The 228,061-nt window shown below is 63.0% G+C and carries 207 protein-coding genes, 3 tRNA genes and 1 pseudogene (2 of these 211 only partly in view); 97 read left to right on the top strand and 114 right to left on the bottom strand.

Annotated elements, in window-relative coordinates:
• Together NKI18_RS04035 and NKI18_RS04030 are read right to left on the bottom strand one after the other, a co-directional pair.
• Window positions 1–178, bottom strand: the 5' portion of a protein-coding gene (locus NKI18_RS04035; protein ID WP_352615427.1) for a DUF2267 domain-containing protein. It extends 257 nt beyond the left edge of the window; 178 of the gene's 435 nt are visible here — the first part of the coding sequence; it begins with the start codon at window positions 176–178; the stop codon falls past the left edge of the window.
• Window positions 179–298: 120 nt separating this feature from the next.
• Window positions 299–559, bottom strand: a complete 261-nt coding sequence (locus tag NKI18_RS04030; RefSeq protein WP_352615426.1) for a hypothetical protein — start codon at window positions 557–559, stop codon at window positions 299–301.
• Window positions 560–925: 366 nt separating this feature from the next.
• Between NKI18_RS04030 and NKI18_RS04025 the strand changes: the two genes are divergently transcribed.
• Window positions 926–1,297 (top strand): VOC family protein, encoded by a 372-nt coding sequence (locus NKI18_RS04025; RefSeq protein WP_352615424.1) that lies wholly within the window; start codon window positions 926–928, stop codon window positions 1,295–1,297.
• 76 nt (window positions 1,298–1,373) lie between these two features.
• On the opposite strand, the gene NKI18_RS04020 is transcribed toward NKI18_RS04025, so the two are convergent.
• The 5 genes from NKI18_RS04020 to NKI18_RS04000 all read right to left on the bottom strand — a co-directional run bounded on the left by NKI18_RS04020 (window position 1,374) and on the right by NKI18_RS04000 (window position 6,811).
• Window positions 1,374–2,570: a glycoside hydrolase family 172 protein gene (locus NKI18_RS04020; RefSeq protein WP_352615422.1), complete on the bottom strand. Its 1,197-nt coding sequence runs from the start codon at window positions 2,568–2,570 to the stop codon at window positions 1,374–1,376.
• Between the two features lie 24 nt (window positions 2,571–2,594).
• A complete protein-coding gene (locus tag NKI18_RS04015; RefSeq protein ID WP_352615420.1) occupies window positions 2,595–3,437 on the bottom strand; it encodes a carbohydrate ABC transporter permease in 843 nt (280 codons plus the stop codon).
• On the bottom strand, window positions 3,430–4,356 hold the full coding sequence (locus NKI18_RS04010) for a carbohydrate ABC transporter permease (protein WP_352568071.1): 927 nt from the start codon (window positions 4,354–4,356) through the stop codon (window positions 3,430–3,432). Before NKI18_RS04010 ends, NKI18_RS04015 begins: the two co-directional genes overlap by 8 nt.
• A gap of 21 nt (window positions 4,357–4,377) precedes the next feature.
• Window positions 4,378–5,733 (bottom strand): ABC transporter substrate-binding protein, encoded by a 1,356-nt coding sequence (locus tag NKI18_RS04005; protein WP_352615418.1) that lies wholly within the window; start codon window positions 5,731–5,733, stop codon window positions 4,378–4,380.
• 73 nt (window positions 5,734–5,806) lie between these two features.
• Window positions 5,807–6,811: a LacI family DNA-binding transcriptional regulator gene (locus NKI18_RS04000; protein ID WP_352615416.1), complete on the bottom strand. Its 1,005-nt coding sequence runs from the start codon at window positions 6,809–6,811 to the stop codon at window positions 5,807–5,809.
• A gap of 815 nt (window positions 6,812–7,626) precedes the next feature.
• Between NKI18_RS04000 and NKI18_RS03995 the strand changes: the two genes are divergently transcribed.
• Window positions 7,627–8,172, top strand: coding sequence for a hypothetical protein (locus NKI18_RS03995; RefSeq protein WP_353018899.1), 546 nt, complete (start codon window positions 7,627–7,629; stop codon window positions 8,170–8,172).
• A 39-nt stretch (window positions 8,173–8,211) separates the two neighbouring features.
• Here NKI18_RS03995 and NKI18_RS03990 read toward each other — a convergent pair whose 3' ends face one another.
• From NKI18_RS03990 to NKI18_RS03980, 3 genes are all read right to left on the bottom strand, one after another.
• Window positions 8,212–8,886 (bottom strand): LuxR C-terminal-related transcriptional regulator, encoded by a 675-nt coding sequence (locus NKI18_RS03990; RefSeq protein WP_352615412.1) that lies wholly within the window; start codon window positions 8,884–8,886, stop codon window positions 8,212–8,214.
• Window positions 8,883–10,328, bottom strand: coding sequence for a sensor histidine kinase (locus NKI18_RS03985; RefSeq protein WP_502898014.1), 1,446 nt, complete (start codon window positions 10,326–10,328; stop codon window positions 8,883–8,885). The genes NKI18_RS03990 and NKI18_RS03985 overlap by 4 nt, the downstream gene beginning before the upstream one ends.
• A gap of 145 nt (window positions 10,329–10,473) precedes the next feature.
• Entirely contained in the window at window positions 10,474–11,991 is a 1,518-nt protein-coding gene (locus NKI18_RS03980) for a S10 family peptidase (RefSeq protein ID WP_352615410.1), read from the bottom strand.
• Between the two features lie 358 nt (window positions 11,992–12,349).
• Here NKI18_RS03980 and NKI18_RS03975 point away from each other — a divergent pair, with 358 nt between their 5' ends.
• Window positions 12,350–12,772 (top strand): hypothetical protein, encoded by a 423-nt coding sequence (locus NKI18_RS03975; RefSeq protein WP_352615408.1) that lies wholly within the window; start codon window positions 12,350–12,352, stop codon window positions 12,770–12,772.
• Window positions 12,773–12,856: 84 nt separating this feature from the next.
• Here the strand turns inward: NKI18_RS03975 and NKI18_RS03970 are convergent, their stop codons facing one another.
• On the bottom strand, window positions 12,857–14,224 hold the full coding sequence (locus tag NKI18_RS03970; protein ID WP_352615406.1) for a four-carbon acid sugar kinase family protein: 1,368 nt from the start codon (window positions 14,222–14,224) through the stop codon (window positions 12,857–12,859).
• Between the two features lie 4 nt (window positions 14,225–14,228).
• Window positions 14,229–15,503: a 3-oxo-isoapionate-4-phosphate decarboxylase OiaX gene (oiaX, locus tag NKI18_RS03965; protein ID WP_352615404.1), complete on the bottom strand. Its 1,275-nt coding sequence runs from the start codon at window positions 15,501–15,503 to the stop codon at window positions 14,229–14,231.
• Between the two features lie 183 nt (window positions 15,504–15,686).
• Between oiaX and NKI18_RS03960 the strand changes: the two genes are divergently transcribed.
• Both NKI18_RS03960 and NKI18_RS03955 read left to right on the top strand, forming a co-directional pair.
• The gene (locus NKI18_RS03960; protein WP_352454127.1) at window positions 15,687–16,400 is read left to right on the top strand and encodes a transcriptional regulator NanR; all 714 of its coding nucleotides are present in this window, start codon (window positions 15,687–15,689) and stop codon (window positions 16,398–16,400) included.
• A 309-nt stretch (window positions 16,401–16,709) separates the two neighbouring features.
• Window positions 16,710–17,678 carry a GlxA family transcriptional regulator gene (locus tag NKI18_RS03955; RefSeq protein WP_353018895.1) on the top strand — a complete coding sequence of 323 codons (969 nt, stop codon included), beginning with the start codon at window positions 16,710–16,712 and terminating at the stop codon, window positions 17,676–17,678.
• Between the two features lie 78 nt (window positions 17,679–17,756).
• Here the strand turns inward: NKI18_RS03955 and apnL are convergent, their stop codons facing one another.
• The 7 genes from apnL to NKI18_RS03920 all read right to left on the bottom strand — a co-directional run bounded on the left by apnL (window position 17,757) and on the right by NKI18_RS03920 (window position 26,101).
• On the bottom strand, window positions 17,757–19,664 hold the full coding sequence (gene apnL, locus NKI18_RS03950; protein ID WP_353018892.1) for a D-apionate lactonase: 1,908 nt from the start codon (window positions 19,662–19,664) through the stop codon (window positions 17,757–17,759).
• The gene (locus NKI18_RS03945; RefSeq protein WP_352615399.1) at window positions 19,661–20,695 is read right to left on the bottom strand and encodes a Gfo/Idh/MocA family protein; all 1,035 of its coding nucleotides are present in this window, start codon (window positions 20,693–20,695) and stop codon (window positions 19,661–19,663) included. The genes apnL and NKI18_RS03945 overlap by 4 nt, the downstream gene beginning before the upstream one ends.
• A 1-nt stretch (window position 20,696) precedes the next feature.
• Window positions 20,697–21,761, bottom strand: a complete 1,065-nt coding sequence (locus NKI18_RS03940; protein WP_023675478.1) for an ABC transporter permease — start codon at window positions 21,759–21,761, stop codon at window positions 20,697–20,699.
• A complete protein-coding gene (locus NKI18_RS03935; RefSeq protein ID WP_352615397.1) occupies window positions 21,758–23,302 on the bottom strand; it encodes a sugar ABC transporter ATP-binding protein in 1,545 nt (514 codons plus the stop codon). Before NKI18_RS03935 ends, NKI18_RS03940 begins: the two co-directional genes overlap by 4 nt.
• Window positions 23,299–23,952 carry a DUF2291 family protein gene (locus NKI18_RS03930; protein WP_352615395.1) on the bottom strand — a complete coding sequence of 218 codons (654 nt, stop codon included), beginning with the start codon at window positions 23,950–23,952 and terminating at the stop codon, window positions 23,299–23,301. The genes NKI18_RS03935 and NKI18_RS03930 overlap by 4 nt, the downstream gene beginning before the upstream one ends.
• A gap of 112 nt (window positions 23,953–24,064) precedes the next feature.
• Window positions 24,065–25,006 carry a D-ribose ABC transporter substrate-binding protein gene (locus NKI18_RS03925; RefSeq protein ID WP_023675475.1) on the bottom strand — a complete coding sequence of 314 codons (942 nt, stop codon included), beginning with the start codon at window positions 25,004–25,006 and terminating at the stop codon, window positions 24,065–24,067.
• A 267-nt stretch (window positions 25,007–25,273) separates the two neighbouring features.
• Complete coding sequence (locus tag NKI18_RS03920) at window positions 25,274–26,101, bottom strand: phosphogluconate dehydrogenase C-terminal domain-containing protein (RefSeq protein WP_353018888.1); 828 nt, start codon at window positions 26,099–26,101, stop codon at window positions 25,274–25,276.
• Between the two features lie 281 nt (window positions 26,102–26,382).
• Here NKI18_RS03920 and NKI18_RS03915 point away from each other — a divergent pair, with 281 nt between their 5' ends.
• The 3 genes from NKI18_RS03915 (at window position 26,383) to NKI18_RS03905 (ending at window position 28,887) form a co-directional block, all read left to right on the top strand.
• Window positions 26,383–27,057 carry a DUF2161 domain-containing phosphodiesterase gene (locus NKI18_RS03915; RefSeq protein ID WP_352615391.1) on the top strand — a complete coding sequence of 225 codons (675 nt, stop codon included), beginning with the start codon at window positions 26,383–26,385 and terminating at the stop codon, window positions 27,055–27,057.
• Window positions 27,058–27,204: 147 nt separating this feature from the next.
• Window positions 27,205–27,630 (top strand): hypothetical protein, encoded by a 426-nt coding sequence (locus tag NKI18_RS03910; protein ID WP_023675471.1) that lies wholly within the window; start codon window positions 27,205–27,207, stop codon window positions 27,628–27,630.
• 66 nt (window positions 27,631–27,696) lie between these two features.
• Window positions 27,697–28,887 (top strand): NADH-quinone oxidoreductase subunit D, encoded by a 1,191-nt coding sequence (locus NKI18_RS03905; RefSeq protein ID WP_352615389.1) that lies wholly within the window; start codon window positions 27,697–27,699, stop codon window positions 28,885–28,887.
• Between the two features lie 286 nt (window positions 28,888–29,173).
• Here the strand turns inward: NKI18_RS03905 and NKI18_RS03900 are convergent, their stop codons facing one another.
• A complete protein-coding gene (locus NKI18_RS03900; RefSeq protein ID WP_023675469.1) occupies window positions 29,174–29,605 on the bottom strand; it encodes a hypothetical protein in 432 nt (143 codons plus the stop codon).
• A 475-nt stretch (window positions 29,606–30,080) separates the two neighbouring features.
• Here NKI18_RS03900 and NKI18_RS03895 point away from each other — a divergent pair, with 475 nt between their 5' ends.
• The 3 genes from NKI18_RS03895 to NKI18_RS03885 are packed head-to-tail and all read left to right on the top strand — an operon-like array spanning window position 30,081 to window position 32,887.
• A complete protein-coding gene (locus tag NKI18_RS03895) occupies window positions 30,081–31,049 on the top strand; it encodes an HlyD family secretion protein (RefSeq protein ID WP_352615387.1) in 969 nt (322 codons plus the stop codon).
• Window positions 31,046–32,659: a DHA2 family efflux MFS transporter permease subunit gene (locus NKI18_RS03890; protein WP_352615385.1), complete on the top strand. Its 1,614-nt coding sequence runs from the start codon at window positions 31,046–31,048 to the stop codon at window positions 32,657–32,659. Before NKI18_RS03895 ends, NKI18_RS03890 begins: the two co-directional genes overlap by 4 nt.
• 60 nt (window positions 32,660–32,719) lie before the next feature.
• Window positions 32,720–32,887: a hypothetical protein gene (locus NKI18_RS03885; protein ID WP_084640998.1), complete on the top strand. Its 168-nt coding sequence runs from the start codon at window positions 32,720–32,722 to the stop codon at window positions 32,885–32,887.
• Between the two features lie 4 nt (window positions 32,888–32,891).
• Here NKI18_RS03885 and NKI18_RS03880 read toward each other — a convergent pair whose 3' ends face one another.
• Together NKI18_RS03880 and NKI18_RS03875 are read right to left on the bottom strand one after the other, a co-directional pair.
• On the bottom strand, window positions 32,892–33,644 hold the full coding sequence (locus tag NKI18_RS03880) for a metallophosphoesterase family protein (RefSeq protein ID WP_023675466.1): 753 nt from the start codon (window positions 33,642–33,644) through the stop codon (window positions 32,892–32,894).
• Window positions 33,637–34,449 (bottom strand): nucleotidyltransferase family protein, encoded by an 813-nt coding sequence (locus tag NKI18_RS03875; RefSeq protein ID WP_352615381.1) that lies wholly within the window; start codon window positions 34,447–34,449, stop codon window positions 33,637–33,639. Before NKI18_RS03875 ends, NKI18_RS03880 begins: the two co-directional genes overlap by 8 nt.
• Window positions 34,450–35,156: 707 nt before the next feature.
• Between NKI18_RS03875 and NKI18_RS03870 the strand changes: the two genes are divergently transcribed.
• The gene (locus NKI18_RS03870; protein WP_352615686.1) at window positions 35,157–36,020 is read left to right on the top strand and encodes a hypothetical protein; all 864 of its coding nucleotides are present in this window, start codon (window positions 35,157–35,159) and stop codon (window positions 36,018–36,020) included.
• Between the two features lie 59 nt (window positions 36,021–36,079).
• Here NKI18_RS03870 and amaB read toward each other — a convergent pair whose 3' ends face one another.
• From amaB to NKI18_RS03790, 16 genes are all read right to left on the bottom strand, one after another.
• Complete coding sequence (gene amaB, locus NKI18_RS03865; RefSeq protein ID WP_352615379.1) at window positions 36,080–37,594, bottom strand: L-piperidine-6-carboxylate dehydrogenase; 1,515 nt, start codon at window positions 37,592–37,594, stop codon at window positions 36,080–36,082.
• 183 nt (window positions 37,595–37,777) lie between these two features.
• On the bottom strand, window positions 37,778–39,052 hold the full coding sequence (locus tag NKI18_RS03860) for an RNA polymerase sigma factor (protein ID WP_023675463.1): 1,275 nt from the start codon (window positions 39,050–39,052) through the stop codon (window positions 37,778–37,780).
• Window positions 39,049–39,423: a YciI family protein gene (locus NKI18_RS03855; protein WP_292663532.1), complete on the bottom strand. Its 375-nt coding sequence runs from the start codon at window positions 39,421–39,423 to the stop codon at window positions 39,049–39,051. Before NKI18_RS03855 ends, NKI18_RS03860 begins: the two co-directional genes overlap by 4 nt.
• 84 nt (window positions 39,424–39,507) lie before the next feature.
• Window positions 39,508–40,626: a DNA topoisomerase IB gene (locus NKI18_RS03850; RefSeq protein ID WP_352615376.1), complete on the bottom strand. Its 1,119-nt coding sequence runs from the start codon at window positions 40,624–40,626 to the stop codon at window positions 39,508–39,510.
• Window positions 40,627–40,744: 118 nt separating this feature from the next.
• On the bottom strand, window positions 40,745–41,629 hold the full coding sequence (locus NKI18_RS03845; protein ID WP_352448166.1) for a transglutaminase family protein: 885 nt from the start codon (window positions 41,627–41,629) through the stop codon (window positions 40,745–40,747).
• 7 nt (window positions 41,630–41,636) lie between these two features.
• Window positions 41,637–44,048 carry a circularly permuted type 2 ATP-grasp protein gene (locus NKI18_RS03840; RefSeq protein ID WP_352615374.1) on the bottom strand — a complete coding sequence of 804 codons (2,412 nt, stop codon included), beginning with the start codon at window positions 44,046–44,048 and terminating at the stop codon, window positions 41,637–41,639.
• A 6-nt stretch (window positions 44,049–44,054) separates the two neighbouring features.
• Window positions 44,055–47,426 carry a transglutaminase family protein gene (locus NKI18_RS03835; RefSeq protein ID WP_353018883.1) on the bottom strand — a complete coding sequence of 1,124 codons (3,372 nt, stop codon included), beginning with the start codon at window positions 47,424–47,426 and terminating at the stop codon, window positions 44,055–44,057.
• A gap of 449 nt (window positions 47,427–47,875) precedes the next feature.
• Window positions 47,876–49,081: an acyl-CoA dehydrogenase gene (locus NKI18_RS03830; RefSeq protein WP_352621725.1), complete on the bottom strand. Its 1,206-nt coding sequence runs from the start codon at window positions 49,079–49,081 to the stop codon at window positions 47,876–47,878.
• A 242-nt stretch (window positions 49,082–49,323) separates the two neighbouring features.
• Entirely contained in the window at window positions 49,324–51,636 is a 2,313-nt protein-coding gene (locus NKI18_RS03825) for a Tex family protein (protein WP_352621723.1), read from the bottom strand.
• Between the two features lie 119 nt (window positions 51,637–51,755).
• Window positions 51,756–52,937 carry a serine hydrolase domain-containing protein gene (locus NKI18_RS03820; protein ID WP_352621721.1) on the bottom strand — a complete coding sequence of 394 codons (1,182 nt, stop codon included), beginning with the start codon at window positions 52,935–52,937 and terminating at the stop codon, window positions 51,756–51,758.
• 28 nt (window positions 52,938–52,965) lie between these two features.
• Entirely contained in the window at window positions 52,966–54,162 is a 1,197-nt protein-coding gene (locus NKI18_RS03815; protein WP_352621719.1) for a serine hydrolase domain-containing protein, read from the bottom strand.
• Window positions 54,163–54,224: 62 nt separating this feature from the next.
• The gene (locus NKI18_RS03810) at window positions 54,225–55,253 is read right to left on the bottom strand and encodes an extracellular solute-binding protein (protein ID WP_352568095.1); all 1,029 of its coding nucleotides are present in this window, start codon (window positions 55,251–55,253) and stop codon (window positions 54,225–54,227) included.
• A 27-nt stretch (window positions 55,254–55,280) separates the two neighbouring features.
• Window positions 55,281–56,093 carry an ABC transporter permease gene (locus NKI18_RS03805; protein ID WP_352621718.1) on the bottom strand — a complete coding sequence of 271 codons (813 nt, stop codon included), beginning with the start codon at window positions 56,091–56,093 and terminating at the stop codon, window positions 55,281–55,283.
• Window positions 56,086–57,015, bottom strand: coding sequence for an ABC transporter permease (locus NKI18_RS03800; protein WP_352621717.1), 930 nt, complete (start codon window positions 57,013–57,015; stop codon window positions 56,086–56,088). The genes NKI18_RS03805 and NKI18_RS03800 overlap by 8 nt, the downstream gene beginning before the upstream one ends.
• The gene (locus NKI18_RS03795; protein ID WP_352621716.1) at window positions 57,015–58,109 is read right to left on the bottom strand and encodes an ABC transporter ATP-binding protein; all 1,095 of its coding nucleotides are present in this window, start codon (window positions 58,107–58,109) and stop codon (window positions 57,015–57,017) included. Before NKI18_RS03795 ends, NKI18_RS03800 begins: the two co-directional genes overlap by 1 nt.
• A 102-nt stretch (window positions 58,110–58,211) precedes the next feature.
• A complete protein-coding gene (locus tag NKI18_RS03790; RefSeq protein WP_352621715.1) occupies window positions 58,212–59,915 on the bottom strand; it encodes an amidohydrolase in 1,704 nt (567 codons plus the stop codon).
• Window positions 59,916–60,056: 141 nt separating this feature from the next.
• On the opposite strand from NKI18_RS03790, the gene NKI18_RS03785 reads away from it, so the two are divergent.
• Entirely contained in the window at window positions 60,057–61,088 is a 1,032-nt protein-coding gene (locus tag NKI18_RS03785) for a histone deacetylase family protein (RefSeq protein ID WP_352621714.1), read from the top strand.
• Window positions 61,089–61,163: 75 nt separating this feature from the next.
• Here NKI18_RS03785 and NKI18_RS03780 read toward each other — a convergent pair whose 3' ends face one another.
• Window positions 61,164–62,351 carry a TMEM43 family protein gene (locus NKI18_RS03780; RefSeq protein WP_352633620.1) on the bottom strand — a complete coding sequence of 396 codons (1,188 nt, stop codon included), beginning with the start codon at window positions 62,349–62,351 and terminating at the stop codon, window positions 61,164–61,166.
• A 1,149-nt stretch (window positions 62,352–63,500) separates the two neighbouring features.
• On the opposite strand from NKI18_RS03780, the gene NKI18_RS03775 reads away from it, so the two are divergent.
• From NKI18_RS03775 to NKI18_RS03755, 5 genes are all read left to right on the top strand, one after another.
• Entirely contained in the window at window positions 63,501–65,144 is a 1,644-nt protein-coding gene (locus NKI18_RS03775; RefSeq protein WP_352621711.1) for an MFS transporter, read from the top strand.
• Window positions 65,145–65,281: 137 nt separating this feature from the next.
• Complete coding sequence (locus NKI18_RS03770; RefSeq protein WP_352621710.1) at window positions 65,282–66,142, top strand: FAD binding domain-containing protein; 861 nt, start codon at window positions 65,282–65,284, stop codon at window positions 66,140–66,142.
• On the top strand, window positions 66,142–66,618 hold the full coding sequence (locus NKI18_RS03765; RefSeq protein WP_352539334.1) for a (2Fe-2S)-binding protein: 477 nt from the start codon (window positions 66,142–66,144) through the stop codon (window positions 66,616–66,618). Before NKI18_RS03770 ends, NKI18_RS03765 begins: the two co-directional genes overlap by 1 nt.
• Before the next feature lie 2 nt (window positions 66,619–66,620).
• Window positions 66,621–68,885: a xanthine dehydrogenase family protein molybdopterin-binding subunit gene (locus tag NKI18_RS03760; protein ID WP_352621731.1), complete on the top strand. Its 2,265-nt coding sequence runs from the start codon at window positions 66,621–66,623 to the stop codon at window positions 68,883–68,885.
• Window positions 68,885–69,130, top strand: a complete 246-nt coding sequence (locus tag NKI18_RS03755) for a MoaD/ThiS family protein (protein WP_023675441.1) — start codon at window positions 68,885–68,887, stop codon at window positions 69,128–69,130. Before NKI18_RS03760 ends, NKI18_RS03755 begins: the two co-directional genes overlap by 1 nt.
• Before the next feature lie 273 nt (window positions 69,131–69,403).
• Here NKI18_RS03755 and NKI18_RS03750 read toward each other — a convergent pair whose 3' ends face one another.
• Window positions 69,404–70,297, bottom strand: coding sequence for a LysR family transcriptional regulator (locus NKI18_RS03750; RefSeq protein ID WP_352621708.1), 894 nt, complete (start codon window positions 70,295–70,297; stop codon window positions 69,404–69,406).
• 151 nt (window positions 70,298–70,448) lie between these two features.
• Between NKI18_RS03750 and NKI18_RS03745 the strand changes: the two genes are divergently transcribed.
• The 6 genes from NKI18_RS03745 to NKI18_RS03720 are packed head-to-tail and all read left to right on the top strand — an operon-like array spanning window position 70,449 to window position 75,284.
• Window positions 70,449–71,639, top strand: coding sequence for an MFS transporter (locus tag NKI18_RS03745; protein WP_352621706.1), 1,191 nt, complete (start codon window positions 70,449–70,451; stop codon window positions 71,637–71,639).
• Complete coding sequence (locus NKI18_RS03740; protein ID WP_502900649.1) at window positions 71,636–72,118, top strand: cyclophilin-like fold protein; 483 nt, start codon at window positions 71,636–71,638, stop codon at window positions 72,116–72,118. The genes NKI18_RS03745 and NKI18_RS03740 overlap by 4 nt, the downstream gene beginning before the upstream one ends.
• Window positions 72,119–72,130: 12 nt before the next feature.
• The gene (locus NKI18_RS03735) at window positions 72,131–72,526 is read left to right on the top strand and encodes a (R)-mandelonitrile lyase (protein ID WP_352621705.1); all 396 of its coding nucleotides are present in this window, start codon (window positions 72,131–72,133) and stop codon (window positions 72,524–72,526) included.
• 26 nt (window positions 72,527–72,552) lie between these two features.
• Window positions 72,553–73,569, top strand: a complete 1,017-nt coding sequence (locus tag NKI18_RS03730; RefSeq protein WP_352621703.1) for a zinc-dependent alcohol dehydrogenase family protein — start codon at window positions 72,553–72,555, stop codon at window positions 73,567–73,569.
• A 58-nt stretch (window positions 73,570–73,627) separates the two neighbouring features.
• Entirely contained in the window at window positions 73,628–74,062 is a 435-nt protein-coding gene (locus NKI18_RS03725) for a lipocalin-like domain-containing protein (protein WP_352576070.1), read from the top strand.
• Window positions 74,063–74,102: 40 nt separating this feature from the next.
• Window positions 74,103–75,284: an arabinose transporter gene (locus NKI18_RS03720; RefSeq protein WP_352621701.1), complete on the top strand. Its 1,182-nt coding sequence runs from the start codon at window positions 74,103–74,105 to the stop codon at window positions 75,282–75,284.
• Window positions 75,285–75,472: 188 nt separating this feature from the next.
• On the opposite strand, the gene NKI18_RS03715 is transcribed toward NKI18_RS03720, so the two are convergent.
• From NKI18_RS03715 to NKI18_RS03705, 3 genes are all read right to left on the bottom strand, one after another.
• A complete protein-coding gene (locus tag NKI18_RS03715) occupies window positions 75,473–75,691 on the bottom strand; it encodes a hypothetical protein (RefSeq protein ID WP_352616191.1) in 219 nt (72 codons plus the stop codon).
• Between the two features lie 99 nt (window positions 75,692–75,790).
• Window positions 75,791–76,903, bottom strand: a complete 1,113-nt coding sequence (locus NKI18_RS03710) for a TauD/TfdA family dioxygenase (protein ID WP_352616193.1) — start codon at window positions 76,901–76,903, stop codon at window positions 75,791–75,793.
• 251 nt (window positions 76,904–77,154) lie between these two features.
• Window positions 77,155–78,888 carry a chloride channel protein gene (locus NKI18_RS03705; protein ID WP_352616195.1) on the bottom strand — a complete coding sequence of 578 codons (1,734 nt, stop codon included), beginning with the start codon at window positions 78,886–78,888 and terminating at the stop codon, window positions 77,155–77,157.
• Between the two features lie 319 nt (window positions 78,889–79,207).
• Between NKI18_RS03705 and NKI18_RS03700 the strand changes: the two genes are divergently transcribed.
• On the top strand, window positions 79,208–79,492 hold the full coding sequence (locus NKI18_RS03700; RefSeq protein WP_352616197.1) for an SCP2 sterol-binding domain-containing protein: 285 nt from the start codon (window positions 79,208–79,210) through the stop codon (window positions 79,490–79,492).
• Window positions 79,493–79,542: 50 nt separating this feature from the next.
• Here NKI18_RS03700 and NKI18_RS03695 read toward each other — a convergent pair whose 3' ends face one another.
• Window positions 79,543–80,085: a GNAT family N-acetyltransferase gene (locus NKI18_RS03695; protein WP_352616200.1), complete on the bottom strand. Its 543-nt coding sequence runs from the start codon at window positions 80,083–80,085 to the stop codon at window positions 79,543–79,545.
• A gap of 358 nt (window positions 80,086–80,443) precedes the next feature.
• Entirely contained in the window at window positions 80,444–81,577 is a 1,134-nt protein-coding gene (gene odc2 / locus NKI18_RS03690; protein WP_352448194.1) for an ornithine/lysine decarboxylase, read from the bottom strand.
• 562 nt (window positions 81,578–82,139) lie between these two features.
• Between odc2 and NKI18_RS03685 the strand changes: the two genes are divergently transcribed.
• From NKI18_RS03685 to NKI18_RS03670, 4 genes are all read left to right on the top strand, one after another.
• Window positions 82,140–83,339: an amidase gene (locus NKI18_RS03685; protein ID WP_352616202.1), complete on the top strand. Its 1,200-nt coding sequence runs from the start codon at window positions 82,140–82,142 to the stop codon at window positions 83,337–83,339.
• 1 nt (window position 83,340) lies between these two features.
• A complete protein-coding gene (locus NKI18_RS03680; protein WP_352616205.1) occupies window positions 83,341–84,240 on the top strand; it encodes a LysR family transcriptional regulator in 900 nt (299 codons plus the stop codon).
• An 86-nt stretch (window positions 84,241–84,326) separates the two neighbouring features.
• A complete protein-coding gene (locus NKI18_RS03675; protein ID WP_352616207.1) occupies window positions 84,327–84,995 on the top strand; it encodes a DUF1007 family protein in 669 nt (222 codons plus the stop codon).
• Window positions 84,992–86,134: a nickel/cobalt transporter gene (locus tag NKI18_RS03670; RefSeq protein ID WP_352616622.1), complete on the top strand. Its 1,143-nt coding sequence runs from the start codon at window positions 84,992–84,994 to the stop codon at window positions 86,132–86,134. The genes NKI18_RS03675 and NKI18_RS03670 overlap by 4 nt, the downstream gene beginning before the upstream one ends.
• Before the next feature lie 235 nt (window positions 86,135–86,369).
• Here NKI18_RS03670 and NKI18_RS03665 read toward each other — a convergent pair.
• From NKI18_RS03665 to NKI18_RS03645, 5 genes and pseudogenes are all read right to left on the bottom strand, one after another.
• Window positions 86,370–87,294, bottom strand: a pseudogene (locus NKI18_RS03665) (IS5 family transposase); the annotation flags it as partial.
• Between the two features lie 213 nt (window positions 87,295–87,507).
• Window positions 87,508–88,479 (bottom strand): D-erythronate dehydrogenase, encoded by a 972-nt coding sequence (gene denD / locus NKI18_RS03660; protein ID WP_352616210.1) that lies wholly within the window; start codon window positions 88,477–88,479, stop codon window positions 87,508–87,510.
• A 1-nt stretch (window position 88,480) separates the two neighbouring features.
• Entirely contained in the window at window positions 88,481–88,687 is a 207-nt protein-coding gene (locus NKI18_RS03655; protein WP_352448198.1) for a hypothetical protein, read from the bottom strand.
• A gap of 62 nt (window positions 88,688–88,749) precedes the next feature.
• The gene (locus NKI18_RS03650) at window positions 88,750–89,733 is read right to left on the bottom strand and encodes a cation diffusion facilitator family transporter (protein WP_352616213.1); all 984 of its coding nucleotides are present in this window, start codon (window positions 89,731–89,733) and stop codon (window positions 88,750–88,752) included.
• Between the two features lie 114 nt (window positions 89,734–89,847).
• Window positions 89,848–90,534 (bottom strand): GNAT family N-acetyltransferase, encoded by a 687-nt coding sequence (locus tag NKI18_RS03645; protein WP_352616215.1) that lies wholly within the window; start codon window positions 90,532–90,534, stop codon window positions 89,848–89,850.
• 83 nt (window positions 90,535–90,617) lie between these two features.
• Between NKI18_RS03645 and NKI18_RS03640 the strand changes: the two genes are divergently transcribed.
• Together NKI18_RS03640 and NKI18_RS03635 are read left to right on the top strand one after the other, a co-directional pair.
• Window positions 90,618–91,802, top strand: coding sequence for a pyridoxal phosphate-dependent aminotransferase (locus NKI18_RS03640; protein ID WP_352616217.1), 1,185 nt, complete (start codon window positions 90,618–90,620; stop codon window positions 91,800–91,802).
• 22 nt (window positions 91,803–91,824) lie between these two features.
• The gene (locus NKI18_RS03635; protein WP_254816974.1) at window positions 91,825–92,205 is read left to right on the top strand and encodes a YciI family protein; all 381 of its coding nucleotides are present in this window, start codon (window positions 91,825–91,827) and stop codon (window positions 92,203–92,205) included.
• A 23-nt stretch (window positions 92,206–92,228) separates the two neighbouring features.
• Here the strand turns inward: NKI18_RS03635 and NKI18_RS03630 are convergent, their stop codons facing one another.
• Both NKI18_RS03630 and NKI18_RS03625 read right to left on the bottom strand, forming a co-directional pair.
• Window positions 92,229–92,984 carry an SDR family oxidoreductase gene (locus NKI18_RS03630; protein ID WP_352448204.1) on the bottom strand — a complete coding sequence of 252 codons (756 nt, stop codon included), beginning with the start codon at window positions 92,982–92,984 and terminating at the stop codon, window positions 92,229–92,231.
• Between the two features lie 223 nt (window positions 92,985–93,207).
• Complete coding sequence (locus NKI18_RS03625; protein ID WP_352616219.1) at window positions 93,208–93,954, bottom strand: tellurite resistance TerB family protein; 747 nt, start codon at window positions 93,952–93,954, stop codon at window positions 93,208–93,210.
• Between the two features lie 277 nt (window positions 93,955–94,231).
• On the opposite strand from NKI18_RS03625, the gene NKI18_RS03620 reads away from it, so the two are divergent.
• Window positions 94,232–94,591 carry a YybH family protein gene (locus NKI18_RS03620; RefSeq protein WP_352539344.1) on the top strand — a complete coding sequence of 120 codons (360 nt, stop codon included), beginning with the start codon at window positions 94,232–94,234 and terminating at the stop codon, window positions 94,589–94,591.
• Window positions 94,592–94,613: 22 nt separating this feature from the next.
• Here the strand turns inward: NKI18_RS03620 and trhO are convergent, their stop codons facing one another.
• Complete coding sequence (gene trhO, locus NKI18_RS03615) at window positions 94,614–95,534, bottom strand: oxygen-dependent tRNA uridine(34) hydroxylase TrhO (RefSeq protein WP_502900648.1); 921 nt, start codon at window positions 95,532–95,534, stop codon at window positions 94,614–94,616.
• A 168-nt stretch (window positions 95,535–95,702) separates the two neighbouring features.
• On the opposite strand from trhO, the gene NKI18_RS03610 reads away from it, so the two are divergent.
• The gene (locus NKI18_RS03610; protein ID WP_352616223.1) at window positions 95,703–96,341 is read left to right on the top strand and encodes a 2-dehydro-3-deoxy-phosphogluconate aldolase; all 639 of its coding nucleotides are present in this window, start codon (window positions 95,703–95,705) and stop codon (window positions 96,339–96,341) included.
• Window positions 96,342–96,392: 51 nt separating this feature from the next.
• Here NKI18_RS03610 and NKI18_RS03605 read toward each other — a convergent pair.
• From NKI18_RS03605 to NKI18_RS03595, 3 genes are all read right to left on the bottom strand, one after another.
• Window positions 96,393–96,466: transfer RNA gene (locus NKI18_RS03605), tRNA-Gln, on the bottom strand.
• An 84-nt stretch (window positions 96,467–96,550) separates the two neighbouring features.
• Entirely contained in the window at window positions 96,551–98,419 is a 1,869-nt protein-coding gene (mepK, locus tag NKI18_RS03600; RefSeq protein WP_352616225.1) for a peptidoglycan L,D-endopeptidase MepK, read from the bottom strand.
• Window positions 98,420–98,778: 359 nt separating this feature from the next.
• Entirely contained in the window at window positions 98,779–100,356 is a 1,578-nt protein-coding gene (locus tag NKI18_RS03595; RefSeq protein WP_352616227.1) for a sigma-54-dependent transcriptional regulator, read from the bottom strand.
• 152 nt (window positions 100,357–100,508) lie between these two features.
• Between NKI18_RS03595 and NKI18_RS03590 the strand changes: the two genes are divergently transcribed.
• The 6 genes from NKI18_RS03590 to NKI18_RS03565 all read left to right on the top strand — a co-directional run bounded on the left by NKI18_RS03590 (window position 100,509) and on the right by NKI18_RS03565 (window position 106,703).
• On the top strand, window positions 100,509–102,344 hold the full coding sequence (locus NKI18_RS03590) for a M3 family oligoendopeptidase (RefSeq protein WP_352616229.1): 1,836 nt from the start codon (window positions 100,509–100,511) through the stop codon (window positions 102,342–102,344).
• A gap of 391 nt (window positions 102,345–102,735) precedes the next feature.
• Complete coding sequence (locus tag NKI18_RS03585) at window positions 102,736–103,545, top strand: helix-hairpin-helix domain-containing protein (RefSeq protein ID WP_352616231.1); 810 nt, start codon at window positions 102,736–102,738, stop codon at window positions 103,543–103,545.
• Between the two features lie 155 nt (window positions 103,546–103,700).
• Window positions 103,701–104,852, top strand: a complete 1,152-nt coding sequence (locus NKI18_RS03580; RefSeq protein ID WP_352616233.1) for an aminodeoxychorismate synthase component I — start codon at window positions 103,701–103,703, stop codon at window positions 104,850–104,852.
• Window positions 104,801–105,463, top strand: a complete 663-nt coding sequence (locus NKI18_RS03575; protein ID WP_352616235.1) for an aminotransferase class IV family protein — start codon at window positions 104,801–104,803, stop codon at window positions 105,461–105,463. Before NKI18_RS03580 ends, NKI18_RS03575 begins: the two co-directional genes overlap by 52 nt.
• Window positions 105,464–105,480: 17 nt before the next feature.
• The gene (locus NKI18_RS03570; protein WP_352616237.1) at window positions 105,481–105,768 is read left to right on the top strand and encodes a YciI family protein; all 288 of its coding nucleotides are present in this window, start codon (window positions 105,481–105,483) and stop codon (window positions 105,766–105,768) included.
• Complete coding sequence (locus NKI18_RS03565; RefSeq protein ID WP_352616239.1) at window positions 105,765–106,703, top strand: heme-dependent oxidative N-demethylase family protein; 939 nt, start codon at window positions 105,765–105,767, stop codon at window positions 106,701–106,703. Before NKI18_RS03570 ends, NKI18_RS03565 begins: the two co-directional genes overlap by 4 nt.
• Before the next feature lie 98 nt (window positions 106,704–106,801).
• Here NKI18_RS03565 and NKI18_RS03560 read toward each other — a convergent pair whose 3' ends face one another.
• Together NKI18_RS03560 and NKI18_RS03555 are read right to left on the bottom strand one after the other, a co-directional pair.
• Window positions 106,802–107,245: a DUF6640 family protein gene (locus NKI18_RS03560; RefSeq protein WP_352454070.1), complete on the bottom strand. Its 444-nt coding sequence runs from the start codon at window positions 107,243–107,245 to the stop codon at window positions 106,802–106,804.
• A gap of 14 nt (window positions 107,246–107,259) precedes the next feature.
• Window positions 107,260–107,586 carry a MoaF-related domain-containing protein gene (locus NKI18_RS03555; protein ID WP_352616241.1) on the bottom strand — a complete coding sequence of 109 codons (327 nt, stop codon included), beginning with the start codon at window positions 107,584–107,586 and terminating at the stop codon, window positions 107,260–107,262.
• A 193-nt stretch (window positions 107,587–107,779) separates the two neighbouring features.
• Here NKI18_RS03555 and NKI18_RS03550 point away from each other — a divergent pair, with 193 nt between their 5' ends.
• From NKI18_RS03550 to NKI18_RS03515, 8 genes are all read left to right on the top strand, one after another.
• On the top strand, window positions 107,780–108,829 hold the full coding sequence (locus NKI18_RS03550) for a LacI family DNA-binding transcriptional regulator (RefSeq protein ID WP_352616244.1): 1,050 nt from the start codon (window positions 107,780–107,782) through the stop codon (window positions 108,827–108,829).
• A gap of 158 nt (window positions 108,830–108,987) precedes the next feature.
• Window positions 108,988–110,226, top strand: a complete 1,239-nt coding sequence (locus NKI18_RS03545; protein ID WP_352616247.1) for a hypothetical protein — start codon at window positions 108,988–108,990, stop codon at window positions 110,224–110,226.
• Between the two features lie 122 nt (window positions 110,227–110,348).
• Window positions 110,349–111,794 carry a homospermidine synthase gene (locus NKI18_RS03540; protein ID WP_352616249.1) on the top strand — a complete coding sequence of 482 codons (1,446 nt, stop codon included), beginning with the start codon at window positions 110,349–110,351 and terminating at the stop codon, window positions 111,792–111,794.
• Between the two features lie 186 nt (window positions 111,795–111,980).
• The gene (gene omp10 / locus NKI18_RS03535; RefSeq protein ID WP_023720183.1) at window positions 111,981–112,355 is read left to right on the top strand and encodes an outer membrane lipoprotein Omp10; all 375 of its coding nucleotides are present in this window, start codon (window positions 111,981–111,983) and stop codon (window positions 112,353–112,355) included.
• Window positions 112,356–112,545: 190 nt separating this feature from the next.
• Window positions 112,546–114,573: a 5'-nucleotidase C-terminal domain-containing protein gene (locus NKI18_RS03530; protein ID WP_352616251.1), complete on the top strand. Its 2,028-nt coding sequence runs from the start codon at window positions 112,546–112,548 to the stop codon at window positions 114,571–114,573.
• A gap of 150 nt (window positions 114,574–114,723) precedes the next feature.
• Entirely contained in the window at window positions 114,724–115,788 is a 1,065-nt protein-coding gene (gene hemH, locus NKI18_RS03525; RefSeq protein WP_023675392.1) for a ferrochelatase, read from the top strand.
• A 131-nt stretch (window positions 115,789–115,919) separates the two neighbouring features.
• Window positions 115,920–116,870, top strand: a complete 951-nt coding sequence (locus NKI18_RS03520) for an SPFH domain-containing protein (protein WP_023675391.1) — start codon at window positions 115,920–115,922, stop codon at window positions 116,868–116,870.
• A 10-nt stretch (window positions 116,871–116,880) separates the two neighbouring features.
• Complete coding sequence (locus NKI18_RS03515; RefSeq protein ID WP_352616256.1) at window positions 116,881–117,345, top strand: NfeD family protein; 465 nt, start codon at window positions 116,881–116,883, stop codon at window positions 117,343–117,345.
• Between the two features lie 7 nt (window positions 117,346–117,352).
• Here the strand turns inward: NKI18_RS03515 and NKI18_RS03510 are convergent, their stop codons facing one another.
• Complete coding sequence (locus NKI18_RS03510; protein ID WP_023675389.1) at window positions 117,353–118,354, bottom strand: KpsF/GutQ family sugar-phosphate isomerase; 1,002 nt, start codon at window positions 118,352–118,354, stop codon at window positions 117,353–117,355.
• A 150-nt stretch (window positions 118,355–118,504) separates the two neighbouring features.
• Between NKI18_RS03510 and NKI18_RS03505 the strand changes: the two genes are divergently transcribed.
• On the top strand, window positions 118,505–120,271 hold the full coding sequence (locus NKI18_RS03505) for an outer membrane beta-barrel protein (protein ID WP_353018858.1): 1,767 nt from the start codon (window positions 118,505–118,507) through the stop codon (window positions 120,269–120,271).
• 157 nt (window positions 120,272–120,428) lie between these two features.
• Here the strand turns inward: NKI18_RS03505 and galU are convergent, their stop codons facing one another.
• A complete protein-coding gene (gene galU, locus NKI18_RS03500; RefSeq protein ID WP_352616260.1) occupies window positions 120,429–121,334 on the bottom strand; it encodes a UTP--glucose-1-phosphate uridylyltransferase GalU in 906 nt (301 codons plus the stop codon).
• A 207-nt stretch (window positions 121,335–121,541) separates the two neighbouring features.
• Here galU and NKI18_RS03495 point away from each other — a divergent pair, with 207 nt between their 5' ends.
• Both NKI18_RS03495 and NKI18_RS03490 read left to right on the top strand, forming a co-directional pair.
• Window positions 121,542–122,768 (top strand): lytic murein transglycosylase, encoded by a 1,227-nt coding sequence (locus NKI18_RS03495; RefSeq protein ID WP_352588121.1) that lies wholly within the window; start codon window positions 121,542–121,544, stop codon window positions 122,766–122,768.
• A 26-nt stretch (window positions 122,769–122,794) separates the two neighbouring features.
• Window positions 122,795–124,042: an SGNH/GDSL hydrolase family protein gene (locus NKI18_RS03490; protein WP_352616262.1), complete on the top strand. Its 1,248-nt coding sequence runs from the start codon at window positions 122,795–122,797 to the stop codon at window positions 124,040–124,042.
• A gap of 22 nt (window positions 124,043–124,064) precedes the next feature.
• Here NKI18_RS03490 and NKI18_RS03485 read toward each other — a convergent pair whose 3' ends face one another.
• Together NKI18_RS03485 and gltB are read right to left on the bottom strand one after the other, a co-directional pair.
• Window positions 124,065–125,519: a glutamate synthase subunit beta gene (locus NKI18_RS03485; RefSeq protein WP_352616265.1), complete on the bottom strand. Its 1,455-nt coding sequence runs from the start codon at window positions 125,517–125,519 to the stop codon at window positions 124,065–124,067.
• A 143-nt stretch (window positions 125,520–125,662) separates the two neighbouring features.
• Complete coding sequence (gltB, locus tag NKI18_RS03480) at window positions 125,663–130,393, bottom strand: glutamate synthase large subunit (RefSeq protein WP_352616267.1); 4,731 nt, start codon at window positions 130,391–130,393, stop codon at window positions 125,663–125,665.
• A 475-nt stretch (window positions 130,394–130,868) separates the two neighbouring features.
• On the opposite strand from gltB, the gene NKI18_RS03475 reads away from it, so the two are divergent.
• On the top strand, window positions 130,869–131,921 hold the full coding sequence (locus NKI18_RS03475; RefSeq protein ID WP_352616269.1) for a threonine aldolase family protein: 1,053 nt from the start codon (window positions 130,869–130,871) through the stop codon (window positions 131,919–131,921).
• A 90-nt stretch (window positions 131,922–132,011) separates the two neighbouring features.
• Here the strand turns inward: NKI18_RS03475 and NKI18_RS03470 are convergent, their stop codons facing one another.
• Window positions 132,012–132,476 carry an Hsp20 family protein gene (locus NKI18_RS03470; protein ID WP_023675381.1) on the bottom strand — a complete coding sequence of 155 codons (465 nt, stop codon included), beginning with the start codon at window positions 132,474–132,476 and terminating at the stop codon, window positions 132,012–132,014.
• 475 nt (window positions 132,477–132,951) lie between these two features.
• On the opposite strand from NKI18_RS03470, the gene NKI18_RS03465 reads away from it, so the two are divergent.
• A complete protein-coding gene (locus tag NKI18_RS03465) occupies window positions 132,952–133,923 on the top strand; it encodes an alpha/beta fold hydrolase (RefSeq protein ID WP_352616272.1) in 972 nt (323 codons plus the stop codon).
• 20 nt (window positions 133,924–133,943) lie between these two features.
• On the opposite strand, the gene NKI18_RS03460 is transcribed toward NKI18_RS03465, so the two are convergent.
• The 3 genes from NKI18_RS03460 to NKI18_RS03450 form a co-directional block, all read right to left on the bottom strand.
• Entirely contained in the window at window positions 133,944–134,453 is a 510-nt protein-coding gene (locus tag NKI18_RS03460; RefSeq protein WP_352616275.1) for a DUF1579 domain-containing protein, read from the bottom strand.
• A gap of 101 nt (window positions 134,454–134,554) precedes the next feature.
• A complete protein-coding gene (gene hisN / locus NKI18_RS03455) occupies window positions 134,555–135,328 on the bottom strand; it encodes a histidinol-phosphatase (RefSeq protein ID WP_352616278.1) in 774 nt (257 codons plus the stop codon).
• Window positions 135,329–135,656: 328 nt separating this feature from the next.
• Window positions 135,657–136,598, bottom strand: coding sequence for an N-formylglutamate amidohydrolase (locus NKI18_RS03450; protein ID WP_023675377.1), 942 nt, complete (start codon window positions 136,596–136,598; stop codon window positions 135,657–135,659).
• A 153-nt stretch (window positions 136,599–136,751) separates the two neighbouring features.
• Between NKI18_RS03450 and cpdR the strand changes: the two genes are divergently transcribed.
• Both cpdR and NKI18_RS03440 read left to right on the top strand, forming a co-directional pair.
• Complete coding sequence (gene cpdR, locus NKI18_RS03445) at window positions 136,752–137,114, top strand: cell cycle two-component system response regulator CpdR (protein ID WP_006199474.1); 363 nt, start codon at window positions 136,752–136,754, stop codon at window positions 137,112–137,114.
• Between the two features lie 104 nt (window positions 137,115–137,218).
• Window positions 137,219–137,293, top strand: a tRNA-Val gene (locus tag NKI18_RS03440).
• 66 nt (window positions 137,294–137,359) lie between these two features.
• On the opposite strand, the gene fcl is transcribed toward NKI18_RS03440, so the two are convergent.
• Both fcl and NKI18_RS03430 read right to left on the bottom strand, forming a co-directional pair.
• The gene (gene fcl, locus NKI18_RS03435) at window positions 137,360–138,322 is read right to left on the bottom strand and encodes a GDP-L-fucose synthase (protein ID WP_352616283.1); all 963 of its coding nucleotides are present in this window, start codon (window positions 138,320–138,322) and stop codon (window positions 137,360–137,362) included.
• A 161-nt stretch (window positions 138,323–138,483) separates the two neighbouring features.
• Complete coding sequence (locus NKI18_RS03430) at window positions 138,484–139,638, bottom strand: dihydrodipicolinate synthase family protein (protein ID WP_352616286.1); 1,155 nt, start codon at window positions 139,636–139,638, stop codon at window positions 138,484–138,486.
• Window positions 139,639–139,880: 242 nt separating this feature from the next.
• Here NKI18_RS03430 and NKI18_RS03425 point away from each other — a divergent pair, with 242 nt between their 5' ends.
• The 13 genes from NKI18_RS03425 to NKI18_RS03365 all read left to right on the top strand — a co-directional run bounded on the left by NKI18_RS03425 (window position 139,881) and on the right by NKI18_RS03365 (window position 154,571).
• On the top strand, window positions 139,881–140,936 hold the full coding sequence (locus tag NKI18_RS03425; protein ID WP_352588151.1) for a LacI family DNA-binding transcriptional regulator: 1,056 nt from the start codon (window positions 139,881–139,883) through the stop codon (window positions 140,934–140,936).
• Window positions 140,933–141,949, top strand: coding sequence for a Gfo/Idh/MocA family protein (locus NKI18_RS03420; protein WP_352616288.1), 1,017 nt, complete (start codon window positions 140,933–140,935; stop codon window positions 141,947–141,949). Before NKI18_RS03425 ends, NKI18_RS03420 begins: the two co-directional genes overlap by 4 nt.
• Window positions 141,946–143,547, top strand: a complete 1,602-nt coding sequence (locus tag NKI18_RS03415) for an acyl CoA:acetate/3-ketoacid CoA transferase (protein ID WP_352616290.1) — start codon at window positions 141,946–141,948, stop codon at window positions 143,545–143,547. The genes NKI18_RS03420 and NKI18_RS03415 overlap by 4 nt, the downstream gene beginning before the upstream one ends.
• On the top strand, window positions 143,540–144,316 hold the full coding sequence (locus NKI18_RS03410; protein ID WP_352616292.1) for an enoyl-CoA hydratase/isomerase family protein: 777 nt from the start codon (window positions 143,540–143,542) through the stop codon (window positions 144,314–144,316). The genes NKI18_RS03415 and NKI18_RS03410 overlap by 8 nt, the downstream gene beginning before the upstream one ends.
• Before the next feature lie 15 nt (window positions 144,317–144,331).
• On the top strand, window positions 144,332–145,843 hold the full coding sequence (locus NKI18_RS03405; protein ID WP_352616295.1) for an aldehyde dehydrogenase family protein: 1,512 nt from the start codon (window positions 144,332–144,334) through the stop codon (window positions 145,841–145,843).
• A 59-nt stretch (window positions 145,844–145,902) separates the two neighbouring features.
• Window positions 145,903–147,156 carry an ABC transporter substrate-binding protein gene (locus tag NKI18_RS03400; protein ID WP_352524643.1) on the top strand — a complete coding sequence of 418 codons (1,254 nt, stop codon included), beginning with the start codon at window positions 145,903–145,905 and terminating at the stop codon, window positions 147,154–147,156.
• Window positions 147,157–147,308: 152 nt separating this feature from the next.
• A complete protein-coding gene (locus NKI18_RS03395; protein ID WP_352524644.1) occupies window positions 147,309–148,268 on the top strand; it encodes a carbohydrate ABC transporter permease in 960 nt (319 codons plus the stop codon).
• The gene (locus NKI18_RS03390; RefSeq protein ID WP_352524645.1) at window positions 148,265–149,209 is read left to right on the top strand and encodes a carbohydrate ABC transporter permease; all 945 of its coding nucleotides are present in this window, start codon (window positions 148,265–148,267) and stop codon (window positions 149,207–149,209) included. The genes NKI18_RS03395 and NKI18_RS03390 overlap by 4 nt, the downstream gene beginning before the upstream one ends.
• A gap of 4 nt (window positions 149,210–149,213) precedes the next feature.
• Window positions 149,214–150,329: an ABC transporter ATP-binding protein gene (locus tag NKI18_RS03385; protein ID WP_023675366.1), complete on the top strand. Its 1,116-nt coding sequence runs from the start codon at window positions 149,214–149,216 to the stop codon at window positions 150,327–150,329.
• A 5-nt stretch (window positions 150,330–150,334) separates the two neighbouring features.
• Window positions 150,335–151,849 (top strand): GMC oxidoreductase, encoded by a 1,515-nt coding sequence (locus NKI18_RS03380; RefSeq protein WP_352616299.1) that lies wholly within the window; start codon window positions 150,335–150,337, stop codon window positions 151,847–151,849.
• Window positions 151,846–152,607, top strand: coding sequence for a 3-ketoacyl-ACP reductase (locus tag NKI18_RS03375; protein ID WP_352616302.1), 762 nt, complete (start codon window positions 151,846–151,848; stop codon window positions 152,605–152,607). Before NKI18_RS03380 ends, NKI18_RS03375 begins: the two co-directional genes overlap by 4 nt.
• A 13-nt stretch (window positions 152,608–152,620) precedes the next feature.
• Window positions 152,621–154,249 (top strand): GMC family oxidoreductase, encoded by a 1,629-nt coding sequence (locus NKI18_RS03370; RefSeq protein ID WP_353018844.1) that lies wholly within the window; start codon window positions 152,621–152,623, stop codon window positions 154,247–154,249.
• Between the two features lie 10 nt (window positions 154,250–154,259).
• The gene (locus NKI18_RS03365) at window positions 154,260–154,571 is read left to right on the top strand and encodes a Dabb family protein (protein WP_352448247.1); all 312 of its coding nucleotides are present in this window, start codon (window positions 154,260–154,262) and stop codon (window positions 154,569–154,571) included.
• Here the strand turns inward: NKI18_RS03365 and NKI18_RS03360 are convergent, their stop codons facing one another.
• The 15 genes from NKI18_RS03360 to NKI18_RS03290 form a co-directional block, all read right to left on the bottom strand.
• On the bottom strand, window positions 154,572–155,417 hold the full coding sequence (locus NKI18_RS03360) for an EamA family transporter (RefSeq protein ID WP_352616306.1): 846 nt from the start codon (window positions 155,415–155,417) through the stop codon (window positions 154,572–154,574).
• Window positions 155,418–155,424: 7 nt separating this feature from the next.
• Window positions 155,425–156,339 (bottom strand): endonuclease/exonuclease/phosphatase family protein, encoded by a 915-nt coding sequence (locus tag NKI18_RS03355; protein WP_352568164.1) that lies wholly within the window; start codon window positions 156,337–156,339, stop codon window positions 155,425–155,427.
• 89 nt (window positions 156,340–156,428) lie between these two features.
• Window positions 156,429–157,979, bottom strand: a complete 1,551-nt coding sequence (locus NKI18_RS03350; RefSeq protein ID WP_352616308.1) for a cation:proton antiporter — start codon at window positions 157,977–157,979, stop codon at window positions 156,429–156,431.
• A 153-nt stretch (window positions 157,980–158,132) separates the two neighbouring features.
• Window positions 158,133–159,197 (bottom strand): ABC transporter ATP-binding protein, encoded by a 1,065-nt coding sequence (locus tag NKI18_RS03345; protein ID WP_352616310.1) that lies wholly within the window; start codon window positions 159,195–159,197, stop codon window positions 158,133–158,135.
• A 16-nt stretch (window positions 159,198–159,213) separates the two neighbouring features.
• Window positions 159,214–160,005, bottom strand: coding sequence for an ABC transporter permease (locus tag NKI18_RS03340; protein ID WP_352568166.1), 792 nt, complete (start codon window positions 160,003–160,005; stop codon window positions 159,214–159,216).
• Window positions 160,002–160,916 carry an ABC transporter permease gene (locus NKI18_RS03335; RefSeq protein ID WP_023675356.1) on the bottom strand — a complete coding sequence of 305 codons (915 nt, stop codon included), beginning with the start codon at window positions 160,914–160,916 and terminating at the stop codon, window positions 160,002–160,004. Before NKI18_RS03335 ends, NKI18_RS03340 begins: the two co-directional genes overlap by 4 nt.
• A gap of 64 nt (window positions 160,917–160,980) precedes the next feature.
• On the bottom strand, window positions 160,981–162,087 hold the full coding sequence (locus NKI18_RS03330) for an ABC transporter substrate-binding protein (protein ID WP_352506366.1): 1,107 nt from the start codon (window positions 162,085–162,087) through the stop codon (window positions 160,981–160,983).
• A 242-nt stretch (window positions 162,088–162,329) separates the two neighbouring features.
• Window positions 162,330–163,502: an iron-containing alcohol dehydrogenase gene (locus NKI18_RS03325; RefSeq protein ID WP_352616315.1), complete on the bottom strand. Its 1,173-nt coding sequence runs from the start codon at window positions 163,500–163,502 to the stop codon at window positions 162,330–162,332.
• Between the two features lie 38 nt (window positions 163,503–163,540).
• On the bottom strand, window positions 163,541–164,032 hold the full coding sequence (locus tag NKI18_RS03320; protein WP_352616318.1) for a DUF2569 domain-containing protein: 492 nt from the start codon (window positions 164,030–164,032) through the stop codon (window positions 163,541–163,543).
• Between the two features lie 42 nt (window positions 164,033–164,074).
• A complete protein-coding gene (locus tag NKI18_RS03315) occupies window positions 164,075–165,511 on the bottom strand; it encodes an aldehyde dehydrogenase family protein (RefSeq protein ID WP_352616321.1) in 1,437 nt (478 codons plus the stop codon).
• Entirely contained in the window at window positions 165,474–165,899 is a 426-nt protein-coding gene (locus tag NKI18_RS03310) for a type II toxin-antitoxin system VapC family toxin (RefSeq protein ID WP_352616324.1), read from the bottom strand. The genes NKI18_RS03315 and NKI18_RS03310 overlap by 38 nt, the downstream gene beginning before the upstream one ends.
• The gene (locus NKI18_RS03305) at window positions 165,883–166,278 is read right to left on the bottom strand and encodes a helix-turn-helix domain-containing protein (RefSeq protein WP_352568171.1); all 396 of its coding nucleotides are present in this window, start codon (window positions 166,276–166,278) and stop codon (window positions 165,883–165,885) included. The genes NKI18_RS03310 and NKI18_RS03305 overlap by 17 nt, the downstream gene beginning before the upstream one ends.
• A gap of 111 nt (window positions 166,279–166,389) precedes the next feature.
• Window positions 166,390–167,760, bottom strand: coding sequence for a glutamine synthetase family protein (locus NKI18_RS03300; RefSeq protein WP_352568172.1), 1,371 nt, complete (start codon window positions 167,758–167,760; stop codon window positions 166,390–166,392).
• A gap of 100 nt (window positions 167,761–167,860) precedes the next feature.
• Window positions 167,861–169,423, bottom strand: coding sequence for an amino acid permease (locus NKI18_RS03295; RefSeq protein WP_352612946.1), 1,563 nt, complete (start codon window positions 169,421–169,423; stop codon window positions 167,861–167,863).
• A 22-nt stretch (window positions 169,424–169,445) separates the two neighbouring features.
• A complete protein-coding gene (locus NKI18_RS03290; RefSeq protein ID WP_352616332.1) occupies window positions 169,446–170,270 on the bottom strand; it encodes an N-formylglutamate amidohydrolase in 825 nt (274 codons plus the stop codon).
• Between the two features lie 145 nt (window positions 170,271–170,415).
• Between NKI18_RS03290 and NKI18_RS03285 the strand changes: the two genes are divergently transcribed.
• From NKI18_RS03285 to NKI18_RS03275, 3 genes are all read left to right on the top strand, one after another.
• Entirely contained in the window at window positions 170,416–171,243 is an 828-nt protein-coding gene (locus tag NKI18_RS03285) for a MurR/RpiR family transcriptional regulator (RefSeq protein ID WP_352448257.1), read from the top strand.
• A gap of 520 nt (window positions 171,244–171,763) precedes the next feature.
• Window positions 171,764–172,579 carry an SDR family oxidoreductase gene (locus NKI18_RS03280; protein ID WP_352616335.1) on the top strand — a complete coding sequence of 272 codons (816 nt, stop codon included), beginning with the start codon at window positions 171,764–171,766 and terminating at the stop codon, window positions 172,577–172,579.
• 39 nt (window positions 172,580–172,618) lie between these two features.
• Entirely contained in the window at window positions 172,619–173,113 is a 495-nt protein-coding gene (locus NKI18_RS03275; RefSeq protein WP_352616625.1) for a MaoC family dehydratase, read from the top strand.
• A gap of 35 nt (window positions 173,114–173,148) precedes the next feature.
• Here NKI18_RS03275 and NKI18_RS03270 read toward each other — a convergent pair whose 3' ends face one another.
• The gene (locus NKI18_RS03270; RefSeq protein WP_352616338.1) at window positions 173,149–173,769 is read right to left on the bottom strand and encodes a hypothetical protein; all 621 of its coding nucleotides are present in this window, start codon (window positions 173,767–173,769) and stop codon (window positions 173,149–173,151) included.
• 83 nt (window positions 173,770–173,852) lie between these two features.
• On the opposite strand from NKI18_RS03270, the gene NKI18_RS03265 reads away from it, so the two are divergent.
• Window positions 173,853–174,494 carry a TetR/AcrR family transcriptional regulator gene (locus tag NKI18_RS03265; protein WP_352616341.1) on the top strand — a complete coding sequence of 214 codons (642 nt, stop codon included), beginning with the start codon at window positions 173,853–173,855 and terminating at the stop codon, window positions 174,492–174,494.
• Between the two features lie 176 nt (window positions 174,495–174,670).
• On the top strand, window positions 174,671–174,910 hold the full coding sequence (locus tag NKI18_RS03260; protein ID WP_352616344.1) for a DUF680 domain-containing protein: 240 nt from the start codon (window positions 174,671–174,673) through the stop codon (window positions 174,908–174,910).
• A gap of 102 nt (window positions 174,911–175,012) precedes the next feature.
• Here the strand turns inward: NKI18_RS03260 and NKI18_RS03255 are convergent, their stop codons facing one another.
• The 6 genes from NKI18_RS03255 to NKI18_RS03230 are packed head-to-tail and all read right to left on the bottom strand — an operon-like array spanning window position 175,013 to window position 180,820.
• Window positions 175,013–175,237, bottom strand: coding sequence for a hypothetical protein (locus tag NKI18_RS03255; RefSeq protein ID WP_352616346.1), 225 nt, complete (start codon window positions 175,235–175,237; stop codon window positions 175,013–175,015).
• Between the two features lie 53 nt (window positions 175,238–175,290).
• The gene (locus NKI18_RS03250; protein WP_352616349.1) at window positions 175,291–175,869 is read right to left on the bottom strand and encodes a sarcosine oxidase subunit gamma; all 579 of its coding nucleotides are present in this window, start codon (window positions 175,867–175,869) and stop codon (window positions 175,291–175,293) included.
• Window positions 175,862–178,855 (bottom strand): sarcosine oxidase subunit alpha, encoded by a 2,994-nt coding sequence (locus NKI18_RS03245; protein ID WP_352616352.1) that lies wholly within the window; start codon window positions 178,853–178,855, stop codon window positions 175,862–175,864. The genes NKI18_RS03250 and NKI18_RS03245 overlap by 8 nt, the downstream gene beginning before the upstream one ends.
• Window positions 178,852–179,148 carry a sarcosine oxidase subunit delta gene (locus NKI18_RS03240; RefSeq protein WP_352616628.1) on the bottom strand — a complete coding sequence of 99 codons (297 nt, stop codon included), beginning with the start codon at window positions 179,146–179,148 and terminating at the stop codon, window positions 178,852–178,854. The genes NKI18_RS03245 and NKI18_RS03240 overlap by 4 nt, the downstream gene beginning before the upstream one ends.
• Window positions 179,148–179,567 carry a hypothetical protein gene (locus tag NKI18_RS03235; RefSeq protein ID WP_352616355.1) on the bottom strand — a complete coding sequence of 140 codons (420 nt, stop codon included), beginning with the start codon at window positions 179,565–179,567 and terminating at the stop codon, window positions 179,148–179,150. Before NKI18_RS03235 ends, NKI18_RS03240 begins: the two co-directional genes overlap by 1 nt.
• Window positions 179,567–180,820 (bottom strand): sarcosine oxidase subunit beta, encoded by a 1,254-nt coding sequence (locus NKI18_RS03230; RefSeq protein WP_352616358.1) that lies wholly within the window; start codon window positions 180,818–180,820, stop codon window positions 179,567–179,569. The genes NKI18_RS03235 and NKI18_RS03230 overlap by 1 nt, the downstream gene beginning before the upstream one ends.
• A 200-nt stretch (window positions 180,821–181,020) precedes the next feature.
• Between NKI18_RS03230 and NKI18_RS03225 the strand changes: the two genes are divergently transcribed.
• The gene (locus NKI18_RS03225) at window positions 181,021–181,395 is read left to right on the top strand and encodes a YrdB family protein (RefSeq protein WP_352616361.1); all 375 of its coding nucleotides are present in this window, start codon (window positions 181,021–181,023) and stop codon (window positions 181,393–181,395) included.
• Between the two features lie 46 nt (window positions 181,396–181,441).
• Here NKI18_RS03225 and NKI18_RS03220 read toward each other — a convergent pair whose 3' ends face one another.
• Window positions 181,442–182,170, bottom strand: coding sequence for a hypothetical protein (locus NKI18_RS03220; protein ID WP_352616364.1), 729 nt, complete (start codon window positions 182,168–182,170; stop codon window positions 181,442–181,444).
• A 208-nt stretch (window positions 182,171–182,378) separates the two neighbouring features.
• On the opposite strand from NKI18_RS03220, the gene NKI18_RS03215 reads away from it, so the two are divergent.
• The 5 genes from NKI18_RS03215 to NKI18_RS03195 all read left to right on the top strand — a co-directional run bounded on the left by NKI18_RS03215 (window position 182,379) and on the right by NKI18_RS03195 (window position 185,788).
• Complete coding sequence (locus tag NKI18_RS03215) at window positions 182,379–183,137, top strand: SDR family oxidoreductase (protein WP_352616367.1); 759 nt, start codon at window positions 182,379–182,381, stop codon at window positions 183,135–183,137.
• 109 nt (window positions 183,138–183,246) lie between these two features.
• Window positions 183,247–183,633 carry an SET domain-containing protein gene (locus NKI18_RS03210; RefSeq protein WP_352454023.1) on the top strand — a complete coding sequence of 129 codons (387 nt, stop codon included), beginning with the start codon at window positions 183,247–183,249 and terminating at the stop codon, window positions 183,631–183,633.
• A gap of 265 nt (window positions 183,634–183,898) precedes the next feature.
• Window positions 183,899–184,171, top strand: coding sequence for a 30S ribosomal protein S21 (rpsU, locus tag NKI18_RS03205; RefSeq protein ID WP_023675331.1), 273 nt, complete (start codon window positions 183,899–183,901; stop codon window positions 184,169–184,171).
• 161 nt (window positions 184,172–184,332) lie between these two features.
• Window positions 184,333–185,178, top strand: coding sequence for a tetratricopeptide repeat protein (locus NKI18_RS03200; RefSeq protein ID WP_352616371.1), 846 nt, complete (start codon window positions 184,333–184,335; stop codon window positions 185,176–185,178).
• 136 nt (window positions 185,179–185,314) lie between these two features.
• Window positions 185,315–185,788 carry a DUF992 domain-containing protein gene (locus NKI18_RS03195; protein ID WP_352588240.1) on the top strand — a complete coding sequence of 158 codons (474 nt, stop codon included), beginning with the start codon at window positions 185,315–185,317 and terminating at the stop codon, window positions 185,786–185,788.
• Between the two features lie 146 nt (window positions 185,789–185,934).
• Here the strand turns inward: NKI18_RS03195 and NKI18_RS03190 are convergent, their stop codons facing one another.
• Genes NKI18_RS03190 through NKI18_RS03180 form a run of 3 tightly spaced genes read right to left on the bottom strand, consistent with a single transcriptional unit; the run spans window position 185,935 to window position 189,421 of the window.
• Window positions 185,935–187,113 carry an ABC transporter permease gene (locus NKI18_RS03190; RefSeq protein WP_352640830.1) on the bottom strand — a complete coding sequence of 393 codons (1,179 nt, stop codon included), beginning with the start codon at window positions 187,111–187,113 and terminating at the stop codon, window positions 185,935–185,937.
• Window positions 187,114–187,150: 37 nt separating this feature from the next.
• Entirely contained in the window at window positions 187,151–187,894 is a 744-nt protein-coding gene (locus NKI18_RS03185; protein WP_352588246.1) for an ABC transporter ATP-binding protein, read from the bottom strand.
• A gap of 12 nt (window positions 187,895–187,906) precedes the next feature.
• Window positions 187,907–189,421 carry an efflux RND transporter periplasmic adaptor subunit gene (locus tag NKI18_RS03180; RefSeq protein ID WP_352588249.1) on the bottom strand — a complete coding sequence of 505 codons (1,515 nt, stop codon included), beginning with the start codon at window positions 189,419–189,421 and terminating at the stop codon, window positions 187,907–187,909.
• A 1,067-nt stretch (window positions 189,422–190,488) separates the two neighbouring features.
• Here NKI18_RS03180 and NKI18_RS03175 point away from each other — a divergent pair.
• Window positions 190,489–191,904, top strand: a complete 1,416-nt coding sequence (locus NKI18_RS03175; protein ID WP_352616378.1) for an MFS transporter — start codon at window positions 190,489–190,491, stop codon at window positions 191,902–191,904.
• Window positions 191,905–191,949: 45 nt separating this feature from the next.
• Here the strand turns inward: NKI18_RS03175 and coaBC are convergent, their stop codons facing one another.
• The 3 genes from coaBC to ubiE form a co-directional block, all read right to left on the bottom strand.
• A complete protein-coding gene (gene coaBC / locus NKI18_RS03170) occupies window positions 191,950–193,407 on the bottom strand; it encodes a bifunctional phosphopantothenoylcysteine decarboxylase/phosphopantothenate--cysteine ligase CoaBC (RefSeq protein WP_352616381.1) in 1,458 nt (485 codons plus the stop codon).
• A gap of 65 nt (window positions 193,408–193,472) precedes the next feature.
• A complete protein-coding gene (gene ubiB, locus NKI18_RS03165; RefSeq protein ID WP_352616384.1) occupies window positions 193,473–195,047 on the bottom strand; it encodes a 2-polyprenylphenol 6-hydroxylase in 1,575 nt (524 codons plus the stop codon).
• A gap of 64 nt (window positions 195,048–195,111) precedes the next feature.
• The gene (ubiE, locus tag NKI18_RS03160) at window positions 195,112–195,888 is read right to left on the bottom strand and encodes a bifunctional demethylmenaquinone methyltransferase/2-methoxy-6-polyprenyl-1,4-benzoquinol methylase UbiE (protein ID WP_352616387.1); all 777 of its coding nucleotides are present in this window, start codon (window positions 195,886–195,888) and stop codon (window positions 195,112–195,114) included.
• A gap of 167 nt (window positions 195,889–196,055) precedes the next feature.
• On the opposite strand from ubiE, the gene NKI18_RS03155 reads away from it, so the two are divergent.
• The 3 genes from NKI18_RS03155 (at window position 196,056) to NKI18_RS03145 (ending at window position 198,448) form a co-directional block, all read left to right on the top strand.
• The gene (locus tag NKI18_RS03155; protein ID WP_352454014.1) at window positions 196,056–197,030 is read left to right on the top strand and encodes an adenosine deaminase; all 975 of its coding nucleotides are present in this window, start codon (window positions 196,056–196,058) and stop codon (window positions 197,028–197,030) included.
• Window positions 197,031–197,157: 127 nt separating this feature from the next.
• A complete protein-coding gene (gene upp / locus NKI18_RS03150) occupies window positions 197,158–197,787 on the top strand; it encodes a uracil phosphoribosyltransferase (RefSeq protein WP_023675320.1) in 630 nt (209 codons plus the stop codon).
• Window positions 197,788–197,887: 100 nt separating this feature from the next.
• Window positions 197,888–198,448, top strand: coding sequence for a TIGR02281 family clan AA aspartic protease (locus NKI18_RS03145; RefSeq protein ID WP_352568187.1), 561 nt, complete (start codon window positions 197,888–197,890; stop codon window positions 198,446–198,448).
• A gap of 109 nt (window positions 198,449–198,557) precedes the next feature.
• Here NKI18_RS03145 and deoA read toward each other — a convergent pair whose 3' ends face one another.
• The 6 genes from deoA to NKI18_RS03115 are packed head-to-tail and all read right to left on the bottom strand — an operon-like array spanning window position 198,558 to window position 204,732.
• Window positions 198,558–199,877, bottom strand: coding sequence for a thymidine phosphorylase (deoA, locus tag NKI18_RS03140; protein ID WP_352616390.1), 1,320 nt, complete (start codon window positions 199,875–199,877; stop codon window positions 198,558–198,560).
• A complete protein-coding gene (locus NKI18_RS03135) occupies window positions 199,877–200,695 on the bottom strand; it encodes a purine-nucleoside phosphorylase (protein WP_352616392.1) in 819 nt (272 codons plus the stop codon). The genes deoA and NKI18_RS03135 overlap by 1 nt, the downstream gene beginning before the upstream one ends.
• On the bottom strand, window positions 200,692–201,084 hold the full coding sequence (cdd, locus tag NKI18_RS03130; protein WP_352616394.1) for a cytidine deaminase: 393 nt from the start codon (window positions 201,082–201,084) through the stop codon (window positions 200,692–200,694). The genes NKI18_RS03135 and cdd overlap by 4 nt, the downstream gene beginning before the upstream one ends.
• Window positions 201,085–201,090: 6 nt before the next feature.
• The gene (locus NKI18_RS03125) at window positions 201,091–202,062 is read right to left on the bottom strand and encodes an ABC transporter permease (protein WP_352616397.1); all 972 of its coding nucleotides are present in this window, start codon (window positions 202,060–202,062) and stop codon (window positions 201,091–201,093) included.
• 1 nt (window position 202,063) lies between these two features.
• The gene (locus tag NKI18_RS03120) at window positions 202,064–203,203 is read right to left on the bottom strand and encodes an ABC transporter permease (RefSeq protein ID WP_023675313.1); all 1,140 of its coding nucleotides are present in this window, start codon (window positions 203,201–203,203) and stop codon (window positions 202,064–202,066) included.
• Complete coding sequence (locus NKI18_RS03115) at window positions 203,200–204,732, bottom strand: ABC transporter ATP-binding protein (protein WP_352616400.1); 1,533 nt, start codon at window positions 204,730–204,732, stop codon at window positions 203,200–203,202. Before NKI18_RS03115 ends, NKI18_RS03120 begins: the two co-directional genes overlap by 4 nt.
• Before the next feature lie 181 nt (window positions 204,733–204,913).
• On the opposite strand from NKI18_RS03115, the gene NKI18_RS03110 reads away from it, so the two are divergent.
• A complete protein-coding gene (locus NKI18_RS03110; protein WP_031211352.1) occupies window positions 204,914–205,123 on the top strand; it encodes a SlyX family protein in 210 nt (69 codons plus the stop codon).
• An 84-nt stretch (window positions 205,124–205,207) separates the two neighbouring features.
• Here NKI18_RS03110 and NKI18_RS03105 read toward each other — a convergent pair whose 3' ends face one another.
• From NKI18_RS03105 to NKI18_RS03095, 3 genes are all read right to left on the bottom strand, one after another.
• A complete protein-coding gene (locus tag NKI18_RS03105) occupies window positions 205,208–206,197 on the bottom strand; it encodes a BMP family lipoprotein (RefSeq protein ID WP_023675310.1) in 990 nt (329 codons plus the stop codon).
• Between the two features lie 215 nt (window positions 206,198–206,412).
• Window positions 206,413–207,075 (bottom strand): peptide-methionine (S)-S-oxide reductase MsrA, encoded by a 663-nt coding sequence (msrA, locus tag NKI18_RS03100; RefSeq protein WP_352616405.1) that lies wholly within the window; start codon window positions 207,073–207,075, stop codon window positions 206,413–206,415.
• 66 nt (window positions 207,076–207,141) lie between these two features.
• A complete protein-coding gene (locus NKI18_RS03095) occupies window positions 207,142–207,465 on the bottom strand; it encodes a hypothetical protein (RefSeq protein WP_352616408.1) in 324 nt (107 codons plus the stop codon).
• Window positions 207,466–207,891: 426 nt separating this feature from the next.
• Here NKI18_RS03095 and NKI18_RS03090 point away from each other — a divergent pair.
• Window positions 207,892–207,981: transfer RNA gene (locus NKI18_RS03090), tRNA-Ser, on the top strand.
• 211 nt (window positions 207,982–208,192) lie between these two features.
• Here the strand turns inward: NKI18_RS03090 and NKI18_RS03085 are convergent.
• From NKI18_RS03085 to NKI18_RS03070, 4 genes are all read right to left on the bottom strand, one after another.
• A complete protein-coding gene (locus NKI18_RS03085) occupies window positions 208,193–208,600 on the bottom strand; it encodes a hypothetical protein (RefSeq protein ID WP_352616411.1) in 408 nt (135 codons plus the stop codon).
• Window positions 208,601–208,868: 268 nt separating this feature from the next.
• Window positions 208,869–209,141: a hypothetical protein gene (locus NKI18_RS03080; RefSeq protein ID WP_352616414.1), complete on the bottom strand. Its 273-nt coding sequence runs from the start codon at window positions 209,139–209,141 to the stop codon at window positions 208,869–208,871.
• Between the two features lie 465 nt (window positions 209,142–209,606).
• The gene (locus tag NKI18_RS03075) at window positions 209,607–210,206 is read right to left on the bottom strand and encodes a YdeI/OmpD-associated family protein (protein ID WP_352616415.1); all 600 of its coding nucleotides are present in this window, start codon (window positions 210,204–210,206) and stop codon (window positions 209,607–209,609) included.
• Window positions 210,207–210,326: 120 nt separating this feature from the next.
• The gene (locus NKI18_RS03070; protein WP_352616418.1) at window positions 210,327–210,752 is read right to left on the bottom strand and encodes a cupin domain-containing protein; all 426 of its coding nucleotides are present in this window, start codon (window positions 210,750–210,752) and stop codon (window positions 210,327–210,329) included.
• Between the two features lie 319 nt (window positions 210,753–211,071).
• Between NKI18_RS03070 and NKI18_RS03065 the strand changes: the two genes are divergently transcribed.
• The 13 genes from NKI18_RS03065 (at window position 211,072) to NKI18_RS03005 (ending at window position 223,929) form a co-directional block, all read left to right on the top strand.
• The gene (locus tag NKI18_RS03065) at window positions 211,072–211,506 is read left to right on the top strand and encodes a DUF3597 domain-containing protein (RefSeq protein WP_023675304.1); all 435 of its coding nucleotides are present in this window, start codon (window positions 211,072–211,074) and stop codon (window positions 211,504–211,506) included.
• A 407-nt stretch (window positions 211,507–211,913) separates the two neighbouring features.
• Window positions 211,914–212,144 carry a hypothetical protein gene (locus tag NKI18_RS03060; RefSeq protein WP_023675303.1) on the top strand — a complete coding sequence of 77 codons (231 nt, stop codon included), beginning with the start codon at window positions 211,914–211,916 and terminating at the stop codon, window positions 212,142–212,144.
• Window positions 212,145–212,376: 232 nt separating this feature from the next.
• Window positions 212,377–212,565, top strand: a complete 189-nt coding sequence (locus NKI18_RS03055) for a DUF3606 domain-containing protein (protein WP_352616422.1) — start codon at window positions 212,377–212,379, stop codon at window positions 212,563–212,565.
• Window positions 212,565–212,747, top strand: a complete 183-nt coding sequence (locus NKI18_RS03050; protein WP_352616425.1) for a hypothetical protein — start codon at window positions 212,565–212,567, stop codon at window positions 212,745–212,747. Before NKI18_RS03055 ends, NKI18_RS03050 begins: the two co-directional genes overlap by 1 nt.
• A 113-nt stretch (window positions 212,748–212,860) precedes the next feature.
• Window positions 212,861–214,342, top strand: a complete 1,482-nt coding sequence (locus NKI18_RS03045) for a hypothetical protein (protein WP_352616427.1) — start codon at window positions 212,861–212,863, stop codon at window positions 214,340–214,342.
• 327 nt (window positions 214,343–214,669) lie between these two features.
• Window positions 214,670–214,759 carry a K(+)-transporting ATPase subunit F gene (locus tag NKI18_RS03040; RefSeq protein WP_023675300.1) on the top strand — a complete coding sequence of 30 codons (90 nt, stop codon included), beginning with the start codon at window positions 214,670–214,672 and terminating at the stop codon, window positions 214,757–214,759.
• Between the two features lie 25 nt (window positions 214,760–214,784).
• Entirely contained in the window at window positions 214,785–216,488 is a 1,704-nt protein-coding gene (gene kdpA / locus NKI18_RS03035) for a potassium-transporting ATPase subunit KdpA (protein ID WP_352616430.1), read from the top strand.
• Window positions 216,489–216,701: 213 nt separating this feature from the next.
• Entirely contained in the window at window positions 216,702–218,795 is a 2,094-nt protein-coding gene (gene kdpB, locus NKI18_RS03030) for a potassium-transporting ATPase subunit KdpB (protein WP_352465925.1), read from the top strand.
• A 12-nt stretch (window positions 218,796–218,807) separates the two neighbouring features.
• Window positions 218,808–219,377, top strand: a complete 570-nt coding sequence (gene kdpC, locus NKI18_RS03025; RefSeq protein WP_352616434.1) for a potassium-transporting ATPase subunit KdpC — start codon at window positions 218,808–218,810, stop codon at window positions 219,375–219,377.
• A 53-nt stretch (window positions 219,378–219,430) separates the two neighbouring features.
• A complete protein-coding gene (locus tag NKI18_RS03020) occupies window positions 219,431–222,172 on the top strand; it encodes a DUF4118 domain-containing protein (RefSeq protein WP_352616437.1) in 2,742 nt (913 codons plus the stop codon).
• Window positions 222,169–222,861: a response regulator transcription factor gene (locus NKI18_RS03015; protein WP_352616440.1), complete on the top strand. Its 693-nt coding sequence runs from the start codon at window positions 222,169–222,171 to the stop codon at window positions 222,859–222,861. Before NKI18_RS03020 ends, NKI18_RS03015 begins: the two co-directional genes overlap by 4 nt.
• A gap of 121 nt (window positions 222,862–222,982) precedes the next feature.
• Complete coding sequence (locus NKI18_RS03010) at window positions 222,983–223,288, top strand: hypothetical protein (protein WP_352616443.1); 306 nt, start codon at window positions 222,983–222,985, stop codon at window positions 223,286–223,288.
• A gap of 131 nt (window positions 223,289–223,419) precedes the next feature.
• Window positions 223,420–223,929: an NUDIX hydrolase gene (locus tag NKI18_RS03005; RefSeq protein ID WP_352616445.1), complete on the top strand. Its 510-nt coding sequence runs from the start codon at window positions 223,420–223,422 to the stop codon at window positions 223,927–223,929.
• 78 nt (window positions 223,930–224,007) lie between these two features.
• On the opposite strand, the gene NKI18_RS03000 is transcribed toward NKI18_RS03005, so the two are convergent.
• The 4 genes in view from NKI18_RS03000 to NKI18_RS02985 are tightly spaced (at most 19 nt apart) and all read right to left on the bottom strand, a layout consistent with a single transcriptional unit that may run on beyond the window.
• Window positions 224,008–224,862 (bottom strand): citryl-CoA lyase, encoded by an 855-nt coding sequence (locus NKI18_RS03000; protein WP_352616448.1) that lies wholly within the window; start codon window positions 224,860–224,862, stop codon window positions 224,008–224,010.
• Window positions 224,863–224,881: 19 nt separating this feature from the next.
• Window positions 224,882–226,066, bottom strand: a complete 1,185-nt coding sequence (locus NKI18_RS02995; RefSeq protein ID WP_352616451.1) for a CaiB/BaiF CoA transferase family protein — start codon at window positions 226,064–226,066, stop codon at window positions 224,882–224,884.
• A gap of 15 nt (window positions 226,067–226,081) precedes the next feature.
• Entirely contained in the window at window positions 226,082–227,605 is a 1,524-nt protein-coding gene (locus NKI18_RS02990; protein ID WP_352616454.1) for a tripartite tricarboxylate transporter permease, read from the bottom strand.
• Window positions 227,606–227,609: 4 nt separating this feature from the next.
• Window positions 227,610–228,061: the 3' portion of a tripartite tricarboxylate transporter TctB family protein gene (locus tag NKI18_RS02985; RefSeq protein WP_352616456.1), read on the bottom strand. Its footprint extends 82 nt past the window's final position; the window shows 452 of its 534 coding nt (coding positions 83–534); its start codon lies beyond the right edge, outside the window — the gene reads right to left on this strand; the stop codon is at window positions 227,610–227,612.

Raw genomic sequence — 228,061 nt, 5'->3', positions numbered from 1 at the left:
CCGCTCCCAAGTTGGCCGCCAGTCCGATCTGCAGCCTGTCGCGAAGGGTTCGCAGAACGGCGCCCAATGTATGCCAGGCGACGTGTCGATCCGGACCAAGATCCGCCATGATCTCGTCAAGCCAGATGTTTGTTATTTGCAGCGTTTTGTCAAAAACGTCCAAGCCGGTTGCGCTCATCGTCGCCTCCTCGAAAGGTTCTGCGGGCGAAACGGCGACCGGAGATTATTGTTTCGTGGTCCTGTGAAAATCGTCCTGGCAAAGCGGCGGAAACCGGTTCGGTCGGAGAGCCTGTCGGCGTCAGGTCTGCTCGACACTCTGCATCTGCTGGATTTCGGCGATCTGTCGGAAGCGGCCGTTTTCCACCCCGTTGAGTGCAGTCACAGCGGCCAGATTGTCGCCCTTTTCATCCCACCGCACCGGCTCGCGATAGGCGATTCCCCTGAAACGGATATCGCGCACCGCCGCCAGAACGTCGCGCCGGCTCGGATATCCCTTGGATACAGTGCTGGCGTCTTTGATCGCGGCAAGGAGAAGGCAGGCCGAATCGTAGGCATTCACGGCATAATTGCGCTTCGGCTTCGCCGTCCGACGATCTCGCCAGCTTCGGCGAGCGTCGCTTCCAAGCAATCCCTTCGCGCGTCAACGACGCCGGTTCAACCTTCCCACAGTTGTATTCGGCGCCCTGCGTTCCGATCATCAAAGTCGTCCTTGCTGATCCGAAAGGTGGTTGTCCTCCGTCTAACTGAGCTTGTGCTCATCGGTTCCGAACGCCGTCTCAGCAATGAGACCAGTCCTCACGTTGCCCGAGCCCGGGTATCTCTTGACTGACTGAGCGGCCCGCGCCGACAATGGCATTGGGAAGATGGCGGGATGGCGCCCACGGTGTTCGGCACCACTTGGCGATCAAGCTGCGAAAGGGCTGTCATGGATTGGAAGCTGGAACTGGTCCCGGTCCCCGTATCGGACGTCGATAGAGCAATTGCCTTTTATGTTGGCAAGGTCGGCTTTCATCTCGATCACGACCACACCGTAAGCGACGAGATACGTTTCGTGCAATTGACGCCGCCCGGTTCGGCCTGTTCGATTGCCATGGGCAAGGGCCTCGTCGACAGCCCCCCGGGATCCATAAGGGGCCTGCAACTGGTCGTGCCCGATATCGATGAGGCTCACCGGTACCTGGCCGCTCAAGGCATCGAGGTCAGCGATATCAAGGATTTTCCCTGGGGCAGATTTGTCTTCTTTGAGGATCCCGACGGCAACACCTGGTCTGTCCAGCAACTTCCACCTCGCAGCTGAGGCGGCACGCTGCGGCAGGGTCGTGCCCCGACCCAGATAGCGCGGGATGCACGGTTCAATTCGAACGCATCCCGGCCTAACGCCTCTTCTCGTCGAAGGCGGCATTCCAATTGTGATAAGGCGCGCGATAGGTGGGGATGCGGTCCCCGACATCGGCAAGCGCTTCGAACGGTTTGTGCGGTTCGGCCTGATACCAGAAGGCGACCGACGAAATGTCGTCCGAGCGGCGATTGGCGTGACCGTGCTCGATGGTCACCCGGATGCGTTTGTGGAAGATGACCGGGTCCTCTATGTGCCAGCGATAGAGCGTAACCGGCTCGGTCCAGTTCGGCCCGCCGGCGGCGATGATGCCGTGATAGGGCGCGCTGTAGTCCTGTGTCGGGCACCATGCCGTATTGAAATAATCTTCCGTGCCGGTGCCGTGCAGCGTCGGCGGCCAGGCATCGTTGGCGCCGGGGCCGGTCTCGCCGCGATCGTCGATCAGTTCTGCCTTCGGTCCGATGCGCGGATCGGGCTTGCGCACTGTATCCGGCACGGAAATGCCCGGCTCGCCATCGACGAAGATCATGTCGTCGCCCTCGCCATACCAGTCCCATAGTTCGGAACGCCGCCGCGAATAGACGGAATAGAGCACGCCGACATAGTGGCCATGACCTTCCGCCTCCAGGATGGTGTAGTTGCCGTTCCCGTCGGTGTTTTCCCCGCCAAACAGGACCTGCTCGTTGGCCAGCCCCGTCTCGTCTATGCCATCAGGTCGCTGCTGCCTGTATTGGGCGTGGAAGCGGCCCAGGCCTTCCTCGAGTTCCTCATGCAGTTCGAGATCGACATAGTAATAGAAAAGCAGGTCGTCCTCAGCCTCATTGGTGACGGTGAAGCGCATGTGGCTGGCAAACGGCATCGGAAAGTAGCAGTTGAAGGCCTTGCCATCCTCTGGACTTGCCTGCACCGGCAGGCTGGCAAAATTGCGCGTGCGGGCGTGGCCCATGCCGAAGAAATCGCCGATCGGCGTTTCGATGCTCGGATATTCCTCGCCATCCCAGTAAGCGCGCAGCACGATCTTGCGCAGGAAGTCCTCACTCTTGCAGGCGAGCGTCGCCCAGATATGCGTGACGATGCCGGCACCGTCATGCTCGGCAATCACCACCGTCTGGCCGGGTTCAATATGCAGCCGGTCGTCATTGCCGCCGGTGCGGTCGTAGCTTGAGAACCGGCGGGTTTTGGCGTCGCGCAATTTGGCGAGCCCGCGAAGCGGCGACAGGCCGGCATTATCCATGTGTTTCTCCTCTTGCTTCAGCGGTTATTTCAGGCCGCTTGTCTTGATGGATTCCATGATCTGGCGCTGGAAGATCACGAAGAGGACCAGCATCGGCACGGCGACGATGGTCGAGGCGGCCATGACGTAATTCCAGGCGGCGGCGTACTGGCTCTTGAAGTTCGCAATGGCTACCTGCACCACCCAGAGGTTGAGGTCCGATGTGATCGTCAACGGCCACAGGAAAGCGTTCCAGTTGGCGAGGAAGAACAGGATCGCCAGCGCCGACAGGATCGGCCGGCTGAGCGGCAGGATGATGCTCCAATAGATGCGCCAGTAGCCGGCGCCATCCATGATCGCGGCTTCTTCCAACTCCCTGGGAAGCGACAGGTAGTATTGCCTGAGCAGAAAGATGCCGAACGCGTTGAAGATCGCCGGAATGATCAGCCCGGCATAGCTGTCCAGCATGTGCAGCGTCCGCGTCAAAATGAACAGCGGCACGATGATTACCGGCAGCGACACCAGGAAGGTCGAGAACATGGCGAGGAACAGGATGTCGCGGCCCGGAAAACGCAGCCGTGCGAGCGAATAGCCGGCCATCGAATGGAAGAACAGGGCAGCGACGGTTACCGTGGCCGACACAAAGAACGAATTGAAGAGATAGCGCAGAAACGGCACCTCGGTCAGCACATAGAGGAAATTGCCGAACGTCGGCCGTTCCGGAATGAGGCTCGGCGTGAAGACGTCGCTCGCCGGCTTGAGCGAGATGACCAGCATCCAGACAAGCGGGAATACCGTCATCAGGCCAAGTGCGGCGGTTGCCAGCATCCAGGCAAGTCTCGCCGCTCGTATCTGCGAACGGCCGGAAGGAGTTCGGCCGTCAGTCATGCTCGAAGCGTCCGCCGCGCGTCAGCACGAAGAAGAAGACCGTGACCAGCATCAGCGCCAGCACCAGCAGCGATGCCATTGCCGATGCATAGCCGAACGCGCCGAACTGGAATGCCTGCTTGTAGATGTAGATGATCAGCACCGAGGTCGAATTGACCGGACCGCCTTTGGTCATCACATAGATCAGGTCGAAGACCTGGCCGCCGGCGACAGCCGCAACGAGCGAGACCAGGAGGACGAAGAAGCTGGTCGGCTTGAGCAAGGGCAAAGTAATGTACCAGAAGCTTGTCACCGGCCCGGCACCGTCGATCTTTGCGGCTTCGTAGTACTCTGCCGGGATGTCCTGGAGCCCGCCGAGGAAGATCAGCATGTAGAAACCCATCAGGAACCAGACGCTGACCAGCACCAGCGTGAACAGCGCCAGATTTGGATCGCCGAGCAGCGAAATTCCGCCGAGGCCGACGAGCGGCGCCAGCCGGCTGACGATGCCGACCTTTTCGACCAACATGAGCTGCCAAACGAGCGCCACCACGACCAGGCTGACCATCTGCGGCGCAAAGAACATCGAGCGCATGACCGCGTTGAAGCGGTTGGTCTTCTGCACCAGAAGCGCCAGTCCCAGTCCGGCGACGTAGAGCGCCGGCACCAGCATGACGGCATAGGCTACCGTCACCTTCACCGACGACCAGAACAGCGGGTCGCCCCACATGCGCCTGTAATTGACGAACCCGACGAACCTGTAGCCGCCGAAGCCGTTGACCTCGAAAAACCCGACGGCGAGCGACAGCAGCATCGGCACGCCGACGAACACCAGCAAGCCGAGCGCATCGGGCAGGACGAACAGCCATGCGGCGTAGCGCTCCCTTTGCTTGGCGGTGAGGCCGCGGGCGGAATTCGCGCCCGCGGCTGGCGGTTTCATCTGATCCATACTGGAAAGGGCCTAAAGGATCGGCGCGCCGGAATAGGAAGCGAGGAACGCATCGAGTTGCTGACTGGCCGTCGTCGCCGCCTGCTGGGCATCAACCCCGCCAAGCTGTGCCGACTGGATGGCGTCGGAGATGATCTTGTAGGCCTCCGGCGGAACCCGCGGCTCGGCGCGCGTCCCCGGATGGATCTCCTTGGCGAAGGTGCCGAACTTGCCGGTGCTGAAGACATCGGCGCCGGCCTTCAGCGCGCTGTTGCGCGGCGGCATGTCGCTCTTGGCGACAGTGCACCAGTTGACGACCCGGTCGATCGATGCCGGATCCATTGAGGCCAGCGCCCAGGCGCAGAACTGGGCGGAAGCATCCGGGTTCTTGCCTCCGGCATTGGCGACAAAGGCCCAGCCACCGCCGACGGTGACGTATTTGCCATTGGCCGGTGTCGGCAATTTGAAGATGCCGTAGGGCACGTCCTTGGCGTTGTTGTCCATCGCCGAAATGCCCCAGATGCCGCAGTTCTGCATGGCGCACAGCCCTGCCCCGAGATTGGCGACTATGTCGAAGCCGCCACCGACCACCTGACGCGGCGCCACGCCGGTATTGATGGCATCCTGCCAGAGTTTCAGCGCCTGGACGGTGGCCGGCGAATCGAAGGCGCTCTTGCCGTCCTTGCCCTGGAATTCGCCGCCGCCCTGCCACAGGAACGGATACCAGGTGAAGTTCTGGTAATAGCCGGGAGTCGTTTCGAACAGCACGCCGTAGCGACTGGGCGTCGTCAGCTTTTTGGCGACCGCCAACAGCTCGTCCCAGCTCTTCGGCACGTCGTTCTCGTTGAGCTTCGCATCCTCGAACGCTTTGACCGAATAGTAGAAGGCCATCGGCTCGACTTCCATCGGCACACCGTAGATCTTGCCGTCCACCATGCGGTTGGCGATGACGCTTTCCGGGAAATCGGCTTTGGCGGCATCCTCGATATGCGGCGTCAGGTCGGCAAGCACGCCGCCATTGTAATAACGCAGGAAATCGCCGGGGCTGATGAGGAAGATGTCAGGGCCCTCGCCCGACGCGAAGGCCGTTGCCAGCTTGGAACCGGAGATGTATTCGCTGTTGACGACATATTCGAGCTCGACCTTCTGGTCGTGGCCGTCGTTCCAGTCGGCCACCAGCTTTTCGAACCACTGGACCTGCGGCTTCACGTCTCCGCCAGGCGCATAGAACTGCCAGAATTTCAGCGGCGCTTCCTGAGCGCGCACGGCCATCCTGTTGATGAACGGGAAGCCTGTGAGGCCGGCGGCAGCGAAAGTGGCGCCGCCCTGGATCAGCCGACGGCGGTTCAGGCTGGCCAATGGCCGGTCGCGGGTCGTTTTGTCAGTCATCAATTCCTCCCTTGGATGTTGTTCGGTCGAACGTTGGCGAAGGGACCTCCGTTCCCTTTGCCGGCACCTGGCGTCACGCGCTGTCGAATGGGCTCAACACGCATGGGATCACTTCGGTGCGCGGCGCGCCCTCGACTTTGCCACCCAGCCGTTCGAGCAGCATTTCCGTGGCGCGCTTGGCAAGCATTGTCGGACTGTTGCCGACACGGGTCAGCTTCGGCCTGACATATTCCAGTTGAGGCAGGTCATCGAAGACTGCGATGGCGATATCCTGAGGGATATTGATCCCATGGTCGTAGAATTCGGTCAGCGCACCGGAGGCCATCAGATAATTGGCGAAGAACATCGCCGACGGCAGGTTTCCGCCGTGCTTCTCCCTGAGCCAGGTGACCGCTTCCCGCCCTGACGGGCCAAGATAGCTTCCCTCGAACCGCAGATCGGCGGAGATTGGCACGCCATTGTCGGCGAGCCCTTTTTCGAAGCCGGCGGCACGCGCCATCGCCTCCTTGAAAAAGGATGGCCCGGTGACATGGGCGACGCGGCGATGGCCCCTCTTCGCCAGATACTCGCCCATCAGATAGCCGCCGCCGAAATCGTCCAGCTGGACGCTGTCGACAGCATGGTTCGGCAGATGGCCGATGAAGACGGCGGGCAGATCGAGGCTGAGCAGTTCGCTGTGCATGCCGTGCAGCGCGAAGTCGGCAACGATGACGCCGTCGACCCGCTTGCGCCCTATCTGGCGCAAATACTCGCGGCCGTGATCCTGTGAATGTCCGCCCGGCACGTCGGTGTTGAAGATCAGCATGTCGAGGCCGACCACTTCGAGCGTCGACTGCGCCGTTTTCACCAGCTCCGGATAGAACGGGTTGCGGATGTCCGGGATCAGCATCGCGATGATGTTGGTGCGGCCGGTGCGCAGGCTTTGCGCCTGCGGGTTCGGCGTGTAGCCGAGTTCGTCGATCGCCGCTTGTACGCGTTCACGCAGCGATTTCGATACCCGGTCCGCATGGTTGATGACATGCGACACGGTCGTGCGCGACACGCCCGCTCGCGTAGCAACTTTGGAAATCGTGCTCATGGTGACAGGTTATGAGCACATGAATGCATTTGCAAATCGATTTTACCGGTGTCTCGCAAATTAGGGCCGTCAGACGGATTGCGCAAAATGCCAAAAGAAAAGGCCGGACTGTTAAGCCCGGCCAAGTGTGAAGGTCTATAACCTCCAGAGGGGAACGCGCCGGACGCAATGGGAGGAGACATCCGACGCAATTCGCATATGGGTCTGTATTGGTGGCGTTTCAACGATGCGGCAGTAGACCAACGGCGTTGCTGCCATAGAGCCAGAAACGCAAAGCATTCGAAGGGGGCGGTGGATCGCAGCTGCCAGTTGGACACAAAGGTCGCCGAATGCAGGGTGGCTCCTGGCATAGGGACTTCAGTCTGTAGGCCTATCGACCAAGGACCCGCACAGCCAAACTTTGGTCCGAGGCTGCTATCGCAAAAGCCCGAAATGCGAGAGTTTCAGGAACTGAGTTCCGAGGAGCCCCGTTGTGATGCCGACTGTTACAGGAGGCCGCCATGGACCCGAGCATTCACCAGGCACGTTGGCTGCTTTTTCCGTATTTGGCCTGTGCTTCGGGGTCGCGGCCATTGGATTTATTGTTGGCTGACAGTGGGAACTCGGCGCTATCGCGGAGAGACGCAACCACGGGAAGGCAAAAGACTTGCGCAGTAAGCAGTAAATAGTCCCTTCCTGCGCTAGCGAGACCCACCAGTTACCATCGTGGGACTGGTGGGCCTTGACGTTCCGGACGCAAACCATTGTTTTAAGCATCACACGAATTCGAACAGGAGGCAGTACGACAGAGCCGTATGATTAAGGGGAGTTCCGACATGCGACTGGCAAGTTCATTGATGACGACCCGGAAACGAAGGACCGGATCTTCACGAGGACGTCGTGTCGGCATTTCTGTAGTCGTCTTGACCTTCATTCTCGTCGTTAGCCCCTATCGCGTCGTGTTCGATGGATCATCGCAGCCGCTCGGCCCGCAGGCTGCCTGGGCCAAAGATGGCGGGAACGGCAACGGCAATGGCGGGAACGGGAATGGGAACGGCAATTCGGGCAATTCGGGTGGAAACTCCGGCAATTCGAACTCGAACGCTGGTGCCGGCAAGGGCAAAGCAAAGTCGCAGGACGACAATCTCCCTGATCCCGCCCCTGCGGTAAACCCCGATAGCAAGCCAAAACTCTTTGTCAACGCATCCACAGGAGACCGGGTCGAGGTGAGCGGCCCGAGCATTGGCGTGGTGCATTCGAACGGCCTCAGCGAGCGCATCGACAGCGACCAATATGAAATGCGGGATGCCGAGGGCCGCACCATCATTCGGCGCCTGGCGACGCGTTCCGATCGGGACAGGTTGCTTGGAATGATCAACTGAGGGCCAGTTCACATGGCCGCGCAGTGCGGCAATTTCGGCTCAAGCATGATCGCGAACAGGCGGATGCGGGCGCTCAGTCGCGTCGCGCAAGGTCATGGCGGCTTCGGTCCTGTTGCTGACGTTGAGCTTGGCCAGGATTCGCGTCATGTGGTGCTTTATCGTCTTTTCATGCAGGTTCAGCCGAAGCCCGATCCGCTTGTTGCTCAGTCCCGCGGCAACCAGCGTCAGGATCTCCCTTTCGCGGCTGGTGAGGTCGGCAAGTCCGTCAGCCTTCGCCGGCTCTTTTGATTGAGCTGACAGATCGGCCAACAGGCGCGCCGACAATTGTGGACAGACATATCGTTCGCCCGACGCTACCGTGCGCAGGATCGCAGCCAACGTCCTCGACCCGACCCCCTTCAGAACATAGCCCCTTGCCCCGCTCTGCAACGCGGTCATCACGTGCTGGTTTTCTTCCGAAACGGTCAGCATCACAATTTTCAGTGCCGGATACCGCTCAAGGGCCGGTCCGATCACGCCAAGGCCACCTCCAGGAACCGAGATGTCCATCAGCAGAATGTCGGGCCGCTGGTCTTCGATTATCCGCAGGGCATCGTCTCTGCTGCTTCCTTCACCGACGATCTCGAACCCGCCGATCTGATCGAGCGTGCGCACAACGCCTTCCCTGAACAGCGGGTGGTCGTCGACGATGGCGAGCTTGATGGCTACTGTCATGTCTGCCCCATTTCAACGATGTTGAGGGCCATTCTTACGACTGTGCCACTCTGTGAGGAAGTCACGGTAAACTGGCCCCCGAGGCTTTCCACCCGCTCGCGCAGCCCAACGAGTCCCAGCCTCTCGGGACGCACGATTTGCGGGTCAAAGCCAGCGCCGGCGTCGGCCACTTCGATACAAACGCGCTCGCCGTCGAAATGTTTCTCGACCGACTGACCTTCACCTCCGGCATGACGGAATCCATTGTTCAGCGCCTCCTGGACGAAGCGGAAGATGCAGATCTTGGCCGCCGGCGACAACGGCGCATGGCCGCCGGTCATCGATAATCTCACTTTGACGCCGGTTCGTTCTTCGTGCGCCTGTACGGCTAGCTGGAGAATTTCACCCAGTTCGGCATGCTCGATATGCGGCAGGACAAGGCCCTTGCTGATGCTCCTGATCTCGCGCATGGCATCGTCCAGATGTGCTTTGATGGCCAGCAATTCCTGTGCACGCTTCGATTGCGGCGTAGCGGGATCGGCAATGACGGGGCTGTCGATCCCCAGCGCCGCGAGAGCAACCAATTGCGCGGGGCCATCGTGCAAGTCCGCACCGATGCGCCTGAGATAGCGTTCGTTAAGTGCGGTGGCACGCTGCGAGGCACGCTGCACCCGCAGCCTCAACAGTCTGTTTTGCGCAAGCAGATCGGAAAGCTCGGCAATGCGCTGCTTCAACGAGCGGCTCTGCGAACTGATCATGCGGCTGCCACGGAACACGATTGCCGACAGCCCGAGAAAGAAGGCCGCTGTGACGGCGGCAACGTCCAGCCAGGTTCGAATGAGCGCCTGATGCAGGTTTCTTTCAAAATCAGTGGCGACCTCGTAGAATTCCGAAACGGCCACCACTTCCCCCGACCATGGCTGCAGCACCGGATTGTAGATCTCGAGGAGATGCAAGCCGCTGGCTCTTTCGGCCTCGCTGTCCGGATCGTCGAGCTTGTCGAACTCCGAAACCATTTGGCCTGCGAATGCCGTCCGGAGATTGTCGCTGGGTTCAAAGCGCTTGCCGATCAATGTCTTGTCGGTCGAATACAGGATGGTTCCGTCGCGACGCCAGAGCTTGAAGGATTCGAGCCTTGTGCCGAGTGCCCCTTGTCCCAGCGTTTCATCGAGCGCGTGGGCGACGCTCTCGTCGAGCACTTCGCTCTTGCGCATATCCGGAAGCAGCGGTGCGATAACGCTGTCCACGTAAAGAGCCGTCGCGGAAGCCGAATTCTGCGTGACCACGGTTTCTATATGGTTCGTGACGGAAATCCCCACCACCACCATGGCTGACAGGGAAAATAGACCGCCCGCGAGCAGGAACTGCGTTGCCAGCGACAGCGCATTCCAACGGTCAACAAGGCTTGTCAGCCTGTGTGGCTTGGTGTTCCGAATGGCCCGCTCGACGGCACGCCGCACCAGTGGCGCGATTCTGGAGAGCCGGCTAATCCGTTGTCGAACGTCGCTGAAAGACGCCATCCTAGGTGTGTAACCGATCAATCGCGATGGAACTAGGGCCTGATGAGAGGGCGAACAGCGTATCCGGCGCTTTTTTGGGCAAACCGTCTCATTGCGTCGTTCGGTAAAGCTCGGACGCGGCCTGCTTCAGTGCCGCCCGTCCATCCGGCCTCAGATACATCATGTGCCCGCCCTCCAGCACCTCGGTGCGAATGGGCTTTGCGCCGGCAAGCGAAGGAATTTGACCAAGCAGGTAGCGCGAGCCCATGTACGGCGTCACCAGGTCGCTGTAGCCGTTGACGATCAGCACGCCGAGGCTGGGGTTTAGCACGCGCGCCTGTTGAAGGTCGTCCATGACACCCGCATAGCCCTGACGCGTCGCGCTCGTCCCATAGTCCCAATTGCCGCTGACTTCACGGTTGAGAAGCCGATAGCTGATATCCGTGCGGAAGTTCAATTCATCACGCACATAGCCGACGAAAGCGGAGGTGAGCGCCGGCACGCTTCGGTCGAGCACCGGATCGGGACCCTCGACTCCCAGGCTCTCTGGCGCCACGTCCGCTGTCGCGATGTTGCCGTCATAGGCGCTGAGAACATTGCCCTTTGCCCGTGCAAACTCCTTTGCGAACAGCCCTATGGGAATGCGTGCAAAGTGCCGCTGGACGAGATCGAGCGGCAGACCGGTGATTGCGGCGACACGCTGGCTCGCCAGGCGTCCACCCTGCTCCAGCCCACCTGCCAGCGCGGTCAGATAATCGCCGAGCGCATAGCGTTCGACTTCCGCCAGCCGCTCCTGCAGGGCCGGGCCGGAAACGCCTTCGCTGTGTAGGCGCACTGCCGCCAGCGACGGCAGTTCCAGCGCCCAGTGGAGCGGCTGGAACTCGTCCGGGCGCACCAGCGTGAATTCGAGCGCCGGCGAAATCAGCACGACGCCACTCGGGCTGATGCCGATGTCTTCCTGAAGCTTCCTGGCGAGCAATGCTGCTCGAAAGCCGCCATAGCTTTCGCCAGCCAGGAAGACAGGCGATGCCGTACGGTTCGTCTGCGCCAGATAGAGCCGGATAAACGCGCCTATCGACGCGGCGTCCTGGCTGACGCCCCAGAAGCTGTGTGCTTCCGTGCCGGGCGCTTCACGGCTGTAACCGGTTCCAACAGGGTCCACAAAGACCAAGTCGGTCATGTCGAGCCAAGTGTCGGGGTTGTCGAACAGCCTCTGCGGCGGCGGCAGGAAACTTCCATCGGCCGCCGTCGCCAGGACCCGCGGACCGAGCGCGCCGAGATGAAGATAAGCGGAAGCTGCTCCCGGACCGCCATTGAACACGAAGGTGATCGGGCGCCGCGGATCCGGTCCCGTTTCTTTCCCGGAATGCAGTGCATAGGCGACGTAGAAAATCTCGGCGGTGATATCGCCTTTGCCGGACGGCAATGACAGCGTGCCGGCCTTGGCCTCGTAATCGAGCGTGCGTCCGGCTATGAGGATCGAATGATCGGAAGTCTGCGGCGGTGGCAGGAGCGAGAGAACCCCGCCTGTGGGCGGCGGCCGCTGGGCCGTCTCCGCGTGACCCACCCCAACTCCGGCAACCAACAGCAGAAGAGCGAGGGCGATTTCTTGCAGCTTGATAGGCATGACGTCTCCGGAGCAATTGGCTGGAAACTAGCACACCGTCGGCCGAACCAAAGTCACAGCACCGTGCGCCAGTACATCTGACAAGAAGAGGGGTCGGATTTGGAAATCCGATGCCCAGGGCGGAAGATAGGGCGCGAGGGTCACGGCGGCAGCCTTAACCTCTTCCAGCAGATGCGTGTGGCGGAATGGCGGACCAAACGACTTCGTGAATTTTCTGCCGGTTGACTCGATTGGCCCACTTCCTAGGTTGGCATTCGGGGCTCCCGTGCAATCCGAAGTTGGTATGACATCTTTCCACACCCGAAAGCTTGCCTTTCTCCTTCTATCGGCAAGCGCCCCCATCCTGTCTTGCTGCGTCATGCCCGACGACACGTCGAGCACTGCGAAGGAAGACGCCACGGCGGCGGCAGCCCGCAGGGAGATGGTCGGCCTTAGCGAGGCGGACGTTCGAATGTGCGCCGGCTTTCCGACCGCCACTGCCGATGTCGGCAAATCCGGCCAGATCTGGACCTATCAGCGCGTCGTTCAACGCGGCAATCTCAACATTGTCGTTCCGACCGTGGCCATTGGCCCCGTCCCGGCGCTGGGAGGTTCCGTCAACGTCGCCCCCGGCGGCTATTGCAACACGCAAATTCGAATGGTTGACGGTCATGTTGCCGAGGTTGCCTACGCCGGCGACAACAACCTGCCGAACAACCGCGATGCGCTCTGTGTCAGCACGGTAGACGCCTGTGTCGCCTACGCCCGTCAGTATCATCCAGGCAGGACAATGGGCAGATAGCGGGATGAGTGGCATTGCCGCTGATCTGAACGCCTGAGATTTCTGGTTTGCCGGCTAGTGACTATCCTCGATCCCGATCGAGCATCACCGATTTGACCTGACATTCCCCGCTCTCAACCGCGGACCCGACCCATCGCGAATAGTGGAGAAATAGCGGTCGGTTCCGACCTGCCCGCCCTTGAGGGCAATTTCCAGCCCATCGATCGCCTTAATGCTTGAATGCGCCACACAAAGTGGCGAGCCCGGCGATGCCGGCAGCGGCATTCGCACCGTCAGCGCGTCGACGCCCATCTGGCCAAGTGCATGGCTCGACGTGTCGCCGCCGGCGATGACCACGCGCAGTAGCTTCTCTTGAAGCGTCAGTTCGCGGAGAACCTCGCCAAGGCCGCGGCCGAGCTTATGGCGGGCGCCTTCCCGGAGATCGATTTCTGCACCGCGGTCGGCCGCAGGTCCGAGCGCGGTGTAGAGGATGACGCTGCGCCCGGCCCGTAGCCTGGAGCGGCCGGTTGCCACCGCGCGCGCAATCGCGTCGTTCGAAGCCTCAGAAACCAGTTCGACCGGATCGAGCTCGATCCCGTCGAAGCCGTCGGTCAGAGCATGACGGATCTGTCGTTCCGTCGTCGGCGAGCAGCTCCCCGAGACCACGGCGATCCTGTCGGCAGCGCCCGGCGGCGAAAAGGCGGATTTGGTATCCACGATCCGGTTCGATGCCCATTCGACCAGCAAGGCATATTCGATGCCTGAAGAGCCGACGACGAAATAACCGCCCGGCTTGCGAGCGCGCCAAATCTCCTTGCCGGCAAGTGCCTGGGTTTCCAGGCTATCGACATCGACAAGCACGATACCTGAGCCATTCTCCACAAGCCGGTCGAATGCTTTCGACCGCGACGCAGACTGCAGCGTCGCCAGGTCGACCAGGCCCGAGGCGAGGCTGGTCTGGCGCGACAGATGGATCAGCAGGTCGGATTCGTCCATCGGCGTGGTCGGATGGCGGCTCATCACGGGATGGCGGTCGATGCGGAAATATTTTTCGCGATAGGCCGCGAACAGATGACCGAAGGCGGTGTAGCGCTTCAGCTGCGGCGCGCCGACCACCAGCGGCACGCCGTCTTGCCGGAAAACCGAGCGGCCGATTTCGATCGCCCGGCCGATGCTGCCGATTGCCGGGCTGGAATCGAAGGTCGAGCAGACCTTGTAGTGGCAGATCTCGGCGTTGACGGTCTTCAGCCAGGCGAAGGCATCTTGCAGATGCGTGTCCATCCACTGCGGCGTCTCGCTGCGGCTGGTGCCGGCCAGCCCGAGGGCGCGGCAATGCGCAAATTGCGAAAGCAGCGCCTCGTCCGGCTGGCGCATGAACAGGACGGTCGGCACGCCGCCGAGCTCGAGCGCCTCCATAACGTCGGTCGAGCCGGTCAGGTCGTCGCCATAGTAACTCAGAAGCAGGTTTTGCATGGCGTCAGGCCGCCTCGCCGCCGCCGAACTTCTCGATCGACCGCGCCAGCTCGACATGGCTCAAGGCATAATCCGCCAACGGAATGTCCTGGACCGCCGCCTGCCAGGCCTGCTGCACGGCGCGCACGCCGGCGCCCGGCCCGTCCGGGTGGCTGACGATGCCACCGCCGCAGAGATAGAGAAGATCGACCGTCCGGCCGGTTCGCTGGAAGGTTTCAGGCGCCTGCCCGCCCCACTGGCCGGAGCCGGCGACCGGCAATGCGCAATCGGCCGGCGAAAAGATCGGCGTGGTCACCGCCTTGAAGGATTCGACGAAGGACCAGTCGGGTTCCCAATATTTCGAGGCGATGCCGTTGATCTGGAACTGGTCGACGCCGAGCAACCGCCAGAACTGCTGCCAGACCTTGAAATCCATGCCGAGGCCGGGATGGCGGGTGAGAATGTCCCAGCCATTGCGGTGGGCATGGAGCACCAGGTTGGAGCGCTTTCGGAGGTAAGCCATGCCACCAAAGCCGATCGAATTGATGTTGACCACCGCGCAATTGCCGCCGGCCTTTGCCACCAGATCGTGGTTTCGCATCATCTCGTCGGGATCGGCATGTGAAATGCCGAAGGCATACATGACCTTCTTGCCGGTCTTCTGCTCGTGGTCGAGGATCAGCGGCATGATTGCCCTCACTCGCTCCGACAGCGGTGAATAGGCCGGGCTCATCAGCTTCTCGTCGTCCTTGATGAGGTCGACGCCGGCGGCAATCAGCTCTTGCACCATTGCGGCCGTCTCGTACGGGCGGAGTCCCAGCGCCGGCTTGACGATGGTCCCGATGATCGGACGATCCGCGACACCGGTCAGCCTGCGGCTGCCCGTGACGCCGAATTGCGGGCCCGGATGCGCGCCCCGGTACTCCTCGGGTAGCTTCATGTCGACGACACGGATGCCGGACAGGCCCTTGATCGAAAAGGTGCCGCCGATGGCGATGGTCATCAGCGCCGACAGGTCGGTGCCGATGGCGTCCAGCGGAAAGGCGATATCGATGTCGGCGCGCTTGACCGGGCCGTTGCGTGCTTCGGGGCTTGCTCCGGAACCGGTTTCGGGAAGGGACGGCCGGTCCGCGTCCGGCAGATGCCGTATCGCCAGGACTCGCGCTGCGACCCTGGCCTTGAGCTCTTCGGTCTCGCCGGCCAGCGCGACGAAGGTTCCGGTCGACTGGTCGCTTGCAATCTTGGCCGCCAGCGCCTCGATATTGCCGGGCGTTTCGATGCGATAGGTAAGAACAATCATATTCGCGCGGCCTGCCGGGGAGGTTTCGAAAAAGGTTCCTTGGCCCTCGAAATCTGGTATAATGAGTACATAAGCATTGCAAGCCCTATCCGGCTTGGCGGTAAGGGCGAGCCGGCAGCAGGCGTTCCGGAATTCACGGCGGAAATGCTAGATAGGGGCCGGTCAAAGGAGTGATTCGCGACGATGAACCGTTCGGAGCCGATCGTCCGGCGCAAGCTTTCCGACGAAGTATTCTTGAGACTGAAGCGCCTGATCACCAGCGGCGAATTGCTGCCGGGTGACGACATGCCGTCGGAGCGCGAATTGATGGAGCGCTTCGAGGTCGGCAGGCCGGCGATCCGCGAGGCGATGCAGGCGTTGAGCAATATGGGGCTGGTCGCGATCTCGCATGGTGAGCGTGCCAAGGTGCTGCAGCTGACCGCCAAGTCGATCATCAAGCAGGTCGACGGCGCAGCCAAGATCATCCTGTCGTCATCGAAGGACACGCTCGAGCACCTCAAGAACGCGCGCATCTTTTTCGAGCGCGGCATGGTCAGGGAAGCCGCAGAGAAGGCAACCGCCGAGGACGTGCAGCGGCTGCGGGCAACGGTTGCCGAGCAGCGCAGCCATCGTGGCGACTCGGAAGCCTTCATATCCGCCGACATGAAGTTCCACACTCAGATCGCGGCAATTTCCGGAAACCCGATCTATGTCGCCGTCAGCGAGGCAATGCTTGGCTGGCTAAAGGAATACCACACCGAAATGCTGATCTGGACCGGCAAGGAAAAGTTCACGCTGACCGAGCACGAAGAGATCGTCGGACGCATCGAAGCCAAGGATGCGGATGGCGCCGAGAAGGCGATGATCAAGCACCTCGAACGCTCGCGCGCGCTCTACGTGATGAATTCCGGCAACTGAAAATCAAGTGCAGGTCCCGACCGGCGTCGCGGTCGGACCTTGTTCTCGGCCTACTGGCTGACCACAGATCAGCCTGAGCCCGGACCGACGCAGTTTTATGTTGCCGTCTGAATCCGGTGTATGTGCCGCGTTGTTTTCATTCAGCGATTTCAGCATTTGCATCTTCCCAGCCATGGGCTTCCACGGGCCGCTTCGTCCGCAGCCCGCATAGGCTCTCCTGGAGGCGCCCCGCTTGTTCTGGAATTGGCAATTCTTGCAAAGACTATGCTAGACTTGCCGCTCGGCGAGAACGACACCGGGAGAACCGCAATGGCTGACAGGAGCCTCCACGTCGTGATCTGGCTGCCGTCGAATTTCTATTCGGCCGTCGTCTCGACGCTCGTGGAAATGTTTCGGCTTGTGAATGACGTCTGCCGGTCACAGGTTCTCTCCTGTGAGTTCGTTTCAAGGGGCGCGCCGTCGGCATCAAGCACAGGAATTTTCTTCCCGACGAAGGCTCAACCATCCCGGAAAATGGATGTCCTGATTCTCATTGCGATGCCGGGTGTCGAGATTCCGGAGCTTCTGCGCTCGCTCGACGAGGAGAGTGAACATTCAAAACCGCTGATCGCGCTCGCGCAACAGCAGGACGCAATCATCGCAGCACATTGTGGCGCGTGTTATCTGCTCGCCAATTCGGGATTATTGGACGGTAAACGCGCAACGATATCCTGGTGGCTGAAAGCCGAGGCAAGCCGCCGGTTTCCGCAAGTGCGATGGGACGCTTCCCGCCTGCTCATTCGCCAGGACCGCCTTTACACATGCGGAGGCGGGTTTTCCGGACTCGAACTCGCCAGGGCTTTGCTGATCGATCTGGGCTTCTCGAAGGAGGAGCGGATCATTCGAAAACTTCTGGTTCTTCCTCCGCCGCGCAAATTCCAGAGTCCCTACGAATTTTCTCTCGACGAAATTTCGAACGAGGCCAGCCCATTCGAGAACAAACTGCGCGAGCTCTCGAAAGACAAGATGTCGGAAATCGATTTGAAATTTCTCGCAACTGAATTGGGCATGTCTTCGCGAACCCTGTCTCGCAGGTTTTTCGACGAGCTCCAGACAACGCCGGGAAAATGGATCCAGGAAAGGCGGCTGGAGTTGGCAAAATCCATGCTTGAGGAAACGAAACTGAGCGTTTCAGAAATTTGCTATCGGGTGGGATATCAGGACGTCGCCTCGTTCAGCCGTCTTTTTTCCAAGACAACTGGAATGGCACCAGGCGAGTTTCGAAAGCAGATCCGGTGACAAGTCGGCAACGGAAGTGCTGCCGCTACGGGCAACCGCTGCCGAAGTGCGGCTATCCAAGAGCCTCGGCAAATGACTTCAGCCGATCCGGACGATTGCGTAGGGTGTCATCACAAGATGGTCTCGGCCCGACGTGTCTTGCGGAATCTTGCGCGACATTCGTCCATCCCAGATCTTCAGAGGACCCCGATCGGAGCCGAGCCCGGAAACATCGACCGGAAAATCGTCCGGGGTAAGGTTCGCCAGCCAGACGATGATCTTGCCTGTCTGGGAGCGGCCGGCCAGTGCCAATACCCGCGTCTCATCGGTCGTTGTCGCCGCCACATGCGCATGGCCGGCCAGATCGCAAAGTCCTTTCACCGCGTGGAAAATCGGCCGGGGTGCACCTTCTTCGACAGGTTCGCCCGACGAGGCCAGTACGCCGAATGGTCCGGTGAAGCTGCAGAGCGTCAGCATTTCGAGCCCGGCCGGCGCAACGCGCGCGGCATAGCCGATCGTCCATGCGGCCCCGAACAGCCCGGCATGGCGAGGGTCGCGGTCGGCCATGGCAATGCGCTGATTGTCGGGATTGGCCTTGGTCGCGCCGCCATAAGGGTTCTGGCGCATGGCAATGGTCGACGGCCCGATCCGATAAGGTATTGTTCCGAAGATCGTTCGTACTGACGCCGTGATGAAAGGCAGTGCCTCCAGCGATTGCATGACGCTGAGATCGTCGGCGGCGTGCACGATCGGGCAGGTGCAATGCGTGACGAAATCGAGCGGGTCAGCCGGCACACGCTTGCGATTGAGTTCGGTGAAATAACTGAACATGCCGCCGCCGAGGCGGGTGTCGGGAAAGGCGCGCCGCGCCGCGGCATAGACGTCTTCGAGCGGTGGGCATTGCGGCCATGCGCTGCCCGGCGGCGTCGACTGCCGGTCGACCGAGGGCGAGACGGCAATGGCCGAAAGCTTGAGCCCGGCCTGGCGCACCATGTCGGCGACGCCTGAAAGCTCGGCGTCGAGATCGCCGTCGCCGCCAATGACACATTCGAGCGTTGTCCGGACCGGATAGGCGGCGGCGAGCCGGGCGTAGGATCGCAAGGCATCGAGCTCGTGGCCGCGCGTCGGGTCATAGTGGAACATCAATTGCTGCGGACCAAGCTCGGACAGCATCGGCAGCTTGCCCAGCGCCGCCTCGACCTCATCCGGGTAGATGATCACGCCGATACCCGGCAGCACCGGTCCGGCTTGGCCGAGCCTGACATGAATCGGTTCGGCGCTTGCCGCAGCCGCCGGCACTTTCCCGCGACCCTCTATCCGCAAGCTGATGGTTTGGCGGAAGGTCTTGCCGGCGGGCAGCACATAGGGCCATGGCAGCGCCAGCGGCCGAACATAGGTCTTGTAGGAGGCATCCGACCAATTGCGCTGGTCCTCCATCTCGAAAATGTCGCCTTCCATCCGGCATTCGGCGGTGACGTTGGGCCGGACTTCATGAGTGATCGCCCGCAAATCCTTGAAAGGTTGCCAGGCATCGATCAGCTCTGGAAGCCGCGTCGCGACCACGCTGCCGTCGGTATGCTCTACCGTGACCGGGCTGCCGGCCAGGCCGGCAATCGGATGCAGGATGCAGAAGCCACAGCGATTGGTTTCGAAATCGCTGTCGGGAAGAGTGCTCACGTCGAAGACCAATTGGCCATCGGCGGAGCCCTTGATGGTTGCGCGGAAGTCGAGCCGGCTGCCGTCCGGTGCCCGGCAATTTGCCGAATAGCTGACGTAAAAAGCCTCGGCATTTTGTTCGATGGCAAGATCGGCCAGTCTCGGCTCGTAGGTGCCCCAGTCGCGATCCCTGACGATGTAGGCGATGGCACGCAGAACTTCGGTGCCGCCGTGGCGGATGCTGCGCAGATTGCCGTTGACGAAGTCCGCCGTCAGCGCGCCGGCGCGCAGCCTGACCGGTTCGGCTTCAACTGCACGTGTACCGTAGAGGAGGAAGGCGTCGGCTGTCATTTCAGCAAGGCGTCGAGTTGCACCGGCTCCCGGCTTGCGGCGCCGGCATAAGCTGCCTCGACCAGCGCTAATGTCTTGAGGTTGTCCGCGCCCGAGGTCGCGGGCTCGGCTCCGTTGGTCAGGCAATCGACCCAGTGCTTTTGAATGGCGACGACGCTTTCCTGGATGTTGTGCCACGGCCGTGATGCCCAGGCCAGCAGCGGTGGCGAGACGTTGCTCACGGCTGTCCCGCTCCTGCCGGTGACGGTGAGCCGGTAGCCCTGCGCCAGCCGGATCGTGCCGTCGCTGCCGTCGATCTCGATCAGCGTCTCCGGAAACGGCTCGGTAGCGAGCTTGCTCGCGTAGCTGCAGTCGACCACGGAAGTGGCGCCGCTCGTGTGGTCCAACAGCATCGTCGCAACGTCCTCGCCGGCAATGCCGGGATTGATGCGCGCCGTTCGCGCAGTGACGGTCGAGACGTCGCCCAGCAGGAAGCGGGCGATGTCGAGGATGTGGATACCCAGATCCTCGATGATGAAGCGCTTTCCCGTCGACAGATAAGGCTGGCCGGAAAACACGTCATAGGCAGAGCGGAACGAGATCCGTCCGAAAAAGGGGGTGCCGATTTCGCCGCTGTCGAGCACGGTACGCACCGCCTGGATCGGCGACTGCCAGCGAAAATTCTCATGCACCATCAGCGGCACGCCGGCGTCAGCACAGGCCTTTGCCATCGCCTTGGCGTCGGCAAGCGTCGGCGCGAACGGTTTTTGGCAGATTGCCGGAACGCCGTGCTGCGCTGCCATCTCCACGAGCATTCTGTGGCTTGGTGCGGTGGTGGCGATGTCGACGAAATCCAGCCTTTCGCCGGCAAACAGCGCGGCCGCATCGGTATAGCGCCGCGCGACCCCGAACTGGTCACCGACGACCCTCAACCGGTCCGGATTGCGGTCGCAGATGGCGGCGATCGAGGCGCCCTCTATGTCGCGCCAGGCATGCATTTGGTTGACGGCGAAGAAGCCGCAGCCGATCAGCGCTCCATGCAGCTCCGCCATGTCAGCCGGCCTTTGCCATCTGCATCAGCGTGACACGGCTCTGCAGCCGGCGCTGTGCCTGGTCGACGACGACGGCGACGATGATGACGAGGCCCTTGATCACCATCTGCCAGAACGAGCTCACCCCCATCATCACCAGCCCGTCGGAAAGGATGCCGATGACGAAGGCACCGACAATGGTACCGCCGATGGTACCGCGACCGCCCGACATCGAGGTGCCGCCGAGCACCGCCGCGGCAATGGCGTTCAGCTCGAAGCTCTCTCCGGTCGCCGGATGCGAGGCCATTAGTTCGGACGAGATGATCAGCCCGACGATCGCCGCGCAGAAGCCGGAGAACATGTAGACGAACATCTTCACCATGTTGACGCGGACGCCTGAAATCCGCGCCGCCCGCTCATTGCCGCCGACCGCGAAGATGTGGCGGCCGAGCGGGGTGTATTTGGCGAGATAGGCCGCCCCTAGCGCAACGACGAGCAGAATCCAGAGCGCGACCGGCAGGCCGAGCAACCGGCCGGCGCCGAGAAAGCCGAATCCGGTGGTGCCGAGCTCCGGCTTGCCGACGAGATTGGGGAAAGTACGGCCGTCCGACGACAGCAGCGCCAGGCCGCGTGCGACATAGAGCACGCCGAGCGTGGCAATGAAAGGCGCAACGTTAAGCCTGGTGATCAGCAAGCCGTTGACGGCGCCGATCAATATGCCGACGGCAAGCGTGATCAGCGCGATCTCGAAGACGTTGAAATAGATGGTGTAGCCGACCTGCAGGTCGATGCCGTTGAGCACGAGGTAGCCGGCCACCATGCCGCACAGGCCGACGATCGAGCCGACCGACAGGTCGATGCCGCCGGTGATGATGACGAAGGTCATGCCCATTGCGAGGAATGCGTTCAGCGCCACGTGCTTCGACATCAGGATAAGATTGGCGGCCGATAGGAAATTGGGGGCGGCTATCGAGAAGAACAACAGCACGGCGATCAGCGCGATGAACGTCCTCGCCTTCATCAGCGTCAGCAGGACCGAGCCGCCCGACATGGAGTTGACCGCCGCCTTGGCTGGGATGTCAGTCATGCGCCTTGCTCTCCGTGCGGGACCGGTCCGTGGCCGAAGGCCGAGGCAGCGACGAGCGCGGCCTCCGTCGCCTCTGCGCGATCGAACATGCCGGTCAATTTTCCATTGCTCATCACTGCGATACGGTCGGACAACGCCATCACTTCGTCGAGATCGGAGGTGGCAAACAGAATCCCCAAGCCGTCGCGCGACAGCTTGCGCATGGTGCGGAACACGTCGGCCTTGGCGCCGACGTCGATGCCGCGGCTGGGCTCGTCCATCAACAGCACCTTCGGGCCGGTGAGCAGCGCCTTGCCGATCACCACCTTCTGCTGGTTGCCGCCTGACAGCGACGAGACTTCCTGCGCCGGATCGGCGACCTTGATCGCCAGTTCGCGCACCGTCCGGGCCACCGCCTGTCGTTCGGCGGCACCACGAATGTGGAACAGGCGCACGAACCGCGACAGGCTGGCCAGCGTCAGATTGCTGGCGACGGAGAGGATCGACACCAGCCCTTCGCGCTGGCGGTCTTCGGGGATCAGCGCCAGGCCGCGCCGGATGCGCCGCGTCGTGTCGCGCTCGTGCACTTTTTTGCCGGCAATGAATATCGTGCCCGTCGAATGGCCGTGGCGGCCCATGATGCAGTCGAACAGCTCGCTGCGTCCGGCGCCCATCAGGCCATAGATGCCGAGAATTTCGCCGGCGCGCAGCGACAGCGAGACGTGATCGACCGCAAGCCCGCCGGTGACGCGCGGCAGGCAGATGTCCTCGGCGCGGAATATTTCCTCGCCCGGCACATGGCCGTCGGCCTTGGCGAAGTCCTTGGCGTCCGAGCCGATCATCTGCCGCACGATCCACTGGGTGTCGACGTCTTTCATCTCCGCCTGGCCGGTGATGCGCCCGTCGCGCAGCACTGTGATGGTGTCGCCGATGCGGATCAGTTCCTCGAGCCGGTGCGAGATGTAGACGATTGCCACGCCGCGTGCCTTGAGGTCGGCAATCACCTTGAACAGGATCTCGACTTCCGCCGCGCTGAGCGCCGAGGTCGGTTCATCCATGATCAGGATGCGCGCATCGAGCGAAACCGCCTTGGCGATCTCGACCAGCTGCTGCTGGCCGATGCGCAGATCCTCGACCAGCATGTCGGGCCGGATGCCGGCTTCCAGGCGTTCAAGGAACTCCGCCGCGCGGCGCTCCTGCTCCTTGCGGTCGATCTTGCGGAAGCGGTTGGTGATCTCGCGGGTGGCGAAAATATTTTCGGCTACAGTCAGATTGCCGAACAGATTCAGCTCCTGGAAAACCATGCCGATGCCGCGATTTACCGCGTCCCCGGATGACGAGAAGGAGACCTCCTCGCCGTCCAGCAGAATGCGCCCGAGCGTCGGCTGCTCGACACCGGCGATGATCTTCATCAGCGTCGATTTGCCGGCTCCGTTTTCGCCGACCAGCACGTTGACCGCGCCTTTGCGCACCTCGAAATTCGCCCGCTTGACCGCGACGGTGCCGGAATAGACTTTCGAGACGTCCTCCAGCTTCAGGATGACATCTTGATCGCCGGTCATGGCTTCGGCCCGATCTTTGCCTCCGCCGGCGTCACCAGCGGCAGGTCCTGGCCACTGCCCGGCGTATAGGCGCCAAGTACCTCGACGCTGCGGCCCTCGAGTGCCTCGCGCGGCAGCTTGGAAAGCACGGTCTTGTCGGCATAGGCGTTGAAAGCCTTGCCGAACTGGGCGAAGTCGATCTGGTTGGTGAAATCGTTGAATTGGATGAAGTCGAGGCTGTCGCGTAGCGCGGTTCCGCGCATGGCGGGTCCGATCTGCACCCGCGCGTCCGCCTTGCCGTCGCCGTCGGCATCGATGTCCATCGTCGCCGCGCGTGACTGTGTATTGGCTGCCACGACCTTGCCCTCGAGCCGAACCGCGAAGGTCCATGGCGAATTCGCCTGCTTCTTCGGGTTGCCGTATTTGGCGCCGGCAGCGGCGGGATCGGTCTTGGCCAAGGCATGAACCTCGGGAAACGGCCCGGCCTTCTGCTGCAGATAGGGTATGACTTTCGCCGCCCAGATGTCCTCGACCATCTTGTCGGGATTGAATGCGGAGCCAGTGCCGCCGTTTTCCGCTGACGGCGTCGGCAGGATCTTGCAGGCGGTCAGGCTGCCTATTGCTGCAAGGAACGACGCGACAAGGATCGGCCGGGTCAGCGTGTTGAACATGTCGGCTCGTTCGGCATGGCAGTCAGGAGCACCCAAAGAAATGGAAGCAAGGGCGAAATGGAAGCAAGGGACGAACCGTAGGCTCGTCCCTTGCTGCTGATGTTACACCGGCTCAGTTGGTGAGCGCGAACGTCTCCAGCTTGGCGGCATTGTCGCCATTGACCAGGACGCAATCCATCAATTGCTTTTCCTCGGCTGGAGACTTCTTGTTTTTGATGAAGTCGTTGGCCTGCTCGACCGCCATCTGCGCCTGCGCGAAGGCCGGCTGCAGGACTGTCGCCTTGATGCCGCCGGAGGTGATCGAGTCGCGCACGTCGTTCGACCCGTCGAAGCCGACGACGATGACGTCCTTGCGGCCGGCAGCGGCAAGTGCCGCATAAGCGCCCATCGCCATCGTGTCGTTGCCGGAGATCACGCCCTTGATATCGGGATTGGCCTGGAGGATCGATTCCATCTTTGAATAGGCCTCGGTCTGGCTCCAATTGGCCGACTGCTGCGCCACCATCTTCAGGTCCGGATAGTCGTCGATGACGTCGTGGTAACCCTTGGAGCGGATGCCGGCATTGGTGTCGGATTCCTTGCCGACGAGCTCGACGAAATTACCCTTCTCGCCCATCAGCTTGACGAATTCCTGTGCGCCGAGCTGGGCGCCCTGATAATTGTTGGAGACGATCTGCGCGACGGCAACGCCGGTGGCATTGATCTCGCGATCGATCAGGAAGGAAGGAACGCCTGCGTCCTTGGCCTTCTGCACCGCGGCGACGGTGGCGTCGGCGCCGGCATTATCGAGGATGATCGCCTTGGCGCCGCGGCCAATCGCCGTGTCGATCAATTCGGACTGCTTGTTGGCGTCGTCGTCATGGACGAGCACCAACGCCTCGTAGCCGAGTTCCTTGGCCTTGGCCTCCGCGCCGACAGCTTCCGCCTTGAAGAACGGATTGTCATGCGAGGGCGTGATGATGGCGATCAAATCCGCCGCATAGGCGGGTGCGGCGGTGCCAAGCGCCAGCATGCCGGCAAAAGCCGCAAGCGTCATTCTGCGTGTCAGTTTCATGTATTCCTCCCGTTGAAAATCCGTGCCTTATCCCAAGGCTATATGCATTCGATTTCGTTAGCCGGCCGTAGGCGGCGGGTCGCGTCAGATTCACAAGCCCTTGGCCGGCTTCACCTCGACGGATCGCTCCCCCCTATCCTCCACTCATCCAGTCCTGAGCCTGCTGCGAAGCTTGACGGTCCGATCCATCGAACAGCTAAGCCAACTGGTATAATGAGTCAATGACAATTTCAGGTGACATGTTCCGGAAGACGCGTCGGCGCTCCCTCAAGTGATGCGCTGAATGCTCGCGGCAATCTCCTCCGGCTCGAACACCCGCTTCCAGTCGTCGCGCATCAGCACCGGCTTGCCGAACTCTATCGCCTTGTTGCAGGCGTCGGAGAACACGCCTTTGGTTTCGCCGAAGATGACGGCGCCAAGCACGTTCATATGCCCAAGCAGGAAATCGAGCGCCGCCTGCTTGTCGACCCCGCGCGCCACCACCTCGTCGACGGCCTCTTTCATGATGACGAGCAGCGAGGCGCATACCGTTTCAGAAAGGCCGGGCTCGAGCAGCGCCATCTGCTCGACCGTGACGCGATGCGAGCGCATGACCGGCGCCCAGATGATCTTTGCGATCGCCTCACCCTTGGCGAAATCTTCCTCCGGTCCCTGCATCAAGGCGCTGACCATGTGCTGCTTGGCTTTGACGCCGCCGAAATAATCCTTCTTGGCCGCCATGTCGGTCTCGTCGTTGAAGATCGGCGGATGGCACGGGTGGGTGACGAAATAGGTCAGGTCCGGCCGCTTCGGCAAATGCCCGGCGAAAGGTGCCGCGGCGTCAAGCACGACGACCATCGTGCCTGACGCAAGCTTGCTCTCGATACTCCCCGCGACTTTGCCGATGTGCGTGTCCGGCACCGCCAGGATCACCACATCGGCGCCATCAAGCGCCTCATCGGCGCTGACGGCATCGATGCCGAGGCCCGACTTAAGCCGCTCGCGGCCGGCGTCGCTGACCTCGACATGGCGTATCGTATAGGGAGATCCGCGAAAATTGGTCGACAGACGGTAACCCATTTTGCCGCCCGCACCAAACAGCGCAATCGTTGTCATGTGTCCGTTACTCCTGAATTCCAACGACGGCCCTGCCGATCGTCATCCCATTGACTTGTGTGCACATTGCCGCCGGTTGGCGGATTAGAGAACCAGCACAGCGCAGCTACGCGGAGCATGCTACCTTAGGTACACATTATACCAGCATACCAAATTGGCAAGCGGCCATGGCACGGCTCTGACCACTTGCTCGGTCGTCGTTTACCTCCTGTTCAACGGCAAGGAGCAATCATCGCGCTGAACCGCCGATCGGCGGGATGATTCGCAACGAACAAAGGCCCATGCTCGAAACGTCACTCTACAGCCCGGTCAAGGCCTTCCTGGAAGGCCTGGGATTTATGGTCAAGGGCGAAATCGGCGGCTGCGATCTGCTGGCGCTGAGTGCCGACTCTCCACCGATCGTCGTCATCTGCGAGCTGAAGCTGAAGTTCAATCTCGAACTCATCCTCCAGGGCATCGACCGTATGGCGGCGAGCGACGAGGTCTGGCTAGCGGCATGCATGTCGGCCCGTGGCAAGGGCCGTGAGAGCGATGTGAGATACCGCAATCTCTGCCGTCGGCTCGGCTTTGGCCTGCTTGGCGTGCGACCGAACGGCGAGGTTCAGGTGCTGCTCAGCCCGACGGCATTGGCTCCGCGTCGCGATCCCCGGCGCCGCTCGAAGCTAATTGACGAACATCGGCGTCGGCAGGGCGATCCTGTCGCCGGCGGCGGCTCGCGTGCGCCGATCATGACCGCTTATCGCCAGCAGGCGCTGGCATGCGCCGCAGCCCTCGCCGACGGCCCAAAGCGGCCGCGTGACTTGAAGCCCAACCTGCCGAACGCGCCTAAGATCCTGCTGCACAATGTGTATCGCTGGTTCGCGCGCACCGATCGCGGGATCTACGAATTGACCGCTCAGGGCCGTGAGGCGTTGCAGCGCTGGCCGCAGCCCGATCGCAGCCACACCGCTGCCTGAGACAGGCAACGCCGGATTTCGCGCCCTGCTTTCCGCGACAATCACGGCTTTCGGCAAGACATCACCTCGGTCACGGAACCATATTTCGACACGATGGTTTTGTCGTCACCGAATTGATCGTCCGCTGAGCAAACGGAAGGAACGGCTATGCGCCTATCGACGACAATTGCCACACTTTCGGCACTGGCCCTTGCCTCGCCGGTCTATGCGCAATCCGTGGGACCAGAGCTTGCCCCTGTCCCGCCGACGGCCCCGCAAACCCTGCCAGAGCAAGCCACGCCCGAAGGGACCACTCCCGACCAGACTACACCTGACCAAGCCTTCTCCGCCCAGAATTTCACCGCAGTGACAATCGTGGCGATGGAGGATCTGCCTCCTGACATCAAGGCACAGGCGGAGGCCGTCGTCACCCAGACCAGCGCCGAGGATTTGCGCATCCTGCAAAGTTCGATCGACGCATCGCCGCAGGCGGCATCGGCGCTGGCGGCGAACGGGCTTAATTCCACGCAGGTCGTGGCGGCCAATATCGACGGCGACGGCACGCTGACGCTAATCATCCAGACGACGACGTGAGCGGCTGAAAGCGGACAAGCCGGCTCCGGCACGGAAACGAAGGCCGCCCGATCGCGGAGGACTGTCATGGCCGAGGCTGCAGTTCGCAACTTCACCATCAATTTCGGGCCACAACATCCCTCCGCTCACGGCGTCCTGCGGCTGGTGCTCGAACTCGACGGCGAGATCGTGGAACGCGCCGATCCCCACATCGGCCTGCTGCATCGCGGCACCGAAAAGCTCATCGAGTACAAGAACTACCTGCAGGCCTTGCCCTATTTCGACCGGCTCGACTACGTCGCGCCGATGAACCAGGAGCATGCATTCTGTCTCGCCGCCGAGAAGCTCCTCGAAATATCGGTTCCGAAACGCGGACAGCTCATCCGCGTGCTTTTCTGCGAAATAGGCCGGCTGTTATCGCACCTCCTCAACGTCACCACGCAAGCCATGGACATCGGCGCGCTGACGCCGCCGCTCTGGGGTTTCGCCGAGCGCGAGAAGCTGATGGTCTTTTATGAGCGCGCGTCCGGCGCCCGCATGCACGCGAATTATTTCAGGGTCGGCGGCGTGCATCAGGATCTGCCGCCGGAACTCCTCGACGACATCTGGAAGTTCTGCGATCCGTTCCTCAAGGTCTGCGACAATCTCGAAGAGCTGTTGACCGAGAACCGCATTTTCAAGCAGCGCAATGTCGATGTCGGCGTGATCGGCCTCGACGATGCCTGGGCCTGGGGCTTTTCCGGCGTGATGGTGCGCGGATCGGGCGCGTCCTGGGACCTGCGCAAGGCGCAGCCATACGAATGCTATTCGGAGATGGATTTCGATATCCCAGTCGGCAAGCATGGCGACTGCTACGACCGCTATCTCGTCCGCATGGAGGAAATGCGCCAGTCGGTCCGGATCATGCGGCAATGTCTGGAAAAGTTGCGCTCACCCGAAGGCCAGGGACCGGTCGCGATCCCGAACCGCAAGATCACGCCGCCGCCGCGTGCCACGATGAAGCGCTCGATGGAAGCGACGATCCACCACTTCAAACTTTATACCGAAGGCATTCGCGTGCCGAGCGGTGAAGTCTATGCCGCCGTCGAGGCGCCGAAGGGTGAATTCGGCGTCTACCTCGTGTCGGACGGGGGCAACGTTCCCTACCGATGCAAGATCCGCGCACCTTCCTTCGCCCACCTGCAAGCGATGGATTTCCTGTCCCGAGGCCATATGATCGCCGATGTTGCCGCGATCATCGGCTCGCTCGACATCGTGTTCGGAGAAATCGATCGCTAGTTTAGCCAGGTCGCAGGATCTTCCCCGATCGCAGGATCATTCGTCGTTAGGAGCCGCGCAGGCAGGCCTGGACGGCGCTCGACCGCCGGTCAAACGAAGGCTCTCACCTGCGGCGGGCAAGCTCAAATTCTCACACCAAAGACGGACGCATGGCCGCGACAAGGCGCAGCCAAGCGTCGAGGAGTTTCACAATCTGCGCGGCCCGACGGGGCACGAGCCCTTCCAAGTTCGGAAGCGCTCTCCACGGCGCGGAAAGAACGCGTGTTCCGCCGTTCCTCGTACCGCCTCAATGCACGATCAAGCCCTTCATCCAGGCAACAAATCTGTTGCCGCGAACTATCCCGCGCACCCTGGCAGCGGCCCATCTCGCTTGCATCGTAGCGCCGACATGGCAATGGCAGACGATTTGGTGCAACTGCCGGTCGCTCAGTTCGAAGAAGCGCTTTGCCTCACCATAGGTATCATCGCTGAGGCCCATGGCACGCAGAACCGGATCCTCAAAGGCGACAGTGAGCGGCGTCCCAGCGCCACGCGATCTGTCACGCGCTTCCCTGTTCATATATTCGGTGCCTGGAAGCGCCCCAAGGCATCGCGTCGGGTTTTGTTCGAGAAGTTCCGCCCAACGTTCAATCCGCTGGGTTCGAGTCATCGCCGGATACGCCGCGAAGGACTCAACTTCCGCGACGGCCTGCAGTTGGTCGAGTGTTTGATGTTTCATGGTCGGCTCCTGTCGACAGGTGAATTCGCCCACGCCTACATGAGCAATTATCGCGCCATGGAGCGCTGACAAGGCCGGACCGTCGCAACATGAGGCGTACGGATCACCTGCCCGGTGAAGCGGCGCTCGAATTCCGACGCGCCCCCGCCTGTGTTCGATGTCGACCCGTTAACCGAACCCGTTTCCGGACAGGAACTTTTGCGGAAGCTTGCCGTTTGGCTTTGCGTCCGCTTCGGCGGCTGCAATATCAGTCTTGAAAGCAATTCCGTTGGACACGAAGCCTCAACGCGTCGAGCAAGACGTCGAGCCTGTAAATGAAACCCGGGAGCAACCGGCCCCGGTTCGAGAATCTCGTGAGCGATCGGCAGAGCCCCGGCAGGAAAAACCCGACGGGAATGCCTCGCAACGAAAGGCCGGTCTGCTCGGCTTTCCCAGGCGCCATCCCTATGCGGCCGCAGCCATCGCGCTTGCGCTGTTGCTCGTCGCGGCAGGCATCGCGATCTGGTGGCTGAACGCTCGCCAGTACGAATCGACCGACGACGCCTTCATAGATGCGCGCACAGTGACGATCGGTGCGCAAATAGCCGGCCGCATTACCGAGCTGGCGGTTACCGACAATCAGCATGTACAGGCGGGCGATGTCCTCCTGCGTATCGACGACAGCGACTATCAGGCAAACCTGAAGCAGGCCGATGCCGGCGTCGCCGCGGCCGAGGCCGAAATCGTCAATGTGGCCGCCCAGATCGAGGCTCAAAACGCAAAGGTAAACGCTGCCCAGAGGCAGGTTGCACAGGCCAAGGCAGCGCTGGATTTCGCCAAGGCCGAGGATCAACGCAATCGCGAACTCCTGGCCAGGGGCACAGCAACGCAGCAGCAGGCGCAGCAGGCGGCATCGACGTTGCGTCAGGACCAGGCCGCGCTGGACAGCGCCGAGGCCAATGTCGCCTCCGCAAAAAGCCAGGTTTCGGTCTTGCAGGCACAGGCCAGGAGCGCCGAGGCGCAGCTCGAGCAGGCAAAGGCCAGCCAGGAGCAAGCCCGCACGACGCTGTCGCGCACGACTATCACAGCACCCGCAGCCGGGCGCGCAACGAGCATTTCCGCCGCTAAGGGCACCTACGCCCAACCCGGCCAGGTATTGATGATGTTCGTTCCCGACGAGGTCTGGGTGAAGGCCAATTTCAAGGAGACGCAGCTCGATCTGATGCGGCAGGGACAGCCGGTCGACATCGACATCGACGCCTACCCGGGCAAGTCCTTTCATGGCCGCGTCGACAGCATCCAGGCCGGCAGCGGCACCGCCTTCAGCCTCCTGCCGGCCGAAAATGCCACCGGCAATTACGTCAAGGTGGTGCAGCGCGTGCCGGTCAAGATCGTCTTCGACAAGCCGCCGGATGTGCTTCTCGGGCCAGGCCTGTCGGTGGTGCCGACGGTCAAGGTGCGATGAACGGCGAAACCGCCAGAAATCAGGGCGAAAGCCGATCCGCCGCCGGGACACACAATCCGTGGCTCATCGCCGTCGTCGTCTCCATCGCCACTTTCATGCTGGTGCTCGACACCTCGATCGCCAATGTCGCCCTGCGCAACATCGCCGGCAGCCTGGCGGCCGGAATGGACGAAAGCACCTGGGTCATTACCACCTATCTCGTTGCCAACTCGGTGATCATTCCGGTCAGCGGCTGGCTGGCAAGCGTCATCGGCCGCAAGCGCTACTACATGCTCTGCGTTGCGACCTTCACCGTCGCGTCGCTGCTGTGCGGACTGGCGCCCAACCTGGAACTGCTCATCCTGTTCAGGGTCCTTCAGGGCCTCGGCGGCGGCGGCATGGCGCCAAGCGAGCAATCGATCCTTGCCGACACCTTTCCGCCTGAAAAGCGCTCGCAGGCCTTCGCGCTTTACGGCATTGCCGTCATCGTCGCACCGACGGTCGGGCCGACGATCGGCGGCTGGCTGACGGACCATTTCTCCTGGCACTGGATCTTCTTCATCAACGTGCCGTTCGGCATCCTGTCGCTGGCCTTGGTGCAATGGCTGTTGGTCGAACCGGACGTACTCGAACGCGAACGCAAGGAACGGCTGAAAGGCGGCCTGAAGATCGACGGGATCGGGTTCGTCCTGGTGGCGATTGCCTTGGGGTGCCTGGAGATTTTTCTCGACCGGGGCCAGCGCTACGATTGGTTCGCCTCGGATTTCATCACCACTTTCGCGGTGATTTCCGCGATCGCGTTCCTGCTGCTTATTCCATGGGAACTCAGTCGCGGCGATCCGGTCGTCGACATGCGCCTATTGTTCACGCGCCAGTTCGGCACAGCCTTCCTGGTCATGATGGCGGTCGGTGCTATCCTGTTCAGCACCACCCAGATCGTGCCGCAGCTGCAGCAGACGACATTTGCCTACACCGCGACGCTCTCGGGCCTTTCGATGATGCCGGGCGGCATCGCCATGCTGATCTTGATGCCGGTATCCGGATTTGTAGGCACCATCGTGCAGCCCAAATACCTGATCATGATGGGCATGTCGGTGGTCGCAGTGGCCCTTTGGCATATGACCTCGCTTACTCCGGACGCCAGCTTCCGCTTCTTTGCCTTTGCCCGTGTTTTCCTGATGGTCGGGCTGCCGTTCCTGTTCATTCCCATCTCGACCGCGGCCTATGTCGGCCTGCCTCCGCAGAAGACCAACCAGGCATCGGCGCTGATCAACGTTGCGCGCAATATCGGCGGCAGCATCGGCGTCTCGCTGTCCAACACCGTCATTGCGCAAAGCTCCCAGATCCATCAATCGAATCTGGTCGCCCACACCGTGCAGTCGTCGCCCGCCTATCAGCAGGCGCTTCGGCAGGCGACCGAGCATTTCGTCGCCCAGGGTTCGCCGATGCTCGAGGCGAAGCAGCAGGCGATCGGCTGGCTTGGCCAGTTGATCGCCCGCCAGGCCACGCTGCTCGCCTATGTCGATGTCTTCCGCTACTGCGCGGTGGCAACCGCCCTGCTCGTTCCGCTTGCTCTGCTGCTGCGATCAAGCAAGTCGGGCAGCAGACAGGCGAATCCGGAGATGGGCTGACCAGAAGGCGGGAACCAGCTGACCCATTGCGTTGTTCTGCGCCAAGAGGAGATGATCACGATGGCCACTATTCCCACACCCGAGCCAACCCCGACCCCGGTGCCGCCGCCTCCCATCCCCGATCCCAAGCCCGTGCGTGAGCCGGACCCCGACAGGCTCCCCGACGAGGACCCCATTCCCAATCCGGATGAAAACGATATTCCGCCGAAGCGGGCGTTCAACATCTAGCCTATTAGATTTCGAGCACAGCGTAGGGGCGGCCGGTCGGCTTGGCGACGTGCATGGCAACGTTATAGACCGACGCCCCGCCCGGTGTGCGGCCCTCGTAGGCGCCGCGATGCGCATGGCCATGCACCACCGCGCTGACCTGGAACCGGTCTATTGTCTCGGCCAGGCGTGACGAACCGAGAAACGGGAAGATCTCCAGCGGCTCGCCTTCGACCGTCTCGACGACAGGCGCGTAGTGCAGAACGACAAGCGTGCGTTTGGCGCGGACCTGCCGCATCGCGTTTTCAAGCCGCATCGCTTCGTTCACGCTTTCCGCCACCATCGACTTGATCGCCGGTTCGCCGAAGGAGCCGAGCATGCGCGACCCAAAACCGCCAACGAAACCCTTGACCCCGACGAACCCGACCTCGTGAATCTCCGTCGCCTCGCCGTCGAGCAGGTGAACGCCCGCCTGGCGCAGAATGTCGGTGACCTGCTCGACGGCGCCTGACTCATAGTCGTGGTTGCCAAGTACGGCGACGACCGGGATCGTGCAGGCACGCAGTTCCTCGGCAAGGATTTCGGCCTCCCGAGGCTTGCCGAGATTGGTAAGGTCGCCGGTCAGCACGAGAACCTGGGCTGCACGCGACATCTCGCCGAAAAGATCGCGGTACGAGGCCTGGTCCTCCTTGCCGACATGCAGATCGCCAATGGCGGCGACTTTGAGTGCGCTGCCGTTTTCCGCCTTCGGCGAAGCAGTTTCGAGCTCGTCAGCCATTGCTATGTTCTCCTTCACCGCCGACGTCGGCAAAACCCCAGTCGTTGACGTCGATCTCATAGTCAGTTCGTGAAAGCATGCGCCCACGGCAGATTTTCATCCGGGAAGGTGGCAATTCGCGCTGCTTGGCCAGCCGGTCAAGCAGCTCGTCGAGCAGCCAGGCGGGCACGCGGCCCCGCTCCGTCGGATAGATCCATCGGAAGTTCAAGAGATGCATCAGCAGAACTTCCCAATGAACTTCCATGTAGGAAAGCAGCCTTTGCCAGTCGATCTGGTCGTGGGCCTTGAGGATGGTGTGCGCGACGTCGGCACCATCGTGGCGACCGCGGTCCTGGATGAAACTTTTGGACCAGATAAGCTCGGTGGGCCCGATGATCCGCACCTGGCTGCCCAGCAATTCGCCCTGACGGGCGTGCTCCAGCCACTGGTCGTCGACAGGCATTGTGCCGTTCATCGAGGCGAAAATGACGTCGAAAAAATGGGTGCCCTTGAACACTTTGCCGAGCCACCGGTCGTCCTCGACCACGACGGCGTAGCCGATCTGCTTGAAATGGGCGAGGATGCGCGGGCAGTCGCCGGCCTTGCAGAAAATGTCGAGATCCTTGGTCTGGCGGATGATCCCGGTATAGGCGCTTACGGCATAGGTGCCGGCGACGAGAAAGGGGATGCCGGTCGCGACAAGTTCGCGGATCGCTTCGATATAAAAGACCTCCGCTTCGGCATTGCGAAGCGTCGGGGCGGCTTTTGGATCGACCGACGGAAGGGATGCCGGGATAGCACTTTTCGGTGGAGGATCGATGATCATAGCAATGGCTCCTGGCCCGGCAGACCAGCAGCCGCCTGTATCTAATAGCCAAGCATGCCCGATGGTTCCCGCCGCGGCGTGCCACTACCGCTCTCGCCTGCTGCATCAGGCGGACACGCCGCCGTGGCAGGCCTTCGAAGCGGTCATGGTTGTCGGCTGCGGCGCGGCCCTAAAAGGATATGTGAGCGGTCATTTTGGCGTCAAGATCGCAGCGCGGTCAGCCTCAAGCGCGTCGAGGCGGAGTGGGCCCGCTATCATCCTCGGGTCCGGAGAGGATTGGCTTCAACATGGTTCCCGAACTGTCGGAGGCGCTGCGCATTCGGCGCAACAGCCACTTGAGCGCCCGTGGCCAGACCGACTCTGTTTGCCGGAAAGCTGCAGGCGGCGTGGCGAAAAGGCCATTCTCCATTTTGTAGTCCCTCACTGTCTCAGTCCAATCAGCGTTCTTCAACGAGCAAAGCTTGTGTTGGTTCCGCGTCGCCATCGGCGGGAGCACGGGCTGGACAGGCGAAGTCATCGTTGGTGGGTTCGAGCGGGCTAGCCCTCTGCAGCGAAATCAGTGGCCTCGGCGATCAAGTCGCGGAATTCAGCCCACTAGCCGGCGGGATTCAGCTCGTATCCTAATGCGCCGGCTCTGGACACGACCCGCGAAGGCTGAAATTGTGATCGGCATTTTCCAGTTGCAAATTTGGTTGGGCTCGGCGGGGATGGCGCTGGTTTCTGAAGACATTGCCAGCCATCCGGCATTGCGTCGGCATGTCCAGGCTCAGTCGCGGACACTTCTCCAGACCTATGAAGCGAACCCGCGGCTGGCCTCCGTGTTCGCCACGCAACAGCGTTGGCTGATGGCCCATATCGGCCTTGGCTTGTATTTCAATCGAGAGCCGGACGATCATCGCAAGAGACTTACGTCCGCACGGTTCATGGACGACATCTGCCGGCATTCGGTGGCCAGCCGCAACACCGCCGATGCCTTCCTGAAGGAGATGCTGCATTACGGTTTCATCCGGCATCTGCCGATTAAATATGGGCGCATCCGCCCCTTTGAGCCGGCCGCGGGCACTCTGGAGACGGTTGCCGGCTGGGTCATGGCTCATCTGAAAACGCTGGACAGCCTGGACGGTGGATTTCGACTGCCTGCATTCGTCGCACAACCGGATGTGCTCGCCAAACTGCAGCCGCTGGTGGCCGACGGCCTCCTTTCGTCGCGTGCCGTGCGCGAGCCAAGACAGACTTTTTCCTTGTTCACCTGGCTCGACAATGGCGGCATCGTCATGGATTGGCTGATGTCCGGCGTCGATCCCGATCATGCCGACCTGGACCGAATTCCGACCGGTGTCGTGTCAATCGGGGATTTCGCGAACTGGCTCAAGCTTTCCCGGACCCACCTGTCACGCAAATTGCGCGATGCCGAGGAACTCGGCAGCATCGGCTGGTTGGGCCAGCGCGGTCATTCGGTCATGTGGGTGTCGAGCGAGTTCTATCAGGAATACATGACCGCCCAGGCGGTCAAGCTCGCCATCATCGATGCAGCCTTCGACAATTGTGTTGTAACTTCCGAAACCAGCTGAACCGCGAGCCGACCGCCGTCGTGGCAGCCTTGGCGCCGCCGCGACGGAGGTCTGGCATTTCAATCGATGTCGAACGACACGCCCTGCGCAAGCGGCAGCGCCTTGGAATAATTCACCGTATTGGTGGCGCGCCGCATATAGGCCTTCCAGGCATCGGACCCCGACTCGCGGCCGCCGCCGGTCTCCTTCTCGCCACCGAAGGCACCACCGATCTCGGCCCCTGACGTGCCTATATTGACGTTGGCGATGCCGCAGTCCGATCCATCGACGCTAAGAAAGCGCTCGGATTCCTGCAGGTCGCGGGTAAAGATCGAGGATGACAGCCCCGCTCCCACCGCATTGTGTTCTTCTAGCACGGTGTCGAAGTCCGAATATTTCATCACATAGAGAATGGGCGCGAAGGTTTCCTCCGTCACCGGCGAAACCTGCCGCGGCATTTCGACCAGCGCCGGACGCACATAGTAGGCCTCGGGGTGACCGTTCTCGACCCGCATTCCGCCGGTTATCTTACCGCCATGCGAAGCCGCCTCCTCCAGCGCCTTCTGCATATTCTCGTAGGCAGCCTTGTCGATCAGCGGGCCAACCAGAGCGCTTGTCTCCAGCGGATTGCCGACCGAGACGCTCTCATAAGCCTTCTTCAGGCGCGGAACGAGATGGTCATAGACGCTCTCATGCACGAACAGGCGCCTGAGCGTCGTGCAGCGCTGGCCGGCCGTGCCCATGGCGCCGAAGGCGATAGCGCGGAGCGCCATGTCCAAATCGGCCGTCGGGCAGACGATGCCGGCATTGTTGCCGCCGAGCTCCAGCACCGCACGGGCAAAGCGCTTCGCCAGCCGTGGGCCGACATCCCTGCCCATGCGCGTCGAGCCGGTGGCCGAAACCAGCGGCACCTTCGGATGGTCAACCAGGATCTCGCCGACGGCACGGTCGCCGATCAGCACCGGCGCCAGGCCCTGCGGCGCGTCCGTGCCAAAACGCTTTACCGCGCGTGCAAAAATCGCTTCGCAGGCGAGCGCCGTCAGCGGCGTCTTCTCGGACGGTTTCCACACCACCGCGTCGCCGCAGACCAGCGCAAGCGCCGCGTTCCACGACCATACCGCCACCGGAAAGTTGAAGGCCGAAATGACGCCGACGACGCCGAGCGGATGCCAGGTCTCCATCATGCGATGGCCAGGACGCTCGGTGGCGATGGTCAGGCCGTACAATTGCCGGGAAAGACCGACGGCGAAATCGCAGATGTCGATCATCTCCTGCACTTCGCCAAGACCCTCGGACGGGATCTTGCCGACCTCGATCGATACCAACCGGCCAAGCTCGGCCTTGTGTGTGCGCAATTCCTCGCCGAGCAGCCGTACCAGCTCGCCACGCTTGGGAGCTGGTACCTGCCGCCACGCCAGGAAAGCTTTGTGGGCATTGTCGATGGTCGTTGCCGCATCGGCCGGCGAGATGGTCTTCAGCGCGGCGATCTGCTCGCCGGTCACCGGGCTGCGCACGATAAGATCGCCGCCCGTAAGCGCGCGCTCGGCAACGCCCAGTTTCGCCAGAAGCCCGGCCGTTTCCATCGCAATCGTCATTTTTATCCCTTTCAGATGCCGTCGCTTATATGGCGTCGGCCCAAACTTTTCGCCATACCGGTTCCCTGCCGGTCGGCATACCAGGCGCTGTCATGGCGTGGCATTACGCGTTTCAGGGAGAAATCGCCACCCCGGCATGGTCCAAGCCGGCGTCCGACTGTTGAACCAGCCAGATAGAGCGAATCAGTGTGCCGTCTTGGCGGTTTCCCGCACGGCGCTTTCTTTCATCAGCCGGTCGATATGCATGCGGATATGCGCTGCCTCGGCGGCCGTATTGGCAAGCGCGATGGCGCGGTCGAAAGCGACGCGCGCCTCCTCGCCGCGGCCAAGCTGCATCAGCAGTCCGCCCTTGAGGCCGAAGAAATGGAAATAGCCGGAAAGCCTTCCCTCCAGCGGCTCGATCATGGCGAGTGCGGCTTCCGGTCCACGCACCTTGGAGACCGCGACGGCGCGGTTGAGCGTCACCACCGGCGACGGCTGCATCTGCTCAAGCAGGCCGTAGAGCAGGTCGATCTCGTTCCAGTCCGTGTCCTCGGGCTTTTCCGCCCGCGCATGCAGTGCGGCGATCGCCGCTTGCACCTGGTAGGGACCGGGCTTGCGATGGCGCAACGCCTTATCGACCAGCGCCAGGCCTTCATCGATCATCTTGCGGCTCCACAGGCTACGGTCCTGGTCTTCGAGCAGCACGATCTCGCCGTTCTCGTCGAAGCGAGCCGGCGAGCGTGCATGCTGCAGCAGCACCAGCGCCGTCAGCCCCATGATCTCCGGCTCGGTCTGGAATAGCCTGAGCAGCAGCCGGGCCAGCCGGATCGCCTCTTCGCAAAGCGGCGCACGCGCCGAAGCCTCGCCGCTGTTGCTGGAATAGCCTTCGTTGAAGATCAAGTAGACCATGGCGGCGACGGCGGCGAGCCGTTCGGAGCGCTCGACCGCTCCCGGCGTCTCGAACGGCACCCCGGCGTCGGCGATGCGCGCCTTGGCGCGCGTGATACGCTGCTCCATGGCGCTTTCACCGACGAGGAAGGCGCGGGCGATCTGCTTGACCGTCAGGCCGGAGACGATGCGTAACGCCACCGCGATCTGCTGTGTGGCCGGCAGGTCGGGATGGCAGCAGATAAACAGCAGCCGCAAAATATCGTCGCGGTAATGCGCCCCGTCCAGCCGCTCGGCGACGTCGCTCTCGGCATCCTCCAGATCGGAGATCTGGTCCTCCTCCGGCAGCGGCGCCTGCTTGGCGCGCTTGCGCACCGCATCGATGCCGCTGTTGCGGCCGACGAAAATCAGCCAAGCTGCCGGATCGCGCGGAGGACCGTTTTTCGGCCAGTTGTTCAGTGCCCTCAGGCAGGCGTCCTGGAATGCTTCCTCCGCCGCGTCGAGGTCGCGGAAGTAGCGCAGCAATGCCCCCATCACCTGCGGGCGAGCGGTGCTGATTGCCGTGCTGATCCAGGCGAGTTCGGTCATGCGGAAACCTTGGCGGGATTGAAGAGCGAGACCGGCCGGATTTCATAGGAGCCGCCGCTCGGGTTGACCTCGGAAAGCTCGCGCGCGAAGTCGACGGCCTCATCGAGGTCGGCGCATTCGAGCGTGTAGAAGCCGAGGAACTGTTCCTTGGTTTCGGCAAACGGGCCGTCGATGACGATCGATTCGCCCTTGACCTTCCTCAGCGTCGTCGCCGCGGTCGTCGGCAAGAGCCGCGCCACCGGGCCAAGCCGGCCCGCCTGGGCATATTTTTCCTGGACACCGATAAGCTTTTCCATGACTGCGTCGTCCTGCTCCTTGCTCCAGGAGCAGACGACGTCTTCAGAGGCATAGCAGAGGATCGCGTAGAGCATGGGTCGTCCTTTTCTCTATCAAAGGACGAAACACTAGGACCGATGCCGACATGGCGTCGACAAAAAAATACGCTCCGTCCGGCGTCATTCCCTCGCCTTCAGCCATCTCAAGACCAAGGCCTCCTCGTCGTCGAGCCCGGCGATCGAGCGCTTGCCTTTGTTGGCATCCGCCATTTCGTCCAGCAGCCGTCCTTCGGACCAGGCGCGGAACACTTCCGGATGGATGTAGCATTGGCGACAAACCGCGCGTGTGTTGCCGAGCCGCTCGGCAACCTTGTCGATGACATTGTTCATCACCCGCTTTTGCTGCGCCTGGCTTTCGGGACGTTCGGTTTGCGCAAACAGCGACGCCGCATGGATGGTGCCACCCCAGGTTCTGAAGTGCTTGGAGCTGAACTCCGCTCCGGCGTTCTCCCTGATATAGCGGTTGACGTCGTCTGAGCGCACCGGATGCCTGTTTCCGTCCTCGTCGAGATACTGGAACAGTTTTTGGCCCGGCAGGTCCTGCGCTCCACGCACGATCTTGGCAATCCGGCGATCGACAAGCTTCAATCTCCATTCCTTGCCGGATTTACCGATGAAGGCAAAACGCAGGCTCGAGCCCTTGATGTCGACATGGCGGTCACGCAGCGTGGTCAGCCCAAAACTCTTGTTGTCGCGGGCATAGGCGGCATTGCCGACACGGATCATCGTGTTGTCGAGCAGCCAGACGATAGCCGCAACGACGCGTTCCAGCGGCAGGCCGTGACGGCGCAAATCGACGTCGATCTGCCGCCGCAGTTCGGGCAGGCTCTCGGCGAAGGCGACCAGGCTCGAATATTTGACGCCGTCACGCTCCTCCGCCCAGTGCGGGTGATAGCGGTATTGTTTGCGTCCGCGCTGGTCCCGACCGGTCGCCTGGATGTGACCGTCGGCATCCGGCGAGATCCACACATCCGTCCAGGCCGGTGGAATGGCGAGCGCCTTGATGCGTGCCAGCGCCTCCCCGTCGACAATCCGCCCGTCGGGTCCTTTGTACGAGAACCCCTTGCCCGAACGCAGCCGGCGAATACCGGGTTCAGTGTTGGTGACATAGTTGAGCGAGGCCCGAACGGCCGAGGCTTGCGCGCCGTTCTCCAGCGCTCCGTTCTGCGGCACCCCGTTTTTTGGTGCAGCTTTTCTCACAGCCGATTGGCCAGACGACGACCCGGATTTGTCCAGCATGTCCTCTCCACCGAATTTCCGTAGATAAGCCGCTTGCCGGCTGCGGGTTCCAACGCCTCTTGATCTCTTGGCTCCAGAACAGCCTATCGACGTCGCCGTGCGTCGAAGACGTGCGTCGTCACGCCTTTTCGAGCACGACCGGAATGACGTCGACCGCCTGCTCGCCGACCTGTCCACCAGTGGTTTTCAGCACGCCGACGATCGGCGCCACATCGGAGTAATCGCGGCCGTAGCCGACCGTGATATGGTCGTTGCTTGCCCGCATGCCATTGGTCGGATCGAATTCCTGCCAGCCGGCATCGCGCCCGCACCACACCTTGACCCAGGCGTGCATGGCGTCGGCGCCTTCGAGCCGCGGCTTCCCGCGTGGCGGGATGGTGCGCAGGAACCCGCTGACATAGCCCGCGGGAATACCGAGGCCGCGCAGGCCGGCGATCATGATGTGGGAAAAATCCTGGCAGACGCCGCGCTTCAGGCCAAAGGCGTCGCTGGCCCGCGTCTGCACCGTGGTCGCCTCGCCGTCATAGGTGAAATCGCGGTGAATGCGGTTGCACAGAGCCATGGCCGTGCCGACTGTCGAACTGCCGGCACTGCCTTTCGCATAGGCAGTGATTGCCGCGTCGATGCCGGCATGATCGCTGGCGGCCAGAAAGTGATGCGGCGAAGCCGGCGCCAGCGAGTGCACTGCGCCGAGTTCTTCCCTCAGCCGGCGTATGTCCGGCGATACGTCGAGCCCGGGTTCGGGCCGCGACACTGAAACACGCGCGCTCATCCTGATGTCGAGCGCATCATGCGCGTCACGAAAGGCGATCGAGGTGACACTGTTGCCGAAGAAGTCGGAAAAGTCGGAACGTTCGCTGGGCGCCGGCACAAAAGACAGTGAAGCGGCGATGACGCGCTGCACGCCAGGGATGGTCGGCGGCAGCACGCGCACCTGATGGCGGCCACCGCCGGCCGCCGCATCATAGTCGTAACGCAGGTGAAGCCTGATGTCGTAGAGCATGCTGTCTCTACCCGAAATAGGCTTTGGCGAGGCTGTTGTAGAGCCCGCCGATTTCATTGGCGAGATCGCCGAGGGCCTTGGCCGTCATGTCCGAGGGCTCCTTGATGGCGATCGACGTGTTGAGCTGCAGGATTTCCTTGGCCGCCGGCGACATATGGCCTTCAGCGCCGACAGCGGGCAGCAGCGCGATTTCGGCCTTCAGCCGTTCGAGCTGGAAAAGGATTGAGCGCGGGTTGAGCGGATCGAGCGCCAGAAGGTCGACCACCGTGCGCCGCCCCGCCTGCACCGGATATTGCCGACGGTGCGTCATGACGCTGTCGCCGATCTCCAGCATCATGTCGAGCGCGCCTTCCGGCGCCTGGGCTCCGGTCAGCCGGGCGAGCGTGCGGGCTATCTGGATGCCGCGTTCGAGCCTGCGGCCGATTTCCAGGAAACGCCAGCCGGCAAAGCGGTACATGTTCTCGTGCAGCAGGCCGGAAAACCCGGCTAGCTTGCGCAGGATGACCGTCATTGCCCTTGTCGCGTCGTCGCCCGGCGCCACTGTCGCGGCAAATTGATGGATGGTCTTCGACAGATCCTTCAATGCCAGCCAGCCATCGGGCGAGAAGCGGTCGCGGATCTGCCCGGCGCTGTAAACGGCGCTGTCCAGCGTGCCGATGAGCCCCAATGGGATTGCCGTCTCGACGTCGATGCCGAACGGCGCGAGATAGTCGCTGATATCGGCGAGCAGCGGCATCTCGGGATCGGATGTCTCGGCCAGCCGCACATGGTAGGCGCGCAGGATGCGCACCGTGTCTTCCGACCGCTCGATATAGCGGCCGAGCCATGTCAGGTTCTCAGCCGCGCGGCTGGGCAGGCTGCCGGGCAAGGTTCGGGTGAAGCTGTCGTGCTCCTGCGGCAGCAGCGTCTCGCGCTCGACCGGCCTGTCGCTGACCACCCAGACATCCGCCGCCTGGCCGCCGCGCTGCATGGCGATGGCCGTCGGGTCGAGCGAGAAGCCGACACGGGCAAAGCCGCCCGGCATCACCGTCCAGCCTTCCGGCGTCCGCGCCAGATAGACGCGCAGGCTTGCCGGCCGCGGCTCCAGCCAGCCGCCGACATAGACAGGCGTGGTCGACAGCGTCACCGCTTCCTGGCCGACGAAGTCGCCGCCGTCCCGTTCGATCCTGGCGACGAGTTCGGCCCGTTCCCCGACCGACAGCGCTGACCCGAGCTTGGTCGAGCCGTCGTCCTCGAAGGCAAGCCGCGTCGACAGCGCCGGGCCGATCACCATGCTATCGATGTTCGCGAGCACATGTTCACGCTCCGTCTCCTGCCCGCACCACCATGTCGCGACCGTCGGCAGCAGCAGTTCCTCGTTGCGCAGGGCCCGCGAAATCTTGGGCAGGAAGGCGAGCAGCGCGCGCGTCTCCATCAGGCCGGAACCCAGTGCATTGACGGCCGAAACCGCCCCTTGCCGGACCGCCTCGACCAGCCCCGGCGTGCCGATCTGCGAGTCCGGCCGCAATTCAAGCGGATCGGCGAAGGCGGCGTCGAGCCGCCGCCACAAGACGCTCACCGGCATCAGCCCCGAAACCGTGCGCACCATCAGCCTGCCGCCCGAGACGGTCAGGTCCTCGCCCTCGAGCAGCATGATGCCGAGATAGCGGGCGATATAGGCATGTTCGTAATAGGTTTCGTTCAGCGGTCCCGGCGTCAGGATGGCGACACGGCCGCCGGCTTGCTTGGCCATGCCGATCAGCGCGTCGCGGAAGCGACGGAAGAAGCCGGCCAGGCGGTGCACATGCATCTCGCCGTAGATGTCGGACAGCGCCCTCGTGGTGGCGACGCGGTTCTCCAGCGCGAAGCCGGCGCCCGACGGCGCCTGTGTGCGGTCGCCAAGCACCCACCAGCGGCCGTCCGGGCCACGGCCGAGCTCGAAGGCGCAGAAATGCAGGAAATGGCCGCTGGCCGGCCTGGTGCCGACGACCGGCCGCAAATATTCCGGGCTGGCCGCGATCAATCCGGCCGGCAGAATGCCTTTCTCGACCAGCCGGTTCGGACCGTAAATGTCGGCGATGGTCTCCTCGAACAGATCGGCGCGCTGGACCAGGCCGGCGCTGATGTCAGCCCATTCCTGCTCCTCGATCAGCAGCGGCACATGCGCCAGCGGCCATTCCCGCTCGTTGGCGCCGGCCTTGTCGTAGACGCGGTAATAGACGCCGGCATCGCGCAGGTACTGGTCGGCGCGGGCGAAGCGCTGGGCAAGCTTTTCCGGACCCAGGTCCTCCAGCGCCTCGATGAAGTGCCGCCAGGCCGGCCGCGGATTGCCCGACGCATCGACCATCTCGTCGACGACGCCGTCGATCGGCTGATAGTGCTCCAGCAGACTGTGGGTTTGCGGCTTGCTGCGCAGCCTTTTGTGATTCCCCTTCGCCATGGCTGATCAGAGTCTTTGCGGCCGCCGAAGGTCAAGGGTCATCGGGAAATCTTCAGAGGCTTCTTCGTTGCGCAGCACATAGCTGGACGGCGTATGGCCACGTGGCTCGAAGCGGGCGAGCCGCCGCGCCTCCGCTTCGTTGCCGTTGACCGGGAAGGTGTCGTAGCTGCGCCCGCCGGGATGTGCCACATGATAGACGCAGCCGCCAACCGCGCGGCCCGACCAGCGGTCATAGATGTCGAAGACCAGCGGGGTGTTGACCGGTAGCGCCGGATGCAGGCCCGACGCCGGCTGCCAGGCCTTGAAGCGCACGCCGGCCACCGAGATCTCGCGGTTGTCGGTCACCTTCATCGGCACGACGCGGCCGTTGCAGACGACGGCGTGACGCTCCGGGTTGAGCCCCTCGGTCTTCACCTGCAGCCTTTCGACGGAGGAATCGACAAAGCGTACGGTGCCGCCGATCGCGCCTTGCTCGCCCATCACGTGCCACGGCTCGAGCGCCTGCCTGAGTTCCAGCTTGACGCCGGCATGCTGGACCTCGCCGCAGAACGGGAAGCGGAATTCGAGCTGGGCGTCGAACCATTCCGGACGGAACGCAAAGCCGTTCAGCTTGAGGTCGTCCAGCACGTCGAGAAAATCCGCCCAGACATAATGCGGCAGCATGAAACGGTCGTGCAGCGAGGTGCCCCAGCGCACGAAGCGGCCGTCGAGCGGGTTCTTCCAGGCCCGGGCGATGATGGCGCGCACCAGCAATTGCTGCGCCAGGCTCATGCGCGCGTTGGGCGGCATCTCGAAGCCGCGGAATTCGACCAGCCCGAGCCGGCCCGTCGGCCCGTCCGGCGAAAACAGCTTGTCGATACAGATTTCCGAGCGATGCGTATTGCCCGTCACGTCGGTCAGAAGGTTGCGGAACAGCCGGTCGACCAGCCACGGCAGGGGTGCCGCGCCCTTGTCCGGATGTGGCACCTGCGCCATCGCGATTTCGAGTTCGTAGAGCGAATCGTGGCGCGCCTCGTCGAAGCGCGGCGCCTGGCTGGTCGGGCCGATGAACAGGCCGGAGAAAAGGTAGGACAGCGACGGATGCCGCTGCCATTGCAGCACCAGGCTCTTCAACAGGTCGGGGCGGCGCAGGAACGGACTGTCATTGGGCGTTGCGCCGCCGACGACGACGTGGTTGCCGCCGCCGGTGCCGGTGTGGCGGCCGTCGATCATGAACTTGTCGGCGCCAAGCCGCGTCTGCCGCGCCTCCTCGTAGATCGCCGTGGTCGTCGCCACGCAATCCTGCCAATTCGCGGCGGGGTGGATATTGACCTCGATGACGCCGGGATCGGGTGCGACACGGATGACATTGAGGCGCGGATCGTGCGGCGGGCCGTAGCCCTCTATATGCACCGGCAGGCCGATCGCCCTTGCCGCGTTCTCAGCCGCCGCCACCAGTTCGAGATAGTCCTCCAGCGCCTCGACCGGCGGCATGAACACACAAAGCCGTCCGTCGCGCGGCTCGACCGAAAGGGCCGTGCGCACGGCGCCGCCGATCTCGGTGATCTCCTGTTCGACGCGTTCCTGCTGGCCGGTAACGGCCGTAAAGGATACCGCCTGCTGGCGTCGCGCCATCTCGTCGGCGCCCTCCAGTTCGGCCGCAGCGGGCGACGAAGCAGAACCGGGCAAGATCGCCTCGCGCGCCGGCAGTGGTCCGCGCGGCAGCGACGGATCGACCGGGACTATGTAGGGGAACTGCGCCGGCGGCACATAGGGCAGCGTGCCGAGCGGCAGGCGGTAGCCGACCGGCGAATCGCCGGGCACCAGGAACAGCCTGCCGCGCCGCGTCTTCCATTTCTCCGAGCGCCAGCGCGGTCCGGAAGCCTGGCTGTTCCAGCGCTGGACGGGCAGCACATAGCCCGACGGCTTGGTCAGCCCGCGTTCGAACACCCGCGCCATGCGGCTGCGCTCCTCCGGATCCTCCAGCTTCGAATTGGAAGGATCGACGTTGTCAGGCAGCTTGCCTTCCTTGAGCAGCCACTCGGCCGGATCCTCATAGGCTTCGCTGACCATCGTCTTGTCGATGCCGAGTTCGTCGGCGATCGCCGTCAGCAGGCCTTCGGCCTGCTTCGGTCCGACATCCGCCTCGCTCTTTTCATGCGCGATCAGCGACGGGTCGCTCCACACCGGCTCGCCGTCGGTGCGCCAGTAGAGCGAGAAGGTCCAGCGCGGCAGGCTTTCGCCGGGGTACCATTTGCCTTGCCCGTAATGCAGGAAGCCGCCCGGCGCGAAGCGTTCGCGCAGCCGGCGGATCAGCGCGTCGGCCTTTTCGCGTTTGGTTGGCCCGACGGCAGCGGTGTTCCATTCTGCAGCCTCGAAATCGTCGATCGAGACGAAGGTCGGCTCGCCGCCCATGGTCAGCCGCACATCGCCGGCCTGGAGCGCAGCATCGACCTGGACCCCCAGCGCGTCCAGCGCCTGCCAGCTCTCGTCGGAGAACGGCTTGGTAATGCGCGGATGCTCGGCGATGCGGTCTACCCGCATGTCGAAGCCGAATTCGACATTGGCGAAGCTCGCCATGCCGGAGATCGGCGCGGCATTGCGGAAATGCGGCGTTGCCGCGAGCGGCACATGGCTTTCGCCGGTGAGCAGGCCGGAGGTCGGGTCGAAGCCGATCCAGCCGGCGCCCGGCAGATACACCTCGCACCAGGCATGGAGGTCGGTGAAATCGGTCGCCGTGCCGGGCGGCCCGTCGAGCGCAACGAGGTCGGGTTTGAGCTGGATCAGGTAGCCGGAGACGAAACGCGCGGCGATGCCGAGGTTCCTCAGTATCTGCACCAGGAGCCAGCTGGAATCGCGGCACGATCCCTTGCCGGCGGCCAGCGTTTCCTCGGGCGAGAAGACGCCGGTTTCCATGCGCACGATATAGGCGATCTCGCGCTGCAGCCGCGCATTGAGGTCGACGACAAAATTGACGGTGTTGGTCGGGTGGCGCGCGAGGGTTTTCAGGAATGCCTCCAACAGCGGCCCCGCCGGTTCCGGCGTCCGGTAGATGGTCAGATCGTCCCGGATCTCTTCGGGGTATTCGAACGGAAACGTCTCGGCCGACGGTTCGACGAAGAAATCGAACGGATTGTAGACCGTCATGTCGGCAACGAGATCGACCTCGATCTTCAGTTCCGTCACCGGCTCGGGAAAGACGAAACGGGCAAGGAAATTGCCGTAAGGGTCCTGCTGCAAATTGACGAAGTGGTTTGCCGGCCCGACCTTCAGCGAATGGCTGAGCACTTTGGTGCGGGAATGCGGCGCAGGCTGCAACCTTATGACTTGCGGGCCCAAGACGACCGGCCGGTCGTATTTGTAGTGGGTCAGGTGATAGACGGCTGCCAGAATTGCCATGGTGCCCCTGAAGTCGGCGTTTCAAAAGGAGTTCGCTGAACCCTGACACGAATGCTGACCATTCTCCAAGCAGAGATGTTGCGCTGCACCTAAATTAAGCAGCTTTCACAGCTTCACGAAACGGAGCGCCGAGCCTGGAATTCCGTGGCGTGGCGGCAAGACGTTGCAACGGTGCAGAGCCGAAGGCCGGCGGGTCAGCACCGGGCGCTTCCCGCCGACATTGATGTCAGCAGCACGCGCGATGCTTGGTCGAAAAGAGCTGAAAAGAAAAACCCGCCTCGGTGAGCGGGTCTTCGGTGCGAATTGGCACCATAGCCAAGTTAGTAGCATAGCTGCCGGCACAAAGCAAGAACAAAATGTGGCACCGTCGGCGAAAATTGCCGATCTCCCGCCTTGCGAGGGGAGATGCCAAGCAGTGGCGCCCTGGCAGCGGAGGACACCTGCCAATGCTAAAAGAACGCCTGCAACCCGGTCTGCGCCCGTCCGAGGATCAGCGCATGCACATCATGCGTGCCCTCATAGGTGTTGACGGTTTCCAGGTTCTGGGCGTGGCGCATGACGTGGTAGCCGATCTGGATGCCATTGCCGCCATGCATGTCGCGGGCCTGGCGGGCGATGTCGAGCGCCTTGCCGCAATTGTTGCGCTTGACGAGCGAGATCATCTCCGGCGCCATCTTGCCTTCATCCATCAGCCGCCCGACGCGCAGGCTGCCCTGCAGGCCGAGCGCGATCTCGGTCTGCATGTCGGCGAGCTTCTTCTGGAAAAGCTGCGTGCCGGCCAGCGGCTTGCCGAACTGCTTACGGTCGAGGCCATATTGGCGGGCGCGGTGCCAGCAATCCTCGGCCGCGCCCATGGCGCCCCAGGAAATGCCGTAGCGTGCCCGGTTGAGGCAGCCAAACGGCCCTTTGAGACCCGAGACGTTGGGCAGCAGCGCGTCGTCGCCTACCTCGACGCCTTCCATCACCACTTCGCCGGTGATCGAGGCTCGCAGCGACAGCTTGCCACCGATCTTCGGCGCCGACAGCCCGTTCATGCCCTTTTCCAGGACAAAGCCGCGAATCTGGTTGTCATGCGCGCGCCCACTTTCGTCGGACAACTTTGCCCAGACGACGAACACGTCGGCGATCGGCGCATTGGAAATCCACATCTTCGAGCCGGAGATCCTGTAGCCGTTCGCAGTCTTCTCGGCCCGCGTCTTCATGCCGCCCGGGTCGGAACCGGCGTCAGGTTCGGTCAGACCAAAGCAGCCGATCCATTCGCCCGACGCCAGCTTCGGCAGGTATTTCTTGCGCTGTTCTTCCGAGCCATAGGCGTGGATCGGATACATTACCAGCGACGACTGCACGCTCATCATTGAGCGATAGCCCGAGTCGATCCGCTCCACTTCCCGCGCGACCAGCCCGTAGGTGACGTAGTTGGCGCCGAGCCCGCCATATTCCTCGGGGATGGTGATGCCGAGCAGACCGGCCTCGCCCATTTCGCGGAAGATCCCGGCGTCGGTCTTTTCCTCGAGATAGGCTTCCTCGATCTTCGGAGCGAGCTTGTCGGCGGCAAACGCCGCGGCGCCATCGCGCACCATGCGCTCGTCTTCCGAAAGCTGGGCCTCGATCAGGAAAGGATCATCCCAGACGAATGCGTTCTTGTCGGCGGCCATGGCTCTCGGTCTCCCAAACTCATGCATGTCGCCCAAAGCTTGCCCGCGGGCCTGACCCGAGGGTGTTCGGCAGCTTGGGGATAACGACATGCATCGAAACAGAAATCTTGAAACGCGCGGCTTATCGGCTCCCGTCCTGAAAAAATCAAACGAAATAGCTTCGCCGATCCATGAGCATTGGTGATGGATCATCAATGTCGAGCGCCGCCGTCTGACCTGGCGGCGCAGCCCGGCTCGCGAAATTACTTCCGCTTCAACGCATCGGCCAAAGCGGCGCCGAACGCGCCCTGCTGCACCGGCCGCTCCGGCTGGCGTTGGGGCGCGGGCGCGCGCGGCACCGGCCTGCTGCCATTGTCGCGCGGCTTCGGTGCGCCACCGTCGCCATCCTTGCGCATCGACAGACCGATGCGCTTGCGCTTGATATCGACGTCGACGACACGCACCTTGACCACGTCGCCGGCCTTGACCACCTCATGCGCGTCCTTGATGAACCGATCGGCCAGTTGCGAGACGTGCACCAGTCCGTCCTGGTGCACGCCGATATCGACGAAGGCGCCGAAGGCGGCGACATTGGTGACAGTGCCTTCAAGCTGCATGCCGGGCTTCAGGTCCTTGATGTCGTCGATGCCGTCGGCGAAGGTCGCGGTCTTGAAGCCGGGGCGCGGATCGCGGCCGGGCTTTTCCAGCTCCGCCAGGATATCGCGCACCGTCGGCAGGCCGAAGCGCTCATCGACGAAGACGCGCGGATCGAGCGCCTTGAGTGCGGCGCTGTCGCCCATCAGCGAGCGGACGTCGCGCCCGCAGGCCGCGACGATCTTCTTGGCCACGCCATAGGCTTCCGGATGCACCGCTGACGCATCGAGCGGCTCGCTGCCGTTTGGAATGCGCAGGAAGCCGGCGCATTGCTCGAACGCGCGGGGTCCAAGGCGGGAGACCTTCAACAGTTCGCGGCGGCTGGCGAACGGGCCGGAGGCATCGCGATGCGCAACGATCGCCTCGGCCAGCGATGCGCCGAGACCCGAAACCCGCGCCAGAAGCGGCGCTGACGCCGTGTTGAGATCGACGCCGACGGCGTTGACCGCATCCTCGACCACCGCTTCCAGCGAGCGGCCGAGGCGGTACTGATCGACGTCGTGCTGGTACTGGCCGACGCCGATCGACTTGGGCTCGATCTTGACCAGTTCGGCGAGCGGATCCTGCAGGCGCCGTGCGATCGACACCGCCCCGCGCAGCGACACGTCGAGGCCGGGAAATTCCGCCGCCGCCGTTGCCGAGGCGGAATAGACAGAGGCGCCGGCCTCGCTGACGATCACCTTGAGCGGCTTCGGCCCGGACCCGGCAGGCATGTCAGCCAGCATGTCGGCCACCAGCCTTTCGGTCTCGCGGCTGCCGGTGCCGTTGCCGATCGAGATCAGCTCGACCTTGTGCAGCCGGATGAGCTTGGCCAGTTCGGCCTGCGTGCCGCGGACATCGTTCTTCGGCGGGAACGGATAGACCGTTGTCGTCGCCAGCAGCTTGCCGGTGCCGTCCACCACCGCCACCTTGACGCCGGTGCGAATGCCCGGATCGAGCCCCATCGTCGGCCGCGAGCCGGCAGGCGCGGCAAGCAGCAAATCCTTGAGATTGCGGGCGAAGACATGGATGGCTTCTTCTTCGGCCCGCTCGCGCAGATCGCGCATCAGATCGAGCGTCAGGTGCAGCGACAGCTTTATGCGCCAGGTCCAGCCGGCGACCTCCATCAGCCAGCGGTCTCCCGGCAACTGGCGGCCGATGGCGTAGGCGTCGGCGATCATCCGCTCGACCGGCTTCACCGGCGAGATATCGTCGGCATCGACCTCGATGTCGAGCGACAGAACCTCCTCGTTGCGGCCGCGCAACATGGCCAGCGCGCGATGGCTCGGCACGTTGGCCCAGCGCTCGACATGGTCGAAATAGTCGGAGAATTTCGCGCCGGCCTCCTGCTTGCCGTCAACGACGCGCGAGCGCAGGAAGGCGCGTTCCTTCATATAGGTCCGCAACTTGCCAACCAGGTCGGCATTCTCGGCGAACTGTTCGGACAGGATGTCGCGCGCACCCTCGAGCGCCGCCTTGGTATCGACGACGTCTTCGCTGATGTAGGCCAGCGCCAGCTCGGCGGGTACGACCGTACGGTCGGCGAGAATGGCTTCCGCCAGCGGGCCCAGCCCGCGCTCGCGTGCGATCTCGGCCTTGGTGCGGCGCTTCGGCTTGTAAGGCAGGTAGATGTCTTCGAGTTCGGCCTTGGTAGCGGCCGCAGCGATCTTTGCCTCGAGCTCCTCGGTCAGCTTGCCCTGCTCGCGGATCGAACCAAGGATGGTGTCGCGGCGCGCGTCGAGTTCGCGCAGGTAGGCCAGCCGCTCGGCAAGGTTGCGCAGCTGCGTGTCGTCGAGGCCGCCGGTGACCTCCTTGCGGTAGCGCGCCACGAACGGCACGGTCGCGCCGTCGTCGAGCAAACCGATCGCCGCCGCAGCCTGTTCGGGCCGCGCGCCGATTTCGGCGGCTATGATGGTTGCGATGCGCTTGATGTCGGCTGCCATGTCGTACCTGTCGCTAGTCGAAACGAGCAGCGACCATAGGCGCGGAGCACTGCTGCGCCAACTGCGCCATTTTCAACCCGGCGAGAGGTCCACAGGAAAGGTCGGGCTGTCTGGATGGATCAGACCATCCGGCTCAGCGCCTCGAAGAAAGAAATCATATCCAGATCGAGCGGATCGTCGACCGGTACCGGCTGCGACGACATCTTTGCGATTACCATTTCGGCCTTCGGATTGACGTAAAGCCACTGGCCGTGGATGCCGATGCCGCAGACGGCGCCGCTTGCCGCGCCCGTCTGGTACCATTTGTTGCGGTAGCGGCCACGCGGAAACAGGAACGCCATCGTGCCGCGCCGCCAGGCCTCGGCGTCACCGCCGGTTTCGGCCGTGTCGCGCACCCAGGCTTCCGGCACGACGCGGCGGCCATTGGCCGTGCCGCCTTGCCGCATCATCTCGCCGACGCGTGCAAGGTCGCGCGGCGTCACCGAAATGCCGCCGGCGGTGCGCGCCGTTCCTTCCGTGTCGACTGTCACCGAGGCATCGCCGACGGCGCCGAGCGGCTCCCATAATTTTTCGCGCATCAGATCGGCGAAACGCCGGCCAGACGCACGTTCGAGCAGGATGCCGAGCAGGTCGGAATTGGGCGAACGGTAGCGGAACGTCCGGCCATGCGGCTCGGCCAGACCCTGCAGCGTCATGAGGAAAGTGGCCAGGCTCTCGGTGCCCCCGCCCGGATTCCACAGCATGGCGCGGCGATAGCGGGCGAAGGCGCTTTCCGGATCGAGATAGGCCTCTTCGAAATCGAGGCTGACACTCATGTCGAGCACGTGCCGCACACGCGCATCGCCATAGGCCGAGCCGGCGGCTTCGGGCAGATAGCGGCTTACCGGTGCCTGCGGATCGAAAATCCCCTCGCCTTCCAATATGCCGGCAACAATGGCGGTCAGCGACTTGCTGATCGAAAAGACGATGTGGCGCGCCCCAAACTCCATATGCGGCGCGAACCAGTCGCCGACGAATTCGCCGGCTTTCATGATCGTCAGCGCGTCGGTATCGGAGCGCCTGAGAAAAGCTGCGACAGTCTCCGCGCCGCCTGCAAGAGCGACCTTTTCGCCAAGTAGCCCGCCGAAATCCTGCGCCGGCGCCTCGCTGCTGCCCGGCTGTGCCGCCACGGCAGCGCTCGGCACCAGCTCGCCGACATTCTGGAACGACCACCGGCTGAACGGGCTTTCCCGCCAGTTGCCGAGCAGAACCTCATTGCGGCGAAAGCCGTATCTGGTCTCGAACGCGGTCTTGCCGGCCATGGTGGTCCTTGCGGATTTTCTTTGAGGTTCAGGCGAGCGCCGCGGCAATGGCATGCACGGCCTTCAGCGTCCCCACCGAATAGCCGATGTTGGTGAAATCCGGATAGCTCGAAAGCTTCACCACGACCATTTTCGTATCCCAGTCGATATGGATCAGCTGCCCGAACACGCCCCGGCACATCAGCGCGCGCGAGCGCGGGTCCTCGATCCAGAACTGGTTGCGGTAGCTGCCTTCCGGCAGGCTGGGACTGAAATCCGGCCCATGCCTGCCATTGCGTGTCGCCTCGATCCAGTCGGCCGGCACGATTTCGCCGCCATTGTCGAGGATCAGCTGGCCGAAGCGGCCATAGTCGCGCAGCGTGGCGTTGAAGCCACCGTCGGCGATGGCGTAGCCGGCGCCGTCGACGGTGAAGCAGGCGCTTTCATCGGCGCCGAGCTTTTGCCAGAGCTCTTCCGAAATCAGCTGCGCCAGCCTTTTGCCGCTCACCCGCTCCATGATGAAGGCAAGCACGTCGGTCTCGATCGAGCGGTATTCGAAGGCGGCGCCGTGTGGCCGCATTTTTTCCTTGAGCCCGAGGATCAGTTCAAACATATGCGATGGCCAGCGGAAGGCTGGATCGCTGTCCGGCGGCACCGGTTTCCAGCCGCTGGCGACATCGACCTGGCCGATGTCGGAATAGGGATCGGCGTATTCCTCGGAAAAGCGCACGCCGCTCGTCATGTCGAGCACATGCTGCACGCTGGCGCCTGCCCAGCCTGTCGCTTCCAGCTCCGGCAGATATGCCGTCACCGGCAAGGCCGGATCGATCAGTCCGCGCCCGACCAATATGCCGAACACCGAGCCCGTGACCGACTTCGCCATTGACTGCGACAAATGCAGCGTGCGCTCGGCCATGCCGTTGAAGTAGCGCTCATAGGCGACCTTGCTGTCCTTGAGCACGAGAAACCCGTCGGTATAGGTCTCGTCGAGCAGCCCGGCGAGCGTCGTCGGCTGCCCCATGCTGTCGCTCACCGGCAGCGCGTCGAGATCGACCTCAGCTCGCTCCAGTCGGTGGCGATGGCCATTGCCGCGCCAGATTTCGATCGTCGGCAGGATTTCGCGAATATGCTGGAACGCCCAACGATTCCATGGCGGCCGGTCCCAGTCGAGCTTCGGCGGCACCATCCGCGGCGGCGAATCCCGCATGATCGGCGGCGCCGGTTCGCTGTTGCGATAAGATTTCATCCAATCCCCTTGTCGCAAAGAAGGGAGGCCGAAGCCTCCCTTCGATCGATCCCACGTCGAGCCTATTTGCGCAGATTGGTCCAGATCTTGTTGTAGATCTCGACCACTTCCGGTGGGCAAGGTGGCACGAATTCCGCAGTCGGCGCACCGGCCGGCGGATTGATTTCCGGCGCGCTGGCGAAGTCCGGCGGCAGGAATTTGTGGCTCCCGGTAATGCCGTTGTCGTAACCGGCGAATTCCGAAATCAGCGCGGCGTTTTCCGGGGCCATGACGAAATCCTGAAACAGCTTCGCATTTTCAAGGTTCTTCGCGCCTTTCAGCACGGCCACATTGTCCATCCAGCCTTCGATGCCTTCCTTGGGATAGGCGTATTTGATCGCCGGAATTTTCTGGCGCGCACGATAGGTTGCGCCGTTCCACGCCTCCGTGACGATCACATCGCCCGAGGTGATCTTGGTGATGGTGTCGTAGCTGAAGGTCTTCCATGACGGCTTGGCGGCCATGAGAATGTCGTTGACCTTCTTCAGATTGGCCTTGTCGGCGCCGCAACGCGGCACGCCGGCATAGCGCTCGGCCGCGTGCATCACGGTGTTGACATCGTCGAGCATGTTGATCTGGCCTTTCAACTCGTCCGGCGGGTCGAACAGGATTGCCAGCGTGTCGATGTCGCCCTTGTATTTGTCGGTGTTGACTTCGAACGCGGTGGTGCCGAACTGCCACGGCACGGTGTAGTGACGGCCTTTGTCCCAGTAGATGTCGACGAAGCGCGGGTCGAGGTTCTTGCCGTTCGGCATCGCATTGGGCTCGGTCTTTTCGAGCAGGCCCTCATCGATCATGATCTTCACGGTGTAGTCGGATGGGACGACGATGTCGTAGCCGGAATTGCCGGCGCGCACCTTCGACAGCATGGTCTCGTTGGAATCGTAGTCGTCCAGCGTCACCTTGACGTTGTATTGTTTTTCGAATTTCTCGATCAGCTTGGGGTTGGTGTAATCACCCCAATTGTAGATGTGCAGCTCACCATCGGCGAGTGCAGGTACTGCCCATAAAAGTGCTGCCGTCGAAACGGCAGCCATCAGTTTCCTAGACATCACAGTCTCCTTTGCCTTCCCATTGACTCACTTGGCGCGGCGGCGCGCGATCAGGAACGATATCGAGACGAACAGGATCGACACCAGCAGCAGGATGGTGGAGATGGCATTGATCTCCGGCGTCATCGGCCGCCTGATCTGGTTCCAGATGTAGAGGGGCAGCGTCGTCTGCCCGGGGCCGGCGACCAGCTGCGTGATGGTGAAATCGTCGAAGGAGACGATGAAGGCGAGCGCCCCACCCGACAGGATGCCGGGAACCAGCAATGGCAGCGTTATGCGCCGGAAAGCATGCCAGGGCGTGGCATAGAGATCGGCCGCGGCAGCTTCGAGCGTCAGATCCATGTCCTCGAGACGCGCCCGGATCGGCATATAGGCGAAAGGAATGCAAAAGACGGTGTGGGCGAGGATCAGATTGCCGATACCGAAATTGAGCCCGAGAGTGCCCGCGATCAGCGCAAAGAACGAGAGCGTCGCCACCGCCGTGATGATCTCCGGAACCATCAGCGGCAGGTTGATGACCATGAAGGCGGCCGACAGCCCGCGCCACGGCTTGACCCGGGTCATGCCGATCGCCGCCAGCGTCGCGGCGATCGTCGAAATGATCGTGGCGGTGACAGAGATGATCAGCGTGTTCTTGGCGGCGTTGTGGAATTCCTGGTTGAGCAGCGCACTGCCATACCAACCGAGCCCGATGCCTTCCCAACGCGTGACCAGAGACCCGGTGTTCAGCGAGAAGATCATCAGGATCAGGATCGGCGCGTAGAGCACGCAGAGGCAGATCATGGCGATCGAGCGGAAGCCCGGTTGGTCCTTGATATCGGCGCTGCGGGGGTCAGCCATGCCTCATCTTCCCCGACGTGTTACGGACATAGAAGTAGAGCGCCACCAGCACCGCTGCCATCAGGATCAGCGCCTGCGCGCAGCCGAGCGGCCAGTTGCGCCCGGAGCCGAATTGCTGGGCGATGAGATCGCCGATCATCAGGTGGATACCGCCGCCGAGGATCAGCGGCGTCACATAGGCGCCGAGGGCCGGAATGAACACAAGCAGGCAGCCGGCGATGATGCCGGGCAGCGACAGCGGGATGATCACCCGCCATAGCACCTGCCGACGGGTCGCATAGAGATCGTAGGCGGCCTCGACCAGCCGGAAATCCAGCTTCTCCAGGCTGGAATAGAGCGGCAGCACCATGAACGGCAGGAACGAGTATAACAGGCCGAGCTGGATGGCGAAGTTGGTGTAGAGCATGGTGATCGGTTTCTCGATCACCCCCAGAGCCATCAGTGCGTTGTTGATGAGGCCCTCGTCGCGGATGATGAACATGATGGCAAGAGTGCGCACCAGCAGGTTCGACCAGAACGGGATGGTGATCAGCAGCACCCACCAGTTGCGCTGCGCCGGCGGTCGCGTGGCCATGAAATAGGCTGTCGGAAAGCCGAGCAGCAGGCAGATGACCGTCGTCACCACGGCGAAGACGAACGAGCGCAGATAGATGATCAGGAAATCCGGCGTGAACTGCAGCGTGTCGTCGAAGATGTCGCGCTGGAACAGGAAGTTCAGATAGGCGTCGGTCGAGAATTGCCACTGCACGCCGCCATAGGGTGCTGCGGCAAGAAATGAATAGATGACGATGATGAGAAGCGGCAGCACGCCGAAAATGCCGATGATTATCAAAGCTGGCAACGAAAGCAGGCGGTGGCGCCTGGCGCTGGCCTTCTCCGCCTCTGCTTCAAACAATGCAGCTTGGGAAAACGCGCTCGTCATCAATCCCTCAGCACTTGCGCGGCGTCGTTGCCGATCGAGACACCGACCTTGTCGCCCCGCTCGAAACCGCAGCCTGCGCTGCGCGTGTTCTGCTGGCGCACGGTGAAGGCTTCGCCGCTGTCCAGTTGGACATGAATATGCGTGTCGGTGCCGAAATAGACGATGTCTTCGATGGTTCCCGAAAGGTCGCCCTTGCCGCTGGTCAGCTTGGCGTGTTCCGGCCTGACCACCACGGTAGCATTATCCTTCGGCTGGAAGCCTTCAGCCACGGTCGCGTCGATCGTTGCGCCGGATTTGAGGGTCGCGCGAGCCTTGCCGTTGCCGATGTCGGTGATGGCTGCGGTCAGGAAATTGGTTTCGCCGATGAAGTCGGCGACGAAGCGCTCGGCCGGCTTGTCATAGATGTCCCAGGGCGTGCCGACCTGCAGGATCTTGCCGGCCGACATCACGGCGATGCGGTCCGACATGGTCAGCGCTTCCTCCTGGTCGTGGGTGACGAAGATGAAGGTGATGCCGGTCTGGTGCTGCAGCCGTTTCAGTTCGATCTGCATCTCCTTGCGCAGCTTGTAGTCGAGCGCCGACAACGGCTCGTCGAGCAACAGCACTTTTGGCTGCGGCGCCAGCGCGCGGGCCAGTGCCACGCGCTGCTGCTGGCCGCCGGAGATCTGGCTGGTGCGGCGGCCGCTGAGCGCCTCCATCTTGACCAGCTTCAGCATCTCGGCAACGCGCGCCTTGATTTCGGCTTTCGGCTTGCCCAGCATCTCCAGCCCGAAGCCGATATTCTCGGCCACCGTCATGTGCGGGAACAGCGCATAGGACTGGAAGACGGTGTTGACCGGCCGCTTGAACGGCGGCAGCGGCGCGATGTCGTGGCCGTGCAGCAGGATTTCGCCTTCGCTGGGGAAGTCAAAGCCGGCGATCAGCCGCAGCAGCGTCGTCTTTCCGCAGCCCGACGGCCCCAGCAGCGTGAAGAACTCATTCTCGCGGATCGACACCGAAACCGTGTCGAGAGCGGCGACTTGTGCGTCACCGGTACCGAACACCTTGCGGACGCCGCGGACCTCGATTGCACTCTTACCCGGCTGATCCGGCACGCACTTCCCCATTGTTATGTCCGCTCTTGTTGGCGGATCCAGTTCCCATTCGATTGTCAGCATATGCCGGTCGGCTTGGCAACCATGCATCTGAATCTCGGTTCAGAACGCAAGCTCCGTGCCATCGTCAGCCCCATCATCAACCTGATGACTGATCTTGCCGCCGCAGATGGTAGTCACCGGATGCACCTTGTGTAACAAACCCGGTTCAGTTGTCTCGATATCGGCCGACAGCACCACCAGATCGGCCAGATAGCCGGTTTTCAGCCGGCCCTTGCGGTGCTCCATGAATTCGGCATAAGCGCCTTCGACTGTATAGCCCGCAAGCGCTTCCAACAGCGAGAAGCTCTGGTCGGGAACGCCGTCTGCCCAAGGTTTGCGCAGCATCGCCGCCTGAATGCCCAGGATCGGCTCGATCCGCGACACCGGCCAGTCGGAAGCGAAGACGACATGCGCACCCGCCTGCTTCAGCGTCCGCCAGGCATAGCTGAGCGGCCATCTTTCGCGGCCGATGCGCGAGAGCGTCGGCTCCAGCGGGAAGTCCATGGCGCCGGGCGGGTGCGGCGGCTGCATCGAGGCGACGACGCCGAGTTCGGCGAAGCGCGGCACGTCGGCGGCAGTGGTGACCTCGATGTGCTCGACCCGGTGCCGGCTGTCGCGTTTGCCGTTCTTCCGCTGCGCCGCCTCGTAACCGTCCAGAACCGCGCGCACCGCGCCGTCGCCGATCGAATGCACGGCGACCTGCAGCCCACGCCGGTCGGCCTCCACCGCCACCTCGGCGAGATGCTCCGGCGTAAACAGCGGCTCACCGCGCCAGCCCGGCCGGTCGGCATAGTCGTCGACCATGACCGCGGTCCAGCCTTCCAGCACGCCGTCATAAAACATCTTGACCATGCCGGACGACAGCCATTCCGATCGGTAGGCGGAAGCCATCCTCGACGCCTTTTCCAGCCTGTCGAGCGTCATGAAGTTCTTGAAATGAAAAGGTATCTTGGTGCGGCAGAGCAGCCGGCCTTCCTGCTCCAACCCGGCAAGCAGTTCGAGCTGGTAGAGATTGCCGTCCATGTTCTGGATTGAGGTGATGCCGTGGCGGGCGCACCATTCCAGCCCGCGATGCATCAGGGCACGGTCGGCCGCGATTTCAGCGGCGGAAGGGTACGGCTCGGGCTCACCGCCTGTCGCGAGGCCGAGCCGAACGCGATTCTGCCCGGAAAGCTCGAGGATCGGCCCGAACGCCTCGCCCTCGCGCAATTCGCCGGCCGCGAGGCCGTCGGCGCCCATGACGATCTCGTTGCCGGGGCCGAGTTGCTTGCCGTGCAGGATGCCTGCCAGTTCCAGCGCCTTGGTGTTGGCCCACATCGTGTGGTGATCGGAAGCAGACATGGCGAACGGCCGGTCGGGGATAATGCGGTCGAGATGATGGCGGGTGACCGGTTCTTCCCTGGAAAGGATGGTGTAATCGACCCCGGCTCCAAGCAGCAATTTGGCGTTCGGCCGTGCCGCAGCGTAGGCGCGGATCGCGTCGCTCAGCGCATCGAAGCCATGCACGCCCTGAAGGTGCAGATTGTCCAGTTCGGCCGCGCCGCCGAAAAGATGCATGTGCGCTTCGATGAAGCCCGGCACCACCGAACCGCCTTGCGCATCGATGATCTTCGTGGCCGGCCCTTTCAGCGCCTCGATCGTCCGGCGATCGCCAACCGCCATGATGTTGCCGTCCTTTATCGCCACCGCCTCGGCCGTCGGATTGCCTTCGTCCATGGTCAGCACACGGGCATTGGTGACGATCAGGTCGGCATTTGAACTCATGATTACCCGCGGTTCGGTTGCGCTGCCGGCAGGCTAGACGACCGGCTGCCGGGCCAGCAAGCCATGGCTGGTTGGCCCAGCGCCTTGTGAAGGGCCATGCAGGACAGTTAGGGTCGCCGCGTCTCACCACGGAAAGATTTCATGAAGACTGTTTTTTCGCCTCTCCATGCCGGTCATGCCGGCAATGTCGAACTGATCGCCGGCGCCATCGTGCCGGCTTTCGAAAAGCCCTCGCGCGCCGAGTTCATCAGGGCGCGGGTGGAGAGCGAAAAGCTCGGTCCGATCCTGCCACCGGAAAGCCACGACCTCGCCGCCGCCAGGAAGGTGCATGCCAGCGACTACATCGATTTCCTGCCGACCGTATGGCCGCTCTGGGAAGCGTCGGGCCGCAGCGGTTCGGCCATTCCCTTCACCTGGCCGACGCGCGGACTGCGCGGCGACGTGCGCCCGAAAGGCATCGATGCGCTGCTCGGCTTCTACTCCTTCGACGGTGGCGCGACGTTCGTCAAAGGCACATGGGATGCGATCAAGTCGTCCTATGACGTCGCGCTGACCGCCGCCGCGCTGGTCAAGGCCGGTGAGCCTTCCGCCTTCGCCCTCTGCCGCCCGCCAGGGCACCATGCAGGGGCGGCTTTCATGGGCGGCTATTGCTTCATCAACAACGCCGCCGTCGCCGCGCAATGGTTCCGCGACCATGGCGCCGGGCGCGTTTCGATCCTCGACGTCGACTATCACCACGGCAACGGCACCCAGGAGATATTCTATCGCCGCGGTGACGTTCAGGTGCTGAACCTGCATGGCGATCCGATGACCGAATATCCCTTCTTCCTCGGCCATGCCGACGAACGCGGCGAGGGCGACGGCGAAGGCTTCAACGACAATTACCCGATGCCCTTCGGCACCGGCTGGGACGTGTGGAACGCCTCACTCGAGGACGCTTGCACGAGGCTTTCGGCTTATGCTCCTGACGTCGTCGTGGTTTCACTCGGCGTCGACACTTTCGAGAAGGACCCGATCAGCCAGTTCAAGCTGAAGACCCCCGACTATCCCAGGATCGGCCGCCGCATCGCCAGGCTCGGCCTGCCGACGCTGTTCGTCATGGAAGGCGGCTACGCCGTCGAGGAGATCGGCATCAACGCCGTCGGCGTGCTGACCGGCTTCGAGGACCGCTAGAAGCAATTCCAGGAAATAGGGCGGTTCGTCGTTTCCGTGAAACGATGAACCGCTAGAACCGCCGGCGCCTGCAAATCATGTGGCCGCGCTCGGCGCCGCAACCGGCGGAGCCGGCCTGCGCGAGCGGCCGAGGTAATAGACCGCCGCCGCTGCGATGACGCCCGCTGCCAGGATGCCCGCCGCCAGCACCGGCCGGTACCAGAACCAGGCGATGGCCATCGTCGTCGCCCCGACCAGGATCGCCAGGAAGAACGCGATGATGCCGGTACCCATCCGCGCCATGCTGCCGAGCAAAGGAATGACGTCGAGGATGACGCCGATCGGCCCGAGCAGCAGGGCAAAGCCGATGGCCAGGAGCAGCACGCCGGCGGCGCGCAGCAGCCAGGTGATCAGCGTGTTCGCGCTGACCGCTTCGGCGAACATCTTTTCCGCCGGAACATTGCCGGTGTCGACCATCAGCAACTGGTCGCCGGCGATTGTCTGGTATGGCTCGAAGCCGCCCCCCGTCTGGCGCGCGACGACGCTGACCACGCCGAGCGGCGCCAGTTCGTAGCCGATGCGGTAGTCGCCCAGCGCCGGCGACGTGGTGTTGAAACCGAGATAGATTTTTCCGTCGACGATGTTGACCCGCTTGGTGCCGGTATAGGCGGCGTCTATGGCGGCCGACTGATCGGCAGACAGTGAGAACGTCTTGTCGCCGCCGATCAGGTCCAGCACGGGCCGGTCGAGCGTGAAAGCACCGAGCTTGCCGTCCGGAATCTGGAATTGTTTGCTGTGGATCTCCATCGGCGGATTCTCGTGGCCGTCCGGCTTCTTGAACTCCGACGAATTGATCTGGCTGTCGTCCCACACCTTCGAATAGCTGTAGGTCGTCACCGTCTCCTCGCCGCCGCCCAGCTTCTTCGTCGTCTCGGATTTCTCCTCTTCTTTCCACTGGTACATCTCGGCGCCGCGCGACAGCCGCAACCCCTGCGCCGAAATACCGAAGTCCGGATCGGCAAGGCCGCTGCTCGCCGTCACCGCCCCGGTGACATGGACGAGCTTGCCGTCATTGGCGGCATCGACGCTGTCGGCGCCGACCGAGACCACCGCGCCCGATCCCTCGGCCAGCGAGCGCGCCGTCTGCACGGCCCGGCCCTCGTTCCAGAACAGGCCGATCACCATCAGCACGATCAGGAGCAGCCCGAAGACGACCCCGGCGAGCGCGCGTTTGATCCGCCCGAACCACGAGACGGACGTCACTTCCTGAAATGAATCGCTCATTATTCCCCCATCCCCCGAAACCAGTCTCGCGAAATCCGCGCTCTGCCGCGCAGTGGCAAGCAACCGGCGTCACCCCAAACCGGGGCGGACGCCCATCCGTCTCGGCACCGGGAGCTTATCGCAATCGGCGAGCCGCCGATACGGCACAGTTGCGATCCGACCCGGTTTCGCGGCCGTAAAGCCCATCGCTCACCGCCAATTCATTGAATTCGTTTCCGTCAAATCGCGTTGATGTCAGATTCGTCTGCAGTTGGATTGTAGCCGAATCAGCCGTTCCTGGGGGGGCGCGGCAATCACCAAAGCTTGATGGTCCGCAACTATTCCGGAATCAGATCGGCTAGTGGGCAATGCTCCACCAGCAGGCTCTTGCAGAGTGCTTAGTCTTCGTACGCGAAAACACCTTGGTGCGCCCGTAACCCCGTTGCGTGACGTGGTGCGGCAGACGGCGAACGACAATGCGGGCAAGGCGAGGCATGCGATCAATCCGAACACAGAGCCTGTCGGTTGGGCAGCAAGTGCACCATCATCGTAGTTCGATTCGGACGGATCTCAGTATAAAAAGGAGAGATATAGGAAAAATAAATAGGACAATAAATCCATATATGCTGCCGGCTATCAAAAATACGTTCTCATATGGGTAAAATGTAGTTATTAGACAAGCGATAACATACAATACTACGTTCTTTTCATACAATTTGTCACCAAGTATGTTCAACATAAGATATGTGTACAAAATAGCACATGTAAATATTTGTATTAAAGCCAGGCCGCTCATGCTCGCAAGCGGTCTAAAAAATACGTGAGGTATAGCCACTATGAGAATGGCAATCGACATCACCTTGAGAGCTCGCGCTTTCATTTCAGTCCCTCGGTAATTTCCTTCTGGCAATTTTCCTACGTACGGACCGCAGTTTGATCAAGTCCGAGCTGTGGAGCCTGAAGGGCCGAATTACCTTCATGCCAGCATCTGAATCGGCGCACGCAGTGGCGTGCGCTGACCGGCTCCGCGATCGCTATCCTGTTGTTGGACCATGATCTTTTTCCAGAATGCGTTCGCCCTTTGCAATGTGATGTTCTATTTTGAATGCATGGCTTGAGGAGCCTATCCATCGGAAGAACAAAAAGCGTTTTGAGCCCGGGAAAGCATTTATGAACGACGACACACCGGAAAGCGAAAGCGCCTCGGCGCTGGCGCCGTTCCGGCACGGCATCTTCCGGGCGGTATGGTCCGCCAGCCTCGTCTCCAATTTCGGTGGCCTCATCCAGGGCGTTGGCGCCGCCTGGATGATGACGACGATCGCCACCTCGTCCTACCAGGTGGCATTGGTCCAGGCCTCGACCACCTTGCCGATCATGCTGTTTGCGCTGCTGGCCGGCGCCATCGCCGACAGCTTCAACCGGCGCAAAATCATGCTGATCGCCCAGATCTTCATGCTCGTCGTCTCGGCTCTTCTGACCGTCTTCACCTATCTCGACCTGATGACGCCGTGGACGCTGCTCGCCTTCACCTTCCTGATCGACAGCGGCACCGCGCTCAACAGCCCGTCCTGGCAGGCTTCGGTCGGCGACATGGTGCCTCGCACCAAGGTGCCGGCGGCGATTGCGCTCAACTCGATGGGCTTCAACCTGACGCGCAGCGTCGGCCCGGCGATCGGTGGCATCATCGTTGCCGCGGCGGGCGCTGCCGCGGCCTTCGCCGTCAACACGCTGAGCTATGTCGGCCTCATCGTCGTGCTGGCCCGCTGGAAGCCGGAACTGCCGGCATCGACCTTGCCGCGCGAGACGCTGGGCGCCGCAATGGGCGCCGGCCTGCGCTACGTCGCCATGTCGCCCAACATTGGCAAGGTGCTGGTCAGGAGCTCGGCTTTCGGCTTCAGCGCCGGCGCGGTCCTGGCGCTGCTGCCGCTGGTCGCGCGCGACGTCGTCAAGGGCGATGCCTTGAGCTACGGCATCATGCTCGGCGCCTTCGGCATCGGCGCCGTCGGCGGCGCGCTGACCAGCGTCAGGCTGCGGCAGCTGCTGTCCAGCGAAACCATGGTGCGCATGGCATTCGCCGGCTTCGCCGTCTGCGCCTTCAATGCCGCGCTCAGCGAGAATGCCTGGCAGACGTCGCTCGGCCTGCTGCTCGGCGGCGCCTGCTGGGTGACCGCGCTTTCGCACTTCAACGTCACCGTCCAGATGTCGACGCCGCGCTGGGTGGTCGGCCGCGTGCTTTCGGTCTACCAGACCGCGACCTTCGGCGGCATCGCGCTCGGCAGCTGGGTCTGGGGTGTCGTTGCCGACGCGCATGGCGCCGAAGTCGCCCTGATGGCGGCCAGCGTCGCCATGCTGGCGGGAGGCGCCATCGGCCTGCTGCTGCCGCTGCCGCAGCAGGCGGTGCTCAACCTCGACCCGCTCAACCGTTTTCAGGAGCCGCATCTGGCGCTTGATCTCAAGCCGCGCAGCGGCCCCATCGCCATCATGATCGAATATGTCATCCGCAACGACGACGTGCCGGAATTCCTCGCCACCATGGCCGAGCGCGGCCGCATCCGCCGCCGTGACGGCGCCCGCAACTGGACATTGGCGCGCGATCTCGAAAATCCCTCGATATGGATCGAGCACTACCACACGCCGACCTGGGTAGAATATATCCGCCACAATCGGCGCGCCACCTACGCGGACGCGGTCATCGGCGAGCGTATAAGGGCGCTGCACAGCGGCAACGAGCCACCGCGCGTCCGCCGCATGATTGAGCGCCCGACGACAGCCGGCACCGCGCTGGTGATGCCGAAGGGACCGATCGAGCATTAGTGGCTGGCGGTGCGTCCAGTTGGACGAGCAAAATGAAATTGCGGCGCCTGGCCCAATCCGCGAATGCACGAACAGGATGGCCATTGTGGAGAGACGGTTATATCAGTTGGTGTGACTATGACCACTAAGGGGAGACGATGCGTTACATACGTCCGCTTTCAATTGAAGACGCCGCCGGCCTGTTGGCCGGTTCAGCCGGCACGGCCGCCATCCTCGCCGGAGGCAGCGACCTCTTGGTGCGAATGAAAGGCGGCTTTATCGAACCCGACCTGATCGTCGACATCAAGGCGATCGACGGGCTTGGCGAGATCAGGGAAACAGCCGAGGGCTTCAGCATCGGCGCGGCGGTCCCTTGCGCCGTGCTCGGCGAGAACACGGCCCTGCAGAAGGCATGGCCTGGCGTCGTCGAAGCGGCCAAGCTGATCGGCTCGAAGCAGGTGCAGGGACGCTGCACCATCGTCGGCAATCTGTGCAACGCCTCGCCGGCCGCTGACAGCGTGCCGGCGCTGGTGGCCGCTGGCGCCAAGGCGGTGGTCGTCGGCCCGGGAACCAGGCGCACGATTGCCGTGGAAGCGGTGCCGACGGGGCCGGGCAAGACGTCGCTGGCCAAGGGCGAGATCATCGAGGCAATCCTGCTCGACAAACGTCTGCCCCATTCGAGCGATGCCTATCTGCGTTTCATTCCGCGCACAGAGATGGACATCGCGGTGGTAAGCGCCGGCGTGAACTTGACGCTCGATGAGCAGGGTCGCGTCAAATCCGCCCGTCTGGCGTTGGGCGCCGTGGCGCCGACGGTGATTCTGGTCGAGGAGGCCGCCGAGGTTCTCATCGGCTCCAAGCTGGACGAAGCCACGCTGGAGAGGCTCGCCAAGGTCTGCTCGGGCGCCTGCCGCCCGATCGACGACAAGCGCGGCACTATCGAATTCAGACGCAAAGTCGCGGGTGTGCTGGCCAAGCGGGCCGCCACGACCGCCTATGCACGCGCAGGAGGCAAATGATGGCTGGTGTGGCAGTATCAACGACAATCAACGGCGACAATGTCGAGTTCCTTTGCCAGCCGGACGAGACGCTGCTTGATGTCCTGCGCGATCGCCTGGGGCTGACGGGCGCCAAGGAAGGCTGCGGCACCGGCGACTGTGGGGCCTGCAGCATCATCCTCGACGATCGGCTGGTTTGCTCGTGCCTGGTGCTCGGCGCGGAGGCCGAGGGCCGGCACGTCGAGACCATCGAGGGCATGGCGCATGGCGACAGGCTGCATCCGCTGCAGCAGAAATTTCTGGAACACGCCGCACTCCAATGCGGCGTCTGCACGCCGGGCTTCCTCATCGCGGCCAAGGACCTTTTGGCCAAGAATCCCGATCCGACCGAGGAGGAGATCCGCTTCGGCCTCGCCGGGAACCTCTGCCGCTGCACCGGCTATGACAAGATCGTGCGTGCCGTTCAGGACGCCGCCAGCGTGATGAAGGGAGCATGACGATGAATTTCGATCCGCGTTACTCCGGACGCAATTTCACCTCTGTCGGCACGCGTCCCATCCGTCCCGACGGCGTCGACAAGGTGACGGGCCGCGCACGCTATGGCGCCGACTTCAATATGGCCGGGCAACTGGTCGGGCGCGTTCTCAGAAGCCCCCATGCGCATGCCACGATCAGGAAGATCGACACGTCGAAGGCGGAGAAGCTCGCCGGCGTCAAGGCGGTGATCACCGCGGCCGACCTGCCCGACCTCACCGACGGCGATGCCGCCATGTACGACATCCTCGACAACTGCATGGCGCGCAAGAAAGCGCTCTATGACGGCCATGCCGTGGCCGCGGTGGCTGCGGTCGATGCCCGCACGGCGAGGCAGGCACTGAAGCTGATCGAGGTCGACTACGAGGTGCTGCCGCATGTCACCGACGTCGACGAGGCGATGAAGCACTCCGCACCTCTGGTCAACGACGCCATCTTCACCGAGGGCCTCGAGCAAAAGCCCGTCAAGCCTTCCAATGTCACCAAGCGCACCCAGTACGGCCATGGCGACATCCATGTAGGTTTCGGCCAGGCCGACTTCGTCGTCGAACGCTCCTTCAAGACCGAGCAGACGCACCAGGGTTATATCGAGCCGCATGCCTGCGTGGCCAATGTCAGCTCCGACGGTACCGCCGACCTGTGGGTCTGTACGCAAGGCCATTTTGTCTACCGCCAACACTGCGCCCAACTGCTTGGCATAAAAGCCTCGAAGCTGCGCGTCACCTCCTCGGAGATCGGCGGCGGTTTCGGCGGCAAGACCCATGTCTGGGCCGAGCCGGTGGCACTGGCGCTGTCACGCAAGGCCGGGCGGCCGGTCAAGCTGGTCATGACGCGCGACGAGGTGTTCCGCGCCTCCGGCCCGACCAGCGCCACCTCGATCGATGTTCGGATCGGCGCCCGCAAGGACGGCACGATCACGGCGGCCGAGGCGACGCTGCGCTATTCCTGCGGCCCCTATGCCGGCACGTGGGCCGAGATCGGCGCCATGACCGCCTTTGCCTGCTACAAGCTCGAGAACGTCAGGACGGTCGGCTACGAAGTGCTGGTCAACCGGCCCAAGACCGCGGCCTATCGCGCGCCGTCGGCTCCGATGGCGGCGTTTGCGGTGGAAAGCGCGGTCGACGAGCTGGCCAAGGAGATCGGCATGGACCCGGTCGAGTTCCGGATCAGGAACGCGGCGCAGGAAGGCACCAGATCGTCCTATGGACCGGTATACGGCCCGATCGGCATCGGGCCGACGCTGGAGGCGGTGAAGAATCACCCGCACATGAAGGCGCCGCTCGGCAAGAACCAGGGCCGCGGCATGGCCTGCGGCTTCTGGTTCAATTTCGGTGGTCAGACCTGCACCGACCTCAACATCGGCATGGACGGCTCGGTCTCCCTTGCCGTCGGAACCGTGGACGTGGGCGGCTCGCGCGCCTCGCTTTCGCTGGTCGCGGCGGAGGAGCTCGGCATCCCCTATGAGCAAATCAAGGCGGTGGTCGCCGATACCTCCAGCCTCGGCTACAACGACATGACGGACGGCAGCCGCGGCACCTTCTCGTCTTCGATGGCGACGATCTCCGCCGCTCGCAACGCCATCAAGGTGTTGCGGGAACGCGCCGCACAGATGTGGGACATTCCCGTCGACGACGTGGTCTGGGAAAAAGGTCACGCGATTGCCAAGGGCGAGAAATACGGCAACCTTGCAGCATTGTCGCTGAAGGAGATCGCGGCCGCTTCCGGAAAGACGGGGGGACCGATCGCAGGCCACAGTGAGCTCGTCGCCGACGGCGCCGGCGTCTCCTTCGCCACCCATATCTGCGATATCGAGGTGGATCCCGAGACCGGCTCGACCAGGGTGCTGCGCTACACCGTCGTCCAGGATGCCGGCAAGGCGGTGCATCCGACCTATGTCGAGGGGCAGTACCAGGGGGGTGCCGCACAAGGCATCGGCTGGGCGCTCAACGAGGAGTATATCTACGGCAAGGACGGGCGGCTGCAGAACCCTGGCTTCCTCGATTACCGGATCCCGGTCTGCTCGGACCTGCCGATGATCGACACGCAGATCCTCGAGATCCCCAATCCCAACCATCCCTACGGGGTGCGCGGCGTCGGCGAGACCTCTATCGTGCCGCCGCTGGCGGCGATCGCCAATGCGGTGTCGAACGCCGCGGGCGTGCGCATGACGCATATCCCGATGTCGCCGCCGCGCATCCTGGCGGCGCTCGAGGCGGAACGGGGAGGCTGATGGTCGAAGTAACTCTCTGGGGGTCGCTCGGCGCGATCGCCGGAGGCAAGAGCAAGGTCGAAATCGAGGCGAAGGACATAAGGGAGCTGTTCAGGAAACTGGCTGAACAGTATCCCGGCCTCGAGCCATACATCGATCGCGGCATCGCCGTCGCCATCGACGGGACGATCTATCGCGATACGTGGTCGAAGGAACTGCCGGAAGGGGCGGAGATTTTCCTGCTGCCGCGCCTTGCCGGGGGATAACTGAACAACCCTGTCCTACCCATTGACGACCAAGACATGGCCTGGGCTCGAGAAAAACCTCGGCTATCCACGAGAATTCTTGGCCAGTTCAGCCTGCGAGTTTGGCTCCTTTTCGATGACTGCTTCTGTGTCAATCACAGACATAGAGGCGAGCGAGCTACACGTCTGCTTTGAGGCGAAAGCAGCCGCCCGCAGCGTAGAAGTCAAATGGCTTGGGTCAGAACCTACCATTTCCCAATGTCAGCTTCATGATCCATAGGCGCAGTCTTGGGGTCAGATGCGATGGCGGAGCGCCTCAACGATCACCGCCATCGCAGGCGAGAGCTGTCGCCTGCTCGGGTAGTAGAGGTGATAGCCCGCAAATGGCGGACTCCAGTCGTCAAGCACGACCCTAAGGCATCCCTTGGCGATGTGGTGGCTGACGAGGTTTTCCGGGACATAGGCGATTCCGAAACCGCTTATCGCAGCCTCGATCATGGGAATAGACGAATTGAAGGTGAGTTGGCCTTCCACCCGCACACGAAGGTCGCGGCCATCCCTAGCGAATTCCCAAGCATATAATCCGCCGAACGTCGCCTGCCGCATATTGATGCAGTCATGATTAACCAGATCCTGGGGCGCGGTCGGAACCGGATGGCAGGAAAAGTACTCCGGCGAAGCCACGGCCACGAGCCTCCAATCCGGCCCGATGCGCACTGCGATCATATCCCTGTCAATGCTCTCACCAAGCCGCACGCCTGCGTCGAAACGCTCCTCCACAATGTTCTTCATGCCGTTGTCGCTGTAGAGCTCGACGCACACGTCAGGATAGTCGCTGAGCAAGGGCTGCAGCTTCGGCCAGACGGTCGTCTGGAGCGCATGGTCGGACAGCGTGATGCGGACCGTTCCGGAGGGCTTGTCGCGAAAGGCCACCAGACTTGCAAGGTCGGCTTCGATTTCCTCGAAGCGGGGAACAAGAGATTGGAAAAGTCGCTCGCCGGCCTCGGTCGGAGCGACGCTCCGCGTCGTACGCGTCAGCAGGCGGACGCCAAGACGAGCTTCAAGCTCCTTGATTGTCGAGCTCAGAGTCGACTGCGAGGTTCCGAGCTTGGCCGCCGCCTTGGTGAAGCTGCGCTCCCGGGTGACCGCCACGAACCAGAGCAGATCCTTCATCCCATCGCGCTGCATAGGGCACCTCCCGTCTGACATTTATATCATAAGCAGATAAGTCCATGCGAATTACTCAGTCTAATAGAATGGGTTCCTCTGCAATATCTTCTGGCATGGCGACGGGGATGGGCGGCTGATCTGCCCCAGTCGCCTTGCAAGGATGTCAATTATGGAAACGACCTACGACACAAGGCTTGTCGAAGACCGCGCCGCATGGGGCGCGGTGTTGTCAATGGCGCTGTGTGTTTCCGTGCTCATCGCGTCGGAATTCATGCCGGTCAGCCTGCTGTCGCCGCTAGCGGCCGATCTCGGCATCACCGAGGGCCGCACGGGACAGGCGATCTCGATTTCGGGCGCTTTCGCCGTCGTGACCAGCCTGCTGGTCGCCGGCCTCACGCGCCGGATCGACCGCCGACTGGTCGTGACCGGCTTTACCCTTCTCCTCATCGTGTCCGGGCTGGCTGTCGCCTTCGCGCCGAACTACGCGTTCCTCATGGTCGGCCGGGCGCTGCTCGGCATTGCGATCGGCGGGTTCTGGTCGATGTCGACCGCGATCGTCATGCGCCTCGTGCCGCAAGACATGGTTCCGAAGGGTCTCGCCATGCTAAACGCTGGCAATGCCATTGCGGCCACCATCGCCGCGCCGCTGGGCAGTTTTCTTGGCGCCTATGTCGGCTGGCGCGGCGCTTTCTTCCTCGTCGTGCCGCTTGGGCTCTTGGCGCTGGTCTGGCAGTGGACAAGCCTGCCGGCGCTGCCCCCGCGCCGGAGGAAGCGTCCAGGCAATCCGCTGGCGCTCCTCGGCCGTCTTCCTGTCGCCACCGGCATGGCGTCGATCATGATGCTGTTCATGGGCCAGTTCGCGCTCTTCACCTATCTGCGGCCCTTCCTCGAGAGCGTCACTCAGCTCGACATCGCTGCTCTCTCGGCGATCATGCTGGCGATGGGGCTGGCCGGGGTGCTCGGCACCCTCTGCATAGGCCGGCTTTTGCGCACGCGCCTGTTTAGCATCCTCATCGTCATCCCGCTGGTCATGGCCGCGTTGGCCGTAGCGCTCATCGCCTTCGGTACGCTGCCGATTCCTACAGCGCCGCTGCTCGTTGCCTGGGGCTTCTTCGGCACGGCCGCGCCCGTTGGCTGGGGCACGTGGCTCTGCCGCACGTTGCCGGACGACGCGGAGGCCGGCGGCGGGTTGCAGGTAGCCGTCATCCAGCTCGCCATCACCGGCGGCGCCGCCATCGGCGGCACGCTCTTCGATACGGTCGGCTGGTGGGGTGCATTCACTTTCGGCGCGGTGCTGCTCTGTGGATCGGCGCTCGCCGCCTTTGCAGCATCGCATATGGCCCGGAGGTCGCAGCCATGACGGCAGCCATGACGATCGACCGTCCGGACCTCACCCGCCGCGCGTTGCTCGGCGGCGCGCTCGCGGCAACGGTCCTGCCGCGGGCCGCCCGCAGCCAGCAGGGCAGCGACCCAGGCAGCCAGGAGCCCACCGACATGAAGATCAAGATGATTTTCAATGGCCGGACCATGACCGCCACGCTCTACGACAATCCGTCGGCGCGCGACTTCTTCACCATGCTGCCGCTCGATCTCACCATCGACGACTACGCGCATAACGAGAAGATTGCCTATCTGCCGCGCAAGCTGACGGAGGAGGGCAGCGGCCCGTTCGGCAACGAGCGGCCATACGACCTTTGCTACTTCATGCCCTGGGGCAATCTGGCCATGTTCTACGCCGACTACCGCCATCCCGGGCTGATCAGGCTCGGCCGCTTCGACGCGGGCGAAGAGGCCCTACACGTAAGCGGCAAGTTCCCGCTTCGCATCGAACGCATCTGACAGGAGATCACCATGGAGATTCTTCGCGCAGGCACCAGGCCGTCTGGCAAGGGGCCTTCCGACTGGTTCACCGGCACGGTCCGGATCGATCCGCTGTTCAACCCGTTCGACGCCGCGCGCGTGCAGGGCGCGCAGGTGACGTTCGAGCCGGGCGCCCGCACCGCCTGGCACACGCATCCGCTCGGGCAGACGCTGATCGTCGTTTCCGGCCTCGGCCGCATGCAGCGCGAGGGCAGTGCGGTCGAGGAGATCCGGCCGGGGGACGTTGTCTGGTTCGCACCCGGCGAGAAGCATTGGCACGGTGCCTCACCCGAGACGGCCATGATCCACATTGCCCTCCAGGAGGTCAAAGACGGCAAGGTGGTGGACTGGCTGGAACACGTCAGCGACGCCGACTACGGCGCCTGACATCGATTGAACGAAAGGAAAGCAAAATGCTCACAACCGTTCTTCATAAGCCCGGCGACATCCGCTGCGAGGAAGTCGAAGACCCAATGATCCTTCGCCCGACGGATGCTATCATCAAGCTCTCGGCGAGCTGCATCTGCGGCTCGGACCTGTGGCCCTATCGCGGGCTGCAGCCGGTCAACGGCCCGATGCATATGGGCCACGAATATTGTGGCATCGTCGTCGAGGTCGGCGCAGAGGTGCGCACGGTCCGTCCCGGCCAGTTCGTCGTCGGCTCGTTCTGCCTCTCCGACAATACCTGCCCGCATTGCCGCTTCGGCTTCCAGTCGTCCTGTGTGCAGCGCGAGTTCATGTCGGGCGCGCAGGCGCCTTACGCCCGCGTGCCGTTGGCGGATGGCACACTGGTCGCCACCGCCGAGGTGCCGCCGGCCGAACTCATCCCTGACCTGCTGGCTGTGTCCGATGTGCTCGGCACCGGCTGGTATGCGGCCGACGCAGCCGAGGTCCGAGAAGGATCGACGGTGGTGGTGGTCGGCGACGGTGCGGTCGGCCTGATGGGCGTGCTTGCGGCCAAGGAGATGGGCGCCGAGCGCATCATCGCCATGAGCCGGCACGCCAGCCGCCAAAAACTCGCCCGCGAATTCGGCGCGACCGACATTGTCGCTGAGCGCGGCGAGGAAGGTGTGGCCCGCATCAAGGAACTCACCAAGGGCGTCGGCGCGGACTCCGTGCTGGAATGCGTCGGCACCGGAGAATCCTTCGACCAGGCGCTGGCCTGCTCTCGTCCCGGCGGCACCATCGGCTATGTCGGCGTGCCGCATGGCGTGAGCTTCGATGGCCAGAATCTCTTCTTCGGCCAGAAGCGCATGCTGGGCGGCCCCGCGCCGGTGCGCCGCTTCCTGCCCGACCTCATGGACCGTGTGCTCAAGGGCAGGATCAAGCCCGGCAAGGTCTTCGACCTCAAGCTGCCGTTGGCCGAGGTCGCTGAAGGCTACCGCGCCATGGACGAGCGGCGCGCCATCAAGGTCATGCTTTCGGTGTAAGCGAAGATTGGGCGGACGGCCTGTCCGCACCCACAAACCAGAAAAAGAACAACGACATATGACGATGAGATTGAAGATCGCTGCCCTTGCGCTTGCGCTTTCTGTCGCCACGCCGGCTTTCTCCCAAGAGTCCCCGATCATCGGCGCATGGCGCATGAGGTCGCTCGAGGCCGGTGCCGAGGGAAACCTCAAGCCCGTGCCATATTCCGGCCAGGTCATCTTCACCGAGGCCGGCACCCTCTCGGTGCAGGCCCAGAACCCCGACGCTAAGGCGCCGGACACGCCTTACACGGCGAATGGCTACGAAGCCTATTACGGGCCGGTCGCCATCAACGACCAGGACAAGACATTCGTCATCACGATCGAGTCCTCCCTGGTCCGCAACCTTGTCGGGAAGAGCATGAAACGCAAATTCGAAGTCTCGGACAACAAACTGGTCCTGACGCCGGACAATCCGGCCGAAGGCTGGCGCGTGACCTACGAACGTTACTGATCGGAACAGCCCGGCTGTCAACGTGTTATCGGTGGCCACAATGGCGCGGACTTCTGACCGAAATGGCGCGATGGCGGAACTGGTGCCAATCATGGCGGCTGTCTTCGCCGGCTTCCTCCTGATCGGCTTGGCGCTACCCGTCCTGCCGCTGCATCTTCACCAGCAGCTCGGCTTCGGCCCCTTCGCAGTCGGGCTGGTGACGGGCAGCCAGTTCGTCGCCTCTATGCTGTCGCGCATTGGAGCCGGAAATTATGCCGATGGGCGCGGCGGCAAGCGGGCCGTCGTCGTCGGCCTCATTGCCGCTGCCCTGGCGGGGTTCATTTACCTCGGCTCGCTGGCATTGCTCGACCGGCCGGCAGCGTCCGCATCGGCGCTCTTCGCCGGCCGGGCGGTACTGGGCGCGTCTGAGAGCTTCATCATCACAGGCGGCGTCGCCTGGGGCCTCTCCCTTGCGGGCGGACAGAACTCCGGAAAGGTCATAGCCTGGGTGGGCACGGCGATGTTCGCAGCACTCGCGCTAGGCGCGCCGATCGGATCTGCGCTTTACGCGGCGAGCGGCTTCGCCGCGATCGCACTCACGACGGTCGGCCTGCCACTTGCGACGCTGCTTGCCATCCTGCCTATGCGTGGCACCAGCCTCGCCGCGAGCGCCGCGCGACAGTCATGGACGAGCGTGGCGCAAGCGGTCTGGCTTCCCGGCGTCGGAGCTGCTTTCAGCAGCCTTGGCTATGGCGCAATCCTGTCCTTTGGCGCGCTGCTCTTTGCCGAACGCGGCTGGCAGCCGGTCTGGCTTCCCTTCACCACTTATGCCGCGTCGCTGATCGCGGCAAGGCTGTGCTTCGGCCACCTGCCTGACAGGTTAGGGGGCGCGCGCGTCGCCGTGATCTTCGTGGCGGTCGAGGCGGCAGGGCTGATGCTGATCTGGCTTGCGCCCGGGCCCGTTCTCGCCGCCATCGGAGCGGGCCTGACTGGCCTCGGCTATTCGCTGGTCTATCCCGGTTTCGGTGCCGAGGCCGTAAGCCATCTTCCACCACGCAGCCGCGGCCTGGCCATGGGACTCTACACCGTCTTCCTCGACGTGGCGCTCGGCTTCGGCAGTCCGGCGCTCGGCTTGGTCGCTGGGTCGGCCGGGCTGCAATTCGTCTTCTTCGCCGTCGCGACGGCGACGCTTCCGGCGTTGGGCATCGCTCTGCTGCTGGGTCGCCGTAACGCTCCACTATAGAACCGGATAGTCTGGGCTCGAGATGTCGCGCAACTACGATCGCTCCCGCTTCGCGGGCGACGTCTGCTTCCGGGCAATGGCAAGATCGACTTCTACGGCCGACATTGGGCGCAAAGCAGCCACTCAGGATTCGGTCTGCGCAGGTCAACGTCTGGCTCATATCCAGACGTTGGCTCCCCGCCCCTGTCCTACCCTTCGCCCGACAGATCGCGTCGCGCCTTGTCGAGTTCTTCGGCATAGCGGCGCATCAGAAGGCCTTCGCCCGACGACCTTGCGGTCGGTGAAATCCTCGACCACCGCGAATCCCTCGACGCCGGGCACTGGAAGGTCTCTGCCGCCGATTGCACGTTCGGCACCAGCAGCGAGTCATTCAAATTGGCGAATGACAGCACCACCGATTGCGCCAAAGTGCCTCCGGCTAATAAGGGCTATGTCTTGACTGACCTGCCAACCGCCTGCCGAAGGCCACCTTCGGCAGATCGATGCTCTTTCGCGGTGTCGCACCGCTATCGCGAAAGGACGCGAATCCGGCTCTGAAACTCCCCCCGATCGACATAGCATCCGCGCAGATGCCGCCGCCCCGTATTCGGGGTGAACGATTGGCGGCCATGCAACACCCGGCGATTGTCGAAGACCGCCATTTCGCCTGCCTCCAGGCGGTAGGCTATTTGGAAACGCGGCCCGCGGATCATCATCATCAGCTTGCGATAGGCGGCATAAAAGGGCGCGCATAGGTCGGAGGGAAGGTCGATGACATCGACAAGATGGGCGTTGAACCGCAGCTCCGTCACCTCTCCGTCGCGTTGCGTTACAATCACGGGAAACCTGCCCCGCAAATCGCAGTTTTCATCGTGAAAACGATAGGGGATCTCGACCTCGCACAACAGGCGGTAGGCTTCCGGATCTTCCGCCTGTAACGCGGCCACGACCGCAAACCCGTCAGCAAAGATCGATCCACCGCCCTCAGCGTCGTTGGCGATACAATGCAGGAACTGGTAGCCGGGCGGCACCTCCTGGTTGGCGAGATCGGTGTGTAACGGCAGGGCGACCGGCGTATAGGCCAGATTGTTCGGGTTCGGCATCGACACGACCTCGAATATCGTGCCGAAATTTGTCTGGCGCAGGAATCCAATCCGCTCGGCCGCACGCCGCCCCGCATCGGAATCATCGCCAAGCCCATCGACGATGGAGAGCCCGTATGCAGCCGTTGCCTTCAGCCAGGCGAGCAGATCGGCATCGCTTTGCAAGATGTCTCCGGCGGCGTGACGCGGTATGGTTTCAAGATCGACCGAACCGTCCCAGAGTTTCGGAGCGATGTCGGCCGGATCGTCCCGCTTTCTGCCCGGACGGTAGGATTCAAAAAACTGGCTCGGGAATTCCTCCTCAGCCTGGTCGTTCTGCCAGACAATGCTCACAGCGCCGCCCCTGTCCCGCACGCTGAACGGTCTGAGCGAGGGGTCTACGCTGGTCAGGTCGAAAGTTCGTTCTTCGGTCTGCGGGTGAAACGCCGATGGCGCATTGTCCTTTAACCAAAGCCAGGAATAGCAGACTGTTTCGCCCGACACGAAAGTCACGGCAAGCGCGGTCTCCCGGGCTTCCACGGAAAGCATGGTATTCATGATGATGTCTCTCTGAACACAGAATTTGATTTTCAGCTTGGATCAGGCCCGCAGGCCATCAATCCAGCGGTGGTGGCCACCACAAGCTCGGCTTCCCATAGCGATGGGACCCGGGATTTCTGTTCGGTTCTTCGAGCACTCCATCTCCAGGCGATATCTGGCTCCAGATGAAAATCTGGTTCAAAGCCACCGCGATGGTAGCGATCATTCGCCGGCGGTGTCCAGCGAAATGCAACGGGATCGCCACCCGGCTACCCCTCGCCCGACAGATCGCGCCGCGCCTTGTCGAGTTCCTCGGCATAGCGCCGCATCAGGTGGCCTTCGGTCAGCAGACCGACCACCTTGCGATCGGTGAAATCCTCGACCACCGCCAATTCCTCGGCGCCGGCGCGCTGGAAGGTCTCGGCCGCCGATTGGACGTTCATGCTCGGCACCAGCACCGCATCCCTGAATTTGGCGAAGGACAGCACCGGCATCTCGTCATCCGACAAATGGCTGTGCAATTCGGCGACGATCAGCACGCCGACATAATGCAGGTCGGCGTCAACCGCGATGACGCGCTGCGAGGCACCGAGCGGCACCTGCTTGCGGAATTCCGCAAGCGTCGTCGAGGCGTCGATGGTGCGGACATCCTTTCGCATCATCGAGCCGACAGTCAGGCTCCGCATCCAGCCGACATCATGGGCGCTGCGGATGGTTTCGCCGCGCAGGTGAAAGCGCCATGTCGAGAAGGAATAGCCGAACGTTTCGCGCACCAGGATCGCCGCCATGAGCGAGGCGGCCAGCACCACGCCGGTCAGCGTTAGGTCGCGGGTCGATTCCAGCGCCAGGAAGGTCATCGTCAACGGGCCGCCGACGACGCCGACGGCGAGCGAGGTCATGCCGACGACGGCGGCGACGGCAGGGTCGATGCCGGTCGCCGGCGAGACGAATGCCATCGCGCCGGCAAACATCTTGCCGAGCAGCGCGCCGAGAAACAGCGAGGCAAAGAACAAGCCGCCGCGGAAGCCGGAGCCGAGCGAGATCGCCGAGGCCGCCAGCTTCAGCACGAAGACGCTGGCCACCACGGCCAGCCCGTAATTCATCGCGAATTCGCGGTGCAGCGCGCCATGGCCGCTGGACAGGACCTGCGGCGTGACCAGCCCCAGCAGCCCGACCATCACGCCGCCGATGGCGGGGCGCAGCGAGGCGTCGATCGACAGCCGGGCAAAGAGGCGCTCGATCAGGCTCACCAGATGCATGATGGCGATGGAAGCACCGCCGCCCAGAAGCCCGAGCAGCATGAACGGCAAATACTGGCTGACGGTGAGCTGCGGCAGACCGGCGAGTTCCAGCGGAAACGGCACGCCGCCGAACACCTCTGCGGTCAGCGAGGCCGAGATCGCTGCGGCCATCACCGGCGCAACATTGGCGACCGAGTAGATGCCAACGACCAGCTCGAAACCGTAGAAGGCGCCGGTCAGCGGCGCGTCGAAGGCGGCGGCGATCGCGCCGGCGGCACCGCAGCCGACGAGGATGCGGACATCGTTGCGGCGCAGCCTGAACAAGCGCGCCAGCCGCGACGCCAGGCCCGAACCCACCTGCGTATAGCCGGCCTCGAGCCCGACCGAAGCGCCGAAGCCGCTCGAGATCATCGTCTGCCCGGCGATGATGAAGGTGTCGGTCAGCGACATGCGGCCGCCATAAAGCGCGTTGGCTTCGATCGGATCGACCGGCGTGCGGAACTTCCGCTTTCTCAGCCAGATCACCGTCAGCCCGAGCAGGATGCCGCCGATCGCCGGTATCAGCGCCTGCTCCGGCCTTTGCAGCGAAAACATCGCCGAAAGCCGACCGCCGGGCTGAACGCCGAACATAAGCCCATGCAGGACCTGCACCAGTCCGCTCATGCCGGTGACCAGCGCGCCCGCCATCATCCCGACCAGGGCCGCCAGAATGACGACGGCAATGCCGCGTGCCTCGAGCAGCGGGATAGATCTGATCAGCACCGCGCGCAACCGGCGGGCATAGACTTGCGGTTCGTTTCTGGGCGGTTCGTTTCTGGAAAGCACCGGGGCGGCTCGCCGATATTCGTGGGTGCCTGATACCCTCGGCAACATCGCATGGCAACATGCAGGCCGCCGAGGTGTCATGCCCGCGTGATGCTGCGGCGATACAACCCATCTTCATCTCGGGGAACCGCGTTGACGTAAACGTCAACCCGAAGCTATATGCGCCGGCGGCCGTGGCTGTAAAAACCAGGCAAGCGGCTTCGGCCAGGTCGAAGCGCCGGCGCGCGACAAACGCAACGAGACGAGGAGAACCGCCATGAGCGTTCAGGAGATTGCCGACAACATCAGGTCGCGCGTGGCGAGTGCCGGGTTCGATCGCTCCGTGAAATTCGACACCGGCAGCGACGGCGTCGTCGTCATCGACGGCGCCGATGTCTCGACTACCGATGCGCCGGCCGATTGCACCATAAAGCTGTCGCTCGACGATTTGGACTCGCTGATTTCGGGCGATCTCAACCCGACCATGGCCTTCATGTCAGGCAAGATAAAGGTCGAAGGCGACATGACAGTCGCCATGGCGCTCAGCCAGCTGATCGGCTGATCCAGTTAAGGCGAAACAAGCCGCCCCGATCGGCGGCTTGGTTCGAACCATCAGGCAGCGAGCGGCAGTCTCTGCGCCTTCAGTTTGCGCCCGGCCGCCTTCAGCGTGCCTTGCGCGCCGTCGAGCGCGCCGACAACCAGTTCCCGCGCCAGCAGGCGGTGCCGCTCGTAGGGCCCCGGCATGGCCAGCGAGCCGGTTTTTGCGGCCGAAAACCCGAAGCGCTCGTAATAGGGTGCGTCGCCGACCAGCAGGATCGCCGCATGGCCAAGCCGCGCGGCCTCTGTGACTGCATGGCGCATCAGCGCCGAGCCGATGCCGGCATTCTTGAGCGCCGGGTCGACCGCAAGCGGGCCGAGCAGCAGCGCTGCCGTGCCGCCCTCGCCCAGCACCACGTCCCACAGCCGCACCGTGCCGGCAACAGTGCCCGACGCATCGCGCGCGACAAAGGCCAGGCCCTCCGAAGGCCGGCGGCCGCGCCGCAGCTTTTCCGACGATTTTTTCCGGCGCTTCGGCCCCATCGCGCGATCGAGCAAAGCCTCGCGAGCCGGGACGTCGCAAACGGCTTCGGCGGCAATGACGAAAGCGCCGGCCATCTCCCCCCTCGAGGGGGAGATGGCCGCGAAGCGGCCAGAGGGGGTCGGTTCGGCCGCCGCGACCTCTCTTAGGGAGGCCGGCGCTTCGCGTAGACCGTGGGAAGCCGGCGCTTCATGCGCGGCGACCCCCTCTGTCGCCTTTGGCGACATCTCCCCCTCAAGGGGGGAGATTCCTGCGGCACCTTCAACAACGAAATCCAAAACGTCCATTTCCGCGTCCTTCACGAGCGGATTGTTCCACAGGCGAACCGAAGCGGACGATCTGTCGCCCGCACCGGGTGATCTGATCGGTTCTCAGAGCATTTTCAGGCGAAGTGGAAACGGATCGCCGTCCGAAAATGCGCCTAAGAAAGCACCGTCAGATCACATAGGATCGGAGAGGCTCGAAGCCGTTGAAGGCGACCGAGGCGTAGGTCGTCGTGTAGGCGCCGGTGCCCTCGATCAGCACCTCGTCGCCGATGGTCAGCGACAGGGGCAGCGGGTACGGCGTCTTTTCGTACATCACGTCGGCCGAATCGCAGGTCGGGCCGGCGAGCACGCAAGGCGCCGTCTCGCTGCCGTCATGCGCGGTGACGATCGGATAGCGGATCGCCTCGTCCATCGTCTCGGCGAGACCGCCGAACTTGCCGATGTCGAGGAACACCCAGCGCACATTGTCGTTGTCGGCTTTCTTCGAGATCAGCACGACTTCCGACTTGATGACGCCGGCATTGCCGACCATGCCGCGGCCCGGCTCGATGATCGTCTCGGGGATGGCGTTGCCGAAATGCTTCCTGAGCGCCGAGAAGATCGCCTGGCCGTAGGCCTGCGCCACCGGCACATCCCTGAGATAGCGGGTCGGGAAGCCGCCGCCCATATTGACCATTTTCAGCACGATGCCTTCGTCGGCCAGCGTCGCGAATACCTTCTTGGCGTCGGCCAGCGCGCGATCCCAGGCGGTCAGGTCGGTCTGCTGCGAGCCGACATGGAACGACACGCCATGGGCGTCGAGGCCGAGCGCCCTGGCATGGCGCAGCACGTCGACCGCCATCGCCGGCACACAGCCGAACTTGCGCGACAGCGGCCATTCGGCACCCTCGCCGTCGGTCAGGACGCGGCAGAACACGCGGGCGCCGGGAGCGACGCGCGCGATCTTCTCGACCTCCTCGACGCAGTCCACCGCAAACAGCTTGATGCCGAGCTGGTAGGCGCGCTGGATGTCGCGCTCCTTCTTGATGGTGTTGCCGAAGGAGATGCGGTCCGCCGGCGCACCGGCGTCCATCGCCATCTCGACTTCGGCAACGGAAGCGGTGTCGAAGGACGAGCCCATCGCAGCAAGCAGGCGCAGGATTTCCGGCGCCGGATTTGCTTTCACCGCATAGTAGATCTTGGAATCGGGAAGCGCCTTCTCGAAGGCGCGGAAATTGTCGCGCACGACATCGAGGTCGACGACGAGGCACGGGCCGTTCGGACGTCGGGTGGCGAGAAAGTCAAGGATGCGCTGAGTAGCCATCGGGTCTCTCCATCAGCGCCTTGCGGCGCGCACAAAGGCTTGCGGACGCGGGCTCTCGACCTCGCGAACACGCGGTGGACAAAGGCGGGACGGAAATCCATGGAACCAGCCGGTGGAGACCCCGGAACCATGAAGCGCCGTCTCGCGGCGGTGAACCTTGGCCTTGCCCGGCCTCGGTTCGCTTTGTCTGCCTTGGCTTGGATGGGAGACCCGTCCGCACTGCCGGCAATGAAGGTGTGCCTCTTCAGTAACCCCGGTCTTTGGACGACCGGCAGAACACCAGAAAGGCCCGCACCGTCGTTGCTTCAAGGTGTCCTCGGTTGGCGGTTGGCCGCTAAACCGACTGGAGGGGTTGGCTCCAGTTACCTTACCGATTACCCTCACCATTCGAGGATCGGCGGACACCCACAGGCACGTGCGACTTTGGGCAAGCGCGATATAAGATCGAAAGATTTCACAATCAATAAAAATCGTATGGCAGGTTGTAAAATTTGTGGCATCGAACAATGCTGCGGCAACCAGAAGAAAAATGCTGCGGCAAGCACATCCGGATATCGAACGCATGACAGGCACTCGCGGCCCGCTGAACGCTTTTCTCGACCTTGATCAAACCCCTGTAGCCAATGCGAAATCCGGCCCGCTTGCCGGCTTGCGGCTTGCCGTAAAGGACATCTTCGACGTCGCCGGCTACCGCACCGGCTGCGGCAATCCGCAGAAATACCGGGACGCTTCACCGGCCATGGCCACCGCGCCGGCCGTCCAGGCGCTGCTTGATTCGGGCGCCCGCTTCGTCGGCAAGACGCAGACCGACGAACTCGCCTTTTCCCTGCTGGGGCTGAACGCGCATTTCCCATCGCCGGTCAATCCGGCGGCACCCGATCGCGTCACCGGCGGCTCGTCCTCGGGTTCTGCTTCTGCAGTCGCCGGCGGGCTGGCCGATATCGCCACCGGCTCCGACACCGGCGGCTCGATCCGTGCACCGGCAAGCTTCTGCGGCCTGGTCGGCCTCAGGACGACGCATGGCCGCATCCCGCTCGACGGCACCATGCCGCTGGCGCCTTCGCTGGACACGTTCGGCTGGTTCGCAAGCGACATCGTCATCTACGAAAAGGTCGGCACGGTGCTGCTCGGCGACGATCCGCATTCCCACGAACTGAGACGCCCCGTCACTCTCGCTGCGCTGGACGGCCTCGTGCTCGGCCCGCACGAGGCCGACGAATATCGCGCCATGCTCCGCAGTGTCGCTTCGGTGCTGGGCGCACAGCGCAGCGTCGGGCCGCTGTCGCATTCGACCGACGATCTCTATTGGTGCTTCCGCAAGCTGCAAGGCTATGAAGCCTGGCAAAGTCACGGCGCCTGGATCGCCGGCGGCGACCGCATGCTGGGACCCGGTGTCAAGGAGCGTTTCGAGCACGGCGCGACTGTCGACGCGGCAACCGCGCAGCACGAAACGGAACGTCGCGCTTCGTTTCGCCTCGAGCTTGCCGACCAGCTTGGCGAGGACGGCGTTCTTGTGCTTCCGACCGCTCCGGGTGCCGCGCCGCTCAAGGCCGAATTATTTGATGATTTGCAGATCTATCGCGAGCGCGCGCTGAGATTGCTGTGTCTTTCCGGCCTGTCCGGCTTTCCGCAAATCACGCTGCCGCTCGGCAAGGCCGGCGGGGCGCCGTTCGGCCTTTCGCTGCTCGGTCCGAAGAACAGCGACCGGCAGCTGATTGCGCTGGCCGCCCGCATTCTTTCAGCCCGTCAAGGAGGCGCATGACATGGATACGCTGACCCGCATGCGCGCCTTCATCGACGTGGTCGAGGCCGAAGGCTTTTCGGCGGCGGCGCGCAAGATCGGCCGCTCGAAGGCGCTATTGTCGAAATATGTGCGCGAGCTGGAGGACGAGCTCGGCGCGCTGCTGCTCAACCGCACCACCAGGCAGTTTTCCCTGACCGAGGCCGGGCACACCTATTATCGGCGCGCCTCGGAGATCGTGCGCGAGGTCGACAGCCTTGCCGATGCGGTGCGCGAATCCTCCGGCGACGTGCGCGGCAGGATCAAGCTGTCGGCGCCGCGTACTTTCGCCGACGCGCCGATCGGCCAGTCGCTGATTGATTTCGCCAAGCAGCATCCCGACATCGTGCTCGACATTCATCTCGACGACCGTTTCGTCGATCTGGTCGAGGAGGGCTTCGATCTGGCGGTGCGCATTTCGCGGCTGGAAAATTCCTCGCTGATTGCGAGACGCCTGGCGCCATTTTCGGTACGGCTTTGCGCGTCTCCCGAACTGATCGCCAAGCACGGCATGCCGGTCAGGGCGCAAGACCTTGTCCGCGTGCCCTGCATCATCGACACCAATGGCCGCTGGCTTACCAATTGGCCGTTCAAGGGCGACGGTGCCGATACGGTGAGTGTTTCGGTCTCCGGCCCGATCGAGGTCAACAGCCCGATGGCGGCGAGGGCGGCCGCCGTGGCTGGATTGGGATTTTCCATCCTGCCGGATTTTATCGCCGCGCCCGACATCGAAAGCGGCAAGCTGGTGACTGCGCTGGATGACCGCATACTGCCCGGCGGCGGCATCTTCGCCGTGTATCCGCACCGGCGCTATCTGCCTGCAAAAGTTCGTGTCTTTGTCGATTTCCTGGTGCAGTGGTTCAAGGCGCTGGACAACGCATGAGCTTTCAGCCGCCTTGCGGTCCCATTTTCGCCCGCTTTCTGGTAACTGTCGGCAATTCACCGAAGCCGATTGAATCGCGACCGAGAATGCACCTGAAACAGCAAGCAATGATGCTGGCTTCGGCCTTGACCGCGACGTTTGCCGCCGTCGGGCCGGCTGAGGTGCATCCCCACGTCTTCGCCGAAGCCCGCCTCGAAGTGGTCCTCGGCCCGGATCACCAAACCGTGAAGGCATTGCGCCATCTCTGGCGCTTCGACGATCTGTTTTCGAGCACGGTGATGATGGAGTTCGACAAGAATTCCGACCTGAAACTCGATGACAAGGAGTTGAAGGATGTTGCCGACACCGTCCATGCCTCGCTTGCCGAGTTCAATTACTTCCAGCTCGTCACTGTCGACGGCAAGGACGTGGCAATGACCCCGCCGCCGCATTTGATGGCCAATTTCGACAATGATCAGTTGATCATCCTGTTTGAATCTGAACCGAAGGTGCCGATCAAACTGAGCGGCAAGATAGATATCGGCGTCTACGACCCGACCTTCTACACCGCGATCGATTTCACCGAGGATGCTAATCTGCAGGTCGATGGGTTGCCGCCGACCTGCACCAGCAAGGTTGTCCGCCCAAACCCGGACGAGGCGATCGCCGAGAACCAGAAGACCCTGACCGATGCCTTCTTCAATGATCCGACGGGCACCGACATGAGCAAGATCTTTGCCACCAAGCTTGAACTGACCTGTCAGCCGGAAGGATAGATCCAGTGACCAAACCGTCCCTGCGTTTGGCATTCGGTCTTCTGGCCGTCGCCTTTGTGATGACGCACTTTCTCGGCTCCGCCCACGCCCAGAGTTCACTCGGCATCGGCACCAATGACGGCATGGCTCCAACCGCCACCGGCCCGTTCGCCCACATCCTGATGTGGATCAATCTGCGCCAGCAGGAATTCTATCATGCGCTTGCCGGCGCGATGAAGGCGATGCGCCAGGACGGCAGCAAGTTGTGGCTGCTCATCGGCCTGTCCTTTGCCTATGGCATTTTCCACGCCGCCGGCCCCGGTCACGGCAAGGCGGTGATCTCTTCCTACATGGTGGCCAATGAAGTGGCGCTCCGGCGCGGCATCATGCTGTCCTTCGTCTCGGCCCTGCTGCAGGCGCTGACCGCGATCGTGGTGATGCTGGTCGCCTATTTCTTGCTGCGCGGCACTGCTGTCTCGATGACAGACGCCGCATGGTTCCTCGAAATCATGAGCTATGTCTTCGTCACTCTGTTCGGCGCCTGGCTGCTGTGGCGCAAGGCCGGCCCGGCCATCCTTCGCCTGTTCGGCGCAAATCCGGGCTACAGCCTCTCGGCTGCCCATGCCGGCCATTCACATGCCGGCCATTCACATTCCGCGCATGCCCATGCGGCACATTCCCACGCGCTTCATGCACATGACCACCACGACCATGCGCATGACCATCATGACCACGGCGCACATGCTGCGCACGATCACCACAGCCATGCGGCGGGCGAGGTCTGCGAGACGTGCGGACACTCGCATGCGCCCGACCCGGCGCTGCTTTCCGGTGATCGCTTCGATTGGCGCACGGCCTGGTCGGCGGTGGCTGCCGTCGGTATCCGCCCCTGTTCCGGCGCGCTGATCGTGCTGAGCTTCGCCTTGCTGAACGGGCTATGGTTCGGCGGCATCCTTTCGGTGCTGGCCATGGCGCTCGGCACCGCAATCACCGTCTCGGCCCTGGCGACGCTTGCGGTGACCGCCAAGAACTGGGCGGTGTATTTCGCCGGCGACGGCCGCATGGGCAACCGCATCCATTCCTTCGTCGAGATCGGCGGCGCCGCCTTCGTCTTCCTGTTCGGCCTGCTGCTGCTCTCGGCCAGCCTGACTGGCGCCTGACGCCCAGGCGCGGCTCTCCCTTCTCCCCTTGTGAGGGCTTTGCACGGGGAAGCGAAATCCTAGTTGGTGAGTTAATGGGGCTTTTTTGAAAGCCGGGAAAGCAGTTTTCGACGGCTTGGCATGGCATCGACCGGCATGACCGGCCGATCCGCCGATTTTAGGCCGATTTTAGACAGACTCCTCCTCATGCCGGCTTTCCGCCAGGTGGATAGAGGGCGCCGACCATGGTCCGCAGATTGTAGGCGCAGGCGGCTAGTATGCATTGCGTGCGGTTGGCGGCGAGGTTGAAGAAGCGCAGGCGCCGCATGCCGTAGCGCTCCTTGAACACAGCAAAAGGCCGCTCCACAGCCGCCCGCACCTTGGCGATCAACCGGTTACGCAGCTTCTGGCGCGCCGGCAACTCGGGATGATGCTTGTTGGGCCGCCGCCTTGATCCCGGCCTTGGCCAGCCGATCATGCCTGGCATGGGTGTAGTAGGCCTGATCGCCATAGGCCGCCTTCTCATCGCCGCAAACCAGATTGTCGGCCGCCTCGGTGTCGGTGATCGAGGCGTCGCTTACCTCGACACGCCGGATCATGGTGTGCTCCTGGTCGGCGCCGATGTGCATCTTGTAGCCGAAGGTGCTCTTGTTGCCCTTCTTGCCCCAGCGCGCGTCCTTGTCGGCCGACGGCTTGGCCGGGCCCTGGTGGCCCTTCTTCGGCTGCTTGGGCGGCCGCCCACGGGCCTGCAGGAACGTCGCATCGACTAAGGTGCCGCGCTTGACGATCAGACCCTTCGTCTCCAGCTGGCGGTTGATCTCCTCAAACACCTTGTCGATCAGCCGCTCGCGCGTCAGTTCCTCGCGGAAGCGCCACAGTGTCGAATGATCGGGCGTACGGTCCGAAAGGCTGAAGCCGGCAAAGCGGCGAAACGACAGCCGGTCACGGATCTGAGCCTCCAATGCCGGATCGCTCAGTCCGTGCCACACGCCCAGCAAAAGACAGCGCACCAGCGCCTCCGCCGGGTAGCTGGTGTTGCCCGAGCCGGGACCGCTGCGCTGACCCAGCAATGTTCGGATCAGTGCCCAATCCAGTTCCTTCGATACCAGGTCGAAAATCGTCTCGTCCGACGCCGCCAGCCCGTCCGCCAGACTCAACTGACCCAGAACACGATCCGCCATCCCGAATCTCCCTGCTTCGACCATCATCACAGAATCACCAATCGGCTTCTATGCAAAGGTCTCCTTGTGGGAGAAGGTGTCGCCGAAGGCGACGGATGAGGGGTGTTCCAGCTTGGCACCGACAGCGCTTCGTCCAGCACCCCTCAACCGTCTTGGCGCTACGCGCCAATCCACCTTCTCCCACAAGGGGAGAAGGGAAAGGACGGAGCCACCTTAGATCCTGCCGCCCAACTCGTCCTCGATATGGACGCGGATGATCTCGTCGAAGCTCGTTTCGGCGGCAAAGCCAAGCTCCCTCGAGCGCCGCGCCTCGAAGCGCGTCGGCCAGCCCTTGACGATCGCCCAGATCGTCTCGTCGGGCTCCTCGCGGATCAGTTTCACCGCCTTGGCGCCGGCGACACGTTCCAGCGCTTCGATCTGTTCGCCGACGGTGACGGCGACGCCCGGCATCGTCAGGTTGCGGCGCGGGCCGACGGCACTGCCGTCGATCTGAGCCGCATGGATCAGGAAATTCACCGCCGAACGCGGGCTGGCGTGTGTGTGTACGACCGAGCGCGGCACCGGCAGGATCGCTTCTTGGCCGCTCAGCGGCTCGCGGATGATACCGGAGAAGAACCCTGAGGCCGCCTTGTTCGGCTTTCCCGGCCTGACGCAGATGGTCGGCAGCCTGATGCCGATGCCGTCGAAGAAACCGCGGCGCGTATAGTCGGCAAGCAGCGCCTCGCCGATCAGCTTCTGCGTGCCGTAAGAGGTCAGCGGCGTCGGGTGGAACTCGTCCGGAATGATGTCGGGAAACGGTGCGCCGAACACGGCGATCGACGAGGTGAAGACGACGCGCGGCGTATAGGCCGCCAAGCGGATGGCATCGAACAGCGCCCTTGTGCCGTCGAGATTGACGCGATAGCCGAGATCGAAATTGGCCTCCGCCTCGCCCGACACCACGCCGGCGAGATGGAAGATCACGTCGGGGCGCGGCGCGACCAGATTTGCGGTCGCTCCCGGTGCGGCAAGGTCGCCGGTGTGGAGGGTAATGCTGACATCTTCGAGCACCGGCGCTTGCGGCGGCACGATATCGTGAAGATCGAGCGCGGCGATCTTGCGGCCGCCGAGCGTCCCGTCCTTGGCCAACCTGGCGATGAGTTTGCGGCCGACCATGCCTGCCGCGCCGGTAATCAGAATGCGCATGTCACTTTCCCTTTTTGCGCTGGCTGCGGCTACGCAGCCAGAACACGACGAAGATTGCCACCATGAAGATCGCCGCGACGACACCGGCAAGCACCGTCGAGACCTTGCCGACCGCCAGCATCACTGTTGGAAGATAATAGGCTGCGATGCCGAACAGCAGCAAAACCCAGGCGGCGCCGATCGCCGCATTGCGGGTGTCGCGGTCCATCACGCGGCGCCAGGGCGGCGAGAGTTCATGTCGATCGTTGCCAATGCCAGGAACTCCCGAAGTCAGTGATAATGGCCGCGGTGCGGTGCCGTGTCATGCGCATGCTCGTGCTCGTCATCATGCTCATGGCTGTCGGCACATTGGCCGAATTCCGGTTCGACCGTGGCATGGGCTATGCCATGTTCCTGCGCAAGCCGCTTCTTGATCGCGCTTACCGCCATATGCGCGTCGACGCCGTCATTGAGGCAGGCATGCAACGTCGCCATGTTGCTGGAGCCGTCGAGCGACCAGACATGCATGTGATGCACCTCGCGCACGCCCTTGATCGAGCCTTCGATGTCCCTCGCGATCAGGTCGCGGTCGAGGCTTGCAGGCACGCCTTCGAGCAGGACGTGGGCGGCCTCGCGCATCAGCGACCAGGCCGTGGACAGGATCAGCAGCGCGACAAGCACCGACAGGATCGGATCGATAGGCGTCCAGCCCGTCGCCAGGATCACCAACGCCGCCACGATCGCCGCTGCCGAGCCGAGCAGGTCGCCGAGCACGTGCAGGATGGCACCGCGCATGTTCAGGCTGCCGCGGTCGCCGCCATGCAGCACGAAGAAAGAGCCGATGTTGATCGCAAGGCCGGCGATGGCAACGACCAGCATCGGCCCGCCGAGCACGGGCTCAGGCGTCAGCAAACGCCCCCAAGCCTCGTAGACGATCCACAGCGCGATGGCGAAGATGGCGATGCCGTTGGTGTAGGCGACCAGCGTCTTGACCCGGCCGAAACCATAGGTGAGGCGCACGGTTGCCGGCCGGCCCGCGAGATGGAAGGCATACCAGGCAAGGCCGAGCGCAATGCAATCGGCAAGCATGTGGCCGGCATCCGCCAGCAGCGCCAGCGATCCCGTCAAGAGACCGCCAAGCGCTTCGACGACCATGAAGCCGGCGGTCAGGCAGGCCGCGATCAGCACGCGCTTTTTGTCGGTCGAGCCATGCACATGCCCGGCACCGTGACTGTGGTCGTGGTCCTGCGCAGCATGGTCGTGGGTATGCGCCATCTATGAGCTCCTGCTAGAGCCTGATCCAACCCGGCAGAATCGGGATGGAGGCTCTGCCTTCTTGTTTGACCATGATCTTATCCGAAAACCGGCGTCCACTTTTCGGGATCATGGTCAGGCACCGAACTCAGCGCGAAAATCCTCGAGCCGCCGCCTCTGCTGGCCATCGCTGTCGAAATTGGCCGGATCGAGCCACGCCTCATAGGCTCTGCGCAGATCAGGCCATTCCTTGTCGATGATCGAATACCACGCGGTATCGCGGTTTTCGCCCTTGACCACAAGATGCTGACGGAAAATGCCTTCGAACTTGAAGCCGAAACGTTCCGCCGCGCGCTTCGACGGCTCGTTGCGGTTGTTGCATTTCCATTCGTAGCGGCGGTAGCCAAGCTCGTCGAAGACGTACTTCATGAACAGGAACTGCGCTTCCGTCGCCGCCGGCTTTCGCGAGATCAGCGGGCCCCAATAGATGTTGCCGATCTCAATGACGCCGTAGGTGGCGTCGATGCGCATCAGCGTCTGGCGCCCGGCGACCTTGCCGCTGGCCTTGTCGATGACCGTGAAGAACAGCGGGTCTTCGCTGGCTTCCGCCTTGTCCAGCCATGGCTGGAAGGCGGCGCGGCTCTCCGGCGGGTAGTCTGGCAGCCAGGCAAAGCGGCCGTCGACATCGGCCACCGACGAGGCCTCAAACAGGCCGTCGCCGTGCTTTTCGGCGTTGAGCGGCTCCAGCCTGACAGTGCGCCCTTCCAGCACCTTGCGTTCGGGCCGCGGGCGCGGTTGCCAATTCTTGAGATTTTCCGACACCGAAAACTCCAATCCGTTTGACTTTTGCGGGCGGACGCTCACAAAAACGCACGCTCGCTGAAAGAACCACACGGACAGGAAAAATGCTCCACACGATTTCGGCCTTCGACCGCCTCGGCGAGGAAAATGCGTTCGCGGTGCTGGCGCGTGCCACGGCACTTGCCCATCAGGGCCGCGACATTGTCAATCTCGGCATCGGCCAGCCCGACTTCAAGACGCCGCAGCATATCGTCGAGGCCGCGATCAAGGCGCTGCGCGACGGCCATCACGGCTATACGCCGGCCAACGGCCTGCTGGCGACGCGCGAAGCGGTGGTCCGCCGCACGCTGGCCACTACCGGCGTCGAAGTCTCGCCCGAAGCGGTGATGATCCTGCCCGGCGGCAAGCCGACCATGTTCGCGGCCATCCTGATGTTCGGCGAGCCGGGCGCCGAAATTCTCTATCCCGATCCCGGCTTTCCGATCTACCGCTCGATGATCGAGTTCACCGGTGCTGCCCCCATCCCGGTGCCGATGCGCGAGGAGAACGGCTTTGCCTTTTCGGCTGCGGAGACCTTGGCGCTGATCACCCCGAAGACCAGGCTGCTGATCCTCAACTCGCCCGCCAATCCGACCGGCGGCGTCACGCCTCGCGCCGAGATCGAAAAGCTGGTCAGGGGGCTGCAAGCGCACCCGGACGTCGCCATCCTCTCCGACGAGATCTACGACGTGATGACCTATGACGGCGAGACGCATTGCTCGTTGCTCGCCTTCCCCGAAATCCGTGACCGGCTGATCGTGCTCAACGGCTGGTCGAAGACCTGGGCGATGACCGGCTGGCGCATGGGCTGGTCGATCTGGCCGAACGGAGACAAGGGCGCGCATCTCTACGACAAGGTGCGCAAGCTGGCGGTCAATTGCTGGTCCTGCGTCAACGCACCGAGCCAGTATGCCGGCATAGCCGCCATCGACGGCCCGCAGGACGATGTCGACAAGATGATGCGCGCCTTCGACCGCCGCAGGAAGGTCGTGGTCGAGGGGTTGAATGCCTTGCCCGGCGTTTCCTGCATTACGCCGAAAGGCGCCTTCTATGCCTTCCCCAATGTTTCCAAGACCGGCTGGAAGGCTAAGAAGCTCGCCTCGGCGCTGCTCGATGATGCCGGCGTGGCGCTGATCGGCGGCCCCGATTTCGGCATTCTCGGCGAAGGCTATGTCAGGCTGTCCTACGCCAATTCCGAGGAGAACATCCTGCGTGCGCTGGAGCGGATCGAGGCGTTCCTGGCGAAGTGAGGACGACGAAAGGAGAAGCCAGATGTTCTATGCCATTCTTGCCTATCACGAGGAAGAAGCGATTACGGCACTGACGCCTGAGCAGGATGCGGCGCTGATGACCGATCTTCTCCAGATCAACGATCGGCTCTACCGGCAAGGCACCCTTGGGCCGGCGGCCCGGCTCGGCGCGACACAAGACGCCTGCACCTTGCGCGGGCCAGGCACCGGAATGGTTATCGACGGCCCCTTCGCCGAGACCAAGGAACAATTGCTGGGGCTCTATGTCGTCGACTGCGCCAACCGTGACGCCGCCATCGACATTGCGCGCGACCTTCGCCGCGTCAATCCGACCGCCGTCTACGAAATCCGCCCGATTTCGCTATATTTACCCGGCGTGCCGCTTCCGGTCACGCGGCCCTGATTTAGGACCGGGTTGAGACTAATTTACCCTCGCCCGACAAATGGCATCTTCGTCGCCATCACGGTCATGAACAGCACGTTGGCGTCGAGCGGCAGGCTGGCCATATGGAGGACGGCATCGGCGACGCGCTCGACATCCATCACCGCTTCGGCGGCAATGGTGCCGTTGGCTTGCGGCACGCCGACCGTCATCGCTTGCGCCATGTCGGTCAGCGCGTTGCCGATGTCGATCTGGCCGCAAGCAATGTCGAAGGGCCTGCCGTCCAGCGCCAGCGTCTTGGTCAGCCCGGTGATGGCGTGCTTGGTCGCCGTATAGGGCACCGAGCCCGGCCGTGGCGCATAGGCCGATACCGAGCCGTTGTTGATGATGCGGCCGCCCATCGGCTGCTGCCTGCGCATGGCGCCGAACGCGGCGCGAGCACAAAGGAACGAGCCGGTGAGATTGACCCCGACGATGTCGTTCCACACGTCGACCGGGATGTCGTCGATCAACGTCGATTTGTAGCTCGTGCCGGCATTGTTGAAGAGCAGGTCGACGCGCCCGAAAGCCGCAGCCACCGTCTCGAACAGATCGTCGACCTGATCGGCCTTGCTGATGTCGCAGGCGAAGGCCAATGCCTTGGCCTGCGTCGGCCCGGCCGCGGCGATCGCATCCTCCAGCACCGGCTTGCGGCGACCGCAGAAGACCGTGTTCCAGCCGGCCTTGAGCAGCGCTGTGGCGACGCTTTTGCCGATGCCCGTACCGGCGCCGGTGACGATGGCGGTTTTATAGTCGGTCATGGCTGTACTCCCTGAAAGGGATGAGGCATCGCAAATGACGGGAACCATGGCAAGCCGGCCCAAAGCCTGTGCTCACAAAAAGGGCGGCCGTTGGCGACCGCCCCTGATCCGAACCGCGCTTGGGAGGAGGAAAGCCGATCCGACTGCCTGAATCATGCGCCCACCGGATTAACGAGAAGCTAACGCGAATGCCGCCGAGTTCTCCGAGGCTCTCCCCTTCAAGCTACCAGCGCGAACCGGTCACCGGCTTGGCCGTGCTGCCCGCTGCCGGCACCTTCGCCGCCGTCACCGTCGCCTCGACATGGTCGACCAGCGCATCCGGCAGGCCGAGACGGCCGGCAAGCAGGTCGAGATAGCCGCGTTCGGCCCGCGTGTCCGGATCGATGGCAAGACGCGAGGCGGTGTAGAGTTCCAGCTTTTGCGCATCGGTCTTGGCCCCGGCGATCAGCACATCCACATCGAGCGGCGCCTCCAGTTCCGACATCAGGAATTTCTCCGCTTCGGCGCCGACGCCCGCTAGGCTGAGCTTGCCGGCGATCTTCTGCCGCTCTTCGTCATCGACGTGACCGTCGGCCTTCGCCGCCGAGATCATCGCCCTGACCAGCGTCAGCGTGAATTCGTCTTCGCCCTGCGGCGCTTGCGACGGATGGAAGGCGGTATCGGCCGGCGGCGGCAGCAATTCCGGTTCGCCTGCAGCTTGCGTCTCGGCCGGCGCGTTGCCGTTCTTGTAGTTCTGGTAGGCCTTGTAGGCGAGGCCGCCGATCGCAGCCAACCCACCAAGCTTCACCGCCGCACCGGTGACCTGACGGCCGGGGCCGGTTCCGAGCAGCACCGCGGCCAGCGCACCGGCGGCAAGCGGATTGTCCTTGGCCATCTGCACCGCCTGCCCCGCCTTGTCGCGGGCGGTCGATCCGGTGCCGGGAATTTGCGAGCCGAGCAGATCGTCGAGGAGCTTCTTGGGATCGAACATCTATGCCTCCAGAATTGGCCCGGCCGAAGGTGCGCGGGCAGGTTTGGACGTCGAAGACCTAGGTCCCGCAGTTTGACATTACAATGACGCGGCGCGTCCTTTTGCCCGCTGCCACGCATGACCTCGCACCGACATCTGCTTGGATTTCACGCGGAAATCACAGTGCTGCAGCCTCCTTCCGCGCCCAAAAAACATGCGGCGCTCTGGACATTGGACGTGTCGAAACCGCCCCCGACTTCGACTAGTGTCGCGGCATGTCGCTTGGGAGGAGCCTGGCATGACCGATGAGACAGACCGCCAGCCGGCACGCGACCCCCAGGAACTGGAGCGCCTGTTGATTTCACGGCAATGGGTCGGAGACATTGACGGCATGGCCGCGCTTTTCGAGCAGCATGCCGTCATCGACAGCGGTGGCGGACAACTGACGTTCGGCCGCGAAGCCATCCGGGGGCTGTTCGCGGAGATCACCGCAACCGGCCGAAAATTTCAGTCCGGAGATCAGCGCCCGGCTGTCGTCAATGGCGACCTGGCGCTCACCTCGACCCGGCTTCCCGATGGCACGATCACCACCGAGGTCGCGCGCCGGCAGAACGACGGGACATGGCTGTGGGTCATCGATCGTTTCTCTGTTGCTTAACGTAAAGTTGCTTAACGTGAAGCTAACTTCCGATGTGACGATCGCCGCGCGCTTGCGCCAGCTCGACCTGGTGCTGGCGCTCGGCGTAGCGGGCGCGATCTTCGTCCGAGCGGGCATCGAAGCAATGCGGGCATGAGATGCCGGCAGCATATTTCGGCGACAGCCGGTCTTCTGCAGCCAGCGGATGCCGGCAGGCGCGGCAGAGTTCGGCCTCGCCTTCGAGCAGCCCGTGCGATACCGAAACGCGCTCGTCGAAGACGAAGCATTCGCCTTGCCACAGGCTCTGTTCGGCGGGGACGTCCTCGAGATATTTCAGAATGCCGCCCTTGAGGTGGAACACATCCTCCAAACCGAGCGACTTCACATAGGCGGTCGCCTTCTCGCAGCGTATGCCGCCGGTGCAGAACATGGCGACCTTGCGCCCCTCGAGCTCATGCCGATGCTGCTCGACCCAGGCCGGGAATTCTCGAAAGCTGGCAGTGGCGGGATCGACAGCGCCCTTGAAGGTGCCGAGCGATACCTCGTAGGCGTTGCGCGTGTCGATGACGATGGTGCCCGTATCCGAGATCAGTGCATTCCAGTCGGCCGGCGCAACATAGGCGCCTGCACCTGCCGCCGGATCGATATTGTCCACGCCCATGGTGACGATCTCGCGCTTCAACCGCACCTTCATGCGGTGGAACGGCATCGTTGCGGCGCTGCTGTATTTGATCTCGAGGCCGGCGAGACCGTCGATGGATTCGAGATGATCGATGAGCGCGGCGATTGCCGCTTCACTGCCGGCGACCGTGCCGTTGATGCCCTCACGCGCCAACAGCAGCGTGCCTTTGATGCCGCGTGCGCAGCAGAAGGCGGCGAGCGGCGCGCGCAGCGCCTCGAAGGTGTCGAGCCGGGCGAAGCGGTAAAGCGCGGCAACGCGGAAGGCTTGGCTGGGCAGCGTCATCACCAAGCCACTAAACGCTCACGACAGCCGGATCAAGGCAGAGCCGGGTGCGGTCTGATCGCGGAGGTTTCGAACACCACGCGTGACATCGCGACACGCCGCGTTCCGTGGACAGAAAAACCGCCTTCTGCTAACCGGTCGACTTGATCAACAGAGGAGAGACGACGAATGCCCAGCACGACCGAAAAGCTCCTGTCGCTCCTCAACGGCCAGCCGGTCATACCGGTGCTGAAGATCGCCAATCCCGCCGACGCGGTGCCGCTGGCCCGGGCGCTGGCCAGCGGTGGCCTGCCGGTGATCGAGATCACGCTGCGCACCGCCGACGCGCTGGAGGCGATCCGCCGGGTGGCAGGCGAGGTCGAAGACGCCGTCGTCGGCGCCGGCACCATCCTGGACGCCCGCCAGTTCGGCGAGGCGGCGGCCGCCGGTTCGAAGTTCATCGTCAGCCCCGGCATCACCCGCGAGCTTCTCGCGGCAGCCAAGGACAGCGACGTGCCGTTGCTGCCCGGTGCCATCACGCCGGGAGAGGTCATGGCCGCCCGCGAAGCCGGCCTGCGCTTTCTGAAATTCTTCCCGGCCGAACAGTCGGGCGGCATCGCCTCGCTCAAGGCTTTCGCCTCGCCGCTTGCCGACGTGAAATTCTGCCCGACCGGCGGTATCACCGGCAAGAACGCCGCCGACTACCTCCGCCTGCCCAACGTCATCTGCGTCGGCGGTTCGTGGGTGGCGCCGGACGATCTGGTCAAGGCCGGCAAATGGGACGAGATCGAAGCCTTGGCACGCGCTGCGAGCAAGCTCGGGCGATAACGTCTTCTGCATCAAAAGCCGCCGCCGATCTGACCGATCCGGTTCGCCGGCTGGTTCCCGCTCATGGGCTCGAACCACGATTCGCGCCTTCAAAGGGCGCTGTCCTACCATTAGACGAAGCGGGAGAATGCCGATCAGTGGTTAGCATCCCTGGATGAAGGAAGCCAGTGCCGGCGGTGGAGGCAGCCGCGCGAGGTGCCCAGCGCGGCCTACTCGGTCTTGAAGCGGGCAACCGACATGAACTTGACGGCTTTGCCGGTGAACCGGTTTGCGTCGGCCATCTCGTTGCCCGGTTGGAAGCCTATCGTATAGACCTCGCTCGGTGCCGTACGGACGAAGTCGTAGGCGTAGCGCGGCGCCGTTGTCGCATCTGAAACGGTTGCGACATACTCACCGCTGTGCAGCGCCCACCGGGCGGCCTGCGGCGCGGCGGCGACCACCACCGGCTTGGGGCCGGGCTTCAGGTCGCGGGCGGTGGCCCTGGGTTCCTTGCGTGTGGTCTTCACGCCCGCTCCGATGACGGCAGCCGGATCGGAGCCTGCCGGGCGGGCAACGATGGCCTCGCGCGGCGATGCCCCGTCGCTCGATGCCCCGTCGTCGCTCGCCGGTTCCTCGAACACCGATGCTTGCTCGGAAAGCGACGCGACCTTGTATTCGTCGGTCGCGCTGACCCTTTCCAGAACGGCCTTGACCTCGTCGGGCTGGGAACTGTCGGGCCGCGCCGACGGCAATACCGAGAATGCGTCGGTGGCGGTGTTGCTCCGCTCGGCCGCACTCGCCAGCGCCAGCAACACTTGCTTGTCCTGCGGCGCAAGACCCACCGGCGAAAGATCGGCCGGCAGCGAATGATCGGGCCGCCAGCTCGGCACGGGAATGTTGTTTGCAGCGACCTGCACCGGGCCGGCCGCAGCAGACGGGTCTGCTATGCCGAACGGAACATTTGCCGGTGCCACACTGGCCGGCGTCACGCTTGCCGGCGCTTGCGCGGTCGCCACCGCCTGTTCAGTCGATCCAGCCGCATCCGCCACGCCGAACGGAACGTTTTCAGGCGGCTGGGCGCCGACGTCGGTCTTCGGACGCGGAGCAAAAGCCGGCAGCGGGATGCTGCGGGCAGGCAATGCCGCGATGATCGTCTCCGGCGTGTCGTTCTCCGGTTCAGGCGCAGGCGCCGGAGCATCGGCGACTTCCGGAATCTGAGCGCGCTTGGCATCCTGAGGCGCCACGATGGCAATGCCAGGCAGGTTGCTGCTCTTGGCGGACGGCGCCGGCTTCACGTTACGGGGCTTTGGCGCCGGCTCGGCCATCGCCACATCGGCGCTGTCGTCCGCCTCGTCGTCGCCACCGCCGAAGAGGGCTGCCAGGAACCCACGGGATTTTTTGGCACCGCCGCTTGCGCTGGCGAGTTCGATGGCCGGCGCGCCGGCGCCCTTGCGGGCTTTGTAGGAGGCGAGCGCCTGTTGATAGCCAGGCAGCGGCTTGCCGTCGCTCGGCACATGCAGCGTCTTGCCGTTGGGGAACACGCGCGCCAGTTCCTGGCGGCTGATGCCGGGCCAGTGGCGTACATTGCCGACATCCATATGCACGAAGGGCGAGCCGGAGCTGGGATAGTAGCCGACGCCGCCGCCCTGCATCCTGAGGCCGACGTCGCGCAGCTTCTTCAGCGGCACGCCGGGAATATAGAAATCCATCGCCCTGCCGAGCATGTGCTGGCTCTTCTCGGCGACGCCCCTGCTGCGGCTGCGCAGCATCGAATTCGTGGCCGGCGAACGATAGCCGCAGACGACCTGGATGTAATCGGTGGCGCCGCTCTCCCGATACGCTTCCCAGACCAGATCCAGCAGGCGCGGATCCATCTTGGTCGGCTCGTTGCGGCGCCAGTCGCGCAGGATGATGTTGATCTTTCGCAAGCCCGCCTGGTCGTAGCGGCCATTGCGCTTGTAGACGATCTCCGCCTTTTCATGCGTGTGGAGATGATAGAGCTTCAGCGAACGTGTCTCGGCGCTGGCGCCGGTTGCCGCCGCTGCAAGGAACCCGACGGCAACAATCACCGCTGCCAGCCATCTCGGCCAGACGCTCATGTGATAATGCCGCCCGTTTTCGTGTCGTTCGATTCTGTTCAAATCAAAAGGCCTTGCAGGCTGCCGTTTTGTCCCCGGATTTGACCAAACGGATGCGTGGTGTGTGCATCCGAATATCGATCCTAATGGTTAATCATCGCTTATTGAAGCCGAAATGCGGTAACACGGTGGCGATATCCCGCCAAAAATATTGCGCAGGATATCTTGGTAAACCGCTGGTTTAGATCATGTTTTGGCGCCAGCTCGAAACACGATCTGTTACCGTCCGCCTTAATACGTGAACACTGTGGCGAACACATCATTTCGAGGCGCAGTTGCGTGGAATGATGTCCGGATGAGAACCGGCTTGGCCCTGTGACTCAGGAAGCGAGCCGTTCGACGCGGCCGGTTTCCGGGTCGATGCCGTATTCCTTGAGCTTGCGGTAGAGCGTCGACCGGCCGATGCCGAGGCGGCGGGCGACTTCGCTCATCTGGCCGTTATAGTGATCGATGGCGAGCTTGATCATTTCGAGTTCGACGTCGGCCAGCGCACGCACATTGCCGCGCTCGTCGAGCGCCCGCAGCGTGCCGAAACGAGGCTTGGCTGGTGCATCGGCGTCGGCGGCTGCGATGCCGCCAGCGGCCGATATGTTGTCGCGCGGCTGGCTGCCCGAAGCCACTCCGGAAGCTGGCCACCCTGGAGTTGGCCCCCCTGAAGCTGGCCACCCTGGAGCTGGCAAGGCGATACCCGAATCGAGATTGACCGTGCCCTCGACTTGCGCCCGGATCTGCGGGAATTCTTCTTCGGTCAGCATGTCGCCGTCGGCGAGCACCGAGGCCCGGAAGACGGCGTTTTCGAGCTGCCTTATGTTGCCCGGCCAGTCATAGGCCTGCAGCATGGCAAGCGCCGCAGCCGAGATGCCTCGCAGGCGGTGGCGCGGATCGGCGGGCGCCACCTTCTCCATGAAGTGCTCCACCAGATAGGGGATGTCGTCGCGACGGTCGCGCAATGGCGGCACGAAGATCGGATAGACGTTCAGCCGATAGAACAGGTCCTCGCGGAACTTGCCGTCCTTGACCTGCTGCAGCAGGTTGCGATGGGTTGCCGAGATCAGCCTGATGTCGACCCTGACGGCCGAGCGCCCGCCAACCGGATCGACCTCGCCGTCCTGTACGGCGCGCAACAGCTTGACCTGCACGTCGAGCGGCAGGTCGCCGATTTCGTCAAGGAACAGCGTGCCGGTGTGCGCTTCGACGAACTTGCCGGTATGTTTTTCGGTGGCGCCGGTGAACGAGCCCTTCTCGTGCCCGAACAGGATCGATTCGACCAGATTGTCTGGGATGGCGCCGCAATTGACGGTGACGAAGGGTTTCGAGCGGCGGTCGCCGCTGCCCTGGACGGCGCGCGCCACCAGTTCCTTGCCGACGCCGGATTCACCTTCGATCAGGATCGGAATGTTGGACGCCGCCGCCTTGCGGCCGAGCCGGATCACCCGATCCATCGCCGGACTGTGGGTGATCATGTCCTTGAACGTCAGATGGCCGCCGCGCTGCCGTGACGAGCGCTTCACTTCGCCTTCGAGCGCTTCGACCTTGAGGGCGTTGCCGATCGACGCCTGCAGCCTGTCGGGAGAGGCCGGCTTGACGACGAAATCGAAGGCGCCGTGACGCATTGCCGAAACGACGGTTTCGATGCCGCCCTGCGCGGTCTGCACGATGACGGGAATGTGGATGCCGCGCTCGCGCATCGCCTTCAGCACGCCGATGCCATCGAGGCCCGGCATCATCAGGTCGAGGATGACCACCGACACGTCGCGCGCATTGGGCCCGTCGACGAGATCGAGACCGGCCTCGCCGCCATCGGCGACGATCGCGGTGTGGCCGAATTTCGTCACCGCCGCCTCGAGCAGCCTGCGCTGCACGGGATCGTCATCGACTATGAGTATGGAAGCTGCCATGACTGATCCGACCGTGCCCGCCCGAGAATGCGCCCTATGGATCATCTTGGCACAGGGTTCTAAATAAGCTTTCAAAAAACCCGGTGAATGAATTCCTTAGGATTTGACCGGCTTCTCGTTTCCTCGAATTTTTGTGTCTGGAAGGATCGGCAATGCGCATGGTTTTTGCTCGAAAGCTGGCGGCGGCGCCCGGTCAGGGCGTGGCGGAGCTTGGCGACCTGCCGGAATGGAATCTGGCCGATCTCTATTCGGGCATGGAAGCGCCCGAGTTGAAGCGCGACATCGCCAAGTCCGCCGCCGATGCCATCGCCTTCGAGAGCCGTTGGAAAGGCACGCTCGCCGCCGAGGCCGGGCGTGGCAGCGCCGGCAGGCTGGGCGAGGCGCTTCAGGCCTATGAAGCGCTGGAGGAGCTGATCGGCCGGATCGTCTCCTATGCCGGGCTTGTCTATGCCGGCAACACGTCGGATCCGCAGCGCGCCAAGCTCTATGGCGACATCCAGGAAAAGATGACCGATGCCAGCGCGCACCTGCTGTTTTTCGCGCTCGAGCTGAATCTCATCGACGATAGCGCGATCGAAACCGCACTCGCCGCCGATCCGGCCTTCGCCCATTACCGGCCCTGGGTGCTCGATCTGCGCAAGGACAAGCCCTATCAGCTCGAAGACCGCATCGAGCAGCTCTTCCATGAAAAATCGATCACCGGGCGCGGGGCCTGGAACCGCCTGTTCGACGAGACGATGACCGATTTGCGCTTCGACGTCGACGGCGAGGAGCTGACGCTGGAGCCGGCGCTCAATCGCCTGCAGGACGCCGACGGCGAGGTGCGCCGCCGGGCGTCCGAGGCGCTGGCCACGACCTTCCGCAAGAATTTGCGCGTCTTCACGCTGGTCACCAACACGCTGGCCAAGGACAAGGAGATTTCCGACCGTTGGCGCGGCTTCGAGGACATTGCCGATTCCCGCCACCTGGCCAACCGCGTCGAACGCAGCGTGGTGGATGCACTCGCCGCCGCGGTTCGCGACGCCTATCCACGCCTGTCGCATCGCTATTACGCGATGAAGGCGCGCTGGCTCGGCATGGAGGTGATGAACCACTGGGACCGCAATGCGCCCCTGCCCGAGACCCCACAGGCGGTCATCGGCTGGGACGAGGCCAAGAACACCGTGCTTTCCGCCTACCAGCGCTTTTCGCCCGACATGGCGGAGATCGCCAGAACTTTCTTCGACCGCAACTGGATCGATGCACCGGTGAGACCCGGCAAGTCGCCTGGCGCCTTCGCGCATCCGACCGTGCCTTCGGCGCATCCCTATGTGCTGCTCAACTACATGGGCAAGCCGCGCGACGTGATGACGCTGGCGCACGAGCTCGGCCACGGCGTGCACCAGGTGCTGGCCGGCGGCCAGGGCGCCCTGATGGCATCGACGCCGCTGACGCTGGCCGAAACCGCATCGGTGTTCGGCGAAATGCTGACCTTCCGCTCGCTGCTCGAGCAGACCAACGACAAGCGCGAACGCAAGGCCATGCTCGCCCAGAAGGTCGAGGACATGATCAACACGGTCGTGCGCCAGATCGCCTTCTATGAGTTCGAGCGCAAAGTGCATGCCGAGCGCAGGAGTGGCGAACTGACCTCCGACAAGCTCGGCCAGTTCTGGTTGGAAGTGCAGGCGGAAAGCCTCGGGCCGGCGATCAAGCTGCGCGAAGGGTACGAGATTTTCTGGACCTATATCCCGCACTTCATCCACTCGCCTTTCTACGTCTATGCCTACGCATTCGGCGATTGCCTGGTGAACTCGCTCTACGCGGTCTACCAGAACGCCGAGCGCGGCTTTCAGGAGAAATATTTTGCCATGCTGCGCGCCGGCGGCACCAAGCATCATTCCGAGCTTCTGGCGCCGTTCGGCCTCGACGCGGCCGACCCTGCCTTCTGGCAAATCGGGCTTGGCGTGATCAGCGGACTGATCGACGAGCTGGAAGCACTGGACAATTGATGCGCAACACTGGGTGATGCGCAACACCGGGTGACCGGGTTTTCCAGAACAGTTTAGCTGCAATGCATATTGGCGATGGTTCTATTCTTGTCTTGGATATTTGTTCTTAAATAACTTTCCATGGAAGTTTTCCGTTAGATTCCCGTAAGCTGTATGATAGCGTCCGCCCTCAAGCTCAGCCGGGCATGAATGGGTCAGGTCGGAAAATCCCGACCGGTCATGGCGTGTCGGCGGATGCGACAACGGCTGTTGGCCAGGGGCAAACCGGTCGCCGACGGCTCGATCGAAGCCGGCTGTTCTGCAAATTGCGGAACCACCATCGAATGGTCCTTCGCCGAGGTCATGGCTCTACAGGCCAGGGCGGACGGATCGGATTGGAGAGAGAAAGACAATGGGCACTTTTTTCTACATGCTCCTGGCGTTCCTGGTAGGTGTGTTGGTTGGCTGGTTCATTTGGGGACGCCTGCGTGGCGAACTCGACAGTTTGCGCGGCGATCTAGACCGCACGCGCAGCGAACGCGACAGATTGCGGGCCGATAGCGACCGTCTGACCGGTGAGTTGGATGCATGCGGCCGCGCCCGCGCCGATCTCGAACGCCGGCTGGGCGAGGCGAAAACCACCCAGGCGCCAACCGCGAAGGCGGCAACAGCCAAGGCGCCAGCCGCCAAGACCGGCGCGACCAAAGCCGCGATGCAGGCGCCGTCAACGCTGATGTCGACATCCGCACCGGCCAAACCGGCGCCGAAGAAATCTGCAACGGCCAAAGCCGCGGCTGCGCCGCGCGCAACTGCCGCTAAACCGGCAACGCCGAAACCGGCCGCATCGAAAGCGACCACCGCGCCCAAGACTGTGCCAGTGGCAAGCAAGGCTGCGCCGGCGGCAAGCAAGACCGCGCCAGCGGCAAAGAAAGCCGCGACCGGCAAGGCAACAGCCGCGGCAGCAGGCAACGCCAACGATCTGCGTCGCCTGATCGGCATCGGCCCGACCAACGAGCGGCTGCTCAAAGGGCTTGGGGTCACGACCTATGCCCAGATCGCCGCCTGGACGCCCGACGACGTCAAGCGGATCGAGGCGACGTTGAATTTCGACGGCCGTATCGAACGTGAACGCTGGATCGAGCAGGCGAAACTGCTTGCCGCCGGCGACGAAAAGGAATTTGCGCGCCGCTTCCCGACCGCGGGAGAAGCCAGCAACACCTGATCCATCGCAGGCGGCATCTGGAACAAGGCGGCGCCCACTGGCGCCGCTTTTGTTTTTGCCGCCGCGCCTTTGCGTCTTGAGACGCCGTTCCCTCGATTGCGCACGGTCGAGCCCCCATATAGATCGATCGCTGGTGACCGCAGCATCCGAGCCTTATGTCCCTGCCCCTGCCCTTTGCAATTTTCAGGAACGACGAGACCGCGCGGCAGCTCGTTTTCGACCGGCCGGCCGAGATAATCGCAGCGCATGGCGAGGCGGATTTTTTGCCAGCGCTGGAAGCCGCGCAGGCTGCACATGACGGCGGCAAATGGCTGGCCGGTTATTTCTCCTACGAGGCCGGTTACCTGCTCGAACCCAAGCTCGTTCCGCTGCTGCCGGCCGGCCGCCGCGCCCCGCTTTTTTGCCTCGGCGTGTTCGACGCGCCAGTCGAGGAGACGATCGCGCCAGGCGATCTGCCGGCTAGCAACGGCCCAATCTTCGACGCCAAGGCAGCCTGGTCTTCGGACGACTACGCCAAACGCTTTGCCAGGCTGCATGACCACATCCGCAAGGGCGACTGCTACCAGGGCAATCTGACCTTTCCGGTCCATGCGCAATGGTCGGGCGATCCGCTGGTCGCCTTCAACGCGCTGACCGAACGCCAGCCGGTGAAGTATGGGGCCCTGGTCGCGCTCGGCGATCCGATCGTCTTGTCGCGTTCGCCCGAACTGTTCTTCGAGGTGGACGCGGAAGGCATGATCGAGACGCATCCGATGAAGGGCACCGCGCCGCGCGGGGCAACAAAAGCCGAGGACGATCGCCTGAAAGCGTTCTTGCGCAACGACGAGAAGAACCAGGCCGAGAACCGGATGATTGTCGATCTCCTGCGCAACGACATTTCACTGATCAGCGAGGTTGGCACGCTCGATGTGCCGGAGCTTTTCCGCATCGAGAGCTACCCGACCGTCCACCAGATGGTGAGCCGCGTGCGGGCGAAACTCTTGCCCGGCCTCGCCATCCGCCAGATTTTCGCCGCGCTGTTCCCGTGCGGCTCGATTACCGGCGCACCGAAGATCCGCGCCATGGAGATCCTGCGCGAGCTGGAAAGTGGCCCGCGCGATGTCTATTGCGGCGCCATAGGCTGGATCGCGCCCGGCGGCCGGATGCGCTTTTCCGTGGCGATCCGCACCATCTCGCTCTTTGCCAATGGCGAGGCGGTCTACAATGTCGGCGGTGGCGTCGTCTTCGATTCGACAGCCGAAGAGGAGTACCAGGAGTGTCTGCTGAAAGCCCGTTTCGCGACGGGAACACTGCCGATTTCGAACTGATCGAAACAATGCGCTGGGAACCCGGCTCGGGTTTCCTCCGTTTCGACCGCCATCTCGCGCGGCTTTACGGCTCGGCAAGCGAACTCGGTTTCGCCTGCGATCCGCAAAGGGTCGGCGAAGCGCTGATGAATGCGGTCGGCCACCAGCAGATCGCGTTGCGCACACGCCTCGTCCTGTCGCGCAAGGGCGAAGTCGCGGTTTCGGCGCAGCCCTACGAGCCGCTCGCCGCAGACAAGGTCTGGACACTTCAACTGGCACGGGTGCGGCTTGATTCGAGCGACACGCTGCTGCGTCACAAGACCAGCCGCCGACAACCCTATACGCGCGCCCGCGCCGAATATCTCGCCAGCCGCGCCGACGAGGTGCTGCTCGCCAATGAGCGCGGCGAAATCTGCGAGGGCACGATCACCAACGTCTTTGCCGATTTCGGCGACGGCGTGCTGGCCACGCCGCGGCTCGATTGCGGCCTGCTGCCTGGCGTCCTGCGCGGCGAACTGCTGGATCAAGGCCGCGCCGGTGAAGCGGTCTACACGTGGAACGAACTGCAATCGGCCAAGGCGCTGTTCGTCGGCAACTCGCTGCGCGGATTGATCCCGGCGCGGCTGGGCTGAAGCATCTGGAGACAACAATGTTCGTGGTTTCGCTGAACTACAAGGTGCCGCTGACCGAGATCGACCGCCTGCAGCAAGCGCATGTCGAGTGGCTGAAGGCCTGCTATGCGCAAGGCATCTTTGTCGCCTCCGGGCCAAAGCGGCCAAGGACCGGCGGCATCATCATCGCGCGCGGTCCACGCGAGAAGCTCGATGCCAGACTGGCGGACGATCCCTTCGCCAAGGCAGGTGCCGCCGATTACGAAATCACCGAATTCACGCCGAGAATGGCCGTTGCCGCACTGGAAGCCTACAAAGAAGCATGAGTTTCCGCCCACCGACCCACACACCCTATGACGGCTCGTCGAAACTGTTCACCATCGGGCTGAAGCCGCTCAATCTCGATAGCTGGATCGAGGTCGACGAATATCTGCTGCCCTATCTTGCCGAGAAACGCCGGCTTTACACGGAAATTCCCGACAAGGTTTTTGTCGAGGAGCAAGCAACGCGCGACGCCCAGCGCGAAGTGCTCGATCTGCTCGGTGCGCATCTGGCGGCGAACTTTCCTGAGACCCACAGGCGTACCGACAATGCGATCGAGGTGATCGGCGGCATCGACAATCTCGAGGGCTCAGGCACCTCAGCTTCTTTCAGCGATGCGCCGCTTGTCGCGGCCTCGTTGCTCGTCCAGGAGGATTTGATCCTGATGCGCCGCGACGACAGCGGCTGGCGTCTGGCGGCCGGCTCGCTCTGCTTCCCGTCGTCATGGTCGCTGACCGAAAAATTCGGCAAGCCGCTGCAGCAGATCCACGCGCCGGTACCGGGTTTCGGCTCTGGCACACGCCCGGCCGATCTCATCAACCGCATGTTCGACGGCCTCCAGGGCCAAGCCGTCGAGCGCTACAACTGGTCGATCCAGGCGGGCGGCGCGCTCTACCATCCGCTCTCCAACCTCGAACGCATCGACCGCGCCAGCAGTCGCCCGTCGAGATTCCCGGACGGCGACATCGACGCCCATGTCTTTATCCGGGTCGAGCGGCAGACGCTGAGAAAGCTCCCCGTTTCGGGCGACGTACTCTTCACCATCCGAATCCATCTCGACCCGCTCGCCGTGCTGGAACGCCACCCCGACCGCGCGGCGCTCGCGGCGTCCTTGGCCGAACAACTTCTGGCGCTGGACGAGGCACAACTCGACTACAAGGGGATGACCGCCGACCGTGACCGGCTGGTCGCGTGGCTCAGGGCGCTGGCGCTGTCCTAGAGCAGTTCATCGTCTCACGGAAACGCCGAACCGCTCTATCTCTTTGTTTCTGCGCAATCCCGGACGGAAAACCGTTTCACACCTTTCCTGGAATTGCCCTAAATCGCAGCCAGGCCCAGCAGCAGGATCGCGGACATCGCGGTAAAGACGGTGACGTTGACGTCCCACCGCCAGCCCGCCGGTCCAAACGGCGGCCGGAACGGCGGATAGCCGTTCTCGTCATACAGCACGCCGCCATAGATCGGCCGCGAGAGCATGGCCGCGAAGAATGCTCCATACATAGCCGCGGCCAATCCCCCGGCGAGATAGAGCCGCTCGGCTTCGAGTTGTCCCTTGATCCAGATAAGTCCGAGCGCAATCAGCGCCACACCGGTGTAGCTCAGCACCTGCCAGACGACATGAAACCGGGCGTGTGGGGTCCACAACGGATTGGTTGCATGTGTGGCGTTGAAGTCGGCTTTGATCGTCGCTACACCGTAGCCCACGGTCGCGACGCTCAGCAGAATTCGGGCAAGCAGATGACTATCGTAAGCGAGCTCCATCGCATTTTCCTCCCTTATGCAGGAACGACTTGAATGGCACCCTGGGCACAGAAGAGCTGCCCATCGGCCAGCCGCGCATAATTATGGACGATCCCCTTCTCGTGATCCTGCAACTGCACGATGAAGTTGCCGCTCTGCTCCGTCCAGCTCGCGAGCACGAGATTCGGGCGTACGCTGGTCAGGTCGACCTTGACCACCTCGTCGATTTCGGTAGTCCCGATCGACGCCTGGATATGCAATTCCTGCGGCGAGAAAAACGTCAGCCGTGGTACGAAGGGGCCGAAAACGCAGTCGAAAGTCTTGCCGACGAGCGAAGCTGGAAAAGCATCGGTTTCTGCCATCATCCTCTCCTTGGGCATGGCCGCTGCGGCCACGCCATTTGACGATTCTCAATGTCTAGTCGCAACAATCCTCTGAATATACGCCCTTGGAGCGCTCCAAGGAATACGATCCGCCTATTTCGGTTTTGAGTCAATAAAATTCTTGGAGCGCTCCAAAAAATGGTCTAACTCAGGAAAAACGAGTGAATCGCCAATGCCAACCCTAGCCGATGTCGGCAAGGCTGCCGGAGTTTCCAGGGGGACTGTCTCCAACGTCTTCAACCGGCCGGAGCTGGTCAGGCCCGAATTGCGCGAGCGCGTCGAAGCGGCCGCGCGAGCGCTCGGGTTTGGCGGCCCCGATCCGAAAGGACGATTGCTGCGGCACGGCAAGTTCAATGCCATCGGGTTCATGCCGCCTGGCGCCTACGCCATCTCCGAAGTGATGAGAAGCCCCTATGGCCGCGAGCTGGTGCTCGGCGTTTCGCTCGCCTGCGACGAGGCTGGAACGACGCTCAGCCTTGTAAACGGCACCGATGACACGCGCTTCGCCAGCATCCGCGATGCACTGGTTGACGGCTTTATCCTTGGTCACAGCGCCGACATTGGTCTCATAATTTCGGTACAGAGACGGCGTCTGCCCTTCGTCATTCTCGAAAGCGACGCGGGTCCCGACATCAATTCGATAAAGATCGACGGCAGGAGTGGAGCGGTTGCTGCCGTCCGGCATTTGATCGGGCTGGGGCACCGGCATTTTGCCATCCTTTCGGTGCGCCGGACTCCCGGCCCGCCGATTGTCCACATGCCCGGACAGGCAACGCGCCCGCTTCTGGCCGGCTTCCCGCTCGACGATGAAAGGCTCGACGGTTTCAAACAGGGTTTGGCGGAGGCGAATTTGTCGATCGACGATGTCCCGATCCTCGAGACGATCCCAGGCGAGCCATCTGCCGGAGCAGTGGTGTTCGACAGGGCGCCTGAAGCAACCGCGATACTGACCATGTCGGATTGGCAGGCAATCACGATACTGGACGAGGCGGTTCGCCGCGGCATAGACGTGCCGAGCCACGTATCGGTCGTTGGCTTCGATGGCACCGCTGAATCCGCACGCACCACGCCTCCGATGACCACTGTGGCGCAAGACGTGATCGGAAAAGGCAGGCTGGCCGCCCGAATGGTTCTTGACAATGAGGCCCCCCGCCAGGTCGTTCTGCCGGTAGAACTGGTGGTTCGAGCCTCCACGGCCGGGCCGAGGGCAAAAGTCCGCTGAAACGCACGGATGCGCCATCCGCATCAGGGGCGGCGCTGGCAGCGTCTTTTCGCTGAGCAGCGTCTGGCACTGAACGGGGCACAACTTGACTATAAGGGCCTGACAGCCGACCGTGACTGTCGGCGGAAGACAACTGTAACTTGTGGCTTGGGGGAACAATGATCCAGCATCTTGGCAGGCCGGTCACGTTCATGGCCGCGATCCTAGTACTGTCGACAGCAGCTGAGGCGGAGCCGGTGACTTATGCCGGCAAGCTTGGAAACAGCGATATCGTCGTCGAATTCACCGGCGACCCCGCGGCGCCCGGCGGCCCGCTGGCCGGCCGCTATTACTACCGCTCGAAGGGCGTCGATATCCCGCTGCAGGCCAGGTTGCAGAAGGGCAGCAAGTTCGAACTGGCCGAGGAGGAGGCATGCGGCGCCGATAATTGCGATGACGGAAAGGCCGCGACGATCGCCGCTGTGTGGCGCCTGGCCTCATCCAGTAACGGCAAGACCCTTGAAGGCAGCTGGAACGGAAAGAAGGCGCTGCCGCTCAGATTGGAACGGGTCGCAAGTCGGCAAGTGACCGGGAACGAGCCCAGCACCCCGCTCGATCTCTACGATTTCAGCTTCATGAAGTTCTTCGGCAATGACACGCCGCTCACCATGGAAACGTCCCCCTATGACTATCTGCGGATGGACACTCAGCTCGATAACGGCAAGACGATTGGTTGGCCGGACGCAACCTACCGCTATGTCGTCGACCCCCGCACCAAATTCGCCACGCCGCGCATTGTCGAACTGTCCGGCGACGTTCCGATCGAGGCCGCGAATGCTCTGCTGCAAGAGAGGCACTGGCGCGCAAACATCGGCGCACTGGGCTGCGTGGCGGCGCAATATGCCGGTTTCAACGAAGGCGGGCCGATTGACGGTATGAACGGCGGCACGCTCGGCGGCTATGAGGACAGCACATTCGAAGTGACCTCGCTGACTCCGCGGCTGATGAGCTGGCGGGAGTCCGGCAGCATCTTCTGCGGCGGAGCGCATCCGACCAACTATTCGGACGCCTACATCATGGATGTGCGGCGCGGCGTCCTGCTTGGCCTTCAGGACATTTTCTTGGATACGGTGGATGGCAAGCCCGGTCCTTCCCTCGCCTCCTTGGTCAAGCAGCGGCGCAAGAAACCGACCGATCAGACCGATATCGATCACGAAGCCGAATGCGGCATGGACGATCTCATCGGCGAATATTTGGCGGTCAGCCTCTGGCGTGAGGGCGACAAGCAGGTTCTGGTGTTCGGGCTCCAGACCCTGCCGCATGCCATCCAGGCCTGCGCCGGCGATCTGCTGGAACTGCCGGTCTCCGAGGCACGTAACCTCTTCAAGCCTGAATTCGCAAGACTGGTCGAGCCGTAGCCGGGATGGCGCAGTGTAACGCCGGCCGTCCGCTTTTCGCTTTATTGTGACAATGATCTATGGTTTGTCGCGCCGCGGCCAAGCCGCTGTTCCGAAGCGTTTTTTGAGGGAGTAATCGATAAATGGCGAATGAAAACTGGCCCGTTTACGGTGAGATCACCGGCCCTGTCGTGATGATCGGCTTCGGCTCGATCGGACGGGGAACGCTGCCGCTGATCGAGCGCCATTTCAAATTCGATAAGTCGCGCATGACGGTCATCGACCCGCGCGACACCGACCGCAAATTGCTCGACGAGCGCGGCATCACCTTCATGCAGGATGCGGTGACCAAAAAGAACTACAAGAAGCTGCTGACACCGCTTTTGACCAATGGCGGCGGCCAGGGCTTTTGCGTCAACCTGTCGGTCGACACTTCCTCGCTTGAGCTGATGAAGCTCTGCCGCAAGCTTGGCGTCCTCTATATCGACACGGTGGTCGAACCCTGGCTCGGCTTTTATTTCGACGAAAAGGCCGACAACGCCTCACGCACCAATTATGCGCTTCGCGAGACGGTGCGTACTGAAATCGCGAAGAACCCGGGCGGCACCACGGCGATCTCATGCTGCGGCGCCAATCCGGGCATGGTCTCGTGGTTCGTCAAGCAGGCACTGGTCAATCTCGCCACAGATCTTGGCCTCGACTTCTCGGAACCCGCGCAGCACGATCGCGAAGGCTGGGCCAGGCTGATGAAGAAGGCCGGCGTCAAGGGCATCCATATCGCCGAGCGCGACACCCAGCGCACCAAGAAGCCCAAGCCGATGAACGTGTTCTGGAACACCTGGTCGGTCGAAGGCTTCATTTCGGAAGGGCTGCAGCCGGCCGAGCTCGGCTGGGGCACGCATGAGGCGTGGATGCCGAAGAACGCCAAAAGCCACAAGAACGGTTCGAAGGCAGCGATCTATCTGGAGCAGCCCGGCGCCAATACACGCGTGCGCACATGGTGTCCGACGCCCGGCCCGCAATACGGTTTCCTGGTGACACACAACGAAGCGATCTCGATTGCCGATTTTTTCACGATACGCGGCAAGAAGGGCAAGGTGCAATACCGGCCGACCTGCCATTACGCCTATCATCCCTGCAACGACGCAGTGCTGTCGCTGCACGAGATGTTCGGTGTCGCCGGCAAGGCTCAGCCCGTGCATCACGTGCTCGACGAAAATGAACTGGTCGATGGCGTCGACGAACTCGGCGTGCTGCTCTACGGCCACGCCAAGAACGCCTACTGGTACGGCTCGCAGCTGTCGCTGGCCGAGGCGCGCAAGCTGGCGCCCTATCAGAATGCTACGGGCATGCAGGTCACGTCGGCGGTGCTGGCCGGCATGGTCTGGGCGCTGGAAAATCCCGAGGCCGGCATCGTCGAAGCCGACGAGATGGATTACAAGCGCTGCCTCGACGTGCAGAACCCATATCTCGGGCCGGTCAGGAGCTATTATACCGACTGGACACCGCTCGACAATCGGCCTGGTCTGTTTCCCGAGGATCTCGACACCAAAGACCCGTGGCAATTCCGCAACATCCTCGTTCGATAGCAGCATTGCCTCGACACTCCGCCAGCTTGCAATCGCCCGGAAATCGGGCGATTGAAGAGGGGCGGCCTAGAGCGACGTGCGTCCATTTGGACGCACAAAGTACGCTCTAGAACTTTGAATGTGCGCATCGTGCTTTCCGAAAATCGGATCGATTTTGGGCCGATGCGAGAGGAGAGGATCTTGAAGATGACGATTGCGCAAAGACTGCTTTCGGCTGGCATTGCCGCGGCCGCTACGGTCGCGTTGGCGGCCTGCACGACAACCGGCCCAGGCGAGCCGCCGGTGATCACGGCCAAGGGGGTTGAAGGCTCCTGGATCGACGCGCAGGGCACGGGCTTGTCGACCTTCAAGGGCGGCAGCTTCGCGACCGTCGCCACCGATACCGGCCAGAAGCTTGCCGATGGCAGCTACACCATGACCGGCGGCACCTCGGTCGAGATCCATGGTACGTCGCTGATCCGCCAGACGCCGATCAGCTTCAACTGCCTGATGGTCTCCACCAGCCAGCTCAATTGCACCAGCGCGAGCGGGCAGAATTTTGTGCTGACCAGGCGCACCTGAAATCCGATTCCGAATTTACTTTGCACAAGGGCGGCGGCTTCAAGCCGCCGTCTTCTTGCGCCGGCAAAGCTGATGCCGATTTCCGCTTGCATCGACTGAAACGCGATGTGAACATAGCCCAAGAGGGCTGTTACATCCCAGTCAAACAAGAGCGTTAAACGCCTCTGGTCAAGTTATCCGGGAGACGAGAATGAAGAAGATTGCTGCCATCGCCGCGCTGTCGGCATCGGCGCTTGGCCTGTCGGCAGGGGTATCCTTTGCCGACTACACGCTCAACATCCTGCACATCAACGACTGGCACAGCCGCATCGAGAGCAACAACAAGTACGAATCGACCTGCTCGGCCGAGGAGGAGACCAAGGGCGAATGCGTCGGCGGCGCCGGCCGCCTGGTCACCGCGATCGCGCAGGAGCGCAAGAAGCTGGAAGGCCAGAACGTGCTGCTGCTCAGCGCCGGCGACAATTTCCAGGGCTCGCTCTTCTACACGACCTACAAAGGCAAGACCGAAGGCGAATTCCTCAACCAGATGAAATTCGATGCCGAGGCTCTCGGCAACCATGAGTTCGACGATGGCGAGTCGGCGCTGGCGCCGTTTCTCGAGATGATCCAGTTTCCGGTGCTCGGCGCCAATGTGAAGGCCAATGCGCAATCCAAGCTCGGCGACCGCGTCAAGCCGTCGATCGTGGTCGAGGTCGGCGGCCAGAAGATCGGGATCGTCGGCGCGGTCACCAACGACACACCGGAGCTTGCCACCCCTGGCCCGAACATTGCCATCGAAGACGACGTCAAGTCGATCACCGCTGAGGTCGAGAAACTGAAGCGAGAGGGCGTCAACAAGATCATCGCGGTCACCCATATCGGCTACAAGCGCGAGCGCGACGTGATCGCCAAGATCCCGGGCATCGACGTGGTGGTCGGCGGCCACAGCCATTCGCTGCTGTCCAACACCGACCCCAAGGCGGAAGGCCCATATCCGACGATGGTCGACAATCCGGACGGTTACAAAGTGCCGGTCGTGCAGGCGGCGTCCTATTCGAAATATCTCGGCGAGTTCAAGGTCGTGTTCGACGACAACGGCGTCGTCAAGGAGGCAAGCGGCGATCCCATCCATCTCGACAAATCGATCACGCCCGACCCCGCCGTGCTTGCCCGCATCAAGGAACTCGGCGCGCCGATCGAGGCCTTGAAGAACAAGGAAGTCGCCGAGACCACCAAGGCGATCGACGGCAGTCGCGAAAACTGCCGCGCCCGCGAATGCGAGATGGGCAATCTGGTCTCCGACGCCGTCCTCGACCGGGTCAACGGCCAAGGTGTCGAGATCGTCATCTCGAATGGCGGCGGCTTGCGCGCCTCCATCGACCAGGGCACCGTCACCATGGGCGAGGTTCTCACCGTCCTGCCGTTTCAGAACACGCTGGCGACCTTCCAGATCTCCGGCAAGGATTTGGTTGCCGGCCTCGAAAGCGGCCTCAGCCAGGTCGAGGACGGCGCCGGGCGCTTCCCGCAAGTTGCCGGCCTGAAATATGCGTTCGACAAATCGGCGCCGCCTAACGGACGCGTCAAATCGGTCGAGGTCATGGAAGGCGGCGCCTGGACGCCGATTAAGCCGGACAAGGATTACCTGGTCGCCACCAACAACTATGTCCGCCAGGGCGGCGACGGCTACAAGGTGTTCGCCGAGAAGGCCAAGAACGCCTATGATTACGGCCCGGGGCTGGAACAGGTCGTCGCCGACTACCTAGGCGCGCACCGGCCCTATACGCCGAAGCTCGACGGCCGCATCACCGAGATCGCCGCGACCGTGGCCCCGGCCGCAGAACCTGCCAACCCTGCCGAACCGCCAAAACCTGCTGAGGCTGCGCCGGCAAAGCCCGTTGAGCCGGCAATGCCCGAAATGCCGGCCGGCTCCGGCGACATTTCCAAGACGCCGCCGGCCGTCCCGGCTGAAACAGCGCCGGCACCCGCACCCGCCGAGCCGGCCCAGCCGGCGGCACCTGCGGCTCCGGCCACACCGGCTCCGGCGACCCCTGCTCCGGCTGAGCCGGCACCGGCCGAAAGCAGCCATGTAATCGTCGCCGGCGATACCTATTGGGATCTCGCGGTGAAGGCTTATGGCGACGGCACCAAATGGAAAATAATCTCCGATGCCAACAAAGCCTACGAGCCACGCCGCCTTCCGGTCGGCGCAACCTTGACGATCCCGGCGGCCTCGAAGTAATCCGGCCGCAGGAACGCAATGCACCCGCCCGGCAGACCGGGCGGGTGTTGCATTTCTGGGATAAGGTGCGGCCAGACGCAGCATTTGAAAACCGGCGCGGCATCGCTACTTTCGCCGCGGCATCGTTGGTTCGCGGTGTTGGAGAACCTCATGACGCTTGCCAACCCTGCTGAAATCAAAGCCGAGAAGACTGCCGCCTCGCCGTCGGCAGGGCGCCCTCTGGTCAGGACCGGCAAGGTCGGTGTCATGCTGATCAATCTCGGCACCCCGGACGGCACCGGCTTCAAGCCGATGTGGCGCTACCTCCGGGAGTTCCTGTCCGATCCGCGCGTCATCGAGCTCAACAAGGCGATCTGGTATCCGATCCTCTACGGCGTGGTCCTCACCACCCGGCCGAAGAAATCAGGGGCCAACTATGCCAGGATATGGAACCGGGAGCGCAACGAGTCGCCGCTGCGAACCTACACCCGCGCCCAGGCCGAGAAGCTCGGGCTCGCGCTCGGCGAGCTACCCAATGTCGTCGTCGACTGGGCGATGCGCTACGGCAACCCTTCGACCGAGAGCGTGGCCGAGAGACTGGTCGAGCAAGGCTGCGACCGCATCCTGTCTTTCCCGCTCTATCCGCAATATTCGGCGACGACGACTGCGACTGCCAACGACCAGCTGTTTCGCGCGCTGATGAAGATGCGCCGCGCCCCGGCCATTCGCAGCGTGCCACCCTATTACAACGAGCCGGCCTATATCGAGGCGCTCGCCCGTTCGATCGAAAAGCATCTGGCGAGCCTCGGATTCGAACCGGAAATTGTCATCGCTTCCTATCACGGCATTCCGAAACCCTATTCCGACAAGGGCGACCCCTACCAGGCCCATTGCCTCGAGACGACCCGACTGCTGCGCGAAAAGCTCGGCTGGGATGAAAACAAGCTGATTACCACCTTCCAGTCGCGCTTCGGCGCGCAGGAGTGGCTGCAGCCCTACACCGACAAGACGGTCGAAAGACTAGGGCGCGAAGGCGTGAAATCGGTCGCCATCGTCAATCCAGGATTTTCCGTCGACTGCATCGAGACGCTGGACGAGATCGGCAGGGAAGCGTCCGAGACCTTCCATCATGCCGGCGGCGAAAAGTTCGCACACATCCCTTGCCTCAACGACAGTGCCGAGGGCATGGCGGTGATCGAGGCGATGGTGCGGCGCGAGCTGTCCGGCTGGGCCTGAACAGATCACCCGTCTATGCACCCGCAATCCGTGATCACCTGATTGTAACATTGCTGAAACACACTTAAGTGTTTGATGGGAATCGGTCGCGTGGAATATCCAACATGGCCGGCCTTTGAGGGGAGAGCCAAATGGGTTTCAGTGGTTTTGATATCGCGCTTCTTGTTCTTGTCGCCCTTGTCGTGCTGGTGCTTATCAAGGGCATCCGAACAATTCCGCAAGGCTATAATTATACCGTCGAACGTTTTGGCCGTTACACCAAGACATTGAACCCAGGCCTCAACCTGATCGTGCCTTTCGTCGACCGTGTCGGCGCCAAGATGAACATGATGGAGCAGGTGCTCGACGTTCCGACGCAGGAGATCATCACCCGCGACAATGCCACCGTTGCCGTCGATGGCATCGCCTTCTATCAGGTGCTCAACGCGGCGCAGGCCGCCTACCAGGTCTCCGGCCTGCAGAATGCGATTCTCAATCTCACGATGACCAACATCCGCACCGTGATGGGCTCGATGGACCTCGACGAACTTTTGTCGAACCGCGACGCCATCAACGAGCGCCTGCTGCGCGTCGTTGACGAGGCGGCGCATCCCTGGGGCATCAAGATCACTCGTGTCGAGATCAAGGACATCAACCCGCCGGCCAATCTCGTCGAATCGATGGGCCGACAGATGATGGCCGAGCGCAATAAGCGCGCGCAGATCCTCGCCGCCGAAGGCCTCAAGCAATCGCAGATCCTGGAGGCCGAAGGCCGCAAGGAAGCCGCCTTCCGCGATGCCGAGGCGCGCGAACGCTCGGCCGAGGCTGAAGCACGCGCCACGCAGGTGGTGTCGGAGGCGATTTCCAAAGGCGACGTGCAGGCGCTCAACTACTTCGTCGCGCTGAAATACACCGAAGCGCTGACCAAGATCGGCTCAGCGACAAATAGCAAACTCGTGCTGATGCCGATGGAGGCCTCATCGCTGATCGGCACGCTCGGCGGTATTGGCGAAATCGCCAAGGAAGTTTTCCGAAGCGAAGGCACCGCCGGTGCCGCACGACGGGCCGCCCGCCCGCCGGTCGTTCGTCCGAGCGAAACCTGAGGCCACAGCCATGCTCGACCGTATTGTTTCCGAACTCGGCCCGTGGAGCTGGATGGTCCTCGGCTTCGTCCTGCTGGTAATGGAGGTCATCGCGCCGGGCATTTTCATGCTGTGGATCGGCATTGCCGCGCTGTTGATCGGCGTCGTCTCACTGCTCATCTGGGATGCCGGTTTCTGGACCTGGCAAGTCCAGGTCCTCGCCTTCCTCGCGCTGTCGCTGGTCTCGGCCTATGTCGGCAAGCGGCTGGTGGACGGGCGCCATGATGAAACCGACCAGCCCCTGCTCAACCGTCGCGGCGCACAGATGGTCGGCCGGACGGCGACCCTTGCCGAGCCGATCAAGGACGGGCGCGGCCGCATAAAGCTGGGCGACACGTTGTGGCGCGTCTCCGGCCCTGACCTGCCGGCCGGCACGCAAGTGCGCGTGACGGGCGCCGCTGATACCGACCTGGAACTGACGGTCGAGGCGGTCTAGAAGCCCGCTAGGCAGCACCGATGCGCAGCAGGTCGTGCAGATGGACGAGCCCGATCGGCCGCCTGCCTTCGACCACCATCAGGCTGGTGATAGCCGAGTCGTTGATCGTCTGCAGCGCCGTCGCAACAAGCGTGTCGGGCGCGGCCATTTTCGGCTCTCTGGTCATCACCTGATCGACGCTCATTGCCAGGAGATCGCTGCCGATATGGCGCCTGATGTCGCCATCGGTGATGATGCCGATCAGCTTGCCGTCCGCGGCAGTCACGGCCACGCAGCCAAACCCCTTGCGCGACAATTCGAGGATTGCCTCGCGCATGCCGGTACCTGACGACACCAGCGGCAGCCTGTCGCCGACATGCATGATCTCGCGGATCTGCGTCAGGTTGGCTCCGAGCTGGCCGCCGGGATGGAACGTGCGGAAATGGTCCGGGGTGAAGCCGCGTGCCTCGAGGAGCGCGATGGCCAGCGCATCGCCCATCACCATTTGCAATAGTGTCGAGGTCGTCGGCGCAAGCCCGTGCGGGCAGGCTTCCGGTGCTCGCGGCAGCAGAAGCACAACGTCGGCCGCGCGCGCCAGAGCCGATTTTTCACCCGCGGTGACCGCGACCAGCGGGATCGAGAAGCGCCTCGAATAGGCGATGATGCCCTTGAGCTCAAGGCTTTCGCCCGACCACGAAAGCGCGATTATGGCGTCGTTTCTGGCGATCATGCCAAGGTCGCCGTGATTGGCTTCGGCAGGGTGGACGAAGAAGGCCGGCGTGCCGGTCGAGGCGAGCGTTGCGGCGATCTTCGAGCCGATATGGCCGCTTTTGCCGACCCCGGTGACGATGACGCGGCCATCGATCTGCGACACCATGCCGACGGCTCGTGCGAACGGCTCGGCCAGCCCGTTTTCGAGAGCGTCTGCCAGTGCCGCGACGCCGGCCTGCTCCGTCGCCACGGTTCTCAGCGCCGAGGCAATCGCGGCCTGCCCGTCATGCCGCTTCCTGTCTGGGGATTTCACGTCCATGGACGATGCGATTAGCGCTTCGGCGCGCGCCTGTCCAACGGAATTGCCGTCCCGAACCTCCTGACGGGCTATGCCTCAACGCTCCGTTAACCATCCCCATTTACGGTTTCGTAAGTATGGCGCGGGTGCGCCGCGCAAGCAGTGGTGCCGATGTCCGGGTTTCAGCCTCAAAACAAAATGGGACGAAAGGGCAAGGCGGTCTGCGCTTTGCTGCTGGCAACCAGTGTCTTTGCGTTGTCGCGGCCGGCACTGCTTTGCGCCCAGGAAACCGAGTTGCGCGGCGAGGTTTCGGAATCGACAATCCTGGACGACCAGCAGTACAAGATCAGGCAATCGAGCATAGCCGGAACCCAAGCCGCGCAGGCTGCTGCAACCGCCAACGACAATACGCCGCTGCCTACCTATCGCCCGACCAGCGAAGGGGCGTTGCCTGACGACGGCACGGGCGAGGCGGCCACAACCGGCGGCACTTTCGATCAACCAGCGGCCAGCGGCGATCCATTTCCCGACATCCCTGCTCCGCCCCCCCGACGGCGGCCAAACGCGACGCAACGCGCCGCCAATGCGGCCAACGCCGAAGACGAGACCGCTGACAGCCAGAAGCGCAAGAGAACCGCGACTGCAGCCGCGGCGGCGGCCGATGACACCGATACCGCCGCCATAGACGAGCAGGATACGGTCAACCGCCGTGCCGTCACCATCGATTCCGCCGAGAGGCTCAAGCTCGACCCCGGCGCCGAGCGCACCGAAGCCATCGAAGGCCAGGACAAGAAGAACGAGGACGACCCGTTCGCCGCCACCGGCATCAAGCTCGGCTCCTTCGTGATCCGGCCGACGCTCGAGCAAGGCCTGACGTCTTCGACAAACGCCGATTCGAGCAGCCTCGGCAAGCCGGCCTTGCTGTCGGAAACGACGCTGCGCTTCAACGCCGTCTCCGACTGGCGGGAGAATTCGGCGACGGTTGAGGGCTATGGCATCTTCCGCGAAACCTTGTCCGGCTATGACATTCACGAGGCGCAAGGCCGCGTCGATGGCACACTCAACATCGATCTCGACAATGATCTGCGCGCCATCGCCAAGCTGGGCTATGAGGCCTTGCCCGAATCGGCCTCGGCGCCGGACGCGGTCGTCGGCGCCGTTGGCCAGCCGGTGCGCCAGACCGTGAACGGCAGTCTCGCCGTCGAGAAGGATGCCGGCAAGATGCGCTTCGCGCTGACCGGCGCGGTCGAGCACGACATCTTTGGCGACGCCAAGCTTTCGTCGGGCGGATCGCTGTCGCAGAAGGGCCGCGATTCGACGCTCTACACGGCCATTTTGCGTACCGGTTACGAGATCTCGCCTGCCATCACCCCGTTCACCGAAATCGAGATCGGCCGGCGCGCTTATGATTTGCGCGTCGATCCAAACGGCTTCCAGCGCTCCTCGACCAGGCTTGGCGCACGGGCCGGCGTCGAGCTCGATCTCCGCGAGAAGCTTACCGGCGAGTTCTCGGTCGGCTGGCTGCGCGAAGCTATCGACGACGATGCCCTGCCGGCTATTTCGGGCGCGACGGTCAATGCCGATCTCAAATGGTCGCCGGAACGCGGCACCACGATCGGGCTCACCGCACAGACGACCGCCGAGAACACGACGAATGCGGGCGAAAGCGGCGACATGCTCTATTCCGGCAGCCTCACCGGCGAGCGGCAGATCCGCGCCAACCTGACCGGAAATGCCGCTCTCGGCCTTGAATGGCGCGACTATACCGGCTCCGACGATCATGATTTGACGCTGAGCGCCGAGGCTGGGCTGACGTGGTGGCTGAACCGCTACACCGGGCTCACCACCCGCGCCAGGACTGAAAAACTGACCAGCAATCTGGTTGGGCGCGACTACACGGCCAACAGTATCTTCGTCGGCTTGAAGTTGCAGCGCTAAATGCATGTCGCGCAAAAGCATGCCCTCGGGCTTGACCCAAGGGTGTGCAGCGGTTTTGCGATAACGACTTGCGTAAAACAAGAACCTAAAGCGCGTCGCATGAGGCCGGTCGAACGCGGCGCGCTTTAGCCGATCAGCGTGGCAACCGGTGTTGAAACTACAAGGCTACGCCGCGGCGTTCTGACGGCGCGAGTTCGTTGAGAAGCGTGCGAATGACACCGGCCATGCTGGCATTCATGTCTCTGCGCCACAGTGCGAAGGCAACGTTGGCCTCGACGAAGCCTTCGGGCGAGCCGCAGTCGAACGTTCGCCCGCGGTAGTGGTAGCCGTAGAAGGGCTGTTGCTTCTGCAGCTTCAGCATTGCATCGGTGAGCTGGATCTCGTTGCCGGCGCCTTTTTCCTGACCTTCGAGTATCTTGAATATCTCCGGCTGCAGGATATAGCGCCCGTTGATGTAGAGGTTCGATGGCGCCGTGCCGGTCTTCGGCTTTTCCACCATGCCGGAGATGCGGAAACCGTGATGCGCGGCCTCGCCGCGGCCGACAATGCCGTATTTGTGCGCCTCGGCCGGATCGCATTCCTGCACGGCGACGATGTTGTTGCCGGTCTCGGCGTAAAGCTCGACCATGTCCTTCATGCAGCTTTTTTCCGACTGCATGATCATGTCGGGCAACAGCAGCGCAAAGGGCTCGTCGCCGACGAGCTCGCGCGCGCACCAGACGGCGTGACCAAGGCCGAGCGGTACCTGCTGGCGGGTGAAGCTGGTCTGCCCCGGCGCCGGCTGCAGCCGCTGCAGGCGGGCGAGCTGGTCGTCCTTGCCGCGCTGCGCAAGCGTGTCGTAGAGCTCGAACTGGACATCGAAGTGATCCTCGATGACCGCCTTGTTGCGGCCGGTCACAAAGATGAAATGCTCGATCCCGGCTTCGCGCGCCTCATCGACCACATACTGGATGACCGGCCTGTCGACGACCGTCAGCATTTCCTTGGGAATGGCCTTGGTGGCGGGGAGAAAGCGCGTGCCGAGACCGGCAACCGGGAACACTGCCTTGCGAACTCTCTTCATGTGCCAATTATCCATTTGCATGCTTGTTCGGCAATCCCGATTCGAGACATTTTCATGCCGAAATCGAGGATTACTGAACGGCGGGTCAGAAATCTCAGCTGGTAAAGCATTGACGCATCTTTTCACCCCGGACGGCACCTATGGTAAACCAAATGCTAACCGGGTTCGGCGATGAATAGTCTTCCTGAGATGAAGAAGGAGGAAAAGATGTCCGTTCGCAACGCCGCAAGGCGCTTCACCAGCGTCCTGACGGCCGCCAGCCTCTCGTTTGCCTTGCTCATGCCCAGCGGGCCGGCTTTTGCCGATGCCGGCTTCCGCCAATGGGTCGCCAGCTTCCGTGCTACCGCCGTGGCGAGCGGCGTTTCCGGCTCCGTCTACGACCAGGCATTCAAGGGCATCAACGATGCTGACCCGGTGGTGCTGGAAAAGGCCCGTACTCAACCCGAATTCACCGCACCCGCCTGGGATTATTTCGACAACCGCGTCCATGACCAGTCGGTCGCCGTCGGCCAGCAGATGGCAAGGAAATGGAAGCCTTGGCTGGACAGGATCGAGGCAAGATACGGCGTCGACCGCTACATCCTGCTGGCCATCTGGTCTATGGAATCGAACTACGGCGAAACTCTCAAGCGCGATGATATCATGCGCAATGTCGTGCGCTCGCTGGCGACGCTTGGTTATGCCGATCCGAAGCGAGCGAAATTTGCCCGCACCCAACTGATCGCGGCGCTGAAGATCCTGCAGACCGGCGACATCGACGAAAGCCATCTCAGCGGCTCATGGGCCGGCGCGATGGGCCATACCCAGTTCATCCCCACCAGCTACCAGTCCTATGCGGTCGATATGGACGGCAACGGCAAGCGCGACATCTGGAATTCGATTCCCGACGCACTGGCGACAGCCGCCAATTTGCTGAGGAAGAACGGCTGGCAGGCAGGCAAGACCTGGGGTTATGAGGTCAGCCTTCCGGACGGCAAGAAGCTGCCCGGAGGCTCGAAGTCGCTGTCGCAATGGCAGGCGTTGGGGGTCAGCCGTGCCAACGGCAAGCCGTTCAAGAACGGTGCGGACAAGGCGACGTTGAAGCTGCCCGGCGGCCGCGGCGGGCCGGCTTTCCTGATGATCAAGAATTTCTCGGTCATCAAGCGCTACAACAATGCCGACAAATATGCGCTCGCCGTGGGCCTTCTTGCCGACGAAATCGCCGGCTATGGCGGGCTTGTGCAGGACTGGAAGCGACCGTTTACCAAGCTCTCCTTCGAGGAAAGGCAGGAGCTTCAGAAGCGACTTTCCGAGCACGGCTATTACGACGGCAAGTTCGACGGCAAGATCGGTGACGGATCGAAAACCGCCATCATGGCCTTCCAGGCAAAGGCCGGCTTGACCCAGGACGGGTATCCGAGCAAGGAAGTGCTCAAATGGCTCAGGCAGAACTAGAGCCGGTTGCGGGATGGAGAGGGTGATTGGTTTCGGCTGCGCGCATCCGGTTAATCGTTCGTCGCGTGCCGATCCTCGTTCTGGCGATCGCCGTTCTGGCAGTCGGCGCCGCCAGTGCCTTTCATACCTCGGCCATGGCGCAGGAGCCGGAAAGTCGTGGCTGGTCGCTGCGCGACCTGTTGTTTCCGCGCAGAAGCGAGCGGTTTGAGCAGCCGCCGCCCGAATTCCAGAGAGAATTCCAGAGAACAAAGCCCAGGCCCAAGCTGAGAAAGCCCCGGTCAGTTAGCCGGCCGCCGCCGGCCGAGCCGACAACCCCGGTGGCCGAGAAGGCGCCGGATGCACGCGTCGTCCTGGTGGTCGGCGATTTCATGGCGTCTGGGCTGGCTGAGGGGCTCGACGCCGCCTTTGCCGAGAACACCGGCGTCAGGATCGTCGTCCGTGCCAACGGATCGTCCGGCTTCGTGCGTGACGATGTCTACAACTGGCCAGAACAGGTCAAGTCGCTGATCGCTGCCGAAAAACCGGCAGCCGTCGTCGTCATGCTCGGATCCAACGACCGGCAGCAGATGCGCGTCGGCGATATACGCGAGCAGCCGCGATCCGAAAACTGGACCAAGGAATACGAGCGCCGGACCGAAGCGTTCGGCAAGGCCATCGCCGCAACCAAGGTGCCGTATCTGTGGGTTGGCATGCCGGCCTTCCGGGTCTCGAAAATGACCTCCGACATGCTGGCCTTCAACGACATCTTCCGCTCGTCCGCCGAAAGCCACGGCGGCGAATTCGTCGACGTCTGGGACGGGTTCGTCGACGAGAACGGCGCCTTCATCACCAGCGGACCGGACATCAACGGCCAATCGGTGCGCCTGCGCTCCGACGACGGCATCAACATGTCGAAGGCCGGCAAGCGCAAGCTCGCCTTCTATACCGAAAAGCCGCTGATGAAGATCCTTGGGCTGGCCGCGCCGGGAAGCGTGGTGACAGCGTCTGCCCCGGCCGGCGCTCCCGTCGAGGCGCCGTCACCTGCTGCCGCACCGATAGCTGTCGATCGCACCGCGCCGATGCTGCTCAGCGATCCGGCGCTGGACGGCGGCTCGGAACTTCTCGGCGCCGCCCCGCCGGCAAAAGCTGACAAGAATTTGCCGGGCGAAAGGCTGATCGTCGAGGGCAAGGCGCCCGACGCCTCACCGGGCCGCGCCGATGACTTCTCCTGGCCGCCCAAGACACAACCTGCGACGGCGGCCGCATCCGATACGACGACGGCGATCCGCCAGTAAACAGAACCTCTTCGGAACGGGCTCAGCGCGGCAGCACGCTCGATCCCATCAGCGCCTCGTCGATGGCGCGCGCCGCCTGGCGGCCCTCGCGGATCGCCCAGACGACCAGCGACTGGCCGCGCCGCACGTCGCCCGCCACATAGAGCCTTTCGACGCTGGTCCTGTAGTCCCGGTCATTGGCCTCGACATTCTTCGAACGGCGGCTGTCGGTGACGATCTTCATCTGCCCGTCGAGTTCCGAGACCGGCCCGCGAGCGGCTGGCCCGGCAAAGCCGATGGCGATGAACGCGAGATCGGCACGGATGACGAATTCGGTGCCGGCGATTGGCTTGCGCTTTTCGTCGACCTCGCAGCATTTGACCCCGGTCAGCTGGCCGTCTTCGCCGATGAATTCAAGCGTCGCCACCTGGAATTCGCGCTCGGCGCCTTCGGCCTGCGACGATGACGTGCGCATCTTGGTCGCCCAGTAGGGCCAGACCGACAGCTTGTCCTCCTTTTCCGGCGGCTGCGGCCGGATGTCGAGCTGGGTGACGCGCACCGCGCCCTGGCGGAAGGCGGTGCCGACGCAGTCTGAGGCTGTGTCGCCGCCGCCGACGACGACGACATGCTGGCCGCCGGCGACGATCGGGCGCGACGGCCATGCGACCGACTGGATCGGCTCGCCGCCGATACGCTTGTTCTGCTGCACCAGATACGGCATGGCGTCGTGCACGCCGTCGAGATCGTCGCCCGGGATGTTGGCCGGGCGCGGCGTTTCGGAACCGCCGCAATAGAGGACGGCATCATTTTCGGCGAGCAGTTCGGCGACCGGCTTGTCGACGCCGACATTGACGCCGCAATGGAAGCTGACACCTTCGCCCTGCATCTGCTCGATGCGCCGGTCGATATAATGCTTCTCGATCTTGAAATCGGGGATGCCGTAGCGCATCAGCCCGCCCGGCCGGCTCTCGCGCTCATAGACGTGAACGTCATGGCCTGCGCGGCCGAGTTGCTGGGCAGCCGCCATGCCTGCCGGCCCCGAGCCGATGATCGCGACGCGCTTGCCGGTCTTCCGTTCTGGCGGATAGGGCCGGATATGGCCGGTTTCATAGGCTTTGTCGGCAATCGCCTGCTCGATCGTCTTGATGGCGACCGGAATATCCTCGAGGTTCAGCGTGCAGGCTTCCTCGCAAGGTGCGGGGCAGATGCGGCCGGTAAATTCTGGAAAATTGTTGGTCGAATGCAGGTTGCGGATCGCGTTTTCCCAGTCGCCATTGTAGACGAGGTCGTTCCAGTCCGGGATCTGGTTGTGGATCGGGCAGCCGGTCGGTCCATGGCAATACGGAATGCCGCAATCCATGCACCGCGCGGCCTGTTTCTCGACCTCCTTGTCCGACATCGGCAGCGTGAACTCGCGGAAATGCCGGATGCGGTCGGAAGCCGGCTGGTACTTGTGCACCTGCCGGTCGATCTCGAGAAACCCTGTTACCTTGCCCATAGTCCAGTCCCTACTGTCCGGAAGGCACGCCTGGCGACGCACCCGTTAACCTCATAAGGCAGCTGTGGCAACCTTCAGTCCGAGGTCAGGATTCTTGATGAAGATGGTTGCCGGGACGCACGGCCTCCCGGCAATTTCCAAATCTATTCCGCCGCCACGTTCATGCGCATCCGCTCCATCTCGATCAGCGCGCGGCGGTATTCGACCGGCATGATCTTCCGGAATTTCGGCCGGAAAGTCGCCCAGTCGTCGAGGATTTCGCGACCTCGTACCGAGCCGGTGTAGTGGACGTGGTTGGAGATCAGCTGGTAGAGCCGCTCCTCGTCATGGCTGGTCATATCGCCGGATACGTCGACACGGCCCTTATGGTCGAGATCGCCGCCATGGTGGAGCAGCTTTTCCATCAGGTCGTCCTCTTCCGGAACCGGCTCCAGCTCGACCATCGCCATGTTGCAGCGTTCGGCGAAATCACCCGCCTCGTCGAGCACATAGGCGACGCCGCCCGACATGCCGGCGGCGAAGTTGCGGCCGGTCTGGCCGATGACGACGACGATACCGCCGGTCATGTATTCGCAACCATGGTCGCCGACGCCTTCAACGACGGCGGCGACACCCGAATTGCGCACCGCAAAACGCTCGCCGGCAACGCCGCAGAAATAGGCCTCGCCCTCGGTTGCGCCGTAGAGCACGGTATTGCCGACAATAATGGACTCGGCAGCAACGATTTTCGTGTTCTCCGGCGGGCGGATGACAATGCGGCCACCCGACAGGCCCTTGCCGACATAGTCGTTGGCAGCGCCCACCAGTTCGAACGAGACACCGCGCGCCAGGAAGGCGCCAAAGGACTGGCCGGCCGTGCCGGTGAGCTTGACCGAGATCGTGTCCTCGCGCAGGCCCTTGTGCTTGAAGCGCTTTGCCACCTCGCCCGACAGCATGGCGCCGGTCGAACGGTCGACGTTGCGGATCGGCAGTTCGATACTGACCGGCTGCCTGGCTTCGAGCGCCGGCTTTGCGAGTTCGATCAGCTTGCGGTCGAGCACGTCGTCGATCGGATGCTTCTGCCGCTCGGTCCAGTGCACCGCCTCGTGCGGCGCATCGGGCTTGTAGAACATCTTGCTGAAGTCGAGCCCGCGTGCCTTCCAGTGCTGGATCAGCTCGCGCTTTTCCAGAAGGTCGGTGTCGCCGATGATCTGGTCGAGATGGGTGTAGCCCATCTCGGCAAGCAGCGCCCGCACCTCTTCCGCCACATAGAAGAAGAAGTTGATGACGTGCTCGGGCGTGCCCTTGAAGCGCTTGCGCAGCACCGGGTCCTGTGTCGCGACGCCGACGGGGCAGGTGTTGAGATGGCACTTGCGCATCATGATGCAGCCGGCCGCGATCAGCGGCGCGGTCGAAAAGCCGAACTCGTCGGCGCCGAGCAGTGCGCCGATGATGACGTCACGCCCGGTGCGCAGGCCGCCATCGACCTGCAGCGCGACGCGCGACCTGAGGCCGTTGAGCACCAGCGTCTGGTGCGTCTCGGCAAGGCCCATCTCCCACGGGCTGCCGGCATGCTTGAGCGAGGTCAGCGGCGAGGCACCGGTGCCGCCGTCATAGCCTGATATGGTGATGTGGTCGGCACGCGCCTTGGCGACGCCGGCCGCAACCGTGCCGACGCCGACTTCCGAGACCAGCTTGACCGATACGTCGGCCGCCGGATTGACGTTCTTCAGGTCGTAGATGAGCTGCGCCAGATCCTCGATCGAATAGATGTCGTGATGCGGCGGCGGCGAGATCAGGCCGACGCCCGGCGTCGAGTGCCTGACCTTGGCTATGGTCGCATCGACCTTGTGACCCGGCAGCTGGCCGCCCTCGCCTGGCTTCGCCCCTTGCGCGACCTTGATCTGCATCATGTCGGAATTGACCAGATACTCCGCCGTGACGCCAAAGCGTCCCGAGGCGACCTGCTTGATCGCCGAGCGTTCGGGATTCTTGCCGCCGCCCGGCAGCGGCAGATAGCGGTCGGCCTCTTCGCCGCCCTCGCCGGTGTTCGACTTGCCGCCGATGGCGTTCATGGCGCGCGCCAGTGTCGTGTGCGCTTCCCTTGAGATCGAGCCGAAGGACATCGCCCCGGTCGAGAAGCGCTTGACGATATCGGCCGCCGGCATCACCTCGTCGAGCTTGACCTTCTTACGGCCGGTCTCTTGCGCAAGCTTGATCTTGAACAGGCCGCGAATGGTCTGCGCCTGCGCCGTCTCGCTGTCGATCTGGGCGGAATAGTCCTTGAACGTCTCCCACGAGCCTTGGCGCACGGCGTGCTGCAAGGTCGCCACTGCGTCGGGCGACCAGATATGGGCCTCGCCGCGCATGCGGAACATGTATTCGCCGCCGACCTCGAGGCTGTTGCGCAGCACCGGGTCGTTGCCGAAGCCGTCGGTGTGGCGGCTGACCGTTTCGGCGGCGATCTCGTCCAGCCCGACGCCTTCGATCAGCGTCGCCGTGCCGGTGAAGTACTTCTGCACGAAGTCCGACTTGAGCCCGATGGCGTCGAAGATCTGCGCGCCGCAATAGGACTGGTAGGTGGAGATGCCCATCTTGGACATCACCTTCAGGATACCCTTGCCAATTGACTTGATGTAGCGGGAGACGACCTCGTAGGCATCGACCTCCGCCGGCAATTCGCCACACTTGTGCATGTCGAGCAGCGTGTCGAAAGCGAGATAGGGGTTGATCGCCTCGGCGCCGTAGCCGGCGAGACAGCAGAAATGATGCACCTCGCGCGGCTCGCCGGATTCCACGACGAGCCCAACCGACGTGCGCAATCCCTTGCGGATCAAATGATGGTGCACGGCCGCAGTCGCCAGCAGTGCCGGAATGGCGATGCGGTCCGGGCCGAGCTGACGGTCCGACAGGATGATGATGTTGTAGCCGCCGGCGACCGCCGCCTCGGCGCGCTCGCATAGCCGGTCGATGGCGCCCTGCATGCCGGCCGCGCCTTCATTCGAACCGTAAGTGATGTCGATCGTCTTGGTGTCGAAACGGTCTTCGGTGTGGCCGACGGAGCGCAGCTTCTCCAGATCGCCATTGGTCAGGATCGGTTGGCGCACTTCGAGCCGCTTGCGGCGCGAATTGCCGACAAGATCGAAGATGTTGGGCCGCGGCCCGATGAAGGACACCAGGCTCATCACCAGCTCCTCGCGGATCGGGTCGATCGGCGGATTGGTGACCTGTGCGAAATTCTGCTTGAAATAGGTGTAGAGCAACTTTGATCTGTCCGACATTGCCGAAATCGGCGTGTCGGTACCCATCGAGCCGACCGCTTCCTGGCCGGTGGTCGCCATCGGCGACATCAACAGCTTGGTGTCCTCCTGGGTGTAGCCAAACGCCTGCTGGCGGTCGAGCAGTGAGACATCCCTGCGCAGGGCGCGCGGCTCGACCGGGTTCAGATCCTCGAGGATGAGCTGTGTGTTGGCGAGCCAGCTCTTGTAGGGGTGCCTGGTCGCGATCTCCGACTTGATCTCCTCGTCGGAAACGATGCGGCCCTTGTCCAGGTCGATCAGCAGCATGCGGCCGGGCTGCAGCCGCCACTTCTTGACGATCCTTTCCTCCGGCACCGGCAGCACGCCGGCTTCCGAGGCCATGATGACGCGGTCGTCATCGGTGACGATGTAGCGCGCCGGCCGCAGCCCGTTGCGGTCGAGTGTGGCACCGATCTGGCGGCCGTCGGTGAAGGCAACCGCCGCTGGCCCGTCCCACGGCTCCATCAGGGCTGCGTGATACTCGTAGAAGGCCTTGCGGTCCTGACCCATCAGCTTGTTGCCGGCCCAGGCTTCCGGGATCAGCATCATCATGGCGTGGGCGAGCGAATAGCCGCCCTGCGTCAGGAATTCGAGCGCATTGTCGAAGCAGGCGGTGTCGGACTGCCCTTCATAGGAGATCGGCCACAGCTTCGAGATGTCGTTGCCGAACAGTTCGGAATCGACCGAGGCCTGCCGCGCCGCCATCCAGTTGACGTTGCCGCGCAGCGTATTGATCTCGCCATTGTGGGCGACCATGCGGTAGGGATGCGCCAGCTTCCACGACGGGAACGTGTTGGTCGAGAAGCGCTGGTGGACCAGGATCAGCGCCGTCTCGAAACGCGGGTCGGTGAGGTCCTTGTAGTAGGCGCCGACCTGATAGGCCAGGAACATGCCCTTGTAGACGATGGTCCGCGACGACATCGAGACGACATAGAAGCCGTTGTCAACGCCTTTGGTCTCCTCGTGGATACGGCCGGAAATGACCTTGCGCAGGATGTAGAGCCGCCGCTCGTAATCGTCGTCGTTCTCGATCTCGGCGCCGCGGCCCAGGAACACCTGCCGGTGCACCGGCTCGGAAGCGGCGATGTCGGGCGCCTTGGACAGCGATGAATTATCGACCGGCACGTCGCGAAAGCCGAGCAGCGGCTGGCCCTCGAGTTGCGCCACCTCGGCGATGATGCCTTCGATATGCGCCTGCAGCTCCGGGTCGCGCGGCATGAACACATGGCCGACGGCATAATGGCCGGGCTTCGGCAGTTCGACCCCTTGCTTGGCCATCTCCTCGCGGAAGAAGCGGTCCGGCAGCTGCACCAGCACGCCGGCGCCGTCGCCCATCAGCGGATCCGCGCCGACGGCGCCGCGATGCGTCAGGTTTTCGAGCACGGCAAGGCCGTCCTCGACGATCTGATGCGACTTCACGCCCTTCATGTTGACGATGAAGCCGACGCCGCAGGCATCATGCTCGTTGCGTGGATCATAGAGGCCGTGCGCGGCATAGCCGGTGCTGGTTCGCCCAATATTGGTCACGGACGGATTTTTGACGGCTGCCGCTTTCGTCTGCGCGGCCTTCGTCGCAGATGGCGTCATGTCCGTCATCGTCCTGTCCTCCGTTCCGTCCCCTTCGGGCGCTGGTTTCCGTCGGGAAGCGCGTGGCTCCCCTTTCAATCTTGCGGCACGTCTTGCGAAATTCTTGCCGACCGTGCGGCTTTCCGCATCGTTCGCATATGGTATTCGTACAGGCTGGAGCCAGACTGTCTAGCTGTCGCTCGCGGCAATGCCGCAGAGGCGCAATCATATGCCAATGCGGCCAGTTTTGTGCGACAAAATAAGACAGTACTACTGTCCTAAATTTTTATGACAGAAATTTTGGATGCACACAAGACCGATTCACAAAATTCTTGAAGCTTTCGCGACAGAAAATTGCGCGGAACGCCGTGTCAGCGTAGCCTTCAGTCGCTGCATCTACGCTCATGCGTTTCGCTGGCTTTAGCGGATTTTCGGCATCTGCCACTTGCGGCCGGCATGCGAAAGCGGCCAAGCTCGCATCGATTTCCCCAGCATAGGCAGACGCATGATTTTCGCTTCCGACAATTGGGCAGGCGCCCATCCCCGTATCGCTGCCGGCCTGTCGGCCCACGCCGACGGCTTCTCCACCGCCTATGGCGACGGTGCCCTCGACAAGGCCGTTTACCAGCGCTTCAATGAAATCTTCGAATGCGAGGTCGCGGTGTTTTTCGTCGCCACCGGCACCGCTGCCAATTCGCTGTCGCTGACTACCTATAACAAGCCAGGCGGCATTTCCTTCTGCCATCGCGAATCGCACGTCATCGAGGACGAATGCGGCGCACCGGAATATTTCACCGGTGGCTCGCGGCTTTATACAATCGAAGGCGCACTCGGCAAGATCGATGCCGGCAATCTGGAACGGGCGGTGGACCATTTCGCACCCGAAAACGTCCATTCCGGGCGGCCGGTTGCCGTTTCGATCACCCAGTCGACCGAAGTCGGCACCGTCTACACGCTGAACGAAATCGCCAGGATTTCGGCGATCGCAAAGCAGCATGGACTGCCGCTGCACATGGATGGGGCCCGCTTTGCCAATGCGCTCGTCGCGCTGGAAACGACGCCGGCCGAAATGACCTGGAAGCACGGTGTCGACATCCTCTCCTTTGGCGGCACCAAGAATGGCTGTTGGTGCGCCGAGGCGATCGTGCTGTTCGACCTCGAGCGAGCCAAGGAATTGGCCTTTTTGCGCAAGCGCGCGGCCCAGCTGTTCTCGAAATCGCGCTTCATCGCCGCGCAATTCGATGCTTATTTCAGGGGTGGGCTATGGCTCGACACAGCACGGCACGCCAATGCGATGGCGGCACGGCTTGCCGCGGCGATAGAAGATTCCCCTTCGGCCCGGCTGGCCTGGCTGCCGCAGGCGAACGAGGTCTTCGCAGTCATGAAAAACGCCGAGGCCGAAAGAATGCAAGCGGCAGGGGCGGCCTTCCACGACTGGCACAGGCCGCTCGGCTACGACAGCTACATTGGCGAAGACGAAGCGCTCTATCGCTTTGTCACCAGCTTCGCGACCACGCCCGACGAGGTCGACCGTTTCGGCTACCTGCTCGCCGGATAGCAAGCCTTGCCCACCAGCAAAAAGAGCGGCGCATTGCTGCACCGCCCTTTCTTCCCGGGAAGTTGGCGTCCCGGAGTTTAGCTGCCTGGCTTAGGCGGCAGTCTTGGCCTCGATCTGCTTGGCCTTGGCCGGAGCCGAGGTGATCGCGATCTTGCGCGGCTTCAGCTCTTCGGGGATGTTGCGCTTGAGGTCGACGAAGAGCAGGCCGTTCTTCAGCGCGGCGCCGACAACCTCGACGTGATCGGCAAGCTGGAAGCGGCGCTCGAAGGCTCGGCTCGCGATACCGCGATAGAGCAGTTCGGAGCCTTCGCCATTGCCTTCCTCCTTGCGCTCACCCTTGACGGTCAGCACATTGCGGTGAGCTTCGATCGAAATCTCATCTTCCGAGAAGCCGGCCACAGCCATCGAGATGCGATAGGCATCCTCGCCCGTGCGCTCGATGTTGTAAGGCGGATACGTCTGGCCTTCCGGCTGCGCAAGCGAATCGAGCATGGTGAACAGCCGGTCAAAACCGACGGTCGAACGGTAGAGCGGGGAAAAATCAACGTGACGCATGGTGTGTTCTCCTGTTGAGCAACAAGGTTGCGTATGGCCGGTGCGAAACCCGTGACGGCGTTCCGGATGGGCCAGCGGCCCCGACATTGGCGACCGCATGACAAATTTGGGAAGCCGGCGACGGCATTTCAAGATTTTCCTGCGTCCGAACGGGACCGGTCCCGGCCCACGTGCCGATGCCGATGAACGGCAGATGAACCGTGGCTTCGGCGAGCGTTCAGCCAGGCGGCACTAAAACTGTTCTCGAGATCACGAACAGGTCGCCGGAAAAGGCGACACGACGAGGCCGAACCGGGTGTAACGTCCCTTCCTCCCGGGTCGACAGGGGCCGGAAGCACGCCCAAGGCTGCTTCCGGCCTCACTTGTTCGCTGCCTGGGTCGACCTCCCCGGCGTGCCGAATTCCTTTGCTTTTGGCGCATGGGCGTTTATGCCTGACTTGCGCCCACGCCGGCACCGACGCCAACCAAACACCCTATGACCGATCTTTTCCACCAGCCCCCCCTGTTCCACGAAACTCCGGGCAATCCGCTGCCGGAAAACGCGGCCGGCGGCTTCTTCACCACGCGCGACGGCACGAAGATCCGCTATGGTCTGTTTGCCGCGGTTAGCCGTCCGATGAAGGGCACCGTCGTCGTCCTGACCGGCCGCAACGAGTGCATCGAGAAGTATTTCGAGACCATTCGCAACCTTGCCGACCGGGGTTTTGGCGTGGCAACCCTCGACTGGCGCGGCCAGGGCGCTTCCGACCGGATGATCGGCGACCGACAGCGCGGCTACGTCCGGAGCTTCTTCGACTATACCGGCGATCTGGAGCAGTTCTTCGAAGAGATCGTGCTGCCCGATTGCCGAGGACCCTACTACATACTGGCCCATTCGGCCGGCGCGGTGATCGCGCTGCTCGCCGCGCCCTCAATGGCGAACCGCGTGCGCCGCATGGTGCTGATCGCACCATTCTTCACCGTGCCCGACCTGCCGGTTTCTGTAAGAACCGTTCGCCGAACCTGTTCGCTGTTCTGTCTGCTCGGCCTTGGCCGGCTGTATGCTGCATGGGGGCCGCGGCCGAAGGAATCAGTGCCCTTCGCCATAAACAAGCTGACCAGCGACCCGGCGCGCTATCGACGCAACACGCTGATCTACGAAACCTATCCGCAACTGGCGCTCGGCGGCCCGACGATCCGCTGGCTGAAGGCGGCGACGGAGGCGTCCTTAATCGTCAGCGACCCGAATTTCATGGCCAAGATCCAGGTTCCCTTGCTGATGATCGCCGCCGGCGCCGACCAGGTCGTCTCGACCAGGGCAGTCGAAGCCTATGCGAGACGTCTGCGCGTCGGCTCGCTGGTGATGATCGACGGCGCTCGCCATGAGATCCTCCAGGAAGCCGATCTCTATCGCGAGCAGTTGCTAGCCGCATTCGATGCCTTCATCCCCGGAACCGGTGACGTCTGAGCCACATACCTTGTCCGGCTTCAGCTCGTGCGGGCGAAATCCATGATCCAGTTGGTCTCCCATGCCTTGCCGCCGTCCGGCGAAAAGGCCTGCTCCCAGCGCGCCGACCCGTCCGTGATCCGCGACCACAGGAAGCGGACCTGGATCGGCTGGCCGTCGAAGACGTCTTCGCACAGGAACGTGCCGACGCCCGCCACGAAAGTGCCGCGCATCGGAACATCGATGGTCGACGGATTGCGGCCGTCGATCCACCAGATCGACCATTCCCTCGCCGCCGGGTCGAAGGTCCGCAAGGTGGCGGCGCGATAGGGCCCGCCGGGCAATTCAATCCAATTGTCGTCGACATTGCCGAGGCCGCCAAGGATCGGCCGCACGTCGCACGTGCCGCCAAACACATCCCAGTTGCCGTCGCCCTGCAGCCGCTTCTGCAATCTTCGATGGCCGACGGTCCAGCGCCCGAAAAAGAAATCGAAATCGCTCCGCCCGTCCGCCGGAGCATCGGAATGGCTGGCTGCTGGCTGCGTCGGCATCTATGGTCCTCTCGGCTGACAGCGTTTCATAGCGCATGCCAACTGACATCATCCTGTCAGGAGGTATGGCAACGATCTTGCCTGGGCAGCAATGGCCAATCTCAGCCGCGCAGCGCCGCCATCGCGGCTGCGTGCAGCTCTGGTGTCGCCGCCGCCAGGATGTCGCCGCCCTTTTCCGCCGGCCCGCCTTCGAAAGTGGTGACAACGCCGCCCGCCTTCTCGATGATCGGGATCAGCGCGACGATGTCGTAGGGCTTCAATCCGGGATCGGCGACGATATCGACGCTGCCCGCCGCCACCATGGCGAAAGCATAGCAGTCGGTGCCGTAGCGGGCGAGCTGGACCTGTTGCTCGAACAGGTCGTAGCGCAGGCGCGCGTCTCCCTTGAACAGCGCTGGCGTGGTGGTGAACAGCGTCGCCTCGGCGAGATTCGTCGTCTTGCGCGTCGCGAGTCTTCGCGGGCCACCGGGACCTTCATAATGCGAGCCGGAGGCATTGGCGTAGAACAGCTCGCCGGTGAAGGGCTGCGACATCATGCCGGCGACGGCATCGCCGTCGACCGTCAGTCCGACCAGCGTGCCCCATACCGGCAGGCCGGAAATGAAGGCGCGCGTGCCGTCGATCGGATCGATCACCCAGACATGCCGGCTGGAGATGTTTTCGCCGCCATGTTCCTCGCCGAGAATGCCGTGATCGGGGTACTGCGCTGATATCAGCGCCCGGATGGCGCGCTCGGCCTCGCGGTCGGCCTCGGTGACCGGGTCGAAGCTGCCGCGCTCCTTGTTGGTGACCGCGCCCTGGTTGCGGAAGCGCGGCAAGGTCTCGGCTGCGGCGGCACGCGCAATGCGCCGCATGAACTCGATGCTGATGTCCAACTGATTCTCCCGCTCCAGCATGTTTGGAGATACCCGTTTGCCTACGGATTTATGCCGAAACAAAGGCGTTCGGAGCCTTTCGCATGGTGCCAACTGTTGCTCGAATGCAACGCCGCCGTCATGGAAATGCAATTTCCACTTCACAGTGAATTAAAAAAGCCGGAACGCGCCTTGACATTTGTGCAGCGCACAATACGTTTGTTCTCGGACAGGGGTTCCTGTCCATGCCCTCCTTGGGCGTTTCCTCCCTAGACTTCGACCGTGTCGTGCAAACGATGCGGTCTTTTTTTACGCTGCCGCATGAGCGGCGAGTATCGCGATTCCGCGGCTATTCGGCGGCCAGCGGCAGATCCATGAAATTGTGATCGGGCATCGCCATCAGTTCGGCCGAAAACCGCGCCAGATCGTCGGCCAGGGCGTCGAAACCAGCCGATCTCTGGAACGTCCGCTCATTCATGTAGAGCCCGCGATTAACCTCGATCTGCAGCGCATGCAGATGGCGCACGGGGCGGCCATAGTGCTCGGTAATGAAGCCTCCGGCATAGGGCTTGTTGTGGGCGACGCTGTAGCCCATGCCGGTGAGCAGGCCGATCGCCGTCTCGGTCAACGCCGCCGCGGCGGAAATGCCAAAGCGGTCGCCGACGATGAAGTCCGGCCGCAATCCGCTGTCGCCGACCCTTATGCTTGCCGGCATCGAGTGGCAGTCAATCAGCACGGCGTAGCCGAAGCGCGCATGGGTTCTGGTCAAAAGCCGTTTCAGCGTCTCGTGATAGGGCTTGTAGACCGCCTCGATGCGCGCCACGGCTTCCGCCAGCGGCAAGCGGCCGGAATAGATGTCGAGCCCCTCGCCGACCAGCTTGGGCACGGTGCCGAGCCCGCCGGCCACCCGCGCCGAGCGGATGTTGCAGAATGACGGCACCGGTTCGGCGAACATGCGCGGGTCGAGTTCCCACGGCTCCCGGTTGACGTCGAGATAGGCGCGCGGGAAGTTTGCCGCCAGCATCGGCGCCCCGAGCGCGACGGCGCCGCCGAACAATTCCTCGACATAGCAGTCCTCGGAGCGGCGGATGGCGTTGCGGTCCAGCTTGGCCATCGCCATGAACCGCTCCGGATAGTAGCGGCCGCTATGCGGCGAGTTGAAGAGGAAGGGAACGCGCTGTTCGGCGCCCGATCGGATTTCGAAGGGAGGAACGACCGAAAAATCCTCGGCTGCCGTTTTCAATTTGAACGAACCCGGGAATACCAATGCATCATGATAGGAAAGTGCCACCTCGCCGCCCGCATGTCCAGCCGCCGAAGCGCCAGCCAAATCAGGATTGTGCGGCCAACGTTCACTTGATGTTTACCGTCACCTCCTCATATACAGCATGGTTAACGGGCTTGCCGCACGGCATTGTCGGTTGGGTGATTCGGACGGGACAAGATGGCACGCATTCTGCTGGCGGAAGACGACGACGACATGCGCCGGTTCCTCGTCAAGGCGCTGGAGCGCGCCGGTTATCAGGTCAGCGATTTCGACAATGGCGCCAGTGCCTATGAGCGGCTGCGCGAGGAACCTTTTTCGCTGCTTTTGACCGACATCGTCATGCCGGAGATGGATGGCATCGAGCTCGCCCGTCGCGCCACGGAGATCGATCCCGACCTCAAGGTGATGTTCATCACCGGCTTCGCCGCCGTCGCGCTCAACCCTGATTCCAAGGCGCCGAAAGACGCCAAGGTGCTATCGAAGCCGTTCCACCTGCGCGACCTGGTCAACGAAGTCGAAAAGATGCTGCAGGCCGCCTGACGCGTTTTTTCTCGCGTCTTGACCGACCCGGCAAGCCAGCCATTCTTTCGCTTTTCCCGCTATTGACGTGCCGAACCAAAAATGGTGTATGCGCGGCTTCGGATGGGCGTGTAGCTCAGCGGGAGAGCACTGCATTGACATTGCAGGGGTCACAGGTTCAATCCCTGTCACGCCCACCATCCAGATAATCCCTCAATTGGCCGTCGGTATTTTTCGTCGACTGACGTTCCCGGCCTATACCGGCCTCAGGCCGCACCGAGGCGCAGATCGCCGGTCTCGACGTGCTCCAGAAACCAGGCATAGGTCTGTTCCAATCCGCTGCGCAGCGAGTAGCGCGGGCGCCAGCCGGTGGCGAACAGACGCGACACGTCCATCAGCTTGCGCGGCGTGCCGTCCGGCTTCGTCGCATCGAACGTTATCGCGGCATCGGCGCCGGCGACCGACACGATGGTGCGGGCAAGATCGGCAATGGTGATGTCTTCTCCCGAGCCGACATTGATGTGGCTGTCGCCCGAATAATTCTTCAGCAGCCAGACCAGCGCGTCGGCGGCGTCGTCGACATGCAGGAATTCACGCATCGGCGTGCCCGATCCCCACACCTCCAGGCTCTTGCGGCCGGCGCGCCTGGCCTCGTGCGCCTTGCGCATCAGAGCGGGCACGACATGGCTGGAATTGAGGTCGAAATTGTCGCCCGGACCGTAGAGATTGGTCGGCATCGCCGAGATGTAGTCGACGCCGTACTGGCGCCGATAGGCCTGGCACAGTTTCAGCCCGGCGATCTTGGCGATCGCATACCATTCGTTGGTGGGCTCGAGCGGCCCGGTCAGCAAGGCGTCCTCGGAGATCGGCTGCGCCGCGAATTTGGGATAGATGCAGGATGAACCGAGAAACAGCAGCTTCTGCACCTCGTTGCGGAAGGCGCTGTCGATGACATTGTTCTGCATGATGAGATTGTCCTGCAGAAAATCGACCGGAAGCCTGTTGTTGGCCAGGATACCGCCAACCTTGGCCGCCGCCATCACCACTGCATCCGGCTTGCGGTCGGCCATCCAGCGCCGCACGCCGGCCTGGTCGAGAAGATCGAGCTCGGCGCGCGAGGCGGTCATAACCTCGCAATCCTCGTCGGCCAATCGGCGCAGGATGGCCGAGCCGACCATGCCGCGATGTCCGGCCACGAAAACGCGCTTGCCCTGAAGGTCGAAGGTCATCAGCTTACCCCAATGCAGAACGGCAGCTATGCCAGTTGGCCGGCGGAGCGCCGGATCGGCTTCTCTGTTGCCGGACGCATACCGCATACAGATTTGCCCAGACAAGGCAAATCGCAAAGCCACCCGAAGCAACCTTGGATCGGACGCTGTAGCGCTCGCGATCAGACGCCCGCTACCGCGCAGAGGCTTGTCATTCTGGCAATGGCAAGCTCGGGGTCGGCCAGCAACCCTGCCTGATCGGCAAGGCGAAAGACATCGGCATAGTGACGGATGCCGCGCGCCGATTGCATGCCGCCGATCATCGAAAAATGCTCCTGGTGGCCGTTCAGCCATGCCATGAAGACGATGCCGGCCTTGTAATATTCGGTCGGCGCCTCGAAGATTTTGCGCGACAGCGGCACTGTCGGCGCCATCAACGCGTCATAGCCGGCGCGGTCGCCGTCGGCCAGCTTTGCCAGCGCTGCATTGGCGACCGGCGCGATCGCATCGAAAATGCCGAGCAGCGCGTGCGAATGTCTGTCGCCGTCGCCGGCGATCAGCTCGGGGTAATTGAAATCGTCGCCGGTGAACATCAGCACGCCCTCAGGCAGCCGGTCCCTGAGCGCAATCTCCTTGCCGGCATCGAGCAGCGATATCTTTATGCCTTCGACCTTGCCGGCATGGCGTTCGATGATCGCGACCACCGTCTCCAGCGCAGTTTCGAAGTCGCTGCTGCCCCAGTAGCCTTTCAGCGCCGGGTCGAACATGTCGCCCAGCCAGTGCAGGATGACCTTGCCGGAGGCCTGGGACAGGATGCGGTCGTAGACGCCGATATAGTCGTCGGGGCCTTTGGCGACCGCCGCCAGCGCCCGGCTGGCCATCATGATCGCCTTGCCGCCAAGCCCTTCGATGAAGCCGAGCTGTTCTTCATAGGCCGCGATGACATCGTCTAGCCTGCTGGCGCCCCCCGGCGCCAGATGGTCGGTGCCGGCGCCCGACGCAAGATCGGCGCCTTCGACGCTGCGCGCCTCGGCGATCGAGCGGCGGATCAATTCCTTGGCATTCGCCCAGTCGAAACCCATGCCGCGCTGAGAGGTGTCCATCGCTTCGGCAACACGGAAGCCAAGCCGCCAGAGGTGATGGCGAAACGCCATCGTCTTGTCCCAGTCGACCGCGGGCCTCGACCACGGATCGGTCATGGCGAGGGGATCGGCAACGACATGGGCGGCGGCGTAGGCGATGCGCGAGAAGCGAGCGCCGGCCACAGGCTGCACCGGCTGGCCGACAAGCCGGTAGCGGACACGGCCGGCGCCTTCCCCGGGCAAGGTGATGTCCATGGCTCTCTCCCTTACCAACGCCTATTAAATGGAACGTTCCAACAAATCAAGATATTTTGCCCCCTGCCTCGCGCAACGAAAGTTGCTGCATCGCAGCAGCCGAAAGCCCTGCTTGCCGGAGGATTGCGCCACCGAGCCGCATTTTTCCCGGGTTCGCAAAAACGCGATTGACTCAAATGCGCCGCAGGGATTAGATCGTTCCAATAAAATCGCACAAGAAACCACCGGGAGGACAGATCTGGATGGCCAGCCGGGCCAAGGCAACGATACTCGACATCGCCCGTGAGGCGGGCGTGTCCAAATCGACGGTATCGCTGGTGCTGCAAGGCAGCGGGCTGATCCGGCCCGAAACCGCGCTCAAGGTGCGCAAGGCGATCGAGGACGTCGGCTATGTCTACAACCGCGGCGCCGCCAATCTGCGCAAGGCCCATTCCAACGTCATCGGCATGGTCATCAACGATCTCACCAATCCGTTTTTCGCCGAGCTCGCGGTCGGCATGGAGCGCGTCTTCCAGTCGGCCGGCGTCGTGCCTTTCATCGCCAATACGGCTGAAAACCCGGTGCGCCAGGAAGAGGTTCTGAAATCGTTGATGGAGCAGGGTGTCGCCGGGCTCGTCGTGTCGCCGGCGCGCGGCACCACGCCTGGCGCGTTCCGTCGCCTTGAGACCGCAGGCGTTCCGGTCGTCTTCGTCATGCGCCGGCTCCCCGAAAGCCGTATCCCGGTGATCACGCCCGACAATCATCGCGGCGCCTATCTCGCCACCGCCCATCTGATCGGCAAGGGCCATCGCCGGCTGGCCTTCTTCGGCGGCTCGTCCGACCTTGTCGTCTATCACGAGCGCCTGGGCGGCTTTCGCGAGGCCTGTGAAGCGCTCGGCATCGAACCGGCCGACAGGCTGGTCTTTGAGGGCGAAACCAGCCGCAAGGGCGGTATTGCCTGCCTGGAAACCGCACTTGCCATGGCCGCGCCGCCGACCGCGGCCCTTTGCTTCAACGATGCGGTCGCCTTCGGCGTCTTGCTGGCGCTGCGCAAGCGCGGCCTGGAACCCGGCGCGGACTTTGCCGTCGTCGGCTTCGACGACGTCGCCGAGGCCGAGCACTATATGCCGGCGCTGACCAGCGTCGCGGTGAACACCGCCGGCCTCGGCGAGCGCGCCGCCCATGTCGTGCTGAAGATGATCCAATCGCGCACCACGCGCGCCGAGGATCATATCGGCGCCGTCAACCTCGTGGTCAGGGAAAGCTGCGGCCCCGATCGCAAGGAGCATGGCTGTGCAGGAATGGGAGACGCGGCATGACCGTCAGTTGGGGGCTGATCGGCGCCAGCACGATCGCAAGACAGTTCATGATCGGCGCCATCCGCGCGCAGAAGGACGGCGAGATCGCCGCGGTGATGAGCTCCAGCCCGGAGCGCGCCGCCACTTACGCCAGTGAAAACCGCATTCCGGCGGCGGTCTCGACGCTCGACGCCCTGCTCAAATCCGATATCGACGCCGTCTACATCTCGACCACTAACGAATTGCATCTCGAACAGGCACTCGCCGCCATCGAGGCGGGAAAGCATGTGCTTTGCGAAAAACCACTGGCGCTGACCAGCGCCGACGCGCGCAAGATGGTCGCGGCGGCCAGGGCCGCCGGCGTCGTGCTCGGCACCAATCACCACCTGCGCAATGCGGGCTCGCATCGGGCGATGCGCGAAGCGATCGCTGCCGGCCGCGTCGGCAGGCCGATCGCCGCGCGCGTCTTCCACTCCGTCTATCTGCCGGAACACCTGCAGGGCTGGCGCATCGCCAGGCCGGACGCCGGCGGCGGCGTGGTGCTCGACATCACCGTCCACGATGCCGATGCGCTGCGGTTCGTGCTCGGCGACGATCCGGTCGAGATCTCGGCATTCACGCAATCGGCCGGCATGGCCGCCGGCGGACTGGAAGACGGCGCCATGTGCCTCTGGCGCTTCGCATCGGGCGTCATCGCCCAGTCGCACGAGGGCTTTACCACCAAATTCGCCGGCAGCGGCTTCGAGGTGCATGGCAGCGAAGGCTCGCTGATCGCCAAGGACGTGATGACGCAGAAGCCGCTCGGCTCTGTGTTGCTTCGCACGGCACAGGGTGAGGAGGAATTGAGCTTCGACCGCGAAGACCTCTATGCCCGTTCGCTGCGCCAATTCCACGCGGCGATCCGCGGCGAGGGCCAGCCGTCCGCCACCGGCGAGGACGGCGTCTGGTCGCTGACATCAGCCGAAGCGGCATTGCAGTCGGCCAGGTCCGGAAACGCCGTTGCCATCGACCCGAAGCTCGGGAGCGCAGCGTGAGCAAGCTCGTTTCCGCGGCTGAGGCTGCCGGCCTGATCAGGGATGGCGTGGTCGTTTCCGTGTCATCGTCGAGCGGCCTCGGCTGCCCGGATGCGGTGCTTGCCGCGATCGGCGAGCGCTTCGACGCCGAAGGCCATCCCAGGGACATCACGACGCTGCACCCGATCGCCGCCGGTGACATGTACGGCATCAAGGGCATCGACCATCTAGCCAAGCCCGGCCTGTTGAAGCGCACTTTGTGCGGCTCCTATCCGTCCGGGCCGTCGTCGTCGGAACCGCCGCAGATCTGGAAGATGATCGGCGACAATTCGGTCGCCGCCTATAACGTGCCGTCCGGCATCCTGTTCGACATGCATCGCGAGGCCGCGGCCAAGCGCCCCGGCGTGCTGACCAAGGTCGGGCTCGATACCTTTGCCGACCCGCGCCATCAGGGTTGCGCCATGAATGCTGCCGCCAGCGAGCCGATCGTTTCGGTGCAGCAGTTCGACGGCGAGGAATGGCTCTATTTCCGCTCGATCGTACCGCAGGTCGCGATCATCCGCGCCACCACGGCGGACGAGCGCGGCAACCTTACCTATGAGCATGAGGGTGCCTATCTCGGCGGCCTCGAACAGGCGCTGGCCGCCCGCAACAATGGCGGCATCGTCATCGCGCAGGTCAAGCGCGTCGTCGAGAACGGCACGCTGAAGCCGCACAATGTGCGCGTGCCCGGCGTGCTGGTCGACCATATCGTGGTGGCGCCCGACCAGTTGCAGACGACGCTGACGCCTTACGATCCGGCCATCTCCGGCGAGATCTTCCGGCCGCTATCGAGCTTTCGCAACGCCGAGATGAACGTCCAGAAGGTCATTGCGCGCCGCGTCGCCATGGAGCTTGCCGACGGCATGGCGGTCAATATCGGCTTCGGCATCTCGGCCAATGTGCCGCGCATCCTGCTCGAGGAAGGCCAGCACGGCAAGGTCACCTGGGTCATCGAACAGGGCGCGGTCGGCGGCGTGCCGCTGCTCGACTTCAAGTTTGGCTGCTCGTCGAACGCCGACGCCTTCATGCCCTCGCCGCACCAGTTCATCTATTTCCAGGCCGGCGGCTTCGACGCCTCGCTGCTGTCCTTCCTGCAGATCGACCGGCACGGGTCCGTCAATGTCTCGAAGCTTTCGGCGCGGCCCCATGTCACCGCCGGCGCCGGCGGCTTCGTCGACATCACCGCGCGAGCGAAGAAGATCGTCTTTTCCGGTTTCTTCAACGCCGGCGCCAAGTTGTCGCTTGCCGGTGGCGGCATCCGCATCGACCAGGAAGGCAAGGTCAAGAAAGTCGTCGGCGAGGTCGAGCATATCTCCTTCTCGGGCAAGCGTGCCGTCGCGCAGGGACAAGACATCACTTATGTCACCGAGCGCTGCGTGATGAAGCTGACGCCGACAGGGCTGATGGTGACCGAGCTGGCGCCGGGCATCGACCTTGAGCGCGATGTGCTGGCGCAGGCCGAGATCCCGCTCGCCGTCGCTAACGACCTGAAAGTGACGCCGGATGCGCTCTACCGGGACCGGCCGATCGGCCTATCGCTCAATGGCGGCGCGTCGCTTGGAGGCGCACATGGCTGAGCGTCTGGTAACCTTTGAAACCGACGGCGCCATCGGCATTGTCACGCTGCGCCGGCCGGAGAAATTCAACGCGCTCGATATTCCGATGCTGCGGGCGCTGGAAGCGGCACTCGACGAGGCCGAGACAGCAACCGGCGTCCGCGTCGTGCTGGTCTGCGGCGAAGGCAAGGGCTTTTGCGCCGGCGGCGACGTCGAGGCTTGGGCAGAAATGAGCGCTGCCGATTTCCAGGTGCAATGGGTGCGCTACGGCCACCGCGTCTTCGACCGGCTGGCGCGGCTGCGGCAGCCGACGATCGCCGTTCTTGCCGGCCATGCGCTGGGCGGCGGGCTGGAACTGGCGGCGGCTTGCGACTTTCGCGTGGCGGAAACGCAGGTGAAGTTGGGGTTCCCCGAAACCTCGATCGGCGTCGTTCCCGGCTGGTCCGGCACCCAGCGCGCCGTGCGCCGCTTCGGTGCGCAGGCAGTGCGGCGGATGGCGCTCGGCGGCGAAGTGTTTCTGGCTACCGAGGCTCTTGCTCTGGGGATTGTCGACCGGGTGGTCGAGACCGGTAAGGCGTTCGCCGAAGCCAAGGCCTGGGCCGGCAAGATCGCCGAGCGCGGCCCGCTCTCGACCGAAGCCGCCAAGCTGATGATTACAATCGCCGAGGGCGAAGAGAGTGCTGCCGCGACCGAAGCGCTGGCCAGCGGCTTCATCGCGCTGACAAGCGATCTCAGGGCCGGCGTCGAGGCTTTCAAGGCCAAGCAGAAGCCGGCGTTCTCAAGATCTTAGGAACCTGGAAATCACATGAACGCACCCCTCAACATCGCCATGCCCGCCGAGGCAGCCGCAGCGCCGAAAAGCTACCGGCTGCTGATCGGCGGCAAGTTCATCGACGCCCAGGACGGCCGCACACTCGAGCGCAGCAGCCCCGGCCACGGCTTCACCGTCTCGCGCTATGCACAGGCCGGCGCGGCGGACGTAGAGGCGGCAGTTCAGGCCGCGCACAGGGCCTTCGAGACCGGCCCGTGGCCGCGCATGAAGGCCGCCGAACGCGCCACGATCCTGCTCAAGGCTGCTGACCTGATCGAGGCGCGGCTGGACGAGATTGCCCGGCTCGACGCGCTGGAATCCGGCAAGCCGATTGCGCAGGCGCGCGACGAGATCGGCGGCGCCGTCGACATCTGGCGCTATGCCGCGGCACTTGCGCGGACGCTTCACGGCGAAAGCTACGCCAATCTCGGCGATGCCATGCTCGGCGTCGTGTTGCGCGAACCGATCGGCGTCGTCTCCATCATCACGCCGTGGAATTTCCCGTTCCTTATCGTCAGCCAGAAACTACCCTTCGCGCTCGCCGCCGGCTGCACGGCGATGGTCAAGCCGAGCGAGATGACCTCGGCCTCGACCTTTGTGCTCGGCGAGATCCTGATGCAGGCCGGCTTGCCGGACGGCGTCGTCAACATCCTTGCCGGGTTGGGCGCCGATGTCGGCGCACCGATGGTCAGCCATCCGCTGGTCGAGATGGTGTCGTTCACCGGCTCCACCCGCGTCGGCAAGATGACCATGGCGTCTGCCGCCAACTCGCTGAAGAAAGTCGCGATGGAGCTCGGCGGCAAGAACGGCCAGATCGTCTTTTCCGATGCCGACCTCGAGGCCGCCGCCGACGCGGCGGTGTTCGGCGGCTTCTTCAATGCCGGCGAATGCTGCAATGCCGGCAGCCGGCTGATCGTCCATGAGGCGATCGCCGACGAGTTCCTCGGCGCCGTCAAAGCCCTCACCGCCAAGGTGGTTGTCGGCGACCCGCTCGACGACCGCACCAAGGTCGGCGCGATGATCTCCGCCGACCATATGGCCAAGGTCACCGGCTACGTGACGGCAGCGGAAAACGGCGGCGGCCGGATCTGTAGCGGCGGCAATCAGCTTGCTTCGAGCGCCGGCCAGTATCTTGATCCGACCATCGTTCGCGACGTCACCGAAGACATGACCATTGCACGCGAGGAAGTGTTCGGTCCGGTGCTCTCGGTGCTGACTTTTGAATCGATTGAAAGGGCGTTGCACATCGCCAACAACACGCCCTATGGTCTGTCGGCGGGCGTGTGGAGCGCCAGCATCGATACCTGCATGTCGGTGGCGCGGAATGTGCGTTCGGGAACCGTTTGGGTGAACACGTTCATGGAGGGTTATCCCGAGCTGCCTTTCGGCGGCTACAAGCAGTCCGGTCTCGGACGCGAACTCGGCAAGCGCGCCGTCGAGGATTATACCGAGGAAAAGACAATCCAGTTTCATCGCGGCCAGCGCACCGGATGGTGGGTCGGCTGAGTTGGGAAGAACCCGGTGGGCATCCGCCGGTCGTGTAAGTTCAACAAGGGAGGAAGTACATGTTGCGCAAACTGCTTATCGGGACGGCTCTCGCATCGGGCGTTGCGTTCGCGGCCCATGCCGAGGACGTCAAGGAAGTCCAGATGCTGCATTGGTGGACGTCGGGCGGCGAAGCTGCCGCTCTGAACGTGCTCAAGCAGGATCTGGCCAAGGAAGGCTTTGCCTGGAAGGACGTGCCGGTGGCCGGCGGTGGCGGTGACCCCGCAATGGTTGCGCTGAAGGCAATGGTGGCTGCAGGCAATCCGCCGACCGCCTCGCAGATGCTCGGCTACACCGCGCTCGACTATGCGGCGGCCGGCAAGATGGGCGATATCACCGCTATCGCCGTCAAGGAGGGCTGGGACAAGGCTGTTCCCGCGGCGCTGCAGAAGTTTACCGTCTATGACGGCAAATGGGTCGCGGTGCCTGTCAACGTCCATTCGGTCAACTGGTTGTGGATCAACAAGGCTGTGATGGACAAGATCGGCGGCACCGAGCCGAAGACCTTCGACGACCTTATTGCGCTGCTCGACAAGGCCAAGGCGGCCGGCGTCATTCCGCTCGCCCTCGGTGGCCAGAACTGGCAGGAAGCCACCATGTTCGACTCGGTCGTGCTGTCGACCGGCGGACCTGAGTTCTACAAGAAGGCCTTCAACGACCTCGACGACGCATCGCTCAAGTCCGACACGATGAAGAAGTCGTTCGACAACCTCGCCAAGCTGGTCACCTATGTCGACCCGAACTTCTCGGGCCGCGACTGGAACCTCGCCACCGCCATGGTCATCAAGGGGGATGCCCTGGTTCAAGTCATGGGCGACTGGGCCAAAGGCGAGTTCCACGCCGCCAACAAGATCCCGGGTACCGATTTCCTGTGCTACCGCTTCCCGGGCACCGACGGCAGCGTCGTCTACAATTCCGACGTGTTCGGCATGTTCGACGTATCTGACGACCGCAAGGCCGCCCAAGCCGCACTTGCCACCGCCACTTTGTCGAAGAGCTTCCAGTCGGCCTTCAACGTCGTCAAGGGCTCGGTTCCGGCCCGCACCGACGTACCGGACACCGACTTCGACGCCTGCGGCAAGAAGGGCATCGCCGACCTTAAGGCCGCCAACGAGAAGGGCACGTTGTTCGGTTCGCTGGCCCAGGGCTATGGCGCCCCGCCCGCGATCGCCAATGCCTACAAGGATGTCGTGACCAAGTTCGTCCACGGCCAGATCAAGACCTCGGACGAGGCCGTGACCGAACTGGTCAAGGCAATCGACGACGCCAGGTAAGGCCACGCACGAAAAAGACCTTCCCCGCTCCGGCGGGGAAGGTTCCAATCCGCAGATATGGTCGACCACGCGGTCGATCAAAACCCCGTCTGCACCGGGCCGTCTTCCCGCTTGGCGGTGAAAGCACGGACGACCCAGAACGGGAGGAGCTCATGAGTACGGTTGCGACAAGCCAGATCAAGCTGACGCCGGAGCACAATGCTCGTCCGCGCGCCTCGGTGCGTTCGCGCCTGCAGGATGCGCTGCCGAAGATCGTGCTGGCGCCGAGTTTCGCCATCACCATCGTCTTCGTCTACGGCTTCATCCTGTGGACGATCTATCTGTCCTTCACCAATTCCAAGACCTTCCCGTCCTATGCCATCACCGGCCCGCGCGCCTACCAGCGGCTGTGGCGTTGGACCTTCGACATCGACCCGCCATCGAGCTGGTACACGTCGATCACCAATATGGGCATTTTCGGCTTTCTCTACATCTTCATCTGCCTGGCGCTCGGCCTGTTCCTGGCCATCCTGCTCGACCAGAAGATCCGCGGCGAAGGCATGTTGCGGCCGATCTATCTCTACCCGATGGCACTGTCCTTCATCGTCACCGGCGTTGCCTGGAAATGGTTCCTCGACCCCGGCCTTGGCCTCGAGCAGACGCTGCACCAATGGGGCTGGACGAGCTTCCATTTCGACTGGATCAAGAACAAGGATTTCGTCATCTACACGGTGGTCATCGCCGGCGTCTGGCAGGCGTCGGGCTTCATCATGGCGATGTTCCTGGCCGGTCTGCGCGGCATCGACGGCGAGATCATGAAAGCGGCGCAGATCGACGGCGCCACTACCTTCCAGCTCTACCGCCGCATCGTCATCCCGCTGCTGCGGCCCATTTTCCTTTCGGCCTTGATCGTGCTCGCGCATCTCGCCATCAAGTCCTACGATCTGGTCGTCGCGCTGACCAGCGGCGGGCCTGGCGGCTCGGCCTGGCTGCCGTCGAACTTCATGTATGAATACACCTTCAAACGCAACGAAATGGCCGTCGGCTCGGCCAGCGCCGTGATCATGCTGATGACCATAACCGCGATCATCGTTCCCTACCTCTACTCCGAGCTCAGGGAGAAGCCGCGATGAGCGCCTTGGCAACGCCTGCCCGCCAGGGCACTGGCGGTATCAGCGCCAGGACTATTAATCGCATCGTCATCTACGGGCTGCTGGCGCTGTTTGCGCTGTTCTACCTGATGCCGCTGTTCGTCATGCTGGTGACCTCGTTCAAGACCATGGACGAGATACAGAACGGCAACATGCTGGCGCTGCCGCAGGCGCCGACCTTCGCACCCTGGATAAGGGCGTGGAGCGAAGTTTGCTCGGGTCTCACCTGCGTCGGCATGAAGGGCTATTTCTGGAACTCGATCAAGATGGTGGTTCCGGCCGTCATCATCTCGACCCTGCTCGGCGCGCTCAACGGCTATGTGCTGACGAAGTGGCGCTTTCGCGGGGCGACGCTGGTGTTTGGGCTGATGCTGTTTGCCTGCTTCATCCCGTTCCAGTCGGTCCTCTTGCCGATGGCAACGATCCTCGGCAGCTTCGGCCGGTTCGGCGTCAAGCTGCAGAATGCGACCGGCCTTACCTTCGGCTTCGGCAATCCGACCGTGAACCTGGTGTTCGTCCACGTCGTCTACGGCATCGGCTTCACGACCCTGTTCTTCCGCAATTATTACGAAGCGTTTCCGAACGAGCTGGTGAAGGCGGCGCAGATCGACGGCGCCAGCTTCTTCCAGATCTTCCGGCGCATCATGCTGCCCAACTCGCTGCCGATCATCGTGGTGACGGTGATCTATCAGTTCACCAACATCTGGAACGACTTCCTCTTCGCCTCCGCCTATGCCGGCTCCGGCGACGTGATGCCGATGACGGTGGCGCTGAACAACGTCGTCAACACCTCGACCGGCGTCGTCGAATACAACGTCAACATGGCGGCGGCGATGATCGCCGCGCTGCCGACGCTCCTCGTCTACGTGCTCGCCGGCCGCTATTTCGTGCGCGGCCTGATGGCCGGCGCCGTCAAAGGATAATCGCATGGCTTTTCTGGAAATTGACGGGCTGAAGAAGCGTTTCGGAGCGGTCGAGATCCTGAAAGGCATCGACCTCGACCTGGAAAAGGGCGGCTTCCTCGTGCTGGTCGGGCCTTCCGGCTGCGGCAAGTCCACGTTGCTCAACACCATTGCCGGCCTGGAAACCATCACCGAAGGCGAAATTCGCGTCGACGGACGCACGATCAACGATCTCCACCCCTCCAAGCGCGATATCGCCATGGTCTTCCAGAGCTACGCTCTCTATCCGAACATGACGGTCGCCGGGAATATCGCCTTCGGCATGGAGATGCGCGGCGTGCCGGCCGGCGAGCGCCAGAAGGCGATCGACAAGGTGGCGAAGGTCCTGCAGATCGGCCATTTGCTGAAGCGCAAGCCAAGCCAGCTTTCCGGCGGCCAGCGCCAGCGCGTCGCCATGGGCCGGGCGCTGGTGCGCGATCCAAAGCTGTTCCTGTTCGACGAGCCGCTGTCCAATCTCGACGCCAAGCTGCGTGTCGACATGCGCATCGAGATCAAGCGCCTGCACGCCACCACCGGCACCACCATCGTCTACGTCACCCACGACCAGATCGAGGCGATGACGCTGGCCACCAAGATCGCGGTGATGCGCGACGGCGAGGTGCAGCAGTTCGGCACGCCAGCCGAAATCTATAACAATCCGGTCAACCTGTTTGTTGCCGACTTCATGGGCTCGCCGGCGATGAACCTGATCCCGGCGACGATCGGCAGCAACGGCAGCGGCTTCTCCGTCGTCATGGAGCGCGAGGCGCGCCAGCCGATCTCGCTGCCGCTGGGCAATGCGCCGGCCGGCCTGTCGGCATTCCAGGGAAAACCGATCATCTTCGGCGTCCGCCCGGAAGCACTGACCGATCCCGAGGGTGCCGAACGCAACGCCTCGAACATCGCCCGCGCCGACTGTCACATCGAGGTCATCGAGCCGGCCGGCTCGGATACGTTCGCGGTCACCAATCTCGGCGGCAAGGCGGTGGTGGCGCGGCTGCGCGCCGATGCCAAAATCCAGCCCGGCACGGTCACGCCGCTCGCCTTCAACCTGACCAAGGCGGTGTTCTTCGATCCGGCGACCGAGAAACGCATCGTCTAACGGCCATGACAAATCCCGACATCGTCATCATCGGCTCCGGCATAGGCGGCGCCACGATCGCCTCCGGCCTTGCCGGCGGTGGCGCTTCGATCCTGATGCTGGAGCGCGGCGAACCACTGCCAGCAACGCCGCACAAACGCGACACCCGCGCGATCTTCGTCGACGGCCATTATCGACCGAAGGAGATGTGGCTCGAGGCCGGCGGAGCGCCTTTCAACCCGGGCAATTACTACTATGTCGGCGGCAATTCGAAATTCTACGGCGCGGTGCTGATCCGCTACCGTAGGCAAGACTTTTCGGAGATCGAGCATTATGGCGGCATCTCGCCGCCCTGGCCGTTTTCCTATGAGGAATTCGAACCCTGGTATTCCAGGGCCGAGCAGCTTTTCCGCGTGCGCGGTGCGCTGGGTGAAGACCCGACCGAGCCGTTCCACTCGATGCCCTACCCTTTCGGGCCGGTACCCGACGAGCCGCCGATCGCGCGCGCCCGCGCCGAGCTCAGGAGCCTCGGCCTGCACCCGGCATCGCTGCCGCTCGGCGTCGACATCGAAGCCTGGCTGAAAGACGGCAGCACGCCGTGGGACGCGTTTCCCAACACCGGGACCGGCAAGGTCGACGCCCAAACGGGACCGCTGGCCGCCGCCCTTGCCGACCAGAAGATCAAGCTCGAGACCGGCGCCCATGTCGAATATCTCGAGGCATCGCCGGATGCGAGGACGATCATCGCCGTCCATTACCGCCAGAACGGTGCGCTGAAGAAAGTCGCGCCAAAGCTGGTGATCCTGTCGGCCGGCGCGGTCAATTCAGCCGCCATCCTGCTGCGCTCGCCCACCCCTCAGGGCAGAGGCGGCGGCAAAGGCCTGGCCAACCGCTCCGACCAGGTCGGCCGCAACTTCATGAACCACAATTCGAGCGCCATGCTGGCGATCGATCCACGCCGCCGGAACAGATCCGTCTACCAGAAGACGCTGATGCTGAACGATTATTATCTGTCCGACGGCAAGGGCGGCAAGCCGCTCGGCAATGTCCAGCTCCTCGGCAAGATCGACGGCAACATCCTCAAGGCCAATGTCAGGCGCGCGCCCAAATTCGCGCTCGATTTCATGGCCGGCCACGCCGTCGACTGGTATCTGATGTGCGAGGACCTGCCCGATCCCGAGAGCCGCATCATGGTCGACGGCAAGGACATCGTCATGCAGTGGCGGCGCTCCAACATGCAGTCGCTCGACGGACTGACCAAGGTGATGCGCGAGAATTTCCGCGCCTGCGGCTATCCGATCGTCCTGTCGCGTCCGTTTGACAAGCGCACGCCCTCACATCAGTGCGGCACGGTGAAGATGGGCAACGATCCGGCGACCTCGCCGCTGGATCCGTTCTGCCGCTCCTTCGACCACAGCAATTTGTTCGTCGTCGATGCCGGCTTCCTGCCGAATTCGGCCGCCGTCAATCCGGCGCTGTCGATCGCCGCACAGGCGCTGCGCGTCGCCGATCATATCCGCAAGACGGAGCTTGCAACATGAGCCGCCCGGCAGCGATCGTCACCGGCGGCGCGCGCGGGATCGGCCTTGCTTGCGCCGGGGCGCTGGCCGACGCAGGCTTCGACATCCTCCTCTCAGACCTTGCCGACGAAGCCGCCGACGGGCTCGCCGCCGACATCACCGGGCGCGGCGCGAAGTTCGCCTATGCCAGCAGCGACATCGCCGACCTCGACGGCCACGCAGCGCTGATTGATGCCGCGACAAGCGCCTTCGGCCGCATCGACTGCCTGGTCAACAATGCCGGCATCGGCGCCGTCCTGCGCGGCGATCTGCTCGAGCTCAAGCCCGAAAATTTCGACCGGGTGCTCGGCATCAATCTGCGCGGCACCGTATTCCTCAGCCAGGCCGTCGCCAAAGCGATGCTCGGCCTGCCAAGCGATGGTGCGAGATCGATCATCACCATCACCTCGGTCAGCGCCGCCATGGCCTCGCCGGAACGTTCCGATTACTGCATCTCCAAGGCTGGGCTTTCGATGTGGGTGAAGAACCTGGCGCTGCGGCTTGCCACCGAAAACATCGCCGTGTTCGAGGTGCGCCCGGGCATCATCCGCACCGACATGACCGCGGGTGTCACCGCCAAATATGACGGATTGATCGACGGCGGGCTGGTGCCGGCAATGCGCTGGGGCGCAGCGGATGATGTCGGCGCCGCCGTGGCGGCGTTGGCCGGCGGCACGCTCGGCTTTTCGACCGGCTCGGTCATCAATGTCGACGGCGCGCTGTCGGTGCCGAGGCTATGAACAGGGTGACGCCATGACCGACTACATCATCGTCGGCGCCGGCCCGGCCGGCTGCGTACTCGCCAACCGGCTGAGCGAAGATCCGTCGCATCAGGTGCTGCTGCTCGAAGCCGGCGGCAAGGACTGGCATCCGCTGATCCACATGCCGGCCGGTTTTGCCAAGATGACCAAGGGCATCGCCGCCTGGGGCTGGTCGACGGTGCCGCAAAAGCACATGAACGACCGCGTCTTCCGATACACGCAGGCCAAGGTGATCGGCGGCGGCTCGTCGATCAACGCGCAGATCTACACGCGCGGCAACGCCCGCGACTACGACGCCTGGGAGAAGGAAGAAGGTCTTGCCGGCTGGGGCTATCGCGACGTGCTGCCCTATTTCAAACGCGCGGAGAACAACCAGCGTTATGCCAACGATTTCCACGGCGACCAAGGCCCGCTCGGCGTGTCGAACCCGATCGCGCCGCTGCCGATCTGCGAGGCCTATTTCCGTGCCGGACAGGAGATGGGCATCCCCTTCAATCCCGACTTCAACGGGGTAGCCCAGGAGGGCGTCGGCTATTACCAATTGACGCAGAAGGACGCGAAGCGCTCCTCCGCCTCTGTCGCCTATCTCCGGCCGATCCGCGAGCGAAAGAATCTCACCGTCAGGACCGGCGTTCTGGTGACACGCATCGTCGTCGACAAGGGCCGCGCCGTCGGCGTCGAGATCGTCGACGGGCCGGGCGGCCAGCCAACGATCCTGCGCGCCGAGCGCGAGGTGATCGTCTCGTCCGGCGCCATCGGCTCGCCGAAGCTTTTGATGCAGTCGGGCATCGGCCCGGCCGACCATTTGAAGGCGGTCGGCGTGACACCGGTGCACGATCTGCCCGGCGTCGGCTCCAACCTGCAGGATCATCTCGACCTGTTCGTCATCGCCGAATGCACCGGCGATCACACCTACGACAACTACGCCAAGCTGCACTGGACGGCTTGGGCCGGCCTGCAGTATCTGCTCCTGAAGAAAGGCCCGGTAGCCTCCAGCCTGTTCGAGACCGGCGGCTTCTGGTACGCCGATCCGACCGCCGCCTCTCCCGACATCCAGCTGCATCTCGGTCTCGGCTCCGGCATAGAGGCCGGCGTCGAGAAGCTGAACAATCCGGGCGTGACATTGAACTCGGCCTTCCTGCGCCCGCGCTCGCGCGGCACCGTGCGGCTGAACAGTGCCGACCCGGCCGACCGCCCGCTGATTGATCCGAACTATTGGTCCGATCCCTATGACCGCGACATGTCGATCAAGGGGCTGAGGCTGGCGCGCGAGATCATGCGGCAGAAGGCGCTGCAGCCCTATGTACTGCGCGAGGTACTGCCGGGACCCGACCTGCAGAGCGGCAACGAGCTGTTCGACTACGCCTGCCGCAGTTCCAAGACCGACCACCACCCGGTCGGCACCTGCCGCATGGGCCACGATGCGATGAGCGTGGTGACGCCCGATCTCAAGCTGCGCGGTATCGAGGGCCTGCGCGTCTGCGACGCCTCGGTGATGCCGCGCATCCCCTCCTCCAACACCAATGCCCCGACGATCATGGTTGGCGAAAAAGGCGCCGATCTGATCCTTGGCCGCGAGCCGCTGCCGCCGGCGGTGTTTTCCACCAACCGAGCGGCATGAGGGACAAAGAATGATCAGGCACTGTGTCTTCGTCAGATTTCGCAACGATGTCGCCGACGCCGAGCGCGCAGCAATCCATGCCGATCTCGAAGCGTTGCGGGCGGTGATCGACGGCATGGGCAAGGTCGAATTCAGCGCCAATACCAGCCCGGAACCCTTCGCCCGCGGCTTCACGCACGGCTTCACCATCGACTTTCGCGACGCTGCGGCACGCGATGCCTATCTGGAGCATGAAGCGCATCAGCGAGCCGGCGCAAAACTGGTCGCGGCGCTCGAAGGCGGCACCGACGGGCTGATGGTGTTTGACCTGGAGATCGCGTGACTATCCCATTCTCAGCGCAACGACGCCGGCAACGATGCTAAGCACCGCGGCACCTCGCCATGCCGTCATCTTCTCGCCGAGCGCGAACACCGAGATCATCATGGCGAACAGGATCGATGTTTCGCGCAGCGACGCCACCGAGGCGATCGGCGCCTTGGTCATCGCCCACATCACGATCCAGTAGGCGCCGCCGCTGAGCACGCCGGTATAGATTCCGGCCTTCCAGTCGCGCGCCAGCACCGGCAGCGCCTGTTGGCCGCGAAAGACGACGCATAGCACCAGCGCCCACAGCGCATCGCAGACGAACAGCCAGGCGGCATAACTCGACGCGGTGGCGGCCAGCCGCGCGCCGCTGCCGTCCGACAGCGTGTAGCTGGCGATGAAGATCGATGTGCCCAGCGCGAAGCCGACGGCGCGCAGGTTCAATTTCTCCAGATGCGCGCCGCCGCGAAACGACAGCACCAGCGTGCCCGCCGACAACAAGAGGATGCCGAGAATGGCGAGCGGCGCCGGCATCTCGGCAACCACCACAACGCCCCCCAAAGCGGCCAGCAATGGCGCGGTGCCGCGCGCCAGCGGATAGGTCTGGGCGAAATCGCCGGCCTTGTAGGCGCCGATCAGGAACGTCCTGTAGCCCATGTGGAAGACAACCGAGGCGAGGATGTATGGCCACACTTCCGGCTTCGGCACCTCGACGAAAGGCAACGTCACCAGCGCGGCGACACCCATGCCGAGCGTCATCAGTGTGATCGACAGGAAACGGTCGAGATGGACCTTGACCAGCGCGTTCCAGATCGCATGCATGGAAGCGGCGGCGAGCACCGCGAAAAAGACAAACAGGCTCATCGGCGGTTCATCCGCCGCCCGTCCCGATGACGATCGGCGTCTCCAGGTCGATATCGACCCAGAGCGGAAAATGGTCGGAAGCGATTTGGCCGATATCGGCGCTGACCGAGCGCACGCGCCCGGCAAACATGCCGCCGACGAAGCAATGGTCGAGCCGGCGCTTTGCCAGCCTGCCATCGATAGTCTTCACATGGGTGTGGAAATCCGCTGTCGGTTCCATTGCGACGGCGGCGGCATCGACAAAACCGTCGAGATAGGCGGCACCGCGATGATAGGGCGCGCTGCCGACAATGCGCCGGTACTCGGCGCTATCCGGCTCCATGTTGAAGTCGCCCAACCAGATCGCCGCTACGGGGTTTTCTGGCTCCTGTTCGCCATTGCTCCAGTTGCGCGCCGGCTCGTCGTCGGCGCCGCTCCATGGGCCGCCCTCGGACGGCGCGCGGCGATGCTCGGCGAGCAAATAGTCGATCTGCTCCAGCCGCTCCTCGGCCGCGATATGCGCCAGATGCAACGACAGCACCCGCACCGGACCGGCAGGGGTGCGGATCATGCATTCGAGTGCGGCATTGCGGGTGTTGAGCGGCCGCAGCGTGCGCCTGAGCGGCAGGGTATGCAGCCGCGACCAGACGATCGGCAGCTTCGACAGAACCATGGTGCCGAATTGCCGCCGCCGGTTGACGATGCGGCCTTCACGCCGGTGGCTGGCATCCATGTCGAAGGCCGGCCCGTAGACCCAATGATAGTCGGGCAGCAATTGCGAAAGAAGTTCCGGCTGGTCGTCCTCGTTGCTGCGCAACCAGTGCCGTTCCACCTCCTGCAAGGCGACGATGTCGGCGCCGGCCACGACCTTGGCACAACGCGCCAGGTCGTAGCGGCCATCGCTGCCGAAGCCGTACTGGATGTTATAGCTGACCAGCTTCATTGCTTATCCGGCTCAGTTTCCTGCTGGCAGTAGCCGTTCGCTGACAGCCTTGCAATGTGCAGCCGAGCGGAGGGAGCTTGGGCCAGATGCTAAGTGGTCAGCGGCTGGAACCGACCGGGCGGGGATGCTGCCAGTTCCGACCAGTCGATTTCTTCCTCAAGGCGGTGGTAGGCTTCGTCGCCGATCGTTCCGTCGATGCGCAAACGCTCCAGCGCATCGCGCTGGCTCTTGATGGCGTAAAGACGCAATCTGTCATACTCGGTCGCAGCCTGGGCATCCTCCGGGTTTTCGGCGATGGCGCGCTGGGCGGCATATTGCTCTCGCACCGCCCCGGCCGCGCTGGATGTCTTGCCGCTGAGCACGTCCAGCGCCGCCTGCATGATGGCGACGCGCGCCTGCGCCACCTCCCGGTCGACCGTCCGGTCGAGGTCGAGATTGAGCAGAAGCAGCAACGGTTTCAGGCTGACGCCTTGCAGCACCAATGTGCCGAGCACGACCGTGAAAGCGGCGAGCACGATCGGATCACGGCCCGGAAAGTCGGCCGGCAAGGCGAAGGCTGCCGCAAGCGTCACCAGGCCGCGCATGCCGCACCAGCCGATGAGCACGCCGCCGCGGAATGTCGGTGCGTCCTTCCGCCTGTCCTCGTCTCCCAGACGGGCCAGCGCTCTGAGGATCGCGCCGCAGCCCAGAACCCAGACGAGCCGCGATACGATGACGACGGCCAGCACAGCCAGGGCAAAGACGAACGCCTCGCTTTGTCCTTGCTCGGCAAGTCGGCCGACGATGGACCGCGCTTGCAGGCCCATCAGAACGAACGCCAGCACGTTGAGCACGAACACCGCCGTCTCCCAGACCGAGTAGGAGCTGACACGATTCCTTGCCGGCATGCGGCGCGGCGATGTACGTGCGATCGTCATGGCATAGACGACGATCGTGATGATGGCGGAAAGCCCTATCCTGTCGGCCAGGATCCAGACGCCGAAGGTTGAGGCGAATTGCACCACGGTGCCGCTCGCCGGGTCGTCGATGCGGCCGAGTATGGCGAGAGACAACCGGCCGAGCACATAGCCTGCGGCAAGGCTGCCGACCGTCGACAGCAGGATCATTGGAACGGCACTGCTCAACAGGATGGAGCCGGCGGCTGCGGAAACCGACATCCTGTAGATCAGCAGCGCCGTGGCGTCGTTGAGAAGGCTCTCGCCTTCCAGGATGGCGGTGATGCGGTGCGGCACCTTGAACTGTCCGAGCACGGCCGCCGCCGCCACCGCATCGGGCGGCGCCACGATCGCGCCGAGTGCTGTGGCCGCGGCAATGGGCAGGCCTGCCATCGTCCAGCCGACCAGCGCGACCGTCACGGTGGTGAAGATGACGGCGCCAAGCGCCAGCAGGATGAGCGAAACCTTGTAGCGGTTGAGATCGCGCAGCGACGTGTCATAGGCCGCGTCGAGCAGAACCGGCGCGATGAACAGAGCGAGCGCCAGCTCCGGGTCGATCTCGATGGTCGGGGCAAACGGCAGGAAGGCGATGCCGGCGCCGGCCAGCGCCAGCAATGACGGATAGGGAATCTGCAGACGCCGCGACAGCGCGGTCAGGGCGACCGCGATGAGAAGCAGGACAAGGGTGAGTTCAAAAAGCGCCATGCCCTATCGTAGCGGTGAAGCCGGGCGATTGGCACTGCAAAAACGACGACGGCTTTGGCTGCTCGTGAATGGTGAATGGCTGCGTGCAGAGGAATTTCGGCGCGTAAAGCGCATTCACTATTCACTATTCACTATTCACCATTCACTCTTCTCCTAATGCAGAACCAGCATGTCGCCCGACGAGAACGAAATCTCGGCCTTTTCGCCGACGGCCGGCGGCGGTGTGGCCGGACTGTTGAACGTGTCGAGCGAGACCGTGCTGCCGCCGATGCCGACGCGAACCCGGATGACCGAGCCGAGGAAATGCACCTCGGCGATTTCGCCCGAAAGGCTGGAATCGCGGCCGGGGTGTCGGCCGAGCGAGATCGCCTCGGGCCGCAACGCCAGCGACAGCGTGTCGCCGGATTTCGAGCCGTTGAGCTTGCCCTTGAGCGAGACCTCTTGCGAGTTGACGCGCACCTTGCCCGAAGCGGCGTCGGTGACTGTGCCTTCGAGCACGTTCAGCGTGCCGACGAAATTGGCGACGAATTTGGTTGCCGGCCGGTTGTAGATCTCGAACGGCGTGCCGACCTGCTCGGCCTTGCCGCCATACATGACGGCGATGCGGTCGGAGATCGACAGCGCCTCTTCCTGGTCGTGGGTGACGAAGATGGTGGTGATGCCGAGCTTCTTCTGGATCGAACGGATTTCCTCGCGCAGCGACACGCGCACCTTGGCGTCGAGCGCCGACAGCGGCTCGTCGAGCAGCAGCAGTTTCGGCTTGGGCGCAATCGCCCGCGCCAGCGCGATGCGCTGCTGCTGACCGCCGGAGAGCTGATAGGGATAGCGGTCGCCCATCTGCGGCAGCTTGATGATGTCGAGCATTTCGGCAATGCGCCTGTCGGCATCGGCCTTTGGCATACCGGCGACCTTCAGCCCGAACCCGATATTCTGTGCCACCGTGAGGTTCGGAAACAGCGCATAGGCCTGGAACACCATGCCGATATTGCGCTGATTGGGTTTCAGCCGGGTGATGTCCTTGCCAGCCACGACGACCTTGCCGGCGCTTGGCTCCTCGAAGCCGGCGACCATGCGCAGCACCGTCGTCTTGCCGCAGCCCGACGGGCCAAGGAACGAGACGAATTCGCCCGGCTCGACGTCGAGGTTGAAATCCTGCACCACGGTGATGGGGCCGAAGGATTTCCGCACATGCTGGATTGAGAGGAAGGGCTCGGTCATGGCTTTTTCCTTCGGGTCAGTTCGGACGGTTCGCCGATCGCGGCGCGAAACGCGACAGGATCTGGATCAGCGACATGCAGCCCCAGGTGATGGCGAAGGCGATGATGGCAAGCGCCGCCGGCTCGTAGGCGCGGTTGGCGCCGACGTTCTGCAGATAGGGTCCGAAAGCAGGCCGGTTGAGCAGGCTGGCCATGGTAAATTCACCGATGACGATGGCGAAGGTCAGGAAGGCGCCCGACAGCACCGCGATCAGCACGTTGGGCAGGATGACCCGAGTGATGATCGTGCCCCAGCCGGCGCCGAGGATCTGCGCCGCTTCGGTCAGTGTCCGCACGTCGATGGTGCGAAGCCCGGTATCGACGGCGCGATACATATAGGGCAGCGCCAGTGTCGCATAACCGATGACCAGCAAGGCATTGGCTCCTGTGTCGCTGGCCAGGAACGGCAGCGGTGAATTCGACCCGTACATTCTGATGTAGCCGAAGACGATAACGATGGCCGGGATGACCAGCGGCAACAGCGTGATGAACTCGACGACGGGCCTTAGCTGCGGCAGCCGCAGACGAATCCAGTACGCCGCCGGCACCACCACCAGCACGCCAAGGACGATGGTGAAGATGGCGGCGACCACCGAATAGATGAAGGTCGCCTGGAAGCGGGGATCGCCGAGCACGACCTGATAGGCATCGAAGGAATACGCGCCGCGCCGCATGCGCATGGAGAATTCCACGGTCGCGATCAGCGGAATGAAGAAATAGGCCGCGCCCAGCGCGAAGACGATCCAGGCCCAGAATCTGCCGGACTTCATTTGAGCCACCTCTCAGAGCGCGTCCGGAACCAGATGTAGAAGACATTGGCCAGCCCAGTGATGACGATCATGCCGAAGGCGATGGCGTAGCCGAGATGGGCATTGTGCAGCACGTCACCGCGGATCTGCGCGTAGAGCAGGATAGGGACGATGTTAAGCGAGGAGCCGGTCAGAGCGTAAGCGGTGGCGATGGCACCGAAGGCGTTGGCGAACAAGAGGATGACGGTGCCGAGGAAACTTGGCCAGATCACCGGAATGACGACCATGCGCCAGAACTGCGCCTGGGTCGCGCCAAGCGTTGCCGCCGCTTCGCCCCATTCCTTCTTCAGCCCATCGATCGCCGGCACGATGATCACCACCATCAGCGGGATCTGGAAATAGACATAGGTCAGCGTCAGGCCCCAGAACGACAGGATGTTGAAACCATGGGCATAAATGTTGAAGCCGACCAAGACGTTGAGCAGCACCGTGGCGAGCCCGAGCCGGCCGAGCGTCGCGAGAAAGGCGAAGGCCAGCGGCACGCCAGCAAAATTGGAGGCCACGCCGGAAAAGGTCAGTGTCGCCGAGCGTATCCACTCCGGCAGCCCGCCGCGCACGATGGCGATGGCAATGGCAAGTCCCGCGAAAGCACCGATCAGCGACGAGGCGAGGCTGACCTTGATTGAGATCCAGTAGGCGGCAACGATCGACGGCTGCGCCAAGGCCGCTATGTTTTCGAAAGTGAATTCGCCGGCATCGTTCCGGAATGCGCCCAGCATCAGATAGAGCGTGGGCAGGATCAAGAACATGATGGCGAAGATGAAGAAAGGCGCAACGCCAAGCCATTGCGTCGGCAGCCTCATGCTGCGGGCGTCGGCAGGAGGCGCGGTCTTCCCGGCAACAGCGTGATCGGACAACGAGATATCGGTCATGCGCCGGCTACCGTCCTGGAGGTATGCCGGGCGGCGATCTAAGCCGCCCGGCTGATCTCAAGTCTTACTTGACGTTGGCGCCGACGACGGCATCCCAGTTCTTGGTGATGGCTTCCTTGGCCTTGCCCTGCTCGTCGAGCGTCGGGAACACCGCGGCTGCATAGGACTCGGCCGGCGGCAGCTTGGCCATCACGTCAGCCGGGAGCTTGCCATTCTTGGCGAGGTCGTTGAAGCGGATCGGGTGACAATAGCCCTTCAGCCAGCCGATCTGGCCTTCGTCGGAATAGAGATATTCCAGCCATAGCTTGGCAGCATTCGGGTGCGGCGCGTAGGCACTAATCGCCTGAACATAGACGCCGGCGACGACACCGGTCTTCGGCACGACGACGTCGACCGGCGGATTGCCCTTCAGCGTATCACGGCCGGCAAGCGCGTTATAATCCCAGGTCACCAGGATTGGCGTCTGGCCTTGGGCAAGCGTCGCGGGCTTGCCGATGACCGGCACGAAATTGCCGGCGGCGTTGAGCTTCTTGAAGAAGTCGAGACCAGCCGTGCCGGCGGCTTCGCCGGCAGCCGCACCGCCGGAAAGGCCGGCGGCATAGACGGCCTGGATGGCCTGATTCGAAGCGCGCGGGTCACCGGCGAGCGCCACCGTATTGGCGAATTCCGGCTTCAGCAGGTCGGCCCAGTCGGCCGGCGCTTCCTTGACCAGGTCCTTGTTCACCAGGAACGAAAGCACGCCGTAATAGTCGCCGGTCCAGAAGCCATCGGCATCTTTGGCGCTGTCCGGGATCGAGTCCCAGGTTGATACTTTATAAGCCTGGATCAGGCCATCCTTCTTTGCGGTCGGGCCGAAGGACAGGCCGACGTCGATAACGTCGGGCGCCTGCGGGCCCTTGTTGTCTTTGTTGGCCTTGATCGCCTCGACCTCGTCGCCGGAGCCGGCATCGGGGTTGAGCTCGTTGACGGTGATCCCCGGATATTTTGCCTTGAAGCCGTCGATGACCGCGCCGTAGCCGCACCAGTCATGCGGCAGCGCGATGGTGGTGAGCTGGCCTTCAGCCTTGGCTGCGGCGACCAGTTCATCCATGGACTGGGCCGACGAGATGGCAGAGGTCGCCATCAGGGCGACGGCCGAAAGGGAAAGCAGTTTTCCCGTGAATTTGAACATGTGTTCTCTCCGTTGAACTGACGCCGTTGGACGCCTGCGATGCGGTATCTTTTTCGTGTGACAGCCAGATGAAAGCTTTGTGAAAGCGATGCCCCGCAGTATGAAAAAGTAAACTCTTTTTAACCGGCTGTAGCAATCGCTTCGCGATTCTTTTTCCGGCTAACTAGTTTCGATCTTGCCTTTCATCTTTCCCCCTTTCCTTTGCCTCTTTTCCCAAGTCGATTTCCGATGCGAAAATTGTCTCAGACGGTGCCGGCGATGGCGTTTTCGAGCAGCGTCAGCGCCGCCTTTTTGGTCAGCTTGACCGGGTTGCCGCCGGCGGTCGGATCGACCACCGCCATGTCGGCGATCAGGCCCTTGCGCTTCTTGTCCATGTCGAGCCCCTTGATCAGGCTGGGCAGCGCATGCGGCACCTTGAGCTCCTTGCGCAGCTTGATGATCGCCTTCGCAAAACCGTCGAAGCCGCCCTTGATGCCGCAATAGGCGGCGAGCCGGGCTATGCGCGGCTCGATCGCCTCTCGGTTGAAGGCCAGCACGTAGGGCATGAACACGGCGTTGGTCATGCCATGGTGGGTGTCGTAAAGCGCGCCTATCGGATGCGACAGCGAATGAATCGCTCCAAGCCCTTTCTGGAAGGCGGCCGCTCCCATGGCAGCGGCGCTCATCATGTTGGCGCGGGCGACCAGATCCTTGCCGTTGCCATAGGCTTTCGGCAGGTTTTCGAAGACCAGCCTTATGCCTTCCACGGCGATGCCGTCGGCCATCGGGTGATAGCCCGGCGCGCAATAGGCTTCGAGGCAATGGGCAAGCGCATCCATGCCGGTGCCGGCGGTGATGAAGCCCGGCATGCCGACCGACAGCTCCGGATCGGCAATGACGATCGCCGGCAAAAGCTTTGGATGGAAGATGACCTTCTTGGTATGGGTCGCTTCATTGGTGATGACGCCGGCGCGGCCGACTTCCGAGCCGGTGCCGGCCGTGGTCGGCACGGCGATGATCGGCGCGATCGCATCGGCATCGGCGCGTGTCCACCAGTCGCCGACATCCTCGAAATCCCAGACCGGCCGTGTCTGCCCGGCCTGGAAGGCGATGAGCTTGCCGAGATCGAGCGCCGAGCCGCCGCCAAAGGCAATGACGCCGTCATGCTTGCCCTTCTTGAACACGGCAATGCCGGCGGTCAGGTTGGAATCCACCGGGTTCGGCTTGACCTCGGAAAACACGCCATACGGCACCTTGGCGTCGTCGAGGATCTTCAGCGTCGAGGCCACCACCGGCAGCCTGGCCAGTCCCGGATCGGTGACGAACAGCGGCCGCTTGATGCCGGTCGCCGCCAGCACCTCCGGCAGCTCCTTGATGCGTCCGGCGCCGAAGCGGACGGTCGTCGGGTAATTCCATTTGGAAACGAGTTTTGTCATTTCGACCTTCTTGACTGCTTTCGTGCTCTTGGATGTCATTAGTTCACAAAGGTGTTGGCCACACGTTCCGACCGCATCATGTACGGAACCCAGATGACTGCGGCCCATATCGAGCGCGAAATTCCGCCCACGGTGTCTGCGTCGTACGCATCGGCCAATTCTGGAACGACGGTGGGAAAAGCCAGATGCACAGCCCATGAATCGAGAACGGCATATACCGGCATCGCGAATGCCCAAATCATGTACCAGCCGGGGAATATCTGCCAGCGCTTGAACATGAAGAACAATAACAGGGCCGGGGCCGTAAGGTTTAGTATGCCGGATATCACCAATTCGGCAAGAATCAGCACACCTTGAGACAAACTGTAGGCCTGCCAGTTCTGTAACATGCCGAGATAGTCGGAATTGTGAAGTTGTACCAACCCCAGTATCGGCGTGAGCATCAACCCGAGCATCGGCAGGACAAGCCATCCGCCGATACCCTCGGGACCCTCACGATCTGGCAGCGCCGATTGTTGTGTATCCGCCATTACTCCCCCTCAACAGCGATCGCATGCTTGTCGATCGCCACCTTAGATCACCTCGCGCAGATGGTATGATTTCGGCCTGGTCAGATTGTCGTAGCCGATGGCCGACAGTGCCGCGCCCTTGCCGGTGTCCTTGACGCCGGTCCAGACCAGCGCCGGGTCGAGATAGTCGCAGCGGTTCATGAACACGGTGCCGGTCTCGACGCGATCGCCGATCGCCGCCGCATGGCCGGTGTCGCGCGTCCAGATCGAGGCCGTCAGCCCATAGGGGCTGTCGTTCATCAGCGCGATCGCTTCCTCGTCGTTGCGCACCTTCATGATGCCGACGATCGGGCCAAAGCTTTCCTCGCGCATGACGCTCATCTGGTGGTCGACCTGGGTCAGCACTTCCGGCGCCAGATAGGGGGAACCTGGCCTGTCGTTGGCCACCTTCATATTGATGTGTGCCCTGGCGCCCTTGCGCAACGCCTCGGCCTTCTGCTCGCGGATCAGGTCGGCGAAGCGCGCCTGCGCCATCGGCCCCATGGTGGTCGCCTGGTCGAGCGGATTGCCGACGACGTAGTTCCTGGTCTCGGCAATGAAGCCCTCGACGAATTCATCGTAGACCTTCTCGTGGACATAGACGCGCTCGATGCCGCAGCAGCACTGGCCGGAATTGTAGAAGGCGCCGTCGACCAGATTGGCAACGGCATGGTCCATCTTTGCGTCCGGCAGCACATAGGCCGGATCCTTGCCGCCGAGTTCGAGGCCGAGCGTCATGAAGGTGCCCGCCGCCGCCTTTTCGATGGCGCGGCCGCCGGCGACCGAGCCGGTGAAGTTGACATGGTCGATCTTGCCGGAGCCGAGCAGCCTTTCAGTCTGCGCGTGGTTCAGGACGAGGTTCTGGAACAGGCCCTTGGGCAGGCCGGCCTTATCAAACGCCTGCTGAAACCGTTCGCCGACCAACAATGTCTGTGCCGCATGCTTGAGGATGACGGCGCTGCCCGCCATCAGCGCCGGGACGATGGTGTTGACGGCGGTGAGATAGGGATAGTTCCACGGCGCGATCACCATGACGACGCCGAGCGGCATCTTCTTCACATAGCGCCGAAAGCCGTCCTTCGGGTTGGAGGCCATGACGGGCTTCAAGGCCGCCTCGGCGATCTCGACCATGTAGCTGACGCGTTCCCCGACGCCGCCGAACTCGCCGCCATAGCGCACCGGCCGGCCCATCTGCCAGGCGATCTCCGGCACGATCTCGCCGGTCATGGCGACCAGCGCTTCCAGCATGGCAGGCATGTACTTGCCGCGCTCGACGACCGGCGTCTCAGCCCACTTCTCCTGCGCCGCCTTGGCACGTTCGACCGCGGCACCGATCGCCTGGTCGGTGGCAAGAGGCCGTTCGGCATAGATCGAACCGTCGACGGGGGATTTTATCTTCACGGTTTCCAAAGAGGTCTCCAAATCAACAAGGCACTGTTTTGACGAAGCCGGCCGCGCCATAGGCAAGGATTGCGCGATCGCGGGTGATGATCTCGAGGTTTTTCGAGCGCGCCGTGGCTATGATGATCCGATCCGTTGGATTGTTGTGAACGACGCCGGGCAGGAACGAAGACTCGACCAAAAGCTCACTGTCGATCCCCGCGACGCTCGCTGCCCCGGTCTGCACGAACCGTTCGAACCATGCGAGCGGTGACTTGATGAATGGCAACCGGCCCTTGGCTACAAGCATGCCGATTTCCCAGGCGGACATCACGGAAACGGCGATCACGCTGCCATTTTTGCGTGCGCTGGTCACCTTCTCGACCGCAGCCCTCGTGACCGGCTGCTCCGTTGACAGCCACAGCATGAAGCATGTGTCGAGCAGAACCCCCTCACTCGTCATAGACATTGCCCCAATCCGGATCGGCGGGCGCGGTATAGTCGACGTCCGGAAGCAGGGTGAGCGTCCCGGCCATGCATCCAAACAACGGATCGGCACCCCGAGGCGGCACGATGTACTCTTCCTTGTTGCCGTTCATGTCGTCCACGAAATCCACTTGCCCCTCCTTGAAACCAGATCGGCGATCAGGCTCCGGTGGCCTCGCCGCATCATTGGAACTTCCGAGGTGCACCAATATCTCGCTTTCCTGCCGGTCGAGAATTTCAGCAATCTTGCGTATCTCGTCGACCTGCATACGCCGCTCACCGTTCAGTGTCCGCGACAAGGCGCTGTAGTGTATGTTCATGCGGCCGGCCATGCTGCGTACCGTGAGCTTGCGCTCCTTCATTCGACTCATGAACCACGCTTTGTCGACATGGGCTCTACCTTTGGGCAAACGCTGCCTCCTGCGTGTTGCTGGTGCGATAACCGCAACAATATTGCGTAAAGCGCAACGCCGTCAATACCGCTCGAACCCCCTGTGCAGTTCCCAGTCCGTAATCCGGCGGTCGTACTCGAACTGTTCCCAGTGTGCCGTGTGGACATAATGTTCCAGCACATCGTCGCCGAGCGCCTGCCTCAGCATTTTCGATTCCGCCAGCGTCGCGGTGGCGTCGCGCAATGTCTTTGGAATTTCAGGCAGCTGCGAGGCCTGGTAGGCATCACCGACGAAGGGCTTCTGCAGTTCAAGCTTTTCATCGATGCCGGCAAGCCCGGCCGCGATCAGCGCGGCGAAAGCCAGATAGGGGTTCAAATCGGCGCCGCCGACGCGGCATTCCATGCGGATGCCCTTGGTGCCCTCGCCGCAAAGACGGAAGCCGGCAGTGCGGTTGTCTTCGCTCCACATGATCTTGGTCGGCGCGAAGGTGCCGGCCTGGAAGCGCTTGTAGGAGTTGATGTAGGGCGCCAGGAACCAGGTGAATTCCTTGGCATATTTGAGCTGGCCGGCCGCCCATTGCTGGCCGAGCGTCGACAGCGTCCACTCGGCATTCTTATCGTAGAACAGCGGCGTCTTGCCGTCGGCGCTCCACAGCGAATTATGGATGTGGCTGGAATTGCCGGCCAGCCCGTAATTGTACTTGGCCATGAACGAGATCGCCTTGCCTTCGGACTCGGCGATTTCCTTGGCGCCGTTCTTCAGGATGACGTGGCGGTCGGCCATGTCGAGCGCCTCGGCGTAGCGGACATTGATCTCTTCCTGGCCTGGCCCCCACTCGCCCTTCGAATTCTCGATCGGGATGCCGGCCGCCTCCATCTCGTTGCGCAGCCGGCGCATGACGCCTTCTTCCTTGGTGGTGATGCCGATCTGGTAGTCGCCGATGTAGGGCGATGCCGTCTCGAGGCCCTGCCAGTGCTTCTTGCGGGCGGAATCGTAGGTCTCGCTGAACAGATAGAATTCGAGCTCGGAAGCGAAATAGCCGATATAGCCGCGTTCCTGCAGCCGCTTGACCTGCTTCTTCAGCATGGCGCGCGGCGAATGCGCCAGATCGTCATGGGTATGGTGGTCGAGCACGTCGCAGATCACCAGCGCCGTCTTCTCCAGCCACGGAACGCGCCGCAGCGTCGCAAGGTCCGGCTTCATGACGAAATCGCCGTAGCCTTTCGACCAGCTCGCCGCCTTGTAGCCGGGCACCGGTTCCATATCGATGTCTGCGGCCAACAGATAGTTGCAGCCATGCGTCTCGTCATGCGCGGAATCGACGAAATACCGGGCCAGGAACCGCTTTCCCGCGAGCCGCCCCTGCATATCGACGATGCAGGCCAGCACCGTGTCGACCTCGCCGCTGGAGACCGCTTGCTTCAACTGATCGAACGAGAAATTTCCGGCCATTCCTTTGGCACTCCAGCGCTTGTCGTTTCGGGCTTGTCACTTTGAAAAGGAAACGAAAACCACGGCCGGCGCGAATGCCGGCCATGGTCATGAGAGGGCGTCAGGCGCCGGCTTCGCCGACAGCTATCTCGGCTGCCTTGATTGCCGCCTGGCGCTTTGCGATCTGGTCGCCAATGGGCGGACCCTGGAAGCGGCGGTTCTCGAAACCGAACCAAAGCACCGCGGTCAGCACAATGAAGCCCAGGGTGATATAGAGCACTTTGTCGTTCGGCGGCTGGATGGCGATGTAGAAGATGATCGCCATGCCGATGACCGACAGGATGCAAAACAGCTTGAACAGGCCGGCGCCGAGGTTCCATGGGCCGGGGTTCGGCCATTTTTCCGTTCCGAAAGCCATCATGCCGAGCACGATCGGAATGATGAAGGACAGAAACAGGAACACCAATGTCGAATTGACGACGATGGTATAGATGTTCGTGCCGCCGACCGAGATGAACTGGGCAAGAAAGACATAGATGACCTCGAGCACAGCAGCCGTCCAAATCGCATTGACCGGCGTGCGCCAGGTCGGGCTGACCTTGGCTAGCGAGGCCGAGCCGACCGGCATGCCGCCGTCACGCGAGAAGGCGAAAAGCATGCGCGAGGCAGAGGTGACCGTTGCCAGACCGCAGAGGAACTGCGCGATCAGGATGCCCAGATAGAGCAGTGTCTTCAGCCACGCCGGCAAGATCGCGTCCATCGTGGCGAAGAACACGCTCCAGCCCTGCTTGGCGCCGGCCGCCAGATCCGGAATCGCCAGTACGATCGCGCACAGCATCACCCAGCCGATCAGCGACGACCAGACTACGGACGAAACGATTGCCCGCGGAACCGAGTGCGCCGCCCTCAACGTTTCTTCCGAAGTATGCGCCGACGCGTCATAGCCAGTGATGGTGTAAACCGGCAGTAGCAGGCAGAGCAGGAAGAGATACGTCATGGAATCGGACTGCGGGAAAACACCGCCGCCCGCGTCGCCCGAATAGTTCGTGAACGTCCACAGCCGCGTAATGTCGATCGCTGGAGCAAACATCAGGCAGGCGACGATCAGCACGGCTGTCGTTGCCAGGATCAGGAAGCCGGAGGCGTCCGTCAACATAGCCGTCAATTTGATGCCGAAATGATTGAGCAGCGCCTGCAACACGGTGATGAACGCGACAAACCCGACGATCTCACCAGGCGTGCCGGTCATGCCGAAGGCTCCGCCGAAAGTGCCGACGAAGAAGAAAGCAGTACCGATGTTGATGGCGCCGAGCACGGTGATCAGGCCGAGCAGATTGAGCCATGCGGTGAGCCAGCCAGTGAAACGGTTCCCTAGGATGGATGCCCAGTGATAGAGGCCGCCGGCGGTCGGAAATGCAGAGGCGATCTGGGCCATGGCGAGCGCGAAAAATCCCGAAACCATGCACCCGACGATCCAGCCGATGCCAGCGCCGGCGCCACCGATGGACGACGTCGCTTGCGCGAAGGAATTGATGCCGCCTGAGAGGATGCAGATGATCGAGAACGAGATCGCGAAATTCGAGAAGCGGCTCATGCTTCGCGACAGTTCCTGGGCATAGCCCATTCCGTGGAGAACTTTCAGGTCCTCCTTCTTGTCAACTTCGCTGTAACCCGGTGCTACCATTTTAAAGTCCCCTTTTGGTTTCTTAGCTGGCCGATTGAACTGACTTTCCGACTGCGCTTGGTCTGGAGGCCTTGGCCGCTTCGGGCTCCAGATTGAGAAAAATACCGGTGAGCAGATCCGCCCATTTCCGCTGCCCGGCCGCGCCGGCGATCTCGTCGTTGCGGATTTCAATCATTGCGCAGGGCAGCCCGCGCGAGCGGGCATGGCGTTCCAGCGTGAAATAGACCCGGTCGGCCGGCGAATAGGGTTCGTTGACGCCGACGGTGACGCCGGCAAGCCGCTTCAGAACCGCGATCAGCGGCGCCGCCAGCCGGCGGTCCTCGTCATGGATGATGCCGATGTGCCAGGGCCGGCTTTTGCCTTTGTAGAGCGGCGTGAAGGAATGGATCGACACCAGCCTGGTCTCCCGCCTGGCCGCCAGGCGCTCGTCGACGATCGTTGCGATCCGCTCGTGAAACGGTCGCCACGCCAGCGCGATGCGCGCCTCCCGCTGGTCGGCGGAAAGCCCCTGGTTGGCCGGGACCACGGTTTTTTCGCTGGCGCTGACCGTCACTATCAGGTCCGGCGCGTCGAGCGGGCGGTTGCAGTCGATGACGAGCCGCGAGATGCAGGTCTCGACCAGCGTCGCATCGAGCGCCTCGGCCATGCGGCGCGCCACCGGCAAGGCGCCGGGATCCCAGGCGATGTGGCGGGAAAGATCCTCGGCGGCAAGGCCGAGCGTTCCGAATTCCGGTGGCAGGAAATTGGAGGCGTGGTCGCAGGTCAGCACGAAGGGGCTCGATCCGCCGGGGTTCGTCACCCTTACGGTTTCAGGCGATGCAAGGCTGGCGGGCCGTGCTGTCTCCATTGTCTGCTGTCCCCGGGGAGCGCTGTATCGTATGTTACGTATTTTGCCTCATTGCGTCCCTGCGGATGATTTCATACAGTTTGGCCGGCTTTGTCAAACGCGATTTCGATAATGCGGTAACGGCACGGCCAGGGTGGGGAAAAACATGGTTTCCAGCATTGCCGAACTGATCTCCGACCGCATGGGCACCATGCCGGCAGGCGAGCGGCGCGCAGCACAAACGCTGATCGCCAGCTATCCGCTGATCGGGCTGAAGACGGTCGCCGAATTCTCGGCTGCCGCCGGCGTGTCCTCGCCGACGATCCTGCGTTTCGTCGCCCGGCTCGGCTTCCAGAACTATCCGGAATTCCAGTCGACGCTGCAAGACGAACTGGCGGCGCAATTGCAGTCGCCGGCCTCGCGCACGCTCAATCCGCCATCGCAGGGCGCTAGCGCCGTCTCGCCGATGCTGGAGGCGACGCTCGACAATATGCGCGAGACATTCCGGCATCTCTCGGACAAGCAGCTTGCCGACATCGTCGCCAAGCTGGCCGACCGGCGCGGCAAGACATTCTTGATCGGTGGCCGCTTCACCGACCCGCTGGCACGCTACATGGCCGCCCACCTCGCCATCATCCAGCCCAACGTTTTTCACCTCGGCGGGCAGGAAAGCGTCTGGCGCGACCGGCTGATCGACATGGGCAAGCGCGACGTGCTGGTGATCTTCGACATCAGGCGCTATCAGGACAGCCTGGTCCGCTTTGCCGAGACCGCCAACCAGCGCGGCGTGCAGATCGTGCTGTTTACCGACCAGTGGCTGTCGCCGATCGCCCGCTTCGCCCGCCACGTCATCGCCGGGCGCACCGCAGTGCCTTCGGCGTGGGACTCATCCGCCGCACTTTTCGTCGTTGCCGAAGCGCTGATCGGCGCGGTCACAAGGCAGCTCGAAGCCGACGGCGCCAAACGCATCCGCGAACTGGAAAGCCTGCGGTAGAGCCCCTCCGGAAAGGGACGCGTTTCGCTTCGGTCTAGTCCACTAAAAAACTGATCATCTGCAGGATCAGGATCAGCAAAAAGACGCCAAAGGCAGTCGCAAAAATCGCTGCCAGCAGGACGGTGCGTTGTTTCTTACCCATGGCTTTCCCCCCGAAAGCATAGTCCCCGTCCACGAATACGAATGTCAGTCCCGCCCCACTGCTCGGCCACCTCCCAACTCCTCAAGACCCGCCTGCGGCTTGGGCGGAGGAGTAATGACGACTTGCTTCACGTGCGAAATTAACCGCTTACAAGGTGCTCGTTAACGGAAATGGCCGCATCATTCATCCGACCCATGTCACGGCCGAATGACCACCTTGCCGCTGGGGCTTAACCATTTCAGCCGCAAAGCGCACCATCGCCTCGGTCCGGATACTTTAGCCGTGGCAAGGATAATCGTAGTTCGGCTAGCCTTGTCGACGCGACGCCGCTCGCTTGATAACCAGGCAAAAGCGCAGTGAACTGCGCGGAGGAATTCGATGAGCTATCTGGACGAGCTGTTCTCAGTCGCCGGCAAGACGGCGCTGGTCACCGGCGCCGCGACCGGCATCGGCCGCATGGCGGCGACCGCTCTGGTCATGGCCGGCGCCACCGTGATGATCGCCTCGCGCAAGAGCGAGGATTGCGTCGGGGTAGCCGGCGAGTTGAACGGCCTTGGCGCATCCGGCCGGGCGGAAGGTTTTGCCGGCGACGTCTCCAGCGAGGCCGGCATTGCGGCGCTTGTGGCCGAGGTCAGGGCGCGGACCGAGCGGCTGCATATCCTGGTCAACAATGCCGGCATCTCCTGGGGCGCGCCGCTGGAAAGCTTTCCCTATCATGCCTGGGCCAAGGTGTTCGGCGTCAACGTCACCGCGGTCTTCCACCTGACGCGCGAATTGCTGCCTCTGCTCGAGGCCGCCGCCAGCGATGCCGACCCGGCCCGGGTGATCAACCTCGGATCGGTGATGGGCACGCAGCCTTTGGCCGAAGATGCCTACTCCTACTCGGCCTCGAAGGCCGCGGTTCACCACCTGACGCGCATCCTGGCAATCGAGTTCGCCGCCCGCCGCATCACCGTCAACGCCTTTGCGCCTGGCCCTTTCCAGAGCCGGATGACGGCCTTCGCCACCGGCACCGAGGACCAGGCAAGACATATCGGCAACCACGTTCCGATCGGCCGCATCGGCGCACCGGATGACATTGCCGGCGCAACGCTCTATTTGTGCAGCCGGGCCGGCAGCTATGTCACCGGCGCCATCCTGCCGATCGATGGCGGGCAGTCGGTGCAACACGGGCTGACATTGTTCAAGGAATGAGACGCACGCCATCCGGCGAGTGAAATGCCGGGGGTGAAGATGGAGGACATCAGCGTGGAACCGATCAGTCTCGATGTGCTTCTGGCCAACGTCGGCAAGGAAGTCGGCGTGTCGCCATGGCGGGTCGTCACCCAGCGCATGATCGACCAGTTCGCCGATGCCACCGACGACCATCAGTTCATCCATTGCGATCCGGAACGCGCCAGCCGCGAAACGCCGTTCGGCGGCACCATCGCGCATGGTTTCCTGTCGCTTTCGCTGTTGTCGGCGATGACCTTCGAAACCATGCCGCCGCTGGAAAACAGCAAGATGGGCGTCAATCACGGCTTCGATTCGCTGCGCTTCCTGGCGCCGGTGAAGACCGGCTCGCGCATCCGCACCCGTTTCGTGCTGGCCGACGTCAAGGTCAGGCCGTCGGGGTGGGTACAGACGGCGCACGACGTGACGATCGAGATCGAGGGCTCGAGAAAACCGGCGCTGACCGCGCGCTGGCTGACGCTGACGCTAATCGAACGCCAGCCGGAAGCGGTCTGACTCTCGTCAGGCGGAGAAGCCTATCTGTGCCAAATCTATTTGGCTTCGGCCGCGACGTACTTCATGTGGCGGCTGACCTGCAGCGCAATGTAGACGACCAGTGAGCAACCGATTGGGAACACGATCTCGTTGAGGCCGGTTGCGATAGCCTGTGGCAGTGCCAGAGCAGCGTCGTTCGCCGCGGCCGTCTCAATCGTCAGCACCGTGATGCCGCCACCGAATACCGCGCCTATCAGGGCGCCTGCCAGCGCGAAATGGAGCGGACGCGGTTCTTCCTTCGATGCCAGCGACGCCAGTGTCCAGCCGAGCAGCCCGTATTCGATCGCCCGCAGCACACCGAGCGTCGTGAGCGACAGGATGGCCGGCTTTGCCGCCGCGTCCAGCGCGCTGACCATAACCTTTTGCGTCCCTTTGGCGATGCCCATCGCCAGTGACGCCGAAATCGCACCGATCAGGCCACCGAGCGAGGCTCGCACCTTGGTGAGCGTCGTGCCGAGGCTGACGCCGGCGCAGACGAAGAACGACCAGGTCACGCCTTGCGCCAGTTCGATCAGAACCTGCGTCGTCGCCGGGTAGGCACCTGCCGCAAATCTGACGGTCAGAATGAGAGCTTCCATGGCGAAGCCGAGCGCGATCGCCAGCCATGCGACAGTCAAGCTTCTGCTTCGTGCCACCCTTGCCCGACGCCGTACAGCGTATATATGCTGCATCCAGCCATCAGTCATAAGGCAGTAGAAAGTTGCAGCTAAGCGTCCAGGAGCGCCGCGAAAAACAAAAGGCTGAACTGCGTTCCGAACTTGTCGACGCCGCGCACAAGCTTGTCCAGGAAGAAGGCTATGACGGCCTCACCATCCGCAAGCTCGCCAAGCGCGTTGGCTATGCGCCGATGTCGGTCTATTCCTATTTCGCCGACAAGCAGGACATCCTGTTCGCGCTGGCCGAGGATGCCTTCGAGACCTTGGCCAGGCGCATCGCAAATCATACGGCCGACGACCCGATCGAGGCGCTCAAGGCGGTGCTTGTCGAATACGCCGCCTTTGGACTGGAAAATCCCAACGAATACCGCACCGTCTTCATGACCGAAAAAGTCAGGCCGCCAGCCGGAAAGACCTTCGCCGAAATGGAGAGCGGCAACCCGGCGATGAAAGTGCTGATCGCGAGGGTCGAAGCCTGCGTTGCCGCCGGCAGGCTCAAAGGCGATCCACGCGCCATCGCCACCTTGCTGTGGGCGGTCGGCCACGGCGCCATCTCGCTGCTGATCACCTTCCCGTTCTACCCGTTCGGCGACCAGACGACGTTCATCACACGGATCGGCGACATCATGCTCGAAGCCATCGCCGCGAATGAGATTGCGCCGCTCACGCCGCCGGTCAACTGCTGAAGAGCGGCGCTCCTCCCGATCTGCAGGATCTTCTCCGAACGATCCGCGCCCCGGCGCCGAGCGTTCGGCATTTCTCCGTACATGTACGATTTTGCTTGAACTCCATAAGTCTTGGGCGTATCTGTACGCGATGCCGTACATGTACGAATCCAATAACTGGAAACCGGAGACCGACGATGAAGAAGGCAATCCTCACGCTCGCCGCCCTGCTGGCGCTCTCTGGCGCCGCATTTGCCGACAGCAATCAGTCAGGCAAGCAAGAAGTGACCTGCATCGATACCAAGACCGGTGCGACGCTTGATTGCGCGCCGACCGGATCGCTTGAAAAGGCCGATGCCGCGGCCCACAAGGCCGGCAGCAAGGGCCCGAGGCTCGGCATCGGCATCGACCCGTGGATTGTGCCAAGCAGCTTCTGAGCCGATCGGCGACAATACGCGGTGAGGAAACAAAAGGGCGGCAGCAATTTCCGGCCGCCCATCGTGCCGGCCTCAGCCCTGCTTTTTGTCACCCCGCGCAGATCACTTCTTGCGCTTCTGTCCCACCACGCTTTTGGGCTTGCCGGGTCTTGCCGGTGCGCCGGGAATGGCCGTTCCGGTGATCGACACCGGATCGCTGGCCGGGAATGTATCCTCGAGGCCTTCCTCGAGTTCCTCTTCGATATCCGTCCCAGTGCTCTGCTCGTCTTCGAAAGAGCGCACGGCCGGCGTCTTGACCGGCGACTTCGGCGCGGAGTTCGGCGGCATTTGCATTCTCCCTCGGCTCGCTGTCGCAGAACGGTCGGGCGCGGCGAACATGCCTATGCTGCCGCGTCGCGCGCTGCCTCCGACAGAAAAGTAAAGACATAATCGGAAAAGGAACGCCAGCATTCGACGCGGAACGCGTCGGCCGCCGTGCGCAACAGCACGATTTCGACCTTGCCGAGAATGGTACGCGACGCCGCCCCGACCGGAAAGGCGTCGAGCGACAGATCCTGCGGGCAGCCGGCATTGATCGTCGCCGCGGCAGCCGGACCGGTAACCGATATGGCGACGTTGCGGTGCGAGATGCCGACCGCCGAATGCAGTACGGAAATGCTGGCGCAGTCGGCGAGCGGATCTTTTCCGATCTCGTCGATGACCAGCCATTCGTCCGGCCCGAGCCACAAGGCCGAGCGTCCGGCCTTTGCCGCCGAGGTTTTCGGCCTTTGCGGCAGGACGACGCCGAGCGCTTTCGAAAGTGCCGCAGTCGAGGCTTCCGGCGCTCGCAGCGATATGCGCTCGGCCGGCGGCAGCACGGCAAGTGTAACGCCGGCGGCGGAAAGCGACTGGCCGGCGAGAGCCGGACGGCGTTCGACTGAGGGTCCGGCGGCGTCGGTTTTCAAAGCGGCCTTAGCCATTGAGGCGCTCCCCCTTCTCGTCAAAGAACACCATCCCGGTGACCTCCACCTCGATCACCCCGTTCGGCATCGGCACATAGAGCCTCTCGCCCGTGCGATCGCGGCCGCCGGCGACCAGCCCCAGCGCGATCGAGCGGCCGCAATTTTGCGACCAATAGCTCGAGGTGACATGGCCAATCATCTTCATCGGGATTGCCTGCTTCGGGTCCGCGACGACCTGCGCGCCCTCCTCCAGCACCACCTTGGGATCCCTGGTCTTCAGGCCGACAAGCTGCTTGCGGCCCTTGGCGACCAGATCCGGCCGCGCCATGCCGCGAATGCCGACGAAGTCGGTCTTCTTCTTGCCGACCGCCCAGTCGAGCCCGGCGTCGTTCGGCGTCACCGTGCCGTCGGTATCCTGGCCGACGATGATGTAGCCCTTTTCAGCGCGCAGCACATGCATGGACTCGGTGCCGTAAGCACAGGCGCCATGCTTCTGGCCCTCGGCCCATAGCGCTTCCCAGACTGCCTCGCCGTAATCCGCCGGCACGTTGACCTCGAAGCCGCGCTCACCGCTGAACGACATGCGAAACAGCCTGGTCGGCACGCCGCAGATCCGGCCTTCGCGCACCGACATATGCGGCAGCGCCTCATCCGACATGTCGATGCCCTCGACCAGCGGCGCAATGATGTCGCGAGACTTGGGTCCCTGCACGGCAATCACCGCCCACTGCTCGGTGATCGAGGTCAGCCAGACGTTGAGATGCGGGAACTCGGTCTGGAGATAGTCTTCCATATGGTTCATGACGCGCGGCGCGCCGCCGGTCGTCGTCGTCACATGGAAACGGTCGGGTGCAAGCCTGCCGACGACACCGTCGTCATAGATGAAGCCGTCCTCGCGCAGCATGATGCCGTAACGGCAGCGGCCGGGCTCGAGCTTCTCCCATGGATTGGTGTAGAGCAGTTCCATGAATTTGGCCGCATCCGGCCCGACCACCTCGATCTTGCCCAGCGTCGAGGCGTCAAACAGACCGGCTGTCTTGCGCACCGTGACGCATTCGCGGTCGACGGCGGCATGTATGTCCTCGCCCGGCTTCGGGAAATACCAGGCGCGCTTCCACTGGCCGACATCCTCGAATACAGCGCCCTGGCGCTCGGCCCAGGGATGGATCGCCGTCTTGCGGGTCGGGTCGAACAGGGGACCCCGCGCGTGCCCGACGATCGAGCCGAATGTCACCGGTGTATAGGGCGCGCGGAACGTCGTCAGCCCGACCTGCGGGATCGGCTTGCCCAATGTCTCGGCGGCAATCGCCAGGCCGTGCATGTTGGAGGTCTTGCCCTGGTCGGTCGCCATGCCATTGGTGGTGAAGCGCTTGACGTGCTCGATCGAGCGCATGCCCTCATGCACTGCCTGGCGGATGTCCTTAGCGGTGACGTCGTTCTGGAAGTCGACAAAGGCCTTGACCGTCGTATCCGATCCGGCACCGGGTGCTGCACCCAGCATGCCGCGCGACCAGTTCTCGCCGGCGTCGACCTTCGGCTTGGTGCCCTTGGCCGGCCTGCTGCCGGCGTCCTTGGCCGCCTTGGCGCCCGCTGCATGGGCCTCGTCGATCGTCGCCGACAGCCCGTCGGTACCGTTGCAGGCGCCGACCGAGACGCAGTCCTGCGCATAAATTCCGGGCACGAAGCGCTTGGTCTCGTCATTGAAGGCGACCTTGCCGCGTGATTGCGAGAACAGATGCACCGATGGCGTCCAGCCGGCCGACATCAGGATTGCGTCAACCGGGATGGTGCGCTCGCCGCCGCCATTCTTCGGCTGCACAGTCATCGACGACACCCGCAATTTGCCGCCGGCGCGGATCACCGCGCGGCCGAAATTGACCTCGATGCCGAGCGCCCTCGCCTCGTCGATCGCCGGCCCGGTCGGGTTGTCGCGCAGGTCGACGATCGCCGCTATATTGATGCCGGCCTTTTTCAGGTCGATCGCCGCCGCATAGGCGGAGTCGTTTGCCGTATAGACGCCGACATTCCTGCCGACCGCGACGCCGTAATGGTTGAGATAGGTGCGCGCCGCCGACGCCAGCATGATGCCCGGCCGGTCGTTGTCGGCAAACACCATGTGGCGCTCGATGGCGCCGGTCGCCAGCACCACGCGTTTGGCGCGAACCTGCCACAGCCGCTCGCGCGGCAGGTCGCGGCCGGGGTTCTGCAGATGGTCGCTGACGCGCTCGACCAGCCCGACGAAATTCTGCGCGTAATAGCCGAAGGCCGTGGTACGCGGCAGCACGCGGACATTGTCCATCGCGCTCAACTTGGCGAGAGCCGATTGCGCCCAGGAAAAGCCGTCCTGGCCTTCGATCTTCGCGCCGCTCTCGAAGCGCAGACTACCGCCGAATTCCGCCTGCTCGTCGGCAAGGATAACGCGCGCGCCGGTCTCGGCCGCGGCCAATGCCGCGGCGATGCCCGCGGCACCGCCGCCAAGTACCAGCACCTCGCAATGGGCGAAGCGCGCCGAATAGTGGTCGGGATCCGGCTGGTCAGGAGCGACGCCGAGACCGGCGGCGGCGCGGATCTTGGGCTCGTAGAGGTTTTTCCACGCGGCCTTCGGCCACATGAAGGTCTTGTAGTAGAAGCCGGCCGAAAGCATCGGCGAGGCAATACTGCTGACGGCACCGATGTCGAAAGCGAGCGACGGCCAGCGGTTCTGCGACTGTGCGGTCAATCCGTCATAGAGTTCCTGCACCGTGGCACGCACGTTCGGCGTCTTGCGTGCCGCGTCGCGCTTGATCTCGACCAGCGCGTTCGGCTCTTCGGCGCCGGCCGACAGAAAACCGCGCGGCCGGTGGTACTTGAACGAGCGGCCGACGAGATGGACGCCGTTTGCAAGCAGCGCCGAGGCCAACGTATCGCCCTCGATGCCGGTATAGGGGCGGCCGTCGAAGCTGAAGCCAGCTATCTTTGCCTGTTTGAGCCGCCCGGCGCCGGCAATGCGGAACGTGGCGCTCATTTGGCGGCTCCCGGCAGCTTGGTGGGCTTCGGCTCGCCGGCCTTGTAGGTCATCAGGAACCTGTCGCTGACGGTGTCGCGCACGGCATTGAAGAACCGCGCGCAGCCATGCATGTGCCGCCAGCGCTCATAGATGATCCCCTTGGGATTGGAGCGGATGAAGAAGAACTTTTCAAAATCGTCGTCGCTCTCGCTGGCGATGTTTGGGGAACGCGCGATATGCGCCTCGCCGGCGTTGCGGAATTCGAGCTCCGGACGCTCTTCCTCGCAATAGGGGCAGCGGATAAGAAGCATCAATCGACTTTCTTGGATTTAGTCGACCCATCATGTGCAGAGCCGTCATGTCTGCCACGATTGGTCACAACATTTTCTTCGGCAGGGCGGTCTTCGACGAGCAATCCTACCGCCCGCAAATTCACTTTGGCTCGATCGACATCAGCCTGCGTTCGTGGTCCAGAGAAGATTCTTGGGGAACCGATATTCAGAAACGCGTTTTCGAGCATTTTCGGTATGGCAAACGCCCATACGCAGAAAAAAGTAGGTACGCTCACAATTACAAACATGGCCAACATGACGGGATCGACCCCGTTGGCCTCATACCCGACTATTCGAACCAAAAGCTCCCTGACCACCAACTGCATGAAGAGCACCGTGACGCCCACGAGGGCCAATCCGAAAAGCATGGTGTGAGTCTTGCGCGTCATTGCGGCCATCAGTGCGCCACGGCCGCCGCCGCCGCCTCGTCGATGAGGCGGCCGGTGCGGAAGCGCTCGATGGTGAAGGGCGCGTTGATCGGGTGCGGATCGTCCCTGGCGATCGTATGGGCAAAGACATGGCCCGAACCCGGCGTCGCCTTGAAGCCGCCTGTGCCCCAGCCGCAATTGACATAGAGGCCGGGCACCGGCGTCTTGGCCAGGATCGGCGAACGGTCCGGCGTCACATCGACGATGCCGCCCCATGAGCGCAGCATCTTCATGCGCGTGAAGATCGGGAACATCTCGCAGATGGCGTCCAGCGTATGCTGCAAAATGTGCAGCCCGCCGGTCTGCGAATAGGAGACATACTGGTCGGTGCCGGCGCCGATGACGAGCTCGCCCTTGTCGGATTGCGAGATATAGGCATGCACGGTGTTCGACATCACCACGCAAGGCACCACCGGCTTGACCGGCTCCGACACCAGCGCCTGCAGCGGATAGCTTTCCAGCGGCATGCGCACGCCGGCCATGTTCATGATCACCGATGAGTGCCCGGCGGCAACCACGCCGACCTTCCTGGCGCCGATGAAGCCGCGCGTCGTCTCGACGCCGGTGACCGCGCCGTTCGGCGCCCGTTTGACGCCGGTGACCTCGCAATTCTGGATGATGTGGACGCCGCGCGCCGAGGCGCCGCGCGCATAGCCCCAGGCAACCGCATCGTGACGCGCCGTGCCGCCGCGGCGCTGCAGGGAGGCGCCCATCACCGGATAGCGCGCACCGGGCGAAATGTTGAGCGGCGAGCAGAATTCCTTGGCCTGCTCCGGCGTCAGCCATTCATTGTCGATGCCGTTCAGCCGGTTGGCATGGACGTGGCGTTTCAGCACCTGGATGTCGTGGATGTTGTGGGCGAGCATCATGACGCCGCGCGGCGAATACATGACGTTGTAGTTGAGCTCCTGGCTGAGCCCGTCCCACAGCTTCAGCGCATGGTCGTAGATGCCGGCGCTCTCGTCGTAGAGATAGTTCGAGCGGATGATGGTGGTGTTGCGCCCGGTATTGCCGCCGCCCAGCCAGCCTTTTTCCAATACCGCAACATTGGTGATGCCGTGCACGGTGGCGAGATAATAGGCGGTGGCCAGGCCGTGGCCGCCGGCGCCGACGATGATGACGTCGTACTCCTTCTTCGGCTCCGGCGAGGACCACTGTTCCTCCCAACCCTTATGGCCGCGCATGGCCTCGCGGGCGATGGCGAATACCGAGTATTTCTTCAACGTCGCAGGCCTCGCAAATGGCGGCCGGGCAGATCAGCCAGCCCCGGCGCGCGAGCTTGTATCACTAGCGAAACCGTGCTGCCAGCCTTGCACTGTTTGCGACGGCGCTTGCCGTTTTGCGCCGTGGCGAAAAAGCCGCATCCGGGCAGGTTGATGCAATTGCCTTCCACCGCTATCCGTCGCCTGACGATCGGAGGATTATGGCGGTGGGTAACGTCTGGTGGAACCTGACATTGCGCTTCTTGCTGGAGCTCGCCGCTTTGCTCGGCCTCGGCATGGCGGGCTGGAGCCTCGCAGCGGGCATGTGGAGTTGGATCCTTGCCGTGGCATTGCCGTTCGTTGCGGCCGCGCTCTGGGGAGTCTTCGCGGTGCCGAACGATCCGAGCCGCTCGGGGCGGGCACCGGTTCCGGTGCCGGGCGGTTTGCGGCTGGTGCTCGAACTCGTCATCCTGTTCGGCGGCGCTGCCGGATTCCACCTGGCCGGCTACACGACGGCCGGCATAGCCGTCGCCCTGCTGATCGCCGTCAGCTACGCATTTTCGCTCGATCGGCTCGGCTGGCTGCTTAGGCAATAGTGGCCTTGCACCGTTTGCGACGGCGCTTGCCGTTTGCGCCGTGCTTTCACTGGTCGCTGTTCTGAGCTTCGCTTTTCGTTGGGTCAGCCGGAGCACGCTTCACGATGCACGGCCCGATTGCATAGATCGATCGCAAATAACCCTCACGGCAATCGGTCGCGATTTTGCGAACTTCCGCGTCGTTCGACTGCTCCGCCATGGCAACGAAGCGCTCGACGATCACCTCGCGTGGCCTGATCGCCACTGCCGCCGCAAAGCGCCGCAAAACCGCATCCGGATGTTCGAGTAACCGTGGCAGGTCCTTGGAACTCGGCATGACATAGTGACCATAGGCGTCGACCAGTGTCGTGAAAGCTGAGTCCAGACGAAGCGCGGCGGCATTTTCCACCGCAAGCCTTAGCTGCCAGCGCTGTGCAAGGCAGATGAATTGGACGACCCTCCACCGAACGCCGGCATGTTCGTCATCCAGCCGCAGCATCACGCGGCCGAGAATGGTGCCGTCCGCAGGCGTGGTGCACCCTAGAAGCGCCTCGATCGCGTCGCACCGGATGCCCGAAGATTCGCTGTCGAGCAGATCGGCTATTTCCGCGACAACGCAATTCATCTTGTAGCTTGTTTTGGGACTGGCTTCGGCCACCAAGAAAGCGGCGGCGGCTTGGGTATGAAGGTTGCCGGACGTCAGCAGCGGCCGGAGATTTTCTATCGGAAAGCCTTTGCCAAATTCCGATTGAAGGGCGGACGTCAACTCGCTGTCGCCCTCGAAGCCGGGGGCCAACAACCTGCTCATTATGTCTTGGGGGGTCATTGGAATGGGTGGCGCGTCCACCCGCAAGGTTGAATGGTGACTTGGTAGCCCTCTGCCCCTCCGGCGTCAAGAAATCTTCGCAGATGCCTGCGCAAGTATCGGGTGGTCCGCACCGCCCAGATTTGCGACCAAGCATCCAATTGCCGGCCAGAACCGGCGCGAAAAAAGGATGCAGAAAATGTTCACACTCACCAACAAAGTCGCCATCGTCACCGGCGCCAGTTCCGGCATCGGCCGCGCCACGGCAAAGCTCTTTGCCGAGCAAGGCGCCAGGGTGGTCGTCGCTGCCCGCCGCCAGGCCGAACTCGATGCGCTCGTTGCCGAAATCGCGGACGCCGGCGGGACGGCCATTGCGCTTGCCGGCGATGTTCGCGACGAAGCCCATGCAAAAGCTCTTGTCGAGGTGGCGGTCGAGAACTTCGGCGGGCTGGATATCGCCTTCAACAATGCCGGCTCGGTCGGCGAGATGGGTCCGATTTCCGACCTCTCGCTGGAGGGCTGGCGAGAGACGTTGGACACCAACCTGACCAGCGCATTCCTCGGCGCGAAATATCAGGTGCCGGCGATGGTCGAACGCGGCGGCGGATCGCTGATCTTCACCTGCACTTTCGTCGGCCACACCATCGGCATGCCCGGCATGACCAGCTATGCCGCGAGCAAGGCCGGACTGATCGGATTGACGCAGGTGCTGGCCGCCGAATATGGCGCCAAAGGCGTTCGGGTCAACGCGCTGCTGCCCGGCGGCACCGACACGCCTTCGGCGACATTCAACACACCTGAATCGCGAGCGTTCGTCGAAAACCTGCATGCCTTGAAGCGCGTCGCCGAGCCAGAGGAGATCGCCCGCTCGGCGCTTTACCTGGCTTCCGATGCATCGAGCTTCACCACCGGCACGGCACTGTTCGCCGACGGCGGTGTCTCGATCACCCGCACGTGAAGCGTTTCGCGGTTGGCGTGGGCCTGCCAGCCGCAATGCCGGAAAAACCGGCCTTGCTTTTTCCGGCGATTTGACGATTCCGTCTTCTCCTCGAAAACGGGTTGGAAACATGCTGCTGATCAGGACCTATATCGCTGCAAGCGCAATCGAAGGCGTCGGCGTGTTCGCCGCCGAGCCGATCCGGAAAGGGGCGCAGATCTGGCGGCTCGATCCGGACTTCGACCGGCTGATCCCGATGGAAAGATACGAGACGGCGCCGCCGCACCTCAAGGAATTGCTCGACAGATATGCCTATCCCAGTCCGGACCGGCCGGGCTTCATGGTCTATGAGGTCGACAATGGCCGCTTCATGAACCACGCCGACAAACCGAACACCGACTTTTCGCAATATGGCGGCGCCACCGCGACCCGCGACATCGCCGCCGGCGAGGAAATAACCTGCGACTACGGCGAGTTCTTCGAGGGTTTCGAGCAGCTCCACCTGGCCACGGCGTAGCGGCGCCTATCTGGGCCGAGGCGAATTTTGTTCTTGCTTTGTGCCGGCAGCTATGCTACTAATCTCGATACGGTGCTGATTCACACCAACGACCCCCGCCGAGGCGGGTTTTTCGTTTCGGGATCGGCACCGCCTCTCAATCGGCTGTGGACAGCGCCCCTTGATTCTGCTATCAGCCGCCCCAATTCGTGGTGTAACGCGCCGCGGAGGCTTGCGGCTATGGCCGCTTGCCTGTTGATTTCAAACCCGAAAGACAGGATTGCACGTGCAGGTACTCGTCCGCGACAACAATGTTGATCAGGCGCTTCGCGCGCTCAAGAAAAAGATGCAGCGCGAAGGCATCTTCCGCGAAATGAAGATGCGCGGACATTACGAGAAGCCCTCCGAGAAGCGCGCCCGTGAAAAGGCGGAAGCCGTGCGCCGTGCCCGCAAGCTGGCCCGCAAGCGCGCCCAGCGCGAAGGCCTGCTGCCGATGACGCCGCGTCCGGTCGCGGCCGGTGCTGCCGGTGCCGGTGCTCCGCGTCCGCCGCGGTTCTGACGTCAATTTTTCGTCCTTTTCCAAGGATATCCAAGGTGGCGCGATGCGGAATCGCCGCCACCTTTTTGTTGTGAGTTCGACCCGGTCCGAGAGGACCGGTTGGGAGAGATGCCGGTTCGGAGGGGGAACGGACCAGACGGCGCAGTAAGGACAGGGCAGACATGGACGCAATCACCGTAGAGCGCAGAACCGCGTGGCGCGGCCTCGCCCTGACGGCAGCCCTGCTTTCCGGGATGGCGCTTGCCAGCTGCCAGAGCGTTCCGACCGGCGAGTTCAACAACATCGACAAGGCGCAAGCCTCGAGCGAGAACATCTCCTCGCTGTCGGCGGTGATCCAGCGCAACCCCCAGGATCCGGAAGCCTACAATGTGCGCGGGTCGGCCTATGGCCGCGGCGGCCAGTACCAGGCGGCGCTGAAGGACTTCAACACCGCCATCCAGCTCAATCCGAATTTTTACCAGGCCTATTCGAACCGTGCGCTCATCCAGCGCTTCCTCGGCGATCAGGCGAGCGCGCTCGCCGACTACAACCGCTCGATCCAGATCAATTCCAACTATGACGCCGCCTATATCGGCCGCGGCAATCTCAACCGCAGAGCGGGCCGGGTCCAGGAAGCCTTCAACGATTTCCAGAAGGCCATCCAGCTCGACACGACCGATGCGCGCGCCTATCACAATCGCGGCCTGATCTACCAAAGTCAGGGCCAGCACGCCTTTGCCATCGAGGATTTCTCGACCGCCATTTCGCTGGCGCCGGATGCCTCCGAGCCTTACAACGGGCGCGGCCTCTCCTACCTTGCCATGAACGACGAGGACAATGCCTTCGCCGACTTCAACATGGCCATCAAGCTCGACGGCAAGAATGCCGAGGCCTGGTCCAACCAGGCGTTGATCTACGAGCGGCGCGGCGACAAGGTCAGGGCCGCGAAATCCTACCGCGAAGCCGTGCACCTCAATCCGACCTACCAGCCGGCCAAGGACGGCCTGGCCCGCACCAGTGCCGGCTGAGCGGCCGGTTAATCGGGCCTCCGTTTCCGCACTCCGACAACCCTGCGTTTAGCTCCGCCTTGCCGGCGCCAAGTTTTCGGCGGAACGCTCGGCGTGCTCAGCCGTTTGTACAAGGCAATTTCGAAAGGACCCTGCCATGATCAAGAAACTCGCTTGTGCCGCTGCTCTCGCCACGACCGTCGTTGCCGCTCCCGCCAGCGCCAGCAGGCTCCAGCTCGGCGTGCTCGACTGCACCATCGACGGCGGCACGGCCTATCTCGTCACCTCCAACAAGGGTGTCTCCTGTGTCTTTCGTCCGCATCGTGGCGGCCCCTCTGAAGTCTATACAGGGGTGATTTCCAAGCTCGGCGTCGATGTCGGCCGGACGCATCAGGGCCAGCTGGTATGGGCGGTTCTGGCGGCGACCCGCAACCACGATGAAGGTGACCTTGCCGGCAGCTACTATGGCGTGAACGCCGAGGCCAGCGTGGTCACCGGTGGCGGCGCCAATCTCCTGGTCGGCGGCCTCGACAGCGCCTTTTCGCTGCAGCCGCTCAGTGTCCAGGCACAGACCGGCGTCAACCTGGCGGTCGCCGTCACTTCGCTGGACCTGATCCATTCGTTCAAATAGCGGCCTCTGGCAAATACGGCCGTGGCCTTTCATCATGCGCCGGGATAGGACGGTTCCGCGCCGCGTAGTCGCCGGCGCGTGGCAGCCTTTTGATTGGGCGCCGTGCGGCTTCGAAATTGACCGATGATCGCGCGGTGGCGCCAAACTCATTCTGCGCGCAGCGCTTCGATCGGCTGTAGGCTTGCGGCCTTGCGGGCGGGATAGTAGCCGAAAAAGACGCCTACAGCCGCGGCAAAGCCGATAGCCAGCAGGACGGCGCTGAGATCGATGATCACCGGCCATTGAGCGATAGACCCAAGGGCGATTGCAGCAACAATCCCAATACCAGCACCTAGAATACCCCCGAGCAGGGCAAGCGTTGCTGCCTCAACGAGAAACTGGGCAAGGATATCTCGCCGTCGCGCGCCCACCGCAAGCCGCAGTCCGATCTCGCGGACCCGCTCCGTCACCGTCGCCAGCATGATGTTCATGATGCCGATCCCGCCCACGACCAGCGAAATTGAGGCCACCGCCGAAAGCAGCAGCGACACCACGCGTGTGGTCGAACCTTCGGCATTCGCAGCTTCGGCGAGGTTGCTCACCATGAAGCTGTCTTCCTGACCCGTCCGCAACCGGTGACGCTGCCACAGGAGTTGGCGGATCGCTGCCATCGTGTCCTCGGCCGAGGTCCAATCGGCGAACTTGACGGTGATGTTGTGTACGAAGGTCGGATTGGCACGGCTCGTGCCAATGAACTGACGTCGCGCCGTCCTCAGCGGCACAAGTGCCACATCGTCCTGATCATCGCCCCACACGCTCTGGCCCTTCCGCTCCAGCAGTCCGATCACCGTGAACGGCACGTCGCGGATGCGGATCGCGGCGCCCAGCGGATCGGCTTTTCCGAACAACTTCTCCCGCATCGTCGTTCCGAGGAGCACCACGTTGGCGACGCGGTTGTTGTCCTCCGGGGTCATCTCCTGCCCGGCAATAACCCTCCACTCGCGCGCTGAGAAATATTCCGGCGTCACGCCGCGAAGCACGCCTTGCCAATTGGCGGAGCCGATCGTGAACTGCTCGCGGGCGTAGAGGAGTGGCGCCGCCACCACGACGCCGGGGATTTCCATTCCGATCGCCGCCGCGTCCTCTTCACTCAGCCGCGGCGCGCCACCGGCCCCAAGCCGCACGCTGCCCATCTTCGCACTGCCCGGACTGACGCTGATGAGGTTGGCGCCGAGGCTGCGGATCTGCGCAGTGATCCGTTCGCGCGCACCAACCCCGATCGCGATCATCACCACGACAGCGGCCACACCGATGATGATGCCCAACATGGTGAGCGCGCTGCGCATATGATGGGAGCGTAATGATCGCAGGGCGGTTCTTGTGCTACCGGACATTGTTGTACGCCAGCGCTAGACGGCGAGTGTCATCCAAAGGTCGGACCTGCTGTATGACAGGGGTGTCTGACAGAACGCGGCCGTCTCGAAAGGCTACAATGCGATCCGTATGGGCAGCTATCTCAGCCTCATGGGTGACCAGCACAATGGTCAGGCCCTCTCCATTGAGTCGGCGGAAAATTGCCATGATCTCCAGCCCTGTCTGGCTGTCGAGCGCACCAGTGGGTTCATCGGCCAGTAAAAGTAAAGGCTCCGTCACCAGGGCGCGGGCAATGGCAACGCGCTGCTGTTGTCCGCCCGAGAGTTCGGCAGGAGTATGTCTGGCCCGATCGGCGAGCCCTACCTTGGCCAGCATCGCCAGCGCTGCGCGCCGCCGCTCACCAGCCCACATGCGGCGATAGACAAGCGGCAGTTCCACATTTTCTAGTGCGCTGGCCCGCGGCAGCAGATTGAACGACTGAAACACGAAACCGATGTTCCTATTGCGGATCGCAGCGAGTTCATCGTGATGGAGTCCACCGACGTTTACCCCGTTCAGCCGATAGCGGCCTTCACTCGGACTGTCGAGGCAGCCCAGTATGTTCATGAAGGTAGACTTGCCCGATCCTGAAGATCCGATCACCGCGACGAATTCGCCTCGTTGAATCGTCATGGTCACCCCTTCGAGCGCCCACACCGGCTCTCCGCCAACACGGTAGCAATGGCGCAGCCGGTCGACGTCAATCAGAGCCATGGATACCTGACCTCACCACAACCGGAACTTGACCAGGACGGAAGACGCGTCATCGTCCCGACGCGGAGCAGTGGCAAGCCCCGTAATGACCTGCTGCCCCTCAGTCAGGTCGCCTGCCAGCACCTCTGTTGCACGACCGTCGGTGATTCCAAGCCGGAGCAAAACAAGCTTCGGCTCGCGGTCTGGCCCAAATACAAATACCTCGCCCGGGCTTCCCGCCTCTACGCCCGTTTTGGCAATGGCCGGCGCGGTCGATCGCGCCTCGTCCCCGGTATCACTCGGCGGCCGAAAACGCAGGGCCGCATTGGGCACTTTCAAGACCCCATGTCGCTTAGCCATTACCACGCTCAGATTGGCGGTCATGCCGGGCAACAGCAGCTCATCGGAATTTTGCGTACCGACCACCACTATGTATGTGACGACGTTTTGAACGACCTGCGGTGCCTTGCGTATCTGTTTTACCGTGCCGGTGAAAATTCGGTCGGGATAGGCATCGGCAGTGAAAGTAACCGGCTGCCCGAGCGCAAAACGGCTAATGTCGGCTTCCACCACGGAAGCTTCCACCTGCATCTCAGTCAGGTCTTGAGCTATGGTGAACAGTATCGGGGTCTGCAGGCTAGCCGCCAGGGTCTGACCGCCACTGACGGCGCGATTGACCACCGTGCCGGTGACCGGCGCGCGTACATAGGTGCGGTCAAGATCAATTTGGGCCTGCTGAAGCACCGCTTCCTTCTGCTTCACCTGGGCAAGCGTGTTGGCGAGCTCCGCTTCTGCCATGTTGAGGGTCGCCTTGGCGGCTCGAACGACTGCCGATTGCGACAGTTCCTCGGCCTGGGCGGCAGTCGCCTGCGCCTTGGCAGAATTATGCGCGGTATTCTCCCGCTCCCATTCACCCACCGCGATGATCTTCTGCTTAGCCAGGGAACGTTTGCGATTCACTTCCTGCGCCGCACCATCGAGCGCGATTTCGGCGCGTGTAGTCTGTGCGGCGGCAGAATCATATCTGGCCTCGGCGGTCTCCATCTCTGCCCTGGCCCGCTCGATCTGCGCCCGATGTACCGAAACCTGCGTTTGCGCCATCTCCCGTTCGGCAAGGGCTTGCGCTACTCTCGCTTCGTAAATCTCCGGCTCAACCCGGGCTATGACCTGGCCTTTGGTGACCTTGGAGTTGAAGTCGACATAGAGTTCCTTCACCCGACCCGAGAGCTGAGAACCGACTTCCACCATAACTAGCGCGTTCAGCGTGCCAGCCGCCTGCACCGTTGTGACGATATCGCCGCGCTCCACGGCTTGCGTGCGATAGGCGGGGGTATCGGGCCGGATCGAGGACGGCTCGAGGAGAGCTGAGAGCTGATTGAAGGCCGACAAAACCTGGCCGGAAGTCGCCGATGGTGTCGGTCCCATGGAACTCCCGGGCGTTACCGCCGCGCCGAGGATTACCGTAACGAACAAAACGCTGCGCATCATGTTCTGACCACCTCTGAGCCGGAAGGGAAAGGTAATCCCTTCCAGCTCTTTAATCTGCACTTGGCAGTGCCGCAGAGGAATTCTACAAACCTATAGAATAAACCCGTCAACAGCCAAATACATAGATGTTTATTCGAAATTTCGGATATTACTACTTGCAGTGGCCGGGATTACCCTCGCAGGCCGTCTCGGTCTTGTTGCCAATGTTGCCTTGGCCTTCAGCCGTATCCTGCGTTGCCGTGCCGAATGCATTGCCATTCACATCCTTCTTTGTCTCCGTGCATACGCAGTCGGGAGTGGCGCCGGTCTTCGTGCAAGACGCCACCGTGGATCCCCCGGCGGCGCAGAAGTCTTCGCACTGTGTCTGCGATACGCCGGGACAGGTCTGCGCTAGCGCTCCGCCTGTTCCAAGCAACAGTGCCCCACCCATGAAAGCCGCAGCCGCGGCCACCTTTAAACCACTACATCTACATCCAATAATCATGTTCTCCTCCGATTTTGCCAGAGCTAGAGTGTGCTGCGCAGGCCATCTCTGGCACTGGTCGGCAGCATGAGGGCGCAACAAAGCCCTCGATTCGGCTCGATCGATTATGCTGTGGGGGATGCGGAAGTTATGAGGCCGCCAGCAACGGCTTTAAGCCGCCGGGCCTCCCAAGACTCTTTCGGGTGACAAGACTCTTTCGGATGAAGGGCCCTCTGCGGCGCACAGAATCGCCGCAATACTTGGCCTGCGCAAATCGGCAGCGCCCATTGTCGTGCTCCAGTACGACTGTAAGCGGGAATATTTCTTCTTGCTAATATATTAACCATATTTGCGGAAGCTGGCAACCAGTATCTGGGATATACGTCGGTTGAGGTGCTGCTAAATCGATTGGTAGAACGGCGTGAACATCGCAATCGGCGTCAACCAGTATCAGTTGCGCCGCAGAGCGGGTTGATCGTGGAGCCGAGATGCACGATCACCCTGGCTTCCCGCCTACATCATCATCTCAGCACACCGGAAAAACCGCTTGAACTCAACTGCGGTTGAGGTTTTACAAGCCATCCCCGAAGCGCCGCGTGCCCATTTGGAGACGAAGAGCGCTCCAATATTTTAGACCAGCGTCTAAGAAAGCCTGGGGGACCGGATGACCAAGACAAGCACAAACAGGGTCGACTGGCGCGCGCTGTGGGCGAGCGGCGACCTGGCGCGCTTCTGCTTTATCGGCCTCGGCATTCTGCTGCACGCCACCAACGAAACCATGGTAGCAACGGTCATGCCGGCCATGGTCGGCGAACTCGCCGGCGTGCAACTGGTCGGCTGGTCGCTGGCGATCTACGAGCTCGGCGCCATCGTTGCCGGTGCGGCCGCCGGACGGCTGGCGAGCTATGTCGCGCTGCGTACCAACATGATGGTCGCCGCAATGCTCTATGCCGTCGGCGCGCTGGTCTGCGCCACCGCGCCTTCGATGCCGCTGTTCCTCTGCGGCCGCCTGATCGAAGGGCTCGGTGGCGGCGCGCTGGTGTCGCTGGCCTTCGTCTCGGTCGAGCGGCTGTTTGCCCGCGCGATCTGGCCGCAGCTTTTCGGCGTCATGTCGGCGATCTGGGGTGTCGCCGCCTTCAGCGGGCCGGTGCTCGGCGCGGTCATGACCGAATTCTCGTCCTGGCGCTGGGCCTTCGGCGTCTTCACCCTCGGCGGCACGGCCATGGCGCTGGCAAGCTTCCTCGTGCTCGATACGCCTGAAGCAACGAGGCAGGCGAAGGGCGGCTCGGCGCCGCCCTTCCCCTTTGCGGCACTTGGCTGCCTCGCCGGCAGCGTCGTGCTGATTGCCACTGCCGGCGTCGACATCGCCCTGCTGCGCTCGTCGCTGCTACTCACCCTCGGCCTGATCGGCCTGGCGCTGTTTATCTATATCGACGCACTGAAGCCGCGCTCGCGCCTGTTCCCGTCGCGGCTGTTCTCATGGCGCTCGCCGGTCGGCGCGGGCATGACCATGGTCGCGGCGTTTTCGGTGGCGACCTGCTCGTTCGCGGTCTACGGACCACTGCTTCTGACCAGCCTGCACGGCATTCCGATCCTGACCACCGGCTACATCATCGCCGCCGAATCGATCGCCTGGTCGATCCTGTCGATCCTCGTCGCCAATGCGCCACCGGAGCGCGAGCGGCTGATCATCGTCGGCGGGGCGCTGATGATCGCCACGGGCGTCGCCGGTTTCGCCTATACGGTGCCGGCCGGCTCGATCCCGCTGATCCTGTTTTGTGCTTTGTTGCAAGGCGGCGGCTTCGGCATAGCCTGGCCGTTTGTCACGCGTGTCATCGTGGCATCGGCCAAGGAAGGCGAGCAGACGATCGCCTCGGCCGCCGTGCCGACCATGCAGCGCATCGGCTATGCCGTGGGTGCGGCACTGACCGGCATCGTCGCCAACGCCAGCGGCTTTTCCGAAGGCCTGAACCGCGAGGCCGCGGCGAACGTCGCCGCCTGGCTGTTCCTGGCGTTTATCCCGCTCGGAATCCTGGGATGCCTTGCCGCCTTGCGGATTTCGGGGGCGAGCGCCGCGTAGCCGCTGCCAATCTCCCCCCTCGTGGCCCCACGAGCGGGGAGATCGCTAAACCACGACCGTCGTCAGCCGCTCGGCGATTAGTGTCGCGAGCCGCGTCGCCACCTCGTCCTTGCTCATCTCCGGCCATTCCTCGACGCCGGCCTTCGAGACGATCCGCACCTTGTTGCGGTCGCCGCCCATCACGCCTGGGGAACCATCTTCATGGGAGACATCATTGGCGACGATAAGATCGGCACCCTTTTTTGCAAGCTTGGCCTGGGCGTTCCTGACCAGGTCCTGCGTCTCCGCGGCGAAACCGACCACCAGCATCGGCCGCTTTTTGTGGTGCCCGACACCGGCAAGAATATCGGGATTTTCCACCATCTGCAGCGCCGGTGGCCCCTCGCCCGCCATCTTCTTGATCTTTTCCCCGGCCGAACTTTGTGTGCGCCAGTCGGCGACAGCCGCGACGAACACTGCCGCGTCGGCCGGCAGCAGCTGCTCGACGGCGTCCTTCATCTCGACGGCCGTTTCGACGTGCAGCGTGGCGACGCCGGCCGGATCGGCAATGCCGACCGGGCCGGAGACGAGACGCACGTCGGCGCCGAGCCTGGCCAGCGCTGCCGCGATGGCGTGCCCCTGCTTGCCCGACGAGCGGTTGGCGATGTAGCGCACAGGATCGATCGCTTCATGCGTCGGCCCAGAGGTGACGATGATTTTCCTGCCCGCCAGCGGCTTTGGCCGGCTGTCGAGCAGCGCCTCGATCGCGGCGACGATCTCCAGCGGCTCGGCCATGCGGCCCTCGCCCACCTCGTTGCTTTCGGCCATCTCGCCCTTCGCCGGGCCGACGAATGCGACGCCGTCCTTGCTCAGCGTCGCACAGTTGCGGCGGACCGCCGGATGCGCCCACATTTTCGGGTTCATCGCCGGCGCCATCAAAACTCGCTTGTCGGTGGCGATGAGCACGGTCGAGGCAAGGTCGTTGGCATGGCCATTGGCGAGCTTTGCCATCAGGTCGGCGGTGGCCGGCGCCACGACCAAAAGGTCGGCCTCGCGCGACAGCCTGATATGGCCGATGTCGTGCTCGTCCTGCCGATCGAACAATTCGGTGAAGACGCTGTCGGCCGACAGCGCTCCGGCCGACAGCGTGGTGACGAATTCCTGCGCCGCCGCGGTCATCACCACGCGCACCGAAGCACCACGCTCGCGCAGCCGGCGGATCAGGTCGAGCGCCTTGTAGGCGGCGATGCCGCCGCCGATGATCAGCAGGATGCGCTTGCCGGAGAGGATGCCTCGCGGGCTGGAGACGCCGACCACCGGCGTTGCTGGACTCTGCGAACTCGTCAGTTCGCGCAGTGTTTTCTCGATCTGGTCGATGCGACCGGCCGAACCGAACTGACCTTCGACCGCTGCGCGGATCATCACCCGCGCCTGGTCTTCCATCGACCGGCCATTCTCCGCCGCCAGTCGGCGCAGCAGGTCCTTGACCTCGTCATCAAGGTTGCGGATCGTGATGCTGGCCATCTGATTGCACCTTGCCCGGAGTTGCTGAGTGCAATGATAGCAATGCAATCACTTTGCAACAAGCGCTAGAATATACGCCAGGCGATATACACCAGCGTCAGCGCGATCACCCACAGCGCCAGCCGGCCGGAGCGGGTGTAGCGTGCCTCGGCCTTGCCGATGGCGCGCGCAGTCCTTTCGTCGAAGCGCAGGCCGTTTTCGGCCATCAGGTCGATCTCACGCGACAGCCGCTCGGTGCGGGCGGCGAGGTCTGGCGCCTGGCGGGCCAGCGCCAGCAGCGCGTTGGCACCGTCGCGCGCATCGGCCAGCAGCGCGCGCGGGCCGAGATTGCGGGCAATCCAGCCGCTGACCACCGGCTCCGACGTCTTCCACATGTTGAAGGCCGGATCGAGGGTGCGGGCGACGCCCTCGACAACGACCATGGTCTTCTGCAGCAGCACCAGTTCGGATCGCGTCGCCATGTCGAATAGGTCGGTCACCTCGAACAGCAGCGTCAGCAGCTTGGCCATCGAGATGGTCTCGGCCGGCTGGCCGTGAATCGGTTCGCCGATCGCCCGGATCGCCTGGGCGAAGGCCGCGACATTGTGCTGGCGCGGCACGTAGCCGGCCTCGAAATGCACTTCGGCGACGCGCTGATAATCGCGCGTGATGAAGCCGTAGAGGATTTCTGCGAGGAACCGGCGCTCCTTCCTGCCGAGCCGGCCGGCAATGCCGAGGTCTACGGCGACGATGGTGCCGTCGGCCTCGATAAACAGGTTGCCCGGGTGCATGTCGGCGTGGAAGAAACCGTCACGCAGCGTATGGCGCAGAAACGACTGAACGAGGTTGGCGGCAATCGCCTTCAGGTCGTGGCCGGCGGCGGCTAAGCCGGCAATATCGTTCATCTTGATGCCGTCGACCCATTCCATGGTCAGCACGTCACGACCGGTGCGCTCCCAGTCGACCGACGGCACACGGAAGCCGGGATCGTCCTTGGTATTCTCGCCGAGCTCCGAAAAAGCCGCCGCCTCCAGCCTCAAATCCATTTCGATTTTGGTGGTCTGGGCCAGCGTCTCCGTCACCTCGACCGGCCGCAGCCGGCGCGACGACGGGATGTATTTTTCCTGTAGCCGGGCGGCGAGGAAATAGCTCTCCAGATCGCGAAAGAAGCGGCGGCGCACGCCCGGCCGGATGACCTTTACTGCTACCCGGGTAATGACGCCGTCCTGCAGGGCTTCGGCGGTATGAACCTGGGCGATCGAGGCGGCGGCGACGGCCTCGCCAAAACTGACATAGAGCTCGTCGATCTTGCGTCCGAGCGATGCTTCTATCGCCGCTATGGCCTCGGCCTTGGGAAACGTCTGCATCTTGTCCTGCAGCATGGCGAGATCGAGCGCGATATCGTTTCCGACGACGTCCGGCCGTGTCGCCAGGAACTGGCCGAGCTTGACGTAGGACGGGCCGAGCCGCACGACCGCCTTGGCCAGCCTGTCGCCGCGCTCGTAGGCAAGCGCGCGACGGCGGGTGAATAGCCGGGCCATGCGCCAGCCGAATTTCGGCAAGCCGAAGAGCTCGTCACCGGGCAACGCCGCGATGACGCCCTCGCGCACGAGCACCCAGCCGGCCCGCACGAGCCTGAAAGCAGCGCCGATGCTGCTCATGGCTGGCTTTGCCCTGCCGGTTTCCTGAACTGGCGCAAGGCACGTCGGAAAATGCGGGCCAGCCTCAAAGCTTCCAGCCCGAATGAAGCGCGGCAATGCCGCCGGAGTAGTTGCGGAACGAGGCGCGCTCGAAGCCCGCGCGCGAAATCATCGCCGCGAAATTCTGCTGATTGGGAAACTTGCGGATCGATTCGACCAGATAGGAATAGGGCTCGTCATCGCCGGTCACCACCTTGCCGATCCGCGGAATGGCGTTGAACGACCATGCTTCATAGACCTTGTCGAGCAGCGGCATCTCGACCTCGGAGAATTCAAGGCAGAGAAAGCGCCCGCCAGGCTTCAGCACGCGATAGGCTTCGGCAAGCGCCACATCGATGCGCGGCACGTTGCGGATGCCGAAAGCGATGGTGTAGGCGTCGAAAGTAGCGTCGGCAAAAGGCAGTTCCTCGGCATTGGCTTCGACGAAATCAGTATTTGCCGACAGGCCTTTTTTCTCGGCCCGGTCGCGGCCGACGGCGAGCATCGAGCCGTTGATATCGAGAACCGTTGCATGAGCGTGCCTGCCGCTCGCCTCGACGATGCGGAAGGCGACATCGCCGGTGCCGCCGGCAACGTCGAGAACGCTCCAGCCCGGCCGCTTCGGTGGATTGAGCCAGGCGACCATGGCGTCCTTCCACAACCGATGCAACCCGGCCGACATCAGGTCGTTCATCAGGTCGTAGCGGTTCGCCACCTTGTGGAAAACATCATTGACCAGAGACTGCTTGTCGCCTGGCCCTACCCGCTTGAAACCATAGGAGGTTTCCATGCCGCCCGCAGCAGTGGTTCTTTCACCCGACATCATTTTGATCCGCCATAAAATCGGCGGGACCATAGCCGATCGATGGTGCGGGCGCTATTGTTTAAGGCGCGGTGTTCGGCCGCGCTTCGAAGCAGGTTCCGGAAAAGTGTCACACGGTTTTCCGACAGGAACTTGCGTCATAAGAAAAAGCCTGACGGGATAATTGAATGCCTTTGAAAGCAGAACTGCACTGCCACATAGAAGGGGCAGCGGCGCCTGAACTCGTCCTCCGCCAGGCTGAGAAATACGGCAAGGATGCCTCGCCCTACATCCAGGACGGCTCCTTCGTCTGGCACGACTTCACCTCTTTCCTCGCCGCCTACGACTTCTCGTCGGACCTGTTCCGCACCGAAGAAGACTATGCGCGGCTGGCCGACCATTACCTGACCAGCCTCGCCCGCGACGGCGCCATCTATTCCGAGGTTTTCACCTCGCCCGACCATGCCAGCAAGGCCGGGCTGTCGCCGAAGGCCTATACCGACGCGCTCGGCGAAGGCATGGCCCGCGCCAAGGCGAAGACCGGCATCGAAGGCCGCATGATCGTCACCGGCGTGCGCAATTTCGGTGTCGAATCGATCGAGCGAGCGGCGCGTTTCGCCGCGCGCTGCGGGCATCCGCTGGTCACCGGTTTCGGCGTCGCCGGCGACGAGCGGATAGGCGACCTGGAAGATTATGTCAGGGCCTTCGAGATCGCCCGCGAGGCCGGCCTCGGCATCACCGTCCATGCCGGCGAATTGATGGGCTGGGAGAGCGTCGAGGCGGCACTCGACCACATCCGCCCGTCTCGCATCGGCCATGGCGTGCGCGCCATCGAGAACCCCGAGCTTGTGCGGCGCATCGCCGACGAAGGCGTCGTGCTCGAATGCTGCCCTGGCTCCAACATCGCCCTGAAAATCTTCGACAGCTTCGCCGACCATCCCTTCCCCGCCTTGCGGGCAGCGGGCTGCAAGGTGACGCTCAACTCCGATGACCCGCCCTATTTCTGGACCTCGCTGAAACGCGAATACGACATCGCTGCCGAGCATTTTGCGATGGACGACAAGGCGCTCACCGCCGTCACCAGGACGGCCATCGAGGCAGCCTTCGTCGACAGGAAGACCAGGGCGGTGCTGCTGGGCAGGCTCGGCGCCAAGGGCAGGTGAATGGTGAATGGTTCACCCGGCGCTTCGGTTCGTCAAACGCGAGTTTTCCGCGCAACCAAGGACTCGCAAACCAGTTCACTATTCACTATTCACCATTCACCATCCACTTGCGCAGTTGGAGAACACCATGAAGGGCGTTACCGTCGTCGACCATCCGCTTGTCCAGCACAAGCTGACCATCATGCGCAAGAAGGAAACTTCGACGGCCGGCTTCCGGCGGCTGCTGCGCGAGATCTCGCTGCTGCTCGGCTACGAGGTCACCCGCAACCTGGAACTGACGACGACTACGATCGAGACGCCGATCGAGACGATGGAGGCGCCGACGCTGGAGGGCAAAAAACTGGTCTTCGCCTCGGTGCTGCGCGCCGGCAACGGCTTGCTCGAAGGCCTGCTCGATCTGGTGCCGGCGGCGCGTGTCGCCCATATCGGCCTCTATCGCGACCATGAGACGCTGGAAGCGGTCGAGTATTTCTTCAAGGCGCCGGGCGACCTCGCCGACCGGCTGGTGATCGTCGTCGATCCGATGCTGGCGACCGCCAATTCGGCGATCGCGGCGATCGACAAGCTGAAAGGCCGCGGTGCCACCAACATCCGCTTCCTCTGCCTGTTGGCGGCACCAGAGGGCCTCGAGCGGTTTACCCAGGCGCATCCCGATGTTCCGGTCTTCACCGCTTCCATCGACCGCCAGCTCAACGAAAAGGGCTACATCATGCCGGGTCTCGGCGATGCCGGCGACCGCATGTACGGCACCAAATAGATCCGTTTACCGATTGTTTACGCAAACGGCTGGTTTCCGCACTCGTTAAAGCGGCAATCACCATGTCGGACTAAGGATCGGCAACCACAAAGGCCGGTCCATGCTGCGCAAGCTCCTCATCCTTGGCGTGTTTGCCGGAACGTCGGCATCGCTGCCGATCGTCTATCAGTCCAATTCACAGGTAATCGAGCGGCTGTTGAAATCCGCCATCGGAGCCAGGCCGGCCGACACCCAAACCGACCTGAATCTCGCCGCCGTCCCGGACAGGCCCACAACGCCGCAGCCGCTCGGCCGCAAGGTCGTCGTCACCGCGGACTCGCGCGGGCATTTCATGTCGGTCTTCAAGTTGAACGGCCGCCAGATCGACGGCATGATCGATACCGGTGCCACGCTCGTCGCCATCAACACCTCGACTGCGCGCAGGATCGGCATCTCGCTCAATTCGACGGACTTCAGCCATCAGGTCAACACCGCCAATGGTGCGATCAAGGCCGCCGTGGTGACGATTGATCGCCTGCAGATCGGCAAGATCACCGTCGAGGGCGTCGAGGCCGTCGTGCTCGACGACAGGGCGCTGCACACCAACCTGATCGGCATGAGCTTTCTGCAGCGGCTCGAAAAATACCAGGTCGAAGACGGCAAGCTGCTGCTGGTTCAGTAGAACGTGATCCCGAACCGCAGGTCCTCGCCAGCGAAAAGTGGGGACCGGTTTTCGGACAAGATCGTGGTCCAAAGGAAGATAGAGACCATCCGATACCATCGGAATGGCTCTACCCGCGCGGCAGGATCCGCCGGATGACGGTTTTCTCCGTGGCCGGTTTGGAAGTGCCGATGGTATAGGCCGAAAGCACGGCGGCCGCGGCCGCTTCGGCATTCCCGGTATTGCGGGCATGGACCAGCGCCAGCGCTTCGCCGGTCCGCACTTCAGCGCCGACCGGCAACAGCCTGGTGATGCCGACGGCGTGATCGATCCTGTCGTCGGGCCGCGTCCGCCCGCCGCCAAGCCCGACCACGGCAAGCCCGATCTCGCGGGTCGCGATGCCGGTGACAAAGCCGTTCGCGCTCGCCTTGACCGCGAATTCCGTTGCCGCTTTCGGCAAATATTTTTCCGGATTGTCGACAAAGTCGACGGGACCACCCAGTGCCGCCACCATGCGCGCGAAGATGGAAGCGGCGCGGCCGCCGGCCAGCGTTTCGGCGGCGCGGCGCAGGCCGTCCTGGTTGGACGACACCAGGCCTGCCGATTGCAGCATCTCGGCGGCCAGCGCCAGCGTCACGTCCTCCAGCCGCCGGTCGCGAAAGCGGCCGGTGAGAAAATCGACGGCGTTGCGCACCTCGACCGCATTGCCGGCGGCGGACGCCAGCGGCTCGTTCATGCCGGTGACCAGCGCCGAGGCCTTAAGGCCGGCGCCACTGGCGACGTCGACCAGGCTGTTGGCCAGTGCGGTTGCGTCGCGCGATTTCTCCATGAAGGCGCCGTTGCCGACCTTGACGTCAAGCACCAGCGAATTGAGGCCGGCGGCCAGCTTCTTCGACAGGACCGAGGCGGTGATCAGCGGCACCGATTCCACCGTTCCCGTCACATCGCGGATGGCGTAGAGCCTGGCGTCGGCGGGTGCCAGATCGGCGGTCTGGCCGATGATGGCACAGCCGGTTTCGAGCACGGTCTTGCGGAACCGCGCAACATCCGGCTGGCTGATATAGCCGGGGATCGCATCCATCTTGTCCAGTGTGCCCCCGGTATGGCCCAGACCCCTGCCGGAAATCATCGGCACATAGGCGCCGCAGGCAGCGACGATCGGCGCCAGCATCAAGGAGACATTGTCGCCGACGCCGCCCGTCGAATGCTTGTCGGTGACAGGGCCGGGCAGATCCGACCAGTCGAGCACATCGCCGGAATCGCGCATCGCCATAGTCAGCGCCACCGCCTCGTCGCGGCTCATGCCGTTGAAGAACACCGCCATGGCAAAGGCGCCGACCTGCGCGTCGGTGACTGTGCCGGCGGTCAGACCCTCGATGAAGAACGCTGTCTCCTCAGCCGAGAGCTTCTGGCCGTCGCGCTTGCGGCGGATGATTTCCTGGGGAAGCATCAGGCGTCGACCCTGTGCTCCGGAAGCCCGTCCTGAAAAACACGCTGCAGAATGGTCGCCAGCCGCGCGCCGCCGACCGGCGCCATGTCCTTGGTCTCCTGGTGCGACAGCTCGGCTCCGGTCATGCCGGCGGCAAGGTTGGTCACGACCGAACACGCTGCGACGCGCAGCCCGAGGAAGCGGGCGAGAATGACCTCGGGCACCGTCGACATGCCGACCGCGTTGGCGCCCATGACGCGCGCCATGCGGATCTCGGCGGGCGTCTCGAAGCATGGGCCGGAGAACCACATATAGACGCCCTTGTGCAGCGTGGTACCGGTGGCCTTCGCCGCCTGCTCGATGGCGGAGCGGAGACCGGCGTCGTAGGCTTCGGTGAGGCCGACGAAACGGCGGTCGCTCGGTTCGCCGATCAGCGGGTTGGAGCCCGAGAAATTGATGTGATCGGTGATCAGCATCACCGAGCCCGGGCCCATCCCGGGATCGACCGAACCGGCGGCGTTGGTGAGGATCAGCCTGGAGATGCCGAGGCCGGCGAGCACCTCGAGTGCCGGCCGCATCGCCGCCGCGTTGCCGTGCTCGTAATAATGCGCCCGGCCGGACAGCATCAGCACCGGCGTGCCGGCAAAGAGCCCCGCCACCACCTCGCCGGCATGGCCGCTGACTCCGCTTCGGGGAAACCCCGGCAAGTCGGCGTAGGAGATGCGCACCGCATCCTCGACCTGGTCGACAAGCCCGCCAAGCCCTGACCCCAGCACCAAGGCGGTGGCCGGCGCCAGCCCGTCCAGCCTTTCGACGAGGTGATCGAGCGCTTCCTTCATTTCAGCACATCGCCTTCAAACCCGTATGGCAGCAACTCGCCCATGGTCACGGTCTCAACCACGCCGCTATCATCGCAGAGATAGAACTTCGTCTCCGGCCGGCAGAATTCCGCCAGCCGCTGCCGGCAGCCGCCGCAGGGCGAGCATTTTGCCACGCGTTCGGCGATCACGGCGATTTCCGTGATCTTGCCGCCGCCGCCCATGACGTAGTGGCCGAGCGCGGTGGTTTCGGCGCACCAGCCCTCCGGATAGGACGCGATCTCGACATTGGCGCCGGTGAAGATACGGCCGTCCTCGGTGCGCAACGCCGCGCCGACCGGAAATTTCGAATAGGGCGCATAGGCCTTGGCCATGGCGGCTTTCGCCGCTTCGAACAGATCATGAGCCATGATAGATCAGCGTTCCTTGACATAAGGCACGCCGCCGGCGCGCGGCGGGATTGCCTTGCCGATGAAGCCGGCAAGCAGGATGACGGTCAGCACATAGGGCAGCGCCTGCATGAATTGCACCGGCACCTTGCCGATCAGCGGCAGCGGCGTGCCTTGCAGGCGGATCGACGCGGCGTCGAGGAAGCCGAACAGCAGGCAGGCGAACATGGCGTTGACCGGTTTCCATTTGGCGAAGATCAGCGCGGCCAGCGCGATGTAGCCCTTGCCGGCGGTCATGTCCTTCACGAAGCCGCCATTCTGCACCATCGACAGATAGGCGCCGGCAATGCCGGTGAGCACGCCGGTGCAGATCAGCGCCCGGTAGCGCAGCCAGGCGACCGATATGCCGGCGGTGTCGACCGCGGCCGGGTTCTCGCCGACAGCGCGCAGGCGGAGCCCGAAGCGGGTGCGGAACAGCACCCACCAGGTGAACGGCACGGCCAGGAAGGCGAGATAGACCAGCACGGAGTGGCCGGAGATGAGTTCCGAATAGATCGGCCCGAGGATCGGCGCGCTCCTGAGCGCATCCGCGCCCGGCCAGGTGATTGCCTCGAACCGCTCGCCGGCGGCCAGCGCCGGCGTGCGCCCGCCTTGCTGGAACCAGGCCTGGCCGAGCATGATCGTCGATCCGGCGGCAATGAAATTGATCGCGACACCGGAAACGATCTGGTTGCCGCGATGGGTGATCGAGGCAAAGCCGTGGATCAGCGCGAAGGCGACCGAGATCAGGATGGCCATGCCGAGGCCGATTAAGGCCGAGTGGAAGACCGAGGCGGCGGCCGCACCGGCGAAGGCGCCGACAAGCATCTTGCCCTCGAGCCCGATGTCGAAGACGCCGGCCCGCTCCGAATAGAGGCCGGCGAGGCAGGCGAGCAGCAAGGGGACCGAAAGGCGGATGGTCGAGTCCAGGACCTGCACGATGGCGTTGAAGAAATCCATCTCAGGCGCCCTTCCCCTTGACCGCTTCCATGCCGACCGATTTCGGGCTGAGCGAGGCGAACAACGCCTGGACGTAGGGCCGGAACATATGCTCGAGCGCGCCGGCGAACAGGATGACGAGGCCCTGGATGATAACGATCATGTCGCGGCTGATCGCCGGCATCTCGAAGGCGAGCTCGGCGCCGCCCTGGTAGAGCATGCCGAACAATATTGCCGCCATGACGATGCCGACCGGATGCAGGCGGCCCATCAGCGCCACCGCGATGCCGACGAAACCGGCGCCCGAAACGAATTCGAGCGCGACATTGTGCTGGTCGCCCATCGTCGGGTTGAGCGCCATCATGCCGGCTAGCGCGCCCGAGATCATCATCGCGATGATGATGATGCGGATCTCCGAAATGCCGGCATAGCGCGCCGCTTTCGGGCTGTGGCCATAGGTGCGCATCTCGTAGCCGAGCTTGGTGCGCCAGATCAGCACCCACACCAGAAAGGCCATGGCTAGCGCCAGCAGGGAACTGACGTTGAATGGCGCCGAACGGATTTTGGCGCCGAACAATTCGATGACCCAGTTGAGCTTCGGCAGTTGCGCGCCTTCGAGGAAGGTGCGCGTCTGCGGTGCCATCGAGGCGGGGGGCTTCAAGTACCCGACCAGCGCACGGACCATGACGCTGGCGGCGATGAAATTGAACATGATGGTGGTGATGACGATGTGCGAGCCGCGCTTGGCCTGCAGATAGGCCGGGATCAGCGCCCACAGCGCGCCCATCGCCGCGGCGGCGATAATGGCGATCGGGAAGGTCAGCCACCAAGGCAGCACGCTGTCGAAGGCCAGGCAAACAATGCCAATGCCGAGACCGGCGATATAGCCCTGGCCCTCGCCACCGATGTTGAACAGGCCGCAATGCGCCGCAACCGCCACCGAAAGCCCGCTGAAGATGAAGGTGGTGGCATAGAAAAGCGTGAACGCGATGCCTTGGCCGCGGCCGAAGGCACCCTCGACCAGGACGACGGCTGCGCGCAGTGGGTTCTCGCCAACCAATATGACGACGAAGCCGGCAACGACGAAGGCGACGAACAGATTGATCAGCGGGATCAGGACGTAGTCGGCCCAGGCCGGCAGCTTGGCATAGGGAGTGCTCATTCCGCCGCCTCGCGCTGCTCGACGCCGGCCATCAGCAGGCCGAGCTCGCCCTCGGTCGCGTCGGGGCCGCGTTCGCCGACGATGCGGCCGGCAAACATCACCAGGATGCGGTCGGACAGCGAGCGGATCTCGTCGAGCTCGACCGAAACCACCAGCACCGCCTTGCCCTGGTCGCGCATGGCGATGAGGCGCTTGTGGATGAATTCGATGGCGCCGACATCGACGCCGCGCGTCGGCTGGCCGACGATCAACACGCCGGGATCTTGTTCCATTTCCCGCGCAAGCACGATCTTCTGCTGGTTGCCGCCGGAGAAATTGGCGGTCTTGAGGCGGCAGTCCGCCGGGCGGATGTCATATTTGACGATCTTGTCCCTGGCATCGTTACGGATGGCATCGATGTCAAGGAACGGCCCCTTCAGATAGCGCTCGTCGTCCTGATAACCGAGGATCGAATTCTCGTTCTCCTCAAAGGCCAGCACCAGGCCGACATGATGGCGGTCCTCCGGCACATGGGCAAGGCCGCGCTCGCGCAGTTCACCAGGGTCGGCGGCGCCGGTGAGGTCGATCGGCTTGCCGTCGAGCATGACCGAGCCCGAAACGGCATGCCTGATGCCGGAAATCGCCTCGAGCAATTCGGACTGCCCGTTGCCGGCGACGCCGGCAATGCCGACGATCTCGCCGGCATGGACGTCGAAGGAGACGTCGTCGACCATGGTGACGCCGCGGGAATCCTTCACCGTCAGGTTCTTGACCGCGAGCTTGACGCCGCCGGCCTTCGCCTCGCCCTTCTCGACGCGCAGCAGCACGCGCCGGCCGACCATCAGCTCGGCCAGTTCCTCGACCGTGGTCTTCCTGGTTTCGCGTGTCGCCACCATCGTGCCCTGGCGCATCACCGAGACGGTGTCGGTGATCGCCATGATCTCGCGCAGCTTGTGGGTGATCAGCACGATCGTCTTGCCCTGCTCCTTCAGCTGCCTGAGGATGCGGAACAGATGGTCGGCCTCGGCCGGCGTCAGCACGCCCGTCGGCTCGTCGAGGATCAGGATCTCGGCGCCGCGATAGAGCGCCTTGAGGATTTCGACGCGTTGCTGCAGGCCGACCGGCAACTCCTCGATGATGGCGTCGGGATCGACTTCGAGCCCGTATTCGCGCTCGAGCCGCTCCAGCTCGGAACGCGCCTTGGCGATGCTCTTCTTCAGCAGCGCATCGCTTTCGGCGCCGAGAATGACGTTTTCCAGCACCGAGAAATTGTCGACCAGCATGAAATGCTGATGCACCATGCCGATTCCGAGCGCGATCGCATCGTTCGGCGTCTTGATCGATGCCGGCTGGCCGCCGACACGGATCTCGCCGGAATCGGCCTGGTAGAAACCATAGAGGATCGACATCAGCGTCGACTTGCCGGCGCCGTTTTCGCCGACGATGCCATGGATGGTGCCGCGCATAATCTCCAGATTGATGTCGCGGTTGGCGCGCACGGCGCCAAAGCTCTTGTCGATGCCGATCAGCTCGATTGCGGCTTGCGCCATGCAGCCTGTTCCCACAGTTATTTTTTTACCGCTTGGTCAAACGCCTAGCATGACGCCCAGTCTGTGCCAATCGGGTCCCTACCAATTGGCTGGAGCAGGGTTCACTCTCGACAAATCCCGCCATGCTTGTCAATTTCCAACGTGGCCGCACCCTGCACAATCGCCTGATCGAGGATTTCAAATGACCATGCCCGAGGACCGGCTGACGACGCTGGAAATCCGCGCCGCCGAGCAGGAGAAGACCATCGAGGAACTGTCGGGCCAGATCGCCGAGCAGTGGAAGGTGATCGAGCGCATGCAGCGCAAGCTCGACGCGCTGGCCGAGCGCTTCCTGGCGCTGGAAGAACAGGCCGCACCCGATGTGCCGGTGACAAAGCCGCCGCACTGGTGAGCGGGCCGACAAGACAAAACCGCCGGGCTTCCACCCGGCGGCTCGTCAGTTCAGCAGTGCCAGTCGATCAATAACGGCAATCGATCAATACGGGCAGGCATTGTCCGACATGTAGTCGTGCACCTTGATGGTGCCGGCTATGATGTCGGCCTTGGCTTTTTCGACCGCCGCCTTCATCGCATCGTCGACAAGCGCCTTGTTGTTGTCGTCCATGGCGTAGTCGACGCCCCCTTCCTTGAGGCCGAGATCGTTGACGCCGGCCGTGAATTTGCCGTCCTTGGCATCCATGAAGGTGTTGTAGACGGCAACGTCGACGCGCTTGACCATGGAGGTCAGCACCTTGCCGGGCTGCAGGCCGTTCTGGTTGGAATCGACGCCGATGCCGAGTTTGCCGGCGTCGGCCGCTGCCTGCAGCACGCCGACACCGGTGCCGCCTGCCGCCGCGTAGACCACGTCGGCGCCCTGATCGATCTGCGTCTTGGCGATCTCGCCGCCCTTGGCCGGATCGTTCCAGGCTGCCGGCGTATCGCCGGTCATGTTCTGGATGACGTCGGTGGCGCCGGCCGCCTTGGCGCCGCCGACATAGCCGCAGCCAAACCTGCGAATCAGCGGAATGTCCATGCCGCCGACGAAGCCGACCTTCTTGGTCTTGGAAGCCATCGCCGCCATCACGCCGACGAGGTAGGAGCCTTCCTGCTCCTTGTAGACCAGGGAGCGGACATTAGGCTTGTCGACGACCATGTCGATGATGGCGAATTTGGTGTCGGGGAACTCGGTGGCGATCTTGTCCAGCGCATCTGCCCAGGAGAAGCCCGCCATGACGATCGGGTTGCGGCCGTCCTCGGCGAAGCGGCGCAGCGCCTGCTCGCGCTGGGTGGCGTTGCTGACCTCGAATTCCACATAGGGGATGCCGGTCTCGGTCTTGAACTTTTCAGCGCCGTTGAACGACGCCTCGTTGAACGATTTGTCGAACTTGCCGCCGAGATCATAGAGGATCGCGGGTTGAATGTCCGCGGCGAAGGCCGGAAGAACCATTGCAGCTGCGGCCATAAGGCCGAGAACGATACGTTTCATGTGATCCACACCCCTGTCGGTTATTTGTCCATTATGCACCGCATGCCGGCCCGGTTCTCCGGCAGGCATACGGTGTCGGGCAGGAGTGTCTTCCTCCCGCTTCGGGTCAATCTGGCACGGCCCGAAACAAAATTCACGTGGAATTTTGACCCTTTGGAAAAGCATGGCGCCGCATCGCGGCGCCACAGCATGTTCCTTGCGTCAGGGGCATAAAATCAGGCGGAGACGGCGACCGGAATGGCGCAGGAGACGCCGGTTCCCTGCAGGCCGCAATAGCCGTAGGGGTTCTTCGCCAGATATTGCTGGTGGTCTTCCTCGGCAAAGTAGAATTCCGGCGCCGGTGCGATCTCCGTGGTGATCTTGCCGCGTCCGGCACCGCGCAGCGAAGCCTCGTAGGCATCGCGCGAGGCGAGCGCCGTCTGGTACTGCGCGTCGTTGAACGTATAGATCGCCGAACGGTAGGTGGTGCCGACATCATTGCCCTGGCGCATGCCTTGCGCCGGGTCGTGGCTTTCCCAGAATAGCTTCAAGAGCTCGGCATAGGACACGATCTTGGGATCGTAGACGACGAGCACGACTTCGGCATGGCCTGTCAGGCCCGTGCAGGTTTCCTGATAGGTCGGGTTGGGCGTGACGCCGCCGGCATAGCCGGCCGCCGTGACCCAGACGCCCTCGACTTGCCAGAACAGGCGCTCGGCGCCCCAGAAGCAGCCCAGCCCGAACATCGCCGTTTCCATCCCTTCGGGATAAGGACCCTTGAGCGGCCTGTTCGAGACAAAGTGCTTCGATGCGGTCGGGATCGGCCGGTCGCGGCCGGGCAACGCCTCGGAGGGTTTCGGCAGGTTGAGCTTCTTGTTCAGCATGTCGCTGAGAAACATGTGTGGGTTCCTTTTCTTCTTGGTTGAGCCTCCCCGGTACGGGAACACCGGGTCAGGCTGGAAATGTCAGGTTGCGGCGAACCGCCCGCTGGGGCGCTGCCGCCTGTAACCGATGGCATAAAGAATGAACGCCAGCACCGCGAACACGGCAAAGCCGGGCTGGCTGAGCACCCAGGCGATGGCACCATCCCACAGCAGCGGGTTGATCTTATCGCGGACGAAGCTTTCGAAGGCGCCGCGCGTATCCGGCGAGACAGCGAGCCAGCTGGTGTTGAGCGGGGTCATCACCAGCGCCGAAGCCGCCACCGAGCGGGTCGCATCGAGCACGGCCATGATGACCGAAACCGAAAGCGCGACCATTGCAGCGAGACGAAAGACGAAGCGGAACATCCGGACCCTTCCTCCCCAGGAGTTTATCAGAATGTCGTGTCGGACTGTTAGATAGGATCTACCCGCTTATTGCACAATCGCGACACGTGAAGTTGAACCCGCGACCGCCGGTTCGCCGGAACCGGTGGCGCCGTCGGACGGCAAGCACACCTCCGCCGATCATTTCGATAGGCTCCCAACGGGTGCTCCGATAACATGGGCTGAGCATCCCTATCCGGCAAAGCGAATAGACTGCCGTTATGTCTTGGCATTCGGCACCGGATCGACTAGATGAGCCCCGCGCCTGTTGCTTTGACGGCTCAGGTGCGGGAAAGGGTATCCGCTGGTTGACGGCGCCCACGGCCGGAATTCCGGCCGGAATCCCAAGGGAGAGGCATCTCCCCAACCCGCACGGCGAAACCGGCCGCGGCGAAAATGCTAAAGGATGGAGAGGTGGCCGAGTGGTTGAAGGCGCACGCCTGGAAAGTGTGTTTACGGGAGACCGTAACGCGGGTTCGAATCCCGCTCTCTCCGCCAGTTAAATCTCACCGGCTCGCCGAGTCTGAAGGGACACTGGACGGCGACTGCCGCTGCGGTGCAGGTATCTTGGGGCAGGCAGAGGGGGCGCGAAGGCTACGGAGCGGCTTTCATCTTCGCCGCACCCTTACCTCAGATCAGCCCACAACCGATCGGCCCGCGCTTCACCAGAAGCACGGGCTTAGTCGACACGGCACTGTCGCCGCCCCGTCTAGCGCGGGACCGCTTGTATTTCCGAGACTGAGCGCTCTGTTTCGGCGGAGAAAACCACGAAGGCAAAGATCAGCACGGCGGCAGCGACAATCATTGAGCCAGTGGCGACGATCGGCTCGAGCGCCGGATTTCCCTGCAGCATCAGGTAAAGCGCCGGCAGCATTACGACCAGGCCGAGATTGTAGACGCCATAGTGGATCATCGCGCTCCTGCGGGCAGCCTTCGCCGGGTTCAGCGCATAATAGCCGCCGAATATTGCACTGGTGACCCAGCCCAGCAGGTTGATGTGCGCGTGAGCCGGAAACGCGCCGTGATCGCCTGAAATTGCCATCTGCAGGCCAGCTGCAATTCCCAGAATAAGAAAAATGATGGCTGTCTTGAAAAAGAGTTCCGAAACCTTAGGCATGTCATTCTCCCAAACCCGTTTTGCCGCCGCATCATGCTGTGGTTCCGGCGATCTTGCCAAGGGACCGTCGGGCCTGCGGAGCCATTTGTCACCGGCCTGACAGCCCGTTGGCGGCCGGCCGCCGGGCTTGGCCGGTTGCGAGTCCAGCCAGCAAAAAATATGCACTCACGCTAATTTAATTGCAACATTACCGGCAAGGCTCCATGTCGTTCTCGCTAGCGAAGTGTCCTGCACGATGGTGGTGCCATACGCGCCAAAGGTCTGCCCGTCAGTGTTGCAGCAAGGCCTCGCCAAACTTCTCCCACAGCTGTGCGCAATCTGTTGCTCTGAGGCTGGGGGTTCCAAGTGGGCCATATCTGATGACGGCGGCGTGAACATCATAGCCAACGATAGGTGCATTGGCGACAAAGTGGATAGCCTCGCCCAATCGGCGGGGGCCAATTGGCGCATCGGTTTTGTTGGTGATGTCGAAGACACCAAGAATATCCGCTTCCTGATTCCTGGCTGCCAACGCAGCCGCCATTACCCTTTCTTGCATCATCGAAATCTCTCCTATCGGTCTAAGTCTAAGAACCGTGGCTTGTGCCGGTCCGGCAGCTGACAACCGGCAAATCGAAGTGCCTTTTGCAGCAGCATCTCGATTGGCTCTTGCTGCGAGCCACTCCGCCCGCTCCCGCGGCAAGCCGATAAGGCAACTGCCAGCGAAATCCGCAGGCACGTCCACAGTCGCATCAAACACGGCCCACGTGCCAGTCGGCTCCTGAACGGGCAAAAACCTCATAACAGCGCCTGCTAATATACTATGCCGACTGTGAGGACGAGACTTTTTCCTGCATCAACTAAACGAATGAGAGCTGGTGTCGAAGTGCCGGGCGACGCTCGTCGAAAACAAATCGTCGGCGACATCGCCTGGATCGAAGGTGGGCCTGAGCAGTGATCCGGCCGCATTCGAGGCTCGCCGACCGGGACAAGCACAAGACGCAGCGCCGGCACGCCTCGTCAGATGTTACTTTCTGCCCTGCGGATAGATCGTCTCGCCGCGCTTCAGCATCTCCACGAACGCCGCGATCTTCTTCTTGCGTCCGGCTTCGGTTTTCATGTTGTGGATGCGGAAGGCGAGTGCGAAGCGGTTTTGGCCGCTGAGCTTTGCCAGCATCTCTTTCGCCGTGGGCTCGGCGTCTATTGCCGCCTGGAGGTCGTCGGGGATCTTCATCTCCTTGCCGCTCTTGTAGGCGCGCGCCCAGCGGCCGTCGGCCTTGGCCGCATCGACCTGCCTCAGCCCGTGCTCGGTCATCCGGCCCTCCTCGATCAGCCGGGCGACATTGTCGACATTGATCTGGCTCCAGGTGCTCTTCTTGCCGCGCGGGGTGTAGCGCTGCAGGTAGCTTTTGCCGTCCAAGGCCTTGCGCACCGCATCGATCCAGCCCCAGCACAACGCCACGTCGATGGCTTGCTTCGGAGTGATCGACGGCAGTCCCGAATCGAGCTTATGGATCTTGATCCAGACTTGATCCTCGCTGTCGTGATGCTCGCCAAGCCAGGCATGGAAGCTTTCGGCATCGCTAAACTCGCGCACCTTGGCGGGGTCGACCTTGACCGGCGCCATCAGACTGTCCGCCCGTGACGCAGGCGCGTAACGACGCCGAACCGGTTGCCGGCCGCGTGCGCGCTCATCTCAGCTCCGAGTCCGCAATCCGCAGGCCTGGTGATTCTCGCCGGCACGCATTCAGCCCGCACGATTGGGCGTGCCGAGGACATGGGATTTCGGCGGCAGCATGACGTCGTCGAATGTCTGCGTGAACATCGCCGCCGCAAAGAAAGCGACGGCGCGCAGGGTTTCGGTGCCGGTGTTGACGAGGTCGTGCCTGACCGGCGTCGGAAGTACCAGGACGCTGCCGGGCCCGACCGGGTGGGTGCTGCCGCCCTCGATGTGCAGGTCGCCGGTGCCGGCGATGATGTATTGCGTCTCTTCGGTGGCGTCGCTGTGCCAGCCGAGCCGCTTGCCGGGCTCGATCTCGTAGACAATGACCGAGGACTGGGTGGTGCCGTGCCCGCCGTAAACCGCGAAAGCGCCGGCCCATTTGACCGACGGATCGTCCTCTGCCCAAACCAGCGAACGTTCGAGCCTGTCGGATGCGACGACTGCTGTCATGGCTTCGTTCCTCTCAGCGAATTGCGAACACGAATCTAGATGATTTTTCTGGTCTGCGTCAGCAAAACTGGCTGCTGACCGTTCCCTCGCCCATAGCGTGACGATTTGTCGGGCCGCGATCCGACCTATTCTACTCTCGGGCCGGATCACTGAGCCGATTCCCCAATGCAACCAAGCCTTTACCTTTTAGCCAGTTTTAAGTTGCCCCTGCGTTGCGTTCGTGGTCCGGTACAACCAGGGCGCTCAATGCGGCATTCGGCAACGGTCGCCCCACCGACCGTCAAGGCAACACACCGTCGAGCCAACACAGGAGATAGCAATGGGCATTTTCGACAGTATCAAAGGTGCGATTTTCGGAAACGCGGTTGCGGCCGAAGCGCCGCCGGCGCAACCGTCTCCCGCGCCTGCTTCGAGCACGGCCACCCAGCCGACGGCGCCTACCCGATCCGCCCCGGCTGCAACCCCGGCTCCGGCCGCGCCGGCCGCGCCGTCCTCTGCCCCGGACATCGCTGCCATTCTCGACAAGGCGGTGGCCGCGAAGGGGCAGAAACTCAACTGGAAGAATTCGATCGTCGACCTGATGAAGGCTCTGAATATCGACAGCAGCCTCGGCGCCCGCAAGGAGCTTGCCCACGAGCTGAACTACACCGGCGATATGAACGACACTGTAACGATGAATCTGTGGCTGCACGACGCACTGATGAAAAAGCTGGCCGAGAATGGCGGCAAGCTTCCGAGCGACCTGGCCGCCTAGAGTCACAAGACAAGCAATTCCAGGAAACTTGTGAACGGTTTTCCGTCCGGAATTGCGTCAAACAAAAAATACAGACCGGTTCGGCGTTTCCGTGAAACGACGAACCGTCCCGGTCCTGCCCGCACCGTGGTTCTTGCTGCGCTGGCTTCGGCCGCAACCGAGCAGACCACACTGCCAAGCATCAGACTGCCAATAAATTAAATTGAGACCGATCCCGGCCGCCGGGATTGGGTCTATGGCGAAGTCGCATGGCACAAAAGCGCTGCCGCCTCGCGCCCGGATTGCCTCCCGCAAAACCGACGATTTCGGTCGCTGCCCACGCGCTGGTAGGACCACCATTTTGCTGGCGAAACGCGACGTTCGGCGTATCATTCTCCCGGGAGAGGGTTCATGGTGGGAGGAAGCCAATGAACGTGGTGCAGCGGGTGACGGTCGCCGACCTGACGGCCCAAGAGCTTGTTTCATCTGCGCTTTCACGGTTCGGTGCCGGCGACACCATATCGACGAGGGCGATGCTGGACATCGTTCGCAGGACGGCTCCGGCCTGCGGCAACAGTGACGACGATCTGGTCGAACTTATCGTCATGACGGCCGTTGGTAGGACCATGGGCGTCGTGTTCGACCATCGCTCCCATTAGCAATCCGGAACGAATACCAGGCTGCGCCCAGGAGCAGTGGCGGGCGGTTGGCAGCGCCGCCAAAGAGGCCAGCCTATTTGTGCGCGAAGGCCGGCCTGACGCCAAGCCCCTGCTTTGAGCAAACCGCCGCGCATGCCGGGTCATGCCCGAGGGCAGGCAACTGGGCGACACGCTCGAAGGAACTCGCTGAAATCTTGCCCGTTATGCTCTCGTCGAGATGAGGAGAGCTGCCATGGCCGACGACAAAACCAAGACCGATAGTCGCGACCGCTCACGAATGGCGGGCGGCGAAGACTACGAGGTACGTCACTTCGCCGAGGAAGCGGGCATCACCGCGGATCAGGCACGCACGCTGATCAAGCGCCACGGCACCGACCGCAAGGTGCTGAACGAAATCGCCGAAAGCATAAGAGCGTCGTAATGGCTGACAAGAAAACCACAATGGCCGACCGCAAGACGCGCGATCCGGACGAAAAGGAGGCTCTGCGTCTGGCCGAAACCACCGACGTTTCGCCGAAGCAGGCGAAGGATCTGATGCGCAAGCACGGCAAGGACAACCCGAAGGTCGAGAAGGAAGCCAAGAACTTCAAGGCCGAGGGCTAAGCCGCCGAGCCGATTGGACGCGCGGCACAGGGTTGTGGCCGCAATCCTGCAGCTTATCGGTTTTCTAACAAATTCGGCCTATCCCTTCCGTTATCGCGGCTCAGGGATGCCATATGCGCGGGATATCTGGTGAGGCGAGGCCGTCGATAGACGACATTCGGCGTGTGAGGCTGATGTTTTGCCTGCTGGCGGCGGTCGTGATGGCGGCGGCACTCCTCGCCTTTGCCACCTCCCTCCTGCAGGATCCTGATAGCTGGTGGCACATCAAGGTCGGCATGGATATGCTGGCAAGCCGCACATTCCCCACCGTCGACATCTATTCCTACACTTTTGCCGGCCAGCCATGGATCGCCAAGGAATGGCTTAGCCAGGTTCTCCTTGCAATTGCCTATGAAGCCGGCGGTTGGAACGGCGTGGTGCTGCTGGCGACTGCGGTAATCGCGCTGACGGCCTTCTTGACGTCGTGGTATCTCAGCGCGTGGTTGAAGCCGACGCTGGCGATAGGACTGACGCTGGTGCTCGCGCTCGTGATCGGACCAATCTATGTCGCCCGACCCCACATCTTTACCTTGCCCATTATCGTCGTCTGGACCGCCGGTCTTTTCCAGGCCGCACGCGACGGGAAAGCGCCGCCTTTATGGCTGCTGGCGCTGCTTTGCGTGTGGGCCAATCTCCATGCCACCTTCACCTTCGGTTTCGTCATCGCCGCCTTCGCCGGCCTCGATCTGCTTATGCGCACGCGCCTATCGAACCCCCGGCTGCTGGCCAAGTGGATTGCTTTCGGGCTGCTTTGCCCGCTGGTCAGCCTGCTCAACCCCTATGGCGTCAAGGCCATACTCGCCACATTCACCGTGGCCTATGGCAATGAGGCGGTGCCTTACATTGCGGAGTGGCAACCCTTCGACGCCTCGCGGCACACCCTCCAGGAGGTGGCCCTGCTGGTGGCGTTTTTCGGGCTGCTCGTGTCGAGATTGCGCATTGGCTGGGCCAAGGCGCTGTTCGTTGTCTTCACGTTGCACGTCTATCTCACCCACATACGGTTCATGTATCTGTTCTTTCTTCTCGTGCCGGTGGTCCTTGCCGTCGAGGTCGCGCAACAATATCCAGTGCTTTCAGCCGAGAAATGGGCGGCGGAAAAGCGCGACGGACTTGAACAATTTTTCGCACGGCAATTTTCCAGGATTTGCGCTGGACTTGCCGTTTTGCTGGTTTTGGCGGCTGCCGCCTTCACGACCTATCCGGTCGCGCCGAGCCAGAAGACCTCGGCCAGGGACGCACTGGCCTTCGCCCAAACCCATAATCTGTCGGGCAATCTGCTGAACTCCTACGATTTCGGCGGTACGCTGATTTTCCATGGCATCAGGACGTTTATTGACGGCCGCGCGGATCAGCTCTTCCTGAATGGCTTTACGGAAAAGGATGAGCAGACTGGGCACAGCCGGGGCAAGCCGATCCTGAAAGCCCAACTCGAGAAATATACGATAGGCTGGGCATTGTTGACCGCCGACGACAGCCGCATTCCGTTGTTCGACGAACTGGGCTGGAAGCGGGCCTATGCGGACGACTACGCGGTGATCTACACCCGCGCGGACTAAGCCCCGGCAGCTTCGCGCGCCGGTGCGCACCTCCCTCCTGAAGCTGTGGCCAGCGCCGAGGCGGCGAAATCCTTATGGGATTTTGATTTCTTTGCTCCGCGTCCCGTCTCGAACCTTTATGGCACTTTGACCCATATTCACAGGAGCGGTGTATCCAGCCGCCGATATGATGCGGCGACGGGTTTGGATACTTTGTTAAAGTAAACAAACAACATAAGGAAAATGCGCGGTGGACATAGTTGTTGTCGCGATTGGAATCGCGTTCTTTGCTCTATGCTTCGGCTATATAAAAGCCTGCGACAAGCTGTAAGTTTACGGGATCGTAACATGCTTTTCGACTATATCCTCGGCGGCGCCGTGACCTTGTTTCTTCTCGCCTACCTGACATACGCCCTCGTTCGCCCGGAACGCTTCTGATCTCCGCTGGCAAGGAGCCAACCCCATGACAATCAACGGATGGCTGCAGATCCTCGTCTATTGCGGGATCGTCGTTCTGCTGGCCAAGGCGCTCGGCGGCTACATGCATCGCGTTTTCAGCGGCGAGCGCACATTCCTGTCGTCAATTCTGGCCCCGCTCGAGCGCGGGCTCTACCGCATATCAGGGACCAGCGAGCGCGAGGAGCAGCACTGGACCTCCTATGCGGCGGCCCTGCTGTTCTTTAACCTGGCCGGCTTCCTGGTGCTCTATTCGCTGCAACGGCTGCAAGGCGGCCTGCCCTACAATCCGGCCGGCATGACCGCCGTCGAACCTGGGCTGGCCTTCAACACCGCCGCCAGCTTCATGACCAACACCAACTGGCAGAACTACGGCGGCGAAAGCACGATGTCCTATCTCGTGCAGATGGCCGGCTTGACCGTGCAGAATTTTCTGTCGGCGGCGACTGGCGTCGCCATTGCGGTCGCATTGATCCGCGGCTTTGCTAGAGCCTCAGGCAAATCGATCGGCAATTTCTGGGTCGATATGACCCGCGGCACGCTCTACCTGCTTTTGCCCTTTTGCATCGTGTTGACTCTGGTCTATGTCTATCTCGGCATGCCGCAGACGCTCGCTGCCTACGTCAACGCGACGACGCTCGAAGGCGCGCAACAGACTATCGCGGTCGGGCCGGTCGCTTCCCAGGTTGCCATCAAGATGCTCGGCACCAATGGCGGCGGTTTCTTCAACGCCAATGCAGCGCATCCCTTCGAAAATCCCGATGCAATCTCCAACCTGATCCAGATGGTGACGATCTTCGCCCTCGGCGCGGCGTTGACCAATGTCTTCGGCCGCATGGTAGGCAACCAGCGCCAGGGCTGGGCAATTCTGTCGGCTATGGGCGTGCTGTTCATCGCCGGCGTTGCCGTCTGCTACTGGGCGGAAGCCGCCGGCAATCCGCTCGTCCATGCGCTGGGCGTCGACGGCGGCAACATGGAGGGCAAGGAGAGCCGCTTCGGCATCGCCCTGTCGGCACTGTTTGCCGTCATCACCACGGCCGCATCCTGCGGCGCGGTCAACGCCATGCATGACAGCTTCACCGCACTCGGCGGCATGATCCCCATCATCAACATGCAACTCGGCGAGGTTATTGTCGGCGGCGTCGGCGCCGGCTTCTACGGTATCCTGATGTTCATCGTCATTGCCGTTTTCGTCGCCGGGCTGATGGTCGGACGCACGCCCGAATATCTCGGCAAGAAGATCGAGGCCAAGGAGGTCAAGATGGCTATGCTGGCCGTGCTCTGCCTGCCGCTTGCAATGCTGATCTTCACCGCTATCGCGGTGGTGCTGCCGACCGGCGTTGCTTCCATCGCCAATGCCGGCCCGCACGGCTTCTCAGAGGTTCTCTATGCCTACACCTCGGCCGCGGCGAACAATGGCTCCGCCTTTGGCGGCCTCAGCGGCAACACGCCCTGGTACAACGTAACGCTCGGCATCGGCATGCTGATGGGCCGGTTCCTGGTCATTGTTCCGGCGTTGGCGATTGCTGGCTCGCTGGTTGCGAAGAAGACCGTCCCTGCCTCCGCCGGCACCTTCCCGACCGACGGTCCGCTGTTCGTCGGGCTGCTGGCCGGTGTCATCCTGATCGTCGGCGGCCTGACCTTCTTCCCGGCCCTGGCGGTCGGACCGATCGTCGAGCACCTGGCGATGATTCACGGTCAGACATTCTGAAACGGCGATGCCCTGGTTCAAGATCATACCTCGAAAGGTCCGGCATCGCCCCGAGCCGGAGGGGGAGAAAACGCCCCCTCCTTTCCCGACGCTGTCCACATTCCTCGCTATTGCGGCAGCCTTGATCATGATCTGGCTGCTGGCTTACGGGCCGCCGCACCTTCGTTCGGCACACGATCGACCGGTCAACAACATCGACACTGGAGCTACCAAATGAGCCCGTCGAAATCCGTGAGCATCATGGATACCCGCATTCTGTGGCCCGCTATCGGCGGTTCCTTCAGAAAACTGAACCCGCGCACCTTGATGCGAAACCCGGTGATGTTCGTCGTCGCCGTCGTCTCGGCGCTCACCACCGTGCTGTTCGTCAAGGATCTCGTTACCAGCGGCGGCGATCTTGGCTTCACGCTGCAGATCATCATCTGGCTGTGGTTCACCGTGCTCTTCGCCAATTTCGCCGAAGCGGTGGCCGAAGGCCGCGGCAAGGCGCAAGCTGACTCGCTGCGTCGGGCGCGAACCGAGACGCAGGCCAAGCTGTTGAACGGTGGCGACCGCAGCAAGTTCAAACTGGTGCCCGGCACCAGCCTGAAGGTCGGCGACATCGTCCTTGTCGAAGCCGGCGACATCATCCCCTCGGACGGCGAGGTGGTCGAAGGCGTGGCGTCGGTCAACGAGGCGGCCATCACCGGCGAATCCGCACCGGTCATCCGCGAATCCGGAGGCGATCGTTCGGCGGTGACCGGCGGCACGCAGGTCTTGTCCGACTGGATCCGCGTACGCATCACTGCGGCTGCCGGTCATACGTTCCTCGACCGCATGATCTCGCTGGTCGAGGGCGCCGAGCGCCAGAAGACACCCAACGAGATCGCGCTCAACATCCTGCTCGTCGGCATGACGCTGATCTTCGTGCTGGCGACGGCGACGATCCCGAGCTTCGCCTCGTATTCGGGCGGCTATATCTCGGTGACCGTGCTGGTCGCCCTGTTCGTTACCCTGATCCCGACCACAATTGGCGCCCTGCTGTCGGCTATCGGGATTGCCGGCATGGACCGCCTGGTGCGCTTCAACGTGCTCGCCATGTCGGGCCGCGCCGTCGAGGCGGCCGGCGATGTCGACACGCTGCTGCTCGACAAGACCGGAACCATCACGCTGGGCAACCGTCAGGCGACGGCATTTCGTCCGGTCAAGGGCGTCACCGAACAGGAACTGGCCGACGCGGCTCAGCTTGCCTCGCTTGCCGACGAAACGCCGGAAGGCCGCTCGATCGTCGTCCTAGCGAAGGAAAAATACGCCATCCGCGCCCGCGACATGGCAAGCCTGCACGCGACTTTCGTGCCCTTCACCGCGCAAACCCGCATGAGCGGTGTCGATCTGGAAGGCTCCTCGGTCCGCAAGGGCGCAGTCGATGCGGTACTTGCCCACGTCAACCTCTCGACCGTTGCCACAGGCAGTACGCGCCCCGGCAGCGACACCGTCCGCGACCTTCAGGCGATCGCCGACGAGATCGCCAAATCGGGTGGCACTCCACTCGCGGTCGAGCGCGACGGGCGCCTGCTCGGCGTCGTCCATCTGAAGGACATCGTCAAGGGCGGCATCGCAGAACGCTTTGCCGAATTGCGCCGCATGGGCATCCGCACGGTGATGATCACCGGCGATAATCCGATGACCGCGGCGGCGATCGCGGCGGAAGCCGGCGTCGACGACTTCCTTGCCCAGGCGACGCCCGAGGACAAGTTGAAGCTGATCCGCGACGAGCAGGCTAAAGGCAAACTGGTCGCGATGTGCGGCGATGGCACCAACGATGCGCCCGCCCTTGCGCAGGCCGATGTCGGCGTTGCCATGAACACCGGCACGGTCGCGGCGCGCGAGGCCGGCAACATGGTCGATCTCGACAGCGATCCGACCAAGCTGATCGAGATCGTCGAAATCGGCAAGGCGCTGCTGATGACGCGTGGCTCGCTGACCACCTTCTCCATCGCCAACGACGTGGCCAAGTATTTTGCCATCATCCCGGCAATATTCGCCGTCTTCTACATCGCCCCGGGCCAGACCGCCGGGCCGCTGCAAGCGCTCAATGTCATGCATCTGGCGACGCCGCAGAGCGCTATCCTCTCGGCCATCATCTTCAACGCGCTGATCATCATTGCGCTGATCCCGCTGTCGCTGAGGGGCGTCAAATACCGCGCGGTCGGCGCCGGTGCGCTGCTCAGCCGCAATCTCATTGTCTATGGCCTTGGCGGCGTCGTAGTGCCCTTCGTCGGCATCAAGATGATCGACATGGCCATCACCGCTCTCGGTCTCGCCTAAGGAACCACGTCGATGCTCAATCAAATCAGGCCCGCGATCGTCATGATCGTCTTCTTCACCATTCTGACGGGTTTGGTCTATCCGATCGGCATGACCGGCATTGCCCAGGCGCTGTTTTCGCGCCAGGCCAATGGCAGCCTGATCGAGAAGGACGGCAAGCTCGTCGGTTCCGAGCTGATCGGCCAGGCTTTCGAAAGCGACCGCTACTTCCATGGCCGCCCGTCGGCTGCCGGCGACGGCTACAATGCCGCCGCCTCGGGAGGCTCGAATCTCGGCCCGACCAACCCGAAGCTCATCGACAGGATCAAGAGCGACGCCGAAAAGCTGAGAGCCGAAAAACCGAGCCAGCCGGTACCGATGAATCTGGTCACCACGTCCGGCAGCGGCCTCGATCCGCATATCAGCCCCGATGCGGCCTATTTTCAGGTTGCCAGGGTGGCCAAGGCCAGGGGCGTCGATGAATCCAGGATCAAATCGCTTGTCGACAGCCATGTCGAAGATCGCGAATTGGGATTCATCGGCGAGGCGGTGGTCAATGTGCTGGCCCTCAACCTTGCGCTGGACGATGCGATGAAACAGTGAAGGACCGGCGCCGGGATCGACACCGAAGCCGGCGCCGTCCATGATTGACCCTTATGCCAGACGACAGCCGCACCGCCGAAACCAGGCCCTCTCCCGACGCGCTGCTCGAGCATGCCGAGCGGGAGGAGCGCGGTCGCCTGAGGATATTTCTCGGCGCCGCCCCCGGTGTCGGCAAGACCTACGAGATGCTGATGTCGGGCCGCGCCAGGCTGGCCGACGGGGTCGACGTGGTGATCGGCATCGTCGAGACGCACGGCCGCAAGGAAACCCAGACGCTGGTCGAAGGCTACGAGGTCATTCCTCGCCTTGAGATCGATTACAAGGGGCGGATCCTTGAGGAGATGAATCTCGACGCCATCCTCGCCCGGCACCCGGCGCTAGTTCTGGTCGACGAACTCGCCCACACCAACGTCGCCGGCAGCCGTCACCCTAAGCGCTATCTCGACGTCCAGGAAATCCTGACGCACGGCATCGATGTCTACACGACGCTGAATATCCAGCACGTCGAGAGCCTCAACGATGTGGTGGCGCAGATCACCCGCGTCAGGGTGCGGGAAACTGTCCCCGACTCCATAATCGACCAGGCCGACGACATCGAGATCATCGACCTCACTCCCGACGATCTGATCAAGCGGCTTGAGGAAGGCAAGGTCTACATCCCCAGCACCGCCCAGCGCGCCATCGAGAACTATTTCTCGCCGGGCAATCTGACGGCGCTCCGGGAATTGGCGCTCCGCCGCACTGCCCAGCGGGTCGACGAGCAGTTGCTGACCCACATGCAGGCCCACGCGATACCCGGGCCTTGGGCGGCGGGGGAAAGGGTTCTCGTCTGCGTCGATGCGCGTCCGGGCGGGGCGGCCCGTGTACGTTATGCGCGGAGGTTGGCCGACCGGCTCCGCGCCCCTTGGACGGCGCTTCATGTCGATACCCCTCATTCAGCTGCCATGCCCGAGGAGGACAAGGATCGGCTGGCGACGCAGCTGCGCCTTGCCGAGCAGCTCGGTGCCGAGGTGACGACCATTCCGGGTCAGAACGTCGCGCAAGACATCGTTCGGCATGCGACGGCGAACAACTTCACCCATATCGTGATCGGCAGGCCGACCCGATCGCGCTGGCGGGAATTGATCGAAGGCTCGCTCACTTACGATCTCATCCGCAATGCCGGCGACATCAGCGTCCATGTCATTTCGGGAAACGAACGCAACGCCGAGGCGACGTCGAGGACCGTCAAGGCGGCGGACGAGCAGTGGCAGTTCGAGATCTGGCCCTATCTCAGGGCCACGGCCTATGTTGTTGGCTCGCTCGCCTTCGCCGTTCTTCTCGACCAGTTTCTCGACGTCCGCAATCTGGCGATTATCTTTCTCATTGGGGTCCTGACGTCGGCGGTGACCGGCGGTCTCTGGCCGGCTTTGTATGCCTGCCTCATCAGCGCCATTGCCTTCAACTATTTCTTCCTGGAACCACGCTACACGCTGACGATCGAGGATCCGGAGAGCATCGTTGCGCTGGCTGTCTTCCTGGTTGTTGCGGTCATTGCCAGCAATCTAACAGCGCGCGTGCAGCGTCAGGCGGTCGCTGCGCGCTCGCGGGCACGCGCCACAGAAGATATTTATCTCTTCTCAAAGAAGCTCGCCGGCGCTGGGACGCTTGATGACGTTCTCTGGGCGACTGCCTTCCAGATCGCCTCGATGCTGAAGCTGCGCGTGGTGCTGCTTCTGCCGGAGAACGGCACAATTGCGGTCAAAGCCGGCTACCCACCCGACGACACGCTGGCCGAGGCCGACATCGCAGCAGCCCGCTGGGCCTGGGAGCATAACCGCGCCGCCGGGCGCGGCGCCGACACGCTGCCCGGAGCAAAGCGCCTCTATCTGCCCTTGCGGACCGGACGCACGGCGGTGGGCGTTGTCGGCCTCGACAACGACAAGCAAGGTCCGCTGCTGACACCCGAGCAGCAGCGTCTGCTCGATGCGCTCGCCGACCAGGCGGCGGTCGCCATCGAGCGCATCCAGCTCGTCGCCGATGTTGACCGGGCCAAGCTCGCGGCCGAGGCAGACCGTCTGCGCTCGGCCTTGCTCACCTCCATTTCCCACGATTTGAAGACGCCACTTGCCGCCATCATGGGCGCGGCCGGAACACTCAGGGACTTCGAGGCCGCACTTCCCGAGCAGGACCGGACGGAACTGCTGTCGACCGTGCTCGATGAAGCGGAGAGGCTTAACCGCTTCATTGCCAATCTGCTCGATATGACCAAGATCGAATCCGGCACGATGGAGCCGAACTATGCGTTTCACTATCTCGGCGACATTGTCGGTTCAGCTCTGTATCGGGCCCGCAAAATCGTCGGCGAGCATAAGACCGAGATCGACATTCCATCGGATCTGCCGATGTTGCGGGTCGACCCCGTTCTGTTCGAACAGGTGCTGTTCAACCTCCTCGACAATGCTGCAAAATACGCGCCGCCAGGTTCGACGATCCGCCTGCAAGCCTGGGCCGACAACGGCTTCGTCATCCTACAGATCATGGATGAGGGACCAGGCATTCCGCCAGCGGACCTGGAGCGCGTTTTCGACACTTTCTACCGTGTGCGCAAGGGTGACCAGGTGCGTGCCGGCACGGGGCTCGGCCTGTCGATTTGCCGCGGCTTCATCGAAGCGATGGGCGGGACGCTCTCGGCGGCAAACAGGTCCGACCGCTCGGGGGCGGTTTTCACCATCAGGATGCAGGTGGTGCCGGCGGAACTGCCCAACCTCGGCGAACCCGATGCGGGCCATCAAAATATGGACGATCTGGCATGACGAGCCTGGACGTCAGGATATTGGTGGTCGACGATGAACCGCCGATCCGGAAACTGCTTCGCGTCGGGCTTGGCAGCCAAGGCTATGCGATCAGCGAGGCGCCGAACGCCAGGGCGGCGATTGAACTCATCGAGACGGAAAAGCCGGACCTTGTGCTGCTCGATCTCGGCCTCCCCGGCATGAGCGGCCATGATTTGCTGCGCAAATGGCGGGATGATGGCCTGGACATTCCCGTGGTTATTCTTTCCAGCCGCACTGATGAGGCCGGCATCGTGTCCGCCCTCGAACTCGGCGCCGACGACTATGTCACCAAGCCGTTCGGTATGAACGAGCTTGTCGCACGCATCCGCGTAGCGCTTCGCCACAAGTTTCAGCAGCAGGGTGAGAGACCGGTGTTCCAAACCGGCGACCTCTCCGTCGATCTGGTGAAGCGCGTCGTCAAGATCGAGGACAAGGAGATAAAGCTCTCGCCGAAGGAATACGACATTCTTCGCACCTTGGTGCAGCACGCCGGCAAGGTTCTCACCCACCAGTTCCTGCTGAAGCAAGTCTGGGGCGATTCCACCGACGTTCAATATCTCAGAGTCTATGTCCGGCAACTCAGGCTAAAGATTGAGAAGACGCCCGACCAGCCCCGCTATATCACGACCGAGACCGGCGTCGGATACCGGCTGCGCGAAGTCGATTGACGCGAGGAGCATCCGAAGCCGAAATGCCTCTTCCAATCCGCTTCAAATCAGCGGCGGCCATGGTGTCGCCGGACAAAAGCCCTATATTAAGGAAAGATCGGTTTTGTGCGGGAATGAATGGATGTCACGGCTTCGTCTATTGACGTTTTTAGGGTTGGCAATGCTGACCGCGGCGATGCTGTCGGGCGTAAATCCTGCTGCATCGGCACAGGTCGTCAGTCCCGCCGACCGCAACGTGTTGATCCAGCAAGACCAGTTGCAGATGTTGGAGAACAGGCTGCGGCGGCAGCAATACCAGCAGCAGCAACAGCAGTACCGTGCCCAGGATCGCCAAATCCCAACACCTCAACGGCAGGAGGTGCCGCAGATGAGGCCAACTTGCCAGTTGCTGCCGTCGGGGAGCGGCTTTGTCAGCACCTGCCGCTGACGACCGGCCCTTTCCATTTATTTAGCCGACTTATATATTGTGGAAACCGCTCCGCTTGCGCCCCCGTTGAAAGCGGCCGACTTTGCAACGCTGCCCTTGCCGTTTGGGCACCGATTCGACTGGATTATCGAATGGCAGCCAGCAAGAAGAAGGTTGTACGCAAGGCAAGGAAGGGCGACGGGGTTCGCCAGGTCGCGGCGATTCCCTTTCGGCTGAACGAGCATGGCGATGTCGAGGTGATGCTGGTCACATCGCGAACGACGAGGCGCTTCATCGTGCCGAAGGGCTGGCCGATGAAGGGCAAGAGCGGCCGCAAGGCGGCCACTGTCGAAGCACAGGAAGAAGCCGGCGTTCTCGGCAAGACACTGAAACAACCGGCCGGCACCTATTGCTACTGGAAGCGGCTGGCGAACCTCTTCGTCCGTGTCGACGTCGTCGTCTATTTGCTGGAGGTAACCGAGGAACTTGCCGACTGGCAGGAATCCAAGAGGCGTCAGCGTGCGTGGCTGGCACCAGCCGACGCGGCGTTGCTCATCGACGAGCCGGATCTTTCGACGCTGGTGAGGAACATCAGGATTGCCGAGCTGGAGCATAATCCCAAAAAGCAGGGTCCGGCGTTCGGAAAAGATCCCGCTCAATAGAAGATGGAGGCCTGCCCCGACTGTGTCGGGATGGAATTGGTTCCAGCGCCCGCCGCCGCCGTCTCTTGAACCGATGCCTCACTGACTGCCATCGTCTTCCTCGGGCAGAGGCCGCCGCGCCGGCGTGCCGGTATAGGCCCACAGCCATTCGCGCGGCAGCGGCCCCTTGTTGCGGTCGCTTTCCTGCGACTGTTCCCACGCATGTGCGAGGATGCCGACCGAGCGCGACAGCACGAAAAGGCCGCGCGTCAGCGGCGGCGGAAAGCCGAGCTCGCCGTAGATGACGGCCGTGGCGCCGTCGATATTGAGCGGGATTTTTTTGCCCTTGCGCCGCGCCACCTCGGCCTCGATCGCCTCGGCGATATCGGCGAAGCGCCCGCTGACAACGCCGCGCGCGGCAAAGTCGCGGGTTAGCTCGATGAGGCGGGGCGCCCGCGGGTCGACCGGATGGAAGCGATGGCCGAGCCCGGGCACATAGCCGTTTTCCCCGGCAAGGAAACGATCGAGCCGCGCCGACACGGCGTCCGCAAGCGGCATGCCGGCGTCCAGTTCGGCAGCGATGTCTCCGTAGAAGGAAAGCGCCTGTTCGCCGGCGCCGCCATGCACATCGCCAAGCACGTTGACGGCTGATGCCATGGCGCTGTTGATGCCGACGCCGCAGGTGATCGCCATACGGGCGATGGCGATCGACGGCGCCTGCGGCCCATGGTCGACGGCAGCACCCAGCGCGATGCCAAGCAGCGCCGCCTGCTCCTCGCTTGGCAGTTCGCCGCGCAGCATCAGCCAGATCATTGCCGGAAGGCTGACGCGGCCGATCAGATCCTGGATTTCATAGCCGCGCAGCCGGATGACGCCGGGGCGCATCTCGATGATGCCGGTCTGCCACCATTCCTCGCCGCGCGCGCGGCCAGTCTTGTTTTCCGTGTCGCTCATGCCTTCTTTTCCGTGCCGCTCATGCCTTCGCTCTTTTCCTGGCGCGTGGCGGCAGGCCGGCAAAAACCTCGTCCATATGCTCGCCGAGCCCCGGCGGCGGCCTGCTCGGCAAAGGTGCCTCGCCATCGACCATGAAGCCGCCGCGCACCACGGTCAGCGGCCTGTCCATCCCGGACACTGCCGGGAAGCGCGCCGTCATGCCGCGCTCGATCACCTGTCGCTCCTGCAGTACCTGCGGGATTGTCAGCACCCGGCCTGCCGGCACGCCGGCGCGATTGAACGTCTCCTCCCAGGCGGCGGCCGAGCCGCTCGCCAAGGCATCCTCGATCAGCGCTTTCAATGCAATGCGGTTCTGCTTGCGCGTTTCTCGCTCGGCAAAGCGGACATCCGACGCCAGCTCCGGCCGGCCGATCAATCGGCAGAGCGCGACGAACTGCTCCTGCTTGTTGGCTGCGATGTTGAGCAAGCCGTCGCCGGTGCGAAACGCGCCAGACGGTGCGGCCGTCATGTTTTCATTGCCCATCGGCTGCGGCTCGACGTCCGCCGTCAGATAGTTCGACACCGGCCAGCCGAGCGCAGAAAGCGTGCATTCGAGCATCGACACGTCCAGGAACGCGCCCTCGCCTGTCGTCTTCTGCTTGACCAATGCGGCGGTAATGGCGAACGCCCCGACCAGCCCGCCAAGTGTATCGGCAACCGGATAGCCAACACGCAGCGGCGCCGTTTCCGGTGTACCGGTGATGCTCATAATCCCGGAAAGACCCTGGATGATCTGGTCGTAGGCTGGATTGTCGCGCATCGGCCCGGTCTGGCCGAAGCCCGATATCGCACAATAGACAAGGCTTGGCCGGACCTCTTTCAGCCTGGCGTGGCCAAGCCCCAGCCGGTCCATTACGCCGGGGCGGAAATTCTCGGCCAGCGCGTCGGCCGAAGCGACCAGATCGAGGAAGCGTTCGCGGTCGGCCTCCTGCTTGAGATCGAGCGCCACCGAGCGTTTGCCGGCATTCTGCGCCAGGAACGAAGCGCCCATGCCCGCCCGGTTGAGCTCCGGAGAGGCGCCGAGCTGGCGCGCCAGATCGCCGCCTTGCGGCGTCTCGACCTTGATGACGTCGGCCCCGAGCAACGCCAGCTGATAGGCGCAATAGGGGCCGGCCAGCACATTGGTCAGGTCGAGAACGCGGATGCCGGAAAGCAGGTCGGTCATGACGTCGCGAACAGCTCAGGCATCGCCCGGCACGTGCTCCGGCCCGCGCAAGCGCCTGCGCTCGATGTAAGCCCAGATATGCGGCCCGACCAGCCCGATGAAGGCCAGCGTCAGCAGCGTCAGCGACAGCGGATGCTTGTAGAACACCGTCCAGTCGCCATTCGAGATGGTCATCGCGCGGCGGAACTGCGTTTCGGCAAGCGGCCCGAGAATCATGCCGATGATGACGGGCGCGGTCGGGAAATCGAAACGCCGCATCAGAAAGCCCGCGGCACCGAGCAGATAGAGGATGGCGAGGTCGATCGGCGATTGCGAGATGCCGTAAGTGCCAACCGTGGCGAACACCAGGATGCCGGCATAGAGTTGCGGGGCCGGGATCTTCAGCAATCGCACCCAGAGCCCGATCAGCGGCAGGTTGAGGACGACGAGGATGACATTGGCGATGAACAGGCTGGCGATCAGCCCCCACACCAGGTCGGCCTGTGTCGTCAGCAGCAGCGGCCCGGGATTGATGCCGTAGCTCTGGAATGCCGACAGCATGATCGCGGCGGTCGCCGAGGTCGGCAGGCCGAGCGTCAGCATCGGCACCAGCACGCCGGCCGCGGATGCATTGTTGGCGGCCTCCGGCCCGGCAACGCCCTCGATGGCGCCGACGGTGCCGAACTCCTCCTTGTGTCTGGAGAGTTTCTTCTCGATCGCATAGGACAGGAAGGTCGGGATTTCGGCGCCGCCAGCCGGCATGGCACCGATCGGGAAGCCGATCAGGGCACCGCGCAGCCATGGCTTCCACGAGCGCGCCCATTCGGCCGCGGTCATGTAGAGCGAGCCCTTCAACGGCACGATATTGTCCTTGCCGGCATAGCGGCGCGAGGCCATGTAAAGCGTCTCGCCAACGGCGAACAGGCCAACGGCGACGACGATGACGTCGACGCCGTCGAGCAATTCGCTCGTGCCGAAGGTGAAGCGCGGCTGCCCCGTCTGCAGGTCGACGCCTATCATGCCGACGACGAAGCCGACGAACAGACTGGTCAGGCCGCGCACCGACGACGAGCCGAGCACTGCCGAAACCGTGATGAAGGCCAGAACCATCAGCGAGAAATATTCGGCCGGGCCGAAGGCCAGCGCGAATTTGACGACGATCGGCGCCAGGAAGGCAACGCCGATGGTGCCCAGCGTGCCGGCGACGAAGGAGCCGATCGCCGAGGTCGCCAGGGCCGCACCGCCACGGCCGGAGCGGGCCATCCGGTTGCCTTCCAGCGCGGTGACGATGGTGGCGCTTTCGCCAGGCGTGTTGAGCAGGATCGATGTCGTCGAGCCGCCATACATGGCGCCGTAGTAGATGCCGGCAAACAGGATGAAGGACGCCTCCGGCGCCACCTGATAGGTGATCGGCAACAGCAGCGCGATGGTCAGTGCCGGCCCGAGGCCGGGCAGCACGCCGATCGCAGTCCCCAGCGTGGTGCCGACCAGGCACCATATGAGATTGATCGGCGAGAAGGCGACCGAAAATCCGTGCGCGAGATGGCCGAGCGTTTCCATGGCGTCAGCCCCTCAGCATGGCAATGACCGAATCGACGATCGCGTTCAGCTGGTTTTCGATGAAGCCGGCGCCGATATTGACGCCGAGCGCCCTGGCAAAGCCGAAATAGGCGGCCAGCGCCAGGATCAGCCCGAGCAGCACGTCACGCAGCGGACGCCGGCTGCCGAAACCGTGGCAGATGAGAACGAACATGATGACAGATGCCGCGGTAAAGCCGAGCGGCTGGATCAGCACGAGGTTGGCGATCAGTCCGAGGGCGACGATGCCCATCGCCTTCCAGTCGGTCGGCGTCTCCTTTTCGTCCTCCGGCTGCCAGCCGCCCCGCAAGGCGGCAATGATGAGCAGCAGCGACAGGATCATCATCCCGGTCATGGTGATGTAGGGAAAGACGGTCGGACCGACCTTGGAATAGAGCGGCGACACCGGGATTGCCAGCGTCTGCCAGGCAACCGCAC

Source organism: Mesorhizobium sp. M0800 (genome assembly GCF_040320095.1).
Classification (GTDB): Bacteria; Pseudomonadota; Alphaproteobacteria; order Rhizobiales; family Rhizobiaceae; genus Mesorhizobium.
The sequence above is the reverse complement of the archived record's forward strand: the minus strand, read 5'-3'. Positions and strand labels throughout refer to the sequence as shown.

Excerpts from the sequence above, each read along its gene's own strand:
- NKI18_RS04025 (WP_352615424.1), top strand. The coding sequence starts at position 926 with ATGGATTGGAAGCTGGAACTGGTCCCGGTCCCCGTATCGGACGTCGAT.
- NKI18_RS04020 (WP_352615422.1), bottom strand. The coding sequence starts at position 2,570 with ATGGATAATGCCGGCCTGTCGCCGCTTCGCGGGCTCGCCAAATTGCGC.
- NKI18_RS04015 (WP_352615420.1), bottom strand. The coding sequence starts at position 3,437 with ATGACTGACGGCCGAACTCCTTCCGGCCGTTCGCAGATACGAGCGGCG.
- NKI18_RS04010 (WP_352568071.1), bottom strand. The coding sequence starts at position 4,356 with ATGAAACCGCCAGCCGCGGGCGCGAATTCCGCCCGCGGCCTCACCGCC.
- NKI18_RS04005 (WP_352615418.1), bottom strand. The coding sequence starts at position 5,733 with ATGACTGACAAAACGACCCGCGACCGGCCATTGGCCAGCCTGAACCGC.
- NKI18_RS04000 (WP_352615416.1), bottom strand. The coding sequence starts at position 6,811 with ATGAGCACGATTTCCAAAGTTGCTACGCGAGCGGGCGTGTCGCGCACG.
- NKI18_RS03995 (WP_353018899.1), top strand. The coding sequence starts at position 7,627 with ATGCGACTGGCAAGTTCATTGATGACGACCCGGAAACGAAGGACCGGA.
- NKI18_RS03990 (WP_352615412.1), bottom strand. The coding sequence starts at position 8,886 with ATGACAGTAGCCATCAAGCTCGCCATCGTCGACGACCACCCGCTGTTC.
- NKI18_RS03980 (WP_352615410.1), bottom strand. The coding sequence starts at position 11,991 with ATGCCTATCAAGCTGCAAGAAATCGCCCTCGCTCTTCTGCTGTTGGTT.
- NKI18_RS03975 (WP_352615408.1), top strand. The coding sequence starts at position 12,350 with ATGCCCGACGACACGTCGAGCACTGCGAAGGAAGACGCCACGGCGGCG.
- NKI18_RS03970 (WP_352615406.1), bottom strand. The coding sequence starts at position 14,224 with ATGCAAAACCTGCTTCTGAGTTACTATGGCGACGACCTGACCGGCTCG.
- oiaX (WP_352615404.1), bottom strand. The coding sequence starts at position 15,503 with ATGATTGTTCTTACCTATCGCATCGAAACGCCCGGCAATATCGAGGCG.
- NKI18_RS03960 (WP_352454127.1), top strand. The coding sequence starts at position 15,687 with ATGAACCGTTCGGAGCCGATCGTCCGGCGCAAGCTTTCCGACGAAGTA.
- NKI18_RS03955 (WP_353018895.1), top strand. The coding sequence starts at position 16,710 with ATGGCTGACAGGAGCCTCCACGTCGTGATCTGGCTGCCGTCGAATTTC.
- apnL (WP_353018892.1), bottom strand. The coding sequence starts at position 19,664 with ATGACAGCCGACGCCTTCCTCCTCTACGGTACACGTGCAGTTGAAGCC.
- NKI18_RS03945 (WP_352615399.1), bottom strand. The coding sequence starts at position 20,695 with ATGGCGGAGCTGCATGGAGCGCTGATCGGCTGCGGCTTCTTCGCCGTC.
- NKI18_RS03940 (WP_023675478.1), bottom strand. The coding sequence starts at position 21,761 with ATGACTGACATCCCAGCCAAGGCGGCGGTCAACTCCATGTCGGGCGGC.
- NKI18_RS03935 (WP_352615397.1), bottom strand. The coding sequence starts at position 23,302 with ATGACCGGCGATCAAGATGTCATCCTGAAGCTGGAGGACGTCTCGAAA.
- NKI18_RS03930 (WP_352615395.1), bottom strand. The coding sequence starts at position 23,952 with ATGTTCAACACGCTGACCCGGCCGATCCTTGTCGCGTCGTTCCTTGCA.
- NKI18_RS03925 (WP_023675475.1), bottom strand. The coding sequence starts at position 25,006 with ATGAAACTGACACGCAGAATGACGCTTGCGGCTTTTGCCGGCATGCTG.
- NKI18_RS03920 (WP_353018888.1), bottom strand. The coding sequence starts at position 26,101 with ATGACAACGATTGCGCTGTTTGGTGCGGGCGGCAAAATGGGTTACCGT.
- NKI18_RS03915 (WP_352615391.1), top strand. The coding sequence starts at position 26,383 with ATGCTCGAAACGTCACTCTACAGCCCGGTCAAGGCCTTCCTGGAAGGC.
- NKI18_RS03910 (WP_023675471.1), top strand. The coding sequence starts at position 27,205 with ATGCGCCTATCGACGACAATTGCCACACTTTCGGCACTGGCCCTTGCC.
- NKI18_RS03905 (WP_352615389.1), top strand. The coding sequence starts at position 27,697 with ATGGCCGAGGCTGCAGTTCGCAACTTCACCATCAATTTCGGGCCACAA.
- NKI18_RS03900 (WP_023675469.1), bottom strand. The coding sequence starts at position 29,605 with ATGAAACATCAAACACTCGACCAACTGCAGGCCGTCGCGGAAGTTGAG.
- NKI18_RS03890 (WP_352615385.1), top strand. The coding sequence starts at position 31,046 with ATGAACGGCGAAACCGCCAGAAATCAGGGCGAAAGCCGATCCGCCGCC.
- NKI18_RS03885 (WP_084640998.1), top strand. The coding sequence starts at position 32,720 with ATGGCCACTATTCCCACACCCGAGCCAACCCCGACCCCGGTGCCGCCG.
- NKI18_RS03880 (WP_023675466.1), bottom strand. The coding sequence starts at position 33,644 with ATGGCTGACGAGCTCGAAACTGCTTCGCCGAAGGCGGAAAACGGCAGC.
- NKI18_RS03875 (WP_352615381.1), bottom strand. The coding sequence starts at position 34,449 with ATGATCATCGATCCTCCACCGAAAAGTGCTATCCCGGCATCCCTTCCG.
- NKI18_RS03870 (WP_352615686.1), top strand. The coding sequence starts at position 35,157 with ATGGCGCTGGTTTCTGAAGACATTGCCAGCCATCCGGCATTGCGTCGG.
- amaB (WP_352615379.1), bottom strand. The coding sequence starts at position 37,594 with ATGACGATTGCGATGGAAACGGCCGGGCTTCTGGCGAAACTGGGCGTT.
- NKI18_RS03860 (WP_023675463.1), bottom strand. The coding sequence starts at position 39,052 with ATGACCGAACTCGCCTGGATCAGCACGGCAATCAGCACCGCTCGCCCG.
- NKI18_RS03855 (WP_292663532.1), bottom strand. The coding sequence starts at position 39,423 with ATGCTCTACGCGATCCTCTGCTATGCCTCTGAAGACGTCGTCTGCTCC.
- NKI18_RS03850 (WP_352615376.1), bottom strand. The coding sequence starts at position 40,626 with ATGCTGGACAAATCCGGGTCGTCGTCTGGCCAATCGGCTGTGAGAAAA.
- NKI18_RS03845 (WP_352448166.1), bottom strand. The coding sequence starts at position 41,629 with ATGCTCTACGACATCAGGCTTCACCTGCGTTACGACTATGATGCGGCG.
- NKI18_RS03840 (WP_352615374.1), bottom strand. The coding sequence starts at position 44,048 with ATGGCGAAGGGGAATCACAAAAGGCTGCGCAGCAAGCCGCAAACCCAC.
- NKI18_RS03835 (WP_353018883.1), bottom strand. The coding sequence starts at position 47,426 with ATGGCAATTCTGGCAGCCGTCTATCACCTGACCCACTACAAATACGAC.
- NKI18_RS03830 (WP_352621725.1), bottom strand. The coding sequence starts at position 49,081 with ATGGCCGCCGACAAGAACGCATTCGTCTGGGATGATCCTTTCCTGATC.
- NKI18_RS03825 (WP_352621723.1), bottom strand. The coding sequence starts at position 51,636 with ATGGCAGCCGACATCAAGCGCATCGCAACCATCATAGCCGCCGAAATC.
- NKI18_RS03820 (WP_352621721.1), bottom strand. The coding sequence starts at position 52,937 with ATGGCCGGCAAGACCGCGTTCGAGACCAGATACGGCTTTCGCCGCAAT.
- NKI18_RS03815 (WP_352621719.1), bottom strand. The coding sequence starts at position 54,162 with ATGAAATCTTATCGCAACAGCGAACCGGCGCCGCCGATCATGCGGGAT.
- NKI18_RS03810 (WP_352568095.1), bottom strand. The coding sequence starts at position 55,253 with ATGTCTAGGAAACTGATGGCTGCCGTTTCGACGGCAGCACTTTTATGG.
- NKI18_RS03805 (WP_352621718.1), bottom strand. The coding sequence starts at position 56,093 with ATGGCTGACCCCCGCAGCGCCGATATCAAGGACCAACCGGGCTTCCGC.
- NKI18_RS03800 (WP_352621717.1), bottom strand. The coding sequence starts at position 57,015 with ATGACGAGCGCGTTTTCCCAAGCTGCATTGTTTGAAGCAGAGGCGGAG.
- NKI18_RS03790 (WP_352621715.1), bottom strand. The coding sequence starts at position 59,915 with ATGAGTTCAAATGCCGACCTGATCGTCACCAATGCCCGTGTGCTGACC.
- NKI18_RS03785 (WP_352621714.1), top strand. The coding sequence starts at position 60,057 with ATGAAGACTGTTTTTTCGCCTCTCCATGCCGGTCATGCCGGCAATGTC.
- NKI18_RS03780 (WP_352633620.1), bottom strand. The coding sequence starts at position 62,351 with ATGAGCGATTCATTTCAGGAAGTGACGTCCGTCTCGTGGTTCGGGCGG.
- NKI18_RS03775 (WP_352621711.1), top strand. The coding sequence starts at position 63,501 with ATGAACGACGACACACCGGAAAGCGAAAGCGCCTCGGCGCTGGCGCCG.
- NKI18_RS03770 (WP_352621710.1), top strand. The coding sequence starts at position 65,282 with ATGCGTTACATACGTCCGCTTTCAATTGAAGACGCCGCCGGCCTGTTG.
- NKI18_RS03765 (WP_352539334.1), top strand. The coding sequence starts at position 66,142 with ATGGCTGGTGTGGCAGTATCAACGACAATCAACGGCGACAATGTCGAG.
- NKI18_RS03760 (WP_352621731.1), top strand. The coding sequence starts at position 66,621 with ATGAATTTCGATCCGCGTTACTCCGGACGCAATTTCACCTCTGTCGGC.
- NKI18_RS03755 (WP_023675441.1), top strand. The coding sequence starts at position 68,885 with ATGGTCGAAGTAACTCTCTGGGGGTCGCTCGGCGCGATCGCCGGAGGC.
- NKI18_RS03750 (WP_352621708.1), bottom strand. The coding sequence starts at position 70,297 with ATGCAGCGCGATGGGATGAAGGATCTGCTCTGGTTCGTGGCGGTCACC.
- NKI18_RS03745 (WP_352621706.1), top strand. The coding sequence starts at position 70,449 with ATGGAAACGACCTACGACACAAGGCTTGTCGAAGACCGCGCCGCATGG.
- NKI18_RS03740 (WP_502900649.1), top strand. The coding sequence starts at position 71,636 with ATGACGGCAGCCATGACGATCGACCGTCCGGACCTCACCCGCCGCGCG.
- NKI18_RS03735 (WP_352621705.1), top strand. The coding sequence starts at position 72,131 with ATGGAGATTCTTCGCGCAGGCACCAGGCCGTCTGGCAAGGGGCCTTCC.
- NKI18_RS03730 (WP_352621703.1), top strand. The coding sequence starts at position 72,553 with ATGCTCACAACCGTTCTTCATAAGCCCGGCGACATCCGCTGCGAGGAA.
- NKI18_RS03725 (WP_352576070.1), top strand. The coding sequence starts at position 73,628 with ATGACGATGAGATTGAAGATCGCTGCCCTTGCGCTTGCGCTTTCTGTC.
- NKI18_RS03720 (WP_352621701.1), top strand. The coding sequence starts at position 74,103 with ATGGCGCGGACTTCTGACCGAAATGGCGCGATGGCGGAACTGGTGCCA.
- NKI18_RS03710 (WP_352616193.1), bottom strand. The coding sequence starts at position 76,903 with ATGAATACCATGCTTTCCGTGGAAGCCCGGGAGACCGCGCTTGCCGTG.
- NKI18_RS03700 (WP_352616197.1), top strand. The coding sequence starts at position 79,208 with ATGAGCGTTCAGGAGATTGCCGACAACATCAGGTCGCGCGTGGCGAGT.
- NKI18_RS03695 (WP_352616200.1), bottom strand. The coding sequence starts at position 80,085 with ATGGCCGGCGCTTTCGTCATTGCCGCCGAAGCCGTTTGCGACGTCCCG.
- odc2 (WP_352448194.1), bottom strand. The coding sequence starts at position 81,577 with ATGGCTACTCAGCGCATCCTTGACTTTCTCGCCACCCGACGTCCGAAC.
- NKI18_RS03685 (WP_352616202.1), top strand. The coding sequence starts at position 82,140 with ATGACAGGCACTCGCGGCCCGCTGAACGCTTTTCTCGACCTTGATCAA.
- NKI18_RS03680 (WP_352616205.1), top strand. The coding sequence starts at position 83,341 with ATGGATACGCTGACCCGCATGCGCGCCTTCATCGACGTGGTCGAGGCC.
- NKI18_RS03675 (WP_352616207.1), top strand. The coding sequence starts at position 84,327 with ATGCACCTGAAACAGCAAGCAATGATGCTGGCTTCGGCCTTGACCGCG.
- denD (WP_352616210.1), bottom strand. The coding sequence starts at position 88,479 with ATGCGCATTCTGATTACCGGCGCGGCAGGCATGGTCGGCCGCAAACTC.
- NKI18_RS03655 (WP_352448198.1), bottom strand. The coding sequence starts at position 88,687 with ATGGACCGCGACACCCGCAATGCGGCGATCGGCGCCGCCTGGGTTTTG.
- NKI18_RS03650 (WP_352616213.1), bottom strand. The coding sequence starts at position 89,733 with ATGGCGCATACCCACGACCATGCTGCGCAGGACCACGACCACAGTCAC.
- NKI18_RS03640 (WP_352616217.1), top strand. The coding sequence starts at position 90,618 with ATGCTCCACACGATTTCGGCCTTCGACCGCCTCGGCGAGGAAAATGCG.
- NKI18_RS03635 (WP_254816974.1), top strand. The coding sequence starts at position 91,825 with ATGTTCTATGCCATTCTTGCCTATCACGAGGAAGAAGCGATTACGGCA.
- NKI18_RS03630 (WP_352448204.1), bottom strand. The coding sequence starts at position 92,984 with ATGACCGACTATAAAACCGCCATCGTCACCGGCGCCGGTACGGGCATC.
- NKI18_RS03625 (WP_352616219.1), bottom strand. The coding sequence starts at position 93,954 with ATGTTCGATCCCAAGAAGCTCCTCGACGATCTGCTCGGCTCGCAAATT.
- NKI18_RS03620 (WP_352539344.1), top strand. The coding sequence starts at position 94,232 with ATGACCGATGAGACAGACCGCCAGCCGGCACGCGACCCCCAGGAACTG.
- trhO (WP_502900648.1), bottom strand. The coding sequence starts at position 95,534 with ATGACGCTGCCCAGCCAAGCCTTCCGCGTTGCCGCGCTTTACCGCTTC.
- NKI18_RS03610 (WP_352616223.1), top strand. The coding sequence starts at position 95,703 with ATGCCCAGCACGACCGAAAAGCTCCTGTCGCTCCTCAACGGCCAGCCG.
- mepK (WP_352616225.1), bottom strand. The coding sequence starts at position 98,419 with ATGAGCGTCTGGCCGAGATGGCTGGCAGCGGTGATTGTTGCCGTCGGG.
- NKI18_RS03595 (WP_352616227.1), bottom strand. The coding sequence starts at position 100,356 with ATGGCAGCTTCCATACTCATAGTCGATGACGATCCCGTGCAGCGCAGG.
- NKI18_RS03590 (WP_352616229.1), top strand. The coding sequence starts at position 100,509 with ATGCGCATGGTTTTTGCTCGAAAGCTGGCGGCGGCGCCCGGTCAGGGC.
- NKI18_RS03585 (WP_352616231.1), top strand. The coding sequence starts at position 102,736 with ATGGGCACTTTTTTCTACATGCTCCTGGCGTTCCTGGTAGGTGTGTTG.
- NKI18_RS03580 (WP_352616233.1), top strand. The coding sequence starts at position 103,701 with ATGTCCCTGCCCCTGCCCTTTGCAATTTTCAGGAACGACGAGACCGCG.
- NKI18_RS03570 (WP_352616237.1), top strand. The coding sequence starts at position 105,481 with ATGTTCGTGGTTTCGCTGAACTACAAGGTGCCGCTGACCGAGATCGAC.
- NKI18_RS03565 (WP_352616239.1), top strand. The coding sequence starts at position 105,765 with ATGAGTTTCCGCCCACCGACCCACACACCCTATGACGGCTCGTCGAAA.
- NKI18_RS03560 (WP_352454070.1), bottom strand. The coding sequence starts at position 107,245 with ATGGAGCTCGCTTACGATAGTCATCTGCTTGCCCGAATTCTGCTGAGC.
- NKI18_RS03555 (WP_352616241.1), bottom strand. The coding sequence starts at position 107,586 with ATGGCAGAAACCGATGCTTTTCCAGCTTCGCTCGTCGGCAAGACTTTC.
- NKI18_RS03550 (WP_352616244.1), top strand. The coding sequence starts at position 107,780 with ATGCCAACCCTAGCCGATGTCGGCAAGGCTGCCGGAGTTTCCAGGGGG.
- NKI18_RS03545 (WP_352616247.1), top strand. The coding sequence starts at position 108,988 with ATGATCCAGCATCTTGGCAGGCCGGTCACGTTCATGGCCGCGATCCTA.
- NKI18_RS03540 (WP_352616249.1), top strand. The coding sequence starts at position 110,349 with ATGGCGAATGAAAACTGGCCCGTTTACGGTGAGATCACCGGCCCTGTC.
- omp10 (WP_023720183.1), top strand. The coding sequence starts at position 111,981 with ATGACGATTGCGCAAAGACTGCTTTCGGCTGGCATTGCCGCGGCCGCT.
- NKI18_RS03530 (WP_352616251.1), top strand. The coding sequence starts at position 112,546 with ATGAAGAAGATTGCTGCCATCGCCGCGCTGTCGGCATCGGCGCTTGGC.
- hemH (WP_023675392.1), top strand. The coding sequence starts at position 114,724 with ATGACGCTTGCCAACCCTGCTGAAATCAAAGCCGAGAAGACTGCCGCC.
- NKI18_RS03520 (WP_023675391.1), top strand. The coding sequence starts at position 115,920 with ATGGGTTTCAGTGGTTTTGATATCGCGCTTCTTGTTCTTGTCGCCCTT.
- NKI18_RS03515 (WP_352616256.1), top strand. The coding sequence starts at position 116,881 with ATGCTCGACCGTATTGTTTCCGAACTCGGCCCGTGGAGCTGGATGGTC.
- NKI18_RS03510 (WP_023675389.1), bottom strand. The coding sequence starts at position 118,354 with ATGGACGTGAAATCCCCAGACAGGAAGCGGCATGACGGGCAGGCCGCG.
- NKI18_RS03505 (WP_353018858.1), top strand. The coding sequence starts at position 118,505 with ATGTCCGGGTTTCAGCCTCAAAACAAAATGGGACGAAAGGGCAAGGCG.
- galU (WP_352616260.1), bottom strand. The coding sequence starts at position 121,334 with ATGAAGAGAGTTCGCAAGGCAGTGTTCCCGGTTGCCGGTCTCGGCACG.
- NKI18_RS03495 (WP_352588121.1), top strand. The coding sequence starts at position 121,542 with ATGTCCGTTCGCAACGCCGCAAGGCGCTTCACCAGCGTCCTGACGGCC.
- NKI18_RS03485 (WP_352616265.1), bottom strand. The coding sequence starts at position 125,519 with ATGGGCAAGGTAACAGGGTTTCTCGAGATCGACCGGCAGGTGCACAAG.
- gltB (WP_352616267.1), bottom strand. The coding sequence starts at position 130,393 with ATGACGGACATGACGCCATCTGCGACGAAGGCCGCGCAGACGAAAGCG.
- NKI18_RS03475 (WP_352616269.1), top strand. The coding sequence starts at position 130,869 with ATGATTTTCGCTTCCGACAATTGGGCAGGCGCCCATCCCCGTATCGCT.
- NKI18_RS03470 (WP_023675381.1), bottom strand. The coding sequence starts at position 132,476 with ATGCGTCACGTTGATTTTTCCCCGCTCTACCGTTCGACCGTCGGTTTT.
- NKI18_RS03465 (WP_352616272.1), top strand. The coding sequence starts at position 132,952 with ATGACCGATCTTTTCCACCAGCCCCCCCTGTTCCACGAAACTCCGGGC.
- NKI18_RS03460 (WP_352616275.1), bottom strand. The coding sequence starts at position 134,453 with ATGCCGACGCAGCCAGCAGCCAGCCATTCCGATGCTCCGGCGGACGGG.
- cpdR (WP_006199474.1), top strand. The coding sequence starts at position 136,752 with ATGGCACGCATTCTGCTGGCGGAAGACGACGACGACATGCGCCGGTTC.
- fcl (WP_352616283.1), bottom strand. The coding sequence starts at position 138,322 with ATGACCTTCGACCTTCAGGGCAAGCGCGTTTTCGTGGCCGGACATCGC.
- NKI18_RS03430 (WP_352616286.1), bottom strand. The coding sequence starts at position 139,638 with ATGGACATCACCTTGCCCGGGGAAGGCGCCGGCCGTGTCCGCTACCGG.
- NKI18_RS03425 (WP_352588151.1), top strand. The coding sequence starts at position 139,881 with ATGGCCAGCCGGGCCAAGGCAACGATACTCGACATCGCCCGTGAGGCG.
- NKI18_RS03420 (WP_352616288.1), top strand. The coding sequence starts at position 140,933 with ATGACCGTCAGTTGGGGGCTGATCGGCGCCAGCACGATCGCAAGACAG.
- NKI18_RS03410 (WP_352616292.1), top strand. The coding sequence starts at position 143,540 with ATGGCTGAGCGTCTGGTAACCTTTGAAACCGACGGCGCCATCGGCATT.
- NKI18_RS03405 (WP_352616295.1), top strand. The coding sequence starts at position 144,332 with ATGAACGCACCCCTCAACATCGCCATGCCCGCCGAGGCAGCCGCAGCG.
- NKI18_RS03400 (WP_352524643.1), top strand. The coding sequence starts at position 145,903 with ATGTTGCGCAAACTGCTTATCGGGACGGCTCTCGCATCGGGCGTTGCG.
- NKI18_RS03395 (WP_352524644.1), top strand. The coding sequence starts at position 147,309 with ATGAGTACGGTTGCGACAAGCCAGATCAAGCTGACGCCGGAGCACAAT.
- NKI18_RS03390 (WP_352524645.1), top strand. The coding sequence starts at position 148,265 with ATGAGCGCCTTGGCAACGCCTGCCCGCCAGGGCACTGGCGGTATCAGC.
- NKI18_RS03385 (WP_023675366.1), top strand. The coding sequence starts at position 149,214 with ATGGCTTTTCTGGAAATTGACGGGCTGAAGAAGCGTTTCGGAGCGGTC.
- NKI18_RS03380 (WP_352616299.1), top strand. The coding sequence starts at position 150,335 with ATGACAAATCCCGACATCGTCATCATCGGCTCCGGCATAGGCGGCGCC.
- NKI18_RS03375 (WP_352616302.1), top strand. The coding sequence starts at position 151,846 with ATGAGCCGCCCGGCAGCGATCGTCACCGGCGGCGCGCGCGGGATCGGC.
- NKI18_RS03370 (WP_353018844.1), top strand. The coding sequence starts at position 152,621 with ATGACCGACTACATCATCGTCGGCGCCGGCCCGGCCGGCTGCGTACTC.
- NKI18_RS03365 (WP_352448247.1), top strand. The coding sequence starts at position 154,260 with ATGATCAGGCACTGTGTCTTCGTCAGATTTCGCAACGATGTCGCCGAC.
- NKI18_RS03360 (WP_352616306.1), bottom strand. The coding sequence starts at position 155,417 with ATGAGCCTGTTTGTCTTTTTCGCGGTGCTCGCCGCCGCTTCCATGCAT.
- NKI18_RS03355 (WP_352568164.1), bottom strand. The coding sequence starts at position 156,339 with ATGAAGCTGGTCAGCTATAACATCCAGTACGGCTTCGGCAGCGATGGC.
- NKI18_RS03350 (WP_352616308.1), bottom strand. The coding sequence starts at position 157,979 with ATGGCGCTTTTTGAACTCACCCTTGTCCTGCTTCTCATCGCGGTCGCC.
- NKI18_RS03345 (WP_352616310.1), bottom strand. The coding sequence starts at position 159,197 with ATGACCGAGCCCTTCCTCTCAATCCAGCATGTGCGGAAATCCTTCGGC.
- NKI18_RS03340 (WP_352568166.1), bottom strand. The coding sequence starts at position 160,005 with ATGAAGTCCGGCAGATTCTGGGCCTGGATCGTCTTCGCGCTGGGCGCG.
- NKI18_RS03335 (WP_023675356.1), bottom strand. The coding sequence starts at position 160,916 with ATGACCGATATCTCGTTGTCCGATCACGCTGTTGCCGGGAAGACCGCG.
- NKI18_RS03330 (WP_352506366.1), bottom strand. The coding sequence starts at position 162,087 with ATGTTCAAATTCACGGGAAAACTGCTTTCCCTTTCGGCCGTCGCCCTG.
- NKI18_RS03325 (WP_352616315.1), bottom strand. The coding sequence starts at position 163,502 with ATGACAAAACTCGTTTCCAAATGGAATTACCCGACGACCGTCCGCTTC.
- NKI18_RS03320 (WP_352616318.1), bottom strand. The coding sequence starts at position 164,032 with ATGGCGGATACACAACAATCGGCGCTGCCAGATCGTGAGGGTCCCGAG.
- NKI18_RS03315 (WP_352616321.1), bottom strand. The coding sequence starts at position 165,511 with ATGGCGCGGCCGGCTTCGTCAAAACAGTGCCTTGTTGATTTGGAGACC.
- NKI18_RS03310 (WP_352616324.1), bottom strand. The coding sequence starts at position 165,899 with ATGTCTATGACGAGTGAGGGGGTTCTGCTCGACACATGCTTCATGCTG.
- NKI18_RS03305 (WP_352568171.1), bottom strand. The coding sequence starts at position 166,278 with ATGAAGGAGCGCAAGCTCACGGTACGCAGCATGGCCGGCCGCATGAAC.
- NKI18_RS03300 (WP_352568172.1), bottom strand. The coding sequence starts at position 167,760 with ATGGCCGGAAATTTCTCGTTCGATCAGTTGAAGCAAGCGGTCTCCAGC.
- NKI18_RS03295 (WP_352612946.1), bottom strand. The coding sequence starts at position 169,423 with ATGGTAGCACCGGGTTACAGCGAAGTTGACAAGAAGGAGGACCTGAAA.
- NKI18_RS03290 (WP_352616332.1), bottom strand. The coding sequence starts at position 170,270 with ATGGAGACAGCACGGCCCGCCAGCCTTGCATCGCCTGAAACCGTAAGG.
- NKI18_RS03285 (WP_352448257.1), top strand. The coding sequence starts at position 170,416 with ATGGTTTCCAGCATTGCCGAACTGATCTCCGACCGCATGGGCACCATG.
- NKI18_RS03280 (WP_352616335.1), top strand. The coding sequence starts at position 171,764 with ATGAGCTATCTGGACGAGCTGTTCTCAGTCGCCGGCAAGACGGCGCTG.
- NKI18_RS03275 (WP_352616625.1), top strand. The coding sequence starts at position 172,619 with ATGGAGGACATCAGCGTGGAACCGATCAGTCTCGATGTGCTTCTGGCC.
- NKI18_RS03260 (WP_352616344.1), top strand. The coding sequence starts at position 174,671 with ATGAAGAAGGCAATCCTCACGCTCGCCGCCCTGCTGGCGCTCTCTGGC.
- NKI18_RS03255 (WP_352616346.1), bottom strand. The coding sequence starts at position 175,237 with ATGCCGCCGAACTCCGCGCCGAAGTCGCCGGTCAAGACGCCGGCCGTG.
- NKI18_RS03250 (WP_352616349.1), bottom strand. The coding sequence starts at position 175,869 with ATGGCTAAGGCCGCTTTGAAAACCGACGCCGCCGGACCCTCAGTCGAA.
- NKI18_RS03245 (WP_352616352.1), bottom strand. The coding sequence starts at position 178,855 with ATGAGCGCCACGTTCCGCATTGCCGGCGCCGGGCGGCTCAAACAGGCA.
- NKI18_RS03240 (WP_352616628.1), bottom strand. The coding sequence starts at position 179,148 with ATGCTTCTTATCCGCTGCCCCTATTGCGAGGAAGAGCGTCCGGAGCTC.
- NKI18_RS03235 (WP_352616355.1), bottom strand. The coding sequence starts at position 179,567 with ATGGCCGCAATGACGCGCAAGACTCACACCATGCTTTTCGGATTGGCC.
- NKI18_RS03225 (WP_352616361.1), top strand. The coding sequence starts at position 181,021 with ATGGCGGTGGGTAACGTCTGGTGGAACCTGACATTGCGCTTCTTGCTG.
- NKI18_RS03215 (WP_352616367.1), top strand. The coding sequence starts at position 182,379 with ATGTTCACACTCACCAACAAAGTCGCCATCGTCACCGGCGCCAGTTCC.
- NKI18_RS03210 (WP_352454023.1), top strand. The coding sequence starts at position 183,247 with ATGCTGCTGATCAGGACCTATATCGCTGCAAGCGCAATCGAAGGCGTC.
- NKI18_RS03200 (WP_352616371.1), top strand. The coding sequence starts at position 184,333 with ATGGACGCAATCACCGTAGAGCGCAGAACCGCGTGGCGCGGCCTCGCC.
- NKI18_RS03195 (WP_352588240.1), top strand. The coding sequence starts at position 185,315 with ATGATCAAGAAACTCGCTTGTGCCGCTGCTCTCGCCACGACCGTCGTT.
- NKI18_RS03190 (WP_352640830.1), bottom strand. The coding sequence starts at position 187,113 with ATGCGCAGCGCGCTCACCATGTTGGGCATCATCATCGGTGTGGCCGCT.
- NKI18_RS03185 (WP_352588246.1), bottom strand. The coding sequence starts at position 187,894 with ATGGCTCTGATTGACGTCGACCGGCTGCGCCATTGCTACCGTGTTGGC.
- NKI18_RS03175 (WP_352616378.1), top strand. The coding sequence starts at position 190,489 with ATGACCAAGACAAGCACAAACAGGGTCGACTGGCGCGCGCTGTGGGCG.
- coaBC (WP_352616381.1), bottom strand. The coding sequence starts at position 193,407 with ATGGCCAGCATCACGATCCGCAACCTTGATGACGAGGTCAAGGACCTG.
- ubiB (WP_352616384.1), bottom strand. The coding sequence starts at position 195,047 with ATGAGCAGCATCGGCGCTGCTTTCAGGCTCGTGCGGGCCGGCTGGGTG.
- ubiE (WP_352616387.1), bottom strand. The coding sequence starts at position 195,888 with ATGTCGGGTGAAAGAACCACTGCTGCGGGCGGCATGGAAACCTCCTAT.
- NKI18_RS03155 (WP_352454014.1), top strand. The coding sequence starts at position 196,056 with ATGCCTTTGAAAGCAGAACTGCACTGCCACATAGAAGGGGCAGCGGCG.
- upp (WP_023675320.1), top strand. The coding sequence starts at position 197,158 with ATGAAGGGCGTTACCGTCGTCGACCATCCGCTTGTCCAGCACAAGCTG.
- NKI18_RS03145 (WP_352568187.1), top strand. The coding sequence starts at position 197,888 with ATGCTGCGCAAGCTCCTCATCCTTGGCGTGTTTGCCGGAACGTCGGCA.
- deoA (WP_352616390.1), bottom strand. The coding sequence starts at position 199,877 with ATGCTTCCCCAGGAAATCATCCGCCGCAAGCGCGACGGCCAGAAGCTC.
- NKI18_RS03135 (WP_352616392.1), bottom strand. The coding sequence starts at position 200,695 with ATGAAGGAAGCGCTCGATCACCTCGTCGAAAGGCTGGACGGGCTGGCG.
- cdd (WP_352616394.1), bottom strand. The coding sequence starts at position 201,084 with ATGGCTCATGATCTGTTCGAAGCGGCGAAAGCCGCCATGGCCAAGGCC.
- NKI18_RS03125 (WP_352616397.1), bottom strand. The coding sequence starts at position 202,062 with ATGGATTTCTTCAACGCCATCGTGCAGGTCCTGGACTCGACCATCCGC.
- NKI18_RS03120 (WP_023675313.1), bottom strand. The coding sequence starts at position 203,203 with ATGAGCACTCCCTATGCCAAGCTGCCGGCCTGGGCCGACTACGTCCTG.
- NKI18_RS03115 (WP_352616400.1), bottom strand. The coding sequence starts at position 204,732 with ATGGCGCAAGCCGCAATCGAGCTGATCGGCATCGACAAGAGCTTTGGC.
- NKI18_RS03110 (WP_031211352.1), top strand. The coding sequence starts at position 204,914 with ATGACCATGCCCGAGGACCGGCTGACGACGCTGGAAATCCGCGCCGCC.
- NKI18_RS03105 (WP_023675310.1), bottom strand. The coding sequence starts at position 206,197 with ATGAAACGTATCGTTCTCGGCCTTATGGCCGCAGCTGCAATGGTTCTT.
- msrA (WP_352616405.1), bottom strand. The coding sequence starts at position 207,075 with ATGTTTCTCAGCGACATGCTGAACAAGAAGCTCAACCTGCCGAAACCC.
- NKI18_RS03095 (WP_352616408.1), bottom strand. The coding sequence starts at position 207,465 with ATGTTCCGCTTCGTCTTTCGTCTCGCTGCAATGGTCGCGCTTTCGGTT.
- NKI18_RS03085 (WP_352616411.1), bottom strand. The coding sequence starts at position 208,600 with ATGCCTAAGGTTTCGGAACTCTTTTTCAAGACAGCCATCATTTTTCTT.
- NKI18_RS03080 (WP_352616414.1), bottom strand. The coding sequence starts at position 209,141 with ATGATGCAAGAAAGGGTAATGGCGGCTGCGTTGGCAGCCAGGAATCAG.
- NKI18_RS03075 (WP_352616415.1), bottom strand. The coding sequence starts at position 210,206 with ATGGCGCCGGTCAAGGTCGACCCCGCCAAGGTGCGCGAGTTTAGCGAT.
- NKI18_RS03070 (WP_352616418.1), bottom strand. The coding sequence starts at position 210,752 with ATGACAGCAGTCGTCGCATCCGACAGGCTCGAACGTTCGCTGGTTTGG.
- NKI18_RS03065 (WP_023675304.1), top strand. The coding sequence starts at position 211,072 with ATGGGCATTTTCGACAGTATCAAAGGTGCGATTTTCGGAAACGCGGTT.
- NKI18_RS03060 (WP_023675303.1), top strand. The coding sequence starts at position 211,914 with ATGAACGTGGTGCAGCGGGTGACGGTCGCCGACCTGACGGCCCAAGAG.
- NKI18_RS03055 (WP_352616422.1), top strand. The coding sequence starts at position 212,377 with ATGGCCGACGACAAAACCAAGACCGATAGTCGCGACCGCTCACGAATG.
- NKI18_RS03050 (WP_352616425.1), top strand. The coding sequence starts at position 212,565 with ATGGCTGACAAGAAAACCACAATGGCCGACCGCAAGACGCGCGATCCG.
- NKI18_RS03045 (WP_352616427.1), top strand. The coding sequence starts at position 212,861 with ATGCGCGGGATATCTGGTGAGGCGAGGCCGTCGATAGACGACATTCGG.
- NKI18_RS03040 (WP_023675300.1), top strand. The coding sequence starts at position 214,670 with ATGCTTTTCGACTATATCCTCGGCGGCGCCGTGACCTTGTTTCTTCTC.
- kdpA (WP_352616430.1), top strand. The coding sequence starts at position 214,785 with ATGACAATCAACGGATGGCTGCAGATCCTCGTCTATTGCGGGATCGTC.
- kdpB (WP_352465925.1), top strand. The coding sequence starts at position 216,702 with ATGAGCCCGTCGAAATCCGTGAGCATCATGGATACCCGCATTCTGTGG.
- kdpC (WP_352616434.1), top strand. The coding sequence starts at position 218,808 with ATGCTCAATCAAATCAGGCCCGCGATCGTCATGATCGTCTTCTTCACC.
- NKI18_RS03020 (WP_352616437.1), top strand. The coding sequence starts at position 219,431 with ATGCCAGACGACAGCCGCACCGCCGAAACCAGGCCCTCTCCCGACGCG.
- NKI18_RS03015 (WP_352616440.1), top strand. The coding sequence starts at position 222,169 with ATGACGAGCCTGGACGTCAGGATATTGGTGGTCGACGATGAACCGCCG.
- NKI18_RS03010 (WP_352616443.1), top strand. The coding sequence starts at position 222,983 with ATGTCACGGCTTCGTCTATTGACGTTTTTAGGGTTGGCAATGCTGACC.
- NKI18_RS03005 (WP_352616445.1), top strand. The coding sequence starts at position 223,420 with ATGGCAGCCAGCAAGAAGAAGGTTGTACGCAAGGCAAGGAAGGGCGAC.
- NKI18_RS03000 (WP_352616448.1), bottom strand. The coding sequence starts at position 224,862 with ATGAGCGACACGGAAAACAAGACTGGCCGCGCGCGCGGCGAGGAATGG.
- NKI18_RS02995 (WP_352616451.1), bottom strand. The coding sequence starts at position 226,066 with ATGACCGACCTGCTTTCCGGCATCCGCGTTCTCGACCTGACCAATGTG.
- NKI18_RS02990 (WP_352616454.1), bottom strand. The coding sequence starts at position 227,605 with ATGGAAACGCTCGGCCATCTCGCGCACGGATTTTCGGTCGCCTTCTCG.